Source organism: Halobacteriovorax sp. YZS-3-1 (genome assembly GCF_047084945.1).
Taxonomy (GTDB): domain Bacteria; phylum Bdellovibrionota; class Bacteriovoracia; order Bacteriovoracales; family Bacteriovoracaceae; genus Halobacteriovorax_A; species Halobacteriovorax_A vibrionivorans.
Genome location: NZ_JBKIYI010000002.1, coordinates 397128 through 627813, shown reverse-complemented (window position 1 = coordinate 627813; position 230686 = coordinate 397128). Strand labels below are relative to the sequence as shown.

Sequence of the window (230686 nt, the reverse complement as noted above, 5' to 3'; positions counted from 1 at the left end):
CATCAAGAGTTTTTACTCCTCTTTCAAAAAGAGAACTTGAATACTTTAAATTCTTACCAAGAACTAACTCAAAGAAACCAGCTGGTAACTCATAATGTTGCTCATTAGCCTTGTCTGTATCTTGAGCGATAACAGATGAATTAAGCTCACCTAAGATGCCATCTCGATGAAAACTGAAGTTCTCATAAATTTCGTCTTGTCTTTGCTTAATTAGCTTTCTAATTCCTACACGAATTAACGGATCAGGAATATAACCTCTTTCAGCAGCATTCATTAAAAATGACATATATTCTCCTTAGTTACGATAAAGTGGTTTTCCAAAAGTTAAATGAGAAACACCAATGGCCCTTTCGTGGAATCCACCGATGCAATATGAGAAGTAAAAGTTCCATAATCTTATAAATTCCTCATCTTCTCCAAGTTTTGGGATTTCATGAGTATTTGTATTAAAACGTTTTTTCCATTCCTCAAGAGTTCTTGCATAATGTGATGTAAAGTCCACTTGATTATATAAACGCATATCTGAAGTAGACTTAAATGATGAAAGAACAGCATGAATTGAAGGAATAAAGCTTCCAGGGAAAATAAACTTTTTAATGAAGTCTAATTCCTTTACGGCGCGGTCATATTCTTGATCGTTAATTGTAATGATCTGAAGTAGGGCCAGCCCATCCTCAACCAAGAGATCAGATATCTTTTGCGTATAACTATCTAAAAACTGCTCTCCTACTGCTTCAATCATTTCGATTGATACAACACGATCATACTCACCCTTTAAAAGACGATAATCATCTTTTAATAAAGTGATCTTATCTTCTAAACCTTCTTTAGCAATTCTCTCTTTTGTTACACGATATTGATTATCTGATATTGTTGTCGTCGTAACATGGCAGTCATAATTCTTTGCTAGATAGATCGCCAATGCACCCCAACCAGAACCAATCTCAAGAATACGATTTTCAGCTCGTATATCGAGGCGCTCAGCGATTAGCTTAAGCTTTGCTTGCTGTGCCTCCTCTAATGTTGATTCTTCATTTTCAAAAAAAGCAGATGAGTACATCATAGATTCATCTAAAAAGTGTTCAAAAAGCTCATCTGGAAGATCATAGTGCGCTTTAATATTCTTCTTTGAACCATCAATAGTATTCCTATCTTGCCAATACTCAATTAGCCTTGCAGGCTTTAGAAGATTAACAAGGCCTGAGTCTACTTGACTGAGTGTAGACTTATTTAAAGCAAATAGTCTCATGACATTATCAAGATCATCAGTGTCCCATTTCTTAAGAATATAAGACTCTGCTGCACCTATTGATCCTTTAGTGAAAACATCAACAAAGAAAGATGGATCATTGACCTTGATTTCAGCATTAACAAGGATATCACCTTTACCAACCTCAGTAGTGATATCTTGTTCAATAATCTTAAGACGTCCATATTGAAGATCATCTAATGATTTAAGTATTAGCTTTCTAATGGATCTTGTTAAAAAACCATAGTTTGATAGCGCTTGTACTTCAGGGTATTTCTGAAGAGTTTTATAGTCTGGTTTCATAATACACCTTCCTTATTTTTATCTGAGATTATTGATTTACGACTGTCTGGGTTTGGATGATCAAAGAACGGAATTCTTTTCATCCATAGTCTTAATGCTTGAAAATATATTCCAAATATCATTTTAAAAGTCATTAGCGGATGTTTAAAAAGCATTCGATTTAAAGAACGAGAAGAAATATTAACTCGTTTTAACTGAAGTCCTGCATAGAAGACTGCACTGCCTTTATCCAAGCTTGTCATATGAATTCTAAGAGAATTCGATGGCACAAAGAATTCCCAAATATATTTAATATCCATTGGGAAAAATGGTGAGATATGAAATTTCTTATCAAGCTTAATTTTTAATGATTTGTCATTTACATCCTCTCCATCAAAGACATAACAATAACGCTCACCCCAAGGAGTATTTTCGATTTCTGCCATTAAGGCATCAAGCGTCTCTCCATCTTCTTTATAACAATAGTAAAAACTCACTGAGTTAAAACAATAACCAAAGAAGCGTAAATTTGTTAAAATTCTTACTGGCCCATTTGGTCTTCTACCAATCTTGTCTTCAACAGTGTTAAATACTTCTTCTTTCAGTGGTTTTGACTTATCGCCATGGTAATCTCTTCTTCGAAAAGAAATAAAGTTCAACTTTTCAAGAGACCAAAACTTTGATTTAGAGAAGACTTCATCAAGTTCATCTAAATCAATATAGCTTAGGAATAACTTGTACTTGAAGTTATGCTCTTTGGGTGAATAACGGTTGTGAAGGACTTCTCCTTCGTAGAGGCAGCTTTTCATATCTTCTCCAGTTCCTCTACAACACGAAGAGCACTGAAAACACCATCTTCGTGAAAGCCATTACGCCAATATGCTCCACAATAGTGAGTACGATTCTTCCCACTTATATCTTTCCAACTTTCTTGTGCCTTCATCCCCTCGAGAGAGAATAATGGATGCATATAATCCATTTTTTTAATTATTTTCTTCTCATCTATTTTTCGGTATGGGTTTAGAGTGACATTGAACAAATTCTTACTCTTTAACTCTTGTAAGATATTCATATTATATGTCACTGTGGCCCCTACTTTTCTTTCAATAGGAAGTTGATAATTCCATGCTGCCCAAGCAAGCTTCTTCTTTGGAAGAAAACTTCGATCTAAGTGTAGGTATGTTGGATTAGCAATATAAGGAATTGAAGAAAGAACCTCGCTCTCTTTTTGTGTTGGAGCATCTAAAATCTTTAATGAAATATCACTATGTGTTGCAAAAATAACATGATCAAATTTTTCGCTCCCATTTTTTGTTTCCACAACAATGTGATCATCATGACGAATAACTTTTTGAACGGGAGTATTTAATCTAACACTATCCTTAAAATGTGGAAGCATTTTATCAATATAAGAATTTGATCCTCCATCAATTACATACCACTGTGGACGATCATCAACCTCTAGGAAGCCGTGATTTTCAAAAAACCTTAGCACGAATTTAGCAGGAAATTGCCATACATCTCTTGGGTCAGTCGACCATACCGCGGCCATCATAGGAACAATATAATATTCAATGACGCTATCTTTAACTTTTCGTGATTCAAAAAATGCTTGAAGAGAGATATCTCCATTATCATTAGAGAGAAAATCCTTGGCCTTCTTATTAAAGTCAATTATTCCCTTTAGCATTGAATAGAATTTCGGTCTTAAAAAGTTTAATCGCTGAGCAAATAGAGTATTAAATGAGGTTCCATTGTACTCAAGACCAGTTTTATCACAGCTGACACTAAAGCTCATGGATGTCGGTTTATAAGCAACTTCTAATTCTTCAAGAAGTTTTAAAAAGTTTGGATAAGTCTTTTTATTAAAGACGATAAACCCAGTATCAACACGATGTTTTTCACCATCTAACTCAATATCGTGTGTATGAGTGTGCCCACCAAGATAATCATTGGCCTCAAATAGAGTAATGTCGTGCTTACTTGAAAGTTTGTATGCACATGTTAAACCAGAAATACCAGAACCAATGATTGCTATTTTCACTACTCCCCCTTCAGCCTTTTCTTGATGTACTTTGTGACTGATCCGAGAACAGGAATATGTTCATATATAAATTCACCCATATCAAAATAGTCGCGGTGATAGCTTACAAGTCCATTTTCATTAAACTTTATGACTGAGTTTCCATGAAGGATAACTGGTTTTCCTGAGTTTAGATTTGGAGTTCTCAAAATCATTTTCCATACTCCCACATGATTAGAACCATTTGAGATGATATCCGAAAACTCAAATTTGATATCAGTTACACCTTCATAAATACCTTTGTAATATCCCTTAACTTCATCGATTCCCTTATGGCGTCCAATAGGGTCAATAAATAGAGCATTAGGAGCATAGAAGTTATCAAGAATATCGACGTTATCAGCTCTTAATTCATTAAAGACCTTCTCTATTCGTTGGGCCTGAGATTTCGTTTGTGCATTATCATCTTGCGCGTATGCCATATCCACATTGCCTCCTATTAGTAATAAACTTGTCATTAAAATAATTATTGTGTTCACCTTTGGAAACCAAAGTAGAAAGCGGTTCGTTCTTTCTTGGTATTTACGGTAAAGATCACCCTTAGACTTTAATGAAGACTCCTCTGCCGGAGGTACTCCTGTTACTGAAGTAATAAGATAAAGCATGATCAAATACGGTATTAAACCGATAAATGAAATAGGTGCTGAACTAAGTCCATATACCCCAAAGCCGGCCCAGATTAATGTTTCAAAAAAATAATTTGGATGTCTTGAGTATTTCCAAAGACCGATATCACAGACTTTTCCACGATTTTCTTTATTGGAAACAAACCTTTTAAGCTGAGAGTCAGCGATTAGCTCCCCAATAATTGCAATGGTAAAAATTAAAATTCCAAAGTAATTTGATATATCAAAAGTTGGATTCACTATCGCTAAGTAGAGAGGGATAGCTAAGACAACATTTAATAAGGCCTCACCAACAAATAGCCCATAGAGATAGACTCCATACATGACTTTCCACTTTTTCTTTAACTCTATATAACGTTTATCTTCTCCCGTTTGTCTTATTCGAGTAAAGAGATGTGTGCTTAAGCGTGCAGACCAGATTCCGTAGAGACAAAATAGCACAATAGCATTTAAGTTTTCAAAGAAGTTTTGACCCTCTGGGTAGTTAAAATATAAAACTCCCATAATTAGAAAGAAGCTTGAGCACCAATAAAAGTCTAAGTAAGCAAATACCTTAACTCGAAAAGAGATGTACCAGCCAATCGTAAAGTAGACTAGAAGCAGCGCTGTGATAATCAGTATACTTTCAAACACGTTTGATCCTTTTTAAGTCAGTTATCCTTATGCCTATTAGTACGCATAAGGCTTAGAAATAGATCAGTTAAATAAGAAAAAAAGCACAAAACAATGTAATTTTAACAACTTACCCCCAGTCTTTTATATTAAATAAGAAAAAATCAACTTTAATGTGATCCATTTTTTGATTCATCTCGTAATGAATAATATGAGAGTAATAAATATGCAGGATCAAGTTTTAGCGAATTTAGGACTCAGATGTGATAGACTAATTCCTATTATTAGGAGACATCACAAAGTGCAATTGGGCCTAACTGAATTAGAAAACTTGATTCGAGAAATCGCTCAGGAAAAATCAAGACATGCTTTTAAGAAGCTATTTGATTTCTATTACCCAAAGGCGATGAACTACCTCCTTAAAGCTGGATTATCAAAGGAAGTTTGCGCAGAGCTTTCTCAAGAGGCCATGCTAAAGGTTTGGAAGAAGTCTTCCTCATACTCTCCAGAATTGGCCAATGTTAATACTTGGCTATTTACAATAATAAGAAATACAAAATATGACTATTTAAGAAAACAAAGCCGTGATCCTTTAGCAATCATAAGTGCTGATGATGTTTTTGATGAAAATATTCACACACTTGATTCTACGCATGAAATTGAAGAGATTTATCAAAGAGCGCAAACTCAAGAAATGATAACTAAACTCTCTCAAGATCAGCAGGATGTTCTCTACGGTATATACCGAGAAGGACTAACTCAGTCGGAATTTGCTCACATGCGTGACATTCCCCTGGGGACAGTGAAATCACGGGTAAGACTAGCTATTAAAAACTTAAGATTACTAATGGAGGAAAAGTGAATAAGCTTTATCATCCTGACACAAATTTAATAAGAGACTATGTTAACGCTAAATTACCAGCGGGAGCTTCTCTTCTAATATCAACTCACTTAAGTGAATGTGAGGACTGCCAACAACATATGGCCACACTTACAAACGAGGAAGCTCAAGTCTTTTTTGGTGATGATAGTGAGATCAAAAAAGATGAAGTGGACGATGCGTTTGAAAGCCTCTTTAATCGAATAGAAGATGAAGAAAGTGAAACAATTGTAAATATTAAAGCCAAGCAAAATACTGCAACGATTAACTTCGGGGATAAGGTATTTGAATTACCTGAAAAATTGGCCTTTGCGGCAGAGAAAAACCTTAATTGGAAAGAGTTCGGTAATGATTGCGGTGTGGCACAAATTACAGAAGGTGCCGGTGGTGGTCTTTTCTTTATCTACATGGGACCAGGAGAAACTGTTCCAGAGCACGGCCACAGTGGACGTGAATATAGCTATGTTGTTGATGGTTATTATTACAGTGAAGGAACTCGTTTAAGTAATGGTGACTTTTCTGTATTTGATGAAAAAGATACTCATGCACCAGCAACTGCAAGTGATGAAGGATGCTTAGTGGTTTCATTTGTTGAAAACCGCCTTAACTTCTTTCAAGGATTATTGGCACCATTAAATCGCCTACTCTGGTGGTACCTTAAGAGGTCTTAGAAAGTTATTATTCGCAGCAATCAGTTGAAGATTCAAACTCTATTGTGGAATAGACTACATGATGACTAGATAAAACCTCTTTAATACTTTGCTTTAAAATGTCTAAGTCCCTTGCCTTTGTTTCCGGCGCAACAAGAATATGAAATCTTAAATAGAATGATTCATTATCTAATGACCAACCTTTTATAGCATGCATATCTTTTACAAGCTCTAAGGCCTCAACCTCTTCTTTTATTGTATTCATCTCAATTTCATCAGGAAAATGCTGAAGGAATATTAGTCCAACTTTTTTAAGATTATGATAAACACCTCTTAGAATAATAAATGAGATCAAGATCGAAAGAATCGAGTCTAAAATATACCAAGGCTTAAAATGAAGTATTACACTGACAATAAGAACGGCCACCCACCCCATTAAATCTTCCAATAGATGGTACATAACCATTTTTTGATTTAGACCACTCGTCTTAGACATGCGATAAGCAGCAACCCCATTCACCACAATTCCCAATAAGGCCAACCATAGCATTCCCATTGCCTGAACAGGCTCAGGTGCCATTATTCTTTGAACTGCTTCGTAAATGACAAAAATACTACCAGAAAAAAGAATTAGGCCATTTATAAGTGCCGATAGAATCGAAAAACGACGATAACCGAAAGTAAATTGATTATCCGCTTCTTTCTTACTTAATTTTTCTGCAAAATACGAAAATAAGAGAGCAAGGCTATCTCCGATATCATGGAGAGCATCTGAATAGATGGCCACACTATTTGTTAAGTAGCCGCCTATTAATTCAATCACAGCAAAACTAGCATTGAGGAAAAATGCGATTAAGATATTCTTGCCATTCATATCACCATGGTGATGGTGGTGGTGATGATGGTGATGTCCTCCAGACATAAGGGCTCCTCAGATTCTGTGTAATTATTGATATTATTAATGATTAAACCGTAGAATTCAAGAGGGATACGATGTTATAATCTCTGGTATGAAGTTGATTAATACACTTACTCTTTTATTTCTAATTTTATCTTGTTCATCAAAGTCGTGGAAAGAGACATCACGTGAAAGTGCAGGAATTGCGCCTAAGGCCCATGAGCTAAAGGAAGATATTGTACAAGTCTACTATGCACGAGCTTTTTCCTGGCGAGGCAACTTTGCCGTCCATCCATGGATTGCTTGGAAGAAAGTTGATGAAGAACAATACACTGTAGCGCAAGTTACTTCATGGAATATCAGAAGAGAAGGTAGCGCCATTAGAATTGAAAAGGACCTTCCTGATCGTTTATGGTTTGATAATATACCAACCCTAGCCTTTGAGGCACGAGGTAAAAAAGCCTCTACCATCATTGAAAAACTAAAGCCTTTAATTGAAAATTATCCGTATAAAGATCTTTATCGTATTTGGCCTGGACCAAACTCAAATACATTTGTTTCCTATCTAAATCGCAATATAGAAGAATTGGATATTGAACTTCCACCTCATGCCATTGGTAAGGATTACCTAGGCACTAATAAATTTATTGCTCCAACAGCATCAAACACTGGCTACACCCTATCGGCCTTTGGGCTCTTAGGTGTAACATTTGCTAGAGCAGAGGGAATTGAATTCAATCTCCTTGGGTTAAACTTTGGTGTCGACTTTGCTGATCCAGCACTTAAGCTGCCTTTTGCTGGACGTGTTGGCTATCCAGACCGCTCACTATGATATTTATTATATTTACAAGCGATGGCGTTAGGATTAATCTAATTTCATGACTGAAGAAAATCAAAAATGCCCAAAATGTGAGTCTCCATATGCTTACTCAGATGGACAATTATGGAATTGCCCTGAATGTTTTCATGAATGGAGTCTAGATGCTAACAATGAAGAAACTGAACAAGAACATCAATTCCTTGATGTTAATGGGGCCCCGCTACAAAATGGCGACTCTGTTACAGTGATTAGAGACCTAAAGGCCGGCAAGTCCACAATCAAGTCAGGAACAAAAGTAAAAAATATTCGCTTACTTGATGATCCTGTTAACGGACACGATATCTCATGTAAAGTTGATGGCCACGGATCAATGTACTTAAAGTGCTCGGTAGTTAAAAAAGCTTAGGCTTTTACAACTCTCCATAATGAGTCAATAAAGTATTCATTCTTATCAGTAAAATGTTTTGCGACTTGAAAACCACTATCAAAGCACATTGTTTCAATGTCACCTTTTGTATATTTGAAAGAATATTCTAGGTGTAGTGGTTCGAAAGCTTCAAAGTGAAATGCTTTCTTCAATGACTTTATATAAACTGATTGATCCTTCTTTGGAAGCAAGTAGCTTTCCATTGCTCCTATTTTTGGATTGAAGATTCCTACATGCTGGAAGTTCTCTGGTTCAAAATTACCACCTAGCTCTTTATTTATACGCTCTAAAAGATTTAGGTTAAATTCTTTTGTGTACCCACTAGAATCATTATAAGCGGCCGTGAGTTTCTCAACATCTTTTTTAAGGTCAAAACCAATAAGTGCCATATCATTTGCCTCTAGTCCATTCCACATATGCTGTAAGAAGTAGTGACTTTGATGACGATTAAAGTTTCCAATATTTGATCCCAAAAATAAAACAAGCTTACGGTTTCTAGACTTTTCATTAATATAGCGAAGTCCTTCAAAATATTCTGCGACAACACCATGTACTTGAAGATTTTCGTTAGGAGTAATGACTTCTTCAAGTTGCTTCATTGCCTCTGCTGATATATCGATAGGATAATAATTTACTGTTTTCCCGCTTTCTAGTAATCCTTCAATAATTAATTTACTTTTATGGCCATCTCCAGCACCAAGTTCAACAATATCCACTTCATCTTCTGAAATGATATTAGCAATTTCTTTATTAGCTTGCTTTAAAATTTCGTACTCAGTACGAGTTAGGTAATAGTCTTCATGTTTAGTTATTTTTTGAAATAACTCACTTCCCTTATCATCATAGAAGTATTTAGTTGATAGCATTTTTTCGTCACGACTTAGCCCATTAAGCACATCGAGAGCAAATTGTTCTTTGTCGTTAATATGATTTTCATAATTTACTAAATTAGATATTTCCATTACTTATCCTTGGCAATTCTTATTCCTGAAAACATCCAACGTTGGTGTGGACGATAAAAGTTACGATATGTTTTTCGATAATGATTACTTGGAGTACCAAAGCAGCCGCCTCTTAATACAAATTGATTACACATAAATTTCTCATTGTACTCTTCGAGGCTTCCTAGAAATGATTCATAACCTGGGTATGGAGAATAATGAGAAGATGTCCAATTCCACAATTCATGAGGTCCTTCATCAAGGCCTAATTCGCATTCAAATTCACTAGGTAAACGATAGCCGGCCCATTTTGAAAAGGCATAAGCCTCATAGTAACTAACATGGCAAACACTTGCATTTGGATCAACTAAGCCTAATCCTCCAAGAGTATACTCAAACCACTCTCCATCATTTAAAGACCAATACAGTGGTGCTTTTATTTTGTTTTCTTTAACCCAGTCGTGTCCATCACTTGGCCACAGTCGAAAATCTTCATAACCACCATCATTAATGAACTCTAAATATTCACTATTAGTAATTAATTGTTGCCTGACAGAGTACGAAAGAATCACTCTTTCATGATTTGGTTTTTCATTATCATATGAAAAATCCTGACCATTAAAGCCTACTTGATAAATCCCACCTTCAACATTTTTCCACTGATTCCTTGAGCGAAAAACTTTTAATGGCCAATACTGGTAATAAGCAGGATTACAAGGATTCATGGCAAATATATATTTGATATCCATTAGTAATAATTCTTGGTGCTGTTGCTCGTGATTTAAGCCGACCTCAAGTAAGAATTCAATTTCTGAAACAGGATCCATATTAGTTAAAACTTCACACATATAGAAATCGACATACTTACGATATTCATAAATCTCATTTACTGTAGGACGAGATAGATGTCCCCTCTGCCCTTGCAACCAGTGATTCCCAACGGATTTATAATATGAGTTAAATAAATAAGAATAGCCCTTATTGTATCGCTCATAATTATCGAGATACTTAGCTAAGATAAACTCTTCAAAAAACCATGTGGTATGAGCAAGGTGCCACTTAGGTGGACTTACTTCTGCACAAGGCTGAACAACATAATCCTCAATCTCTAAAGGCTTACATATATCTTCCGTTTCCTTTCTTATATTAAGATAGATAGAAGTTATATCATTTTGGATTACGTGAAAGCCAATCTCTCCCTTGGCCTTATTTATTTTGAATAGATTTTCTGAATTAAAGTTTATAGCTCCCCCCACATTAATTCTCGATGCAATAAAACGCTACCGTGGGAGGGTGATGATAGAAAGTTAAGAATATTAAAATTTCTTAAAGAATTAATAAAGTTTGAATCAAGCTTCACCCTACTTATAATTTCAAAAAGATCAAAATGGAGACTTTTAATATGAAAATTCAAGATAAGTATTCAATTACATTACTATTCCTTTTCTCCTCTCTCATCTTTGCACAAGATAAAAATGAAGTTCAAGATATGTCTGACCCATTAGCGGTCTATACGCAGGCCGGTATAGGTGCGACTAATAAAGGTTTAAATTTAAAGATAGGTATTTCATACGATACTGGAATTAAAAACCTTATGGGGATGAATGTAATAGAATTTAAAGGCTCACTTGGAGAAGAACTTGGCTGGGACAAGTCTTCAAAAAGAAGCAATAAGTTAGACAGCTTCCGATTTAGAAATTTCAAGGCCGACTTAACAACAGGTCGTGGTGCTCAAATTGATATCAATTATAACTTTAAACAATCTTATCTAGCGCAAAGAACAGGAAGTGCATCATATGCGCTTCTTCAAGCGCTACCAAAGTATTATTTTATCAATCTCTATCCTTTGGCAGGTCTAGGAGTAGACTTTGGAAAAAATGTTGTTGAAGATGATTCAAGTATTGATAGTGGGTACTCTATCTATGGAGTTAATGCACTTATTGGAATGTATGGAAAGTTTACGTTAACAGAGAAAATATGGCTAAATTATAATCCCTTTTGGCTAACTGCTGTGAGTGGCTCTAACCTCTATGAAGATAGTGCATATGCTCCAGGAAAAGATAATATTCTCTTACATGAATTTGCAGCAAGCTATCAATTCACACCACGCTTCAACTTACGTTACTTTGCAAATTGGAGTAATTTAGTAGACATAACAGATGGAGATCACCGCATTGAAGCAAATTATCAATTTTAGTGATCTCCAAATTTATATTTTAATATTCTAACTTAATTTTTTCAAAATCAGCTGAGCTGTGACGTTCATGAAGTTGCTGATCTTCATCTCCCCACGCTCGATTAACGACACGGCCTCGCAGTACAGCAGGTCTTTTAATTAATTCATCTGCCCAGCGGATGACATTCTTATACTCATGTACAGAAAGAAACTCCGCTGCATCATATAGTTTCCCCTTAACAAGTGCCCCGTACCAAGGGAAGATGGCCATATCAGCGATAGTATATTCATCTCCTGCAATATACTTATTATTCGCTAATTGTTTGTCTAATACATCTAATTGTCTCTTTGTTTCCATAGCAAAACGATCAATAGGATATTCAAATTTTTCAGGGGCATATGCATAGAAATGCCCAAAGCCTCCACCTAAGTAAGGCGCACTTCCCATTTGCCAAAATAACCAATTAAAAGTTTGCGCTCTTTTTATTGGATCTTTAGGAAGGAACTTGCCAAATTTCTCAGCTAAGTAGACAAGGATTGATCCTGATTCAAATACTCTAATTTCTTCACCATGATTCTTGTCTAAAAGTGCAGGTATTTTAGAGTTTGGATTAATATCGACAAATCCCGAACCAAATTGATCACCTTCTCCAATATTTATTAGATATGCATCGTATTCGGCTTCTTTAATGCCAAGTTCAAGTAACTCCTCAAACATAATTGTTACTTTAACTCCATTAGGAGTCCCTAGTGAATATAATTGAAATTGATGCTCACCTTGTGGGAGCTTCTTTTCTTCTCTCGAACCAGCTGTAGGTCGATTAATATTTGCAAACTCACCTCCGTTACCTTCTGAAAAAGTCCAAACCTTAGGTGGTGTATATTTATCACTCATATATTCTCCTTTAGATAAATGAAATTTTAATCATTATAACATCAATCAATGAGATTGAATGTGAAGCCTTTGTAAAAAACCATACCTAAGAATGTTAAAAATATGATTAAAAGAAGACAAATATTGATACGCATCAAATTATAAATATATTTTTATGCTATTCTAGATTTATGAAAAAAATAATCTTTCTAGTACTACTTTCGTTTTCAACTCTAGCTGGGCAAAAAGAGGCCCTTGAAGCAATTCAAAAAACAGCTATGGCACTAAAAAAAGAGCTTCAATCAGCAATGAAGGTCTCTCCAGTTAATGCCATAGAGGTTTGTAACACAAAGGCCATGCCCATCACTAAAAAATACCATTCAAAAGGTATTGAGGTCGGACGTGTTAGTCTAAAAAATAGAAATCCAAATAATACAGTAAAAGATTGGATGAAAGAAACAATTGATGCTTACGAATCAGGATCTAACAAGAAAGGCTATAGCGTTGTTCGAATTAGTAATAATCAATCCGGAATTATAAAACCAATAAAGACAATGCCACTTTGTTTAAACTGCCACGGTTCAAATATAAAACCTGAAGTGTCAGCTAGAATTAATAAGCTATATCCTGCAGATAAGGCCACTGGCTATAAAACAGGTGATACACGAGGATATTTTTGGGCAACTTTTAAAACAAAAGAATAGGGATAAAAAATGAATATAGTTATCGTTGGCGGAGGTACAGCTGGTATTACAACAGCTGCTAGGTTGAGAAACTCTCTTGATAAATCTTTTGAAATTTCCGTTATCGAGCCTTCTAAGTATCATTACTACCAACCTTACTGGACCCTAAACGGTGCTGGAATTGGAACAAAAGAAGAAACTAGAAAGTTAACCAAAGAGGTTATGCCCCACCAAGTTAGCTGGATTCAAGATCGTTGTATTAAAATAAATCCTGATAAAAATGAAGTTGAGTGTGAAAAAGAAGGCATTATAAAATACGATATTCTTGTTGTTGCTCCAGGAATTCAAATAAACTGGGATCAAATAGAAGGACTGAAAGAGGCAATGGGTAAAGACGGCGTTTGCTCTAACTACAGCTATGAATATGTTGATTATACTTGGAAATTCCTACAAGAGCTTGATCATGGTAGTGCATTATTTACTTTTCCTAACTCTCCTTTAAAGTGTGGTGGTGCCCCACAAAAAATTATGTATCTAGTTGAAGACTATTTAAGAAAGCATGGAAAGCGAAATAATGTAGAGATAGAATTTACAAGCCCTGGCCAAGCTATCTTTGGGGTTGAGAAATATAAAAAGTCACTTGAGAAGATTATAAAAGAAAGAGATATTAAAACTCATTTCCAAATAAACCTAGAGCGAATTGACGGAATTAATAAAAAAGCCTTCTTTAGAGATCTTCAAACAAATCAACTCATTGAAAAAGAATATTCGTTTATTCATGTTGTTCCACCAATGTCAGCACCAGATTTTTTGATAAATAGTAAGCTCTTAGACGAGACTGGTTGGATTGATGTAGACAAGCATACTTTCCAACATCAAAAATATGAAAATGTATTCTCTTTGGGTGATGTTTCTAATGCACCAACAGCGAAAACTGGTGCAGCAATTAGAAAACAAGCACCTGTGGTAGCAGAGAATATAGTCAAATTTATTAATAAGAGATCTGACTTTAATAGAGAATATAATGGCTACACGTCATGTCCAATAGTTACAGGATATGGGCAGTTGATTCTTGCAGAGTTTGATTACGATGGAAATCCTTGCGAAACTTTTCCTTTTGATCAGTCTAAGCCTCGCTGGAGTATGTACTTTCTAAAGGCCCATATTCTTCCACTTGTGTATTGGCATGGAATGTTGAAAGGCAGAATGTAGTTTATTTCTTTGCTGTATTCTTAATCTTTGGGTGTAGGCTAAATTCACAATTCATAGATTTAGTAACCAGACAATTATCCTTGGCCTTATAGAGTAGCTCTAAATATGGATCGACATTTCCTTCGCAACAAATTTCAAGATTTACATAGATATCCACTTTTGTGAAAGCAAAACCTTTTTCAACTTTTTCAAGATGTGCATCGGCCTTAACTTCAATATTGGTCCACGCAAGCTTTTGAAATTGTGCAAATGACTTGAAAGTAAGTATATAGCAACTTGAAATACTCGCACTAAAAAGATCTTCAGGACTCCACTTATCTTCAACGCCTTGAAACTGAGGAGGAGGAGTAACTGTGAGAGATTCTTTCTTCTCGGCCGTAAGATTTAATTCAATATTATCGGCTCTACCTGTAGTAACTGTCGTGTAAGTTGCCAATATTAACTCCTATTCAACAACAAAATTATATTGATCATGATATATTTCAACTACTGTGAGAAATAAAATTCCTATAATTGGACCATAGAAGATTCCTCCCATACCAAATACTCCCATACCGCCTATAATCGTTAGAAGAACAAAGGTAGAGTTGATCTTAATTCGGTCGCCAATAAACTTGGGTTTAAACCAATTTTCAACAATAAGTCCAACCAGAGAAGTAAAGATAAAGAGCCCTACTCCTGCCCCTGTATCACCCGTTAGTACAAGATATAAACTGGCAGGAATCGTTACGATTGATATTCCCACTAATGGAACAAAGGCCAAAAACACCATGACAACTGTCCATAAGACGATGGATTCAAACCCCGTAAACCAAAGAGCAATACCTGCAAGTACACCTTGAATAACTCCTCCAACACCATTACATACCAAAGTTACATAATTCATTTGATTAAATTTTTCTAAAATCTTCTGTTCTTGGTCTGAAGGTAGTGGTGATAGGTCAAATATATAATTTTTTAAATGCTTTCCTTCAATGAATATACCAAAGACGACAATCATCATAATGGCCAAATCAAATATAAAAGTAATGATATTACCCATAATCGAATTGATGCTTGAAATCACTGTTCCTGAAGCTCCTTTAAGGGCATTTAAAACAGCAGTCTTTACTTGCTCCATATCGATATCCATACCAGACATTTGAGAAAAGCTTCTTATTAAATCAGCGACGGCCCCTTGTCCAAATAAGAAGTTATCAACTTCGTGATGTGCTAAGGCACTGACAATTCTTTGATATAATGAAACTGCTTCCTTACTAAGAGCTAGAGCTAAGAATATTAGTGGGATTAGTACAAGTAATGTAATAATCAAAGTCGTAAGGATAGAGCTGGTATAATTTGTAACTTTCCACTTGCTAATAATTTTATTTTTTAGTGGATTAAAGACACCGGCTAAAACAAGGCCAAAAATAATTGGTCCAATCATCTGCCTGGCCATCATCCAAACCAAATATCCAATTAATAGAAAAAGAAAACCAAAGAATACATAAGTTACATTATATTTATTTTGCATATAAATATTGTATGTTTGAATGCCTTAGTGTGCAAATAAAGAATAAAAAAAGCCTCCTAAAAAGGAGGCCTCTTTTAACATAATTTTTACGGTTTGATTTTAGTAGCAGTAGTAATAACCCCATCTATCATAGTAACAATCATAGTATGTGTAGCTATAAGCATACCAGTAGTAATAAAATACTACTCCACCAAAGAATAGATAGTAGAATCCATAGTCATAACCATAACGACCGTGGTAATTTGCTCCAGTATTTTTCATACCATCTACATAATCTTGAATTAGTGATTTTGATTCTTCAAGAGTCATTGTTTCAAGATCAATTGAAGCGACAAGACTAGAAAGTTCATTGGCAACTTTTTGATCTTTGATATTAGACTTTAGGTAGTTTAAAACGTCAGCAGGTTTTACACCTTCTGCTCTTAACTCACCTAATTGAGTCTCAAAGTTTCTAACAGTTTCATTGTAGAACTCTTGATCTTTTTGATCCCACTCTACAGATAATTTAAACTCAACCTCTTCAAAGATTGGAGCAATTTTCGCATCAACATTAGCTAGTGTTGAAAACGAGAAGCATACAAGTGCTACAGCAGCTAATTTCTTAAACATGAACATCTCCCTAAATAATTAGTTAAAATATATGGGTTAATACCCAACAAAATATATTACGTCAATTCTTTATCGAATCTATGTATTTATAAACCCATCTCATGATAGGCGTTTAGAAGCTTTATTCTGCCACTAAGCGGAGATTTACAAGAGCGTCGACATTCCTTAAGAATGGACTTCACTAAATCACCTCTAATATTTGAGCTACTCGTTAAATTATTTCTAATATTATATATATACGAGTGACTCTTCTGTTCATCTAGCTCCCTAACTTGCCAAAGTACTCCTAAGACAAAGTCAATATTTGCATATGCATTAGACTCAAAGCCTGATTGATAAGTCTGCTCTCTAAATGCATCTTTTTCACGTACTCTTTTTGCATAGTCCTTTACCTTATCAGCAAGTGTTGAACTATTGGCAATTGAAGCGGCAAAGAAATCGGCCATGCCTTCATTAACAGGTGAAGAATGACTTAATGTTAACTTGTCACTAAGAGCGATATGAGCGAACTCATGATAAACAATTTCAGGAATAAATGATGTATCTAATAAATAACTCTTTCCCTGAAGGAGTCCATATATATGCTTCATCGCTATAAACGAAGCTTCAATAATTGCCGTGGAACCTAAGATACTAAGTCCAGAATCCACAAGCTCATCACCGCTTAATAAAAATAGATCAGCAACAAATCGTTGAAAATTAGCAAATCGAGATTGAGTACGAAACTCACTAAATAGTGCAGCAGTTTGTTCGAAGTCGTTCTTTAATCCTTCACTAGGTAAATCAACTTCTTTTGCTGGCCTAAACCAGATCTCATGTTGCCAAGGATCAATACCAAATCTTGCTCTTCCTTCTCCAGGAGGGATTGAAAGAGCATTATTATACTCAGGAGCTAAGTTATCATGAGCAAAGTGACCAATAGAATTAAATTGATTAGTAATTCCAAGTCTAATTGTGATTTGCCCTAACTCACTTACATACTTAGACTTAACAACATCAAGAAAATACTTCTTCGCTTTTTTTAGATGAAAGTAAACACTTGCTGCTCTCATCTTTTCTAAGTCATCATTTAGTTCAGATAAAACAATCGGTTTTTCAGACTTTGCTTTAACTATTTTAAAACTCTTATCTTCTAACTTTCCAAGGTTGTCGATGTCTTTGAATACGACCTCTTTCTTTACAAGATCCATTTCTTTATTACGAGTTAAAACTGTCGTTTTAAAAGCAGCAAAGCTAAACTGTGTAATAAGAAGAAGCACCAAGAGCTTAGAACATTGAATGATCACGAGCTGGCTCCTTTTTAATATCAGTTAACATTTCGATTCCAACGAGAGCAAAAACCTTCACAAAATAAACAGAAGCAGGAATTGCAGCAACAAATATCGTTCCATATCTTTTTATAAAACGCTTTCGCTTTTCACCTTTTGTGAGTTTAGGATTCCAAACGTACTCAACTGTTTCAAGAGTACTTAGATCCTCCCCATTTACTAAACCTGTTTCAAAAGAAGCGGCCAAGATATCCTCAAACGATACATTCGTTGATGAGAATAAATTTGTATTTTGTAAATCCCCTAATTCCTTACGAATCATCTTTGCAGCAAAACGATATTGCTCTAATGGGTCGAGAATTATTTCTTCCACAACTTCATCGTCTAAAACAACATTAATCGATACGAAGTCTGCATTAATGCGATTTAAGAGCCTTTCCATCATGCTTCTAAGATAAATAATCTGAAATGGATTATATTTTGAAAGTAGAACTTCACGACGAGATGCTTTTCGCTTTTCACTTCTTTTTGAAATATAGTCTACGCCCTCAATCTCAAGACGTTCAGGAAATTGATTTGTTAAAAAGTTTTGATTTTTACGATATTCAGATAATGTATTTGCTTCTTTATGATAATCTTCTTGTACCAGTCTTTTAAGCTGCCAATACATTCTCTTTGAAATTAGACCTTTGTGGTAAGCAACCTTAAAACTCTTTATTGGTTTTTCAACTTTTAATGCACCTATTAGGTTCTTAAAAGCGATATTCAAACAAAGGCCACCTTCGATCTGCTTTGAAAAATCATGAAATGCATTCTTATTAAAATCTTCTACCTTAGATTTAAATGGTGAAAGGTATTTATCTTTCTTTGATTTTAAAAATGATTTGATTGTTCGATTTAAAAGACGGTATTCAGTATCATCAATAGTCTTATTAGACCTTAAATAAATGAGTGAGTCTTTTAGACTTGAATCTTTATCTAATTGATAAACCTCTTCTAAGATCTCGTACTCACATTGAGAGTCGCTTAATGACATATTATCTAATTCAAAAAGCTGCTGTGAGGATAATCTTGAAATTACTTCTTCAAGATCTTTTTGGTCGAAATAAGCACTTGTTCCCGCAATATTTATAGCGAAAGTATTTCCACAGATTAGCTGTGCCAATAAAATAGCGAGGAGTGTTTTATTCATTCAATCTTAGTACAATAAGACAGGACAAATAGGAATATACGCTGAAATATATACAGCAATTATTTATATTGGGCCTCACTTACCAAAAGCAAAGCATAACTACCTGAAATAATATAAAAATTAGTAACAAAATTAATCTTCTCTATCACTGAAAGATGAAGGAATGATATCAATACCTAAACGTTGTCCTAGTTTTACGACAAAAGGAAGAGTCAGAGGTGCAAACGGCAGAACTAAAAGAACCCCTACTCCAAGTCCCTTTAGGATTTCTACAAATTGCTTATTGGCCAAGACCATCTCTTCCTTAGTCGCCAAGCCTTTTGTATAGCGGCCATAGATGGAAAACATCTCTCGCGTCTCAACTCCTTCTTGCTCAAGCCCTCTTTTGAGTCTCAATAAAGACTTCTTAAGACGCGCCTTTATTCCTCTTCTTTTCGAAGATAAATAAATAAGCAAATCGAGATATTTCTCCTGAAATTTATTAGTTTCCTTCATCACAACATTTTACAGTTGCCCATGACTTGAAACAAGTATTAATTATTTAGGACAATCGAGATACATATCACAAATCTCTTGCATGGCCTTGTGAGAGTTATTGAATGCAAGGTTAATGCTTCCTCCTCCACGGCCGGCAGAAAGATCTCCTAATAGAAAGATTCCTTCTTGCTTAGACTCAAAGAAGTCATTAACTTCTGGACCTTCTTTAGACATTTTTATACCGATAGTCTCTAGAAAGTTCTTTGGTGTTGAACCACCTAGAGCATAGAAAATATGATCAAACTTTTCTTGCTTTCCATCTTTAAAGTTGACTTGAATTCTTCCATCAGATTCTTCAACTGAATCAATATCAGTTCCTAGCCTAACATCACATAATCCTTCTTTTCCAAGTTCAAGAAGTGTCTTGTGGTTAATGTCATTCATACGACTAATTGATTCTCTACGATAACTGAAAGTGACTTCATTCTTATTTTGAACAAGATATTGGGCGTACTCACTTGCTGAGTCCCCACCACCAACAACTAAGACTTTCTTATTTTTAACGAGATTACTAGTTACATCAAAATGGATCTTACTTGTTATTTCATTTGGAATTTTATAACTAGGACGATTTGGACGTCCCATAACACCGATTGCAATTGCAACTGTTTTTGTTACAAAACATTCTTCACCAGAGCAAACAACATATTGGCCATTTGCTAATTTTTTTATTTCATCAACGCTCTTCTCATAAACGACATTGAGCTTATAATCTGCGATTGCCTTATCGAGATAGCTCAATGTTTCTTTCTTTGTCGAATCCATTAAACATAAATGTCCAGTACATGAAACATCATTACCCTTATAATTGGCCGTAACCATCTTCTCTTCTGGATAGAATTTTCTGATGGCCCAAGAATGCTCCTTGGCCTTTTCAAGAACGAGAATATTACTTGGAGAGATTCCTTTTTCACATGCTTCTGTTGCTAAACTAATCCCAGCAGGGCCAGCTCCGATAATGACAACTTCATATAAACTCAATTCTTCGTACATTATTTACCTCATAAACTATTCTATACTGATTCAAATCATAGCAAGATTTTTTATTTAAATTATCAATACATTGTTAACACAGCGTAAAGATTCCTTAAACCCCTCTCAAGGAAATTAATTCAGTGAGAACAATCATCTTTTTTTACCGACGTAATATCAATAATATAAATTACGAGAGGATAAATGAATTTAATTACAATTAGGGAGAGAGAGTGACAGAAGGAGAAAGTAGCTTCGGCTATGATGAATTATTTTTTTCAAGAACCAACAAAAAGGGAATTATCGAATCAGGTAATTCTGTATTTCAACGAGTAAGCCAATATGAATGGGATGAAATGCTGGGTAAACCACATAAGGTTGTCAGGCATCCAACAATGCCACGAGGCGTTTTTTCACTTCTTTGGGATACCATTGGCCGCAATGAGATGATCGGTGCATACGTTAACAATCAAGCTAAAGACGGAAGTAATTATTGGGTATTTGCGCTAGTCTCACCAATTGATGATGGCTACTTATCAGTAAGACTCAAACCAAGCAGTAAATACTTTGCAATCATTCAAGAGAAGTATGAAGAGTTATATCATCTTGAAAAGAAGAAGAGGCTCTCACCAAAAGAGTCTCAAGATATTCTAATTTCAGTTGTAAAAGATCTTGGTTTTCAGGACTACAAACAATTTATGATTGAAGCACTAATGGCAGAACTAAATTCAAGACAAATAGAGCTTGGAGAAAGACCTATAAACGCATTACAGTTACTTGAAGAAGCATTGAACTCAGGGGCAACTCTTGAGAATAAGTCAGAATTAATTTTTGAGGAATATCAGAAAACTTCACTTGTACCAATGAATCTAGAAGTTCAGTCTGCACGAATTGGTGAAGAAGCCGCTTCCCTTGCAACGATCTCTTCACAGTACGATAATCTTGCCAAAGAAATACACACTGAAATAAATAAATTTGTGGAATCAGGAAAGATAGTGCAGCAAAAGGTAAAAGAATGCCAATTCTATGTTTGTAATTCGATTCTTCAGCAAGAGATACATAATTTCTTTGAGAATGAAACAAAGCCAACACCAATTCAAAAATCCAATGAAATGGAAATTTTAAATACATTGCGAACTGAACAAATAAAACGTGCAAAAGATAGCCTTCAAGAAATTCAAAAAGAGTTTCGAACTTTTGAGCGTGTTTGTAATGATGTAAAGAAGTTATCAATTGGTTTAGAGATGGTAAGCATAAGTGGAAAGATTGAAGCTGCAAAATTATCAACATCTTCAGGTGAACTTCATGGACTCCTACGCGACCTGGGTAATTTCAAAGACAGTTTAAAGCAAACATTAAGAGAAATTAATGATGCCGGGAAGAAGTTAATTTCACAAACACTACAGATGAATGAGTCACTAAATATGAGTAATGTTGCATAATCCATAAAAATACCCGTAGAATGTTCTTATAAGAGAACACTTTACGGGGCAATATAATGGACTTTAATTTACTTAAGATTTTTGAAAAAGTTGCAGAACTAGGAAGTTTAACAAAAGCAGCAAAGGCACTAGGTCATCCAAAGTCTAAGATTAGTCGCGACTTAGTTAAGCTCGAAAACTTAATTGAATCAAACTTGCTCATACGTGGGCCAAGGGGAATATCACTTACGCAACAGGGAGTGCACCTACTCCAATCAATTAGACAGCCAATAGAAGCCTTAGAAAGTTCTGTCAAAGAACTCCAAACAAATAATGATGAGATGAGAGGAGTCATTAAACTAACAGCTCCAGAAGACCTCTCACAAGAGATTTTAATGGAACTAATAAATGAGTTCATGGGAATATACCCTTCCATAAGGATAGAGATTTATTCAACGAATGATATTCTTGATTTTAAGGAGCACCAACTCAATCTTGCATTAAGAATTGGGAAACTAAAAGACTCGAACTTAATTCAAAAGAAAGTATGCGATATTGAAGTTGCCCTTTTTGCCTCAAGTCAATATCTAAATACTAATGAACGAATCTTTAAAGAAGATGATTTAAAACATCACTCTATTGGATTATTAAAAGATGTTTATGGGACGCCATTAACAAAGAAGAAATTAAGTGACCTACAAAGTCATTTTTCAACAAACTCTTTTCCACTATTAAAGCAATATGTGAGTAACTCACAAGGCATTGCAACCCTTCCAACTTTTTATTGCAAGAAAGAAATTGCGACAAATATATTTACAAAAGTTTTGCCAGAATTTACCTATTTCAAACGTTCTCTATTCGTTCTCTCTCCACCTTCTAAACATATCCCAAAGCATGTTAAGGTTTTTAAAGATTACATTTTTGAAAAGCTTCAAATTGCTATTTTAAGCTAACAGGAGAAGAGAGAAAGTCTTTGGATTGCTTAAAAAGACTATTGAATGGGTTATCTGCTTGGAGCTTTATTTCAGGGTTTCCAAAAGACATAAATAGCAGATCTTTTTCTATTTCTTCATAAATCGAAGAATATTGATTGTTTGTAAAGTACTTACGCTCTTGCTTTAATTTTCTAATAAACTTAGCTGATTGGACATAATTACCTTTTGCATACTCCTTAACGATTTCAGCTAGTAATTCATACTTTGAAACGGGCCCTTTATTTGATAAAAGTGCTTTCGCTAACGGCCCGTTATTATCTGCTTCAACAAAGATCTCCACAGCAAAGTCATCGCCAGGACGCTCTTTCATATAGCTTTTTAAAACTGGTAGAAGAAATGAGGTCTGTCCGCCGAGAATACTAAATTTAGCATAATCTCTTAAGTAGTTCTTATCTGTAATCCCTTCATAAGTAGAACGACATATTTTACAAGCAACTTCTTTTTGCTCGACGGCACTTTGAGCAGGGCTCATCATTGCATTAGGATTATCGATTTCACTAAAGCAACATGTCTGGCAAGTATAAGACTTCTCTATAGTCTTAGTATGAATACATCCTGTATTGTGAATGAACTCATGAAAAAGTGTACCACGGAAACTATAAGCATTATCTTGCCAACGCCACTGTTGTCCTAAAGAGATAAACGGATGCTTCATTTCATTACTACTAAATTCATCTGAAGCGCTGGCATAGGCTTTAGCATCAGTCCAATTAATTCCTTTGGACTTAATATCTGCATTTGTTTCTGAACAAAAGATCTTTGGTTTATTATCAGAGTCACTAAAGAGATTGTTCATTTTAAGAAGTAATTCTTTCGAGCCTTCACCATCAAGTTCTTGTAAACAACTAAGGCCATCTTTATATGACTTTAAAATATTTGACTCGATATATTTACGATTGGATTTTTCAAGGCATGACTTTTCAACTAAGACACCATACTGCGTTTGAAAAAAACGATCATTAAATTCAACAAACTTTGAAAAGTCCTCTAGTTGAGTCTCACTCATTGTTGCGCTTTTAATTATAGGCTCTAGGCAATTAAGATCTTCTTCTTGATATTTATTAATTACACTTGCACCACTAACCTTTAGCTTTTTAGTCTTTAAATCAAAGACACCAAATTTTACAACAATATATCGACCAAAGCTCTCAGATTCCCTCTTTACGATCTCATTTCGTGATTTATAAGTGCTAATATTCACACTTATAGCGAGTACATTTATATTCAAAAGGAGAAAGAGAAGAGCTCTTAGCTTACATTTATTTTTCACCTTCTAATTTTAGCATAATTTCTTCTATTTATGATACCCTAGGTATATGGCTACACATCAAGATGAAATTCCTATATTTATCCCAAAGGGAGAAACCAATTTAATTATTCTAGGAACTATGGGCTCTATTAATGCTCGTACTGTAAATGGTGAAAAACCCGATGGTGAATTCTTTTATTACAATAATAATCGCAATCACTTTTGGAAAGTTTTACAATTCTTGTTTGAACCAGAAAAAGAAGCTCGAAAACTTACTATTGAAGAAAAGTATGCATTCTTAGAAAAGTGGGGCATTGCTATGAGCAATATAGTAAATATTGCCAAGGTTCCAAATAAAGATAAAGACGATCCTTCTGATACTGTTTTATTTGCGGCCCATAAGAAAAATAACGTGGACTTTAAACATGCCTCACCAAAGTTTAAAAAGTTATTGAAAACAAAGCCTATGTTCTTTACTTGTCGTAGAAAAAAAGGAATTGAAAACTTACTTGAAGGCTTCTTCGAACAAAATGGACTTAGTGCAGACCTTATTGATCATATCTGGTATTGGCCAACGCCAACAAGATGTAATCCAAAGGCCCGCAGTCTTATTTGGAAAGATGAAATGAAAGAGTTTCTAGCGAAGTTCCCTTCTTAGAACTTTTCCAACATTATTCTTTGGTAACTCATCTCTAAACTCAATCTCTTTTGGTACTTTATAACCAGCAAGATTCTTCTTAGAAAATTTCTTAATATCATCTTTTGTAATTTCTTTATTCTTTACGATAAAGACTTTTACAACCTCTCCTGACTTTTCATTATCAACTCCAATTGCCGCAACATCCTGAACACCGTCAAGTTCAAGAAGAACTTCTTCCACTTCATTTGGATAAACATTAAAGCCTGATACGACTATCATATCTTTTTTACGATCAAGAATTTTAACAAAGCCTTTTTCATCAATACAAGCAAAGTCACCTGTTTTAAGCCATCCATCTTTAGTAAATGTCTTTGCTGTCTCTTCTTCTTGTTTCCAATAACCTTGCATAACTTGGGGACCTTTCACACACAACTCCCCTTCTTCGTTAAGGCCCAGCTCATTTTCTTGCTCATCAACGATCTTGATATCTGTCGAAGGAAGTGGAATACCAATCGATCCAGCGATATCTCTTCCATCGACTGGGTTACATGTTACGACAGGAGAAGCTTCAGTTAGGCCATAACCTTCGACGACACTTGACTTAGTTATCTCTTCCCATTTTTTCTTAACTGCTACTTTCAGTGCCATACCACCAGCAACACTCAATTTCATATAACTTAGATCCAGCTTTTGAAATTCTTGATGATTAAGCAATGCCTGCAATAAAGTATTCACAATTGTTGCGACTTCTGGCCTATGTTTTTTTATATCTTTAATAACAGAATCGAGATCACGTGGATTAGTAATTAAAAGATTTGTTGTTCCCATATAGAAGAAACCAAGAATATTAACAGAGAATGTAAAGACATGATAAATTGGTAGAGGGGCCAGAACTTTATACTCTCCCTCTCCTAGACCAGATTTAATCCAAACGGCCATTTGCAGCATATTAGCAATAATATTTCGGTGAGTAAGTACTGCGGCCTTTGTTTTCCCAGTCGTTCCACCAGTATATTGAAGAAGTGCAATGTCAGTATTTAAAAGCTTTGGATATGATGCTTTTAGCTTACTTCCTCTATCTATAGCAGTATTTAAAGTCGTGTATGTTCCTTTATAAGATGGAACCATCTTCTTAATATATTTGATGGCAAAATTAACGAGGTTTCTTTTTAAGAAAGGAAAAAAGTCTCCAATATCAGTTGTAATTACATGCTCAATCTTACTATCGGCCATTGCCGCTTCAAGTTTTGAGACAAAGTTACTACAAATAACAATTGCCTTTGCTCCAGAGTCTTTTAAAACTTTTTTAACCTCTCTTTCAGTGTATAGAGGATTCGTATTAACAACAATTAGACCGGCCTTAAAGGCTCCGTAAAGGGCAACAGGATATTGTAGAAGGTTTGGCATCTGTATCATGATGACATCACCTTTTTTCAGTTTTAGCTCTTCGATTAAGTAATTAGCAAAGGCATCCGATTTTTGAGCCACTTCACCATAAGTCATCTCAACATCCATATTTATAAATGCTGAGCGGTCCTGATACTTACTACAAGTTTCATCTATTACTTCGACAATACTATTGTAGCTATCTGGGTTAATCTCAAATGATGCATTTTTAGAGTAGCTATCTAGCCAAATCTTATCCATATTTTCCTCGTATATCCCTTAATTCTTATCAATACATGCACGGTAAAGTGCATCGATAAATTCAACTCGCATTTTTTCAAATTCTTCTTCTCTTCGCCCTCGCCCTATCCAAGAATGGATAAGCTCTCTTGCAGCTCCGTAAAGAAAGGCATCTAAAATATTTGGAGAAATGACTTTTACACCTTCAGACTCTCCTTGCTCACATAAGACTTCATAGATCTTAGTAGATAGGGAGCGATACTCTTTTTGAATAAGGTGGCGAATCTCAGAGAAGCCAGATTCAGACACTCTCCAAAAAAAACTACTCTCTCTTAAATTATTCTTATGCCAATTGAAATATGTTGTAACCAACGCGTCTAGTGTCTCATCAATTGTTTTGGCCGATATAGCAGCTTGATAAACTTCATTTCTAATTCTTGAGGTTAATTTAACGAATAATGATTTAAAGATATCTTCAATACCATTTGGAAAATGATAATAAAAAGTTCCTGTTGATAGACCAGTATGCTTCTTTAGCTTTGAAACACTTAAATCTAAAATGGGAACTTCATCTAATAAATTAAGAACGCCTTCATAAATGGCCTCTTTCGAATCCTGCTTCACTTTCACTTCCTATAGACAAGTTGTCTAGACGATTACTCTACAATATGCCATAAGAAAAGCCTCGACTCAAGAGGCTTATTCTAGGTAACGACAAATACCTAATATATTTAGACTTTAGAGATGACTATTTTGATCGATATAGTCCACGATTTTACTGAGTTCAATATAAAGAGTTGACTCAACTTTCTCCTGCCCTACACCAGCGGCGAAGTGGAATCCAGCAAAACCAAGTTGCTTTGCTGCTTCAACTTCATCAAAAGCTTCAGAAATATAAAGGCTTGGATGGCGACCAGTTTCGTCTAGCGCCTTATTAAATATGTATGGCGCGGGCTTTAGCTCATCATTACTCATTGGAATGTAAACCTTATGAAAGATAGTAAGGTCAAATTGGTCTTGATCATTCCAATGGGCCTTTACATATTGATTGAGTGACTCAATTTTCTGATCGTAGGTTTCACCAAATGACTCAGGAATATTAGAAATAATAGCAACCTTAATACCCATTTCTTTTAAGGAGCGTATATACTCCAAAGCACCAGGATAATAGTGATAATTCCCACTTTCTTTTGTGTTAACTATCGTATCCCCAAGGTCGAAGAAAACCCATCTTTCAGTTGTGGTGGTTTCTTGTGAATCAGAGGCAAAGTAGCCAATGGCCGCACATGAGATAATTGTAAAAAGAGAAAATAGAGTGATTTTTAGATTCTTTTTCATAATTAATTTTATCAAATCTACTTAATCTGTTCATGATATAGATCAGTAATATAAATTTAAATAAGAAATTCTAATAAAGAGTTTAATTCAATAAGAGTCGCATCAGAATCAAGACTCCAACTTTCTTTACTCTTTTCCATACGATCTTTTAATTCTTGGGCCTTTTTCTTAATTTTAAAAGTCTCGCCCTCTGATACAGAGTCCACCATACGCCATTTAAGCTCATCAAGAATATAATAGTAAGTCATTGGGCCTTCATCTCTGTCTAACTCCTGGTCAATTACAGTCATAAAGTCCCACCAATCATTCTTGCGATATCTTCTTGAGCTTGAATACATATTTATCCTTCTATTAATCTAGAAAATTTTACATTTTCCCTCTACGGAACTTAATTTTCTCGCTAGGTTCTCATTTATGCACCTACTAATGCCAAAAGATAATACCTGGAAAAAGTTCCTCAAAGATGAGGTCATGGATGAATTTTCCATCAAGAAGTCTCAAATCACAAGTCCTGATGGGCTACCGATTTTAGAAATTGATGAAAAAACACCATTAAGAAAGAGCTATCTTGGTCTTGCTCTGGACATTTTACCAGAAACCCAAACTATTCCAGCTGGAAGCATTGGAGAACAGAGCTCTTTGATAGTTAATCTTTTAAAGAAGAGTAATATTTCACAAACAGCCTATCAAGTCTTTAGTATTTCTAATAAGTACGGAGTCGTAACCAGTGGCCGCAGTGAATTATTATCTCAAAAGCTTGCTAAGAATTTAAGAAAAGAAGGAATAAAGAGAGGAAAGTTTCATTTCAAAGACTGCCCACTTATTAAGGCCTGTATTTATCCTGATCGAAGCATAAAGATTTCAATTCTCGATAAAGTAAAAAGGCAAGAATATGATCATCTTCTTAGTCCATTCCCAGGTGGCTACACAACGATTACCGATGATAAGCAGGCACCATCAAGAGCATTTAAAAAACTTGTGGAAGCGCAACTCGTACTTGGAAAAGAGATAAAAGAAGATGAAACATTAGTAGATCTTGGAGCATGTCCAGGAGGATGGAGTTACGTTGCGCTCAATCAAGGAGCACAAGTCACATCAATTGATCGCTCTCCCCTAAGAGAAGACCTTATGCCAAAAGTGAACTTCAGCGCAGAAGATGCTTTCAAGTTTATGACTGAGGATGGTTTTGATTGGGTGGTTTCAGATATAATTTGTACTCCAGATAGAATTCTTGAATTAATAGAAACTTGGGCCACACCTCAAAAATGCAAAAACTTTGTCTTTACCATTAAGTTTAAAGGAAGTGACAGCTACGATATTCTCCAAAGCTTTAAAAAGAAATTACATAGCCTTGATTACGACTGTATTTTGAGACAGCTAAATGTAAATAAGAATGAAGTTATGGTTATGGGAACTCGGATCTAGACTCCCTTGATTTCGTGAGAGGGTGAAATCAAGGGAGCTAGGATGTCAACGAACACAATATGCTGAATCATTCAGCACACCTTTGAAAAGCTGGTAAATGACGATTTTGACTAACCCACTGTAAATTTTCAAATACTGCAATCAGATCGGGGTCATCGGCCAATTCAAAAATCTTATTATATAATTCAACATTGGCCATCTCTCCTATAATTGCGGCTTCACAGGCTTTTTGAATTGAATCATAACCAGGAACTCTCCCGTAGTATGAATCGTCTGGCACATCGACTCCATATTTTGCAAAGAAAGGAATTAGTGCATCAATATGTCTTTGTTCTGAATAAATAATTTTTGAAAATGGGCGAACTCTACCGAAGTCATCCAATACTCTAGAATAAATTGCACGTGCCTTATACTCGTCATCGAGTGCCATCATTAATGCCCTAACGTTATCAGCTTGGGCAAGGGAGAAGGAAGCAAAAAGCAAACTGAATATAAATACGAAAACATTCAACTTTTTCATGACCGAGACCTCCAAAAGGTATCCTCTTCCTCACTATTAAGATGATAGCAGTTTGATGAATGTCAATGGTGTGAAATTTGTAAAACTAAACTTTATTATCGTAAGAGTTTACATTTTACTGAGTATTTAATTTTTTCAAAACCTTCAGCACCAAACCATTCTACATATTGGCAGTAAATCGTTTCATGCAGTTTTGTGTCTTGATAATTCAAATACAATTCTTCTCCAATTGGTGTGGAGAAGAAAGGTACAAGAAATATAAATGTTATAATAAGAGTTAAGATGATTTTTAGCATTGGCCTATTGAACTTCCCAAATTGCTAAGGCCCACTCAGGATGATCAATGAATGGGTTTCTGTTTTTCTGATAACGACATGCTTGATCATTTCGATATCTTTCATGCTCACTAACAGGGTCTTGCTTATGCCACTTTAAAAGTGTTTTCAAAAACCATGTGCTATAAGTCTGATCTCTTGAACCATCTGTCATGTCATTATAACGAAAGCTTGGAATTCGACTTTCATAGCGAACAGCAAAGTAAAGCATTGCTCTAGCGATATCACCTTTGAACTCATCAATTGGCTCAAACACTGTACGGCGATATGCTGGATCTTTACTTCTTCCAAGTTTGGATCCATTTTCTGAAATCCATCTTGCTTCCCCGACTTCACCAAATGGGTACGAGCTTCTCATTCCATTCACTTTTCCATCTGATGGATAAACATGGAATATATCTGTTTTCATTGGTCTTCTCTTACCAAAGAGACCTTGTGGAAATAAATGTTCACGATTGTAACAATCACCTTCGTTTCTGTATTGGCCACACTTCTTTTGACCGGCCCTAAATTTATAAGGGTCTCTTCCATTAGGATTTTCAGAATACATATCTAAAATTGTATTATCACCATCATATGTCTTATCACGATCAGATCTCGTATAAGCCTGGTGAAGATCATCATAAGAAAGACTACGATGTGTCTTTGTTAGTAGATTAGATAGTTTTGATTTGAACTCATAACCTGAAAGATGGGTTGGAAGTCCTGAGTAGAATTTACTTTGATCACAAGTTGCAAAAGTCATTCCTGAAATCAAAATCATTAAAGCCGCGATGTGTGTTTTTTTCATGGGAAAATGGTATCGGTCTTAAAACGTTAAAACAATGCAAAATATGAAAAAAATCTAATTAATAGTATTAGAATGGCCTTATGGCCCTCTATTAAACAGTCTTTGATTCCAATAACTTACATGCGCCTCGCGCAATTGTTTCGTTTATGAACTATACACTAAATAAAAATAATACAATCTGGCCATGATCCAGGCCTTTTTCCCTTATATTTAAGAAAACAATAACGAGAGAGAAAACCATGAAGCTTATTAAGTTTGCCTTAGCATTTTCACTATGTGCAATCAGTACACAGGCCTTTGCAGAAATGACCAATATTGAAAAAAAGCTATATGCAGATCGCTCCCATGTGAAAACAAAAATTCAAATGGATAACGATAATCCTTTTTTAAACCTAATGCCTTCACTCTTCTACGTTGATGATGACCATGGCTACACACATGGGCTTGGAGCTGAAGTTGAAATATCACCAAGTGCTGACAATGCAATCATTAAAGAAAATGAAACATGGAAGATCGCTCTTTCATCTAAAATATACACAAAAGATGTCACGCCAGAAGGTCAAGACCTCTTTCCAAATGATCCACAAGTATTTAATGAAGTAACAAAGCTTGATATTACTTGGGATGATATTCTCGATGCACAGATGTATGATAATAAGAGCTATATCCTAGTTGGTGCAGGGATTGGGAAATTCAATAATAGTGACGATGGTGGCTGGGGTGCTATCGGTCAGCAAAGAAGATGGCATGTTTATAAGCACAACAACTTAACGCCAGAAACAACTTCCATGTACGATAATCAATTAGGTGACACAAATGATGTCTTTGTCACGGCCAAAGCAGCAATTGGAAAGGTCGTTAAACTCGATACGAACCAATATGATTGTAAGTGTGAACTTGATCGAATTACATTAGAAACAGGTGTTGAACTTGTCAGTATCAGAAAAGGATCGCGTGTCTACTTCTTACTAGAGGCTAATAAAGTTTTAATTGAACGAGGAAGTCATCGTTTTGGAATGGAGTTATCTTTAGAAGGAAATGCTCATGGCGACGGAAACTTTGGAGGCGACGCTTACGGTGGAGTTTACTATGACTATAAAGGCTTTAGGATTAAGACTGGATTCTCTCAAGGATATGGAGAAGAAAATGAAGAATTCTTCGAATATATTGACGATGATCCAATCTGGATGCTTAGTATTGAAAAAAGATTTTAATCACAAGGCAAACAACTATTTTTCACAGTCTCAATTAGGCCCGGATATTTCTTTTTAATATCTGGGTTTAAAAAGAGGTACTTCTTAACCCCTTCAGTTCGCTCACAAATAATCCCAGCTTCAATAAGCTTTTTAACATGATGTGAAAAAGTGGCCTTATTAACACAGTAATCAAACGAGCCGCATGTCATTTCTTTATCACCACAACCTTCTTCATAAATAATAAGCTGCTTTATGACCCCCATTCTTATAGGGTCACCTAGTGATTTGAATATCTTATCGAGTGTTATTTCTTGTTTTTTCATTGTTAGATAAAATTCTAACAAATTGCTTGATTTTTTTCAAGAGCGGGTCTATTGTTTGATAAATATCTAACTATAATTTTAGGAGTACATATGCCAGATTTATTTTCCCCAATAAAATTAGGTCACCTTGAATTAAAGAATCGTATCATCATGGCCCCTCTTACTCGTGCAAGAGCTGGAGTTGAAAGAGTCCCAAATGAACTTATGCTTGAATACTATACACAAAGAGCAGGAGCTGGGATGATCTTAACGGAGGCCACTGCCATAACAAAAAAAGCTGTTGGGTATGCCAACACACCAGGAATTTGGTCAAAAGAGCAAATTGCCGGCTGGAAGAAAATTACTCAAGCTGTTCAAGAGAAAGGTTCAAAAATCTTTATGCAACTTTGGCATGTTGGTAGAATTTCCCATCCAATGTTCTTAGACGGTGAATTACCTGTTGCTCCAAGTGCTATTAGGCCAGAGGGTCACGTCTCACAGGTTAGACCTATCACAAATTTTGAAACACCAAGAGCATTAGAAACAAAAGAAGTTAAGGCCATCGTCCAAGACTATAAACAAGCGGCCATTAATGCTAAGGAAGCTGGATTTGACGGAGTAGAAATTCACGCTGCCAATGGTTACCTAATCGATCAATTCTTACAAGACTCAACAAATAAGAGAGATGATATATATGGAGGCTCAATTGAAAACAGAGTGCGTTTTTTGCTGGAAATCACAGATGAACTCATTGAAGTATGGGGCGCTGATCGCGTTGGCGTTCACCTTGCTCCTCGTTGCGATAGTCACGACATGGGTGACTCTGATCCCTTATCACTATTTAGCTATGTTGTAGAAGAACTCAATAAGAGAGACATTGCTTTTGTCTTCACACGTGATCCACTTGATGATGGAAGTCTTTTTCCAAAATTAAAGAAACACTTTGATGGTGTCTTTATTGCCAATCAAAAGTTTACAAAAGAAACGGCACAAAAGGCCCTTAATGATGGAATTGCCGATGCTATTTCATTTGGTGTTCCATTCATTGCAAATCCTGATTTAGTAGAGCGATTTAAAAAAGATGCTCCTCTTAATGAGCCAGTCTTTGAAACATTCTATGGGCCAGATAAAGTTGGCTACACAGATTACCCAACACTAGAGGAATTATAATGCAGACAAAGCTATCATTATTAGACTTGGTCTTTGTAAATGAAGGCCAAGAACTAAGGGATGCATACAATGATTCTGTTAAGACAGCACAGGCCGTTGAGGAATTTGGATTTAATCGAATTTGGGTTGCTGAACATCACAATATGCCGGCCATTGCCAGTGCTGCAACTTCTGTAGTCATTGGACTACTTGCTGCCCAAACAAAAAAAATTAGAGTTGGAGCTGGTGGGATTATGCTTCCTAACCACTCTCCCCTAGTTATTGCGGAACAATTTGGAACTCTTGAAGCATTATATCCTGGACGAATTGATCTAGGCCTTGGGCGTGCTCCCGGTACTGATCAAATGACTGTTCAGGCCTTAAGAACTACGGCCCAAAGCTCAAACAACTTTCCTAAAGATGTCGTCGAGCTACAAAGACTCCTTTCAAAAGAAAGTGGTAATGATCCAATTGTGGCCACTCCAGGACACGCAAGCGAAGTTCCATTGTGGATTTTAGGTTCAAGCACATTTGGTGCGCAGCTAGCAGCTCATTTAGGTCTTCCTTATGCTTTTGCTTCACACTTTGCACCTGATGCTCTTCAAGATGCACTAGATCTTTATCATGCTGGTTTTGAGCCTTCACCTCAACAAGAAAGGCCATATTTTATGTTAGGGGTAAATATTATTATCGCTGACACAGACGAAGAAGCACAATTTCTAGCAACAAGCCAACAGCAATCTTTTGCTAACCTTAGACGTGGAGTTAAAAAGAAATTCTCTCCTCCAATTGAAGATATCAATACTTATTGGTCTCCTGAAGAAGCGATGATGGCAAAGCATATGCTTCACTTCTCTTTTGTTGGATCGAAAGAGACCGTTAAGAAAAAACTAGAAACTTTTATCACTCGCTATCGACCTGATGAACTGATGGTCGTCACATCAATCTATGATGTTGAAAAACGAATTCGATCTCTTAAGTACTTATCTGAGTTATAGGGTATAGGGTGCCATGCACCTTTTGTTTCGCCACTGCGAAACAAAAGGTGCATGGCACCGCCTTAAAGTAACGCACTTTACTATAATAAGTTTGGTAAGAATAAAACAACGGCCGGCCAATACGTCACTAAAAGCAATGTTAGCAGTAAAGCAATAATGAATGGCCAAATCTCTTTAACAAACTCACCTATTGTGACACCTGTAATGGAACAAGTCGTAAACATCATGGAGCCAAAAGGAGGCGTTACCCCACCAATCATAATATTAACGATGAGAACCGCGCCAAAGTGAATTGGATCAATACCAAGCTGAGTCGCCACAGGAACAACAAGTGGCGCAATGATAATGAGAGCAGCACCACCCTCAAGAAACATCCCCATTGCTAATAAAAGGACATTCATAATAGCAAGCATAACGTATTTATTTTGAGTTAAGCTTAGTAGGACCTCTGTAAGTCGTTGAGGAATCTGTTCCCAATTTAAGTAATAACCAAATACAGAAGCCGATACAATAATAAGAACAACAGTTCCCGTTCCATAGATTGTATCTTTCATAATAGGGATAAAGTGTTCTTTCTTAAGTTCCTTATAGATGAAAATACCAATTAGGACAGATGCTAAGACGGCGATTGCTCCCGCTTCCGTTGGAGTGAATAGACCAAATCTTAGTCCGAGAATAACTCCAAATGGTAGCGCAAGAGACCACATTGAATCAATAAACTGCATGGCAATTTCTTTACTATTTGCTTTTATTTCACGAGTTGGCTTATAGCCACGTTTTTTTGAAATAATTGCCACTGTGATCATAAGTGCGGCGGCCATAATTAGGCCAGGAGCATAACCAGCAGCAAACATTTTAGCGACTGAAACCTGAGCAATAAGTGCATATATAATAAGAACAATCCCAGGAGGGATGACTGGTGAGATAGCCGATGAAGCAGCAGTAATAGCAGCAGAGAATGCCTTACTATAGCCACGCTCTTGCATCTGTGGAACAAGGATCTTACTTTGCATGGCCGCATCAGCATTGGCAGAACCAGAAACGCCACCCATAAATGTAGAAAGAACAACATTAACTTGGGCCATGCCACCAGTTAGATGACCGGTAAGCACATCGGCCATTTGCATAAGCTTTGCACTAATTCCGGAGTAATTCATAACAGATCCTGCCATGACAAAGAACGGGATTGCTAAGAGTGGAAATGATGCTGTTGCAGTAATAAACTTTTGTAAGACTAAGTCTGTTGGCATTCCCGCATCCATGAATGTGAAATAGAAAATCGATGCGCCAAATAGAGCAAAGGCAATTGGTAAGCTAGAAAAATAAAGAATGAAAACAATTGCTACTGGTAAGTATTCCATTATGCTCTCCTCCCCTTTACATCTTCAATTAAAAACTTAATGGAGTGAAAAGAGATAAGGCCAAAGCCAAAGATAAGAGCACTATTATAAACAGCTGAACTTATGCCTAGAACAGCAGTTGGTTTCTTGTATGCAACAAATGTAAAGACAATACTTAGATAGAAGATATAGCCGTTAATCAATATGGTAAGTAAGTGAGCAACAGTTCTAGCAATCTTTTCTTTTTCTGGTGAGAGTCTTACAATTAAAGCATCAATTCCTATGTCCATTTTATTTTTATAGACGGCACTAGCACCAACAAAGACAGACCAAACAAAGCATATCGTTGAGACCTCTTCCGCCCAGTATATACTGTAATTAAAAAGATATCGTAAGATGACATTCAAAATAACTAAGCAAACCATTATAATAAGAAAGCTTCCGCTAATAATTTCTTCAAAGTTTTTTAGAAATAATTTCATATGCGCTCTCTTATACTTTTAAGCTCATTTTGGATTTTATTATACATTTGAAGATTTACTCCAGGTAAGCTTTCAAATACATTCTTCGTTCTTTTCTCAAATGAAGCACGATCTATTTCATTAAATTTAACCCCATGAGACTCGAGTTTTTTAACAACACTTGAGTGTTTAGACTTTAAAAGATTAATCATTTCACGTGCCTCAAAGTCAAATTCATCTTGTATGATTTTTTGATACTTCACAGGAATCTTTGCCCAGACTTCCGTTGAAATATAAACACCACAGACACCTAAAAAGTGCTTTGTAAGTGCTACATTCTTTTTTCCTGTCTCATAGACTTTTGTACTAATATTTGTAAATTCCGATCCTTCAAGTCCATCGACAACCCCCTGTTGAACTGCACTAAATGTCTCCCCCCAAGGAAGAGGTGTTGCAGTTGCCCCCATTGCATTTAAAGTCTCAATAAAGAGCTTACTTCCAGGAGTTCTAAGTTTTACTCCTTCTAAGTCCTCAGGGGTTCTTACAACCTTATCCGTAATAAGATTCCTAAATCCAAAAATATATTCAAGTGAAAGTATTTTAATTCCTTGTTTTTCTAATTTCTTGGCCCAATCCTTAACCATCTGTGTCTTTATCAGCTCAGTGTATTCATCATAGCTATTATAAAGCATTGGACCAACAAGGGCAGTGAACTCAGGAACATAGTCTCCAATATAAGAAGGATCTTCCACAGAAATAAAATGGGCACCTCTAGCAACAAGCTCTACTCCATCTTTATAAGTTGCAATTTGGCCTTGGGGAAAGGTTAAAATTTTCACCGCTCCATTCGTTTTTTCATCAATTCGTTTAGCAACTTTATCCATTGAAAGAGTTAAGTCTTCTTTAGGGCTAAAGACATGACTTAAGCGTAATTTTATTTTGAACTTTGATGGATCTTTTGTCTCAGATGGACGACAAGAAATTATGCATAGTAATGCACAGATGAAAATCAACTTCATAAAAACTCTCTCATTGACGTTTATAAGATAATTATAACTTGTTTAGAGGGATTTCCAAGAAAGATTTAAGAAAATAAGGAGATGCTTAGCACCCCCTTCATATATGAATTAAGCAATCCTTTTGATGGTCTCTTTCATTGACTCTGTAGGACGACCGATTAATCTCGATAAATCCTTACTTTCAGAATAAAGTCCTCCTTTTGAGGCGCCAATTTCTGAGTCGGCCAACATATCCGCAATCACTTCAGGAAGACCTGCCTGAAGTAAAACGTCTCTGTACTCACTTTGAGTCATATTCTTATAAGAGATATCTCTTCCATATTGCTCGCCAATTAGAGTTGCAAATTCACTTAAATTATAAGAAGTATCACCTGCTAATTCGTATACCTTACCAGCATGGCCATCATCTGTTAAAACGTTTGCCGCGGCCAATGCATAATCATTTCTTGGAGCTGATGATATTCTCCCCTCTCCAGCACAGCCAAGAACAACAGAATGCTCCAATATAGTCGGAATTCCCATTGTGTAATTCTCTGAATACCAACCATTTCTTAAAATTGTTGTCTTAATATCAAGATCATTTATTAGTTTTTCAGTAGCAAGATGTTCTTCAGCAAGTCCTAATGGCGAATTGTCTGCTTCGAGAATACTTGTATAGGCTAAATGTTTCACTGAAGAATCTCTTACAATATCAATGACATTTTGATGTTGTGAAAGTCTTTTTCCTACTTCACTTGATGAGATAAGTAGTAATTTTTCAACTCCTTCTAAAGCAGATCTAAGACTATCAGGCTTCTCATAGTCTCCATACCTAACCTGTACGCCCTTTTTGGCAAACTCATCGAGTTTATCTGTTGAGCGTGCAATGGCAACAATCGACTTTGGTTTTACACCTTTATCTAATAAATTCTTTATAACTAATTGACCGAGTTGGCCTGAAGCTCCTGTTAAAGCGATCATATTTTCCTCCAATAATTATTAATAATAACGAACTGATCTCATTGATAATGAACCAAGTTCAAAGCCTTCATAATCAAATGTAATTTTATCTTCTTCTAAGCTAGAACCTAAAACGTATAAAAGAGGTAGGTAGTGCTCATCTGTTGGAATGCTAAATTTACCAGCTTGAGTCTTAAGGGCATCACTTACTAGCGGAGCATCTTCTCTTTTAAGAAGTTTATCTTTTACCCATTCATCAAACTCGATGGCCCAGTCAAGGCCTAAGTATCGATGCTTACGACTCATCATTCTTAAATTATGTACAATATTCCCACTTCCCATAATCATGACACCTTCATCTCTTAAGAACCTTATCTTTTTTCCAAGTTCGTAGTGATATTCATACGACTGATTGCGATCGAGACTCAATTGAACAACTGGTATATCCGCTTCAGGAAAAACATGTTTTAAAACTGACCATGTTCCATGATCAAGACCCCACTGCTTCTTATCAATATTAACTCGAGGCTTTTTTATGGCCTTAGCAATCTCATCAGCTAAGCTGGCATTTCCATCTGCAGGATATCGAACATCATATAATGCTTGTGGAAAACCATAGAAGTCATGAATTGTCTTTGGATGATCCATTCCGGTAACCCAAGTTCCTTCAGTTTCCCAATGGGCCGAGATCATAAGCACGGCCTTTGGTCTTGAATAATCACGACGTAGTCCCTGTCCTAATTTTTCTAATTTTTTTGTAAAGTCGTTACTTTCAATGGCATTCATAGGTGATCCATGACCTAAAAATATTGCTGGCATTCTTTCTTTTTTGGTTGTCATAAACTTTCTCCCAAGCACTGCTGATGCTAGGCCAAAAAGAATTCCTGTAATAGCTTGGCGTCTTCCAAGTTTCATCATAGCAGTCTCCTGGCCGGTGATAATCTTAATTATTACCAAAAATCACATGTTGCAAAAGACTACAAATATGCAACCCAGTGTTGCCACAAAGGAATGCTAAAAAAGAATGTAAAATATTGAAATAATAGGAAAAAAAAGAGAAGCCAAGAATAGGCCCCTCTTTTTAAATTCTTCTTAAATTAAGAAAGAGATTTAACTTGAACAGCACATGGACCTTTTTGTCCTTCACCTACTTCAAATTCAACTTTTTCGTCATCTCTAAGAGTGTTACCTTCAACACCTGAGATATGTACGAAAAGATCTTGTCCACCATCGTCTGGCTTAATAAATCCAAAACCTTTCTCATCATTAAAAAACTTTACTGTACCTGTAGCCATAATTTTCTCCTAGCTATTAAAATTTTGTTAGATCTGTGATCGAACTATATATCTTAAGTTCACCTGAACTTAAAAAACCATTTGCTATCCAAAATTGCTTATATTTTTTCTCGATTAAATAATCCACTCTCTCCCCCTTTGTAATAAGAAAGAAGTTGTAGTCATCAATACGAGTTACAAGTTCATCTAAGATGTCGGAAATATCTTGCATCTCACTGAAGTCATAAATAAAGTAAACCTGTGCCTTAGGTAGAACAAAGTCCTCTTCTAAAACATTCTCCAAGAGTATTTCGCAATTAAGTAATTCCATTCTCTCAAAGACGCGATTACCTTCTCTTTGTCTTTGTTTTAGAATTTCATATCCAATAAAGCGAGCTTCTGGAAAAATTGAGCTCATAACAAGCCCGATGCGGCCATAGCCAGCACCTATATCAACAATCTTGTCGATGTTGTAATCCTTTAATAAATAAAGGGCATCAAATAAATGATTATATGGAGTTTGTAATGCTTGAGGGTGTAACCCAATCCAAGTCTGTGTTCCATCGTAATGTTGCTTACGACTTGAATCATCTGCATCTTTATAATAAGCGCGGTACTTTTGAGAAAGCTTTTCTTCAATCTTTGTGATTTTATAACCTAGCTCACGATCAAGATTTTTGGCGTGAATGCGAGGGTGAATATTCTCATCAAGCATATATGTTCTAGGATTTCTCACCTTTTCACATAACAGCTCGGTCTTAGTTTGCGTCTTAATAATGAACTTACTCTAAATGTTTAATAGACAAATACTTTTAATTCTCTGCCGAGTTAATAATTTTGCACATCGAATTAAAATAGGAAGGAACTTTAAGATAAACAAGGAACTAACTATAAAAATCAAATACAATTAATTCCTTATACCGACTTTCTGCACACAGGGCAACAAATTAAAGTATTTAACGCGACTTACGGGTTATCTTTACACTAAAATTTTATATCCATTCACCTAAACAATACAATTTCAACAACTTACAATTATACTTATTCTCTTGTTTTAAATACACATAGATTACCTTCATCGATAATTACAGGTCTAGGCCAAGAGTTTTCTTCTGCAATATCCATAAGCCAGCCCCTAGCATTACCTTTTGTAATGATAGTTATCTCCTTATCTTTACTATATTCCACAATTTGCCCTAGCACATAGTGATATGTCTCTTTAGTAAAAGGATCATAGAGATAATAAACATCGGCTTCTGGAATCTTAAAAGAGGCCAGTGACAGATCCTGTACTTGAAAGCTTAAATTCTCTTCAAGGCCAAAAGCCTTTGTAGCTATATTTGATATTTCAACCCGATGAGGGACAAATTCATAACCAATGAAATCGACATCCGGACGCAAAAGAGAACACACTAATCCAACTCTCCCATAACCAGATCCAAGATCAATAACCTTTCCACCTTGCTTTAACTGCATATTCTCCATGGCCAATAAGATTGTAGAATAGCCAGATTGAACTCCTACACCGGCTCCTGCATACAGCCTCTCTTTAATAGTAGAATCAAAAATCATATCTCGATCTAATTGGTAATTGAGGTTAAAGAGATCATCGAGATTATCAAATGTACGATAAAGATCAGGTCCCTTATGACCAAGACTTTGCAGTCGTCCTTCTTGGGCCTTTTCTTCGGCCAAGAAATAAAGACTCATCTCCTTTAAAGACTCAATGACAAATTCTTTTTGAGAGAGCTCACATGCGCCAAGAATTTGTTTTAAAACATTTTCTTCAATTACTTTTGAGTCCTTGGCCAGCTTTTTTAAATTCGTTTCACCACTAGCAATTAAAAAATCTTTTAAAAAAGATATTCTTAATAAATCGTTTGAAAAAAGTGGAGTCATAAAATCACAGTACGAAATATCTCGTTCTTCTTGACGCTTTAGCCATAATTGATCCTTAAGAAAACCTGTGACAGTGACAAGAAATGCCGAATTAATATAGAGATGTGCAAGTTGAATAGGCCCTAATTCTAGAGTACTAGGGTTCTTACCTTCTAGTAGTCCTAGAAAAGTTTCTTTTGAAAGGTTCATTTAGCTTTTACCTTGATGCTAATACGATCATGGTTGCTATGCATGAGCCTATTTATTATTGATGACTATATCTTACGTTCTAACAGTGATGAAGTACAGCTCGTTGTTAAGATATAAAAGGCCTTTTCGGCCGAGAAACCGAAAAGGCAATTTTGGGGTTTACTGCTGCATGAAGAAACAAACAGCAATCTTAATTATGTTTTAAATAATTGTCCTCAACTTTAAAGTTGGAAAACTTCTTTTGCAGCTCGGCCATTTCCATAGTTATCTCTTCTAAGACAGCTAGCTTCTTATTAATCGACTTATACCAACGTAAAGCCTGATAGAGTGCTAGAAATAGAAATAAGTTTGCAAACGTAAATAGAATAAAAAAACCAAGTAAATTCATCGAGCTCCCTTAGTAACTGACTTCTCGTCTAATATTTTCAGATACTTAAGAACTTTTTATTAGTTTATGTTTTAATTAAGTTTAACTGTATATCTTACTGAAATCACAACACTAAAGTTTGCCATGTAAAACTTTAATTCGACAAGCAATATTTTCTTCAGATAAGCAAATGCTTAAACTTTAAGCGGCCGTACAAAATTCCACGGCCAAGATGCCATATCTATTATAAATGACGTTCAACTTCTGGCATCTTCTTTGCATTTAATTACAGGAATGAGAGAGATCCTATTTATAACATTTTTATGCAGTCTGAATGTATTTGCAGACATTGATTTCACAATCGAGAAATCATTCTATCAAGATCATCAAATTAAATATGACGCCAAGGAATTAACTTATAATAGTGAATATAATGAAAGCTCATATTGGTTTAAAACTAAGTATCGTGAATTTATTATTGGCAATATTGTTAATTGCCTTGAAAATAATTGCACGACATACCATCAGCGTGATCTCGATGAAATCTATAATGAATCACAGAATCAATTTGGAGAAAAAGACGCACAAGTATATTTCTCAAATGTCGTTGCCGGTCTCGTTATCTCTGCAGATGACTCACTAGAAAGACAAAATATTCTTTCAGAAGCGAAAGAATATATGAATTTCAATCAAAAAATTTATATCGGACATATACTGGGCCATATGATGAACAATCACTATGATCACGACCGCGACCCAGATGGAATTGTTTCACAAGACGAAATCTATAGAGCACAACGAAATGGGTATGATGCTGGTGTTTGCCGTGATATCGCGGTAGCACAAGCAACAGTCCTTAAAGACCTAGGTATTAGTGAAACATATATACTCGCCTATGCAACGGCTGGAGATGGCCATGCCATGGTTATTGCGCAAGATCCTGATAATAAGGATCGAATCGTTAGCTTAAATTATGGAGAAGTTAGAATTAATGAATCGCCAAGTGCTCAAGGACTATCTCAAGATTCAAGTCTTGCTGACTTTGGAATTAGTTATCGCATATTTAATGCTGACGGAACACCTCACGATCGTCTATCAACTGAATTAGGTTATGTTTTAAATAAGGTACTAGGCTTCGATAATAACTTATCTTCACCTGGCTCTAAATTTGATGGTATCAACTTTAGCTCTGTTGATTATACTAAAGGTATTTTTACTGCAACTGCATTCTATTCAGATAATGCTTCGGGATTAAATACTCTTGGAGCAGGTGTATCTCTTAGAAGAGACACTGAACATTTAACACTAAATGCAGGAGCAACAGGATATCATTCCAGAAAAAGCTTGAAGCATCGTGAATTTCACAGTCAAAGTATAGGTATCTTTGGTGGCATAGAAGCACAACTTAGAACGGGAAAGACTGACTTTGGTTTCTTAAAGAATATATATGCTGATACAAGAGTACTCGTTAGTGGTTCGATGGGAAAAGGAGATTACTCAAATGAAAAACTCGATGAAAATAATGAGATTGATGCACTAGATGGTGACTACTTTAGAAGTGAGCATCATATGCTTGCCAGTTCTCTATATGCCGAAAGTAATTTTGCAAATATGACATGGAGAGGAATTGTTACGGCCCATGCCTCTATTATGAAAGATGATATCAGAAATGAAAGTCACCATTCACTTCACTATCTTGGTACAACAATAAAAAATCAATTTAATACACCGATCTCTGATGAATATACCCTTACTTTAGAAAACACACTCTACCTAAAGCAAAATGGTTCAACGATGGACTTCAATGCTGAAGTGAGATCCGGTGATGATCTTTTCTCTTTTCAGTTAGGAACAAGTCGCCCTATCTCTGGTCAAACTGGTTACTGGACCACAGGCCACGAAAAAGAAACTTACTTTAAGTTAAAAGCAAATAGTAGAGACAATCGATTTAGCTTGGGACTAAAGATCGGAAAAACAGAATCACACGGAACCACATATAGACTCGAAAGTGAGTTTCGATTTTAAAGGAATCAATAATGTCGTTAATATTGGATGATATCAAATACTTTATTACCGTTAGTGAGACCTTGAATGTGACAAGGGCCTCAGAGAAAATCGGAATATCACAACCGGCCCTAAGCTATGCCATTAAGCGATTAGAAAAAGAGCTTGGAGGCGATCTACTAATAAGACTTAAGAATGGTATCCAGTTAACCAAACTTGGTGAAGAGTTTTTAAAACGTTCAAGAAAGCTAATCTTTGAATGGGAAGAGGCCCAGAACTTAGTATCTTCAGAAGGAGATATTGCTCAAGGAAGTTATACTTTTGCAATTCATCCATCTGTAGCACTTTACTCCCTTAAGTGCTTTATGCCAGAGCTTCAAAAAGAATACCCTAATATAGGATTTAATTTTATTCACGGTCTTTCAAGAGAAATGACAGAAAAGGTCATTAGCTGGGAAGCTGATTTTGGTATTGTAGTCAATCCAATAAAACACCCAGATCTTGTCATAAAAAAACTATGTCTTGATGAAGTATCGATCTTTCATTTAAAGAATGCAAAAAACAAACTGATACTTGATGCCAGTCTTAGTCAGTCACAATATATCTTAAAAAAAATTGCCAAGAAAATTGATTTTGATGGCCATATTAATTCAGCAAACTTAGAAGTTGTTGCCAATCTCACATCCTTGGGACTTGGTTATGGCCTTCTTCCATCAAGAGTTGCTGCTCAGTACCCTACTTTAAATAAACTAAAGACTGCGCCAATCTTTAAAGATGAAATTTGTCTTATCTACCGTCCTGAAAAACATCGAAATAAAGTTAGTAAAAAAATCATAGAAATTCTTAAAACATCAACCTATTAGCCTTAACTTTTTATTCACTAGTAATTCTACAAGAAGCAATTAAGAATAAGTCGCCATAAAATAAACAAGGCTTAAATATTTAAAATGACGAAAAAAAATTCATCTTGTCTTGACTCCTATTTTTTTGCTACCATAGTATTATCGAGAGGTAACCTACTGAATTTACACCTCTAAAGAATCTTTTTTACATTACAACAGTATCAAGGAGGCTTTATGTTTAAAGAAAGTAACTCGGGTTTTTCGATGCAACCAATGGTTTCTTACTTTGGTATTGAACTCAATCAAAACCAGTATCAAAAGATTAAACAAAAACTTGATAGGCTCATGGATCGATGCCCAGTAAGTAGTTCTTATAAACTTGATTTCAAGAAACACCAGACGAATTATATCGGACAACTGACAATCCAGTCCTATGGTAAGAAGTTTTATGCAAAGAAAGTTGCCCATACACCTTATCTAACTTTCACACTGTTAGAAGATGAAATTGATGATCAACTTTTGAAATGGAAAAGAGAAAGGTTTAGTAACTCACTAGCAAAAAATTTATCAGGACCAAGGGTCGCCTAAGCTTTACTTCATTAAATAGTGGGCATAAACTAAGGCTATGACAAAGAAAACAATAGCCTTAGTGGCCCACGACCATAGAAAAAATGACCTTATTCAATGGAGCTTAGAACATAAAGAAAAGCTTCAAAAACATAAACTTTGTGCAACAGGTACAACAGGTAAGCTTTTAGAAGAAAAGTTAGGTGTTACTATTGAAAAGTTTCTAAGTGGACCTATTGGTGGTGACTTTCAAATAGGAACGGCCATTGTTGAAGGTAAAATTGATATGCTTATTTTCTTTTGGGATCCTCTTGAGTCCATGGCCCACGATCCTGACATTAAAGCGCTTCTTAGAATTGCAACACTCTACAATATTCCGATGGCCTGTAATCAAACTAGTGCAGACTTCTTTATCAACTCTCCTCTTATGGAAAGTAAATACGACAAGAAGCTTACGGTTTTAAATAATTACACAAATGCTCGAAAAAGTTATAATTAGAATTTCATATTTGTAACAGGACAAATATATTCTTCAAGACGCTTCTTATAGCTATCTTCAAATTCTTCACGTGAAACTTTAGCAAGAGTACTAAACTCAGACTTCTTCATTTCAGCAACAAGATCAAATGGTAAATACATCTCAAGGGCAGCAAGACCACCATCTATAGACTCAATAAGATTCTTGTAACCTCTAATATAACCGAAAGCCTCATCTTGTCTCTTATAACCGTCGTAGAATGCCGTTACAATTTCAGCTTTTTCTTCCATAGAAAGAAGATCACTTTCACCTAGAACCTTTCCCCAATCATCCATAAATGGTCCAACTGGAATTAAGAACTGAGATGATTTTCTAAGACACTTTGGCTGTCTCATGGCCATATGGCGGTGATTTTCTTTTGAAGAAAATTCTTTATTTACCTTTCCAGTGTAAACTAGAATTGGATCATAATTTTCATTTAACTGGTGCCCAAGCTTAAAGATTCGCTTATAGAAAGCATCTTCAGGGTCCATATTCCACTGAACCATAACTCGGTCAAGATCACCAAAATTGTGGGCCATAAGAGGAGCCGCTCTAAGGAAATTGATATGATCCCTTTCCTCACGAAGCTTTAGCATAATAAGCTCTTCTTTTTTAATCTCTTCTAAAATGACATCGGCCATATCGCAGGCAAGTTCAGTCTTACGATTTTTAACAAGAGCGCAGTAAGCACCAATAGCAACACTTAGCCATGTTCCCTCATGAGTACTCATGACTGTATTATTATCGTTATTGTAGGCTTTGCGACTAGTTACTTGAGAGTAATCCCAAGTCCAAGATTCAATCGTTAAACGGGCCATCTTCTCTATATGCTTTGAGATATGCCCATGCTTCCAAAGAGTCTCACGGATTTGGTTATCCACATCGGTTGGAACAAAAGTACCAGCTGTTGCCCAATGAGCACTGATACAAATGTGGAAGTATTCAGCAAGATTAATATTATTTAGCTGTTTTAAATTCTTCTTGTAGAATTTGAGCTTTTCTAGAAAGGCCCTTTTCTCACCTGATGTATCTAGCTCACCTTTAAATAAGAAAGGGGCCGTATTTTCAACGTGTTGAAGTAATATATTTGGTGCAATTCCTACACCTTGTAATGCCATACCGGACTTCTTCTTTTTGCTCATGGGCTTAAATAGCACAATAAAATAGAAGCTACTAGTAGTTAGTATTCTCTACAATTTTTGAAAATTATAATTCCATCTGCAGGTGAATCATAGAAGGCTTCTTCTAATTCCCATTCACTTAAACGAGAAGTACTAATACGCTTTTCTACAATTTTAAGCTCACGAGACTTCTCATTATATGTAACCTTTGCAGTATCATAAGCGATAATAGGATCAAACTTGCAAAGAAAGCGAAAGCCTGGAGCAGCATTACAACGCCCCCTATCTTTATCATAGAAAATATTTGTACCAGAGATTCGTTCATTGGCCCAAAGCTGTCCTGGCCCCATTCCCCTTCTATCTTGATAGCGATATGTATATTCAATTCGCCCACCAGCGACTTCGGCATAGACATCACTTGCCTGATAAGGCTTGGTTTTAAAGTCAAAACGACGTAATTTTACAGATTTAAGATCTTTACAATGTATTTGCGCATAAATTTGTGACGCTGCTACTAACATAGCAAAAGTGATTAAGATTTTCATAATTCCCCCCAGAATTTGGAAGCTAATGTATCAGAATGATTAAATAATTCACCTTTAACTTAGTGAAATGTAACTTTTACTCAAAAAATAGCAATAAATCGTCTTAAACTATATTTATGAGTTAAAAATATGTTAAATAACTGGCATGGAAAATAATAATTCAATGAGAATTAATAAATATATTAGTCAGAGTGGAATCTGCTCTCGTCGTGAAGTTGATGACCTAATTGAACAACAGATCGTGAAGATAAATGGCAAGCTTGCTGAAATTGGAGATCGTGTATTTGAAGGCGATGTCGTTGAAGTAAGAGGCCAGGTTGTAAAACCAAAAGTTGCAGAAAAAGAAATTATTATTGCTTTAAATAAGCCTCGCGGTATTGTTTCCACAACAGAGAGTAGCGAAAAAGATAATATTGTCGATTACGTCAACCATGTTGAGAGAGTATTCCCAATTGGCCGACTTGATAAAGACTCACAAGGCTTAATTTTTCTAACTAATAACGGTGATATCGTTAACAAAATTCTTCGTGCAGGAAATAACCACGAGAAGGAATATGTCGTTACCGTTGATAAGCCCATCAATGATAAGTTTATAAATGGCATGGCCGGTGGAGTTCCGATTCTTGGAACTATGACGAAAAAATGTAAAGTCGAACAAATGAGCATGATGGTATTTAAAATCACCCTCGTTCAAGGACTAAATCGTCAGATTCGTAGAATGTGTGAATACTTTGGCTATAATGTAACAAAGCTAGATCGTATTCGAATTATGAATATAGGCCTTGATGGACTTGGAGTTGGTGACTGGCGAGAGCTCAACGATCAAGAAATTGCATCTCTTTATAAATTAATTGAAGGCTCTTCTTCAGAAGATCACCGCATTCAAAAAAGGTCTGCCCTTAAGGCCCAAGTTAAGAAAAAGCCACAACAACAGCAACAACGTAGAAAGAAAAAGAGTAAATACGACAAGCTCTTTAAAGAACTTGATAAAGAATTTAATTTAAGTGGAAAAACAACTAAGCGCGAAGAGAAACGAAAGCAGAATGCAAAAGGAAAGCATCGTCGTCGTAAGTAATAATCACTTTATCTTCCAAGTACCGTTTACATCTCGACATACCTCAACTATTTGTGAAGGTTGTCCCTCTTTATCAATAGTGAGTTCAATATTTAGAGTGTAACAATTATTCTTTTTATCTTGAGCGATAATTTCTAGACTTCCTGAGTTACCAGTTGTTGTGTTCTTCCAATACTCTTTTTTCTTAAGTCTTCCCGACTCAAGTAATTCGCGACCAGTCTTTTGTAATATACGGGAATCTGATTTTGTTAATTCAATACCATTAAAGGTGAAGACACTTCCGATAAGAGCAAATGGAGCCTTTACAACCCCTTTAAAAAAACCAACGACGGCACCAGAGCTTGACTCTTCCCCTATATTCTTAGCATCACCAACAATATCACCAGCTCTATTAACAAGTTCTTCTGCACGATCTAAAAAACTTGGTACTAACTCACGAGTCATTTTGACCTCTTTTAAAATCTTAGGCAATTGAGAGACAAATTTATTAACCATTGGAAGTGATTTTTGAATTTCATTTGAGGTTTGCAATATACTTTGAGGGACTTTATCAATTGTGGCAGAGATTTCAGGTACAAGCTTAAACGCCCTATGAAACTCAATAGTGAAGTTTATAATGGCCCCAGCCAAAACAAATAAACTTAATGATAAAACATAGGTCGCAGCATTTTTCATACAAAGACAATCTTATCACGATGAAAACTTGAAAAGAGTATAGTTAAGTTAATTTAGAGTTAAGAAAATAACATTATGACAACCTAGGCTTATTAACAGCCGTTATAGATTAGCCAATCTTGATTTTTAAAGTCACCTTTTAAAAAGTCTTTATATGGAATTGCTAGAATCCCATCACCTTCATATCCATGAGCATCGAGAATAATCCACTCTTCCTTAGAGTTGTTTAATTTTATCTCTAAAAGCCCAAAGAAATTCGTTACATTATTTGCTGCTCCAATATCTCCATCAATATTATAAACTTTAGAATAGACTGTATTCTTATCACAAGAGCTGGCTTCCTTTTTGACGTATTGACCATATTCAAGGTGTTTCTCCTTATTTTTCAAGATCATTGCCATATAGAAATGATCCTTATCACCAACAGTCGTAAAATAACGTATTTGATCTTGAGGGGATTTTACAATCGTAGATAAGCATTGTGGAGGCATAAATAGTTGAACTTCCTGAATACGTCTCCACTTAATCTCCATCCCCTTTGGAACATTGTAAAAGACCATTCGACTGTCTAAAGTGTTAATCTTTAAGAGAGCGCCTTTCGTCTTTTCACCACAGTTTTTATAAGAATACTCACTCACCTGTGCATTTATCTTTTTCTTACCTTTGTAAGTTGCTTGATAAACTTTATCAGAATCTAGTTTAGAGAATTTACTATCAAGAATTAAAGATTTTTCTTTTTCAACTAATTTTCCCGTATACACTTTTACATTGTGCTTATTCAACAATGAAGAACTCTTTAAAAACTGAAAAGCATTAGAATTATTCATTAATAAAAAAAGAGAAATAATCAGGGACAATCGCTTCATTTTACTACCTTCATATACTGAGTGTTGATATCAATTTTAACTTACTAGAAAGAATCAATCTAGCTTAAACACTCCTATAACGATTAATAACAAGAACTTGACTGGGAGCAAACAGATAAATACCCTATTAAGAAAGTATAATAAGGGGATTTTATGCATATTGATAAAGACAAACCTATACTAGTAACTGGTGCTACAGGTTACTTAGCAAGCTGGATTGTAAAATACCTCTTAGAAGATGGCTTTACTGTACACTGTGCAGTTAGAGACCCACAAAATGAATTAAAGACTTCTCACCTAAGGAGCCTTACTAAAGACTCCAGTAAAATCAAATTCTTTAAATCAGATCTTATGATTGAAAACTCATATGAAGAGGCCATGAAAGGATGTGAAGTAGTTATTCATACCGCCTCTCCATTCTTTTATGACTTAAAAAAAGATCCTCAAAAAGCATTGGTTGAACCCGCACTGAAGGGTACGAGAAATATTCTCAATACAGTAAATAAAATTGAAAGCGTAAAGAGAGTTGTCTTAACAAGTAGTATCGCAAGTATTTTCGGAGATACGATTGAGGCCAGTACCAGAAAAGATCCAACATTTTCAGAAGCCGACTGGAATGACACCTCTTCGCTAGATCATGCACCATATTCATATTCTAAAGTTATGGCAGAGAAAGAAGCTTGGGATATCGAAGAAAAACAAAATCGTTGGCGTTTAGTCGTAATTAACCCATCTTGGATTATTGGGCCAGCAGTAAACCCAGAAGCAAGTTATGAGTCAAAAAAGATATTCAAGCAATTCTGTGATGGAACAATGGCCTTAGGCTGTCCAGATATAAACTTAGCAGTCGTAGATGTAAGAGATGTTGCAAAAGCTCATATCAACGCAGCAACAAACTTCCATATTGACGGAAGAAATATTATTTCCGCAGCAAATTGTAACTTACTTGATATTGGAAGAATATTAAGAAATGAAGTGGGAGGTTTACTATTTCCACGCTTTCATCTTCCAAAGTTTCTACTGTGGTTAATTGCCCCATTTGTTGATTTCACAAGAGAGTACGTAAAAAAGAACGTTGGTCATCAAATATACTTTGATAATTCAAAATCCTTAAAGTTAGAGCTTGTTAATTATCGTCCAATTAATGAAACGATAAAAGAATATTACTATCAGCTCTATCGTAAATAGATTATTTATTTGATAAGATCAGATTCACCAGATATTTCTAAAACTTCTTTTAGCAAAGACCGTACATCAAAGCATGCTTCTAGCTTTTGAAGAACAAAGAATACTCCGCCTATTTTTCGATCTAAGAATATCGTGTGACGAGAAGGGTTTCCAACAGCAACTTCTTTCATTAATCTTGGTGCCATCTCCATAACCTTATCGGCGACATTTGAGCGCCCCCAGTCATAAACTCCATCCTGAAAAGGGGCAGCTATAATTCTTGCATACTCCCAAAAAAAGTCCTCATTTGTTTGCTTATTCTTTGATAGATAATCCATATCATATAAGTTTTGGAAGAATAATTTTCGATCTAGATTTGCACAAGCAATAATTAAAGTTTGATAACCTTTTAAGAAACTATCAGGGGGTGTTTTAGATGCTCCAAAATCAATGAGTCCCCATTGATTATTAGGAAGTAAAATATAATTTCCCATATGAACGTCAGTTTGTACTTTTTTAAAATGGAAAAGTTCAAGAAACATAAGACGCATAAATTCACGACCTAACTCATTACGGTCATCTTGAGAGAGATTTAGATTTTCTAACTCTCTTAGACTATGGCCATCAAGATACTCCATGGTAAGAACTTTTTCATTTGAAAATTCTTCTAAAATATCGGGAACTTTAAATTGAGGATAGTCCTTTAATAATTCTTTAAATTTATTAATTGATTTTGCTTCTTCTATATAATTAGTTTCTAAAAAGAGCATATCTTCAATCTCTTCATATATTTCACGAAGGTCCACTTCCTTAGGAATGACATTAAGGATCTTCATTAACATCTTCAGTGCCTTCACATCATTCTTAATGGCCTTTCGCACACCTTTGTACTGGATCTTCATGGCATAGCGTGCATTTTCATATGTAGCCAGATGGACTTGCCCTAAACTAGCGGCAGCAATAGGCTCCTCTTCTATTTCCAGACGATCTAGAAAGTCTATAGGAACTTGAGTTTTGACTTGCTCCCAATCTAAATAATAAGATTGGTTCTCTAATTGCTTTAAAACTTTTTGGGCCTCAGGAGGTAAGAAGGCACCAGCATATGTAGAAAGAAGTTGCCCAGCTTTCATCAATGAACCTTTCATTACACCAAGTTCATTTGCTATTAATTCAACATGGGGGGCAATCCCACCACTTAGCTTATTTTTAAGATCTTCATTACGTTTAGACCAAACATCCTTGCCCATTTTCAAGGCCAATTTGGCAACCCCCATTTGTCTGGAGATAAATTTATTTTTAATTTTATTTATTTTTTTCATCTGTCCATTTATTCTAACACTAACAATATAAGATAACTCTATTTTTTCGAGGGCATATTATGTCATTCAGGCTTAACAGTTGTAATTACGCATTGATAGTAGGTGCTGGCCATGGAATTGGTTTTGGACTTGTTCATACCCTACTAGTAAAAAATTCAAAAACAAGAATTATGGCCACTTATCGAAAAAGAGAAAATGCTGAAAAGCTCCTATCCTTACAAAGTGAGTACAAAGATCGTTTAGAGATCATACAAATAGATGCAACTAAAGAGAGTGAAATTTGTAACCTTTCAAATTCAATTAAAGAAAAGAATATTGGATTAGATCTCATCGTCAACTGTATAGGTATGCTTCATAATGATGATATCTTACCTGAGAAATCTCTTAAGGACTTTAACTGTGAAGCATTTATTGAGGTCATGAGAGTTAATTCAATTGTTACACCATTACTGGCCAAACATTTTGAAAAACAACTCAATAACGATGTAACAAGTGTCTTTGCAACGATTTCTGCTAAAGTGGGAAGTATTGAAGATAATCGCATCGGAGGTTGGTATAGTTATCGTGCTTCAAAAGCGGCCTTAAATATGTTGATTAAAACTATTGCAATTGAGTTTACAAGAAAGCGAAAGAAATGTGTTGTCTTAGCTGTTCACCCTGGAACGACTAAGACAGAGCTTTCGCAGCCATTTATTAAAAGAACTACTTATAAGATTCACGAGACACATGAAACAGCATCGAATATACTAAATGTAATTGAGAACCGAGATAGTCATGACACAGGTAAGTTTCTATCTTGGGATGCACAGGAGCTTCCATGGTAAAAGACAACATAAAAAGAATCAGTGAAGAGGATTTTAAAGCATTTGATGATCGAAAAAGAGTTAAGGTTATTAATTCTTTATCTGGCTTTAAATCAGCGAATCTAATTGGAACAATAAATAATCAAGGTCAAACAAACCTATCGGTAGTAAGTTCTGTCGTTCACTTAGGCGCTTCCCCTGCTCTTATTGGCATGGTCATTAGACCAGATGTATCCAGAAGGGATACTCTTAATAATATTCGTGAAAATGGTGAGTTCACAATTAATCATATCAATGAAGAAATAGTCGAAAAGGCCCACCAAACAAGTGCTCGCTATCCACAAGATGTAAGTGAGTTTAATGCTTGTAAACTGACTGAAGAAATTAAAGACAATTTTAAAGCTCCATTTGTAGCAGAATCAAAAATTAAGTTCTCAGTTAAATTTGTTAGAGAAATAAAAATCGAAGAGAATGGAACACATTTTATTATTGGCGAGATAAAGAACGTCTACTTACCAGAATCTTGTATATGTGATGATGGCCATATTGATATTCATCTAGCTCAGACAGTTTGTGTATCGGGCCTAGATTCATACTCAAAGCCGAAGCATATAGGTAGGTTAAGCTACGCTAAACCAGATAAGGCCTTACATTGGATTAAGTAAGGCCTTAGAAAAATATTTATTATTCTTGAACTAAATTATTACATTCTATTAAAGTTTTTTGTTTCCAAGTAAATAGGCCCTTCTTTTGACCATCTATTTTAACCTCTGTTGGGTTTCCATCAGTATCTAAAGAAATATCAACACGTCCTCTTGTCACAGCATGACCATTTCTATGACCATTACAAGAAATCATAATGCCTGTCCCAAGAGATCCATCAAGATAATTAATTTCAGTCTTATCATCTGCACAATAAACAAAGTCAGCAAGTTGATAATCATTAGTAAAACCAACAACTTGTTGTTGATCACCCTTAGATAGATATAAAATAACTCCATTTCTTCTTTGTTCTTTTTCAACTACACATCCCTCACTATTTGAGAAGATCGTAGTTTCTGCATATGTCGTAAATTGTGAAAGAAAGATAACTGATACTATTAGTAATTTTTGCTTCATATAAATCTCCATTTGTTTACTCTTTGTATCATGATTATTTTTGGCCTTAAATCGTAAATTAAAGATCGTATAAAACTTACAATACAAATTTTATTGTACAAAAGTATACACTTCACTCAGTGTTAAATATTCCCTATCTCCACAAAGTAAATGTGAAGTAGGGATATATAGTCAATTACGTGAAAGTATTAAGAAGTATTTGAATAAGTAGCTAAGTGCCTAGAATTACCTAGCAGCCTTCGAACTTTCCTCTTAGGCATTGTAGTTGCAGATCATATTTTTTTGAGCACATAATTAATGCTTTTGCTTTAGCTGATTCTTTATCTTTTGCAACACCAGTGAAGCTTTGGCGAAAAACATTTAAAGTACATGTTGTATCTTGATTCATATTTTTAATAATATGATCTTTTGTCATTAATTCTTCCTCTAGTTTTTTTATCTCTTGAGTAAGATTAATTTTTGTATTTCTAATGACTTGATCTTTTCTCTTAAGTTTGTGTTTTAAGGATTCGATCTCTAGGCTTAAATCCACATTCGTATTTTTAACTTGTAATTCAAGTTCTTCAAGTAGCTTAAGAGCATATTGATTTCTATCTTCTAATTTCTCTAAAGTTTTCTTTCTAGAGCCAAAGCTTTTTCCATCTTCAATGATTTCGGTATTTTCTTCTAGATGAATTAATATATCCTCGAATAAACGACTATCATTTGCAAAAGTATATGTACTAGCAATAAAAGATATTAATAATATTATTGATTTCATACCGCCCCTAATTTAGTTATATCTGACAAAATAATATCTATGGATACAATAAATAATTGAGTCAGTACACCGATTTCTACTTCAACAAAGCGCAGACAACACGACGCAGCACTAAGGATTCATTAATTGATAAAAGACGACAGATCATTTTTATCAAAAAGTACTGCTGTAACAGGAGATTCAGAAGAGCCTTCCATATTAAGTGGAAAACAGTTAATGAAATACTCTCCTTCTGGAACCTCATTTAAGTTAATATTTTCGAGAATTAACGCATTCTTAAAGATTTCATTATGAATTGGCCTCTCACTTGAGCCTGGCATAAAATCGGATGATTTCCATGAGGTACCAAAGAGATTAAAGCTCTCAAAGCTTGTTAAATATCTTGCGGCCTCGTGTGAAAGAGTTAATACATGTTTTGGCTCATGAAAACCAAATTCATTCTCCTGTACATTTTCAACCGAAATTAAAACCTTACTAATTCTTTTATGGCCTTTTAATTTTTCTCTAATCTCTTCTTCTTGAATGACCTTTTGCTTAAGCCCATCACCTAATTCCTTCCAACCTTCATTTTTAAACTTTATAACAATACAAGGGCCAAAGAAGTGATTAGGGTTATTTTTAAAAAAGAAGTCCGTAGACTTTCCTTCTTTCTGTGTATGTTTTGGTGTTTCAATATGAGTTAAACTATGGGGCCTTAAGATATGTGCATCATAATGCACTGGAGGAAGTTTACCCTCTTCAATTTTATATAAATTTTCTTTTTCATAAGCGACTCCCTCAAGCCACTCACCTTTTGAGTTAAGCTTAATCGATGGAGAGATTATATATGGCATAAGTATTTCCTCTTTTTTAAAGTGGGCAGTTTGAGTCCAGAAGATTTCTAATATTCTTTTGAAACTTCCTAATGACCTTGATTTGATTATCGAGTTCAAGCATCTTATCTTCAAGTTGCTTTCTCAACTTTCCATTAGGATTATTGGTGGCCAAAACTTTTGCAACAGTCTTTATCTCATTAAGAGATAAGCCTAAATCCTTGGCCTGTGAGATTAAATTCAATAATTCCACTGCCTCAATTGGGTACTCCCGATAACCATTATCACCACGTCTAGGAACAAGTAGCTCCATCTTTTCATAATAACGAATGGCAGAAGCTGCGACACCTGTCTTTTTTGATAATTCACCAATTTTCATAAGCTAACCTTTCATCTTGACCTTAAAGTATAGTTTAAGGTTTATACTAGTGTAAATCATCTTACAAAAGGAATACAAGTGAAACTATTAATTACAATTTTCCTCATGATTAATCTCTATGCAAACGAAGAATATCCACGCTTTTCAATAATAAAGACAGGAACCGCAAAGTCCCTTGAAGGACTTATCTATGAAGAAGGAAGCCTATTTAAAACAATGATGGTAAATCATGCAGGATTTCTTATTCAACATCAAGGAAAGACAATTCTATTTGAAACTGGGCTTGGAGAAGAGGTCGACTATCAATTCAAAAATGATATGTCTTGGTGGGCCAAGCCTCTTTTTGCTTATAAGAAAGAGCAGTCTATAAAAAAACAACTTAATAATAAATACACTATTGAAAGTATTATTCTCTCCCATGCTCATTGGGATCATGCGAGTGGACTTCGAGATTTTCCAAATGCAAAAGTAATTATTAGTAAAGAAGAAGAGCATGAAGTAAAACACCCCGTTGCAAATAGAACCTTTCCCACTCAATTTAAAGACGTCAAAACACAAAGTTTTCAATGGAAAGAAGAGTCCTATTTAAACTTTAAAAAGCATTATGACTATTTTGGTGATGGAACTTTAATCTTTGTTCCTCTATTTGGTCATACACATGGCTCACTTGGACTTATACTAAACTCTAAGGATAAGAAGTATTTCTTTGTTGGTGATGCAATTTGGACGACGAGGCAGCTAAGGCCAATACAAAATAAAGCCGCAATATCATCAATTCTCGTTGATACAGATAAAGAATTAACTCGAAAAAAGATCGATGAGATAAAGAAGATGCAAGACAGAGGCTTTATCATTATCCCTACTCATGATTACTACTTACATAATAAACTTGGTCTATTCCCTAAATGGATTGATTAGTTTTCTTCTTGAAGAAAGTCAAAGCGATCAATTGCACTAGGAAAACGCTTAATCTTATCTAAGTTAGCAACAAGATACTTTGAATCTTTACTAATTTCTAGATCAGCAATTGTTCCTTTTATCTTTTGGACTTGTGTATGAAGATTTGCCAAACGCTCACCTTTTAGCTTAGGTGTTGCAATCATTCGTTTATTTAAAGGATTCATCCATCGACCACGTCGATCTTTAAATCCAAAATGAAGATGAGGTCCTGTGACTCGACCAGTTGCTCCAACAGTACCAATTACTTGATGAGACCTAACCCAGGCACCAACTCCAACACTTCGTCGGTTGAGGTGATAGTAATAAGAAGTTGAACCGTCACGATGGCGAATTGCGATCTTATTTCCTGCATACTTATTATAAGTCGACATAATGACCTTTCCTGCGGCCACTGCATGAACTCTTTCACCAGTACGTCCCCTTAGGTCAATACCTCGATGCATTGCTCTTCTTCCAGTTACAGGATGCATTCTCCATCCATAACTTGAACGAATATGTAATCTCGGTAAAGGATATCTTAGGCCAGCATTTATAAGGGCCTGTCCATCTGGAGTGTAATGAGCTGTATAAGTGGAACTTTTCTCTTTATCTTCATAGAAATAAGCATCATGGCTGCCGGCCTTGATTCCACTATAAGATGTAAAGAGAACTTTTGTTTGAACAGTTTTTTTATCGTGTTTTCTTTCACTTAAAAGAACTTTATAACGATCTCCTGCTCGAGCGTGCATTCTAAAGTTCACTTTGCATAGAAGAACATTTACCACTTCATTTACAACTGATCTTTCAAGACCTAATGCAAGAAGATCATCTTGTAGAGTTGATCCTGTTTTAAGCTGTCCCTCAATCATTCGAGGTTGCCAATATGTTTCCAACTCCTCTAATGAATAATCCCATTTTCCAGAATTTTCATTAAGAGTTACGACATGTGTTTCATATTCATTTTGAGAAAAAGAAAATTTAATAAGATTATTAAATTCATCATAGGTTGCTTCGAGACGATCACCCACTTTAAGCTTTGAAAACTCAACTTCATCTCTTAGCTGATTGATTAATTTCAAGGCCTGCTTATTATCGATATCAATACTTTTTAAGGCCAGATATAGTCCCTGTCCTCTTTTAACCTCACCTTTTTTAACAATATTTGCATGGCGAAGTGGACTTGCAATCATCATTTCTGATGATGCCTCAACACGCCCAATTACATGTTGGGTTTGGTTACAGCCATAGAGACTACTCAATAAAATTAAACTAATAAATAATTTCGACATCTTACCTCTAAGCATAGCAAACTTATCGGAAAAGACCAAAATTTCTTGATTACAAATACAATGAAAATTAGCGAATCTTTGAAAGGACGGCCTCAATAAATCTTTGTTTCATACCCTCATAAAGAGCGAGGTCATTAGAGTGATTTTCCACGAGATTAAGCTTAGCATTCTTATACTCAGTGGCAATCATAGGCTCAGCATTAAGATAGTCTCTAAAGTCTAGAATATCATTAATCCTTTCATCACCTTTCTTTAAAATCTTAACATTTGTTAGAACGCGATCACCTTCTGGAGCCTTTCGCTCAAATACAAATTGCTGAGATTCATTGGAAACTAAAGAGAAGCCATGGGCCATAAATTCATTACGGAATAATTCAATCCCATCAAGGGTATGAACAACACACAGAATATCTAAAGTAGGACGGGCCAAAACATTAGGCATCGCAGTTGATCCTATATGCTCACAACCAATGAAGTTATTTCTTAAAAGTTTTGCAAGAGCAGCCTCTTCCTTTGCAAAAACCTTCAACCAAAAATCATCATACGCTACTAACTCTATTGTCTTATCCATGGCCAAACCTAACACTTTGCTTACAACTTTGGCCATGAATGATTTGCATATTCAAAATCAATATTGTATTCATTAGAAAATTTACACAAGGGAGCTACACCAAAATGTGGCTGAGAATAACGGGATATGGCCGTAAAACCTTCTAACTTGATCCAGGTAATGCTGGCGTAAGGAGACACAGATGAGACTACTGTTCGTAGTGCTATTTTCACTAATCACAACTGCCCAAACAAAGAATGATGCCATCTACATTTATGGAACACTTATAGAAAAAGACTATTATAGCGATAGTAATAGTACTTCTGTTCGTCGAGCTAAGGAGATACAGAAGTCTTTAAGCACAGATATGAGTCAAGCCTTCAAGATAATACCAAATCTAAATACAGCAAATGGAAGTTCTCGTTCAAGCTTTTTCCAAATTCGAGGAATTGGGGAAAGATCTGCGTATGAAGCAATTTCCAATTATTCAGTGGGAGTAATGGTAGACGAAGTCGACTACACAGGAATATCTGGTGTTACTAATCTTAATGGTTTATCACAAATTGAAGTATTTCGTGGGCCTCAGGCAACAGACTTTGGACCTTCTGCAATGGCCGGGATGATTCATTTAAAATCTCAAGACCCAACAATAATCTCTAAGACTAAAACCTATCTATCATATGAGTCATTCAATACCTTTGAAGAAGCATTAAGTTACACCGGTATGCTTTCTACAAATACAGGGATGTCCATATCCTTTAATAAAAGAGATAGTGATGGCTTTATGAAAAATGAGTATCTCAATCGCACAGATACAAATGGTCAAGATGAACTTGCTTTAAGAGCAAGCCTTAGACATGATTTCTATGACTCGACTTTAACCCTCGGGCTTCATTATTTCGATAAGAATAATGGCTACGATGCTTTTACACAGGATAATTCCTACACCACTAAATCTGATAAGCCAGGAAAAGATAAGAGTGAAACTTTTTCTCAATACCTAAAATTTGAAAAAGAGTTTAATGCAAACTTAATGAGTACCACAATATTTACCCATATAAAGAACGACTCATTTTATAGCTATGATGAAGACTGGGGCAATAATCCATATTGGAATTCTCTTCCAGGTTATAATGCTGACTACGATTACAATATAAAGTTCCCAAGAAGTCGCGAAGACTTCTCGCTTGATCAACGTTTTAATATAAGTAATCAAAGTACTTTTGGCATCTATATAAAGTCATCAGATGAAGACTTTAAAGAAGTTGGATACGAAGATGGAAATGAAAGAAAGAATATTCAAGGAGATATTAGAACTGAATTAGCTTCTGTATATGCTCAAAGAATTCATGATTTAAATAATAAGCTATCTCTTGAATACGGCCTTAGAGGAGAATTCCGAAAGGTCGATTACAAAGAAAATAATAGTGGATCAAATTCAAATATTCATACCGAAGATCTCATGTATGGTTTTAATATTTCAATCTCTAAAAAAGACCTGTTGGGAGAACTTGCTTATCTTAAGATAGCAAAAGGCTATAAGCCAGGAGGTATTAATACTCAATCAGCAGTGCCACAGAATCGTAAGGAATTTAAGCCAGAATCTCTCTACTCTTTAGAAGTTGGACAAAAAGCCAAATTAGATGACTCCCGTATCTCACTAAGTACAGCACTCTTTTTTATGTATAGGGAAGATGCACAAGTTAAGACTTCTTTTCAAGATGATCCAATGGACCCAAGCTCATTCACTTTTTATACAGATAATGCAACAAGCGGTATTAACTACGGAGCAGAACTTGAAGCAAGTTATAAACAAGAACTTGGCTTTAATGCACTATGGTCAATTGGACTTTTAAACACGAGATATCGTAATTACAATATCGGAACAAGAAACCTAAATGGCCGACAAATGCCACATGCCCCAAACTATCAAATAAACCTAAATCTTGAGTATAAATTTAAGTCAGGAGCTTATATTGGAGGAAACTTCTTTGCATCCGATGACTTCTATTTTTCAAACTCACACGATTTAAAATCACGTCCATATCAATTAGTAGATGCAAAGATTGGATACAGAAATGAAAGTCTAGATATTTCTATTTGGAGCAAGAATGTATTTGACGAAAATTATTCTTTACGTGGATTCTATTTTGCGAATATGCCTCCGACTTGGCAAGATGAACTCTATACTCAAAGAGAGGCGCCACGAAGCTTTGGAATAACAGGAAGATATATATTTTAGAAGGGGCAAGTCCCCTTCTAACTTTTTACTGACAACAAATCACAAAAACTTTCCCTTGGGTCATACGGCTATCGGGCTGTGCAACACATCTCCAACCATCACTTCCCACTGGATAGTCTTTTACAATACGATGGCCATCATACCAGCTATTACTACAACCACCACCTGTTCGAACCCATCCTTCTTCACAGTTTACAGTTTGAATAGCACAATAACCTCCACCACATGAATGAGTTGGTGGTAGATTTTTTTCAAGAACCTTACAAGTCGGAGTTCCACCAACTTTTTTCCATTGCGTCCCATCACAGAACTCCATGGCCTTATCGCTACTATTATACTTCATTGTTCCTTCAACAGAAGCATTGCAGGTTGCTTGATTTCCAATTTTAATACCACCGTTAACATCAAGTTTTGTAACAGGTGAATTTGTCCCGATACCAACATTTCCTGCATTATAATAAATATCATTTGGATCTGTGGCACTTCTTGAAAAGATAGTACTCTCGCCATCACTCAATGTACGACAATCAATAATAGCATCTGAAGGGTCAACCTGTACCCATAGCTTAATCTTCTTCACAAGCTCTTCGTTATAAGTATTCTTTCCCTTATTGAATTGAATAATAAGATGGGTCTCACCAGTTGAGCCCGAGTTTACACTAACTTCACTAGCTGCTGAACTAAGTCTAATTGACTCTATCGTCACACCATTATACTTCTTATTTAAAATGTAACGGTCTTCATTAGTATCATTTCTTAATTGTGAGATAGGACCTGAATCATTAGCATTAAGGCCTTGAAAACTATTCTCACAAGCAGTGGGAGTAGCTAACATTGACCTCATCTCCCCTACAATTTGATTAATTTCACTAGTTGAACTTGCTGTCTTCATGGTTTTCATGCTTGTACTGGTCATTCGCATTAATGCTAAAGCGAGGATGCCGATTAAGCCTGCCGCAACCATTATTTCAACTAAAGTAAATCCTCTATTTCTTAAACTCATAATAATCCCTATTTAAATTCATTATAACATGACTCAAGTTTCATAAAAGTCACCTAAGGCACTGAAATCACGGAACAAATAAGTAAGAAAATTAACTAAGTCCATTATAATTATGAACTATAATAATCTTAGCTAACGCAACGAATCCCACTAACCCTTTAAGATACATAAAATCTTCTTCACAAGGCCGACATATCGATATTTTTAACGTAAACTGGTCCATCAAAGTTGATATAATTTAAGGAGTCATACTCATGGATAAGACAATCAAGGATAAATTAGCGCAAATTATTGAAAATATGCCTTCAGATTGGCTACGCTTAACAACACATAGACTCGATATTTACAATGAGTCACTAGCAAAGGTTGAGTTTCTTCAAAAGCTTGAAGAGATTACAAACTTTGAAAATCAAGAGTTAGAAAAATTACCAACAGCTTACGACTATATTCGCTTAGGCCATCCTCTTTCATGTATTCTCGAATGGGCCATCGCCAAGGCATCGAATTTAAACCCAGAAAGTGTTATTTCATTCTCTTCTCAAAGCATGCCAGCCCTTGCAGTACTGAGAGCAAATAAATTCTTAGGAAAGAAAACCCAAATCGTAAGTGAAAAGCCTATTTCAGAACTTTTTAGTAGTGTTTATCAATATGACTTTATTCAAACACAACAGTTGGAAAAAGACTTTGATGGTACCACGATAGTGATCAATGGTAGTGAAAAGGCAGAAATAAATGTAACGCTTTTTGATAATCTCGGAAGTGTCATTTCAATAAATGATAATAATATTGATTATATTAAAGAGATTCAACATGTAAGACGTCGAGAATCAATTGCTATGACTCCGCAAAATTGCCTAACAGCAATCAAAGGTATTTTAGGTGAAGCTGGCCGCGGCATAACAAAAACAGACACGTCAGATCTTACAAAAACAATACAAGAAATTACAAGTTCAAATACACAAGTGGCCTTTAGTAATTGTGGCCTATCAGCTCAATATGCCATCATGATGGGACAAGTCCACTTTGCTAATAATAAACACCCTGGAAAAGACATCAAGTTTATCGTTCCTCCAAATTGTTACGGAGGTACCAATGATCAAGCAAGACGTGTTGCTGCTTGTATCGACAATGTTGAAATCATTGATCTTCCTGTAGATAGTGGAAAAGATATGGTTACTGAGCTTGAGAGAATTTTAACAGATGTAGCACACGCTGATGCTGTCCCTTTTATTATTGGGGAAATTCCCACAAACCCTCGAGTTGAAATACCTGATTTAATAAAACTTCGAGAAACTTTAAAGAAGCCAAGGTTCACTAATGATGGGGCCACTGCAGTTGGCGCTGTTTTTAATCTCGACCAAACATTTTGTCCAAATGTTAAATTCTTTGGTGATCACGGCTATCTAAATGATGTAAAAGTAATTTCATATGTTAGTGGATCAAAGTTTCCAAGTGGAGGTCTTTGTACTGCAGGATATGCTGTTGCAAGTGACAGTGCTGCAGAGTATATGAGTTACGTTGAAAATCATCTACGATTATGTGACAACGAAGCAACTGATTTACAACTTCAAATTTTAACTCGTGAAATGCCTGGTATGAACGAAAGAATTGCAAAGGCATATGCCAACACTCGTGGCTTTGTAGACTATATTCAAGACATACTACCAAAAGCAAAGATCAACTTTGTTTCACATGAATTAGCAGATGCGACTTTTACTCCCTCTGTCTTCTCTCTCGATCTACCAGCGCGCAACGAAGAGCATAAACGAGAACTAAATCACAAGTTAATCCGTATGATGATTGACACTATTCCGGAAGAAAGCAAGCACTGTGTGAGTTATGGACAACTAAAAGGTTGTTACTGGACTGTGCCTGCCACATCAACTCAAGGAACTACTAAGGAAAGTGACAAAGACTATATTGTACGAGTATCTGTAGCAGCAGACTTTAATCTCGCAAAACACAAAGAAGTATTCAAAAGATTCGTTGAAGAGTCATACTAAGAGCGAGGCCAAGCCTCGCTTTCTCCATTACTCATTCTTTTTTTCTTCGCATACGCCAAGGCATGTGTTGCAATTGGCGTTGTAATTAATAAGAAAATAAAAAGTGTAAAGTTTGTAATTACAAAATTCAAGTCTGGAATAATTAAACTTGAACCAATCAGAACAAGAGCAGCACCAAAAGCAGACGCTTTACTAGCAGCTTGTAACTTCATATAAAAGTCTGGCATCTTAATAAATCCCACTACTGCAAGGAATACAAATATAGAGCCTAAAAAAATTAAAATTTCTCCTATAAGCTGTATCATTTATCCTCCTTACTCATTTCAGATAAGTAAAATGCAAAAACAAGTGCAGTCACAAACCCAACAATTGCTATTAACTGGGCAATATTTAAGAAGAAAGGATTTCTATTATTTGTATAAAGCATAAGAAAAAGACTAACACCAGTCACACCAATCAAGTCAAAAGCTAATACTTTAACAAGCACATCCCTTTCTTTTACAGCTTCAAAAACAAGCAATAAGCAGGTTAGAATGATAATACCTGTTGAGATCATCATTAGTATACTCATCGTAAAATCCTTAGAACTCGACTTTCAATTTGTTCTTTAAACTCTTTAATGGCATCTTCTTCATTTTCTAAAAACATCATGTGAATATATAAATATGAATTATCAGGTGCCAAATCAATAACCATTGTTCCCGGTGAGAATGTAATAAGATTTGATAGCAATGCTATTTCAAAATCAGTCTTAACCTCTAAAGGAAACTTTATTATCCCAGGTGAAGATAAGTCTTTAGGCGTAATGACGTCCTGAGCTACTCTTAATGCTCCTAAAGACAAGTCCCAAAGATAGAGTACAACGAATTGTAATATATACCATAACTTCATAAATACCCCGTTAATAGCCTAGTCCTAGTCTTGCGACATCTCTTGCTAAGCGAAAAATTAGAAGAGGTTTAAAACTTAAGACTAAAGTGAATAAACAAAGTAAAAAACAAGAAATATAAGATCGTATAATTGATGATCTTGAAAGAGTATCAATTGACTCTTGTTCTTCACCCCAGAAAACCCCACTCCATATCTTGACCATACTATAGAGAGTAAAAAAGCTCCCTATGATCATTGGTAAAATTATCCATATGAGTCTGCTTTCCACAGCGATCTTAAATAGTCCTAACTTTGCCCAGAAACCAGAAAATGGTGGGATTCCAATTAGACTCGCCGCTGGAATCATAAAGAGAATTGATATCAATGGAGATGCTTTAAAGAGTCCTCCTAGTTTTGATATTTTCTCTGATGCAGCAAAATTCTTTACCAATCCAGAAACAAAAAAGAGATTTGTCTTAACTATAATATGGTGAAAAATGTAAAAAAGAGCACAGGCCAATGCGAGATTCTTAATTGCAATATTAGGATGAATACTGAAACTCACACCTACACCTATAAAACCGACCTGGCTTATAATATGATAACTTAAAATTTCTCTTAATTTATTTTGAACAACTGCGCACCATACCCCAATCAAAAGAGTAAGAATTGATAAAATAAGAATGATCCAAAATAATTGTAAATCTGCAGGAAAGACCTGGCCAAAGATTCTCATCATTGCATATAGCCCAAGCTTAGTAAGCAGACCGGCCAACACGCCACTTAAACCAGGTGATAACTTTGGGTAACTCTCCGGTAACCAGAAAAATAGAGGAAAAAAAGCAGACTTAATAGCAAATGCTCCAAATAGGGAGATCGCAAGAGATCGTACTAATCCAGGATCATTAGTATATAAAAGTGATAGTCTTTCGTTTAGAACCTGAAAGTCTAAAGTTTTAGTAAACTTATAAATGAAAGCGATAGAAATAAGAAAGATCAGACCACTTAAGAAATTAAGAATAATATACTTAAAACCACTTTTAAGTCTCTTCGTATTCCCATCAAGAACGACGAGAACATAGCTACTCATTAAAGTAATTTCAAACCATACAAATAAGTTAAAAAGATCTCTAGTAAGAAATGCACCAGTTAATCCTAAAAAAAGAGTATTATAAAGAAAGTGATAGACCTTATTTCTTTCTACTGTCACACCAGGATAAGCATATAATGCACCAGTGAAATAGATGGCCCCAATTACAAAAATCATCACTCCAGAAAAGAGATCATAACTAAGACTGATACCTATTCCACTCTCCCAACTACCAGCAACAAATGTAGAAGACTCTTGAAAAGAGAAGAGAAAGTATCCTGCTAATGCGAAATAAATTAATGAGAATATATTAGTAAATATAGTTCGTAATTTATCTGATCTTTTAAATAAAAGAGATAATGATGCCGAGATCATTGGTAGCATTAATAATATAATAAAAATATTATCTATCATTATTGTGCCTCCTCTTCTTTGCGAACATCATTAATTTTCTTTACTAAAGAAATCACAAAACAAAGAGTTGCAAATGAAATAACGATTGCTGTTAAGACGAGTGCTTGAGTCAATGGATCAGCAAAACGTACAGTAGAGAATGCCTCCCCTTCACCATTAAAAGGATAGCCATGGGCCAAAACATTACCGATAGAAAATATAATAAGGTTTGCACCATTTCCTAAAGTAATAATAGCAAAGATACAATTTACCCATGTATTCTTTAACAAGAAAAGCAAACCTACTACAATGAATATACAACCAACTATAAATGTCATCTTATTGTTTATTCCTCTTTGAAAAGTCGACAAATTTCACATAGGCCATTGTTGTACTAGTAGAAACAATTGCAAAAACAATTGAATCAAATAGTAGAACCGAACTTACTTTTCCAGCGATAGGAAAAGGTATCTTAGTCCATATAGCACTTAAACCGGACTTACCTATAAACATTGGTGTGATGAAGACAAGTACTAGCAATAGAATACAAATGGCAACGATTGAAGAATAATTATCGTTCAACCACATCTTAGTTCTTGATTCACTTCGGGCAATGATGTGAAGGATCAAAGCTAAAGACATAAGTAGCCCACCAATAAAACCTCCACCAGGAAGATCATGTCCTCTTAAAAGAAAGATAAACGAAAGTATTCCTAAAAGTGGACAAACGACTTTAAAACTTCCTCGAATTAAAGATTCATTCACGTTTACCTCGCTTTGAGAAGATCGCTAAAACACCAATGATTGCGATAGCAACAACTAGAACTTCTCCAAAAGTATCCATCGCTCGATAATCCACTAAGATAACGTTTACGACATTCTCTCCTTTTGCAAGAATCTTTGAGTTTTCAAAAAAGTATCGACTAGCACTCAAATCAAACTTCATACGATTTGCTATTGCAAATAACCATAGAGATAAACCAAAAAGTAATGCTACGATGAAATTGTTGAGTTTTATATTTCGCCTATAATTATCTCCATTAATCGGTACAGCCTTTATCAAAAAGAAAACAAAGAAGAGAGAAAGTGTTTCAACCATTAGTTGTGTCATACTCACATCAGCGGCACTATGATAACCAAAGAATACGACTAGGAAGAAACCTGATATAACAAAGTAAAGGATTGCTTTAATATCAGAACGACTTAAGTATGCAAAAATAAGACCTCCTAGAACACCAACTAAACATAAAGCCTTAGAAAGTGTAAGGTCTATCTCAGGGATACTTATATTTGATATTCCAAATTGAGTACTTAAAGTAAGTATTGCAAGGAATCCAACCGTACATCTTATATAGTGAGCAAAGTCTCCATTTACCATAAGAGAGTTCATCTTTTTGAATATATCAAGTGTACAATGAAGAGCTTTTACAAGCTTTGGCCATGGACTAAATTCAGAATACTTTTGAGATAATCGATCAAAGCTTATAAAGTACTTATCGAGGATAAAGCTTCCTGAAATACTTCCTAGAATTGTTATAAGACTTAAGATAAGAACAATATTGTAAGGATATTCAAACCCATGCCATAACTTAATATGTGTATTGTCGTTGAAAAGGCCAGTATCAATTAAAACACCATCTGAAATACTACCTAAACCAAATAAATTAGGAGCGATCGCAACTAGTAAGGCCATCAATGAATATAATAATGGTGAGATCAGTAAGCTCTTATAACCTTTAGCATGAATTGATCTTTCTTTGTCGACACGCTTTCTAGGCCAAGTAACTCGCAAGAGATTAATTGCTTGAATTCCCATAAAGAGATTACCTAGAAAGAAAGTCGGAGTAACAATCCATAAAAGTTCAGATTTAATACTCGTTGTATAAATAAACTCTTTAGCATAAAAACCGATACTCAAAGGAAAACCAACCATACTCATGGCACATAAAAGAGCAATAATGAATGGTAGGATACTTTTATTCTCACTATTAATAAGATCTTCACGCTCCATCGTATTGTAAGCTTTTGCAAAATAGCCGACAAATTGGAATAGGCCAGCTTTATAAAAAGCATGCGCTACAACGAGTAATACAAAACTTATCATAGAGTAATCATTAGCAAGTCCAAGTAGAATAGCTAGCATACCGAGGATACAAATAGTTGAGTATGCCAACATGGTCTTAAAATTACCCTGTAAAAGGCATTGAAATCCACCATATAAAACAGTAATGACACCTGAGTAAACAAATAGGTCATGCCATAGAATACTTTGAGAAAATAATGGAAATATTTTAACACCTAATAGCAAACCGGCCTTTACCATAGTCGCTGAGTGTAGAAAACTACTTACAGGAGTCGGTCCGGCCATGGCCAGAGGTAGCCAATAAGAGAATGGAAAGAGAGCAGATTTTGAAGCAATTCCTATAAATATTGCAAAAAGTGATAAGTTAAAATATTCATGTTGATGAAAGTTTGTAACCTTAAATAACGTTGGTAAGTGAAGAGATTCAAAAAATGTTAAACCGGATTCCATCCCAATTTGAGAAGTCATCATTATTCCGGCCAAAAGAAAGAGTCCACCTCCAACAGTAGTATAGAGGGCCCACTTCGCCTTCTCCTTAACTTGTGAGTCTTCATTCTTAAGTCCAATCAAGAAGAACGAAGTAACACTTGTCATTTCCCAAAATAAATAAAGTAATAATAGGTTTGCGGAATATATAATCCCAAACATTGAAATAGTAAAAAGAGTAAGGGATGTATAAAAAACAGTTTTAACTCGAGAAGAATAGCTCTTCATGTAAAAGTAACTATATAGAAAAACCCCCACCCCTATTATGGCAACAAGAGTACCAAATAAGTTATCTATACTTGTAGCTGAAAATAAATTATCCATTAGTATTTTCAATGTGTTCCTTCGTACAAACTTACAAATTTGATTTTAACAGCATTATAAGATATTAATAAAATATATAAAAATAATCTTTAGTATTGAAAAAATTAATAAAAGGTTAAGTATGAAATGGATTAATTATCATCATCTTATATACTTCAGAGAAATTGCCAGACAAGGCAGTATATCTAAAGCTTCAGAGGTTTTAAAGGTTGGACAGCCCGCCTTAAGTACTCAACTAAAAAACCTAGAGGAATACTTGGGTGTACAGCTCTTTGAACGTAAAAGAAGAAAAATGGTATTAACAGGGCCTGGAAAAGTTGTACTTGAGTACGCCTCTAAGATAAACTCACTAGGTCAAGAGTTAATAGAGTTAATTGATGACAAGGTGTTTACTAATGAAATTCATCTAAGCATTGGTGCGCTTGATAGTATACCTAAACACTTAATATGTGACATTGTTGACTTGGCCCATCGTAAGACTGGATGCTTCCTTTCAATTTACGAAGGATCTCCTGATGAACTGTTAAGGCAGTTAAAGACACATCAAATCGAAGTCATGATATCGGATCAAGAAATTAACAAGCTAGAAAGACATAATATCTTTTCCAAAAAAATATTAACAAAACAAATTAGTGTCTACGCTTCAGCTGAATATGAACATTTAAAAAAGGGATTTCCTAAATCACTTGATGGTGCACCTTGCATTGTTCCAACTTCCCATTCAAAAATTAGAAGCGATGTGGAATATTTCATGCATGAAAAAGGAGTAAGGCCAAAGATTATTGCAGAAACTCAAGATACTTCGCTTCAAAGAATCTTAGCAACACGAGGCGATGGTCTAATCTTCTTACCTAGTTTCATTACAAAAGATCTCGTAAATGATAAAAAGCTTGTAAAAATTGGCAATCTGAAAGGTGTAACGACTAGTTATTATTTGATATATAGTAAGAGAATTATTGAGAATCCTGCATTGGACTTCATTCTTAAGCAGAACTTTGAGAGAATGAGGCTACGTTAATTAAAATCATAGCCTCATATTTTTAACTGTTAAGTCTTTTTGTACTTGTCTGCATTAGACAATTGTTCGTTTTTCTTTTTTGCCACTAAATGATCGGCCGTAACGCCTTTGTTCTTATCTTCTCTTTTATTCATTTTTCCGGCATTAATACGATAGTCTCGTTTCGATGATCTTACTTTAATAAATTTTTGTATCGAAATATACACTCCGATCACAGCTAAGCACGAAAGTAAGAAAATGATTTCGTTGGCACTCATTAAATGCTCCTTTGTTTATACCTTGTCTTAATATACAGGAACAAGTCACTTCAATAAAATATATATTGCCAATAGGATGTATTAATTTATTCAATAGTAATTTTTTCAACTTTAATTTACTTATGAATAATAACAGGCTCTTAACACAAACTGTTAGAAAATATTATGATTGTATTAAGGATTCATTCATTACTGGAGTGATTTGAGCAAGAAAAGAGAGGGAGAATGTTAATCTCCCTCTGTGATATGTCTTTAGAAGAATTTTACAACGTAAGTGTGAACAAAGTAGCCTACACCCAAGAGAACAATACCGCTTGAATAACAACTCCAAAACCCTAGATTAAACTTTTGTGCCAAAAGAAATGGAACAAAGAATAATAGAGAGACAGGAATTGCAACGAATACACTTTTTGCATATTCAACAGACTGACTTGAATCTCCCCACTCTAAATGAGAAAACGCTAATGCAAGTAATGTCGTTAAGGGAAGGGCCGTAATAAAGCCGGCCAATCCAGTTTTCTTACCTGATAACCACGAAACAAAACTAATTAAAACAGCCGCAACTACTGTCTTTCCTATTGCTAACCACATATTACTTCCCCGTAAAGTTTGCTGCAACAAACTCACCTGTTAGTTTTAAAAAGATATAAAGCTTCTTACCTTTTACACCTTTTTCATTATTAAATGTAACAACCCATTCAGTCTTCTTACCAAATACTTTCTTTACTGATGTATCATAATTTGCAGCCTTCCATGACTTATCAATCTTGCCAGAACTAATAAGTCTTAACATATGATACTTCCCAACTTCTTTACTCTTTTCTTTAGAGATTGAAACTTTTTTATGAGAGTGACTATGGCCATGAGAATGTCCATGACCATGTGAATGACCAGTTCCTGCAAATGTCAGACTACTTACACAAAGTAGAATTAAAAGTGATAGTTTTTTCATATTTTCTCCTTATAAATTATCATGTTGATATTCTTGCTCATTTTCTAATTTCATATGGTGGTGCATATGATTGTCTTCACTAAAGCCAAACTCATCTGGCCCAGATGTATGAAGATAACCATGTAATTGCATTAGAAGAAGCATGAAACCTGCTAACATTATCCCATCATTAAACACTCGTGAGAGCCTTTTAAACATATGATGACGACGTAATTGTGTGATAATCAAAAGCATAATCGCAAGGGCCACGATCTGCCCAAGTTCAACCCCAATATTAAAAGAAATAATTCGCATTAGCATACCACTTCCCTTCTCTCCTAAAGGAAGTTGTTGTAGACGAGTAGAAAGGCCAAATCCGTGTATTAGACCGAAGATAAAAACCATCCACAATAAACTTGGCGACTTATTCATTCCAAAGTATTCTTGAAAGCCTTTATTATTATCAAATCCCTTGTAAATAACAGAAATAGCAATAACAGCATCAACTAACCAATAATTAGCTGTAATCCCCATAAAGGTTGCAAAGATTAAAGTAATACTGTGACCGAGTGTAAAAATACTTATAAATCGCACAATATCTTTAAATGTTTTTAAAAAGAAAATAACCCCAAATAAGAAAAGTAAGTGGTCATATCCTGTAATCATATGCTCAGCACCAAGCCAAACATATCTTAATAGGCCACCATCTATCATGGCCTGTTTTGCTTCTTCACTAATTCCGTGTGCAAATAGATTTGCAGAAAAAAGAAGAGGCACAAATCCGCGTATTAACTTAGACATAAATTCTCCTAGTAAAAAATAAAAAATTAATCGTTATTTTTTTAACAAATAGGAGGCTTAAACAAAGTATTAGGTAAGAATTTTGAAACGAGATTTTTTTCCAAGAATGTACTTTTATTGACTTCGAGAAATGGAGTCGTAAAGCTTATCTTAGAAAGATTATATATTTGAAATTCTGAGTTAGATATTTTTCTCGTACCATGGTGATGCTCGTGCTCCTCACCATCTTCAGAGTGTTTATGAGAATGAGTGTGAGGTTCATCATCGATATTATCATGATGAGTTTGGTTTATATTTTGATATTTAATTAGATGTTGATCTACTGTACTAACCCCTTCATAAATAGAAGCAAGTGCCTTTGCCTGAACACACAGACAAATTATCAGTATAAATATATTTAAATAAAGCTTAACCACCTAGCTATTTTAATAGAATTCTTAATATATAGTAAAGAAGTAAAGCCCTTTATAAGGAATAATTGCGTCATTACCGAGAGGTATTAATCATTAGCACATATGACCGCTTACGATACCCTGTGCATTTTTCATTGATGTCTCATATGTATGAGAAACTTCATGAACAAGACTATCAACACAGCACTCAAGCATGTCCTTATCTTGTAAACTTAAAACTTCTTGATTTGTTAACTTAGCAATCGTATTGATAATGTAAATTAAATCAAGTCTTGTAACTTCATGGTTATGATAATCAAGATTGAAATCAAATTCATTACAATTGATCTTCTTCTCTAGATTGATCAAAGCTTGCTGTAGTTTGTTTTCACAAGTAGCGATACGAATATCTTCTAAATGAGAAATTGAGATAAATTTTGTAATCCCCTCTTTTTCGAATCTAATTTCAAAAAAGTCACTAATACCATCATACATTTTGAAGATATTAGTAATTTCACCAACACCGCTTTCTAAAGAATAAACCTTAGTTTTATTTTTAATATAGTCATTTAAATCGATAATCATACTTTCCCCTTTGATTAGAACTTTTTTGTAATGGCGCCATAAATGACGCCCAGTTGTTCAAATAAAGGACTAGTAACGATTAGTTCTTTCTTTAACTCGTGTTTTTGCTAGATTAACAATTAATGGTCTTCCCATAAATTCTTGGTCATGAAGTTCAGTTATAGCTTTTTTAGCATCTTCTCCATTTTCCATTTCAATAAATCCAAAGCCTCTACCACGGCCAGAGTCACGATCTCTAATTAGGTTGATACTTACAACTTCTCCAACATTAGAAAAAAGTGTTTTTAATTCAGAATCTTCAATATTATATGAAAGGTTTCCTACGTAGATGTTTGATTTCATTTTTACCTCCAAGGTAAGTGATGAGACTATGATGTCTCTCTCGTAAAAGGTTACGAGTTATATTTAAAATATTTTGGTCTAGAGAAGTTTATAAAACAGTGATGATGAGCTACTTGAGCTATAAAGACGTCTTCGGACTCTCTTAGTATACACTACAATGTCTTTAATAACAAACAAATGCTTATGATCTATGATTACACAGCCTTAGATGATGATATTTTATAAAAGAAGGATTTATAGAGTACTCGCTTTATCTTCCTACAGTGAGAATAACTGTCTCTCTTTGCCAAAATAAGAGAAATCGCTTTTTTTCGATTACTTGAAAAACGACCTGCCAACCTTGTGTGGCCAAGAAATTAATTCTAGCTTCTAGTTTTTTTACAGGAATATTAGAGGCGCCTAAGAATACCGTTCCTAGGCCGCCCTCTGAAATTGTTTCGACTTTATACTCTTTAAACATCAACGACCTATTCTATGCAACAGCAAGTTGAGGCTTTAGTAAATCGATAACCTCGATAAGGTTTTTCGATACAAAATCAACTTCTTCTTTTGTCATCATTCCATGAAAAGGAAGAGCTAGTGTTCGTGTACTAATATCAATTGTATTTTCTAGCCCAGAGGTATCCACTTTAAAGTTTTTCATAAATGGTTGCTCATGTATTGCATCAAAGTATGCTCGAGCAGGAATCTCTCTTTTTCCAAGCTCTTCAATAACAGCATCACGACTTATACCACGTCCAAGTTTGACCACATAGACAAACCAGCTCATCGTGACACCCTCATCAATTACTTGAAGAGTAAGATTCTCAAGCCCCTTTAGGGCGTCATTATACATATGAGCAACGCGCTCCCTATCATCAAGAATTTTATCAATTTTATTAAGTTGAGTAACACCAAGTGAAGCACTTAGCTCACTCATTCGGCAATTAAACCCTAGAAAGTCGTGCTTGAGCCATCCCCCCATGCTACTTCTTCCTTGGTTTCTTAAGGCCCTTACATGCATTGCCACTTCTTCGTCATCAGTAACAAGTATTCCACCCTCACCTGTTGTGATTTGCTTATTTGGATAAAACGCAAATGTAGAAACATCTGCAAATGTACCAACCATTTTTCCATCTATTTTTGCACCTAGTGCTTCACAAGAATCATCTATCGTTTTGAGGTTGTGTTTCTTAGCAATTTTACAAATCTCTTTCCAATTTGCAGGATGACCAAAGATATCAACACCAAGAATAACCTTAGTTTTATCCGTTATCTTTGCTTCAATATCTCTTGGACATACACAATGAGTAACGTCTTCAATATCAGCAAAGACAGGAGTTGCACCTGCATGAAGAATAACTGAAACAGATGAAACAAAAGTATAAGAAGGTACTATTACTTCATCTCCCTCTCCTACGCCAAGGGCAAGAAGAGCTAAATAAAGAGCAGAAGTACCAGAGCTTACAGCGACTGCTTCTTTAACTCCAATATAATCCTGAATATTTTTTTCAAACTCTTCAACCTTTGGTCCAAGAGAAAGAATACCACTTTCTAGAACTGAAACAACGCCGTCAATATCATCTTTTTCAATAACAGGCTTTGCCATTGATAATCTAATATCTGCTTTTTCAACTTGTTTATTCACAGGTAATCTCCTTACTGGCTGACCTATATAAGTCCCCGGCTTATCAATATTTTTAATAACACTAGAATTAAGTCCAATAACAACTTCAGAACATATTTTTACAAGAGGTTTTACGACAGAGCCTGCTCCAACCATAGTCAACTCACCAATATGAACTCCTCCGCAAAGAGTTGTATTAGGACAAATATGTGAGAAGTCCTCAACGACACAATCATGCTCAACAATAGATCCAGTATTGATAATGACATGATTACCAACGACAGCGTTAGGGCCAATATATGCACCACTTAGAACAACAGTTCCATGGCCAATGACAGCACTTTCATGAATCGTAGCACTAGGATGTATAATCGTTTCCCATTTAGCTGATAAGTCTTGTGAAAGCTTCTTTCTAATTGAATTACTTCCAATTGCTAGAACTCCACGAACTCCTGCGATATTCACAGGCAGAGAATCTGTTAAAATTGCATCTTTATAAAAATGAAGAGCTTGAATATTATCTAAGTTTTTATCATAGATTGCGTATATATCTTGGCCACTCTCCTCGGCCGCAAATTGTACTGAAAGCGAATGGCCACCACCCCCAAATAAATAAAAAGGATGATCGAATCGTTCCATACTCTTTGTTTTACTAGAATTAATACCGACAGGCTTAATCATCTGCTTTATTGTCATAAAAATTATTTTAATATCAAAGAAGAAGGACTGTTTTTCAATATAAGAGATATCAAATTTAAACTTTTCATTCCAAGAAAGAGAGTTTCGACCTGATACTTGAGCAAGACCAGTTAGACCAGGTTTTACATCGTGTCTTCTCGCCTGCTCTTTTGTATAGAATGGTATATATTCTTTAAGAAGTGGTCTTGGGCCTACAACACTTAAGTCACCAAAGAGAATATTAAAGAACTCAGGGAGTTCATCGATGCTAAACTTTCTTAGCATTTTCCCGTAAAAGCCAATTCTTTGTGACTCATCAAGTGAAGTATCAAGACTCATCGTTCTAAACTTAATCATTTTAAAAATTTTATTCTTGTAACCAACGCGCTCTTGTATAAAGAAAATTGGTCGCCCTTGAATAAGTAAACTTAGAAATGATACGAGGACTAAAATAGGAGAAGTAATTGCAATTGCAAAAATTGAAAAAGCAATATCAAAGGCTCTTTTCACTACCCGGCCTCACCAAGCTGAACAATAAAGCCAGACTTATTATTGATCGTATTATTTGTTTCGTTAATTAATTGTGACATCTCCAAAATACAATTCGGGTCATTCTCAATTGCGGCCAGAATAATTTCATTAATACGCTTCATTAGCATTTTACGAGAAATCTCATCATCAACGTTGCTACCACAGTCACAATTTGGAAGTGTGACAATATCATCATGAGAGGTCTGATGCTCTTCACCAGTTAGATAAAGTTCTTCAAAAAGCTTTTCACCTTTTTTCATTCCAGTAAAAACGATATTTAGACTATCAAGAGTCTTTCCCATTGTTTTTGCAAGTCTTTCGACAATATCAATGATACGAATAGGCTCACCCATCTTCAAAACACATAACGAAGCATTCTCAGACACTGTTAAGCTATTTAAAACAAGTCCCACAGCTTCAGGAATAGTCATAAAATAGCGCTTCATTCGAATATCAGTAATAGTTACTTTTTCATTATTTAAGATCTGATCCATTACAATTGGGATTAGTGAACCACTTGATCCTAAAACGTTTCCAAAGCGTACTGCACGATACTCACAACTACTCTCCTTTGCATAACAAGCTAAAAGGATTTCACATAACCTCTTAGTTGCACCCATTACAGAAGTTGGATTAACGGCCTTATCTGTTGAGATTAGTATAAAGCTCTTTATTGGAAATTCTTTTGAAAGATCTAGTAAGTTCTTAGTACCTAAAACATTATTTACGATTGCTTCTTTTGGATTACTCTCCACTAGTGCCACATGCTTATAGGCTGCTGCATGAAAAACATAATCAGGACATGAAGCTTGAAAGCAGCTTCGTAAGGCTTCCATATTTGTGATATCAATCATGCGTGGAATAATCTTTGTATTTTCAAGGTTTAATGCTTTAACCTCATTTGTAATTTTAAATAAGTTGTACTCACAATTTTCAATTAGAACAATTTCTTCAGGCTGCATTAATGTCAATTGTCTAACTAATTCTGAACCGATACTTCCACCTGCTCCAGTTACACATACTTTTGCAGATCCAATTGAAACGGCCAGGTCAGAGAGGTCCACTTCCTTAGGCTCTCTCCCAAGAAGTGAATTAAGCTCTAATTTATTAATTTTAAAGTTTTGACCCGAAAATAGGTTTGCTTCTGAAATCGTAACTGATAGCTCATTACAGACATCTTTAATAAGCTTAGACTTATTAAAATAGTTGCAATCAATAATGATAACTTCTTTGATTTTAAATTCTTGGATCACTTCTTTTAAGTTCTCAATCTTTCCAAGAACCTTAAACTTTCCTTTAACGAGATTGACATCAAAATCATCAACGAACCCAACGATATTATGTGTTTCTTTATTAACATGATTTGCTAGAGAGACTGCTTTCTTATCGCTTCCAACAATAAGTGTTCTTTGAAAGTTGTGATTATTTGCGTTTTCAAAAATTAATTTACGAACAATTCTCGAGATAAGCATAGTCACAAGTGATACAGAATAGAGACTGAATAGAAACTGCTGATCAACATTAAAAACAAAGTGTAATGAAAAGCAAGTTGCAGTCAGAGCAGTAGCTGCTCTTAAGATACTAAATGGAGTCGTATGCCTCCAAGAGTCTAAGTTACTCTGTGTTACAACACTGAAGAAGATAAAAAGTGAAGTGAATTCAAGATAATTGTCGAAGAAAGACTCTTGTCTCACCAATCCTAAAACTACTAAATATGTATTAATAATTAGCAGATCCAAAACTGGCCTAAAGAATATATTTACGACATAGGAAAAACTCACAAATACCCCACTCAAAAAGTTAAATAAATTTTAGCCATCTGCAATATAAACATCAACAAGGTAAATTTATCCTTAATGTAAATAAATCTCCGTTAAGTTATTATTAATAGGAATGAAGAGCATCTTAAAAAATAAAAGTTTGCCTATTTTTAATTCAATAGGAATCGTTTCATATTCACTATGTCAGTGGGTAATTATTAAGATAATTAGTAATAATTATCCGACGGCGACTCTCGGGGACTACGCACTTTCACTATCTTATCTTGCACCACTCACTCTCTTCTTCTGTTTCTCACTAAGAAACTTTTTTAACAGTCACAATGAAGAAGTAAATGTCTCGGATATTTTTACTCATAGAATAGTGTCAACGATAATTTACTTTCTTTGTTCTTTATTAATATTGAAATTGTTCGTTCCAAACGTTGATAACAGTGTATTTATCTTATTAATGCTAATAAGGGGTGGCGACCTACTCTCAGACTTGGCCTATACAGTTAAACAAAGACAAAAGGATATACGCTATATTGGTGTAAGTCTTTCCTTGAAAAGTCTTTTCATAATCATCATTTGTCTTGTGGCCAATATTCAAGCCGATATTGCCATCGATCATTTCTTAATAGGAATACTGTTAATTACTACAATCTTCTTTGTAATTGATCTTAAGACCTCTATACCAAGTTTTTCATTTAAAACTGATTATATAAAGAGAATCACAATCCTAACCACTCCCCTTGCCCTGGCCTCTCTTGTTAACTCTGTAAATGCAAATATTCCACGATACCTTCTGGACTTCTACTATGACAAAACAAGTGTTGCCATCTTTTCAACATTCTTCTTTTTCTATTCTTCAATAATTATAATTACAAACTCGTTCATTCAAGTCTCACTTAATAAATTATCACTATCACTTAATAGTCTGGTAGAGACACGAAAAATGATTAAGTCATATATTATCTTTGCTTTTATGACATCTTCATCATTCATTCTATTTAATGAACTCATTGGGCAATTCATCTACAATTTGATCTTTGGTACGAAATACACCGAGTATGCTCATTACCTACATTATTTGAATATAATCATTCCGCAAGCTATTGCTATTATCATGATAAACTACTTTGTGATTGCTTTAAGATCTTATAAGACGAGCTTTCTCTTCACTTCTTTAACCTTAATCGTTCACTTTGCGGTGGCCATGGTTTTAATTAAAGGTAGTGAAATAGAAGGTAGTTTTGATGCATTCATTATTGCTCAGGCATTTTATATTATAATTAATATAGTTTTTATCACAAAGAAAGTTAGAGAATTACGACATGAATTTTGAATTAATCGAATATCATTTTTATCTATGTCTAATAATTCTCGTTATAAAGTTCTTCATCAATGGTTGGAAGGATCATTTAACATACTTTATCCTATTCTACTTTTTCTTTTCAATGGGCCCGATTCTAAACCTAATCCTTGGAAATGGAATCTACTTTGGAACACCTAAGGACTACATCCATATAGCAAGTACGAACTTCCTATGTGCTATTGCAACGATGTCGATTTTATCAGTGCTAATAAGGCCAAGAAACACAGAGATTAAAGAAGTTAGAGAAAACTTCCCTCTTCTAAACTGGATCTTTATCGCTTTTATTTTCTTAGCAGTTTTTAATATTACAAAAATTGTAACGATTGGTCTCAATATAGACAAAGTTACAAAGATCTCATTAATTGGTAATTCGATACACTATATCTATCTCTTACTACAACTATTTCTTACGTCATTTTATTATTTGTGTAGAAAGAATAAAACGAGAAGATTCTATTATTTAAACTTCTTTACTTATATTGCATACTGCTTAGTTACAGGAGAAAGAGATTTCATTTTCCCGTTATTTTCAATCGTAGGACATCTCCTAATTCACCATCGAACAAGTTTTAAAAAGAAGCTAATTCTGACCTCATCACTATCTCTTCTTGGGATTGGTGGTACTTTGATATTCTTACTAAGAGATGCTACTCAGAAAACAACGAACTACATTGAATCATTTCTTAATCAGGGATCACTTTTATTCGTAAACGCGTTTACGGCAAAAATGGTAGATATTAAATATAACTTCTTTTACGGAGAGACCTATCTACACAGCTTCTTAAGTTTACTTCCAAGCTTTATCTATAAATCTTCTTATAATAATCTCGCCTGGCTAAAAGATAATTATGCCCCTGGTGGAGACTCTGGATATGGATTTGGCCTAGATGCTGAAGGATATATGAATTTTGGATATATTGGCGTTATTATAACATTTGCCATTATCGTTCTAATACAAAGATATTGTAACTATAATATTAATCGTGGAAAGTTCTTTAAATACTATAGTGTATTCTTTCACGGATTTACGATGTATTGCTTTCGAAATGATTCCTTGGCCTTTTTTAAAGGGAATTTATACGCAATCATCATTTATTTTATAATCATTCAGGCCAATAATTTCATTACGAAAGGACAAGGAAAAGTAGCGACTCATGAATAAAGACATAAGAGTTATGCAAATTATAAAAACAACTGAAGGTGCTAGTTGGGCACTTCATCAAGTAAAGTTTCTTGTTCGTTGTGGGATTGATGTACATGTTGTCTTAAATAATAATACTGGTAAATTCTATAATGAATGGAAAGAAAGTGGTGCAACTATATATACCCTAGAGTCAATCTTAAACCCTTTGCACCCTTTTAAAACCCTAAAGTCTATCTTATCTTTAAGAAGATTAATTAAAGAAGTTAATCCTGATATCATTCATAGCCACTTCTTTATCAACACGATTCATATGAGAATGGCATCTTTTAGGTTAAAACCTACTCGAATATTTCAAGTTCCTGGACCACTTCATCTTGAACACGCTATCTTTAAATATATCGATCTATTTTCAGCAAGAAAGAATGACCGCTGGATTGCCTCTTCTAAACATATCAAAAGTCTCTATATCAAAAGCGGAATAAATGAAGAGCGTGTCGATCTCAGCTACTACGGTAATGACTATAGTCAATTTAACTCTTCTGATAGTGATCACTTAAAAAGAGATAATCATTTACGAAATAAATGCGGATTCAAGGATAGTGACATTGTTATTGGAAATGTATGTTATATCTATCCACCTAAGAAATTTCTGGGTCAAAAAGTAGGCCTTAAAAATCATGAAGTCATGATTAAGGCCATTGAAATTGCCAGGCAACAAGAGCCAAGAATAAAAGGGCTCTTTATTGGTGGACAGTGGGGAGATTCAACTTCATATGAACAATTGCTAAGACGATCAATTCCAGTCGATGAAAGAGATAATATCGTTATCACTGGAAAGATCCCTCCAAGTGAAGCGGCAAAAGGCTGGCAAAACCTCGACTACGCTATTCACCTGCCCCTTTCAGAAAGCTGTGGTGGTGTTATAGAACCTCTTCTTGCACAAAGACCTGTTATAAGTTGTAAAACAGGAGGTATCCCAGAAATCATTATTGAAGGGTATACAGGCTTTATTACGTCACGAGATAATCCACAAGAAGTTGCTAATAAAATCCTAGAAGTAATTAAAAATAAGAAGAATGCGATTGAATATACATTAAATGGCAAAAATCTTGTTCTCGATATGTTTAATATTGAAAGGACTGCCAAAGAGATTTTAGAAATATATAAGAAGATTATGAGTATACAGAATTCATATGAAGAATACTCTTCAAAGAAATATCTTAAAAGGGTCAACCCGTAATGAAAAGATCACACTTTTTAAAACTAATTGGACTAAGTATAGCTGCACCAGTATTTGGCCAAACAAGTACGAAGAAAAACTCTAAGACAAATACAAATCGTGATAAACGAGCCGATGACATAACTAATTATGGAGCACTAAGTGATGGAAAAACAGATGCCTCAAGTGCTATCAGGGCATGTTTAAAAGCAAACTCAAGTGCCTATATACCTATGACGACACACGGTTTTATCGCCGGTGATATCGTTGTGAATCAATCGAAAATACACGGTAATGGAACACTTATTCGCAAAAACAAATCAAGCTATACTCTCCTAACCAAGGGGAGCAACTGTGAAGTTAATGGGATTGTTTTTAAATCACAAGGTTCAAAGTACACCAATGGAGTTTCTGACATTATTATTGGAGAAAGTAGCAAAAGTATTAGAATTCATAATTGTAAATTTGAAAGTAGCCATTACTGTTCTATCTCAGCAGATAAGAATTCTGATTCAGATCTTAAATTAACTTATAAGTCCCCTGTTAAATCAATTGTCATCTCTAAAAATATATTCAGCGGAAAATATTCAAGGGCACTATATCTACACAGTGTTGAGGATCTTCAGATTATCGACAATATCATTAAGGAGACTTTATATGATGGTATTAGATTAAGGCAGAGAATTAAGAAATGTATTATTTCAAAAAACTTATTTAATGATATCGGAATAAAGAAACATCAAGATTCACAAGATGCAATCGATACTTACTGGAGTGGAGAGGAGCTGATTATAAGTGATAATATCATTAAGAATTGCTCTAAGAATGCTATCGAAGTTAAGGGAGTCTCTCCGGATAGCACTGGTGCTACAGGAAAGGTGGTAATTTCAGGAAATGAGATTTTAAACACCGCTTATAGCGCTATTCACATATCTTCAGGAGCTAGCAAAACAACAAAAGTAAAAGACTTTGTCATTGCCAATAACATTATTAAAAAAGCAGGTACGGTTGGTGCCAAGAGAGGAAATGCTGCAATTTTCATAAGGCATGGGGTTGAGAGTCTAGTTATTAGCTCCAATATTATTAGTGAGAATAATTCTAGAGGAATCTTCTTAGCGAATCTTGAAAAGGATCAAGATGCTATAAAGAATGTCACGATTTCGGCCAATAATCTCGTGGATAATGGCAATAAGGAAGAAGGATATGCAATTCTAAGCTCAGGTGTAGAAAATTGTATTATAAGTGCTAATAATATCGAAAATAAAAATGGACTTCAAAAAGTTGCCATTGCAATTACCGATCAAAAGGATAAATCGAGTAAGGCCGTTATTAGCAGTAATATAATAAGTTCAAATCACAAGGAAACGATTCTCTACAACAAGAAGAATAAGAATATAAAAGTAGTGAATAATCTAATCAATTAGTCGATTTTCTTATAGATTAAGTATGAACCTAGTGTTGTCGCAAGAATTGAAAGAATTGATGTATACCAAATTCTATTTTCGTAGAATCGCTCTTTTCTTAAATAGACAACGTCACCTGGCTGTAGTTGAAAGTTGTGGCTATTGAAATCACCACCGCTACTAAGATCAAATTCAATTGTCTTAAGCTCTTTTCCACTCTTACGAGTAATTTGAACTTCGTTTAAGTTAGCACTCCCTGTAGCTCCCCCAGCAAGAGAAAGACCATTTATTAGGCTTGTTCCCTTTGGAACAAAGTGTAGACCTGCTGATTTTACTTCACCCCAAAAATTTGTCGGAATGAGTACTTCATTCTTAACAGATTTTGAAAAATAAAGTGAACCAGACTTCTTCTCAAGTCCTTTTACTTCAGTTGGTAAGACGAGTGAATTTAAGTCAATATTATTGGCCGCTTGTACGACAGGAGTGAAACAAAAGTTCAAGATGATTAAGCTAATAGTGATCAATTTCATAGAAATATCTTAATCAAACAAATAAACCTTAGCAAGAAACTTTTGTTATTTCAGGTGCTATCCCCAGATCTTTTGCGTCATGATAAAGGACTTGTATCTCGTCATGTGAATAAACTCGATCATCAATACAATAACAGATGAAACAAGATACTAGAGCCGTGAAAACAGACAGAACCATGCTCAATAAAATCAATAGCTTAAGTGTAAATTTCTTTTGATTCTCAATCTTTGGATTTAAAATATTAAAAGTTAAATAATTCTGTATTGAGTTTAGGCTATTGCGCGTTTCTCTAATCTTATTTCTAATATCGACAATAGTATTCTTAAGAGGATTGAGTTGATCATTAGTAATAGTATTAAGATTTCTATCTTTTAATAGCTTATCCCTTTTAAGCTTATTCTCGCTAATCTGCTCTGTTAATTTACTAATTAGAATACTAAGAGTTTTCTTTTTTTGAATTAACTCAGGAATTTTTTCAAGCTCAATAGCTTTATTCTTCTTATCATCAGTTATTGAAGCATCACTCACCTTAAGTTTCTTAAGCTCATTGGCCAAGTCACTTCGCTGCTTTTTTAAGCTTACAATGATCTCTGAATTACCTGCCAATGAGCCAGACTTTAGTAAATCAATATTCTTAGACACATCTACAATCTGTTGTTCTATTTCAGCTCTCTTTCTAATTAAAGAACGATCCTTTCCAGAAAAGGATACCCTTTTCATTTTTTTGTAAAACTTTAAGTCTGAGTCGACAGAAAAGAGAAGTTCTTTATTCTTTGCAAGACTCTTTTCCTGTTCTCTTATTACTTCATCAAGGTCAGAGATTCTTGAATCAGCTCCGACATTAATAATATTGTGATTATCTAGAAGTTGCTTTTCATTCTTCTCTAATTCATTCTCAAGCGCCTGGATTTTTTCTTTTGCTAAGATGTAATTAGAATTGAATTTAATGCTTTTTAAATTTTTAACAATAGAATCTTGAATAATTAGAGTCGTAAATTTGTTCTTACCTCTTGAATAAAGAACGTAGCCACCATAGCGAGGACTTTGCTTAATGCTATAATTATTTTGAATATTTTCTGCAATATATCGACTAATACACTCTTTATTATACGAACAGTACTCGTACACTGAGCGCAAGTTTTTCTTATCGCCATTATCATCTTCTATATAGAACTCATTAATATCTTCAACGGCCATAATGTCTTGAGCGATACTAACTTTAAAGTCCCATCTTTCAACTAAAGAACGATAACTCTTTATTTCATCAATCTTATTAATACCAATTATTTGAGTGATTTTAGATTCTTGATTTACATTATCTAGCTTTGAATTGAAATGAATCTCTCTAACATAGTTCTTATCTTGATTAACATAAAAACTAACCAATGCACCAACACTTACTAAAACACATATTGAATTTACAATCCAATAACGTCTCAATAGAGTAAACAAAAGAGAGAAGTTTATTACTGAATCTTTATTTAAAAGTAGCGTCAGTTTTTTCATATTACTTCCTCTTTAGCGTAAATCACTCCCCCTAATTTAACACCTAAAGACTTTAGATATTCAGTACTCTTTTTCACTGTACTAAGTCTAGTTTTACGCTCTCTTACAATGAAGTCACAATGTGAAGAAAGTAAAATAGGAGCTCTATCATCAACACCAAGATCAGTGAGTTCTTTATCATCAAGTAAGAAGATGACCTTATCAAATATTGAATTAAGATGATTCATTGCTCCAGCAAGGGCATGAGAGTTTCCAACAAATAAAGAAAGAAAATAGCTATAATTTAAAACTGAAATATTTTCTGATAGTTTTTTTGTATTTAGAGACCTTTTAGTAGGGCCTTTAAGATCTATACTTGCCTCGTTGAGTGTTATGTCTTTAATATTTTTACCTATATCTTGATACGATATAATTAGAACTTTCTTTTTAAAACATACATCAATACAACTTGATATTGATACAATGATATCCTCAAGCCTTTGCTTATCGATCATCCCTACGATAGTTGAAACTTTACTTTCTTCTGATGTCTCACTAATTACTCGAGACATACTATGAAGGTCCTTTCTATTTTTGATACGATAGTAAATAGAACTTAAATCTTTCTTGCCCTCAGAAATATCGACTACATTCTCATTAATGATATTAGGATAATCATTTTGATTATGCATATTTTCAAAAACTAAGATTTTATTTTTCAAGCTACTTGTCATATGACCTCAGGACTTATTTAAAATCAAATTCGCCTTAATTATACATAATATTTATTAACTCTTCCTTAAAGAGGTACTATATTCCACTCTCTAAAAGACATAGTGCAGGACTAGGGCATTTTCTACCACATAGCAGAATATAAATTTTATTGTGCATATAATGAGTGGATGGTTGAAACAAGTCCTACTACAAAACATAATAATATAGACTTTACTAGATTCACTTCTAGCCTGGGCCTATTCATCTCAAAAGACTCTTCAGACTTTATAAAGTGTATATTTAGCGCCCATAAAAGATCATCAAAGCCTGAGTTCCACAAGGGTAATACCTATTCAATCTATGAGATCACTGCCCTTACTAATACCCTTGCTATTACAAACGGAATTATTGATTTAGACGTTGATAATAGAATTGTTGAAAATGGTTCAAGTCTTTCAATGGCCATTATTCTTGATTGGCAGCCCCAATTGAGAAAAGTCGTCACAATAACAATAGACGACGTTCATATGCTTCTTGACGAAGAATTAGAATATTTAAAAACAAAGAGTTTTAAAGAAGACGTTAGTAAATATTATCACCGCATACTATATACAAGTGAGTTTAAGTGAAAAAGCACAGTAGAGACTTTCAACGCTACCCATTTGAATCATACAAAATTGTCGCATATACGATTAAAGACAATAAGAGAGTTCAAGTAAAACTAATGAATATAAGCCTAGGTGGCTGTCTCATTAAAACTAATCTAAGTGAAAATATTGATAATCTATATCTCCACCTTGCTGATAAGCAAATCAAAATGGAATTAAACCAAGTATGGATCCAAAGTGATGGTGATCATAAACTTATTGGTTTCAAAATAAAGTTTAATGACTACTACAACTTCAACCTATGGAAAAGTTTAGTTCACTCCACTCAGAGAATCGAAGAAAAATATAAAGAAAAGTATAATAAGAAAAAGAAAGAGATAAGAGACGTAAGTCTATAAGCCTGAGGTATTCATGGAAAAGAGCGTGTGTGTAATTGGTCTTGGCTACGTAGGTCTTCCGGTAGCATATAACTTTGCTAAGAAGTATCGTACAATTGGCATCGACATATCAAAAAAACGAGTTGAAGAACTAAGGAATCATCAAGATAGTACACGAGAAATTACGACGGACGAATTAAAAGCGCTTGAAATGAATTTTTCAACAAATATCGAAGATGCGTCTGATTACAACTTTTTCATCATCACTGTCCCAACACCAATCGACAGTTATAAAACACCAGATTTAACTCCTGTAATAAGTGCAACTCAAGCAGTTGCAAAAGTTTTAAAAAAGGGAGACACAGTCGTTTATGAGTCAACAGTCTATCCAGGTGTTACAGAAGATATTTGTGCAAAGATATTAGAAGAAAAAACAGGGCTTAAGTTTGGAATTGATTTCTTCTTAGGATATTCTCCAGAAAGAATTAATCCTGGAGATAAGGAACACACATTTACAAAAATAACGAAAGTAGTGTCTGGATGTTGTAGCGATAGTCTAAAAGAAATTGCTTCAATGTATGCAAGCGTAATTGAAGCAGATGTTTTTAAAGCGACTTCAATTAAAGTCGCAGAAGCCTCAAAAGTCATTGAAAATATTCAACGTGATGTAAATATTGGTTTAATCAATGAGCTCGCTTTGATATTTGATAAAATGGATATTAATACTAGCGAAGTATTAGAAGCATCAGGAACAAAGTGGAACTTCTTAAATTTTAAACCAGGTTTAGTTGGTGGCCACTGTATTGGCGTAGATCCCTACTACCTTTCATACAAATCAAAACAACTAGGAATTATTCCACAAATTATAAATGCAGGAAGAAGGGTTAACGATAGCATTGCTACACATGTATCACAAAAGGCAATAAAGCTCCTTATTCAGAATAATGTTAATGTAAAAGGTGCAAATATAGCAGTTTTAGGCTTAACTTTTAAAGAAAACTGTCCCGACTTAAGAAATTCAAAAGTTGAAGATATAATTAGAGAACTCAATGAGTATGCTACAAATACAATTTTAGTGGACCCACATTGTAATCAAGAAGAAGTCCTAATAAAATATGACAAAGAGATTCAAGAGTTTAATAAATTAAGAGATATTGATTTACTCTTAATAAATGTAGCTCATCGAGAGTTCTTGAACCTATCAGAAGAAGATTTAGTAAAAGTCTTTTCGGGAAAACCTCCCATTATAGTTGATGTTAAAAATATTTGCCCAAATACAATTAAAACAAATACCGAATACACATATTGGAGTCTTTAATGGATGAATCCTTACAACTTCTATCAGAGCAACTAAGAGAGAAGCCTAGAAAATGGCTTGTTACTGGTGCCGCTGGATTTATAGGGTCTAATCTTTGTGAGTTCTTATTAAAGAATAATCAAATAGTAGTTGGTCTTGATAATTTTTCAAATGGAAGAAGAGAAAATATTGAAGAAGTAAAAATGGTCTGTAATGAACATATTGATAACTTTCTCTTCCATGAGGGTGATATTAGAGACTTTGAGACTTGTGTGAAAGTCTCAAAAGATGTTGATCACATTCTTCATCAAGCTGCTCTTGGTTCTGTCCCTAGATCAATTAACTCCCCTGACTTGAGTCATCAATCAAATGTTGATGGTACCTTCAATATGCTAAACGCAGCAAGACAAGCAAATGTAAAATCATTTGTCTTTGCTTCAAGTAGTTCAGTTTATGGTGACAATGAAAAAGATTTCAAAATAGAAGATTCAATAGGAACACAATTATCTCCTTATGCAGTAACAAAGCATGTATGTGAGCTCTATGGAAGAGTTTTTAATTTAACTTATGGACTCCCTACAATCGGAATTAGATATTTTAACGTATTTGGGAAAAGACAAGATCCAAACGGAGCTTATGCAGCAGTTATACCAAAATGGATAGAGCGAGCTCTAACCGGTAAAGAACTAGAAATTTATGGAGATGGAGAAACAAGTCGTGATTTCTGCTATATCGACAATGTTATTCAACTAAATATTAAAGCATCTCTAAATACAGATACGAATAACTTTGGACAAATTTATAATTGCGCCCTTAGCAAAACAACATCTCTTAATACACTATCAAAACTCATCCTAGACAATATAAAAGAATACTCAGGAAAAGAGTTAGTAAGTGAAATCACTTACAAGGACTTCAGAAAGGGAGATATAAAGAATTCCCAAGCTAATATTTCTAAAAGCATTGAAAAACTAGGATATCAACCAGAGGTTTATATCGAGGAAGGAATTAAAAGAACTGTTCAATATTATCTTTCAAAAAAAGAGAATATATAAAGTGAAAAGAGTAAATATCACGCTGGATTTTAGATTCGTTAGATATAATGGCCAAGTTTGGACCAAGTCATCGTTCGATTATAAGTTCTGGCAAAGATACCTTATGACATTTGAGCACGTAAATATAATTGCACGTGTAGAAGACACTGACTCACAAGAAGGCCTAAAACCAGTAACAGGAGAAGGTGTATCGTTTACAGAGATCCCCTACTTTCTTGGGCCAAAAGATTACTTCTTTAAAAGAGGAGCAATAAGAAAAAAATTAAACGAGATTATCTCACCTAATGAAGCTTATATTATGAGAGTTCCATCCACGATAGCAGATATTCTTCAACCACTTCTGATGAAAAATAATATCGAGTATGGAATTGAGCTAGTAGGAAACCCATACGATACTTTTAAAAAAGGCTCTTACAAACATCCGCTAAGACTTTTTTTCCAGTATTGGCTGACAAAGAATGTGAAAGCACAAATCTTTCATGCAAAGAGTAGCTCATACGTAACGAAGACTTTTCTTCAGGAACTCTACCCAAATCAGAATAGAGATAAGCAATTTAGCTACTCATCCATTTCCCTACTTCCAGAGCACATTGTTGCAGAAAAAGAATCTTTTAATAAAAATAAGAAGCTTCTATTTATTGGTTCTCTTGAGTACTTAGTTAAATCACCTGATACACTAATTAAGGCATTCTACAAGGCCGTACAAAGAAATAAAAACATTAGCCTAACAATAGTTGGAGATGGCAAGGAAAGAGATGGGCTTGAGAGCTTAGTGAAAAGCTTAGGGTTAAGTGACAAGGTTGCATTTCTTGGCTTTTTAAACGGTGGAGAAGAAGTAAGAGCTGTTCTTGATGAGCACGATATTTATATCCTCACATCAATTTCAGAGGGACTACCACGAAGTATGGTGGAAGCAATGGCAAGAGGGCTTCCGTGTATTGGAAGTACAATTGGTGGCATCAAAGAGTTACTTGAGTCAGATGACTTAGTTGATCCACAAAGTGTGGAAGAATTAAGTGAGAAGATTCTTGAGTTTTGCTCTAACGATAAAATGCTCAAAGAAAAATCAAAGAGAAATATTGAAGTCGCAAAAACATACCAAAATGAAATCCTTGATCAACAAAGAAAGTCATTTTATCAATCACTCACCTAATTCTTAAAGAGTTGTTATCTGACTATTCTCACTGGTCTCTTCATAGGCATATACATTATTTCTAATCCTATGTTCCGTCACTTTAGCTAAATTGTAATCAGTATCAATATATAGCTTAAATTTTAGATTTTTCGACTGATCTTCAATAATAATATAAAAAGGCAGTTCATCCCTTTCTCTAGCAAGCATTGGAGATTCAATCTTTAGCTGCTTTTGAGAGCTCGTATACTCATCTTCATTATACTTTATCTTAACAACGACCTGATCTGTAAGATTGAATTTATACATTGGTCCCCAGTCCCCCCAAACAGAATATTCTAGCTTAGAAAGATCGGGTAATGTTACCTCAACATCAGTTGAATTCATTGGACTACCCCAAATAAAATCAAATTTTTGATTTGAAACTGCTCCGATATTTAGTTCCACAAGTCCTCCTTTGGTTCAATCCAAGAGTCTGATTGAAATATTTTAAATTTTAAATTTTTAGGATTAATCGATATAATTTTTAACCAATTGTTAGAAATCAGCTCTCTAACCATTTGATGTTTATTGATAATTTCATCAATTGCTGATGTCTCGGCCTCAATAAAGACTTGAAGTCTTAAAGGCTCATGAAAGTAGTCTCCTTTATATAAAACAGATTGTTCTGTTAATCCTCCAAGCAGATCACTTTCATTACCTTGAATACAGCCAATTCCACCAACAACATTATTTAGAACCTTATTCCCTGCACCAAATTTTTGGGGATTAACTGTACTTGCGTAATACTGCATATTAATCCAATTCGTTACAATCATTGGTGCAGTCATAATAAGTTCTAAAATCGAAAGATCTTTATCTTGTTCAAAATCATAGTCATGAAGGAAGGCCCTACCATCAAGCTCTAAACTTCTTGTTAATTCTCTGCGACCAACCACAAATGATGCATTTCTAGCAAGTCCCCATTCTGGACGAATCTCAGACCAGTCATTTGCCTTTTGAAAAAGCTCTCCGCTTAATTCACTATCCTTAAGCTTTGAACAATTTGGTAAATTTCTTGCTCTTTCTTTCTGACAATTCTTAGAGGCTTCTCTAAATTTCTTTTCATACAAACTTAGCTCTTGGCCTTGCTTCAGGCTTAATCCCTCAAACCGATCAATATGAAGTTCATCTTTTACAGTATTGTGCCAACCTGACATAAATAACGTATCTCTAGGAATTTCAATTCCTTTATTTTTTAACTTAGCTTGAACTTCAAAATCATTTAAAATAGTGGCCAAGAATATGGCATTACTTTGTCCATTATGTCCTGCACATGCACCGCACTCTAAAGCAGATGCATATGGGTTATTTGAAGATTCACTTCCATGCCCAATGAAAAAAACAAACTTTGCAAAATTCTTAGTTAGCCCCATATTCTTTAAAGCATTAAAGGCCAAGTTTACTTTCTCTTCGATTTTAATTTTTTCAAAATCAAATTGAATATTCTCTTTGTCTTTTTCAGATAGGCCCATTGAAGAGATATCGAGATTAGGCTTTTTTTGAAAGATGCCAGACTTTAAAATCTTTCCGATATAAGAAAATCCAAGTGTTTCAACAAAAGAAAAGCCTGAATTAGCAGAAGCTTGAACACTCTTTTTAAAATACTGAGTCTGTGCAAATGCTTGTTTTTTATTTTTAAGTGAAGTCTCATCTTTTGTCTCCACTTCACTAATTTCATAGGCAGAGTTTAACAGAATGGGACAATTTTGATCACTCCCTTTATGCCCAAGCCCCTTCACTGAAATTGGCACTCCAAAAAATCCTGCAAAGCCAATTGTTTGTATTTTATCTGAGCTATTTTCGAGGTGTCTTCTTAGAACCTCACTACGAACATCAATACAAAATGCCATTTGTACATCGGGCCTAGAGTAAAGATCCTTACTATTAACAGAGCTTTTAATTGTCTTTTCAACTCTCCTTCGGTAGGCACATTCAACGGCATTCAACCAAATATAAATGAGATCTAAATCACGATCATCTTTATTTGAACAATGTTGGCCCTCTAGACTTACAACAGAGATCTCATCAAGTAGAGCGATATCATAGGCCATTCTCATGACAACGATATCAATTAATCCTCCAATCTCTTTAAGCTTTGAACTCTCTCCTGAGCGATTGGCCTCAAATTCAAACTTTTGGATGTATGAACTCCAACCTAGCGTCGTATAAATTAGTCGATAATAATAATTTGATAGGTCTTCTTGTTCTAAGGATATCTTTTCTAAAAGTTTATCTGTTAGAGATTCAAGTGCTTTTTTTGGACTTTCAGGAAGAAACTCAACAATTTCATTGAATCGATTTGTTTTTCCATCAAATGGCCTGTCATATTTTACAAGGGACTTCCACCAAGTATAAAGTCTTGTATCATTTGTCTCTATTTTCCATAGCGCCTGACCTTCATCAAAATACGCCGAGGCCCATCTTGAGATTTCATTAGTTATTAGCTCAGTAGTCTTTTCATTATTTTCTAAGTCATAAAGATCACTAACTGCTCTAAACTTTAAGTCACAAACTTTTCTTTCAGATGATCTTATAAAGTTCATCAACTCTTTTATCGTAATATCATTTAGTGAATTGTTATGGATTTCTTTTAGATAAAGTTTTTTTGCAACTTCTAAATCATACTCTGTAACTTCACCAGATTGATATTTCTTTAGAAAGAACTCTTTCTTAGGTAAAGTATCTTTTCCTGAAATATGTCGCATATACTTGGCCAATTCGAGAAAGTTCTTATCTTTAAAGCCGAAGAAAGGATTTACAGCAACATAGTCACGTATATCCCAAAGAGGAGTTAATCTCTTGCTTACTTCAAGAAAAGTCTCAATGACAGACTTTTCTTGTCTAATCTTTAAAGACGTAAAAGCTTCTTTTCTAATTTTTTCTTTATCTAGTTTTACGATTTCGTTCATTAGAAGCCTCCTCTTAGTGCTTTCACATAGATCTGTTTACCGACTTCTGTTTGAGAAATTTTGTCTAAACTATTTTGAATCAAATATAATGCTATGAAAAATCCAGCAGATATAAGAACTGTTACAACTCCAACGATTCCAGGCATTAATACATTGGCCGGAACAATTCCCTCTAATAAGATTGTCATGAAGTTTGTTAAACCGAGATAGATTAAAACAATAGAGCTTGCAAAAAGCACCGCTTGGAATTTATCTTTTGAATTTAAAATCATTTGAGATGCAGCTAAGGCCAAAACAATTAAGAGAATGAAGACCCCTGGGTTTTCTAAGACATTTACGCCTGTATACATTAGGCATCCAACGACTAAAACGATAGAAGTTGCGCCTAGAAGAAAAGAGTTCCTAAATTTATTAGTAATTTGTTGTTTTGGAAAATAACGATTGAGCCTACCAAAATCTGTTGCTGTACCCGAGCTTAAAAATGCATAGGCCTTGTAAAAAGCATGACCTATTATATGAACTGTTGCGATGGAAAAGGCACCTAATCCACATTGAAGCATCATAAATCCCATTTGAGCAATTGTTGAATAGGCCAAATTCTTTTTCACATTCACCTGAGTAAACATAACAATAGTTGCCCAAAATGCAGTGAAGCTACCAATGATTGCAAGTAATGAAAGCGCTAATGGAGTGCTCGATAAAAATGGGGCCATTCTAATTATTAAATAACCACCAGCATTTATTATTCCAGCATGCATAATTGCAGATACTGGAGTTGGTGTCTCCATCGTATTTGGAAGCCAGTGATGGAAAGGAAATTGTGCTGACTTTGTCATTGCACCAAGAACAAGAAAGATTGAAGCAGTATTTAGTAATATGTAATTATCTTTCATCAAGAAAGTATTTTCGGCCATTGCAAAAATAGTATTAAACTCAAGAGTTTTAAATACATTTAAGAGGATTCCCCCTGCTATTATTATAAAAATATCACCTAGACGATTTATCCAAAACTTCTGTCTTGCTGCTTTGATGGCCCCTTGCCTATTTGAAAAATGAGTGAGCAGCTTATGCAGAAAGTATGAAGCTCCGGCCCAAGAGATAGAAAATAAGACGAGATTTGGTGCCAAAAGCATTGAGAATACAAAACTTAGCGTAAAGGCCAGATTCTTTTTAAAGTGCTCGCTCTTAGGGTCATCTTCTAAGAATCTAATTGAGTAACGAGCAACGACTATACCGATAGTTGAAACTGTCGCAGCGATAAGCCCAGATAAGACATCAAGCTTTAATCCGACTGAGAAGTATTTAGAAAAGTTCCAAATGGTCAGCTGGATTGGACTTTTATCAATATAACTAAGTATTGAAAAACCAATAAATACAAACGGGCCAAGGAATTGAGCAAGGCCTAGGCTTAGCTTCTTTGAGCTACCAGATAACTTATTAATGATTATCGGCAACAGAAGTAGCACGGGAAGTAAGTATTGTAATGAGTTCATAAATTCTCCTTAACAAGGCAAGCCTAACAGGAGAACACTACACATGCAATTTTTTTCATGTATTTTTTATCATGCATTGCATATCATGTAATAATTTTCATGTATATCTTTTCATGCAAATACGGTATCTTATAAGCTTGTGGAGGGGCGATGAACCAGAATGGAGCAAAGTGGACATTTTTTAGTAATCACGGGCACGTATACCTGCTGATAGCTGCAAATGAGGACATTATTGTAAGAGAAATCGCTTCTAGAGTTGGCATCACCGAACGCTCTGTTTTAGGAATTATTCAAGACCTTTATGACGCAGGGTACATAATGAAGGAAAAAGTTGGTCGATCAAATCGCTACAAGATTGTTCCCAAGAAAACCTTGAGACACTCACTTGAATCAAATGTTCAACTACAAGATCTCATCGATCTGATTACTAAAACTAAAAATAGCTAATAATTCAGCACTACACCTCTTCTAAAATCTTTCTTCTTGGCCTTGCTATAAGTGAATAGAAACAAGGAACGACAATAAGTGTAAAAATTGTCGATAGGAAAACACCACCAATAATAACAAGGGCCATTGGCCTTCTCGTTTCAGAGCCTGCTCCCACAATAATAGCGGCAGGTAAAGCCGATGCAAGAGTTGTGAAGGTTGTCATAATAATTGGTCTAAATCGTGTTTCACAAGCAACAAGAATTGCATCAGTTAATTCTTTACCTTCATCTCTAAGCTGATTTGAGAATTCTACGATTAGAATTGATGTCTTTTTAACAATCCCCATCGTTAAGAGAATACCAATCATTGAATAAATATTCAGCGTACTTCCAGATAACCATAGTGCAATAAAAGATCCCGCCAAGCCAAATGGGATGGCCAAGAAAACAGTAATTGGATCTGAAAATGAATTAAATTGACTGGCAAGAACCATATAAGCAATTACTAGACCTAGGACCATGATCATAAGAACACTAAAGAGAGATTCATTTAGGTCCTTAGAAAACTTAATATAGTATCCCTTTGGTAATACCTTCTTACTAACTTCTTTTATAAAAGCGATTGCCTTACTTTGAGCAACATCAGTATTTAAGTTTGCATCAACTCGTATACCTCTTGCTCTATTTTCTCGGTAAATTGATTGTGGACCGAATGCATCCTCAATCTTTACAACATCATTTAGAGTTACAAATTCTCCGCGATTATTTTGCAAAAGAAGTGAAGAGATATTTTCACGTGTGCGATCTTCTTCTTTTAATTGAACAAAGACATCATAGCGTCGTCCGCGCTCTGTATACTTTGTTGCACTAACACCACCTACACCAACGTTTAAGGCCTCAGCAATTGTTCTAACCTCAACTCCCCTTTGCTGTGCTTTAATTCGATCTGGAATTATATGAACTTCAGGAAGCTCACCAATATCATCAGAACGGACACCAACCATAAGTTTTGATTCGCGCATCTCTTTTTCTAACTGCTTATAAAGTTGAGCTTGAATCTCAGCATCTGGGCCAGTAATGGTAAATTCAATTGGACTACCTCTTCGGCCACCAATTGCAGATCCCATGCGGTCTCGAATAATAATCTTGATCCCTTCTATCCCAGCTAATTCTTTTCTAAGGTCTGAGGCAATTTCAAATTGGGTCTTGGTTCTCTCGTTGCGATCCTTTAAGATCAGTACACCGAAGCCACGATTTCCAGTCGTGGCCCCACGTCCTCCACCAACGGCAACAATCATTCTTCGAACATTTTCATTCTTTTCAACGATGGCCTCATATTCCTTCACCTTTGCGTTTGTATAATCTAGACTTTTTCCATCTGGAGCAATAAAGATCACAAACATAAAGCCTCGATCAGACTCTGGTGCAAATTCCTTATCGATAAAGTTTAAAGACGTAAATGAAACAAAGATAACGACTAAAGAAGTTAAGAGAATTTTTATTCGATGACCTAGAGCAAAGTTTAGACATTTTACATAAGTTCTTTTTCCAAAATCAACAGCACTATCAACCCAGTGATGAATAAAGATCCCTTCAGAAGCAACATTTAAAAATTGAGAACATCTCATTGGAGCTAAAGTTAAGGCCTCAAGAGAAGATAAACTTACGGCAATACAAATTGTTAAAGCAAATTCTCTAAAAAAGCGTCCTTCTATCCCAGGCATCATTGTAATTGGTGCAAAGATAGCAACAAGGACAGCTGTCGTTGCAAGAACGGCAAAGGCGATCTCGCTACTCCCCTTAAAAGAAGCTTGGACTTTATCGTGGCCTTTCTTAGCGTAGCGAACAATATTTTCAAGCATTACAATGGCATCATCAACGACGATTCCAATTGCTAAAGTCAGTCCTAAAAGAGAGAACGTATTTAAAGAGAATCCCATTAAATACATGAATGCGAATGTTCCTATAATTGCCGTTGGAATTGCCAGGAGTATATTAATTGTTGCTGACATTGAGTTTAAAAAGAGCCAGCAAACAAGAGATGTTAATAAAACTGATAATAATAGGTTTTGTAATAATTCATTTATAGATAAACGAATAAAAGATGTACGATCAAAGTTAACAGAGAGATTTGTTCCCTCTGGTAGATTATTTGATATTTCCTTTACACGCTCTTTTACTCTATCTGCAACTTCTACGGCATTTACACCTCTTTGCTTATAAATAGGCATAGAAAGAGAAGGTGTGCGATTAACACGAGATATACGAGTTCGATTCTCAACCCCAGCATATATATGGGCAACGTCTGAGAGTCTTATTGGTACGTAATTCGCCCTTCCTCCCCTACGATTAATGATCATATTATTAAAGTCTTCAACTGTTCGACCTTCACCTAGAACACGAAGACTCGTTTCGGTCTCAGGTGTTTCAAATTTCCCAGCAGGTAACTCAACACTTTCTCGTTTGAGAGTTTCTACGATATCTGAAAGAGTTAATTGATATTGTTCAAGCTTTTCAGCTTTAACATCAATTCTCATCATTGGATCACGGGCACCAAATGCTCTTACCTCAGAGACACCCTCGATTGTTGTTAATTGATCAATAATTCCATCTTTAAATAAAATATTTAGCTCTCGCTCATTTAATGTTGTTGAAACTAACGCTAAATACATAACAGGATCATCTGCTGCATTTGATTTTGTCACAGTTGGTGTTTCAACAGTATCAGGAAGAAGTCTCTGGGCCCTTCCTAAGAGCGTTTGTACTTCTTGTAATGCAAAGTCAATATTCTTATCAAGAGAGAATTCTAATTCAATACGTCCTTGACCACGGCCAGCTGTCGAGGTCATATCTTTAATCCCTTGCATAGAAACAAGTATAGATTCAGCAGGCTCTAATACATCTTTTTCAACTACTTCAGGTGTTGCACCTTCATATTCATAAGAGATAGAAATCGATGGATAATCAACATCAGGGTTTTCATTTATCCCTAGTTTCGTAAAACCGAGTGCCCCAAATAAGATTAGTGAGAACATTAGCATCCATGCGAAAACAGGATTCTTAATCGATATTGATGATAATTTCATATTGAACCTTTTTTAACCCTTAGGAATATTTCCAAGATAAGCATTGGCCTGATAGAAGATTGACTTAACTTCAAGTGATGATCTAATCGCTAATTTTTCAAGATCAATAACATCATCAAGAGATCTGATGACTTCAATTTGAGTGACTAGACCTTTGTCTAAATCTTTGAGTTGTTCTTGATAGGCTGCTCGACTTCGATCCAGCGCTCTTCGAAGAGTAATTAATTCATTCTTCTTGGCTTCAAAATTTCGAACGAAAGTATTCCATCGATTAATAGAATTACGTCTGGTGAAATCAACCTGTGCACTATTAATACGCTCTACTATTTTCTTGCTAGTAACTTTTGAAGATCTCTCTCCAAAGTCTAATAGATTAAGGGTAACATTTAGGCTTACACCCCAGTCACGATTTCCCCCCTCATTCTTATCGAGGTTGTAATTAGCACTTAAATCAATTTGTGGATATAAGTTAGCCTTTTCAATCTTACTTTCAAGGACTGAGCTTTCATAATCGAACTTAAGACTTTTAAGTTCTGGAATATTCTCAAGATCAACATTCTTTGAAAGCTTAAGTCCTAGCGGATCAATACGATTTTTTAAGCCTTCAATCTTATCAAGCCCAGAAAAATTTCTAAAGTCTGTTATCGAACTTCTAACTAATGCTTTAGTTGCAACGAGGTTAGCTTCAAGTCGATGAAGCTGGGATTCGAGGGCAAAAAGATCGGCCTTTCTATCACGGCCAATTTTCGTCCTTTTTTTAACAATACTAACTCTTTTTCTTAAATTGCTAAGTAGTCCATCGATTCTTTCATATTCTTCAATTGCAGAAGAGACTTGAAAATATAAAGTAGCAAATTGACTATAGTAAGCTGCCAGGTTCTTCTCTTTTAGAGCACGGGCCTGTTTAGGAACAACTTTCTTATAATCATAAAGTGCAAATTCTGCTCCACCTTGAAAGAGCTTTTGTTTCATCGAAAGATAAACCTCAGAATCCAATTCCTTATTCGTTGAGGAAAAATTTGGATACCTGTTTTCATAAGTATTCTCATTAACAATATCAAGACTTGGATATAGTGATGACTCTATTGTATTGAGATCTGAAATTGACTTATCTTCTGTTAATTCGAAGACCTCAACTTGCTTTGATTTTTTAAGAGACTTAATATAGAGATCCTCAACTGAGGCAATTATTGTAAAATGTGACAGTAGGCATAGTGAAGTGAATAAATAAATTCGACTCAAAGTTTTATCTCCTGAACTTTTACGACAAGCCTAAATTACTCAAATCGTAACCTTTTTAATAATAAGTTAAAGAATTTTATTAAGCTTTACTTACAAGTTCAATTAAGTTGACATAAAACTGACATATGAATGGATATTATGAAAAGAATAACGGCCAACAGCACGCAAAACAGTTAAGTTCACAAACTAGTTCACCCTTAACGGCCAATATATTGTGTACAAATCACTGACGAGAATAATCTTTAGAGGCCCTTACAAATTCTCGAAACAAATTCCTTATATCTTTTCGATAAAAGAGAAACTCGGGATGAAATTGTAATCCCATGATAAATCGAGGGCCTTCATTTTCCACAGCTTGAATAACACCATTATCCTCAACTGCACTCACATCAAGGCCTGTGCCGAGTTTATCAATAGATTGACTATGTAAGCTATTAACTTCAGTTTCATCCTTTTTAAAAATTTCATTTAAACGAGTATTAGGTTTAATCTTTATTTTTTTTCGATAAAAGACTTTACCCCACAAGCTACTTGGATAGTGTGCCCCTTCAAATACTTTTGAGACATCTGTATGAAGGGTCCCCCCCTTAAACACATTTAGAAGTTGAGCTCCACGACAAATACAAAAAATGGGAAGCCTCCTCTTTTTTGCAACCCTAAGCCAATTAAGTTCGAGCTCATCACGTTTATGATCATATTTATAATTCTCTTTAATGTCCTTGTTATTGTAAATTCCCGGATATAAGTCAGTTCCTCCTGAAATGATTAGGCCATCAATATCAAGATCTAATTGAGGATGTTTTGTTGAGAGATTTACTGATCTTGCATTAGAAAAATATAAACAAACCCTAATTGCCAAGTTTTGAATTATGCCAGTTAATCCATATGATTTCGTAACACCAATAAGTGGCTTCATTAACGGAAGTCCTCAACATAGTGGTTACAAAGCCTTAACCACTTCTTTTCAAACGAGAGATTGCTATCGTGATAAAGGTCGATAAATGACTTAGACATCTTGCTAATGATCTCTTTATCATTGGCAATTCTTTCTAATAAACACCAACGCTTCCATTCAACAAAAATATTCCAGGACTCTAACCCCAATTGACAACTAGGAAGGCGATAATGAAACGTAGGTCTTGCCTTAACTCGCTCATCAGTAACAACATTACGGACTCGCTCTTCATCGAGATAGAGAAAGAGTGGCAAGAAGTCCAGTCCCCTATTACGAGTAGGATTGTATTCGAGATAATCATCAATAAGCTTTGAAAGATCTGGATGATAGTCTTGATCAAGAACAAGCTCTGCATAGTCATTTGGGAAATCATCAACGTAGCCAGTTAACTCCCTAGTAAGCCCAATATCAATTTGTGATTGCAACCAAGAACTAAGTAAAATATAAGAGCGAAGTACGCTTAATATATAAGAGCTTTCCTTAGATGTTATCTCTGGATTGAATTGCATAGCAAAAGCAAAATATGCAGACTCATTAGTCCCTCTGGCACCAGCATCATGAAGGCTTTCTTCAATTTTCTTAATAATATTAAAATTTTCTTCTTCTATCGGAGGAGAAACGATCTCAGTTGGAACGAGTTCTTGTGTGATAGGCTCTAAGATATCTTTTATCACACCTTCAAAGTCAAACTTCTTCACTTTGATATTTTTTTCTGAAGACTGTGCTAATTCTTTTAGAAGTTTTGCATCTGTTTCGACTTTAAACTCACCGTATTGTGAATCAACTTTAAAACATGCATCACTAATTTTCTCCACCTCACCATCAAGGCAATCGACTATTAAGTTTGCCGTTTTTTCAGGTGTTAAGCCTTGAAATTCGATTTCAAAGCCTACTGTACGGTTTTGATCTTTGAAATTCTTTGTCTTCATTCGAAACATCATAACATATCTAACTTCAAGAATCGAATGGAGCAGTAAAGAACTCAACTTAAGAATGATTCTGGGAACTTAGCAAATTGGATTTATTTCAAAAGATATCCTATGATGAAAATCAAACGTTAAGAAGGAGTTACAATTGAATAAATTTAAAATTGACCTTGAAAAGATTAAAAGCCGTGCTCGTGAAAAGATGATGGACGGAGCAATGACTGAGTCTTACAAAGCTAATGCTCAAGAAGTAATAGAAGTTTTAAACGAGGCCTTAGCAACTGAAATCGTTTGTATTCTCCGTTATAAGAATAATCACTTCATGGCAGAAGGAATGAATGCCGATCCAATCGCTGCAGAGTTTCTCGTTCATGCAAATGAAGAACAACAACACGCAGACTGGCTTTGCGAAAGAATATGTCAGCTAGGAGGAATTCCTAACATGAATCCTGAAGGACTACTTACACGCTCACACGCTGACTATTATCAAGGAGCTGATCTTAGAAAAATGATTGAAGAAAACCTTGTGGCAGAAAGAGTCGCAGTTGAAACGTACTCTGAAATCATTAGATGGATTGGAGACTCAGATCCAACCACACGTCGTATGTTAGAGGATATTTTAAAAGAAGAAGAACATCATGCTGATGATCTTGTTGGATATCTAGAAAAAGGGCTTTAAAAAATTAATAATAGATGGAGGTAATTTATGAGTGATAAACCAGAAGTTCCACCAAATAAACCAAAGCATCCGACGCCTTCGCCTAAGCCGCAAACGCCGAAGATACCAAGAGAAGTTCCAGAGCCGCCAAATGCACCTGATAGGACGCCAATAGAAGTTCCGCCAGATGTGCCAAAAGAGCCGCCAATAAAGGAGCCTGAAAAGCCGAACGAAAATCCACCGAAAGCATAAACAACGAAAGGAGGTTTATCGATGAAAACAGTTAAAGATTTTTTAAATGAATTAGAAACAACTAGAGATGAATTAAAAGTTCAATCACATTTATTAAAATCCGAAGTGAAGGAAAAATGGGATGGACTTGAGAGTAAATGGGAGAAGATCAACAATGAAGTTGCTCCTACTAAAGAGGCCACTAAAGAAGCAATCGACAATATCTCAGAGGCCAACAAACTCCTTCTAACAGAACTTAAAGAAGGCTATAAGAAAATCAAAGATACTTTATAAATTACCTCACCATGCTCCTTTTGTTCAAAAAAAGAAACAAAAGGAGCATGGCACTCAAACTGCCTATTAAAAATAAGATTATCTTAAGTACTAAGTTACGACTTTCCATATTAATCTGAAGAGAGCATCAAACACTATTTGATACCAATTTTCAAAGGAGATTCAAATGGGAAGACAAGCTTTAAGTGACCAAAGTAAGTATAAACATAGAGCTCATACTAAGCACTATGTCGATGATACATTCGAAAAAGGTACTGATACTCGAAACTGGAAAAAAAATATAAAAAGAGATGAAGATATTCAAGATTCGGACAGAACGGATCTGCATGCAATCGAAAACAAGCTCATCATAATGCGACAAGAAATTACTGATAGAATCAACACGTTAACACGAGATAAAACACACCAAGATAACCCATTGACCAAAGATCACGACGACCAGTCTATTGCAGTGGAAAACGATGAAGTGATTGAAGACTTAGATGAGTTAGCAAGAATAGAGCTAAAGAGTATCGATCACGCTCTAGAAAGAATTAGAAATGGAAACTTTGGAGTCTGTGAGAAATGTGGTTCAGAGATTGAAGACAAGAGATTAAAAGCACTTCCCTATGCAACTAGCTGTATTGAATGCGCCCAAAATTAGCCAGGCCATACTCCCTTCTTAGAATCCTAACAAAGAAGCATGGCATATAAGTTTTAATATTAGAGATTGAAGTCGTAAACAACTTCTTGTCTAGTTACATCACTTAGTTCTTTTGGATAATTGATCATGCATGAATAATTATTAATTCTTGTAGGTGGACTCCCTGCACCAGGGTAGCCACCAGTTGTTACATCGTCTTGTAACTCTGAAAAGTCTAAAGACAGATAAGTTCTTGAGCGAATCTGATAGCCCCTATCTCCATTTGCAACTAGCTCAACAACAGAACCTCTTCCACCACTTGTTGCCCTATAGCCTTTGTCAAAAAAGTGTCCTCTATAACTTTTGAGACGAAAAACATTTTCACCTACAATTGTTAATTGGAAAACCTGCTGAGCTTTCCCCTTACTCATATTTCCACCGACTCTTTTTGTTTCTAAAGCACAAGTTATATTATCGATATCACTTGAAGCAAATGTAAGACTTGATGTAATGAAGAAAGCTGTTAGTAAAAGTATTTTCATATTCATCTCCTTTTTTGTGATTTTGTAGGTTCATTTATGACATTATTCTCATTGTAAGAATAATTCTTTATTGATATGGTGGTATAACTTTTAGATATAGGTGAATTATGCTTAAAGATCACTTAGGTAAACTTGAATATTTTTGTAATATTGTTGAAACAGGTTCTTTGCAAAAGGCAAGTCAAAAGGCATATGTAAGCCAGCCACAACTGTCCAAGGTTTTGCGACAATTAGAAGAAGAGCTTGATACACAGCTATTGATAAGACGCTCAGATGGCGTTATTCCAACTCCAGCTGGCGACAAACTCTATTCCTATGCAAGAGAGACGATTGATCAAGCAAATCAAATGCAACTCTTAATAAGAGATAATGTGCAAGCGAGCGGTAATGTCTATATTGGAACATACGACAGTATTTCGAGATATTTCTTTCCTGACTTTATCAAGTATTTAAGAAAGCTTGCCCCCTCTCTTAATATTATACTTTCAACTGGGCGAAGTTCACAGAAGTTGAAAGAATTAAAGAAAGGTGAACTCGATATCGCCATCATTGTATCAAGTGGTGTCAAAAGTCGCTCTCTTAGTGAAAAGATCATATACTCAGACTCCTTTGGGCTTTATCATTCTCAGCAAATTGAAAGCTCTTTTCTAGATCATATAATAAAGTTTCCAGAATCAATCCACTTTGATGCAACTAAACTAGGCTTTAAACATATTTTATCTTGCGATAATTTAGAAACAGTGAAATCTCTTACAGAGCAAGGACTAGGAGTCGGACTACTTCCTCATCGAGTTGCACGAGAAGGAGTCCTCCAAGGAAAGCTTATTCCTCATAAGAAAGTCTTAAGTCAAGAAAGCGAGCACAATATTTCATTATTTTATAGTAAGAAAAATATTAGCGCCCATGCACAAGTCGTTATAAATGAAGTCGAAAGGTTTTTAACAACGTGGGCAAAGAGCTAAAACCACTTGAGGTCTACTTAAACTTCTCACCAGTAAACATTAGAAGCCATGTCTTTCTCTTATTCTTATAAGCATCAAAGAATACGCCACCAAGATGTGCAACAATCAATGCAATTAAAGAGTTTGAAATGATCTCGTGAATATCTTCTAATAATTGATTACCAAAGAAGCGATCAAGTCCCATGAGAAAACCAGTAATCCCAAGTCCACCAATTGCAGTCCACATTAACCAATAGACATACTTTGCTTTCTCATTATAGTGAGACACTTTGCGGCCTTTACTAATTAATAAGCGAATGAAAACAAAGGCAACACAGGCATAGCCAAGGTAGCGATGAATTTGCTTGCCTTCTTCAAGAATAAAAAGATTTAAAATGATAATAGAGGCCACTCCCCAATGGAGTAGCCTAAATTTTAAAGGTAGTTTCAAATCATTCACTAGTGATTCTCTTTCTTTACGATAGAACCATCAACTGGATTGAAATAGATTTCGACTTTATTCTTATCTTTGTCCCATCCATAGATTTCGTAGCAATTGCCTTCAGTTACTTTAAATTCATTAATCTTATATCCTTGTGATACGAGATTTGATTTAAAAGTTTCTTGATCTTGCCACTTGCTTTTGTCTTCAGTTGTACATTGTGTTTTCTTAGAACAAGAAACAAAAGTCATACCTAATAATACCATTACAAATATTTTCTTCATATATGCTCCTTATGGTTCAGCGCCATTACTTTTTTATATTATCTAATTGAATTCCCATGAGGTCAAAGTTTTAGCTCTTGTAATAATATCTTAACTATCATATGACACACATATGAAAATCTTAATTCTACTACTTTGCTTTAGTGCTACGGCCCAAGTCATCAATCGCCAATCAATTGCCAAAATGGCAAAGAGAAATCATTTGGCCCTAGAATATAGTGAAGTTAAGAAACTAATGTTTTCAACAGTTGATAATATAAATGGTGTTGTCTGTAGTGCCTATACACCTAGTCAATGTCAAGAAAGATACCAGCGTCGCTATAAACGAAATTTCAAACTTAATATTGAACACACTTGGCCTCAATCAAAAGGCGCTGATGAGCTGCCTGCAAATAGTGATATGCATCACCTATTTGTGACGAGTAAAGAGTCCAATAGCAAAAGAGCGAATCTTCCTTTTTGTGATGCAGTTTATGACTACTGGCAAATGGATGGAAGTATTCAAGGCTTTGATGAATACTCTCAAGACTGTTTTGAACCTCAAGATCATCACAAAGGAAATGTCGCTAGAGCGATGTTCTACTTTGCTATTCGCTATGATTTTTCCATTGATAAAGATCAAGAAGCAACTCTTAGAAAATGGAATAAAATTGATCCTGTTGATAATCGCGAGTTAGAAAGAAATGAGATTATTCAAACTCTACAGGGTAATATTAATCCATTTATCTTAAATCCTGAATTTGTTGATGCAATTAAAGATTTTTAGAGCGTTAGGAGCGTTAGGGGCGCGGGTACCAATGGAACTTTCAATAACTTAGAATTCATTTTGCACGTAAAATAGTTATGAAAGTGCCTAAATGAGCAGAGACTCAGTTAATCAGCTCTAATTTTAAGATAAATCACTAAATTGTGCGCCGCTCATCCTAGATTTTGACGAATTTTTTACGCTAAGTAGTTAAAATTTCCATTGGTACCCGCGCCCCTAATTGAAAAAATTTAATATCAAATTGAAAAAGTTATGCATTAATGCAGCAAGAGCATTATTACTTCGCTAACAAATGTGAGGTAAAAATGAAAACTTTAGTACTAAACTTAAACAACTCAAAAACAATTCAAGAAGTCTCTTTCTTATTCAAACAAGGCTGGGAAACTTATCGTAGAAACGCGCTTCCCTACAGTCTCTACACACTCCTGTCTTCAGGCTTAATGTGGGCACTATCTTCAATCCCATTCGCTTCAAGCCTAGTCTTCCCTCTTTACATGGCCGGTCTCTACACAGCGATTAAGTCTTCAGAAGAAAAAGAGATACTAACTCTTACAGACTTTTTAAATATTGAAAAAGTAAACTTTGGAGCAATTTTAAAAGTAGGAGCACTAACTTCACTATTAACAATGATTGGATTTATTGCATTTATTATTCCCGGTGCATATGCATTTTGCTCATATGCATTCACAACACCTTTAGTTCTTGATGCGAATAATAAAAATCTAACAGCATGGGAAATTTTAGAGAAAAGTCGTGGAGTTTTTCATAGCAATTCGAATTTGATTCTCGTCATGATGTCTTCATACTTTCTTATTTCAATTCTAGCACTACTTCCTCTAGGTCTTGGACTTTTCATCAGTACACCATTTTTAGCATGTGTTAACTACAGTCTATACAAGAAACTTAAATAACCCAAAGCGCTTCGGCGCTATTTCTTTGCGAGATAACTATGCCCAAGAAAAAGTTAATCAGACAAAACGTGTACCCATATCACGTCATTACAAGAAACAACAACCGTGACTGGTTTAATATTCCAATATATGAAGTGTGGGATATTTGCAAAGAATCTCTTATTTATGCATTAGAGCGTGAAAAAGTAGAGATCAATTGCTTTGTTCTGATGTCAAACCACTATCATCTTCTCCTAACGACACCACATGAGAATATTGATCGATTCATGATGCATTTTAATTGGCGTATTAGTTTTATGATTTCCAATAGAATAAATGTAATTAATCATAAGTTTAGTAATCGTTATAAGTGGTCAATTGTATCAAAGCAAAGTTATCTTTTTAATGTCTATCGTTATATTTATCAAAATCCAATTCGTGCAGGAATTTGTGATGAGTGCAAGGACTACCCATATAGTTCATTACACTTTTCTAACTTTGAAGCAGAGTTATTCAACTATAGGCCACATCTTAACTACTCCGATTCAAAGCATTTAATAGAAAAAAGATTCGGCTCTGAGTTTGATAACTGTATTCGTAATAGTCTAAAACGAAGCTACTTTAAGCCAAAGCAAAAGATATCTGTACTTTACAAGAAAAGACTTAATGACTTTAAATACGGCGTAAGTCATTGAAACTTCCATTGGTACCCGCGCCCCTAAAACTTAGTAATCAACTATTCCATCGGGAACAACGACATAGCGAATTCGACTTCTATGCTCTTTAGAAATATTATTATTGATCCACTCTTTTAAGTTCACAGCATTTTGTGGGCGGATATATGAAAGATCAATTAGGATATGAATCCCATCAACTGCTTCAAGTTTATGCTTAATACTATTTCCAGACTGCTCGATATTAAAACGCCAATTTTGATCAAATAAAGGAGCAATAGGAGTTTTCACATCCCAGAAAACGCCCTGTCCATCAACAAATTCTGTCCCTTCTGGGCCACGAGAAATTCCAGCAGCAAGAATTCCACTCTCCTGAGCATAAAGGCCACTTACGGCCTCAAGAAGACTTGTCTTTGTTTGCTTAAAGTTGTGATCTGGATCTGCTGATAGTGAATTAAAGTCTTCATGGTCTAAATATCTCGCATTGACTTGTGCCATATCATCTTTAAAGAGATGCCAAAGCATAATATTCTCTTCATTAACTGAAGCAGAGAGATACTCAGACATTGCCTGTCGACAGCTAATATCGGCAACAGATCTTGAGGAATTAAAAGAGCTTGTGGATCTATTAATCCCACTTTCATCAATCGAAGAATAAAGGCTTACAAATGAAAGTATTGTAATAAATACTATTGATGAAAGGAGAAACTTAAGTCGCATAATAGATTATCGACAATTTTACTCAATAGTTTAGTAGATTACGCTCAAAGTATTGAAATGATTAGTTTTCGTTATTTTTAGTTTTAGATAGAAACCAGTATTCACCTATAAAGATTAGAGCTAGTCCAATAAGAGATGCCCAAATAATAAAAACATCCTGCCTAAGTTTGACCCAAAATAAAGCAAATAGAATTATTATATCAACAATAATTGCGGTTATAAGAATCAAGGTATTTGCTTTTATTTTGTTTCTAAGTTTTGTTAGTACTCCCCAATGTACTGCAATATCCATGATAATATAAAAGATGGCCCCCAATGAAGCGATACGACTTAAGTCAAAGAAGATCGTCAGTATAATAGCTATCACGATAGTATAAACAAGAGTATGTTTTTGAATACTCCCTGGCATACCAAAGTGGCTATGAGGAACGATTTTCATATCTGTTAGCATTGCAAGCATTCGTGAAACAGCAAATGCGCTAGCAATAACTCCAGAAACAGTTGCAACGATAGCAAAAATAACAGTAAGCCAAAGACCAGTTTGTCCAAAAGCAGGTCTCGCTGCTTGTGCAAGAGAGTAATTCTTGGCCTCTATAATTTCTACTACTGTTAAATTTGATGAGACAGCAAAAGAAGTAAGAAGATAGATAACCAAACAAATAAGAATAGAAATCAAAATTGCACGGCCCACATTCTTGTGTGGATCTTTAATCTCTCCTCCACTATTTGTAATCGTCGTAAATCCCTTATAGCCCAATACACCTAAGGCCACGGCTCCGAGAAACCCAAATGGGTCACTATGACTAGTGGTTTTGATTGCTTCATCAAAGTTAATACCTGTTGCCCAAAGTCCACCAATGGCCAATGCCAACAAACCGGCAATTTTAATAAATGACATAAAAAATGAAAAAGTTTGAATAAACTTATTACTTAATATGTTTATGAAAAATGCAAATATTAAAAGTCCGACACCTAAAACTGGAACCAAGCAATCCAACTCTTTTCCACCAAATAATTGCAGGGTATAAGTCGCAAATGTTCTTGCAACTAAACTTTCATTTATCACCATAGAAAAATACATAAGAAGAGCACAGGAAGCTGTCATGGTCCCTTTTCCATATGCTTTTTCTAAGAACATTGCTATCCCACCAGCTGAAGGATAGTAATTAGATAACTTAACATATGAATATGCACTAAAGCCTGCGACGATGGCTGCCACAAGAAAAGCAATTGGAAACCATTTCCCACTTAGCTCGGCCATCTGCCCTGTAAGAGCAAAAATCCCCGCGCCAATCATAACTCCAGTTCCCATTGAAGTTGCACCCCAAAGGCTTAGGCTATTTTTCTTGTAATCTGTCGTGTGATTATCGTGATCCATATTAAAAAATTGTACAAACGTCTTCTAATAAAGCTGCGTGTTTATTTCTAAGCTCAATAGGGTCCTCAAAAGTCATGGATGCTGTCTTTTCAGAAAGTGTTGTGCTCTCACCGCTTGGAAGCAAGCACTTAATAGAAGCTGAGCATTCATTCTTATGCTCACCTATCATTTTAGTTTCAATATTTAGCTTAACCCTAAGCTCTTGAGAGGCTTTTCCAGGAAACTTCTTGCATAGATCAATGAGAGACTTCTTAAGCTGGGGATTCTCCCACTTGAGGGCCTCAATGATTGATGGCTCAGTAGAGCTAACACGATAAAGATCGCCGTCAATGAAACACTTAATCCCCTTATCTGCGGATGTTTCAAGATAACGATATGCAAAGTTTTCTAAATTATGAATAAAGAGTGATGAAATCCCACCTGATTCGATTAACCAATCACGATTCTTAGCATTCATCTCTTCAGTAAGCTTTTCTTTATCAATTTTCGTCATATATACATAATACTTGCTAAATCAATCTAGTAAAGTAATTCTATAATTATAACTTTTTTATAACTAGAGGAAGAGTATGAGTAATGTATTAGAACCATCTTTAAAATCGAAGAAGGCCGGAATCGCCTTCGGATTCGTCATTTCCTTTGTTCTCGGTGCAGCATTTGTCTTCTCTGCACTAAAAGCAGGAATAACCCCAGGAATTAGCCCCCTTGTTGTTTTATTTGGTTGGGTTGCCATGGGTGCCTTCTTTAAGAAGGACATGAAGGGCTTTCTAGCGATGGCCCAAGTAACTGGATCTGCCGGAGTTGCAGTAACAGCTGGTGTCGCTTTTGTCGCACCAATTATTCAAATTTTAGCAGCTGAACTTGGTGAACCTGTTCCGCCAGTTGATATTCTATCTCTTATTCTATCTTCTGCGGCCGGTTGTTTTCTCGGTTGGGGTTTTGTAGGACTTGCAACAGAGAGATTCTTAACTGATCCAAAGCTACCGGCTCCCGAAGCTGTTGCTTGTGATCGCTTAATTCAAACAGCAGCTGATAATCCTCAGGCACGTCCACCACTAATGCTTTCACTTGTACCTGGTTTATTATTTGGTTTTGTGATGGCGTTTTTAAGCCAAATCAAAGTATTGAAAGCAAGTATCTACGATCTTAAGTTCACTCTTAGTGGCGTTGAAACAAAACTTCCACTGCCAATTAACCCACTCTATTTTGGAATTGGTGCACTTCTTACTGTTCCAACAGCAGTCTTAATTTTCTTTGGAGGACTTCTAAACGCAGTTGTAAAAGGAATGTCTGCTGCCCAAGGAATGCCAGGCACAACTTTTCGTTGGGTTGGTGGTGCAGCTATGGTTGTGGCCGTTGTTTATTCACTAATCGCTTATATTATTGAAGGACGTAAAACTCGTAATGCCCTTGCTAATAAAGAAGCAGATTATAATGCTGAACAATTAGAAATCCCAGACTATAGAAGAAAGCAGCTTCTAGGATCAATCGTTTTTGGTGCCATCCTACTTCTTGCCATGATGATCTATTCAGGTGCAACAATTGTAGGGCTTGTGGCCCTTGGTATAGTTGCCCTACTACTAATCTTTTTTCTAAGTGGTCTAGGTGCTCTTTTATCCCTTCAAGTTGGTTCATCCGCTTCACCTGTTTCAGGAACAGTATTTATGGGAATGCTTGTTCTAAGTCTTGTGGGGCTTGCCATTGGACTAGAAGGAATTCAAGGTGTTTACTTCTTAGTTCCAATTATTGTTGCAGCTTGTGTTGCTATTTGTGCATCTAACGATTCATCACAAGATTATAAGACAATGCAATTTAATGGCCTAAAGGTTTCAAGCTCATTTGTTGGGCAAATCGTAGGTCTTCTTGGTGGAGCTATTTCAGTTCCCCTTGCAGTTTACGTCGCACATGAGACTGGAACTCTTGGAAGTGAGGCCCTACCAGCACCACAGGCGGCCTTCTTTGCAACAGTTTTAAAGTCACTATTTATTCAAAGTGATATTCCTCTTATGCCAGTTTTAGCAGGAACAGGACTTGGTCTTGTTGCAGTAACTGTTGAAATAATTGGAAAGCGCAAAGGAATCATTCTAAGCTCACTTGCCTTTGCCGTTGGGATCTATCTTCCTTCATATATTGGAACGGGAATTCTACTTGGTTCTCTTGCAAGACTATCAGGAACAAAGTCAGTGACTAAAATCACTCACAGAGGAATCCTAACAGCAGCAGGGCTTATTACAGGAGATGCTCTCTTTGCACTTCTTTTTGGAATTCTTGCCATTGCAGGAATGGAAATTGCTGGAGTTGAAGGGTTTAACTTTCAAACAAGCTTAAGCGTACTTTTCTTTGTTGGTCTACTACTTACAACAGCAATCAACTACGCGAAAACTTCTGCAATCGAGAAAAACTAATTCTTAAAGTGCCATGGTAATTGCCATGGCACTTACCACTTACTATTGAGATAAGTATGTACGGACTGAATCATACTAACATCTGGAGTTTCAGTCGTTATGATAACTTCATTAATTTCACCATTGAAGTAATCACCACTACCACCACCAGTTGTTCCACTTAAAAGATTTGTTTTACCTGAGCGGCCACCAAGACCAATTGCTCCACTTTTACCATTTGAAGGAAAGACTCTTGTTGTGGTTGATGCAGTACCAATACTATTTGAATTAACAACACACTCTAAAGATCCATTTGCCCCGTCAGGGCCAGTATAGTTAGAGTAATCATAGAGCCAAGATACATGGTAAACAGAATCAGCATTAATAGGTGTGTTAATTTGAATAAATGGTTGCGCGCCATCTCCATCATCAACAGTATTCCAAAATGCACAATATAACTTCCCTTGATCAATATAAATATTCATCCCTCTAGTCGATCCACCTTCTTCATAAACAACTTGAGTCGTACTGATATTGGCCCCTGTCTTTAATGAGATCGTGATATTTTTAGAAGTCGTAACCGTATCATTAATTCCAGCTTGAGTTGAAAGTCGATAAGTTGTATCCCCTGCAAACTCCAGGGCATTCGTTGATGCATTATAATTTGCTCCTGCCCCCGACTGAATACTCCAGTCATATACTGTTGCACTTCCAGAAATATCGAGAAGAGTATTTGCAGTACCAGAAAAGAGCGGATCACTAGCGTCATAACCTGAAGGGTCTAAGATACTAGCTAAGTCCTGCCCATCGTAGTGTAGAATCGTAGAAGGTAGTCCACCACTAGCAATATCGTAAACCTGCCACACATTAGATGTGGCAATTTGAGAGTCATTATTACTCGTATCAACTCCCTTAACTGAAATATAGTAATCGACACCTTCATTTAATAATAAAGATATACCTGCCACGCCATCAATAGCCTGATAACTTTCAACAGTACCAATATTGGTCCATCCTAAGATATCATCACCACCAGCTGTGGTACCAATAGCAAATTCATAATGGTCAAGAATAAAGTATGATGACTGAATTGGAGACCAGCTTAAAGTAGCACTACTTGTTTGAGTTGAGTTATTAGTTAAGGCCAAATTATTTGGTGAACTTAGCTCACTACCAGACCACTTCCCTCTTAAATAATCATGGATAGCATTAACTCCAGTAGCGTCAGGAGTTGAAGCGGCAATAATAAATTCTAATATTTTTCCTTTAAAGAAGTAATCCTGATTACTATAAATCACACCATCATGAAAATGAGAACTATTCAATAAAGCACCAAGTCCAATATCTCCAGCGTGAGAAAATAAACGTGAAGTAGTCGCAACACTTCCAACTGAAGAGTTATTGATATAACACTCAACTGAACCATCAGGGCCGGCAGCACCAGCATAATTTCGATAATCCAGAGACCAAGTTATATGGTAAGTTGAGTCAGTAGAAATTGGTGAAGAAACAGACACAAAAGGCTGAACTCCGTCACCGTCATTTGAGTTATTCCAGAATCCACAATAGAGATTTCCACTGTCGATATAAATATTCATTCCGCGATTAGCATCACCTTCTTCATAAATAACTTGTCTTGTAGTGATATCATTTTCAGTCTTAACAGAAATAGTTAAGTTTTTCTCAATATCGGTACTTAGATTTAAGTCAGCATGCTCTGGAATTTTTAAATAAGTAGTTGATCCATTAAACTTTATATTTCCACTTATAAAGTCCGGGTCTGAAGTAGCATCAGCGATAGCATTATGAACATTGACACTAGCTGACTTATCTTCCCATGTATAAACATTGCCATTAAAAGAAGGACTATCTGCTGAAATTGCAAGATTATCTTTTACAGTTAATAAGTCGGCACTATCAAGCCATACCAACATATTTGGAAGTGAATCTTCAACAGGTGTAATTTGCCATGCAGCTGAAGTCATAACAGTAGATACGTTACCGGCATAATCAACTGCCCTTACAGATGTATAATAATCCACACCAGTACTTAGATTTATATTCATCCCATTAAGGCCATTTTGTGCCTGATAAGAAGTCACATTACCAATATACTTAAAACCTGACGTGATATCACTAGCACCAGGACTCGTTCCAATTGCTAACTCATAAAATCTCATGGCACAGTTATCAGTAGCACTAGACCAAGAAGTAGTTGTTGCAACCGATTGAGATGCCTCACCTGAAACAGAAATATTTGATGAGAATACGGGACTCGTATTATCATAACGGAAACCAAGCGTATCAGTTACGACACTTCCATATGTCCCACCTAAGGACTTCACTCTAGCACTTGGATAAATAATGGAACATTCCACAATTCCAGTAAGATTTGAAAAGCTGTGACTTTGATTCGTTCCAACATTTGTAAAGCTTGCGATACTATCAGTTCCAGCAGATGAACCAAGTCCGACCTCAATAGAGTCAAAACTTTCTGCAGGATTTGTCCAACTAATCACAGGACTATTAATTGGCGTTCCTCTAATCCAAACCGCAGCACTTGATAAGTTACTTACACCACCAGTAATAGTACTCGTAAAACTTACTCCGTTAGAAGTCAGCCCATTTAAACTCGCAGAAACGCTTGTTGTCCCAGCACTTGTGGCCACGACCTGCCCTGTAGAATCGACAGTTACAACACCAGAAGGAGAAACTGCATAGTTAGCAAAGTTTGTTATATCGATTGTCGATAAATCACTTAAATTTAATATTGCAGATAACTGAGCACTTCCTGAAACCTCTAAGACTGTTTGACTTGCCGATAAACTAATTGAAGTAAAAGTTGGACAAGTTAAACTTACATTAGTGATATCTGAACCAGAGATAACTCCAGAGGCATTAGCGAGACTACAGTTGATTGTAGGGTTTTGTGTAGGAGTAGCAATTGTAATGCTATAAGAATCGGTATCAAAAAGCTCAGTAGCAAATTGATAACTACTTGCCCCTGCTGGGATGTATAGATTCTCTACTCCATTTAGATTCAGAGTAATCCCACTATGATTAAGGTTAGTAATAGGGCCACTAATCTTTCTTGAATTTGGTATAGAGCCCCCCATCCAAGATAGGATTGGAGCAGTGAAGGCACCATGCCCTTCTAAATTATAGCCTTCGTTTGGTACACGCCAACCAGGAGATGAGACAAAGTCGAAACTCGTATAACTTCCTGCCGAACTTGCACTGGCCAGTGCAACAGCACTTCCAAGAGTGTTAAAAGAGGCATCTCTATTTTCTTGGATATAAAATGATTGAGTGACCGATAAAGAACCTGCAGAAAACTCCTCACCAAGGATGGCCCCCATAGTTAAAGAGTCGAAACTTGAGCCTGTATTTTGAGTAACGATACCGTGAGCATAGACATCAGTAACGGAGTCCACAATTGTTGAATTTAAATATCCGACAATACCTCCGGCACTTCCGTCGGCTTCAACATTTCCAGTACTGAAGGAATCGGTAATACTTCCTTCTAATTGATAACCAATCAATGCAGAAATATTGCGACCGCTTGCAGTGATATTACCAGTAGCAAAGCAGCCTCTTGTATCACCTCGATGTAGACCGACCAGCGCTCCTGAAGAGTTTCTTACGCCAGAGACATTCCCGCTTGCATAAGAATTTTCAAGGTAGCCGCCTCTAAAATATCCAATCAATCCACCTACATAATCAGCAGTACCATTATTAATAATGACGTCACCAGTCGCATAAAGTCTTTCAAAACGAGAGGTCCATGAATTGGCATATCCTAATAGGCCACCAATATAAGATCTTGGTGTTGGATTGGTAATATTAACAGTTGAAGTTGAGTATGAGTCTCTAAATTCTTCACCAAAGAAATATCCAGCGACTCCACCAACAAATGAAGTTCTTGCATCAATTGTTCCGGTAGAGAAAACATTATACATGATAGAGTTTTCACCATGAAAGCGGCCAGCGATACCACCGACAAAATTAGATTGCGCATTGATATTCATTGATGAATTAGAGTCATGAATTGTCGAGTCTTCACTAAGCAGACCAACAATTCCTCCAATATATGAAGTAACAGAATTATAACGATCATCCGCAACAGTGATTGTTCCGGAACTAGTTGAATTAGTTATTGTCGCACTACTTCCCGATCCAAGTATCCCTCCAACATGAGAAGAGCCAGCACTGATACTTCCAGTAAAACTACAATTATCAAGGTTAACGCTGCCAACAGAGCGTCCAACAAGTCCTGCAACATGGCCATCACTTGCATCTTTTGGCGAAGAAATATCTCCCGTTATCGTGACAAATGAAATACTTCCGCCAGCAATTTCTCCAGCTAGACCACCTACATAATTATTAATAGCAGCGACATTTGAATTAGAAGTAACATTAGTGATAGTCATATTTGGTTCTTGAATTTGGGCCACTAATCCCCCAACATATCCAAGACCATTAACAGTATTATTTAAGTCAATATTATCAAGGCTAAAGCTTCCATCACTTGAAGTGACGATACCGATGAGGCCACCGGTATAATTATTCCCTTGTACATTAACTGTACTAGAAATATTGCTCATACTTAAAGTAGCGCTAGAGCTGGCCACACCGATCATGCCACCCGTATTTAAAATACCTGTTACACTACCTTCAAGCGTAATATTATCAAAAGTATTTACTCCATTAGCATTTCCAACAATTGAGCCAACTTTTGTATATCCATTAACTGAGAAATTTAAGAAATCAATATTCTTAACAGTCGCACCGCTCATGGTTTTAAAAATTCCCACGTTACTAGCAGATGGCCTATTAATGACGAAGTTTTTAACAGTGAAACCTTTACCGTCTAAGACTCCAGTAAAATTCCCATTTAGCGGATTAATTGTACTACCTGCAAAATCAATGTCATTAGCAAGTTCAAATTTTGCACTAGGATTAATTTCAATATTTTTAAAGTGATTTGGATTACAAATAATATAAGGGATGGTGTCACCATTACCGCCGCTATTATAATTTGCATATAAAGAACCACTAGCACCACTGTCACTACATGAGTTACTACTAATAGACTTATTAAGTGTTCTAGTAATAAGTGGAGATACGATGGCACCTGTATCATCTTTTAGTTGAGCATTGATTGTAATAGTACCCGACGTAAGTTCTGTGGCATCAATTAGTGCTACCCAACGATTATTGCTCTGGCATATCGTCGATAATGTTACTGAGCCTGTGATACTAATCTCTTCTCCAACAACTCCACACTCTCCGTGAATTAACTTAGTCGTTGCAATTGGAGCTCCATTGGAATCTGGATATGTAAATGAAATTGAGTAGGTTCCCACACTCACATTCGCGACGGGATCTGTAGAAGTTATAATGTCCAACTGTTCAGTATTTGCTGCAATAGCGCTTAATGTCTTTTCTGATCCAATCCCAAATAAATTTGGTGTCCCCTCATTAATTGGGTCATCACTATAAGTTTGAATCGAATTAAAACCATAATTGGCCTCATTCATAAAATCAAAAATAGCGTAGTTATAATCAAGAGTTTCACCTGGAAGTTTGAATCCGACACTTGGCATGGACCAATCATTTGCACCAACAAAACTAAATCCTGCATAACTTAATTCAGATGCCATTTCCTCAGCAGTAAGTTGATTCCCGAACCTGTTGAAACCATTAAAAGGTGCTGCAGAGGCCATATCTGTAAATGTAATCGAGTCCAAGAAAAATGTGTTATTAGCTAAGTTAACGTTTGAGCTCGTTCCAAAAACCGGCCCAAAGATACTTTCCCCTAACGTTGAGTCTGAAGACTTATTAATACTACCTACCATATAGGCATTCGTAATGGTTGTTGAATCATCGATATACCAGCCGGTAATACCACCAATATTTCCATCACCTTCTAAGTTGGCCTTAACAAAAACATCATTGATATTATTTTGAAAAGCAAGTCCTGCAATACCACCAATATAACGAAGTGACCCACTTATATTTCCACCAGCATAGGCATTGTGTATTGGTGTTTTTAGATAACCAGCAATTCCTCCGATTAAAGATCTTGCCCCAGTAATATTTCCAGTATTGAAAACATTGCTAATACTTTGGGCCTCAACATAACCAAAGAGTCCACCAACATTATCTGCAATACCATTATTAAAGTGAATACTTCCAGAGTTGTATAATTTATCAAAAATAACATCACTCTTTTTAGTATAACCTGCGATACCACCAATATATGCCTTTGGAGTTGGGTTCGTAATCGTGATATTTGAATGAGAGAATGAGTTTGTAATAGACTTCCCAGTCATGAAACCAACTAGGCCTCCAACATTTGAAGTCATTGCCTCTATCGCTCCTACAGAATAAGAGCTATCAATCGTTGTATTGCCTCCACCAAGGAATCCGACAAGGCCCCCAACATAGTAAGCAGTAGAGTTTATATCGACATGAGAGTGTGAACCTGAGATTGATGAGTCTAAGTTAATATTACCAACTAGACCTCCAACAAATTTCACAACACTATTATAATAATCTTCATTAACAACGATACTTCCTCTCGTATAAGAGTTTGTTATCGATCCAGATAGTAATCGTCCGATTAATCCACCAGTGTAGCTACCACCAGAGGTAATATTAGAGACGACTTTAGAGTTACTTATGGAATGCGTACCTTTGGCGTGTCCAATTAGACCACCAACATTTACATCAACAGCATCTTTTGAGGTTCCAACAGAGCCAATATGAGAAACATTATCAAAGCTTCCCCCAGCACTCTCTCCAATAAGACCACCAACCACAACACCAGTACTTGTAATACTTCCTTTGTGGTGAACATTTGTAAAAGTTTGATTTGGCTCTAAAATTAAACCGGCAAAACCACCAACATAGTCATGGCCTGCTACATTTGAATAGATGTCTGTATTGCTAACATTTAAAAGGCCGTCGTTAGTATTGATATAACCAATCACTCCACCTGTGTAGTTATTGGCATTAACATCAACTTGTATTTGAGAGTCAGAAATATTAAGTGAGCTTGAACTATTACCCAAACCGATTAAACCACCGGCCATAGTAATTGCATTTACTTTCCCTGAAACTCTGATGCTATTAATCGTTCCAGCTCCTCTCCAGTCTCCTGCGAGTAAACCAACACGACTATTCCCCGTCACCTGTGCGTTGTGAATATGTAATTCACTAATATTTGCATCCGAGATATATTTGAAAATCCCAACACTATTATCAGCGGCACGATTGATAATATAATTTTTAAGAGCATATCCTCGACCATTAAGTTCACCTGAGAAGACAGCAGCTATAGGAACAATATTTTGACCAGCAAAATCGATATCGGTTGCGAGTTGAAATCTTGAGCTTGGGTTAAGAGCGATATTTAGAAATTGCTGAGAAGTACAAATTTTATATGGAATCAAAGATCCATCTGCACTTTCTGAGTTGGCATATAATTTAGTTAAATTTGCAGAATCCTCACAGATATTGTCTTGCTTAGTAAAAGTTCTTGAAGCTACAGAAGAGCCTCCACTCATATTTTTATCTTTTAATTGAACATTAACTGTAACAGCTCCCACTGCTGACTCTAGTGCTGAAACTGGTGCGGCCCAATGATAATCACTCTGACAGATCGAGTATAAATTTACAGCACCTGTTACCTCAATTGGATAACCTGGCTTACCACAATGGCCAGAAATTACACTATAACCAGAAATTGAACTTCCATCTGAGCTAGGTCTTAGAATAGTGATTTCAAAAGCGCCAGGAGTGACAGTAAGACTCCCTTCAGCTTCAAGTGAGTCATCACAGGACACCATTGTGAACGCTAACATTATAAGAATAAAATTTAGCAATATTTTGTTCATTTTCTACCGTCAATTAAAGAAAAATTGTTTTAAGGAAACACATAGATGATTGTAAGCGACTATGCCTCCCCACAAACAATAATCCTTTATCTCATCGTAATTATATCTATTTATGTTTAGTAATTTCTGAACACTGCAAACAAAATAAATTGAAACCGGCAAAATTTATTGGCTAGACCAAAGAGGAACAAGTAAAAACAGGTATTTACTTCTACTTATGCGAGCACGAGAAGGCCCTTAAGATATTAATTCTTAGACGCGGCTTTTATAAAGGCCATAACATCTGCCAAACAGCACTTCCCTGATGGGTTTGCTCTTTCACAAAAACAGCCTGGATCTTTCATTTTAGCTTTAATCTCATCCACAATTAATGTTTGATTATTACATCTTACAGCTTCAAATAATTCTTTCTTTGATTTTTTAAAACAATAACAAATCAATCCGTCGAGATTCTCAAGATCAACTTCCTTACTCTTTTCATCATTATTATTTGAACAGCAATTACTCATATTGCGATTGTAGCATGAATTCTAAATTAAAAAATCACGTATTAGCGATCTGAGTTTATCTTAATTACTTTTCTTTTTACTCACCTTCTTCCACTGAGAATCACTCTTTTTAGATGCATCGATATGCTTTAATCCGTAAGCACAACTTACTAGTGATAGAAGCATTAGAATTGATATTAAATTTCTCATTGATTACCTCTTTGCTACTTTTGTATTTTTTGATCTTAATAATTCTTTTAGTCTTACGGCGATATCACTTAGACACATTGATACAGCACCATTGAATCTTTCTTTGATATCAGTGTCTGTCCATACCATCTCAGTTGATCTTTCAACTTCTACAAAGTTTCTTTCGTATTCGTGTCCCTTTTTAATCTTTGCCCTTACATTTAAATCTGCGATACCAATCAGGCTTGCTGCCCAAAATCCAACATCTGGTTCAACAAATAATTGATTAATTTTTACATCAAGTACAACATCACTTTGTTTACGAAATTTAGAAACGATAAATCCTTGGATACGCAATTCACTTTCGATGGCATCTTTTAACCAACGAGATTGCGACGTTGGTAAATATACCTGAGCAGTATCGATTCCATAACCATTCTTCTTTACACCGACAACTCGGTCCTCTTTATTATCAACATGGACATAAACTCTGGTATTACTTCTGCTCTTTTCAGTGGATTTAGAATAATACTCTCTTTGAATATTCACATCAGTGAAGGCACAAGAGCATAAAAACATTAAACTAAGTATCGCTAGACCTTTGGACATAACCTCTCCTCTTAAATCATTATCTTTTCTAATTAATCGGCTTCGGGGAGACAAAATATGAACAAAATCAATAACTTAAGACATAAAAGAGATTTGCTTGCTAAGTTATAGATTATACAAGAATAATTTGTGATGACTTTATTTGCTATCAACTAAACATTGTCAAAAATACATTATTTAACTCAAGATATTTAATTTGCTGTATATAAATAAGAAAATTTATTCAAAGGTAAATATATGAAGTTACTTAGCTTAATTCTGTTAATCACTATTTCGTTCCAGGTTTCGGCCCGTCCAAGAAATGGCGCTCTTTACTGCGGAAAGCATGAGTCTCATATTAAAATCTATTTCAAACAAGATTCTAAGCTTTACTACTATATTGATAATACTGATTTAAGAGATCTAAAAGAATACGAGTGTGTGGAGTTCACACCAGAGCTTCCATTCTACGATGAAGTTCAAAGCGCATATCTTAAAGCACAAAAAGATGTTGAAAAATTCAGTAGCGGCTCAACTGCACTTTATCGACTAGAGCATGATACGCGCTACTATTGTGGAAACCCACAATCAGGAGGCCTATATGCTGCTTACACAAAGAAGTATTATGAGGCGCTCTACCTTTACGATATCGAATCAAAGACTTTTGATACTTACGATTGTATCAATCTTTAATACTTTTACTACTTACCTTGTCTCTCTAGCTCTTCAATCTCTTTGAGTATTTTGTCGGCCTCAGAAGATAGCTCACTATAAAGTGCGATATTCCCATTTCTTTGGGCCTCAAGTGCCTCTACTAACTTTTTCTGGTACTTCTTTTCTAGCTTTTTCTTCTTACTTCCAAGGCCAAACATAATTATTCTCCTGTTAGGTAGTCATCACTGATATTCACAAGGCTAAATTTCAACTTAGCTTTAAGCTCATCTTCTTGATAAACCTCTGCTGAAAATTTAAAAAGATTATCCATCTTATCAATGAGTTTAACCTTTGCCTTTAAGTCACCTTGAGGCTTCACGATACTTAAATACTTTGCCCCTTGAACTTTATTTAGAACCCCCAAGGCCCAGCCCTTGGTTTTATTAGAGTTATAATCTTTAACTGGTGAGTGATATTTTGTAATTAGAACTCCTGCACTTTGAGTGCAAAACTCCTGAATCATTGCCCCTGGAACGACTGGTGCATTTGGAAAGTGGCCCTTAACAAAGAACTCATCCCCAGAGAAGGTTTTTAATGACTCGATTTCATTCTCACTTGATTTCGTAACCTCAGAAACCATTAAGTATGGATCTCGATGATGTAGTAACTCTTGTATTTGTGTTTTATTCATTTCTTACTCCTTAATGGTATTTAGCGCAGACTGAAAGACAGAGACAATTCCCTGGCCAGGAAATGTATAGTCTCCAACAAAGTATATATTTTCGTTTTTCATTTTATTAGGAATTAAGCGAAGTAGAGAAAGTGCTGAGTTATGAATCAGACCACCTACTTCTCCATTCGGTCTTTGTGTATAGTGCTTAAATGTTAATGGAGTGCCGACACTATCAAAGGCCACCTCATCAATTTCATGCTCTTTAAAGCATTTATTAAAAGTATCCAGAACGTCTGTTTTAAACTTCTCTTTTTTATTCTTATAAGCATCATCTCTTTGATCAAAACCATCGCAATCAACATGGGTAGACACTGTTACCATTTGCATACCTTCAGAGCGGTGCTGATCATCAGGATGTGAGAATGAAAAGAAGAGTGATCCATCTCGGTAATGAACTTGCTGATATAATTCAGTGATAGGTATTTTACTTGAGAAGCTAAAATAGGCCGTCATTGCACCCCAAATCTTTCCCTTGTCTTGCTTTAACTCTTTATCCATAAATAATGAATCAAAAACTTCTGGAGAAATATTTGAGATTAGCTTTGAGCATTTAATCTGCTCTTTATTTGTTGAGATAAGATACGCCCCGCCCTCTTTTTCAATTTTCTCACAAGTAGAGCGATATTTAATCTCACCACCAAATGACTGAATCTTACTCTCTAAGGATTTCACTAATCCCCACATTCCACCTTCAATAGCGTGGGTATCAAGCGGATAGAAGAAGCCAAGTATTCCCATAAATGCAGGACATGTCTTAGAAGTTTGTTGAGTACTAATGAGAAGTAGTTGATCTAAGACACGAATAAATCTCTTATTTTTTTTCATCTCTTTAGGAAGGTAATTATAAAAAGATGATGTAAAAAGCTTAGGGTGTTTAAGAAGTTTTCTTGTTGGATTCATAAAGAACTTCTTAATTGTTGAAGGACCAATATTTGGAAAGTCCTGTACATAATCAAGACTCTCCCAAAGAAGATCCTCTAGGGCCTGCCATTTTTTTAGCGTCTTCAAGCAATCTAGATTAAATACTCTTATTAATTCATCGTTTAGTTCATCTAAACTAGCGTAGAAGTTAAATACTTCATCTTCTGTATTAACTTTTATCCCTGGATTGCAGTGATAAGTTTTTAAATCTAAATTTAGTTTTTTTAAGATCTTATTTACTGGGCGGCCATCGGCAAGGCCACTTAGTGTTGTTGCACCGACATCGTAATATCCTTGCTTTCGCTTAAAGTATCCTGCACAACCTCCTCCAGCATAGTGAGACTCCACAAGCAATACTCGCTCACCTTTTTGGGCCCACAAGGCAGCGGCAGCAAGCCCGCCCATACCAGCACCAAGAACGACAACATCATACTCTTTCATAAAGTTATTCCGTTTTCTTCATACCATATCACAAATCATTTAAAGCTTACTAAACGATTTCGCAAAGTCTTAACTGTATAGGTTAAAAAAAGGACGGCGGAAGCCTATACACATAGTCTTGATTAAGAACTTAAGACAACTTAAACTTATCATTAGTTTCGTGGAGCTTAGAAATGCAAGAGTTAACACTTATTCACTTTTCCCTATGCTTACTCATGAGTGGCGTCATCTGGATGGTGCAAATTGTTCACTACCCCTCTTTCAAATTTATCGATGAAAAGAGCTTTCATTCATTTAGTGCATTTCATGTTAAGTCCATAAGCTTCATCGTATTGCCCCTTATGCTATGTGAATTAGCAACAGCAACACTTCTTACAATCAAGCAACCAGACATCGCCTTTATCATCAATCTCGTTCTTCTCATTTTTATCTGGATGATAACTTTCTTTATAAGCATGCCTCTTCATAAGAAGCTAGGAAGTAAAAGAGATGATCAAAGCATCGACAAACTAATTCTTTCAAATTGGGCCCGTACAGTTTTTTGGACAGCAAGAAGTATTCTTCTTTTTGTCATCATAATCTCTAAAATGGAGTAAAGGGAAAAAAGTAAAATGAAAAAGAAGTGGATGAAATATACTTTAATAGCAGCAGGCCTTTATAATATTCTATGGGGATCTTGGGTGATCTTCTTTCCAGCCATGGCCTTTGAGCTTTCAGGTGCAAAGATTCCAACCTACCCTCAAATTTGGCAATGTGTGGGAATGATCGTCGCAGTCTATGGCCTTGGCTATATCATTGCTGCAGCAAACCCTATAAGGCATTGGCCAATTATTCTAGTAGGCTTCCTTGGAAAGATCTTTGGTCCTATCGGTTTTATCCATTCAATCATGCAAGATGTATTTCCTCTAAAGTTTGGATGGAATATCATCTTTAATGATCTCATTTGGTGGGTGCCTTTCGGCTTAATCCTCTTAGAAGCTTGGAAATCAAATAAAAGAGTAAGAAGTTTGTAATACTTCTTACGACTCTATTTCACCACAAGTAAGCATCTTCTTTCCGTAATATGGATTCTTAATAGCAGAACCTTTTTGAATCCAACGGGCCTTTGCCATTGGACATTTAACAATCTTTAGCTCGCTATTTTCAAGAGACTTTCCATTCTTAATATAGATTTCTGAAAGAAGTTTAAATGAGTCTCTTAAAGCACTAACATTTTCAATATTTTTGCCACAGTCATTATACTTATAGTCCTTAGCATAGTGGCCAAGTTCTTTCTCACACATTGTTTTCCAAGACTTTAAGGCATTACTTAGATTGCCTTCAACTAATGAACTCTGAAGCTTTAGATAATTTTGATACTCTAACTCATGGCAAAAAACGTTAAAAGATAATATAAAAGCTACAAATAATTTCATGATTTCTCCTATGGAAACGTACGCTATCAACATACCCCCCTAGGGTATATCACGAAAAGCACAAAATCAATAACTAAAGATTCGAGAAACCTTTTCGGGATGTGTTACTGAGAAAAGTAGGATCTAGAGATCCACATTAACACTCTTGTGCCGGACACCTTAGCTCAACTTTATTTAACTCATCCATTTCATCTACATATAAAAGGCTTGTACACTTACCTAGGCCATTTGAAGCAATAAAAGCAACAGCTGAAATATTCTTAAAAAGTTTTCCTACATATATATAAAAGGGACGTGATGAATAATCAGAGCCAGCATCAAAGTCGTAAAAATCAATACTATTTCGAGAAACTCTTAATCTATACTTGAATTGATCTAAACCTTTATAAGAAATATCTGTCATATCTAAACGTAGATCCTTTGTTACAAATTTCTTTATCTTCACATCTTTATCTAGATGCTTCTTATTCGATAGCTCCACAAGATCAAGCATATCTTCAGTCCCCTCATCCCAAACAACTGAATTTAACTCTTTTTCTAAAAATATATTTTCTTTCCCAAAATATGCAATATGAGGAGTTTCGCCTTTTTTAACAATCCCTTTTAAAGAAAAGCCTATATTTGAAATGATAAACTTCATTTCATGGAAAAATTGTATTTTCAACTTCCCTAATTCACTAACTCTATGTGAAGAAGTATGTCCATCATTTGTGTGATAAATAAAAAGAGAATCTTCTTTTCCATCAATCCCATAACTTTTTAATACTTTACTTGTTAAATCCTCTGATAATACATAAGGCTCATGTAATTTATCAGAGTTTAAGCCTTGCTCTTTCACTAGATAATTTACAATCTCATTTTCCAATTTTTTATCTATGACTTTTTCATCAAGCATCGTGAGAACAGCTTCACCAGTGTAGAAACTTGAAGTAATAAAAATTTCCTTAGGTATATTATTCTGAGCAGATAAGTTTAAAGACACAAAGGTAATAAAGATAAAAATAAATAACTTCAAAACATTACTCCTTTAGTGATTCTTTTCGTCTTATTATGACATAAAAATGAACAAAAACTCGAATTTGAGAATAAAAGAAGTTATCAGCTATAACTAATTGATAATAATGAAAACATGCAAAGAAATAATACTTACAACATTTGTGATTTTTGTAGACTAATTCACCAACTCCTAGCGAGTGGCCAAAATCACATACTCTTTCTTATGCGCTGGAACCTGGCGACTAATGATATTATTAAATCCCCAATCGTAAAACTGATCTTCGAACTCTTCGATATTTTCAATATACTCCATCTTTACAACCTGAACTGTAAAAATGATTCCCTTAAGTGTGCGATTATACTTCTTAGCAAGTCTTAAGACCTCTTTAATAGATTGTTTTGGATTTATATTTATATCGGCATGAATCCAACGCACTTCTTCCGGTAAATCTTCATGAGAGAGATCTTGTACAGACCTTTTCATATGAGTAAAATTCTTGTGCTTACCTACTACTGGACTCACTTCAGCGGGATCAATCCCCACAACCTTACAACCATTATCCAAAAGATATTGGGCCGCTCCACCTGGAGCACAACCAAAATCAAGCCAAAGGTCACCTTTAAATAATTTCACAGCATATAACTTAACGATTTGAGCAAGCTTTAAATGGCCCTTTGAAATAGCATCCTTAGGCGTCTCTATCTCAACAATTGAATTTGGATAGCGCGTACATCCGTTGGCCACACTATGGGCCCCAAACCATATTTCATTTGGTCCTAAGCTAATTAAATCGATGACAATCTTACGTTCGGCGCTATACTCATTCACCTCACGGCCAAAAGTCTTAGCTGCATCAAAATCAGTTTCACAACCAATTTCAAAGCTATGAATCATATGGTTTTCACTATCAAGTCCCGATGCCTTCACATCTTGCACGATAGTCTCAGGCGTCGACTTCCCAAAGAAGATTCCACTACGAGTAGCAAACGTTAGCTGCAACTGAGAAATTGTTTTTAGGTCATACTCAATACCTGTATTTTTGAATGTCACAAAGCCTTTCTTTGAAAAGCTGAAGACTAACTCAGGATAAAATATCTTAATTTCTTCTTTTAAAAGTATTTCATTTCCAGGATTGGTACATACGAAGATAAATTGTGGCTTGCTCATTAATTTCCTTAAATTTGATTTTTTCAATCATAGCATATATTTGTAAAAATCCTTAACTGACTTCTTGAATAAAGTCCCAATAACCATCGCGGATATAATCCCTTAGCCATTTATGAGAAGAAGAGTTTTGGCGGCTCTTGTGCCAAACCATCTGATGCTTAAATGGACTCACTTCAAAAGGGACATCATATAGCTTGAGATCAAAATACTTTGCCACAGTTTTCCCATAGGCAAGAGGAACCATCGATAACATATTTCTCTTTTCTACTAGCCTTGGAATTGAATTAAGGTATGAAGTCTTAACCAATATATTTCGGCTTTCGCCAATGCTACTAAGATAATTATCAATATCACTACCAGGCTTCTCTGTTGGAGTATAGAGAACATGGCCGGCCTTTAAATACTGCTTCAGCGAGATCTTCTTTTTATATTGAGAATTGGATTTACTCGCAATAATACAAAAGTCGTGGATACCAAGAGTCTCAATACTAAAATTATTAATCTCATCAAGATTTCCAGCAAAACTTAAATCAATCTCACCTCTTATCATTCGATCTAAAAAATCTTCAAAAACAATTCCTTTCATCGTAACCTTAAGCTTAGGTGCGCTCTCTACTAATGACTCCATCAACTTAGGAACCCACATAAATGAATCAAATGCTGTCCCTGAAACCCTAAACTCTTTGCTAGAATTATGAGAATCCCACCCCTCTTGTTCAAAGAGATTACTCTCAAGCTCATTTAAATAAGTTTCCAGAAATGAGCCGAGTTGAATGGCCTTATCAGTTGGAATAAAAGTTCGAGCTGTTCTAATAAAAAGCTCATCATTAAGACTATCACGTAAACGATTAAGGGCATGGCTGACAGCAGGCTGAGATAGGCCAAGATTTGTTGCCGTCTGACTTACACTTAACGTATTAAATAAGTCTTTAAAGATAACTAATAAATTGAGATCAAAATTTCTAATATTCATATGATTAATACCTGTAATTATCAATATTCATTTTATTTATATATTTACCAATTGTAAAATACAGTAAATTTCAATGGAGAATCATATGAAAGTACTAATTATTAACGCACATCCTGACCTCGAGAGTTTTACGACAAGTATCTCTAATAAAATCTATGAGTCTCACCTTGCTAAAGGCCACGATGTAACCCTATTAAATCTTGCAACGATAGACTTTGAAATAAGCTTTAAGGGATATTCTGATCGAGAGAAAATCGACACCCTTGAAACAGACCTTGAATCCGCTCAAAAGCAAATCAAGAAAAGTGATCATATTATCATCACCACTCCCATCTGGTGGTCAACATATCCTGCAATCCTAAAGAGCTTCTTTGATAGAACACTTCTTCCTGGCTTTGCCTTCAAATTCCACAAAGGAAAAATGGTTCAAGAAAAGCTTCTCACAGGTAAAACAGCAGAGCTTGTCTTATTAAGTGATGCGCCGGCCTGGTACAGACGCTACTTACTAAAAGACCCGGCCGCAACAATCCTTAAACGAGACATACTTGGCTTTTGCGGTATAAAAGTTAAAAAGGTACATCGTATCGGAAGTGTCGGTAGTCTCGACGCAGAAGCTCGCGAAAGGGTGATTAAGACTTTTTAATTAGCGTAGAAACGTTTTGGGTACATTTCTATTTAAATTAGATGCCCAGTTTTTACAAAGATTATCGTTTCCTTCTCAACCCAAGGGTGGTGATTGGAGAGATGGCAACTTCTAAGCCAAGCTCCTTTTGGGTAAACGCCATGTTCATCTCGAAATTCACCACTTAAGACAAATATCTCCTCTCCTCCAAAGTGGGTATGGGAAATAAATCTCTCACCCTGTGGCCATTTAACCAAAGCGACACTTTCTGTTCCAAATCGATGAAGAGGCATCACTTCTAAATTTCCGTGACCTGGATGCCATTGAGTTGTTTTAGTATCCACTACGATTCTTTTCTTATCTTCTGAAGAGAATTGATTCAACTTTACAAATATAATACAGCCTTCACGACTAAAAGGTGAATGAGATGATCCAGGAGGGTTTCGAATATAAGTACCCGCCGGATAGTCACCATGTTCGTCAGAAAACACCCCTTCTAAAACAAAGATCTCTTCCCCTAGCGGATGTGAATGTTCACTGAATTTTGAATTCGGTAAATACTGTACGACTGATGTGGTATGACCAGATTCTTTAGCTTCTCTTTCTAGAGGTTTTCTTAATACATTTGGTGAAGGAGATTTTACCCAATCCATCTCGGAAGTATTAATAGCTAAGTTTTTTGAAAAGTCTAAATTATAATTTTCTTTCATATAAAAGTTCCTGCATACTTTTCGATATGGGTCCCAGCTTTATCAATCAAGGATTTCCTTAACTCGTCCAACATCACCACTTTCAAGACGAACCTTAATCCCATGTGGATGATAATCTGACTTTGTTAGGATATCTTTTACGATACCTTCTGTTAACTCACCTGTACGCTGATCTTTCTTTAAGACGATGCGAACTCGCTCGCCTATTTCAATGTGGTCTCTTACATTTCCTTCCATGGTATATTTATACCCTATATTAGACTATACGCAAATTCCTTAACTTTCTTCCAATCAGTGTATTCATAATCACGGCCAAAGTCTGTTCCTTCACCGGCCCTCTTAGCAATCATTCTCATAATCCACTTCATAGGCCATGAATACTTGGAATACTTTAGTGCCCCGGCCACCATTTCAATCCGATTAAACTTTGTTATAAGTTGCTTGTCGACTCTCTTGCGGGCATCGTTCAGCCACTCTTCCCTTAACACAGGATCTTTTGTCGCCGCACTTAAAAGAACGAGAAAGAAGGCATTCGGCTTTGATTCAATTTGTTCCTTGTGATCATTGATAAAGCTAACCAACTCTTTTTCAATCCCACCAATATGCATGGAGCCACCAAAGACTAATAAGTCAAAATCCTCTAAATTCACTTTCCCTATTGTCTTTGCATCATAAAGAGAGGTTTCCAGCTTAGCTTCAACAAAGTGATCACGAATTTTATGTGCAACTTTTTCGGTTTGACCTTCGCGTGTTGCATAGATGATGAGTGCTTTTTTCATGATAATACGATTTTAAACGATTGGTTCTAGGATAAAAACTTAATTTATTAAAGAGAACGATGGTTCCAAGTGCTTTTTCGTTGACCTCGCATAAAGAAAAAATTCCTGGAACCACATATAATATCAATGTTGAAACATGTATTTCTCCAAAACTCCTTTATTACTTTTAAACAAATAAGTAATCAATCGATTTTGCAGCATACTCTCTTTCTTGACTCTTCTCACTCTTCTTTTAATCGATTCTAATTCTTTTCTTAATTTATTTACCTCATATTTTCTAATTGTAATTTCTCTTTTAGTTGGAGTAGACCCTTGGACAGAAATTAACTTTTCAATTTCTATCTTTAACTTCTCTATTTCTTCATAATATGAATCAATTTCAGACTGTCTCCTTGTACTTAAGCTCTTATGTTTAACTATTACAAAATCAAGATTTCCATCATCATCAAAATCAGCAGCATTTACCAATTCATATCGATAATCACAGAATCTTTTTTCATCAGTAATATTACAAAATGACTCCCCTAAGTAATGTCTTTTATCATTTAAAACATAAGACATTTGGCCTGTTGCTCCATTACGATAAAAGGAAAGACTCTCTTCATTATATTTAACATGAGTAAGTTTAATATCCTTATCGTATGCTCCATTCAGAAAACTATCATCATACCAATCAACAGTTTCTTTGCTCATCTCTAAGTCCTTAAAGCTTTTTTTAAATAGCTTACTTCTAGTAGAAAATAAATAGCTACATCTATTCCTAGGACCTTCAACATTTGAATACAAACTAAAAGACCGTCTTTCATTCGAACAACCACCATGATTAACTTCATACTTTGATATTTTAAAGACATTTACAACTGAGAATTTATAATCAAGGCATACGAATTCATCCTCAGAAAATTGAGAGTCCTTATTTTGTTCTTCACGTACATAAACATCGTCATTAAACCTTACATAAGCAAAATATTCATTCAACTTATAATCGAAATTACTCATAAGAGTATTTGAAATATTTTTTTCATCAGACACACTTATAATTTGATCTTCAGCTCGTGTCGAATATTGAGACAAAACTGATAAGTTTACAATCACACAAATGAGAAGGATTTTATTTTTTTTCATATCTTATTCCTTAACAGCTACCGGGATCAAGCCAAACACTAATTGTTCCATCTTTGAGGTACAACGGGACATATAAGAACGTTCTATCTTTTAGTCCAATTTCAATAAAGCTAGAATTTCTTATCTTTATTACATCAATAGTTTTAATCTTTTTTTCATCTCTGACTTTCTTTAGCACGCTAGAGTTTGTTGTTTTCATTAGCTTTTTGTCATAGTAAACATTTTCAAGCTTAGAGTTAAACACTATACTTTCACTCTCATAAGGAGTTCTCCAAAAGTCGTAGAGTTTCTTTACTTTTTTGTTAAAGAGACTTTTCTCAATTTTAATCCAAGTATCAGGAAGAGTTTTAATTAGATAATTGTTACTGTCGTGATTTTTAACTTCTAAAACAGCAGCTGTGCAAGTCGTATCTCCCCCACCTTCTACTGCCAAGCACTCAACCTCCCCTTCTCCTAATGGCCTTCCATCGTTGTCATAGGTCTTTATTTTCTTTCCACAGTAATAATTTAGATCAAGGTCATAACAATGAATTGCTCCAAGATATTTATGTTTAAAGATTTTTCCTATGTCGATACTATCCGCTTGCACTGTTGAAAAAAGTGTTAAGTAAACTAACGTAACTATTCTCATAGTGTTTACATATTTATTCATTTTTATCCCCAACGAAGATTATTAAGGCACCGCCAAGAATTAAAATATTCTTTGCGTTCCCCCTCAATCCTCTTTTTTTTTTGTGTAACTACTCCTCGTCATTTTATGACATAAAGATGAACAAAATCAGGAACTTGCATATAACTCAAGATTCGAAGTCTAACTAATTGAAATGTATAATGCTAAAAATTTAGAGTACTATTAGTAGTAATGATCCAGGTGCTTTTTCATTAACCTTACGTAAACACTGCGCAACAAGCTCAGAGTTCGATCTTTTCAAAATGGCTGATCTGATCTTCTTTTAAGAAAGTTACAATAACTAGAGTCTCCGGATCACATAAGGCAAAGAACTCAATTCCTTCATAGGTTCCATGATAACAGCTAAGATATGAGTCCTCTTCTCCACGCTTAACTCGACCAATATATTGCGTATCATCTAACTCATGCCTTAGCATATTTTGAATGTACCTTAACTCCTCAACCGTAATCTCACGGCCATAGCGAGAAAAGAAACGAGCTTGTGCATGTTTTGTTGTTTTATCAATATCCATAATTTTATATATTCTAGCGAAACCAAAAGAGACAAAAAACGTTACCTGCGACCATGCATAAGAGTGCCATAACGATACGAATCTCAGTCTTTAATCTTTTTCTATTTCTAACAATTGATTTCAATATGATCAGAAGAGCGATCACAAGACCAAGAAAGCCACCCGTTCCAATATCGATTACTTCAGAAGCAACATAAATAGCATCCCCTCCTTCTATCCCCTTGGCCATTTCACCTGCTTTTGAAAATAACAGAAGTGTGTATGCAATAAAAAATGGAACTACGATTGCTAAGGAAACCCATAGGAGCATGTATACTTTTTCGTTCATATTTCCATATCGGTTTTCTTTCAAATTATCCTAAGAATACATTTAATAAAATACTTCTAGATATTCTTCCCTCATCTCTATGAAAATAGGATATTAAAAGACAGCATTAAAAATAAGACTACAATTGGAATTAGTATTAATACTAGAGGTATAAATATTTCAGGTGGATATTCAGCATCATCCCAAAGCCAATATTTTAGTTTTTTCAATATGACCTCTAATTTAATATGAAAACCTCACCGTTAGAATCATGCTGTATTAATAACTGACTCGGGTAGCCAGCCGGATAACGCCTAGATGGCTTAGACTCATTTATCTTTATAGAAAAAACATAAATAACAAGAAGAATAATTAACAACCACTCAAATTTTGAGTGCTTCCTCAGTTCTCCAAGTAATGACTTCACCCCTCTCATAACTGTATTCTAACATGAAATTAAAAGGTAATAATTACTTGTAGATAGCATACTATATGTTTATTTCTTTAAATCTATCTCATCTAGAATTATTACACTCCACTTCTCTCTTAGCTTCTTTTTTCTATAACTAATAGATAGGTCTACATTAGGTTTGTTCTTTTCCATCCATCGATGCCAATTATGATAGTGTCGATGATCACGATCGCTCATCACACACAAATTATCTAGACAATTATTATCTTTAACAAAATCAATATGATGAACAACCTCTCCATCTTCAAGTTTTCGTCCTAGAGTCTTTTCCGCTATCTCGCGATGTTCGTATTTGCTTCGTGAAAAAATCTTTTGTCTTTTCACGTAACCCTTCTTTGTTTTCAAGGTTGGATTTAATGAAACCTTCAAAGATCTTCGGAAATACTTTTTAACTTTTCTCTTTAAATATTTCTCTAGTGAAAACAAGATAAACCTCTCACATTTCCTTTATAACAAAAAAACATTTGTTAAAGGTGCTTATTTCGTTGCCCCTACATCAGGGAAGACAACTCAACCCCTTATTCATTTCTTGATATACCAGTACGAAATAAAGACATCACTATTCTTTTCAACTATTGAATTAACTTCAAAACCATAATTATGTGCTGCTTTATACCTATTCCCTAAATCAAAAGGATGGACCTCTACCTTCCCCTTAGACTTTATGATAACAAAAAGTAACGTATTCCTCATAGACTCATTAACATCAAAAGGAATAGACAATCCCTCACTATCGCCCATATTCGTTTTTTGAAAAAGAACTTTCGTTCCTGATTTGTAAGTGAACTCATCACCTTTTATGATAGGTGCGCTATCTAAAGTCTTAAATCTCAAATTTTGGATATATTCCGATTGATTAAACTGCAATTGATGAATCACTGAAGTTTTTCCATTAACAACTTGAATATACTTTCCAAGCTCTGTCTCACCGTCAACATACACAAAGTAAAAGCCATCAAATAAGTTTCTAATTTCGTCTCCTACTATCTCTTGAGTTACGGTTTTCCAATGCTCAACTTCTTCTTCAACAAAGCTAATATATGCAATTTTCGCATCAAAAGGTTTTGAAAGCTTAACCTTCCCACCTCCTCTCAGATAAGTTATATGGAGTTCAGACTTATGATCACCCTCAAGATAAACTAACTTCACGTTAAGTCTATTCTTGGTCATCTTCAATTTAAACAAGACGAAGTTATCTCGAATATTAACGGATGAATCATCTAATAGCTTATCTTCAACAAAGACTTTAACCTTAGCTTTTGATTTATCGAGAGGAGATTTCAATTCAATAGATTCTTCAAAAGATTGGTCACAAAAGTAAACAATATTTGGGATATCTTTGAAGCCATTTTTATTTTCTATACCAACATGCTTTCTATAGAATACATATGTGTCCATTAAAGCTTCGCTCTTTCCATTCTTCCTAAAAAGCTCAACTGTATTTTTATCTTTTATAAGATCTATTTTAAAGTTCGGTTTATCGACATATTCTCCATTAAACTTCCAAACTGCAGAAGCCCCCTTAAAATATGACTCTCCAGAATACTCACAAGTAACACTCTCAGCAGCTCTTTCTTCATCACAAACGATATTAATATAGTAATCATCAGTTATTATTACCTCAGGTGAATCTTGAGACTCTTTTTGGCCAGCACTTACTGTGATTGAAACAAATAGAATAATGAATAGTAAATATGTTTTCATATAAGATCTCATCGACATATTATGGCATAAAAATGAACAAAATCAGGAGCTTATGAATAAAACAAGTTATAGAATACAACTAACTGAAATATTTATGAACTTCTATGAGAGCTAATTCTCCGACGCAATCTCACGATTCGACTTACACCAATCCACCTTCTTCTTCGTGCCGCCGTCGTAAGCATAGGCAAGGCCATTTTTAAGAAGATAGTATGACAGCGACTGGCCATCGATTTTCACATCGGCTACCACGCGAAAGTACTTCCCTCTTTGCACATTCTCTAGATCAATGCGTTTGGCGTGCTTTAAAAGATTCGTCACAATCTTCTTCGCATCTCGCCCCTTACTCTTCTCGCACGCATTCTTCGTTCGAATCTCCGGCGTATCCACCCCACTCACTCGCACATTGATTCGACTTCCAATCAGCGGATGCACATTTGGAATATCAAATGTCACCGTGTCCGCATCGTAGTTCTTCACATACTTTACGCAGCGGAAGTTCTTGGCATCGTGGGTGCAGTCTGTTGCTGCAAACGTTACGAATTGAATAAATGATATAAGAATTGCGATATTTATGTATTTCATGCATAGATTATCGGCTCTTTACGATTTTAATAAAGCTAAGAAACGGTCTAAAAATCAGTGTAGATTATTTGGTACTCTCAGATTCTCTAAATGCAGTCATTATTCTCTTTTCCCCAGTTTTTAAGATATGAACAACCTGTTCTATTGTTTGCTTTTCTTTATCAAAGGTTAAGGTAGTCTCACTATCTTCGTCTTTCTCTTTTATAACAACTTTACTCTCTGTATATTCCTTGATCTCATGTCCCAACTGCTTTAAGTTATTCCTATAAATAAAACCACCCCCAACAGGTGATTTTACATAATTCATTCTATTTAATACACAAAGAGGAATATTTTTAACTAACTCATCACATTTTAACTCAACTATATTTAACAGGAGACCTTGTTTAAAGTTTCTTGCTTCGAGTATCCCTCGTCCTCCAAACATTTTAATATCAACATATTTATTTTTAATAAATCTTGAGTACACGGAAGTTTCATTACTGTACCTAATAAAACTAAGATCTTTTTCTACCCTTTCATCGTTACCATCCTCGCGACCAACCGAGTGAACATAAAATGTATAAAAATTAAATAACATGACCAAAACAACAAAGGCTTTTCGCCTAAATTTATAACTTAGAACCACTCCTGTAATAGAGACTAAGACAATGAAGACAACCGTTGGATAACTATGGTTAAGAGATTTTGTAAATAATGCGTACGTTAAGAAGTAATTCATTGTTAAGACAATTGCTAAACACAATAAAAATCCTAACCAAGTAAGTATTTTATAGATATTTTTTTTATTTATATATAATCTTATTTCTTTCATTTATCCCTCTACTAATCACATATTAAAAATAGGTCGTTAGTTAGACCTATTTTTAAATCGTCTCGCTGCATCGTCAGAAATATCACTCTTATAACATAGCGGACTCGCCCCACCTGGCCTAGAATAAGCACTTCGCTTGCCACAACGACGGCCATTTCTCATCGTGTTATATGGGCAAGGACAATTTCCAGAATATTGCATTATCGACTGACGTATCATCGCTTCTTTTACTTTATCTAAATTTGAGTTTGCATAAGTGCTTAGAGATATGCATGACACTGTAACTAAGAAGAGTAATTGAATCTTCATTTACACGTCACTACTGATAAGATTTTTTCTCGATTCATCATCAAGCTTAGTATCAATTCTCTTTAAAAGTTCAATGATTTCATTGATTCTTAACATCCATGCTCCAAGCCATCGTGTAATTAGAATGACAAATACAGTAATTACTAAGAATACAATTATCGCTGTTAATGCTTCCATCTTTCTCCCTCAAGTTATTTAATATTGATATAGAGATAATCGACAACAAGAAGAAAAAGTTGAACAAAATCAACAACTTATGAAAACATTATAGTTCTAACTATAAGTACTTAAAATAACGAGTTTAAAACAAGCTTACTGTTTAGACAGAAGTAGATTAAGCCACCTCTCATCACGATCAGGCCTCTTATCTTCAGTAACCCAATCCTTCAAGATCGTAAGTCCTTGAGGCAAGAACTCTTTAATCGTCTCAAGAGTCTGGTCATTAAAGAAGCGCCCGTTGCGCTCACCTTCAAACTCTCCGTACTTGAAAGAACAATAGAAAACAGCATCTTCATTCATAAGATCTGAAATTTTTGAAAAGACATCCTTAAGCTCATTTGATGGCACATGCAAAAGGGAAGCGCATGCCCAGATTCCATCAAACTTTCCTTCAATACTCACGTCTTGAAGTAAGCCTTCATGTACGACACAACCACTATGCTCACGAGCAAAGCCTGCAAGCTTCGAGCTCGGCTCCACTCCCTCTGCCTTATATCCGTGATCGACAAAATACTTTAAGTCGCGCCCCGGGCCACAGCCGATGTCGAGGATAGCTCCACCAGACTTCACTTCTTTTAAGAAAGGTTTGTATAGACTTGTTAGATCTAGCTCTAGGGTTGAATCAATGAATTCTTGGTTGTTCTTGTCGTAGTAATTCATATAACTAGAATACTCGAAATTTATAATCGCATCAAATCTATTTAAACGATATAATGTAGCTATGATCGAAGAATTTATCCAGTGGTACGAAAATATCAACAAGGCACGTGCAAAAGATTATTATGCACCTCACAAGCCTATATCTATCTTGTATGCGCTTGTAAAAGCTGCAAATGACGTTCGCTGGATTGAATTCAATAGAGATCGTGAAGAGCTTGAATCTATTATTAGTGAATTTACGAAGTACTCAACAAAACCAAACTGTCTTCAGCCTCTTTGGCGACTAACTAATGACTCTAAGACAATGCCTTTTTGGACAACTCAGCCCTCAAACATTGTCTTAAATAGCAAGGGTGATATTCCTACGGGAAGTGCAAAAGAGAATAACTTCAAAGCTGGCTTTAGTGATGAGATCTATAACAAACTTAAAGATAATAAAGCTCATATACATGTCCTTATTCGCTATATAACTGAAGACAACTTCCCAGATAGCCTACATGAAACTCTTTGGGAGCTACTTGGTGTCTTTGACCTAGAGGCTCAAGCTCCTTCAAAAGAAACTATCACGACAACAGTAACTAAAGTGAAGAGAGACCCAAAGTTTCCAAAACTTATCTTATCTCTATATGGTAACCAATGTGCTTGTTGTGGATTAAAGATTAACTTTAAAAACAACACGGCCCTATCAATGGAAGCGGCCCATATCAAATGGAAAGCTCGTGGCGGTGACTGCAACGAACATAACGGCCTCGCTCTATGCCCTACTCATCACTACACTTTTGATCGTGGTATTTGGGCACTTAACTCTGACTATAGAATAGAGCTTAGCGACTCAATTTTAATTGATCGTAAGAATGATACTTTCTTTACACCTTATATTGGTGAATCGATTGGGAGGTTTATTCTAAATGAAGAATTACTTCCAAGTGCTGGGAATATTGAGTGGCATAGGAAGAATATTTTAAAGTAGCTATAAATATCAGATCTCGACGGAAATAAACAATGGTTGAAAAGAAGTATATATGCAATATACCAGAGTTAATGGACGAGTGGGACTTTGAAGAAAACAAAAACCTAGATCCAAATAAACTCTTAATAGGTAGTAATAAAACAGCCGCTTGGATTTGTAATCTTTGTGGTCATAAGTGGAAAACATCTATCTATCATCGTGCAATTAAAGGAAGTTGTTGTCGTAAGTGTTCATCTCGCCGAAGAAAAGACTTCGACATTAATAAAAGTATATTTAAAACACATCCTGAAATCTCAAAAGACTGGGCATTAGATAAAAATGGGAAATTATCACCTGAAATGTTTCCGAAGGGTTCTCGGTATCTAGTGAATTGGAAATGTAGCTCATGTGGGTCAGAAGTCAAAAAGAGTATTAAAGACTATCAGGGTTGTAAAGAATGCAAGAACGCTAAACGAATTAAGAAAAGAAACCTAGAAACACATTTTCCCAATATAGCGAAAGAGTGGCACCTAGATAAAAATGGCAACAAATTACCTTCAGACTTCTCTCCACACTCTAGTAAGTATGCCTGGTGGAGATGCAATGTTTGTGACCATAGTTGGCGAGCTAAAATTGCAAATAGAACATCTCTTGGTCGTGGGTGTCCAGTATGTGCTAATAAAGTTGTTATCGAAGGTAAAAATGATCTAGAAACAACCCATCCCTACTTGGCGCAAGAATGGCATCCAACTAAAAATGTAAATATTAATCCAAAAGAAGTTACCTATGGTAGTGGCCTGAAAGTATGGTGGATTTGCCCGAAACAACATGAATATAAGGCATCGATTCTACATAGATCTCACGGAACAGAATGTCCAAAATGTAACAGAGGTAGACAGACATCATTTGCAGAGCAAGCTACTTACTTTTACATAAAAGAATTATATCCTGACGCAATAAACAGATTCACAGCAGACTTTCTTGAGAGAATGGAACTAGATATCTATATCCCATCAATTAAGTTGGCAATTGAGTACGATGGTGAAGCTTGGCATAATAAAAATACAATCAAACGAGAACAGCGCAAATATCAACTTTGTAAAGAGAATGGGATAAAACTCATAAGACTAAGAGAAAAAATGCCAAAAATCGCTTCAGATATAGCGGATGAAATGTTTAGCACGGACAAGCTGTATTTACCTAAGAACCTAGAGATGATGCTTCATGAAGTTCTTAGACGTATTAACTTCTCAGAAACATGGATGCTAGACTCTTCTGTAGATATAGATATTACTAGAGATAGGCCTAAAATTTTAGAGTATAAAACTGACCTTAAAATAAATTCTCTAGAATACTTGTATCCTGAAATTGCAAAAGAATGGCACAAAACTAAAAATGGAAAGCAACTTCCTGAACACTTCCAGCCAGGAACAGACCATAAAGCATGGTGGCAATGTCCCGACTGTGGAAACACATATAAGGCTGCAATCGGTAAAAGAACAGCCAAAAATGGTGCAACAGGTTGCCCAAAATGTGGCATAGAGAAGTCTACTCAGGCTAAACGAAAAGCTGTAGATATGATTGATCCGACTTCTGGCAAAGTCCTACAAACTTTTATTTCGATATCAGATGCTTCGAGAAAAATGAAAATAAACAGTTCAAATATCACTATGGTATGTAAAGGTCAGAGGCCTAAGGCTGGTGGGTATCGTTGGGCCTACTCTAATAAAAGAGTCAAAGAGAATTAAAAGCACAACATTTAATTACCCATTTCTTCTTCTACCCTATCTATTACTTCAACACCTAAAGTGTTTCTTAATGGGATTAGCGAACTTGGAAAAGCGCCTCCTAGAACTAATATAACTCTAATATTTTTTTTAACATCTATTATTGAGTTAATTGCTTCCATAACAGAGTTATATTTGATGCATTGAAATAGCCCTCTTATAATGTCATCTTTATTTGATATTGAGGACTTAACTTCTACACCAACCCATGTACTTTTATCTTTAAAAGACACATCTAAATAATCTCCAGAAGGAAGACGCTCCTCCTCGTTTCCAATATATTTTGATTTATGAGATATTGCTTCTGGATTATTGGCGACGAAAGCTTTTAGAGCTTTATGCTTTTCCCCCTCTCCACTTGATCCGTACATATTGGACTTATTTAACTCATCGTCATCATAACTTAAATCAAATTCATTCAGATTTAACTCAGATAAAACCTTGCCCCATTTACGAAAGCTATATATTTGACCTAGATTAATATCGACAACTTTCCTTTGCTCAACCTTAGTCAGTTCAGAAAAATCAGAAGTACCTAATAAAAACCATCCAACACCCTCCCCAGGTAGGCCAGTATTTTTATTTACAACAAGACATTGTATTGGAGGTATCTCCTCACCCCATTTTGAACTTAGCTCTTTCATTGTCTGACCAATAGAACCTAAAACATAATTTAAATTTCGTGGATTTGGCATCCCCATTTCTTCTGCTAAGTCAGAATACAAGATAGATGCTCCAGCCTTAGCTTGTCTCACTAGTATAGGAAGTGCTTCTCTAGCCCTTTGTTGATAAAGTTTATCTCCAGAGAGGGAAAGTGCAACATTCGCAGTATTTTCTTCCCTATCACCTATCTCAACATTAAGCTTCTTATAAAATAAGCTTGGTACCTTAAGTCTGGTAAATATCCTTATACCATCTTCAATAAATAGTTTATTTAAATAAACCTTATGCTTCGAGTCACCATTTACAGTTATCGGCTTATCCTCTGACTCTCGATGTTTAAAAATATCTACAAATCTAGTAATTTCTTTTTGTTGCTTATGCTCTAGCTCAAAATATTCACAGTCGACTCTCCAACCACTTTTAGAATGCCAAAGTTCGTCATCATCAAATCCTGCCGGACGTTTACTCTCGTATGCAGTTGAAACAATGACTCCAATCGCAACGATTTTTCCCGTTTTATTTACAAAGACGACATCACCTTCAGAAACATTCTTCATATTTGAATAACCGGGGTTTTCAGTACCATCTATCTCAAACTTAGGAGACCACATAAAACGACCATTTTTTTGTAATGTATATGAGATTCCTTGATTTACCCACCAATAAGATCTTTCTGTTTGCCATCTGGGATAATCATTTAGACTAAAATTATCATTTCTTAAACTTTCATCCTCTTCTGCGATGCCTAGAATTTGACTCGTAGATATCTCAGTTTCTAAAACCCCATCATCTGCACGAACCCTAACCTTTTCCTTCCTTATCTTTATAATAAGACCTTTTCTTATCTCTCCACTAAATTCATAGGTGATATAACTTCCAGCTTTATACTTTTTCATAATTCCCTAGTTCTTCGTCAGTTTCTAATTTATTAGCCTAGTCTAATTTAAGCATTGATTTTTATAGTTGCTAATCGACAAAAGAAGACAATAAGTTGAACTTAATCATCAACTTAAGCTAGTAAATAGCTTTAAGAAATAAGTACTTGATATTAATAATGACGATTCACTCTTGAACTTGTTTAACCTCTAAAATAAAAGAGAGATTAATTTAGCTTTTATAAACTAGAATTAAATTTACGGGAATCCACGATGAATGGTGGAGCTTGTTTTTGATCTGAAGGCCAGAGTTAGTTTCTTTGAATACCAATGAAACTAGAAATCTCTGAATGCCGCATAGATACAGGTTTTAACATTCAAACTCACCACTTAATTGGGGTTGTTATTAGCTATTTTACTCTTATCAAGGCCACATGAGAAGAAGACAAACTCTAGAGATCTAAGAGCACTAGTATCCTTAAAAGTTTTCTCATGCTGACAAACAATTTGACGAACTTCTTCCAATTCATGCTTATTGAAACTATGGCAAAAATTTAGGTAATCACAGTATCGTCGCACATCGTTAACCATTTTAATGTTGAAATAATTTGCCACCCTGCTATCCCAAATAGGATATCTTTCAGGAGAAACAAAGTGAAGTAGCTTAGATACGCCTACAATTGAGTTATTTACAACCTTTTTTAGTATTTCAAGCTCCTCTTTTCTTAAGAGCTCCTGACTATTTCTTGCTTTATTTACTAGTTCAACACATAAATTAATTTCTTCATCTTTCTCATTTTTAAAATTTAGAATGGTAGGCATCCACCCATATGAAAAATTACATCCAATCACAAAGTCATTTTTAGAAATGACATCCTTTTCCTCAAAGAACTTTATGAACTCAAAATAAGACAAAAAATCTGAAGCAGATCGACTATCAAGCTGAATCCCTTTTGCATCTCTTTTAATCTCGACTAATGATTTCATATCCTACTTGAATCTCAGGTTTTTCATATTTAAGCAATTTGAAATAGCATCAGAGCTTTCAAATTTATAATCCATATATAAGGAAATATGCTCTTCGTGTGTAGAGAGAATTAAATGATAATTTGAAAAATCACTTCTCAGCAACTCAACTAGTGAAGATATATTTACTTCATCCATGCTCTGCACGGGGTCATCGATAAGCATCAAGTTATTTTGAGCGTATACCCGATTCAGGGCCAACATGAAAGAAATTACCAATATTGATAATTGACCAGAACTCAAAGAAAAAAGTGCATCATGAGAAGTCTTTAAATCTGTTTTAAACTTTACTCCTCGAAGCTCCTTATCCATATCTATATCAATAAAAAAGCCACTCCCTCTATTGAAGGTCTGAATAATTCTACCGCTGTAAATGTAGAAAGGAATTTCTATTGCAGAAATTACTCTCGATTTATATTTGTTAATCCTTTTTTCGTAAATCCTTGTAAGCTTTTTTATGTTTGTAATCATTGGTCCAAACAGCTTTTTCTGCTCATTTTTTTTAGTTATCAACTTCTCAAGTTTTAATATCTTATCGCTTTGTTTTTTTGCAATCTCGTTTTCAACATATTCGATCTTCTTTACAAGTAGACTCTTATTGAACTTTTCTAGTGCCGCAAGCTTGCCATTAAAATATTCTCTAAGTAAATCTCTGTAAACCTGGTCATAGAATTCATCCTCAACGTCTTTCACTTGTTTCTCTAGTAAATCTTTTAGATTCTCAACTTTTTCATTAATCTCTTTTTCCGATAATGCCAAGTCACTATTAACAAGATCGCTAATATCTAATTTTAAAGAATTCAGACCTTTCATAAATGTTTTGTATTCATCCGATGTCTTCTGTTCATAAACAAGAAGATTATAATAAGATGTTGGCATATCTTCTTCTAAAGAAGTAATTTTCTTTTTCACCTTTTCAACTAATTTCACAATTAAAGTATTCCCGAATTTCTCAATATCCTTTTGAATTCTCCCTACTTTCTTTGTTATATTCTTTTTAATTTGCACCGTTAGATTATCTATATTTTTCTTGAGACTTTCGGCGTCTTCATATTGGAACCCACAGAGCAAACATTCTGAACTATCTTTAACATGAGAAGATGTTAAATGTTTTTCCAGTTTACTACGGTCATTTTGCAATGAAGCAAAATATTGTTCTTCAATACCGATTTCTTTTGTTCTTTCACCTAAGTCATCTAGTTGCCCATAAAATTCCTCAGTGAACTTCTTTGTTAAATCAACATAATTAAAAAGTTTTTCAAAATCAACATCATCTAAGGAGCTTAAGCCTGTAAACTTCATTAACTTTGAAGACATTCTCTCCAAATATTTTTTAATTTTTTCATTATCTTTAAAATCTTTTAATCTATCCTGAAAAAAAGAACTACTAACATGGTATTTAAGCAAAGTATCATTTGCTTTATATCTCTCTAAAAACGTATTAATTCTCGCTTGCTTAAAATCAGCAAAGTAATCCTTCATAAAAATCAAATTCTTGACTTCTGGTTTATGAATGGATTCCCATTTCTGATATCCAAAGGTTATTTCTTCCTCATCCCAATCACAAAAAACTTCAGGAAAGATTTCTTTATAACTTACTTCTTTAATATTTTTTTCAATTAATCCCGTTTTCAAATCAGTTAATTCTTTTTTCTTTGCATTAATGTCTTCTGACAATTCTTTCTCTAGAGATCTCAAGTAATCTAGCTTTTTACAAATACTAGAATATTCTTTTTCTTCCTTTACTGTGTGAAATAGATACGACAGAAACTCAGTTCTATCCCCCTCTTTCCTTTTTAATAGAAAAGCACTTTCATCTTGCTCTACATAATGCATTACTGGATATGATTCCCTGAATCCTTGTCCAAGGGCTAGTTCGACCTCATCCTCAGAAAAGAAATCTGCCTCCTCAACACCATCATCAAATTTATTGAGTTTATAAAGATTAAAATTTGTAAAATCGGTTGGATTATTTTTCTCACCATGACCCCACTTTGCATAGCGACATAAAAAAAGCCGTTTACCGTCAATTACCAACTCTGCCTTTATAAACGTTTCATCTAATTCTAAATCGTTTACGAGTAGGTTATCTTCAAATCGTTTTCTCAAATCTACATCACTTTTTTTTCTAACAAGTCTGTTTATCTCACCTGTTAGTAGCAACTCGACAGCATCAAAAAATGACGTTTTTCCGTAACCATTGGGTCCATCCAAAATCAGAACATCTGAGTCTTTAAATTCAATTTCTTCGTTTCTAAAAACTTTAAAGTTAAATATTTGTATTTTTATAATCTTAATTCGTTTCATTCTTATAAAAGTCCTCTAAACGCTGTAAACATTTATTAATACTATCTTCTGTAGAGACACCATCTATAAAACTTTGATATCTCTGAAGATTTTCCTCCTCAATTCCATCCTGTATTTCACTTGTTACATCATAATAAAAATCACCTTTGGAAGAAATCTTTATAAAAGGTAACTTAATTAATATCTTTAACAATAATCCATACCAACCGAGGTATTCTTTTTGATTTTTAAATTCTGAGAACTTTATCGAATTTAGAACTTGATTCTTCACAAAACCTGTAAAATCTTGATCAATTAAACTTTCGAATTCTGTAATTAAGGAATTTAGTTCATAAGTAGTGTAGGAAAAAATATGTTTTTTAAATATATATTTGTTTTCTTCTACTAGCTGATACTTATCAATTACATTATACCTCGATTTAAGATCATCATCGTCGTTTTCTTCACCGAGAACATCATCATTTAAATGTACTAATATCAATGTTGTATTTTTCAACTGTTGATTATCCCAAGGAACAAGTTCCGAGACCGAACTATAAACACAATCATAAAACTCTCTATTGAGAAACTCATCTAAACTAGCGCTTTCTATAACAACGTAATTTGAAAAACCTGAATTGCTCTTAAACAAAACTGCTTTCTTTTTCTCAACACTAAATCCCACGGACTCAAACCCATACTCACTAAAAACATTTGTTAAAAATTTAATCATATTCAATTCCTAATAAATCTAAAGCTGCTCTAATATTTAAAATTTCAATTTTTTTAGGTTCAATAAAATTATCTCCATCACCTGGATATGGGTTTATCTTATCTGTATTTTCGTTCATATAGGCAAACAAATTCGAAATATTTACTTCACTTGAAACTATGATATCTCCTGTATAAAAGAGCTTACCAAGCTCTTTCACATCAAACATTGCTTCATATAATTTTTCAGCGAAAGGTAGAGTAGATCTAAGGCCTGAGTCTTTCATACCTGTTGGAATTAAAGTCTTTCCCTTATTATTTACTTCATATCTATATTTGTTCTCATTAAATGAACCTAACTCAAAAGTTTTCCATACAAATAACAGGAACGGGACATCAAATCCTTTTGGTTTGAGAGATATAATATTTTTAGTCTCTAAACCAGTTGTTCTGACCTCATCAGGCTTTAATATTTGTAAAAATTGAAAAAAATTAAGATCAGATAAATTATTAAACTTTTCAGCAATAGTTACTAGGTGCTCATACTCTTCACCGTCTATATCTTCATCATGTATAAAATCGCTAACCATAATTGAAAAGTGCTGTCTCATTACGCTACTAACATTCGTAATTGAAAGTTCTAAGCCAGGGTAAAAATCTTCAATAATCTGCAAAAAATCTTGAACTCCAATTGCCCTATTTACAATATTTAAAGGTGTATGGTTTTCCATATTTTCATGATGTGCATCAAGTACTAATTCAACTACTTTCTTGTTCAATTTATCGTTCAATATACGAAACTCAGATTCTCCCAATTGCTTTTCGTTGAATTGATCTTGAACTAATTTTTTCAACGCCCTAATTTGCATATCCTCAACGTCTTTAATTGGAACAAAGCTTGCACCTTCAATGCTATACCGAATGACATCAGGATCACTATAATCTCTTATGTTTACACTTGTATGAAGGAATGGAGATACTCCTCCAAGAGACGCTGATTTTTGTTTTAAAGATTCAATTGCATCAGTATACCCACCTGAAGTGTCAACCTTTTTACATTTTACTTGATGAATAGAAATACAATCCCCTCCATTGTCTTTAAAAGAAAAGTCATCCAACTTTTCAATTTCTAGAATACACTCTTTAAAATAATCATAATTTTCATTAAGCTCATTTAATGTCACTAGTAGAGCGATCATCCCCTGATACACAAACCCACTCCAACTGGTGATCGCTTTCACATTCTCTTCAACTATTACAGTCATTTTTTTACCCACTCCCTCCAAGCCTCAAAAATCATAACCATGGCCATCGTATCAAGCTCACAGTAACGAAGAACAGCACTTGAAAGTTCTTTTCTCTCAATCTCACTCATCTCACTGAATTGCATACGTCCATAAGCAGTTAAAGCCGCTCCACCGTTTGCTAGCTCATCATCTTCAGTCAATATCTCTAAATTCTTATCACTAACATCTGTAAACATCTTTGGAAGCTTCTTGTATGGATCAACCACTTTGCCATCCCTAATTTCAAGCCACTGCCAGTCTTTAAAGTTTAAACTCTTAATACCATTCTCTGTCCCGTAGATAGGCTTCCCATACTTCTCTTTGAGAAAGTCGCTAGAATTTAAAATAGCAGGAAGTACAGCTTTGATTGAATTTGAACCACGTGTTGCTGGATCATAGTAGTATCTTTTCACAAGATGCCACAGGTCCACCATATTCCTATCACCTTCCCATTTTTCAGCCATCGAACTTGAAGACGTTGTAATAGTCTTAATAAATTCACAAAGCTCTTCTCTATCTGGGATATCAGATTCATCTTCTCTAAGCTGACGGTAGATATGATTTAAAAATGTATTCTCATGAGGTGAGTATCTAAAAATAGTTCCCTCATCCCCTTCAAGTTGACGCTTAAACTCTCTTAGAAATTCATAATTAGGAAACTCTCCAATATTGGTATTTAAAAACTCGCCTGAATGCTCAACTCTACCATCCTCATACACAGTATGATGTGAAAATTGAAAAGCAATCGCTTCATAAGGACGTCTCCCCTTATTAAAGGGAATCGCAACCATCGTTGTTTCAAAATCGATAAAATGTAACGGATATGTCCACTTATCCATTTCAAGTTTTAGTCCATAAGCATCGAAGTATGGTGTAGTGTCATTATTTAATACCTTCTCGACTTGGAGCCACTTTCTTTCTTTTGCAGAAATCCCTGGCTTACCATCAGTATCTGGCTCAAAGTCATCAATAGTCAGATCCGATAATTTAATACGTTCTGCTTCAATGAGTTTTTGCTTACCAGTAAATGACCAAATCTCTAAAACATTTGGCTCTTCAAAGTCAGCATCATCCCAACTTAAAGTTTCTTTCCAACACTCTTTAAATCCACTTTTATATCCTTGGACCTCATCTTCCTTACTACATTGAAATTCACAGCCTGCACAATGAGAACCAATTGGGAAAATTATCTTTTCATCTTTTTCATATGCTGATGCAAAGTATTTAATATTTTCTAAGAAGATACCATCTTCCATTATCGTATCAATGACATCATCAACTGGAACTTTGACAAGAATTTGTTCTTTAAGGTCTTCTTTACTTAAAGAATTAGAAACAATACACCCCTTACGATTACTATCATCTCTCCTAATCTTAAATTTTTGATTTAGACCATCGACAGGACATAGAGACGTCTTATCTGGTAACATCAGGAAACTCTCCAAATTAGAGTTAGGAAACTTTGAAGTTAAGACATGCCTTTGAAAGGCAATATCTTCTAAATATGGCCTCCAACTTGAAAGGATTCCCCCTCTCTTGCCAACAAAGCGACTTTTGGCAGGATCGAAAGATTTAGCCTTTACTTCAATGAGTTCAAAATGATTTCCATTTTTTACAAGTATATCAATTCTAATAAATAAATTATTGAACCTAATGGCCGGTTCATAGATAATAACTTTATCCTGCTTCAGTAACTCATCAGTCAGTCTCTCAGCTTCTTCATAAACAAGAGTCGTAATATCATGGCCATCTGGGTGATAGCACTTAGCAAGTTCACCTACCTGAAACCCCCCTTCAGCGAGTGCAGCTAAAAAGGAATCATCCATTTTAGAATTTAAATATTCTTTCTTTCCTGTATAGAAAAGCTTTGTAGGACATTCCATACCTAGCTTGAATCTTGATTTGGTTAAGTATCGAGGTTTTGTCATGCCTTTTAATCGGCATTTCTGAGAGAAAATATGAACAAAAACAGTACTTTAAGGAATTCTAAAAGAAAGTTCTGTAACCTAGCGAATTAACTTAACAAGCTCAATTACATGGGAAAAGTTATAATAAAGAGGGCCATACTTGTTGGCCCTCTCAATTATAAAAAGTTTAATGATCAGCTAGTTTGCTTACTATATTTTAAAAATGAAGATAATTGTGAGTTATTAAGTTCATGATCTGAAGTATTAGCAGAATCATAAAGATCACCGAATACAGTTTTACCATAAGCAATATCCATTGCTCTCCCGTGATCAAGTGAATTATTACTCATACCATTAACATGCTTAACCGCTACACAACCTAAAGCTGTAAGTAAACCACACCCAATAGCTTTCGCAATAGTCTCACCCAAAGGTGCTAAGTTCTTCTTTTCTACATTATTTTTTTCATTCATAATCAATCTCCTGGATAATAATGATTTTCTCATAAGGGTATTATCTCCTGCTTATTTTTAAATTCAAAAAGTTGAGAAAACTATAAAGAACAACCAGTAATATCAATGAGTTGCGCATAAAATTTAAGATAATTAAGGAAATATGCCGATATGAGACTATGGCGAGAAGAAGTGAAGTATTTAAACAACTTGAAGCTTTAGACTGGAATTTTAGCGAAAAAGAAACTTTCGATATTCTTGAATTCTCAAAAGTACTTTTTGAGCTAATAAAGAATAACGAACAATTACATTTCAAAAAGACAAAAAATATTTTACAAGACCCACGTATCAATCGTATTAGTAAGTTATATGAAATTTACGAAGATTTCTTTTATTTAAATTTAAAAAATCTCACGAGTCACAAAGAATTTGAATTTATAAACTTTGATAATCAAAGAGATCAATACTTATTTCGAGCATTTTCAGCAATAGTGACATATCACTTTTTCAGGTCAGCACATGATTCTATAAATAAAAATGAGTACTTTATATTTACCTCGGATTGGAATAGTTGTAATTACACTCTACCACACAGTAAGAGTGTACATAGAAATCCAGATAAGAAAATTAGAAGATCTACAAGCCTAAAAGATATTTCCACTCATGAAGATAAGGTGTCGAAACTTATCGAGAGAAACCTTAAATACAGAAAAGAGCTTGAACTTCCAGAATACAATGAAGCTGATGTCTATAGCTTTATTCAGTTCGCAATAATAAAGTCTATTTACCTTAACCAGGAAGCAAGTAAAGAATTTCCCAAGACAAACGAAAGAAAAACTAACGCAATTTTTATTACAAATATACTTTCCTCATTTTATAGTTTGCCACTCCCCAAGAGTATTCACAATGGAGTCGAGTTTAATAGCAAACTGATAATGAAAGAGTTATGCTTATTAGATAGAAATGATTGTTTAGTGCCAAATATTAATGAGTGGACTCTTGCCTATCGAGACTCGATAAAAAGATACAATTTTCAATCAGAATCACTTTTTGGACAAACATATTGCGGCAAAAACTTTAACAACAATAGCTTTATAAACAACCTTGAACACCACCGGTTCTCTATTATTCTTGAAACATGTCTAATACTAGCATCTCTTGAGGAGACAAGCGTATATCTTATTGAGGACTTCTATCTATCTGGAGAAGTTAACAAGTCTAATCGAAAAAATATGGAAAAAGTACTAAAGATGCACTCTCACCTAAAAGAAAAAAAAGAATCTGCTTAAACCACCAAGAATGGCCCAGGTGCTTTTTCGTTGACCTTGCGTAAAGAAAAATCACCTGGAACATTTATTTTATACCCCTTTTTGCCCTTTCATCGGCTAAAAGGCTTCTATATTTTTCTAATAATGGGTTATTGTACTTCTTAATTAAAGCACTATCCTCCACGGAACTGGAGCTCACAAATTCCTCTAAAATTTCTTCTGCTTCTGCTAGTGTCATTTCATTATATTCATTTCTCATTTTTTCCCTATAGGAGTCTCCATATACAGCTGTCATATCAGATCCTTTTGCATGTTTAACCTGCTCCTGCTTCCACATCTCTTCACTCATCGTCGTAGATAGTGCATTCTTTCTAGCCTCTTTAGTTGATTTCCTAGACATTACCTTCCTCCTTCAAACCTCTAATATATGAAAACAGAAATATAGCAAATTCATCGAGGGCTTCATTTTTACTCTGCCCAATGAATATTTGCTGAAAGGGTATTCCACCTTCAAGAAAAAAACCTTCATCTCTCTCGAGTAAATAAGCGTTTCCACCACCCATATCTTTAAATTTTAAAATTACATTCATTACCACCCCCTTGAACAATATCAGTATTACATATACAATGGACACATGGCGTCCAACAATAAATATGAATCTAAACATCTCTATTTACAAAGTTTAATTGCTGAAATTTTAAGGGATCGCACAGAGGGCAATGCTTTAACAATTTCAGAAATTCACAGTAAGCTCGAAGATAATTACGACTATTTTTGTGCTAGAAAAACTGTGGCCCGTAATATCCATGGAATGAGTGATAATTTCAAACTCCTCTCAATCGGAGAACGTCCTGTACGCTATTGGATCGATTCATTTTTTGAACCGGATGTAACGATTTCCTTGCAACCCAAAGACCTTCAACTAATCACCTATGCTTTAAGAAACTTAAGAGATTCATCTAACTCTCCTCTTTCAAAGGCATTTACTGAAGCTGAGACTGCACTTTTAACAGCGTTACCCAAGCAGATCAAAGACGACTTGAAATATGCAGTAAAGTCTTACAAGATGACAGGAAAGGGCAGAAACATAAAAGTATGGCCTAAGAATAATATTGAAAAAATATTCGTGGCCATACGAAAGAAATACTGGATAAGGGCCAAGGTAAAAAATAAGATGTTTAACGACCAAGAACGCGATATCCATCGTAAGCTTGCTATTAAACATATCTGGTTCTCAGATGGAATCCCTTTTATTGAAGTATACGATCAACTGACTGACTCTTTGATAGTCATCTCTGCTACTGAATTAAATAGCATTGAACTATCTTTTAACAAAATTGACCGATCTATATTTTCATAGCCTCTTATTGGACACCATATGACAACTTGTATTCGTATGATGAAAAAAAGGGGGAAATATGGAAACCAAGACCAGCATTTTAGAAAGCCAGTACATCGAAGATTTCTTGCTAACGACAGATTTATTATTAAAATCTAGAGATAGAGATCTAGTTCGTTGCCTAATAAATTATACAAACGATGATGACTTGTACTACCACATACTAAGAACACAAGGACAATTACTATTAAAATCTAAAAATATTTTTGATAAGCAAACATACCAAAAATTAACTAATGATTATATAAGAATCTCAAAACAATGTGACTTATATTCCAAAAAACAGAAAATAAATCAGGTTTCTTTAAAAAATGAAGTTCTAAAATTTTCTGATAGCCATGGAAATAGCTTCATCATTATTGAATTTAATTCTAAGTACTACTTAACAGGAAAAAGAATACATGGCCCACTCTTTATTTGTGATAACTTAGAGGATACTGAAGATTTATTTGCTCAATTTATTTATGATTTCTATCGTCTAAATAATAGAAAATGAAAATGTTCAAGTTAATTTAATAGAGGTGTGTTTTGTTATTCTTCCACTGTCTACCGAGTACTTCCGTTATCATTTAAACCAACAACAACTATAATATAAATAAGAAAAATAAAGAATGGAGTTGCATATACAAGTTGCTTAGTAATGTTATTCATGATGACCTCAGAGAATTTATCTTATTAGATAATTATAACTCAGATCATCAATTCAAGCATTTTTCTCAAGGAACACTAATTCTAACCCCTGCCACACCGTTGCCACACGGCAAGGCAACCACCACGAAAAGCTGAATAATATTAAACAGTTAGGAGATCGTGGTGGAGGTGGTGGGGGCATTATAACTAATTGAAATAATGCCTAATGATTTAATCAATATTACAAAATATTACAATGATAAAAATTTATGATTAGTCCATCCAATCCGATGTTTTATCAGTAACATGCCTGTAGTTTACTCCCAGTTTCGAAAAATATTTCTCAGCACATTTGATTTTATGCCCTTCACTACTTCTTTGAAGCTTTGATATATCCTCACTTCCTTTTGTTTCTCGAACCAACTCAACAACAACTTTTTTATCGCTATCAATTTGTCTAATAACACCCCAGTCAGGATTATAGTTTCCTATCACTTTTGGCAAAGAAATTCTAAAGCCAGGGGGAAACTTAAAGTAAGCTACAATATTACCATCACCATCATCTTGATGAAGTTTATTAAGAACAAACCTTTCTTCTACTTGTGAATCAATCTGTATTTGATTATAAAGTGAATTTTCAGAACCATTAATTACTTCCCTTTGTACATACAGAACCTTTTCGGGGAACATTTCTTCAATATCATACTGAAGCTCACCATGCGAGATTTCATACTCAATGTTTTTAGCAATATGATCTGACAATGTACTCTGTACGACCTTAACATATGCATTTGAAAATCCTTCTGGATTAATCTTTTGCAATCTTTTCTTTTCGTCGGAAATATTCTTATATATTGCAACGAGTGTCTTCCTTGTTAAACTTGTTGCCTCCATTGCCCTTTTAATAAAGTTTACATTCTTCTCCATTTTAGAGGTTAGTATCTTCTCACTTTCCTCTACGTCTATCTCCCCACTAACATGGAACTTTATTTTTTTATCAAAACTCAAGGTCTGTCCATTAGTAAAACTGACCATTGAGGATTCTCCTCTATCTATAATTTCTACAATTTTATAGTCTTTTAAGCCTTCAGCTTCTGAATCAAGGATGTCTCCAACTCTATATCGATCAGTTATTTTCCTTAAGCCTTCCCTGGTGTTCTTTCTAGTTACAACTATTTCAGCTTCACCTTCTTGAACACCAACCAATCTTAAGGCTACTCTAGTAATTGAAAACTCTCCAAAGGAAAGTGTAATCTTTCTATTTGGTATATCATTTTTCATAGAATTAAATTTTGCAACACACTCTGAAATTAACTCCTCTGTATTTATTTTAATTAAATATTTTGACCTACTTGAAAGCTTTTTCCAGAATTCCCTAAACTCTTCTCTTTTAAAGATAGAATTATTTCTTTCAGCAAGAGATTTCTTTGCATTGCGAGGTTGAGTAGGAGTCACGTCGCCATTACTTTCGTACTCTAGTTGTAAATTACTGCAAAAACTTTTATAAGACTCATTAGGTATTACTGTTAATATATTTACATCTTCATCTAAACAACGATTTCCATTCTGATCAACCGCCAATCTCATCCCACGGCCTACAATTTGTCTTTTTGTATCATCACTTGGAGTTTCCCTTAGTGTACAAATCTGAAAAACATTTGGATTGTCCCATCCTTCCTTTAGAGCCGAATGGGCAAAAATAAAACACTTATCATTATCAAAACTTAATAACTCCTCTTTATTCTTCATTATAAGCTCAAACGATTTCTTTTGAGCCATTTGTTGGGACTTCTTTATTTTATCTAATGTCTTTTTGTCATATTTATCTTCAATCTCATCTACATAGTATAATGTATTATTAATACTTACTTGAGAAAAATATCCATCTCTAACTTCTTGTGCACTGAGCTCTTTAAAATGATCATAGTTCTTTTTTAGTTTTTCAAATTCTTCATCAAATAACTTCTTAATCAAGCCATCCTCAGAAATATAGCTTGAAACTCTATCTATAAAAAAGACTGACAAAACTTTGATAGACTTCTCTTTAAGAGAACGTTGTTTCGCAATATGAAACTTTATGGTTTGTCGAATTTGCTCTCTAAATAGAGACTCTTTTTCCTCTGGTGTATTCTGTTTCTCATCCATTCTGAGTGTATCACCATTTTCAAAAATAACTGACTTTGGCCTTAATTTTATATTTTCAACAATAAGCCCTTCATACTCTGTATTTTTTGTTTTTTTGGATATACTATCTCTCACTTTTAATTTTATTGTTTTTTTCTTTTTCAAACCATCTTTTATCACATATGCCTTTAACTTTGCCTCGATTTTGTTATCATTTTTTACAACATCCTCTAAGGTCAAATTATGCATTCCTAGATGTGTATTTTGATCATCTTCATCCGTAACACCTAACACCTGTATTCTTTTTACAAGGCCATGTTTTAATGCATCAACAGGAGAAAGATAATAAATTAAATTTGGTTTTTCTTTAGGTGTAGCTGAAAAGTTATAAGCTACTAAAGGTTTTAACGAACTGAGCGCCTTTTGAGCTATATCTGTAAGATAATTTTGAGATTCATCTAATATCAAAATTGGCCTCGTTTTCTGAACATATTCTATTGGAAGAAGGCTTGAGCCAACCATGCTATCTGTTGTTCGATAAACCTGATTCTGAACCTTATTAAATGAGTCAATAGTTAAAATTAAAACTGAAATATTTGTATCAATTGCAAAATTCTTTAGTGCATTGATATTTTTTCCTTTTAGGACATATGGATTAAAGCCCTTCCCATAAATCATTCTAAAGTGCTGTCTAGTTTGCTCAATATTTTTCAGTACTCCTTCCCAGATTGCTACACTTGGCACGACGATTACAAACTTCGAAAATCCATACGCTTTATTCAACTCAAAGATTGATTTTAAATAAACATAAGTCTTACCAGTACCAGTTTCCATTTCAACTGTGTAGACAGGATAAGAATGTGTTCCAAATCGCTCTATATTTAATGTATTTGACTTTTTATTAAACTCTAGATTTTGACTAACAGCTAGATCATTATTTATTTGTACATCTTGTAAATTTCCAAATAAAAAATCTGCATTTAAGTCATATTCTTGAGTGAAGTTACTCACAATAGATAAATTATCTACATTTTCCTCATCACTTGAAAATGTAAAACCTTTTAATACATCAACTACTGACTCTATTGCTTTAACTTGGTGAGCAAGCCCTGCTTGAAATTTAAATTTAATATCTTTATGCATACATATCCTAAATTGTTATTATTCTACCAAGGTCTGCTAATATCACTTTTTCATTATCAGAAATTGAAGAGTCGAGACATACTAAATAATGAGAATCCTCTTTTAATACTTCTTCAACAGACTCAACTTTTATAGCTTCATCCAAGCAAATAAACAGCTTCATAGTACTGAAATCAGTAGTAACCTCAAAAACTTTGTTCTTACCTAGCTCCAACAAATTTACATTTGAGGAAAGGGGGAATCCCTCTTTTGAAATAATATCCCAAAGCAATTTTTCTTTATTCTCATAATTAATTTCTTCCAAAAAGAAGTCTTGCTGAGTTTTTGTCTTTCTCATTACTTCACTTATTTCAGATATCTCTTCCTTAAATACTGAAACGCCTCTGACTTCTTGTAAGTTTTTTTCAAGATTAGCAATAACCCGTTTAATTCTCTCTTTTGTCAGTTCAGCAAGATTTGCTTCAATATTATTTTCATTACAAAACTTTAAAGCACTTACTTGCCTTTTGTTATTTGAATCTAAATATTCTGGCAATTGGACAATCACAAAACGTCTATTTTTATTCAGACAAGCCACCCCCGTAGTTCCAGAGCCAGCAAAAAAGTCTAAAACTATATCATCTTTATCTGATGTTCCAATATCTATAAGATATTCAATCAAACTTATAGGCTTTGGGTTATCGAAAATATTACTACCAAACATCTCCAGATTTTCTTTGTTGCCATCACTTGTTGTTCCAACTTGATTCAAAATACTTCTTGGCTTTTTCCCTGCAGGAAGTCTTTGCTTAAAATAAACTCCCCACTTATCACCTTTCTTTTCAATTTTTACATCTCCAATTTCAAGATCACTTTTAAACCTTTTTTCTGACCTTAGCCAACTAATTGGATTTCCATTTTCATCTTTATCCATAATTGTTCCATCTGGACATGTAATTGAATAATACTGTTTCCCAGACTTACGCTTAAAGGTATCCCAATAAAACTTCCCCACAGAATCCTCTTCTTTATATCTTTCCAAATACTTTTCACTATACTCTTCAAATAAATGTCCAACTGATTCTTTTTCTTTGGCATACATAAGTATGTATTCATGCTCCACAGCAAGATGCCTGGCATCATTCCCACCACCCTTCTTATTTTGCCATATAAGATGAGAAATAAAGTTTTCTTCGCCAAAGATTTCATTCATCATCAAGGTAAGATTCATCACTTCGTTTTCATCAATACTAATAAAAATGATACCATCATCTTTTAGCAACTCTCTTGCAATTTTTAGTCGTGGATACATCATTGAAAGCCAATTTGAATGAAATCTCCCTGTTGTTTTAGGATTAGCTTGTAATTTTGATCCTGAGTCATCTGAAGCATTAATATCCTTCAAATACTCTGTTTCAGTTTGTTGATAATTATCAACATAAACAAAATCTTTCCCTGTGTTATATGGCGGATCAATATAAATCATCTTTACTTGCTGAACATATGCATTCTTTATGACTTTAAGTACCTCTAAATTGTCACCAATACAAAAAACGTTCTCAGGGTTATTTCCAATGGTGTCAATAAAATTTAAACACTTTGATGATGGTACAAAGCTTAGTTTTTGACTTTTAACTTTACCTGGCCATAACAAACCATAAAAGTCATTTAAATCATCCCCATCTACCATAAATTTACCTAAAGACTGCCTCATCAAAGTCCAGTCTATCTTTCCATCTACAAATGCATCTGGGAAAATTTTGGACAGCATATAAATCTTTTCATCTGTAATATTATATTTCTCTTTAAATTTCTCTACCGACATAATAGCTCCAATTAAATTATTCCTTTAAATTACCTTCAATAAAATCCTCTCTTTCAGTTTCTGACAGATTTTGATTGAAAAAGTTTATAAAATTCTTATCTGTAAATTTATGTGCTCCCATTGAGTATTCTCTATAAGAAGAACATGAAAAACGAATATCGCAGTTTCTGCAAACTCTAGTTGCAAAAATCTGATTTGTTCCTTCTACTTTTTCTTTTAATATCTCAAGCTCAGCAGGAGGAAAACTTCCATCTTCAATTTCATCAACAATCCTTCCGAACTCCTCAATCGTTTTAGACATATCTGTGTCCCTGGTAGGGATATCAATAACTGGTTCCCAGGCTTTAAAACACTTATCTAGCAATGATTTATTTTCAGGAGTCTTGAAAGCATTTTTCAATTGCAGTGGAATCGCAGTTGAAATGATCTGTGTTTTATCAAGGCTTTTTTCATTGATCCCTTCCCAAATATGTCTGTATATATTTAGCTGTTCCTGATAAAGCTCTTTATTAGCTGAAATATATTCACCTTCATGAGTTTTAATATCATACATATTAATTTGATCATTCTCGTTTATCAGATCGACAACTCCCTCAATTGAAAATCTTCTCTCTTTAGGACTAGATTGATTCGATAGAGTTAACTTAATTTCAGCATCTGTAACACTCATTGCAATATGCTTTAATTTAGTAAAATACGCTTTTACTTGCTGAAGAGCATACTTTTTAATATCTCCACTTAACTTGTGGCCACCATCCAGTTGAAGTAATTCATAATTCTCTTCAAATGTTTCATCAATCCATGCTTGGATTTCTTCATCTGAAATTTTATCTATATTAGAGAAATCCATCTCAAGACTCCTCTCTTTCAAATTCAATACCTTTTTCTCTCAATAGAATTAAGTATTGATGTAAATCTTCAATTGTTTTATGAACTAGCGTTCCAAAAAACATAGTCTGCGACCTTGATGGAACAAATCCAAGTCTTCTAAATGACATATATTGTCTTGGGCATTTTTTATAGTTTAGAAAGTCACCTGTATAAGAATAAGCTTTACCAATATCCTGAGTAGAAAACCGATTTGTTGGTAACGTCGACTTATTGTAATCTTCAATTAAATGAATATTCTCAGTTTCAAAAAGGTTCCTAAAGCCTTGATTAATTGACTGACCTCTACCTTTATAATGTGGCATCACTAAAAGGTTTTGGGCTCTTGTGATTCCAACATAGAAAACTCTACTAGCATCAAATGAAGAAATACTATCTAATGGCTCTCCATCTTTTTTCTCTTCAATCAATTTATACATTATAGCTTCCTTATCATCTGGCTTTTTACTTATTACTTTATACAGACTCCCTAGCACGACAACAGGAAACTCAAGACCTTTTGACTGGTGAATTGTTAAAAAAGGTATCCTTCCTTTAGGAAATGGGTCATCTTGATTTTCATACTCTGATTCCCCTAAACGATATAGTGAGTATGTATATGATAAGAAGAAAACTTTTGAAAATTTCTCATCTTCTAGAAATGGAGCTGTTATTACGGAAGAGTTTTTATCTATAAACCTTGCCAAATATTGAGATACTAGAGCCAGGTTACATATCGGCCCCTCATCTCCATTTTCAGCGATTTCAAATTTGTTCTTAAAATAGTCAAAACCTGATAATTGATAAAATAAATCTAAAACAGTCCAATCTAGTGATGTCGCTCTATTGATTACATATCTTATGTTATATGCCTCTCTCGTTCCTATTCTTCTTCTTAATGCTCCGATAAAAGCCTTATTTGTTATGTTCTTCTGTGAACGCCTAGAAAGTCCTGGGGTTTCAATTAGCTTCTCTAATATAGAGAAAGAAATAGGCATATCTTCTGAAACATTATTTAGTCTCAATCTTTCTTTTAACTTTGAGTAATCTGATAAAACATCAACGATTTCTTGTCTTTTGTGTTTAATATAGCTATCTAAAAGGCTGTCCTCTTTACATAGGTTCTTTGCATTTTCTTCTATTGCCTTAAGCCAATTACGATAATCTTGAAATTCCCCTCCTCTAGACATCTCGCCTAAAGTAGGCTTTTTAAATATTAAAAGAAGTAAGCCCCACATCATGCTAGCTTCTTCAATTTCTAGAAATCTTGTGGCACGAGGAGCATAAACAGGAATATCCTGTTTCTCAAACTCTCTCATGAAAGCATTAACTTTAGTGTTATTTTTTATACTTGGAAAAAGGAAGGCACACTGGGAATAATCTTCAATTTTCCCCATCTCTTTTAAGTCTTTAATGAATTGAACTATTTCTTCACATACTTTTTCAGGAGCATCAGCTTTAGACTTAACCAGTGATATATGCGATACATCTGTTTTACGACCAGGATTAATAATCTTGTCATGAAGTCTATAAAATCGATTCTGATCGAACTCATCTCTCCAATCCGTCTGATTTAAATATTTTTGAGAAAACTGTACTATATCTGGAGTTGATCTATAGTTAGTATCGAGGTCAATCCTTTTTACTACACAGTCAGTATTAAAATTCTCCAATCTTTGTTTAAATTGAACGAAGTTCTCTACTGTAGCACCTCTAAATCTGTAAAGAGCTTGATCATCATCTCCAACAACACAAATATTTGTATTTTTCTCAGATAGCTTGAAGAATATTTTTTCTTGAATTGTATTTGTATCTTGATATTCGTCTACAATTACATATTTAAAGTAATCTTCTTTGTCTTCTGCTTCAACAATTCTGTCATAAGCTACTTGTTGTAATAAAGAAAAATCTACTTTATGAGCTTTTTCATTCTCTACTAAACTTTCAAGATAAAAATTATACATTTTCAAGATACTTGTTAAAAGTAATTCATTTTTTACAAAATTTTCATCATTTAAATATAAGGAGGTATCTAATCCTTCCTCGGAGAATCTATTGAAGATAGCAATACAATTTTTCACAGCATCATGCTTAGAGGCTACCGCCTTATTTGCGATAAACTTATTTATTTTTTTATAGTCTTCTTGGTCTGCTTGAAATCCGCCGACCTCTAATAACTTTTTGAAATATGAAGAATTAGAAATATAAAAATACTGGTCTAGTTCATCAATCAAGACTGGAGGACGTTTTCTTGATCTACCTTCAGAGAATTTCCTTTCAGTTAGAAGTCTTTGACACAAAGAATGTACTGTTCCTAGGTACATCCTAGATATATCGTATTGCTTACCATTTATACTCGTGACTAAATTAAGTAAACTATGAAGTCCATCTTTCAACTGCTTTGCTGCTTTTTCAGTAAACGTAGAAAGAAAGATTTTATCTGGATCAACATCATTAAAAACGATTAAGTTGATGCTCCTCCAAAGAAGAACTCTTGTTTTTCCAGCCCCCGGCCCAGCCGCCAAAAATAACGGTCCTTCAACAGCCCTAATAGCTTCTTCTTGTTTTTCATTAGGTGAAAAACCACTCATTTCCCAAAGAGTTTCTAAAGTTAGAGCTTCAGATGTCATATACCTGCCTCATCTGATGCTTGACCCCTTCTAATCCATTCATCTACTTCACCTACCTTGAATTTCCACTGCTTTCCTACTCGATGTGCAGGTATTTTGTTAGCATCAAGCCAACGATAAATAGTCTCTTTTGAGACACCGATATATTTTGAAATTTCAATGACAGATAGCCAACGATCCACTAGGGAAAATTCCATTATCTACTCCATGATAAGTCTGGTAAGCATACGGAATTATTGCTAACTATGCCTAAAATGACAACTAAATACTACTAAATACTAACTATTAAAATCTAATACATCAGCCAGAGATTTAATATGCTCATGCAACTTCATACCATCTGTGATGCCTTTAATTTCTATGCCAGCCAAGGATGAGTGCGGTGCGTACACCATTAAGGGAGGAGAGCCGAAAAAGGGTGTCCACCACCGGAATCCGATGGTGGAGGTGGTGGGAGGCCCAGAGCGTCATAACAATAAAAAATAAAAGATAAAAACTTACAACACTAAAACATTCAAACTATCGATTATAACTGGCGATCGTGCCACAACCGACTTGTTATCTATTGTCACCTATATATAGCTTCTAAGAGCTTTTTTTGTTTCATCTGCCACAAATTTGCCACAATTATCAATATGAGTACGATCTATATTTAGTTTGCTATTTTACAGCAAGCCAATCTTCTAAGAGTCCAATTTGTGTTTTCAAATCCTTTTCAAAACTGGATTTATTCAAATTTACATAATACACTCCATCTTCTAAAGATGGTTTTTTAGCCATATTTGATAAATACAAAACGGAATACTTCGTAGTTGCATCAGATCGATCTTTATTGAGAAGACTTGAAACTCCCTTAGTGATGTCATCATTAGAATGTACTACAAATATAGCCTTTCTAGATGATTTTTTCCATATTACATGGTTCTTCTTATTTGAGATTCTACTAGCTAACTCTGTATCAAAATCTTTTAAATAATCATACATATGAAACTGAGTTCTACTATAGGACTCCAAGGTAATATCGTGGTGCATTCTAGAATTTAAGCTTTTGCACCATATTTTACATACACTGGAAACTATTCGATTTTCTATGCTTGCAGTCTCGGCATCTATTATTGAATTATTTGATTCAAGAGTATCTATATCAGTTACAGCAGGAGGCTCTTTATGAAAATCCTGAAAAATATTAAATGAATTTTCGCAATTTTTTATACTCCAAGCAAAGTCTACCCTGAACCTATCAGCTATTTTTGAATAACTGTCTACAATATTATTCATATTTTCTATATCTAAATATGAGTAATGATTTTCTGTAATGAAACAGTTAAGGATACTAGAGAAGTAATTAAGTTTAACGATAAAGTTTTTAACATCTTCTACAAAACTAGATTCAAAACTACTTAAGAATCCAAGTTCGCTTGGTGGTGTAAAATTAAAGTCACCTAAGGATATATAAGATGTATATTGACTAGTAAATTCGACATTCGAAATAGGTACATCTGCTTTCTTTTTAATACAACCTAAACGTACCAATTGCTCTGCAACGTCTTTTTTTGCAAGATAGCTCATTTCACTTTCACCATCTACATAATCTTTAATGGGAATACTTGAACGACAAAAGAAAATCTTATGTGCAAAATCAAACAAGTTTTTTAAAACTTCCTCATTCCTTTTCCAATGTTTTTGATTAAGACTTTTATATTTCTTTTCAAAAATCAGGAAAACACAGTTAGAGATATTCGACATATATCTAACCTTTTCTTCATAGTCCGCAAATATATTGATAGTTGGGCCATTTTCATATGAATTTACATGCCCTAGAATCTCCTGAATCAGATCAAAATAATCTGCTTTAGATCGAAAAATCAACGCATCAACCAATAAATGATATATTTCTCCTTCGCTAGACTCACAAACAATTGATCCTAAATACTTTTTTAAATCACTAATACTTGGTCTTGATATATAAACTTTATTAGTAAAATAAGTATAAGATTCACCTCTTTCGAGAGAGTTATCTTGATTGAATTTTTCACTCGACTTTTCATCTGTCAAGAATACAAAATGCGTGTAGCCCGATGAAATAAAGTTTTTCATTTCATTTAATGTTAATGAAAATGCCGTACTATCGACCTTGTCTAATTCATCAAAAATATATAAAAGTTTTATATTTTCTATTTTCATCTTACGATGAATAATTTCTAATTCATATTCAATCGTTGAAATATCATTATCGTAAAGATAGTACTGTTTTTCATTCTTTTCACTTATATTACTCTCTACTTTCTTTTTGTTCACAATAAACTTATGTGTAAACAAAGTACCAAAAGCACTCATACTTGCGACAATACGCCTAAATTCTTCAGGTATAATATGTATTGCATCAACGATATTATAGGCAACAAATGACAGCAATATCACCATCATTAGTTGTATAATTTTGACAACGTCTAGTGAATAACTATTTAGGATTTCAGTATGTGCCTTACTCTGCTCACCTATATTAGATTCATTTTCTTTATAGTACTTTTGTGCAATTGTTTTATGATATAAATCTCGAATACCTTTCCCAATTTCCGAATCATTAGAACCCTCTTCCATCATTTCATGATAAAGCCTAGAGACTAGAGTTCTATAAAAGTGTCTCCTATCAAATGACTTTTCTTCAACACCATTTTTCCTGAAAGCTAATGGAGCATTTAGATATACGCATTTTATTGTCTGTTCATCATTTATACTTTTTTTAAGTTCATGGATAACTTTTTTGATAAAACTACTCTTTCCCGAACCTCGATGACCAGATATTAGGACAGAAGAGCTGTCTCTTCTCTTAAAATAATTTTTTAGACTTTTAACCTCTACTTCACGGCCAATAAAGATACCTGACTCTTCATCACAAGGGTTTGAGATAGACTTATCCCAATCATCTTTAAGAATTACTTTAGTCACTCGTTTTCCTTTTTAAATAATATGTTGATAATTACTACTTCGGTATATGCAGAAGATAACTAAAATAATCTTAATTTATTTAAAGATATACCGATAAATTATTTAATTCCATCTTCGGTGGCGTCAATGGGGTTCGAATCCTCATGCTAATAGTGAAAGTTCTCATGTTCGTTCTGCTAGGGTCAAACAATCCGGAGTCGTTACTAGACTCGTTTAAAGTAGGAGTTATTATGGAAACAGTAGCTAAGTTTTTAATGCAGAATTTTAATAAAATCATTAAAATTGGAAAATGGCGTCACCGACTTTAACACGAGCCCAAATGAAAGATATAACTCTTCAAATCTGAAATAAACAATCATAGCTAACACTTTCTTAATAAAACCTCGGACAACCGATAGAGAAATATCAGATATAGATTTCAAAAAAATAATAAGGAGAGAGATATAAAAATCATTAAGGACATAAATGACTTTTCGGACTTTGCAGATTTCAATGACTTTAAAGATAGTGAATTACTCAAATCCCTTATTGATAAAAAGAAAACAGAGGATGAGCTACTCGACTTAATAATTCCTTTCTCAAAACTACCTAAAGTATCTACTGATTATACAATCGAAGCTTTAGAGAAACTCTATTACAAAGTATTGGACATCACAGAATCAGATGACATCACATTTTCAATAATGACATCTTTATTAATGGTTATTTATAATAAAGAGGAATACGTAAACTTTCGTAATCGCATCAATATTGATAACCATAAAGGCGTAGACGAAATTCCAAAGCTTCTTAAACAGCTTCAAAATAAAATTGACAAATTTCTTGAAAAGTATCCTGACTTAGACCTTGGGATTACAAAAGACATACAATTGTATGATATATCGAAGTACCCAAAAGAAAACATTGAGAACAAAATCAATCTCTACAAGATGATACCAATATTGATAAAGCAACAGAACGAACCGGTAAAAAGTATTAACGAACATTACTCTAACTTGATTCAAGTTGAAATAAGAAATGCAATATCGGATAAGAGTAATGATGTTTGGAACATGTTTTTCCGTGTTTTAACTGTAGTAAGAAACAGCTTCCCTAAGCATTTTCCAAACTTGATAGATGAAGAAGTCTTAGACATGAGTCTCAAAGAGAAAATCAGGCAAAGACTAATAAAATTCGAGAAATACCATATACGCAATGAAGATTTTAACTTATTTTAAGACTTTAATAATGGAGTGAGGCAAAGAGCAAATAAATATTTTTATACCTCACTTATGTATTAAAGTAACTCACTCTATCCTTCTAAAAAACAACAGGAGGATATAATGAATACCCAAACAAAACTACTATCAATCGAAGAAGCATCAGAATTCTTAAACCTGAAAGTCTCATGGTTACGCTCTGCCGTATTTAAAGACGAAATCCCCTACCTAAAAGTTGGAAGATTAGTACGTTTTGATCAAAGCGACCTAATCAAGTGGATCGAAGAAAAGAAAGAAGAATCTAAGAGGGATTTCTTTTACTAGGAATCAAACTGATGAAAAAGAAGAACTTCACACAGATTCCTAACGCTCTAATTAACGATTCTAGCGTTCCACCTAATGCCAAGGCCCTTTATATGGTCTTGGCCTCTAGGAAGCGTTGTTATATGTCTTACAAGGCAATCATGGAGGTTCTTAATATAGGAGGGAAAACAACAATGAAGAAGTTGATTGATGTTTTGAAAAATGAAGGTTGGATTGACTACGTTCAAGGCCATCAGAATAAATCGAATCGATACAAAGTCCATTGGTCCAAAAAGAGTACCGTTCATGGTCCAGAAAATGGACTACCAACGGTCCAAAAACTGGACTCTATAAATACTAGTAATACTAATACTTCTCTCGACCAAGAATTAGAGGAAAGAATGAAGTTAAATAATTCACTACTGGAGGGAGATTTATGATTTCTTCTAATAGAATTAAAACATCTGTAGCCTATAAGTACATTAAGAACTTACACGAAAATAAAGTTCCATACGATAAGGCCCTAATTTCGGCGGTTAGTGAAAATGAAATTCAAGCGATGAATTATCCAAAAGGTTTTTTGAAATCTGTTGCTCGCTATATCTACTTTGGACTTAATGAAACTTCTCTTATGTCATCTGAAGAACAAGACAGCATTAGAGAGAAACTGAAAACGCAAGATTACTTGTCTCGTTACTATTTTCTAAATGCACACTATGGATTGAGAAAATCACAAATTCACGTTTTAGTAGGAGAATCGGGAAAAGGTAAATCGACACTTTTAAGAAGTATTATGCTCGATTCGGCACGTTTTTCTAACATTTTGGTTCTTTTAAGCGAAGAAGATAGCGATACCTTTAAATATCAAATGAATGAGTTTGCAAAAAGTGACGTTTTTACGAAAAAAGCGTCCGAATCGCTCCAAAAAATAAAAGTTTTATCGGAATTAGATAACGAATTTGATCCAATTCGGAACTTTTCGCACTATTTCGCACAGATTCGCCACTTTATTCAATCTTATAATATAAAAAGTCTCTTTTATGACAATATTAGTACAGGTTTGTTTTCAGAAGAGTTCGCATTACAAGCAAATGTATTAAAAGAGTTCAAAAAGATCGCAATTGATTTCAATATTCCTGTTTTTATAATTTCGCACCCAAAAAAAGGAGCGCTTTTTAGCGAATTATTGCTCAAAAAAGATCATATTAGCGGAAATAGGTGCATGAGTACCATTCCCGAAAATATCTACACATTAAATGCTTGTCACAATTTATTTCCAAAAAAGACATACATTTTGATCGATAAATCTAGGCACTACTCTCGTGCGAACAATAAATGGTTTGAACTTGAGTACACATATCTCAACGACGAGACAGGAGCATTCACATCAGACAAGCCAGTAACTTATGAGAATGTCATTGAAAATGTAAAAAATAACAGGAAATAACACGAGGCCATGACAAACAATCATCACTTAGCTACATTCAACACGCTCTTTAACAATCGAATAATAGGACCGACAATAGATAGCAAGTCTCTTAACATGGAGATTTGCATGAAGAATGCTAAAAAGGCTGATAACAACGTGCTTTACTTAGACACGGGATTATCAAAGCCTAAAAAAACTACTAAAAAGAAAACGCAAAAGAAGTCTAAACGAGTATTTCGTGTTGATGTACGAATGCTAGACGGCCGACGTGTAACAAAATCGTTTCGACGAAAATACGATGCTGAACAACTTAAGGCAAAGTTAAAAGTCGAAAATGAAATGTATGAGACAACAGGTCAAGTCATACAAAAAGACGTTACCGTTAAAGAGTTTTGTGAGCTTTGGTTTGATGAAGTTGCACATGGACGAAAATCCCCTAAAACAATTAAGGGCTACCACTCCACTATCAATCAATATCTAATACCAACACTAGGTAATATTAAATTGAAATTCATCGAGTACAATCACGCAAGAAAAGTTGAAAACTTTATTCTTCGATCAGGTAAAACCAATCGTACAGTTAACAAGAACATGATGAACTTTAAGACCATCATGAATGACGCTGAAAAGATGGGTTATATCTTTAAAAATAAAATTCGAGGATATAAAGAGTTAAAACAAAAATCCCGTGACCTCTCCTACTGGTCAAAAGAAGAAGTAAAACAATTCTTAGACTACACAAGAGATCATGATGAATTACATGACCTATATGAGCTAACACTTAATACAGGCCTTAGGCTTGGTGAAGTTGTTGGGCTTTGTTGGGATAAAGTTGATTTTGAAGGTAATCAATTAGTGATCTCTCGTTCAATGAAGCGTGAAGGATTAATTGAAAATACAAAGAGTGGTAAAACTCGTTACATTCCAATGAATGATAAGGTAAGGGCCATCTTAAAAAATCGCCTTAAAACGCAAATGAGAGGTCCATTTATTTTCTCAAAAGAAGATGGAACTCCAGTTCGCTACGACCATATCACTCAGAGGAACTTCAAGCCCTCACAAATCAATTCAGGCGTATCTAAGATCATTCGATTCCACGATTTACGACATACTTTTGCAAGTCATTTTGTCATGAATGGCGGTAACATCTACGTGCTACAACAGCTCTTAGGTCACAACGAAATTCAGACAACAATGATCTACGCTCACTTGGACAAAAAGTTCATGCAACGAGCGTGTGAGTTTATTTCATTTTAATATATATAGAGAGAGGCTTTTGCCTCTTTCTTTTTTTATCTATTTGACTAAACTAAAAACATGGAAAAAGAACTCAATAGAGCATTAGCACTAATTGCATTTGTAACAACAGTGATAACTATTATCTCATTTATATATATTAATGGTTACACGTCTGAATTTTCATTTACTCCAAGATACGATTTTAATACGGCCATTGTTTTTACAATGAAGAAAAAAGTGTTCTTCTTTTTAAGCTTCATTCCTTTGCTTTTCCAACTTAACCAGTTAAGAATTGATCAAGTAAAAAAGCTAAGAGATTATAATAAAGTAAACATGAGTATTTTTTTATTCTTAATAGGCTTGAGTATATTTTTAGAAAATTACAATGGATTAATTACTTTTATCCTAATTTATTTAATTTTTAGACTCTATATATGTCACGTAGAAAATAAAAGGTTCTCTCTTGACTCAGTAACCTCAATTATTTCATTAATCATCACAATCTATCTAATAGGCTTACATGATTATAAATTTACAACATTTCCAAAAGTTGTAAACTTCGTAGAAAAGAAAAAGGTCGAACAAATACTAATTTGGAGACACGAGAATAAGTCATTTGTAACAAGCTGTAAAAATAAAGGAAGGGTAATCGAATATGAAGGTGACAAAAAGCTTTTTTCTTATTCTTACGAGTTTAGTAAGTATAACAATCCTTGCAAATAATAAATATATTAACGGATGCTCCTTTGAGCATAAAAACGATATATATCAATCTACCTTTTGCTTGCATATTAAAGATAATTTATGGCTACTTTCACCTTGTGAGTACAAAAGAGAGAAATGCTACCTATTCTTAAAGAAAGATCAAGTTTACGATATGTATAGAGAGTACTGTAAAATTAGTGATCAAGCGGGCTTAAGTATTTTTGAAAATAATGATAAAGAAGAAAATACGCTAGAACTAACACATTACTTCTACGGTAACAAAAACTCACTTTCTATATTTCAAGGACATGGAGCTCAAGCAGCGCAAACACATGATATTCTTACCCCTAGCCCCTATGATTTCGAGTATTACAAAGAGTCACTTGATGTCATCAAAAAACAAGAGTTCAGCGAAGCAATTAAAAATAAATACTCTATATGTGAATAGATATTATATAAGGAGATGAGATGAAGTTAATATTGACATTTTTTCTAATTCTGGTGAGTTTCACTTTTGCCTCAAGCCCAACTGATAGCTTTAATGTAACCAAAATAGACTGGCTTGAAATTAAAATGAATCTATTTGCAATTGAAAGAAACTTCACATTCAAGTCAAATGTAGACTGCTCCAAAGATAAAGATAATAGAACTATATACTGTATTGATGGTGATACTAAATCGACAGGTACAACAGATAAAGCCCTAGCAGAAATGTTTAGAAGACATTTCATACGCATCGCAAAAGATCTTAAAATTGAAAAATCTGTTGAGCTTAAGTTATCTTTCGAGAAGAAACAAATTAATTAACTCTGCCACAATTTTGCCACAATCGGGCAAAACCACCAGAAAAAAGTCTTTAATTTCAATGAGTTACTAGGTTCTGGTGGAGGTGGTGGGAATCGAACCCACGTCCGAAATGACGTCTTGATAGCGGCCTACGTGCGTAGTCTTCATTTATCGTCAGAAGACAAGACTGTCCGAGATAGGTGACCTCGGCGAACCCCGGTGACAGATTAACGAGATGCCCCGGCAGCCTCGGAACCTAGTTAGCCAGCAGATTCAACTGGGTCGCTACATTCTGTTTCTTGGCAGTAGCGCCTCACAAGACTAGATCCTAAAAATAATTAGGCAGCCATTGGCATTGCATAATCGTCTGCAATTAAACGTCGGTCTCCTTTTTACCAGGACCATGGACACCAGCCTGGACACGCCCGGATACCTGTCAGCCATCCCGTCGAAACCAGGGCACCCCCATTAGATTTTGACACGGATATTGGAACAAATATTCGTAAGCGGCAGTATAGCACAGCATTTCAAAAGTGGAAAGTTATGCTTTTCGTTGCCTTCATCACACTTCCCCGACTATTCCCTACTTCTTCCGCGAGCAATATCGTAGAAACCTTCATAAATAGCATAGACTGGTAGCATCAATAACATCTGAACGGCCACAACTTTAACTACAAATAAGGTCGAATACTCATCACTTGGGAAAAAGTAAAAAATAGCACCTCCTTGAAGAATAGATGCTCCATAAGAATTAGCATTCTTAAAAAATAGCGATATGAAATCATAAGGAGATCTAACCTTGATTAATTTAATACTTGCGTCAATTTCTTTGGCCTGTTCAAGCTTTTGAAAATTTGCAAAAGCACCAAAGAATGCAACAAGAAAAAAATGTGCAAAAGATAAACCTGATAAGACATAAAGACTAAGCATTAAAATATCAAAGAGATCCACAATATTTTGTCCAAATCTCTCGAAGAAAAAAATAGCTCCAAGAGCAAGCCCTGAAAGGTAAATCATGATAATTATATAGTTTCGAATAAATGTTTTCTTACTAGAATCCATATCTATCCCCATAGACCGAACAGTGGTCTTCCAAACTTTATTTGAAGTTAACGAAAACTACTTCAATCCCATTCCAAAAACGAAATATTCCCTATCTGGAATAGATATTTCTTAAAATGATAAATTTGAATGAATTAATGAGATGACATGGCTCCATATAAAAAGACCCCGTATAAAACGGGGTGCTTCTTTGGCAAATCATAGAATTGTGATTTCGAAGGGCACAAAACTATTAATAGAAATATAACACACTTCGCCAATTTTCTCTATTCTTCATTCTTCCTCAATGAGGAGGGCGCAGCGAAAGTTGCGCCCTTTTTATTATTTACACTTATCGTTAGACCTTGCAATAAGTCTAGCACTATGGTGAATAGCCTCAACAAGAAATAAGACGACTGAAGTAAAGAACAATCCGTAGATGCAAGCTTTGATTAACAGTAAATAAAAGTCTCCTTCCAACGTTAAAAACCAATACATTGAACCAGTAAATATTGGAAGGACTATATAGTAATGTGCTTCTTTATATGAAAACTCGGCAAAATCATAAAGCGATCGAATATCTTGTACACGCTTCACTTTTATGACCATATCCTTATTTAAAATTACAGCACATTTAATAAAAACTCCGACTGCACATGTAACAAAAAATAAAGAGAGTAAAACATATAAGCTTATCATTTTAAAAGCTTGAATATTAAGGCCATTATCATAAGATTCGATCGAGGCTACAACAATCGATACTGTAACTACGAAGTTCATCATTCTATTCATTTTCTTTGGTGTATTCATACTTATTTCCTATAAACCAAATTGTGGTCTTCCAAAATTAATTTGAAGTTCATAAATATCTAACTTCCGATTGGGGTTAAAGTTTATCATATTTCCATCGAAAATTTGATCATCGCTTTTAGTGCGATTAATTAAACCATTAGAGTTATCAAGCTTACATTTTGTTGAAGCTTCGCAGTCGTCATTTTTATTCTTAGGCTTCTTAACTTTCTTCGGTTTCCTTTGACCTTCCTTTGGTTCCACCTCATGTTTTTTTGGTTTATCCTCTCCTTTTTTTGGTTTACCTTCATCTTTCTTTGGCTTATCACTATCTCCTCTTCGAGGTTCATTATCCACCTTTGGACTTTTTGGCTTATCTTCTGGAACATCCCTCGTTAATTTTGAAGTTAACGAAAACTACTTCAATCCCATTCCAAAAACGAAATATTCCCTATCTGGAATGGATATTTCTTTAGATGAAAAATTTGTGTGAATTCAATGAGATGGCATGGCCCAAAATAACAAAACCCCGTAAAAACGAGGTTAAGTTTCTGGTCATTTTTAGAAGTCCCTTCGGGGGCACTAATAAAGAAAATATAACATAAATCTGACCTAGTTTCCACTTTCTCCTCCCAATGATGGGAGCTAAGGAGAAAGTCATGGAAGACTTCTGGTCATTTTTAGAAATCATGATCTATGTAGTTCAAATTATTTTGATCTTACGGAAGTTGTGATTTCGGGGGCGCAGCGAAAGTTGCGCCCTTCTATTTTAGCGCAGAAAGCATCACTTCAAGCGCCCTGCTCTGCTGGGCGACGTTCAGCTTTTCAAATGGCGGAAGGTGCACAAAGCCGGCCTTGGCCCGCATCTTCTTCATATCAATGATACGGCGAATTCCGTAGAAGACGTGATTGCAAACAAAGCGGCTACAGTCGCGAGAGATGGCAACAGGAATCTGCGCTGCTAGGATGGCATCTTCCATCTCCCTAAGAGGTAGCGTGGAATCTAAAGTCTCAGGGCCATCTTCAAAGATGACTTCTTCTTGTGGGCAATTGCCCTCATTATCATCAGTGCGAGCATCATCAAGATTATGAGCGATCGCCTCCAAATTAATCTCACTCACCTTCGCATTTAATCCCAAGCAAATGATAAAGTCTGGATTTAAAAAGAAGGCCTCCTTCTTTAGGATTGCAAGAGACTTCTTAAAAACCACAGGCAGGATAAGCTTGTGGATCTCAAGTCCTGGAATTTCACTATCGAATTTTTCAACGAGAATTTCAGAGGGGTTTATCTCCCCTCCATCAAATGGTTCAAAGCCTGTGATTAAAACTTTCTTAGTCCTCATACTAACGAGACACGTATTCTAATTTGAAGCCCCAACGCTTCTCATCGATATTTGTGCGCGGATAGATAATATTCTTTTCAGCATCAAAGCGAGTCTGACAAGTGCCTTCCGTCAATTCATCCATTGAGATGAAGTTAGAACGCGTGGCCTCACCATTTTCTTTTGAGATAGCAACAAAAGCATCCCCATAGTGAAAGATCACTTCAGAATCTGTATATTCAACTCTTAAATTATTTTCTGCCTTATACTTCTTTGCAATGACCTTCACATCAGTGCGATAAATTAAATACTGATCCATGAAGAAGACATTGTCTTCAGATAAGAGAACCTTTCTAAAAGAGTATTCTTCATTTGTATAACTTCCAGAACACTTATAGAGAGTATTGAGAATATGCATTCCCCCTGACTCCATATAGATTGTCTTACCTGTTTCCATATTTCTTGTGATTGTATGACCTAGAAAGAGTTCCGCCTTGCATTCATAATCAACTGAAATCGAAGATGTATAAGTTGTTCTCAAATTACCATGGTGCTCACCTTTTAAGAGGTCTGATCCCATCTGACAGCTATAAAGCGTTGGCTTGCCATAGTCTTCATAGCAAATTTCAATTGAGTGTTTTAAGCCTTTAAGATAGTTGAGTTTTGCTCCAACTTTTGCGCGAAACTCTTCTTGGCCGACCTTATCTTCAGGATAGATCGTATTTGAAAGTTCTTTTTTGAGATCTTTTTTGAAAGTGTTGGCAATCTCTTCAAGATTTGCACATTGGTTAGCATTTGCCGCAAGGCTCAATAATGTAAGTGTCCCTAATAATAGATTTTTCATAGTGGCATACTAGCAAAAAAAAAGCCCCCTTGCGGAGGCTTTTTTTCTATTTTGCTCTTACATCGATTACTTTGGACTGAAGTAACTCGCCTTTGTAAGAAACATCGACTTTAAACTTGAGTTTATCGTCTTTTGTCTTCTTCTTAAACTTATAAGTTAGAGCTCCTGTGGCCACAACCCCTTTACCTGGAGCAGCAACTTGAGTTTGTGCTTTCTTAAGATCGATGAACTTTCCACCTTCAAGAACGCTTATTGCCACATCGTAGCTTCCAGGAACAAAGTCACGTAGACCTGTTAGCTTAACTTTTACATCGTGGCTTCTAAACTTACAGTTAAATAATCCAAGGAAACACTTACGATCTTTAACTTTTCCATCGAAGTCTAGACCTACTTGGATCTCTGGATTTACCATAACATTTGAAACAAATGTTGCAACTTCAGTATAGCTTCCACGTAAAGCGTCACCTGGGTAAGTCAGCTCAATTTGCATCTTAACTTCAGATCCTGGGCGAGCGTTATTTGTAACTTTCGCTTGGATAACATCACTTAAGTCAATTTGAGATGATGCCGGTAGAACTCTTAAGTTAGCACGAGTATTTGATACCGAAACATTTGATGATGCTGCGATAACCTTTGCCGACACTGCTCCTCGGTTTGTTGCAAGCTTACCAAAGTTTACTAGTCCAAGACCTACTGAGAATTTTCCATCCTGAGTAAGACCTTTTGGATCTTCAGTTTTTACACTTGTTTGTGCGTATTTATTAAGGCGAACAACACCGCTACTTGCAAATAAGTTAGCTGCTTCACTCTTACCTTTGGCAAGTTGCTCAGAACGCTTAGCTGCAATATTCTCATCAAAACCAGCTTCTTCACCATCAGTTGCACCATTTTGGTAAGCAACTCCCTCACCTTCTAAGCGAGCTTCAGCAAAGGCCGTCTTATATGCTTTATCAAAAGCTTTTCTTGTCTCACCTGAGAAGTCACCGCTTGCAGCTTCATCACTTGCTTCTTCAAATAATGCTTCATAAGCAGCAAAGAAAGTGTCTTTGTGATCTCTAACAAATTGAGACTTATAAGCAGACTCATAAGAATCACCACAAGCTTCTTTAAAATCAGAAACACCTTTGTAGACATCAAAACAATTTTTGAAATCCTCATCAACATCGATACGAGTTGGTGCAGTGTAAACATACTGAGGCTTGGCCTTAGAAACTTGATCATTATCTTCATGACGAGCAATCTCTTTTTCAACGCGAGCGATTTCAACATCAACCTTTGACTTGATTCTTACTGGTGCAAAGGCCTCAGTTGAAACATAATCAGGAGTCTCAATTCCAAAGCTCTCTGTAAGTGTTTGGGCCGCTGTTGAGGCAAAGGCAAATGCCTTCTCCATAAATAAGCTTCCGTTTACACTATTTTCAAGAACCACTTTATTAGTTGGTAGTGTTGAAAATTTCTCTTCTTTAACTTGTGCATACCCTTGTGGGAAATTTTCTTTCTTAGCTAGAGCGACAGCAGTTTGTAGTCCTTGCTCATAACCTTTTGCGTAACCTTCATCATAACTGGCCTGAGAGTTAACACCTTCGTCATACCCAGCCTCAAGTCCTTGCTCTTTACCGTCAACAAGTCCTGCTAGATATCCTCTTAACTCACCAAGAGTTGTTCCATTCTTAGATCCGTATAAAGAAGCATCTTCTTTTACATCAGCAGATCCAGCGTATTCACCAGCAGTTGCACCGGCCGCTTGACCTTGAGAAGCACCCATTTGTTGTGCCTCACTCTTGTAATCAGCATATAATTCTTTACGATCTTCATATTCCTCATAAGTTTCTTGAGTGATTGATTCTAAATCACTTGCCACAGCATCAGCTTGTGCAAATTGACCTTCTTTTACAAGTTGATCTTCTAAAAGTGCGCTTCTTTGAGACTCAAGCTCTTGAATGCGATTTTCATTTTGTGCAATCTGAGATTGCTTAGAAGAGATTGTATAAGAGTTACTCTGCATACGATCTTGTGAGCTTTGGATCGTTTGTACGTTTGAAACGTATTGCTGATCTCTTTGCTTGTGCTCATCTTCAAGAATTAGAAGCTGCGCTTGAACCTTATCAAGCTCTCCACGTAGGTGGCGAATTTCATCTTCAACAATTGAAAGTCTTCTTTGATATGAATCGCGCTCTGACTTAAGAGCATTTTGTGTATTTCGAAGTGTTCCAACCACACGGCGATTTGCATCGAAGTCATTCTTTTCTTGGTTTAGTTCACGTCTCATACGCTTTAGATCACTTGCAATGATAGTGATTCTCTCTTGCGCTTTTTGTTTTTGATCTTTAAGAGAAGCAATATCTCCTTCGATTCTCTTGATATCTTTTTTCACTTGAGCAAGGGCCGTCTGCTTCTGATCAAGCTTAGACTTTGCACTTGCTTGTGCACTTTGAGCACTTCTTAATTCAGTCTTAGCACTCGCTAGACGATCCTTAAGTCTTGCAAGTTGAGGAACGGCCTGTGCGATTTCATTTTCTACCGCTGAGATATCAGCTAAGAGCTTCTTAACTTGAAGTTCAGCAGCTGCGACTTCTTGCTCGAGATTAGAAACTTTTGTATCTCCACCAGCAATAACCTTCTTTGCTTGAGCTAGTTCAGCTGAAGTTTTATTTAAATCTGCTTCAACTTTATTAAGACGTGGCGTTACTTCTGCAATTTTTTGTCTTAGAAGTTTTCTTTGCTCTCTAAGGTTTTTAATCTTATTAGCATTTCCACGATCACGATTTGCCATTAGCTCTTTAAGAGTTGCTTCAACTTGGGCAAGCTTTTCTTCAAACTTAGTTTTCTTCTCTTCTAATGCATTCTTTTGAGCTGCAAGTTGTTGCTTTTCACTTTTAAGAGAAGAAAGCTTTGATTTAGCTGATGAAAGCTCATTCTTTGCCTTATTTAATTCACTCTTCTTAGAAGATACTGTTGATTGCGCCTTAATGGCCTGAGCGTTTAGTCTATTCTTCTTTTCAACAAGAGGAGCTACCTTGGCCTCTTGCTTTGAGATTTTACTTTCTAATTGATCAACCTTAGCCTTGGCCGCACTAACCTCTTGGTTAGCACTGACAAGTTCGGCCTGAAATTTAGTTACTTGATTCTCTAATTGAGAAATTTTTGATGTGGCCTTATCAAGGTCTTCTTTCTTTTGTTTGATATTATTTTGAATCTTAGGAAGCTTAAGATTTAGGCGATCACTCTCATCGATTGCCGTTTTGATATTTCCTTCAAGATTTTTAATTTTATCACGATTACGATCTAACTTCTTTTGCGCCTTTTGAAGACGGTCACCATTTTGGTGAAGATTCTTTGTTACTGAATCAAGGGCAGAACGAAGATTATGTGCATTTCTTTGAGGACCGACTAGATCATCTTGGATTTCTCTTTGCTCACTTGATAATTCAGAGATAGCGCGAGCAAGTCTTTGTAGTTCATCACCAAGGCCAAGGTTTTCTTCCGTTAGCATGGCAATTGTATTGTCGAGATCCATATTCTCTGTACTCAATTGACTGATGATAGCTACGGCCTCATCAATTTCTGATTTAGAGATTGCTATTGCAGAACCATTTGCTTCTAAGTCTGCAGCGATTTGCTGAAGCATGCTCTTTAGCTGATTGGCACTCATACGAGCACTATCAGAATCGGACTTTGCTTGAGAGTACTTTGATAGGTACGTCGGATAATCGATTTCATCAGGTAACTGTGCGTGAACGTTGGCGCTTAATGCCAATAGCGATAATAAAACTAAACTTTTAGTCGATCTCTTCATGAATCCCTCTCCTTTAGATCATGTTTCGTTAAATTAGTTCTATAACCCTGATTTTCCTTTGTGGAGACGGCCCATAGAAAACATTGTGAAAATACCTTAAATGTAAGAAAGTTTCAGAATATAACACCTAACCTTGTAAAGACTTCATGGATTCTGGTGTCAGAAGGGACAAAGTGGTCCTACAAGTTATTAAAAATAGGCCCTGTAACTATGAAGGATTATTGAAGAACTATTTGCAATGTTAGTGGAATATTAAGAATTGAGTTTAGAGAAAATGCCTGGCCGCAACTTAAGCAGAGACAGGAAAAGACGGCGGCCAGGCTTTTACACACAAGATAAGGACTTTTCAATAACCTCAAATAAACATTATTTTGATCGTTTCACATTGTAAATAGAGATTGAGAAACTTTACTTTTTCTTTAACTGTTAACCCATAAAATTTTGGCAAAAAGTTGCGAAAAAACGTGTTTAGATAAATAGTGAAATCCCGATAAATAATCATATCAACTATAGGTTTTCATGAAGCTGAGCACTTTTATCAGGATTTAATTCCTTTTCTGCCGGTATCTAAACACCTAAATTTATTATATACTTTATGGGTATATCTAATTTTTTCATTAACAAGAATAATCTCTATATATGGAAAGGGGGAACAAATGAAAAAACTTTTTACGTTATTACTTTTAGGTTCTGCACTAGTTATGACTTCATGTGGTTCAGACGCTAAGAAAAATGATTCATCTTCTGTTGAATCAGTAGAGTACGCAAACTCATCACTTGAGTTAAACGGTGATTCAGACTCTGGTAAAGCAGGTGCTCTAAGAACTGTTTATTTTGCATTTAATTCTTCAAACCTAAACTCGTCTACTAAGTCGACTCTTGAAGCTAACGCTGAATTTTTAAAAGAGAACACTGATGTTGAAGTACAAGTTGAAGGTCACTGTGATGAAAGAGGTGGACGTGAGTACAACATGGCACTTGGTGAAAACCGTGCACGTGCAATTAAGAACTACCTAGTAGCTCTTGGTGTTGATGCTTCAAGAATCTCTACGACTTCTTACGGAAAAGAAAGACCAATCGCTTTTGGTCACTCTGAAGAGTCTTGGTCACAAAACAGAAGAGGAAACTTCGTTGTTGTTTCTAAGTAATTTGAAGAATAAATGAAAGTATTAAAGTCTAAAATTACATTTTTACTTTTACTTCTAACTCTGGGTAGTTGCGGTCTAACGACCGTACGCCCTAAGTTAGAAATGACTTATGCACAGGTTGCTTTCCTTGCGGCAAAGGAAGCTGGTGGCCAAACACTCGCCCCTAACCTCTATCGAAAAGCCGAATTCTACTACTTAAAAGCTAAATCAAGCTACAAGAGAAAGTTTTTTAATAAAGCTAAGAAATACGCCATTTTATCAAAACAATTTTCTGAAAAGGCCGAATTCAAAGCCTATCGTAAAAAAACTCTCGATAGCATCTAATCATATTCTGGAGAATTTCTCATGAAGAAAACTTCCCTACTATCGACTATCACATTAATTACTTTAATGGGATCAATGACTTCTTGTAAGACACAGGAACAAATTGAGCGCGAAAAGAAAATCAATACAATGTCAGTTCAAATGCAGCAGAGTCAAAGACTTAATGCAGATGCCATCTCTAAGATGCAAGAGCTAGAGTCTTCTATCGCCGCCTTCCAAGGACAAATGGAAGAGTATACCAATGGTAAAGACCAGAAGGTTGAAGAGCTACAAAATAAAATTAATAAGCTCGAAGAACAAAACACTTCCCTAACTGATGAAGTAACAAAGCTTTCTGCAAAAATTGAAGAGCAAGATAAGTATATTAAAGAAGTTATTGCTCTGCTAAAAAAAAAAGATAAGCAAAGAAGAGCAAAAGCAGCTGCAAAGAAGCGCTCTCCTTATAACGAGGCCATGTATCTCTATGGAAAGGGTAAGTATTCTCAAGCTCGCCCTATCCTAGAAGAGCTTTATAAGGCCGGAAAGATCAAAGGCAAAAGTAGAGATCGTATCAACCACAACCTTGGAATGGTTGCTTATATTCAAAAGAGATATGATGATGCCATCACTTACTTCTCGTCTTTATATACGAAAAAACCAAAATCACCTTATAACGCTAATGGATTAGTTTACCTTGCCCGCTCTTTTGAAAAGAAAGGACAAAAAGATCAGGCCATAGCGATTCTTCAAGAGATGCTTAAGTCATTTCCTAAAAGTCGCCACGTTCCTGCAGCAAAGAAATTACTAGCAAGATTAAAATAAGAAAGGTCACTCAATGAAGAGAATATTTGGATTACTTACTTTAACTTTAGCACTTTCGTGCCAAAGTATTATCGACATGGATAAAGCAAACTCAGAGCTAAAGATTGAAGGCCCTAAGTTTTCCATCCTCTTCTCTCATTCAATCTCAGGTGAAACACATCCTTGTGGATGCCGTCAATTCCCTCTGGGAGGACTTCCACAAGTAGCAGGCTTTATGCACGAGCTAAAAAAAGAAAAACAATTTCTCTATGTTGATACAGGAGATATGCTCTTTCCTTCTTCAATCGTTCCAACTCATATTGCAAAATCACAAATGCAAGCAGCAAAGGATGTTGCTAAAGGACTCGATAAACTTGGCCTAAAATACACTCTTCCTGGAGATCAGGATCTTGCTGCTGGTGTTGGATTTTATAAAGAAGTTCTAAGTGAAGTTAGCTTCACTCCCCTTGTTTCAAACTTAAGTGATGAAAAAAAGAAGGACTTCCCTCATCAAGAGTTTACTAAGATTGTATTTGGAAAGAAGACAGTCTATTTAACAGGAATTGTTGAACCAAGTACTATACAAGGTCCATTACAAGGTTATTTTAAAAGACCTGAAGCAAGTTTTCCAGAAACCCTAAAGAAGCTTAAAGAAGCTGGATACGACGAGAAAAACCCACTAACACAGCTTGTGGTTATGTCTCACGCAGGACTTGATTACGATAAAGGCTTTGCTAAGAAATTTCCTATGATCGATTGGATTATTGGTTCTCACTCACAAAGTTTTACTAATTATTCAATTGATGTTGGTGATACTCAAATCGTTCAAGTTCTCTCAAAGAACCACTACATAGGAGAGATTGCCATCTCAAGTGGAAAAGAGAAGCTAGAAAAAGAATTTTCATACCACGAAATGCGTGAGCAATTAGGAGAGAAAATTCCAAATAACCCATTTACGGCCTATATCAATGAATCAAAGAAGAAATTAGATCAGATTCGTGATGAGGAACAAAAGATGATGTACTCAGGCGGTAATGAAATCAAAAAGATTCCAGATGCTAAGAGCTGTCTTGAATGTCACGAGGCCCAAGGAGAACACTGGGCAAAGACTCCTCACTCAGTTTCTTTTGCAACGCTTATGATTGCAGGAGAAGAAAATAAGACCTCTTGTATGAAGTGCCACTCTGTTGGAATGAATGAAGAAGGTGGTTATATCAATCACAACGATATTGTTCACTTCAAAGACTTAAAGACAACAGATAAAGGCTTTAGCGGCCATAAGAATAAGTATTGGCAAGATGTTTCAAAGGCCTTCAAGGATGTTAAATCAATTCGTAAGCTCTCTGATAAGAAAGTATCAGCTCTTCGTGTTGAATGGGATAAGCTTGATGAGAAGCATAAGGTTGAGCATAGCTATGCCAATGTTCAGTGTTTAAATTGTCATGAGGTTGTTACTGATCACCCATTTGCTATTGAAAATGATGAGCAAAAATTGGCCCACACCAAAGCTTCAATAAAGAATAAATGCCTTGAGTGTCACACAAGTGACCAATCACCAGAGTGGTATAAGAAAGATCGCGATGGAGTTTATTCAGGTCTTGATGAAGATTACTTTGAAAAAATGTACAAGAAGATGGTGCACTAAAAGCTTAGTTATAGTCACCTCTTCTTAACTTTCTTTCAACATCTTTTTTCTGCTGATCAGATCGCTTGTCGTGGAGCTTCTTACCTTTAGCTAAGGCAATTTCTAGCTTCACGCGAGAACCCTTAAAATAGATAATCGTCGGAACAATCGTTAAGCGCTCGGCCTTTGCACGGTGAGCGATTTCAGCGATCTCTTTTTCATGGAGAAGAAGCTTTCTCTTTCTCGCCTCTTCATGATTGAATTGATTTCCAAATTCATATTCAGGAATCTTGATATTATTGGCCCAAACTTCGCCATTTTTATCAATTGTAATATGGGCCTCACCAATTGAGACTTTTCCAGCACGCAATGACTTCACCTCTGTTCCAGCGAGAACCATTCCAGCTTCGTAAAGTTCAAGTAATTGATAATCGAACTTTGCTCTCTTATTTTTGGCTATTATTTTCTTTCCCATATTTACTCATTTAAAAATTTATATAGATTTTGCAAGTCTTCTAATTTTAGCGCTTCTGCCCTAACTGTCAAAGGTTGATTAATATGTGCTAGTCCCGCTTGAATTTTTTCAACAGAAGTATAGCTCTTTAGAACCTTTCCTAGCTGCTTTCTCTTAAATTGAAACACTGCTCTTAAGAATTTCTCAAATTTTGTAAATTCGTCCAGAGCAATCACAGGATTGTCTATTCTCTCAAAGCTAATAACGGCCGAGTCCACTTTTGGTGGTGGCGTGAAAGCTCCCGGAGGCGCCTTAACTAGAAGCGATGTTTTAAAATATGTTTGTGATAAGGCCATTAGAGAGCCCATGAAATTCTTCTTTGAAGCAAAGGCAAAGACCTTATCGGCAACTTCTCGTTGAAACATCAATGTCATATATTTAATTGATGGTGTTTGAAGAAATTTAAGAAGTAGCGGCGTTGAAATATTATAAGGCAAGTTTGAAACAAGCCATGTCTTATCACCAAGTCCCTTCTCATTAATGAAGGCCTCAAAATCAAAGGCCAATGCATCCGTAAAGTTGATATGATCAGCTTTTACAATTGGTGCAAGGTATTCAATCATGCGCTCATCTTTTTCAACAACGTGAATATCTTGGTTATGAGCAGCAAGGTTCTTAGTAAGAATTCCAGGGCCTGGTCCTACTTCAATAATACTTTCGGCAACTTCAGCAAAGTCATCTGTTATCTTTGAAATAATATTTTGATTATTTAAGAAGTGTTGTCCTAGATCTTTATTGGCCCAAGGTAGTTTCTTGCTATCTTCCACTAAGTCTTCCTATGTTCTTTCTTATTAATAAATCGAGAACGTGCATCAATGCTAAGTGTAGCAGGATACTTAATACGACTCTCATAATTTCTTAGGGCATAATTAGCAATCATGGCACCATTATCTGTACAATATTTAGGTTCAACAAAGAATACGTTCTTATACTTCTCTTTTAAAACTTTTCTTAGATAGCTATTACAAGCGACACCGCCTCCCACAACAACAGGAAGATTCTTATGTCCCAACTCTCCAGCTTTCTCAATTGCATAGCGAAGCTTAAGCTTTAGGGCCGACACAATAGCGTGCTGATAAGAAGCACAAATATCCTTTGTATCCTGATTAATATCTTCAGGAGAATTTACATAATAGTCTGGATTCTTCTCTAGAAACGTTCTCAGGGCCGTCTTCACACCTGAAAAACTTAGGTTACAATCTTTTGAAGTCTTAAGTCCCACAGGAAATTCAAAACGGTTGATATCACCTTCCTTTGCTAGATCATCAATAATTCGGCCAGCAGGATAACCAAGTCCCATTAGCTTTCCGCCTTTGTCATAGGCCTCACCTGCGGCATCATCAATTGTTGAGCCAAGAACTTCCACATCATCACTTGCGCGAACAAGAGTGTAGAGACTGTGGCCTCCACTTACAAGAAGTCCGATATATGGATAAGTCACTTCATGAGTGAGATGAACTGCTTCAAGATGAGCAAAGAGGTGGTTTACCGCAAAGATATCCACTTTCTTTAAAAGAGAAATCGTCTTGGCCGCATTTAGTCCCGTTAAAAGTGGACCAAGGAGTCCAGGGAAAGTCGTCACACCAACAAGATCAATATCTGAAAGTGTCACACCTGCTTTTTTAATGGTTACATCTAAGAGCGGGGCCAATTTATCGAGGTGATTTCGAGAAGCAATTTCAGGAACAACCCCACCCCATTGGGCAAGCATTTGCTCTTGTGAAAATAACTCAAATGCCAAAACTTCAGGGGCCTGCCCAGAAGATGGATCACCTTTAAGAACCGCCACAGACGTGTCGTCACAACTTGTTTCAATGCCTAAAATATACTTTTGACTCACAGCTTATTACCGTTTTTTAAGTTATTGATTTATTTAGGTGCACCCTATCACTATTTGAGAATTTTATCGACAATTTTGACAATTTTTTCAAAGTGATCTTTGGAAAAGTTGGCCTGCATATGCTTTGCGATGTCTTCACTATACTCAAGATCGTAGTGATACTCTTCCATCTTCTTAGCTAGCTCATGGGCCACAATAAAAACTGCTGTTAAGGGCTTAATTTGTTTAGCATATAGCCCACGGGGAAAACCATTTCCATCAGGTCTTTCGTGGTGATTGATGAGAATTTCGTAAAGATTCTGGTCATTTATCCCCTCTTTTTCAAGAGTTTCAGATATCAGACGCCCGTGACTTAGAACAATATTCTTATCATAATCACTTAGCTCGGCCTTAAGAAGCTCTCCTTGAGAAGAGATGCGAGCAAGTGACTCATCTTCTAAGAGAAGATCGTGGTAAACAGAAGTCAGAATAATCGTTTCAATATTATCTTTCTTTCCCCAGGCCAGCTGCTTTAGAATTTCAACACCTAAGATACTTGTTAGGTAGCAGTGGTCATAGAGGTAATTTGTCATCTGCTCTCTTTCTGCCAAGAGATTCTTTAGCTTCACACTACCTTGGGATAGTTTTTTAAGATTTGAAACATAACTATCCACCACGGCCATGGAACCTTCACTAATTCCATAATTTCCAACCAGTCTCTTTAGAGTCATAATGGACTTTTGAGCAATATCCAGATGTTCAGCTGGCGTTGATGGGTCGTATTTTAGAAATGAAACTTCACCTGCATTAACGACAAATTCATCCAGATCATCTTTATTGATATAGAGATAATTAATATCGCGATCAAGATAACTTTCAATTTGAGAGATTGTAAAAGTATCTCCCCTTTTGATGACCTTAACAAATTTTGAATCACTAAGTTTTACATAGGTATCACAAAGAGCAATGGTTCCTCTAAGGAAGTACTCTGTATTGATTTTCTTATAAGCTGTTCGAGATTGAACAAAACTTGAAGGTCCACTCAATTCCGTGACGATATTTTCAAATGAGACATAAGAAAATGGTTTTGGAAGATGCGCTCTTTTTAAGTGATAAGTAATATCACGTTCAAAGTTTATAAACTCTGCTTCAGTGAATGATGTAATCGTTAGAGTTGGAATATTTAACGACTTACTATCGAGAAAAGAGAAAATATCCTCGTCCCCATCGCGAAAGTACTCTGAAATAATAAGATGATAATTACCAGACGCATTGAGCTTGGCCTTAAGATCCTTAAAACTAGCAACTCGCGTGATATTGGAATCTTGGAACGTGTTCTCGATACCTAAGACGTATATATCACTTAATTCAAAATCTGGTTCCGCAATTAAGACGTTAAAACTCATAGAAGACATTTTAACACTTGCCCAATTTTTTCCCTAGATGGAACTTTATGCTTTTATCTCACCCAGTAAAGCACCATTCCAATATAGCAGGCCAAGAAAATACTCCCCGCAATACGATAAAATGCTCTCTTCATATAAGAGATTGCAATTAAGAAAAGTGCTGCAAATACTAGAGCACAAACCTCGGGCATAAAATTTTCTGAAATTTTAATTTTATAAAAGACCAAGCTTCCAAGAACGAAGGCCACGTTGAAAATATTTGAACCGATGATATTTCCTGTGATGATATCGGAGTTCTTTCCCTTCTTTACTGTCATGATTGCCGTAACAAGTTCAGGAAATGAAGTTCCAAAGGCCACAAAAATAGCAGAGATAACATAACTTGAAATGCCAAATGCCAAGGCAAGTCCAGTTCCACTCTTAACTAGTAGCTCTCCCCCACCATATAAAAGGGCAAAGCCAGCAAGAAGGTGAAGAATTTCTTTCATTTTAATTTCATCTTCTTTATGACTTGGTTTTTCAGGGTCGGCCATATGGGCGCGCTCTTTTTTCATCTCTCTAAATGTGTCAAAGAGGTAGAAGGCCATGAAGCCAAGAAGAAGAGCACTTCCCCACCAGTAGATTTGCTCTTGTAAGAGAACAACACCTAAGATTGCAGTAAGAATTAAATGAAGAATTAATTGTCTCTTAATATCTGCTGACGTCAAAAAGAGTCTTCCAAGAAGTCCCGAGACCCCTAGGATCAAAAAGAGGTTGGCAATATTTGAGCCCACAATATTTCCCAGAGCAATCCCTGGATCACCGCGATAGCTTGCTAGCTGAGAGACGAAGAATTCTGGAAGCGATGTTCCAAATCCTACGATTAAAAGTCCAATAACTAAAGGAGATAGTCCTAAAGCAAGACCAATTTTCTCTGCAGACTCAAGAGCAAACTCGGCCCCATAATAAAGCATAACAATAGCAAGAACTAATAACACAACTTGTAAAACCATAAATTATTTCCAATAATTAACATATGTTAGATTTAAAACGCATTTATCTTCAGTTTAGCAAAAAGAATTTCAAATTCCTAAATATTTCGTCGTGCTTTATTGCCGACATCTTTGTTGCTGCCTATATCTATATTCTCTATACAGATCCTAAGCTGTATGAGGATTATTTAAGCACCACAGCAAAAATGATGGAACAAGTAGATAAGGCCAGTGCATCAATGATGAAAGACCCTGTCTTTCAAAAACAAATTGTGGATCTGATGATTCAATCGGCCATATCTCTTATTTGTATCTATCTCATCATTCATCTCTTCATATACCTGTTTCGTTTCTATGATAAGAAATTTGCTGACGGCTACCTAAAATTCTATTGTTGGACGGCAGGTGTGCTGATGCCAATTGTGGCCTTATGGGATTTTTCAAATCCCCTAGTATTGATGTTTATGATTCCTGGAATCATTCTTCTCTTTAATGCATTTGGCTTTAAGTACCAGAGACAAATGAAGGAAGAATAAAATTTGTTAAATGAGGAAGAGTCCAATCAGGCATACTGCGTGCCTGGCCTTTGGCCTTTTGAAGTCCACATACAGCAAGTAAGAATGAATCAAAGGCACGAACATTTTTTACAATGATCTCTAAATCATTATCATAGATAAAGATCCCTAGCTTATTTTCTATCTTTTTCACAATATCAAGACGGGCCTCAATTCCAAGATCAAGATCTGTTAGATTTAAGATATTCTTTTTTAGAATGATACGACTCTTTAATAATTCTAAAAGAATGAGGTTTACATGCCCTTCATAAAAGAAACACTCCTGAGGGAAGTGTCTTTTCATATAAGAAAAGCGTGAAAGCATCATGAGTGATGTATTTCCAAATGAATCAAAAGTTGTATTAAAGAGTTCTAAGAGTTGATCGTGATATGAGCACCAAATCCAAAAATCAAGTGAGCGATTCCAATAAGGAACAAAACCTTTTTTCAATCTTCTCTTAAATGACTTTGATAACATAAAGTCCTGAGACTCTTTAGAAAAAGTATCGCGATCAAAGTGAGTGAGATCTTCAAAATTTCTTCTTCTCTCATACTCTTTTGGGTTTTCTTCTTCCATCTTTCGATCAATCTCTAAGATGGCCGTAATATCTTCTCTGACCTTCTCCACATGCCCCACTGGACACTTGGCAACACCAGGGCACTTTAGATTACACTCATGACAGGCCGGGCGAGAAAGAGGAAAATCCACAATGACGTGTTTCAAATCGTATTTATCAATCCACTGATTGAGAATATCATCTCCATCAGAGTATTCATCTTCATCTTTTACATCCAGAATAGACTTAAGAAACCAACGTCCGCTTTCTTTATGGTGATCAAGTAGGCAGAAAAAGAAATTATCTCTTCTTCCTCCCTTCATTGAAAGTCCGGCGACGCGATTAAAAGTTAAGTTCATAGTGGCGCTTCAACACTAAACTCTAAGACTTTCATCTTTGAGCGTGTAATCTCCTTTAATACAGCTTCTTTATGTTGTGGGCCGTGAGCAAGAATGAAACATCCGCCTCCACCAGCTCCACAAACCTTCATACCAATAACATGCCCACTTTCTCTAAGTTTTGAATAGAGAGCTCTCATGTCATCAGTAACAATTCCTGAAAATAGTTTTTCTCTTTGTGCACCTTCACGACAAAGAAGTCCAAGAAAGTCATCAAATTGCCCATCTTTAATTGCGCGATAAGCAGAGAATGTTAAGTCGCGAATTGTTGCAAGCCCTTCTCTTACACCATTTTCATGATCAAAGAAGTCTTTATACACTTGCCAATTATTAATTGCTGAAAGCCTTAGCTTTCCAGAATAAACTAAAGTTAAATGAGACTCTAAGAAGTTTTTAAAAGAGTCACTATAGAGTTGTTCAACTGCAATAGCACTATCAGTTGCCTTTAGAGCAAGAACCCCTCCGTAAAGAGCTGGATAATAATCTTGGTAGCCACAAGGGCCCTTATTTAAGATCTTCGATTCAATATTTTGAACCGTATTGATGGCCGTTTGGCGATCAAATTCGCGATCAGTAAAATCACATAGCGCTTTATAGACAGTCACACCCATTGATGAAGAGCCACCAAGGCCAGCACCAGGAGGCGATCCCGATTCAGTCGTAAGACGTATTCCACTCGTTAACTGAAAGTGGTGAAGAATTTGAGCAAGAAATGAAAGTGGCCCAAAGGTCTCACCTTCAAAATCTTCATTTGTGAAATCGACACTAGAATGGCGAGTTGTTGATTCATAATCAATTGAAACAAACTCAACACCTTCATAGTCAATTTCTTCAACAATAACCTTGGCCTTAAGTGATGTTGCCAAGTTTAGTGTAATTGTATTTCTAAGAACCTGATTAATAGGAACAATATCGAGAGTTCCCCCTAAGAGATCAACTCTTACAGATCCTTCATTTGAAGCACTTTTAACCATTATAAATTCCAATATACGGCAGCTCTCTATAGCGTCCGTCAAAGTCTAGGCCGTAGCCAATAACAAATTTATCTTCAATTTCAAAACCAAGATAATCAATCGAAACTGGATGTGCAGTCTTTGCAGGCTTATGCAGTAATGTTGCAAGTTTAATTGATTTTGGTTCTCTTTCTTTTAGTAGAACGTTTAACTCACTAATTGTAAGTCCTGTATCCACAATATCTTCAACAAGAACAACGTTCTTGCCTTTAATATCAACTTTAATATCTTTAGTAATTGTAATCTTTCCTGTACTTTCTGTTCCCTTATAAGAGCTAGCTCCAATAAAGTCGAAATAAACAGGAGACTTCATCTGACGAATAAGATCGGCCACGAAAATAAATGCACCATTTAACACACCAACGACCACAACCTCTTCTCCACCGAAGTCTTGATCAATTTGACTAGCTAATTCTTTAATACGTGATTCAATTTTCTCTTGAGAAATATAAGTTTCAATGGCCATAAACTTTCCTTACTATACAAATGAGTTATTTAAGATTTCACCGACACCACCTGCTCCTGGTACGATGTATTGTTTTCCAGTTAAACCAACTTCCTCATCCCAAAGAGTTCCAGGAACTGTTTTTAAAACGTGCTCCGGAGAAAGTCCTCGATCAAGCCTTAGCGCATAGATCTCCACATCAGGATGATCCTTTTGCATACGCTTTATATATTCAGGCGTTACAATGAGATTAATCGAAATATATTTTAAGGCCTTGCCCTTAACTTGATCTTTGTAGTGTCCAACCGCAAAAGACATGGAACCACCAGTTGCCCCCATTGGATCAGGAAGAATGACAATAGCACCTTCTTGGCCGCCACCAATTTTTGATCCACTAACATCCACTCCAATCACTTGTTCATTTTCATCTACCTTACGATTAACATAGAAATGATCCTGACGGATTAAAGAAGAGTTTAAGAAATAGTTTAGATTTTCAAAGCAAACGTGACTTGGGAAAGTTCCTGCGCGCGCAAGATCCACACAAACAACAGGTTGCTCTTTCTTTATGACCTCTTGATCAAAAACGGCCTTATCTGTAAGCCCTGCCATACGAGAGCGAACTTCAATAACTTCCTTAGGAAATGAATTTCCAAGTACTGCTTCAAGAAGAATAAAGTATAGCTTTTGTATTAAGTGATTGAGTTCTGGCTGAATGACGCCTTCATTTGAAAAGCGCGCTAATAAGCTTTCTGCCAAAGGATTGGAGAGAATGTAAACATTCTCTCCATATTTGTGTTCGATTTGACTTATTTTAAAATCGTTAGATTCGTAGTGTACGTCTTTAAGTTTTGATATTTTAGATTGTGTTTTCATTTTCCAATTTCACCTCGCTCTTAGAGTTTACCTCTTTTAAGCCTCCAAGTGAAATTGAAAATGCCTTAACATCTTGATCTTCATCTAAATAATCATAGTGAGCACGACATCTTGCTTCATATAAATCGGCCTCTCCCACAAGAACAGTTTTCTTATTCTCACTTGGTAGTCGATATGTTTTCGAAGCTGGTGCACCACAAACAGTACAGATGGCCTGAATCTTCATGACATCGTCTGCGATACATAGAAGCTCTGGCATTGGACCAAAAGCTTTTGATTTAAAGTCTTGATCTAGGCCTGCACAAATAACGCGAATTCCGCGACGAGCAAGTTTAGAAACGACTTTGATAATTGTGTTATCGAAGAATTGAACCTCATCAATTGCCACGATACGAGTTGAATCATAAACCTTCTGTAAGATTTCAACTGCATCCTTAACCGGTTCTGCTTCTACATGACGTGAAGAATGACTTACGACATTTGTCTTGTGATAACGGTCATCAATAACAGGTTTGAAAATTTGAACTTTTTGACGAGCAATTTGTGCTCGAGTTACTCGACGGATTAACTCTTCCGTCTTCCCAGAAAACATTGGTCCGCATACGACCTCAATGCCGCCGGTTTGGTGTGCGTGGCTTGCGTACATTGACTTAAACTCCTATTAATGTCAGATTTTTTTGTGTTGTGTCTCTAGGATTTATTATGACGGCCTAAGGGTTTTTAGGCCACTTACATCTTCTATCAAAAATTGAAAGCAACGCAACGAGTGCAGTGAGCCTAAATAAAGCTTATGATGAGACTGATGTACATTAGCATCACGAGGAAAAGCCCTACGATCAGTATTAATGGGGATAAGAGAATAAAGAAGCTTTGCACAAAAGAAAACCTCAGATTATAACGCAGTCCAAAATACAAGTAGACCACTTGAGAAACAAATTTTAAAAAGTCCCCAAAGATTGGAATGATTAAAAAGAAATTCCCTACGAGCGACGCAGCAATCGTATCTTCAAGATTAACTCCCTCAAGATCCTTATCAAAGAGTCCCGCAAAAAGAGAAATCACCACTCGCCAGAATTTAACAAAAACCCAGGCAGAAAGTGGGAAGAAGACAACTTTAAATAGTGTCGAAAATAAGAAAGCCTTTTGTTGAAATTCACTTGATGAGAAAATTGCAGGAAGAAAGCCTTCCTTTGCCATTTGCGCAGATAAGAGAATACCGATATGAATTTGTACCAGTGAATAGAGGCCATAGATTAGAACAAATGGCCAAGAGGCCAATGTAAAATCAGTAAACTTTAATTGTACTCCTCGTCGACTCTCATCTTTTACGATTTCAAAGAGACGCGCTTCGCGAATCTTTTCGAGCTCTTCCCTGTGGCTTGCTATATTTGAATTAACAAGTTTTGGATAAAGGAGGTACTTAATATATTGCTGATAAATGCTAATCACGTTTTTATTTTAATTGAATTCCAAATAAATGAAAATAGAACAATGACCTACTCTTTTAGTTCACTATAAAAGAATGATTCTGGCGTCTGGAGAACTTCACGAAATTTTTGATACGGAATGCTTGAGCGAAGTCGATCCTTATCCTTCATATCAGCTGGAAAGGCAGTCTCAAAGCGAGCAATAAGCCAATGCTTCTTCTTATCTGATTCAACTAACATATAAAATTGCTGACTAATGGCAATCTTTTGCCCAAGGATAAATGAGACCTCTTTACCATTTTCAAAAGTAAATTTTAATTTTGGAGGATTCTCCAAAGAAAGAAGTTCCTCTTTTACTTCTTCATTATTTAAGATTCGATCAACCTTAAGCTTTTGCAATTCCTCATAGAATAATTTTAGATTCTCATCTTTCGTTTTCTTAAGATCAATACTTGCACCAGAAATTTTAATTCCCGTCACTTGCCCGTAACTTGATAAGGCAAGTATATCTCGTTTTTGCTTAATCTCTTGTGCCTGATCCTGCTCATCTCTTTCAACCGTAAAATAAGCGGCCGTTATTGTAAGAATCAAAATGATTAGTAGATAGACATTTTTCATTATGCAGCAAACTTCCTACGTTGATAAAGAACGAGGGCCACAATCAAAAAGATCAGTGGAAGGATCACAATTGAAAAATAAAAAATCATTTGCTTCTCTATGACTGATACTAGAAGTGGCTTCTCTTTAAAGACCACTGAATTCATGGAAGCAAGTTGTCCTTGTCCCGTCATCCAATGATAAAGATTTGATATAAATTTAAAATTTGATTGATAACTAAAGAACTTATTTGAAATAAAAGATGTATTTCCAATGGCCATTAGAGCTGGCGCATCTTCACGTGTAATAGCTGCGGCCATATCAATTGGGCCTGCAATATCGGCACTATCTTTTTTAACATCACCTGCAATAACTGAGATTAACTTTTGTTCGGCCCAACTCTTAGGAGAAGAACTTGCAAGAGAGTGAAAGTTTTTAACAAAGTCTTTTGCAGCACTAACAGAGCTAGCAAGAGGAAGAAAGACGCGCTCTCTAAAATCTTGATTTATATGTAATTTATCAAAGCTTGTAATAATGGGTGCTGTCCCCTTTGAGGATTCAAGAGAATTGGCCGGATCAATAACCACATCGTTATGAATAATTAGGCCATTATCCTCAAAGAACTTTTTAAGATTTGTAAGTTTTTCTCCGCGAAAGTTTGGCATAAAGGCACCAAAGATGCGTCCACCATTTTCATAATATGAACTAAGCTTTTCAACTTGCTCTTTTGAGAAATCATTAGTTGGCTCAAGGATAGAAAAGACATTACAAGTTTCAGGTATGGCCTTGGCCTGTAAAAGGTCAATTACATTTAATTTATAAGCTGATTGCTTAAGAACATGAATAAGTCCTGTAAAGCCATTATCAGTACTATCTTGAAACTTAGGATGATAATTAAAACAAATTGTCGGATCTTCTTTTCGTTGCAGACGAATTAACCCATTAGTAATTCCAAGCTCAAGAATACGAGTTACAATAACCTTCTTCTCCCCTTTTACAAGAACAATAGAAGGCGAAACTGTCACCCCGTATTGAGCAATCATATCCGGCCTTAACTCAGGATCATAATAGCTTGTAACAAGTGAAGTATTTTCATTCTTATATAATTCTAAAAGAGAAAGAATAGCGTTCTTTGATTCTTTATTTGAGAAAACAACCATCTCAACTTTTTCATCAAATTTATCAACTGTTTTGACCGTTAAGTCTGATAACGTATTGAGCTTTCTTTGACTTAAGTCCCAAATTCCACCTTTTTTAAAAACGATAAAATTTAAAACAGCAAGGATGCAAAAGAGTAAGAAAAAGGCGGTAAAATTAGAAAGTAAATTTCTTCCAAAAGTACTCTTAACAAAATTTCTTATCTCAGTTAAATGAAAGTAAAAAGTTAGAATCGTCATTGCAAGAGCAATGATAAAAGTAGCTCCCACTAAGAAAGCATGCTCAGGAATAACTAAGAAGAGAAAGCATGCAATTAAATAGAAAACAGCGCAAAGGCTTAGAGTAATTTTTTTCATTTTCTAACCCCCATATTGCGAATGCCCACAAAACTAAAGAAGCCAATAAATGAAGCTAAGTAAAGTAGATCAAAGCTTGTTATTGCCCCACGTGAGAAATAGAAAATATGAGAACTAAAACTGAAGTATCTCATAATGGCCTGAACCATCTCATTTTGAATAACATTTGAGCTGGCATAGACAATAAGAAATGAAAATAGCGCCCCAAAAGATAGAACAATAGAAGCAATATATGAGCGACTTAATAATGAAGCATTAAGACCGATGGCCAAGTAGCACATTCCCAGCCCATAGATTCCAATCATATTTGTAAATAATATTGCAAAGTCATCAAACCCCTTTGGTGCTAGAAATAGCGGGATAATGAAGATTGGCAAAGTAATGAAAACAAGCTTAGTAAGGGCACTTAAGTACTTTGCAAAAAAGATCGACTCATCACTTAAGTTTGAAAGCTTTAAAAGAGAGAAAGTATTCTCTCTCTTTTCTTTAACAAAGGCACCCATTGTAATCATAGGAGCAAAGAAAAGTAGAATAAAATTTAGCGCCGAAAATGTTGGTGCAATAACAAAGTCCACGACAGTCTTATTTGTTAACTGTGGTGCCATTTGTAAATTATTATAGAAAATTGCAGACATTATAAAGTTTGAGATGGCCGCAAAGATATAAATAATTGGAGATGAAAAACTCTCCACAACTTCTTTCTTATAGACAATTGAAATTCCTCTTAGGAGCGGTATTGTTTTTTTCAAACTCATGCCTTCCCTCCTGGCTTTGCCGTTAGCTTCTTAAAGATATCCTCAAGGCCAACTTTCTTATTCTGCTGTGAAAGAATAGATAGATCATTTTGTGCAAAGTATTTCGAAAGAATGACTCGTAAGTCCCCATCTGACTTTTCTTTAGAACTCTCTTTAGAAAAAGTATAAATATCACCAGATACTGTGAAATTAACACCAAGCTCTTTTAGCCCATTAAGCTTACTTGTATCAATATTTTCAAATTCAACTTCTACCTCTTGTTTAATCTCAAGAGTTTTTTCAATTTCATCAATTGGTCCATGAGCAATAATATGTCCCTCATTTAAGATGGCGATATCATCACAAATTGAAGCCAGATCACTTAATTGGTGAGAAGAAATAAATATTGTGTGATCTTTTGAGAGATCTTTAATCACTTCTTTAATTTGAATAATCGCATTTGGATCAAGGCCAACTAATGGCTCATCTAAAACAAGAAGTTTTGGGTTATGACAGATTGCTGCTGCAATCCCTACTTTTTGTTTATATCCCTTTGATAGATTTTCAATACGCTGGTGAGAAACATCAGAAAGTCCACATTTTTCGATAATCTCTTGAATTGAATAAGCATTCTGAGATGTTGCGTAAATCTCTTGTACAAACTTTAAAAACGGAGCAACTGTCATGTGACGATACAACGATGGTTCCTCAGGTAAATAACCAATCGTTAGGTCTTCACTTTTTATTAACTCACCTGCTGTATATTCTTGCTCTTCTAAGATTATCTTCATCAGGGTCGACTTTCCTGCACCATTTGGTCCTAAAAAGCCTAAAACCCCTTGGCGACCGATAGTTAGGTCCACGCCTTTAAGGACTTCCTTGCCAGGAAATGTCTTTCTAATGGCCGACAATTTCACCAGGCTATTATCCATTCCTTGATCCACAGTAAAAATCCTTCTTTAAACCTTCATTTTTTAAAAGCTTCTTTAAAATCCTAACAAAAAATGAAACAATAAGAAAAGTCTTAAAATTTAATCATCAAACCTTTGAGAAGGTTTGCGAATCTTCCGATTAGGAAATATATGACCAAGAATGTAGAGCGTTTCAAAAACTTAGTTGAAAAAGCAAATAATATTGTTATCACAACTCACATCTTTCCAGATGCCGATGGTATTGGAAGTGAGATTGCCTTATGTATGGCCCTTAGAAAACTCGGGAAGAATGCCATATGTATTAACGAGGAAAAGTTATTTGATCGCTATCGCTACCTTGATCCAGATGGGGTTATTTCAAATTACGAAGATTCAAAAGATCATTTTAAAAAAATAGATTTATTCATTGTAACTGATACCAATGCACTTCCTCGTATTGGTAAGAATGTTCAAGAGTTAGTTTTAAAATCAAGTGAGCTACTCTTTATTGATCACCACCCTTGCCCAAAAGAGCTTGCAGCAATTCACTGTGTGGACTCAACCAAAGCAGCAACAGGTGAATTAGTAGGTGAATTAATTGAGGCCCTTGGTGTTAAGTTTGATGAGAAGATGGCCTTGGCCCTTTATACTTCAATTATTATCGATACCAGCTCATTTCGTTACCCAACAGTAACGGCCAATACACACAAGATTGCTTCAAAATTATTAGATACAGGTATTTCTCCTCCACAAGCTTTTAATCAAATCAACGGGATTAAACAAGTTGAGTATATTAAGCTTTTAGGCCAAGTACTCTCTTCTTGCCAACTAAGTAAGAGCGGACTTGTTGCATGGATTTCTATGACTGAAAATGATATTGAAAATCATAATTGTGAAGCAGAAGATACACATGGTTTCATTAATCACCTTCTAATTCTTGAAGGGATTGAAGTAGCCTGTATGTTTCGTGAAATTGACGACAAAGTTAAAATCTCATTTCGAAGTGTAAATCAAACTGTTGATGTTGGAATCATTGCTCAAGCACTTGGTGGCGGCGGTCACAATCACTCAGCAGCAACGATTATTGATGGAACACTTGAGAAGACGATTCCAGAAGTAATTCAAAAAATTGATTTAATGATTGAATCAGAAGACTAAGCGTTTAGTGCTTATTGATCTTTAAGGATTTTTCCCAGAACTTCTCTTTCTTTTGCAGAAAAGTTAAATGCACCGGCAGTTAAAGCATCTTTTAATTTTTCCTTAGTACCAGGATCTTTTGGATCATTCTTTTTTACATCACCAAAAGGCTCCCCTTCAGGAGTAACTTCAACTTTTGCAGTTGTCGCCTCTTTTAAAGCTTCCGCTTTCTTCTTTGCTGAAGCTGCATCAAGCTTAGTTTGGAAGGCCTGCTCTTTTTCTAATTTATGATTCTTAATTTTTGCGTGTATCTGACTACGACTAAGATCATTTGGCTTAGGTCTTCTAACAATCTTTGCCCCATTAGAATTAGGCATCGGTGAAAATGAAGAAGTCGAACTATCTGTTGCATAGTCTCTTCTTGCTTTCTTAGCTTGGTTAGCTGGTAAATGTGGTCGATCTGCTAATAATCTCACAATTTCATTGTACAGAAGTCCTTAACTCTTTTTTAGGTGGAAAAAAGCACGACTCTGTTTTTAGATGTACTTTCAGTAACTTATAATGCCGGTGCCTAAATTTGTCGGCAAAATTCGCCTTGCTCCACCTCAACAAGCTCCATAGTGAATAAGGCCAAAAAAAATTCAACGAGTCCTCATTAAGTAACTGAAATTACTGAAACATTTTTTAAAAAATTTACATTTTTTTTGAATTTCGTTAATCGAGGTACACATCATGTTGTTTAAATTCTTGAATTCTTCATAATGGCTTTTATCGAAATAAATCGAAGAGAGAACGATTTGTGGTCTTTGTCGTACGTCAGTTGAGTTCAATAAGTTGTAAAAGAGCACAAGCCTTCAAAGAGACTTCTATTAAAAAGGGAAATCAAAATCTAATAGAAAGTCATTTGAGGTAATTATGAAAAATTCACTAGTATTTAAGCAGTCAAAACTTTTAATCACTTCTGCACTTGTTACCCTGTCGCTACTAACGACGTCATGTGGTTCAGGGGACAGTTCAAAGAACTTGGACATTCCAGGTGTTGATGGACCGACAGTAGTTTTACTTCAGGATGATATCCTAATTGATATCGTTTTAGAAAATGTGCAAGTTGAGGGTGGTGCAAGATTCAACATCCCTAACTACACAAACTCTTACGTTGAGATCGCTCCAGATCTTCAGTCAAACGGAACGCTTCTAGCATTCTCTGTTTCACTTGATGATATTTTTGGTGGAAAAGCTGATCGTCTAGATCCACTTACTCTGCCAGGTGGACGTGCTATCCCAGGTGTTTCTGGTGGTGCTCTTCCAGCAGTAGCTTTCTCAGTACCAAGTATTAAGAACATCGCTTTCTACATTGGGCCACAAATCTTTGGTGTTTGGGTTCCAGTAAATGGTCTTAATATGTCAGGTGCAATGCTTACAACTCGTTTCTACACGGATAGTAAGAGAGTTGGTAACCTTTCACTTGTTGGTGAAGATGCAAACGGAGAAAACGGTGGTTTCTTCCTAGCACTAACAGTTTCTCGTTCAGAGGAAAGATACCTAGAAAGAATGGCCGATCGTTACTAATAGTCGACCAAAACGATTCACATAGTAAAAAATGCCCCCAGGTAACTGGGGGTTATTTTTTTCCCAAAAAAAATTAAGAACTACTTCACTTTTGTCGATAGAAAGGCATATGAGAGAAATTTTCCAAAAGTGAGGTATCGATATGGAAATCACATTAAGAAAAAGACTACTGACAGTCTTAGCACTACTAAGCTTCTCTTTCTTCTCTGTTTCATGTGGAGAAGGAAACGTTGAGATCCCAGGAGTTGATGGGCCAAACGTTAACCTACTAGAAGACAATGTTATTGTTTCAATGGTTTTAGAAGATGTATCTATTGTTGCTGGAGCAACTTACAAAGTTCCAAAATACAAGAAATCATTTATCGGACTTAACCCTAACCTAGAAGGTCCAGGTTCAGTTCTAACTTTTACAGTATCACTAGATGATATTTTCTCATCAGATGTAAAGCGTCTTGATCCAAAGACTCTTCCTGGTGGACGTATGATTCCTGGTGTAGCAGCTGGTGCTCTTCCAGCAGTAGCATTTACTGTAGAAAAAATTAAGAATATGGCATTCTACGTTGGGCCAAAAGTTTTTGGTATTTGGGTACCACTACATAACTTCAACCTATACGGATTTGCTTGGACTAAGTCTTTTAAAGCTGGTGACAAAAGAGTTGGAAATATCTCTCTATTTGGACAAGATGAAAACGGTGAAAATGCTGGTTTCTTCCTAGCTCTATCAGTTAAGTCTGCATACGAGAAGAGACTAAAAAGACTTTCTAGAAAGCACTAGCCGCGGCATTGATTGCCCAAAGGCAATCTATGGGACGCGGTGCTAGGCCACTAGACTTTAGCTAAAAAATTATTTCAACAAGCCGGGTTCAAGCCCGGCTTTTATGTTCAGTAGGTAGGTACGTCGTTACTTTTGGCACTTCCAATAAGTTAGGTACCATTACTCTCCTCAAAACATTGATTAAAACAAACTATATTAGTATCTGCTAATTGATAATAAACGACCTTATTAGGATGAACTAAATATGCAGTATCTTAGGTGATCATAAATCTATTATTGGGGATATTTTGATGTGTAAACTATTGAAAATGCCAAAAGTAACGACGTACCTTATTCTGAATCTGTAACCCAGATCTTCCACTTAAACCCAGTATCCTTATTATTATCTAATTTAATCTTCACTGGACGACTCTTATTCTCCAGATCATTAATAACATAGAAGTCATTACTAAGAATTCCCGTCATATTGTATAGACCCTGATGAAGATTATAATCAATAAGATACTTAATAAAAGTTAAACTCATTGGCGCCGCTACTGAACCAAGGTTATCAACCCTTTTCATCTTTGATAGCTGCTTGCGAGTTTGAAAGCTTCTTAAAGACCCATTGAACTTTTCAAGCGTCTTCTTTGAGAACTTATAATCAGTTTTAAAGCTCGTCATATCAACAACTGTTTTTTCTTTTGATTTCTCAAAGTTTCTAAGGGCCTTTTCAAAAGCAGAGACCTTCTCCACTGGCTTAGGCTCTGGCTTCTTTGGTTGAGGCTTTGGCTTTCTGATAATTTTAATGCTTTTAATATCAACTGTTTTAACCGGCTCAGGCTTTTTCTCTTCGACCTTTTTTACCTTCTTAACTGGCTCAGGCTTCTTTTGTTCAACAAGAGTTATTCCCTGATCATCAAATTCTTTTAAAGCACCAAACCAAAAGACCTTAAGCTCACCCTTTGAAGTAAGGGCCGTCTTAATAATCCTCTTACTCTTATCATCAATCTCTTCCATGTCTTTGGCCATTTCTTCATAGCGAGTGAAACAGGCTTGCCCCTTCCCACTGCGATTAAGAATTTTAAAGGCTGATGACTTAAGAATCTCATTTCGAATCTCTTTAATCTGTGCAGCTGCCATGTATTCATCATTTTCACTACAAAGACTTTGAATTTCATTTTTGGCAAATTGACATGCTTTTATAAGATGACTCTTCTCATCTCCACCGAAATCTAATCTAAGAATCTTTACAAGATCAGGATGGTAAGTTTCAAGACTAAATCTTCGATCAGTCTTAAGCTTGATTGGATATTTCCCCCAGTCTACGATATCTGGAAAGAAGTCTGAAACACGCCCAATAAAGAGCTTCATATCTTTTGACTTAGGCTTACACTGCTTAAAAATTGTTTCGTAATCAATCTGGCAGCTCTTCTCATCACCATATTGATATAGGGCGATACTTGTTTGTCGATAAAACTCGTAAAGACTAGCAATTGAAGTTAAGCGAATTAAGTAGCGCATATAGGCCAAATTCTCTTTAAGTTCATACTTAGAGCAAGAGAAGTTTGGATAGATATAGCGATTAAAGTCTTGTGAGAGATCCGTTAATTCTGGAACGAGAAGTACATCAAAGTAATTACGTCCAGTGTATTCATCATAGAACTCTTGTTTTTCATTTTGATGATCGATAATCAATCTTGGATCAAGTGGCCCATCATAATGCTCAAAGTCCCACTCACCTTTAACTCCATCTTCCTGTACAAGTGAAAGCGCACTTGTGGGATGAAGAATAAGGATGAGTAAAAATAGTTGTAAGTATTTAAAAATAAACATCCTCTTTATTGTACCCAAAGAAGACTGATGGCCGGCACATAGGTAATAATGGCCAAACAAATTAGTAGAATAAAGAGAAACGGCAAGGCCGAGCGATATAGTTCAGTAATTGGTCTCTTAAAGCGAATGGAGCTAATAAAGAGATTAATTCCCACTGGAGGCGTTATATAACCGATTTCTAAATTAGTGAGAAAGACAATGGCCAAATGAATTGGATGTATATCAAATTGCTGGGCCAATGGAAGAATTAGTGGAACAACCACAATTATCGCACTAAAAATATCCATTAAACTTCCTACAATAAGTAAGAAAACGTTCAAGAATAAAAGAAAGGCGTATTTATTAGTTAGAACTCCACTAAAGGCCGTAAATAATTGATTTGGAACTTCTTCATCAACGAGAAAGTTTGTTAGTCCAAGAGCGCAACAAAGAATAATAAGAATGGCCCCAACCATAGTCATGGAGTCTTTGATAATCCCAGGAACATCCTTAGTAAGACTTAAATCCTTATAAACAAAGCATTCAATGATTAGAATGTAGAAGGCCGTAAATGCAGCAGCTTCTGTTACAGTAACAAAGCCACCATAAATTCCCACAAGAACTGCAATAGGTAGTAACAACTCAAAGAAGGCCCCTTTAAAACTTGCAATGGCCTCACTTAACTCAAACTTACCTCTTTCATTATTTTTCCCAGACTTAAGAATTGAATAAATGGCAAGGCCCACAATCAATAGGACACCTGGAACAATTCCCGCTTTAAAGAGTTGATCAATATCAACACCAGCAACAATTCCGTAGAGAATAATTGGCAGTGAAGGAGGAAAGAGTAAACCAAGAGAGCCTGAGGTCGTAATAAAGCCCATTGTGAACTTGTCACTATGTCCACGGCCCATAAGAATTGGATAGATTAGGCCACCAAGAGCAACGATCGTTACACCACTAGCTCCTGTAAATGCAGTAAAGAAGGCACAAAGACAAAGGCCAACAATGGCAACTCCACCAGGCATCCAAGAAAGCATGGCATTGGTAAAGCGAAATAATCTCTTTGGTGCATTTGATTCTGCAAGTAAGTATCCTGCAAATGTAAATAATGGAATTGTTAAAATAGTTGGAGCAGAAGCAAGTCGATAGATCTCAACAGAAACTGCCGATGGATCAATCCCATTATGAAAGAAGGCCGCTAAGGCGACACATCCTAAGACGATAAAAAGAGGCACACCAATTAGCGCCAAAATTAATGCGGCAATACTAATTGTTATTAAGCTCATGCTCTTCTTCCCTAAAGTCTAAGAATGCTAGAAGTGAGCGCCAAAAGATTAGCGCAAACCCTGCTGGAATAATACCTACTAAAACAGATGTATGAACTCCCAGTGATGAAAGACGTCCATATTCTTTTTCAACATTATAAAATTGTACACCTGAAGCAAAAAGCCAAGTGGCCCCAACAATTGTACAAAGACTGATAAATTTATTTAAAACAAAGAGTGATTTTTTATATCCTGAGTTTTCTAAGAACTTAGGAAGAATCTCAATAGCGATATGGCGAGACTTTCCACTTGCCATTGCAGCACCAAAGAATGCCAAGACAAAAACGAGGTGTCGAACTAATGGATCAATCCAAGAAAAAGAAAGATTGAACCATCTCAAAATAATTGAGGCGACACTAAAGCCTAAGATTGTTACGACGACAATAACAAGGCCAGTACTGATAAAATCATCGGTGAGTTTTTCGACTTTTCTAATCACAACTTAATTCTTCTTTTTACTCTTTTCTAAACTCTTTTCTAGCAGCTCATAGGCCTTTGCAGAAAACAGCTTTCCTTTTAATTTCTTAATTGTAGCTTCTCTAACCTTTACAGCTAGATCAATATCCTTATCACTTAGCTTAACAAATTCAACACCAGACTGCTTCATAAGATCAAGTGAGTCCTGATTATCTTTTTCATTTGTTGCTTTAACTTGATCGATATATCTTTTTGAAACTTCCTTCACAATCTTTTGATTCTCAGGAGAAATTCTTTTAAATGCTTTGTTACTAATTAAAAAAGCCCCCACAGAAGTTGAAAGAGGAAAATCAATTAAATACTGAACCTTTGTATTCCACTGCATTGAAAGAATCGCTAGAGGTGGCGCATAAGCCGCTTCTATGATTCCAGTTGAAAGTGAAGATAATACATCGGGAAGAGGAAGTGGTACTGAAACTAATTTCATTTCTTCTAAGATCGTTTCAACAAGAGGATCTCCTTCCCAAGACCAAATCTTTACTCCTTGAAGATTATCAAGAGAAGCAATTTTATTTTTAGAAACAAAGTACACCATACCGATATCGAAGAAGCCTAAGTTAACAAAGTTCTTAGCTTCAACGCTTTTATTTAGATATGGAGTTAAGTCATCAATTGCTTTTAATACGCGGTCTCTATCGTGATAGAAAGTAAATGGTAATTCTAAGACACGGATATCACCGTTAATATCCCCTAGAGTCTTTGCAGTAAAAACTCCACCATGTAATTGTCCAACACGAATTTTTCTTAAAACATCTGGCTCATCACCTTGTGAACCACCAAAGTAGAATTTAACTTTTACTTTTCCACCAGTTTCTTTCTTAATGGCCTTGGCCATCTTTTTAAGATTCTTGGCCCAATTAGTTCCCTCAGGTGTTAAGACACCAACTTTTAGAGTTAGTGCATAAAGGTTAAATGTAACAAGTAGTGTAAGTGCAATTTTTAAAATATTTTTCATATGATCTTACCTATTAAAAAATTTCTTTTTCTAAACTTTCAATAATCTCAAGTCGTTTATTAGCGATGAGATTAAATAGATTATTATAATTAATTTCTGGAGCTTCTAGTTTTCCACCGCTCCAATACTTTGATTCTAAATTTTCACGTGTATATTTTTCTATTTCTAATTTTTGATTGAGATAAACATTCTTCTCATACATAGGAACTGCGTAGAATTGAATAAATGCTAAACGTACCATCATATTGTCTGGCCACTTTGCAATTGCTTTCTCAAATAAGGCCTTCCCTTCCATTGGATTACCACCAAGTCCACGTGGCCTAGATGCAACATAAGAAGCTGAAAAGATATCACAAGCACCGTAACCAAGTTTTGGATTCTTCTCACAAGACCAGTCATACATCACCTTGGCCAGTGGAAGATAAGCAACAGTTCTCATATTATCTCTTTGAAGATTAATAATTGAAGCCAAAGCCTGAGCTGTGTAGAAGACACCTTCAACATCAGAAGCACTATCACTTAATTTATCTTCAAGTAATTTATAAAATTCATCAGGGCTTGAGATATATTTTGTGAAGTCAAAGTTTTCAAAATCTCTTTCTTTAAAAAATAGAGCTGAATAACTAAGGGCACGAGTATAATTTGATAGCGCACGAGAACGATGAACAGAATTCATCTTTTCTTGTAGCTGATCTTTAAGATAGTATGTTTCATCAATAGCAAAGGCCTTGCCAGTGTAGCCTTTAATCAGAGTAACAATGAAGTCGACATTTGAGCGATCTGTAGCATAGAGCGTTTCTAGAACTTTGATATTTCCACTGATTGTTTCTTCAAACAAATTCCAGTCATTTTCCACTAAAACAGCATCTGAAGATTCAAAAATCATCTCCCCCATTTGCGAAGTCGCTGCCTTCTTAATAGTTGAACAAGAAACTACAGTAAAAAGTAGAATTAGCAATGCCAATTTTTCTTTGCACATTTTTGGCCATCCTTATAAAAACTATAGTAGTAATTTGCCTTATATAATTAGTAATTACAAGCAGTTATTACCTTTTTCTTGACGCTCGAGTCATCCACTACTGGCCGTATTGCACCATTTGTAAGCCCATGATATGATTAGAAAATATCATTCGGACTAAATGTTTTTTGCAGTTATTCCGAGTATATATTTAAGGATTTAAACTTTGTCACGGAGTGACCATTGAGAGTAGTTTTTCTACGAGTAGATGAACTACTTACCTAATCCGATTCTGAGTTAGTGAGCTTTTTCTCTCCACTTAGGTATCGATTAAGGTAAGTATTTTGAAAACCTTTTTCGGTAACTATTAACAAGGAGATGGAGATGTCATCACAAGGAACATCTAACGAAAAATTGACGCCAAACCTAAACCCAACTGGTCTAAACAGACTAAGAACTATTCGTAAGTCTGCTAGTCTAAAGCCTAGAAAGTCTCTTTTAAGAGTAAAGAGTCTTAGACCTACACGTGCTGTTTTAGGTGGAAGCAAGAAAACTGAAGAATCAGAAGGATAGAGAGTCTATCTCTTTTTTGATTTAGGTGAAATAAGTTGCTTGTCGTAAGTAGATTTCAAGCTACGCAAAGACTCGTCGCGAATTTCATCCAGTTTCTTAAGTCTTTGGTCGTGAAGAAAGTTGAGGTAGTTCTTCTTTGCAATAAAGAGGTTGTTTAAGTAGGTAACCTGAAATGCTCTCAACTCGCGGAAGCACAAGTCCTTTTCCACTCTGGTAAGCTTCCTACGACTTTCTTCAAGATCTTTTTGCGTTAGAACAAACGTTGAAAAATCCCCAGTACAAACACCTTTTTTAAGCTCAATGTAGCGATCGATTTCTTTTCTCAATTCCTGCGTCTTAGTTACGTAATCATCTGGTGGAAAACTTTTAACCTTTTCCAACTTATCATACATCTCTTTACTAACCTCTTTGTCAGTCTTTGCTTGAGGCTGAGCAACGGCCATCTTTGAAATAAGAATGAATGTTAAAGCGTAAGTTATATACTTCAAGCTAATGCCTTTTTAATTTTTTCCAAAAAATAATTACTATCTTTATTATGCGCAAAGACAAAGGTTATGGCCATTTTTTTAAACTTAGATTGTTGGCCACTCGTTAATTCTATGCTTCCTTTAGAGACACCAAATTTCTTAGCAACTAATTTCATAATTCCTGCATTGGCCTTACCATCTTCAGGTGGCGACTGAGTGCTAACGATGAGATGTCCAGTATCAGCAATAGCGAGCTTTTCTACTTTTGCTCCAGGCTTGGCCCAAATATCAATCTCAATAATGAGATCAACTGCATCGCGCAATACCTGATGATGAATTCCTAACTGTGTTAGATAGTCACTTATTGAAATACTTCTCTCCACTTAGAGCTGTCGTAGCCTAGATCAGACAGAAAGCTCTTCATTTCATCAATAAAATCAGAAAGTGGAAATCCCACAACGTTAGAATATGAGCCACTTAAGTTTTCCACAAATAAAAGACCCTGGCCTTGAATTCCATAGGCACCGGCCTTATCCATCGCCTCTTCACCTTCCAGATAGAGGTCTAAAATTTCAGGAGAAATATCTGTGAACTTAACTTCAGATACTTTTGAAAAAGTTCTCTCTTTACCACCGCATGCCATATAAACGGCCGTGTATACTTCGTGCTCTTTACCGGAAAGCTCATTTAACATGGCCCTTGCATCGGCCTTATCTTTTGGCTTTCCTAAGACCTTATCCCCAATTGCAACCAAAGTATCAGAGGCCACAATAAAGTGGTTTGGAGTCGAGTCTTTCGTAAGAGAAACGATATCTCTTCCTTTAAGCTCGGCCAGCTCTTCAACGATTTCTCTAGGATGTTGTCTCGTAGTAATTTCTTCGACGTCAGAAGGTTTTATTTCAATTGGTACTTTCATCCAAGATAGAAGTTCCTTTCTGCGAGGACTCCCTGATGCCAGGATAAATTTTAGTGTTGATGCCATTTAGTTTTTTCCATAAATCAAGTTTTTCAGAATTAAGCTCTGGAAAATAACTTCGAGAGTTCTCCATTGCTCCTGCTCTATAATAACTTTCCTGTGCCTTAGTGTAAAAGTCTTTCCTAAGGACATCTTTATCTCGTCGGCCAACTCGTGCAAGAACTTGCTTTCGATAGCGATCAGCAATGGCCAAGTTTGTGGTTTCAATTTGTCTTGAATGTTTCCAGAGAAACTTTATACGATTATCAAGTTCACCCTCTTCCCACAGTCTCATGCCGTAGGCCCTTGCATAACCAACTTCATCTAATTTCTCAAATAGAACTTGTCCGTATCTCTCTAAGAAGATCTCTCGAGTATAGTAAATACCATTAATTCTCTTCGTCATTAATTCATTTTGTAAGAGAACATCATTTGGTTCCACAATAAAGTAGTTTCGATTTATAAAAGAAAAACGATACCACGTCCCTTTACTTAATTGCTCAAACTCTTCGTTTGCATATCCTCTTAAGTTAACTTTTGGATTTGTCTCATTCTTATAAGAATAACCTAATTGCTCTTCATCTCGAAACTTAAGATAGCTATCATTACCAATTGAGACATAGGTTTCAAAAGAAGGAGAATATGCTTCAAATGAAAAGAGAGGCGATTGAATAAAGAATCGACTCTTTCTCATTACCTTCTTATTATTTTTTTTAATTAAATCATTTATAAATTTTGTACGAGATCGATAACGAATATCATCTTCAAATAAGTACTCATTTAGAGATACATTCTTATCAAAAACAATTGGATTTGTTCGATTGATTGGAAGAGGATGAAAGACAGCATCAGTGTCTCTCTTTTTACTCATTTTCAATTCTTCTTCTGAGCGAGAGATTAGAAGCATATTTCCAACATTTGCTCTTAGGTAAAAGAAGACCTCTTTTTCTAAGACATTAATTTCTTTAAAAGAAACCGAGCTCTCTGGCGCCATACGAATCAGGGTTCCATCAAAGAGCATTAACCAAAGATAACTATCCACACCAGTTTCAATATCATCGTTTTCTTTAATAAGTGAGCGGTAACCAACTTTATTCTCACCGAGATCGCGAAATAATGTACATTGGCCTACACATTTAATAACTCTTCCCATCTCTTCTCTTAGACCAGACATCTTGGCCAGATCACGCCAAAGAGGATAGCTTTCTTTAAAGCGTAAATCTTCCTTCCAGCTTTCATAACTGAGCCAGTCTTTGGCCTCTAACTTATCCCATTTAATTAGAGATTTTCGATCATCCTTAAACTTAAGTTCAGGGTTTGCGAAGGCCGCAAAGTAAATTGTGAGTAGTAATAAAACACGTAGCATCATAAACTTCATCGACAAAAGCTGGTCCTGGCCATAAATGAAGAAGAAATTGAGACTTTTTCGGCACTTTATGCCCGATCTAAACTGTCAAAATCATAGGTTTCGTGCTAAATTTTGGGCCAAATATTAATTTACACAGAAACTTTAACAGACAAGGTTGATACGATGAGTCAGGATAACGGACAATTTTCTTTTGTTAACACAGAACATGAAGTCTTAAAATTTTGGGAAGAAAACGATATTTTCCAAAAATCACTTGAGCAAACAAAGGAAAAAGAGCCATATATTTTCTACGATGGCCCTCCATTTGCCACAGGTCTTCCTCACCACGGTCACCTACTTGCTGGAACACTAAAAGATATCGTTCCAAGATATTGGACAATGAAAGGTCGCTACGTTCAAAGAAGATTTGGATGGGATACGCACGGCCTTCCAATTGAGCAAGAAATTAATAAGAAATTAGAAATGACTGCACACGAAGCATTAGAGAAACTTGGTGTTGCTGGTTATAACCAAGAGTGTCGCTCAATTGTTGATCGCTACACAACTGAATGGCGCAAAACTGTTACTCGCCTTGGACGTTGGGTCGACTTCGACAATGACTATAAGACAATGGACCCAACTTTCATGGAATCATGTTGGTGGGTATTTAAGTCTCTTTGGGATAAGGACATGGTTTACAAGGGAACAAAAGTAGTTCCTTACTCAACAGGTCTTGGAACAGGACTTTCAAACTTTGAAGCAGGCCTTGATTACCGTGACGTTCAAGATCCGGCCATCACTGTTCTTTTCAAATTAGACGATCCAGAAAAAGCTGGTGCTGATTACGTGGCCGCATGGACAACAACTCCATGGACACTTCCATCTAACCTTGCTCTTTGTGTGGGTCCTGATATCGATTATGTTCGCGTAAAAGATAATGATCGTGGTGTAACAATCATCTTTGCTGAAGCAAGACTTGAAGCATATACAAAGAAGCGCAACCTTGAAGTAATCGGTGAATCATTTAAGGGAAGTGAACTTCTTGGACTTCGCTATGAGCCACTCTTTGATTTCTTTGCTGATCTAAAAGAAGAAGGCGCTTTTACAATCTTTAACGATGACTATGTAACCACAGATAGTGGTACAGGTATTGTTCACCAAGCACCAGCATTTGGTGAAGATGATAATAGAGTCTGTAAAGAAGCTGGAATGAAGGCCGAAGTTTGTCCTATCGATGATGCCGGTCAATTCACAAAAGAAGTTTCTGCATATGCAGGTCAATACGTAAAAGATGCTGATAAGCAAATCATTAAAGACCTTAAAACAAATACAAAATTATACGATCACGGAAACCTCGTGCACCCTTACCCATTCTGCTACCGCTCAGGAACTCCACTAATCTATCGTACAATCCCTCAGTGGTATGTAAAAGTAGAAGAAATCGTTGATAAGCTTGTTGCTAACAACAAAGAAATTCACTGGGTACCAGGTCATATCAAAGCAGGTCGTTTTGGTAAGTGGCTTGAGAATGCTCGTGACTGGGCCGTTTCTCGTACACGTGTTTGGGGAACTCCACTTCCAGTTTGGATCAACGATGAAACTGGAAATATGAAATGTCTTGGTTCAATCGAAGAGCTAAAAGAGCTTTCAGGGGTTGAGCTTACAGATCTTCACCGTGAGTACACAGATGAAGTAACTTTTAAAATCGAAGGTGAAGAAGGAACATATAAGCGTATCCCAGATGTCTTTGACTGTTGGTTTGAATCTGGTTCAATGCCATACGCGCAACTTCACTACCCATTTGAAAATAAGGAAATCTTTGAAAACGGATTCCCAGCAGAATTTATTGCTGAAGGTTTAGACCAAACACGTGGTTGGTTCTATACACTAACAATCCTTTCAACTGCCCTATTTGATAAACCAGCTTTTAAGAACGTTATTGTTAACGGTTTAGTTCTTGCTGAAGATGGTAAGAAGATGAGTAAGTCTCTAAGAAACTTCACAGCTCCTGATGAGTTAATGGAAGAATTCGGATCAGACGCTCTAAGACTATACCTAATTAACTCTGGTCTTGTTAAAGGTGAAGAACAACGCTTCACTGACGCTGGTGTTAAAGACATGGTTCGCCGTGCCCTACTACCTTGGTTAAACTCTTTTAAATTCTTCCAAACATACGCATCAATTGATGGATGGAATTTTAATGAGCACGCTGAAAGTGGTGAGAATATCACTGATAATTGGGTTATCTCAAAACTACAAACTCTTAAAGAAAATATTGAAGCAGAGATGGCACAGTACCAACTTTACAATGTTGTTCCTGCGCTTTTTAACTTCATTGAAGATTTAACGAATTGGTATATCCGCCTGAATCGTTCACGTTTCTGGGGAGAAGGCCTAACTTCAGATAAGAAGCAAGCTTACACAACTCTTTTTACAACACTAAAAGAAGTTACGATTGCGATGGCACCATTTGCGCCATTCTTATCTGAGCATATCTTTAGTGAGCTTAAGAAATTTGATTCAAGTGAGAAGAACTTATCAGTTCACTTATGCGACTACCCTGTTGCAAATACAGAGCTTAAGAACTCAGTTCTTGAAGATGCCGTTGATAGAATGCAACAGATTATCCTACTTGGACGTCAAAAGCGTAACCAAGTTCAAATTAAGGTTAAGACGCCACTTGCTCGTCTAAGTGTTATTCACAAAGACCAAGCTCTTCTAGATGAAATCAAGAAACTTGAAGGATATATTCAATCAGAACTTAATGTTAAGAGCGTTGAGTACACAACTGATGAAGATAATTATATCAAGCTATACGCAAAACCAAACTCTCCAGTTCTAGGTAAGCGCCTAGGAAAAGAATTTGGTAAGTTTATGGGAATGATCTCAAAACTTGGTGCAGCTGAACTTAATGAGCTTGAAGAAAAAGGAAGCCTTGAGCTTGCTGGTGAAACATTTGCTCCTTCAGATATCCTAATTTTTAGAGAGGCCAAAGAAGGAACACAGGCCCTATCTAATCGTTATATTTCAATTGATATCGACACAAACCTAAATGAAGAATTAATTCTAGAAGGTCTTGCTCGTGAAGTTATCAATAGAATTCAAAGAACAAGAAAAGACTCTGGATTTAATGTTGAAGATCGTATTGAAGTAAACTTTAATGCAACAGATCTACTAGCAAAAGCAATTGAAACTCACACTGACTACATCACAAAAGAAACACTAGCAAATAGCCTTAATGCTAGTAGCGATGCTCTTGAACATGAGTTTAAAGTTGATGATGAGAATCTAAAAATGACAATTACAAAAGCATAATAAAAAAGCCTCCGAAATGGAGGCTTTTTTTATTCTTGAATTAACACATAACCGACAGGTTTTGGTTTTAAATCAAAACACTCTTGTCTCTTATAATCCTCAACAGCATCTAAGACTTCTCCCTGAATTTGGATTTCACCATATACATGTTTGTAAACAGTTTCATCATTTAATACATCCCATCTTCGAGTTCTAAGATTCCAGTCTCTATACTCAACGACTCCTGTAACTAAGCAATCCTTAGACTTTGTAATTTCTAAATTTCCAAAATCGTCACGCGTAAAAAAATCGTTAAATTTCTCAACTGACTCCTCAAAGTAGTCAAAATATCTTACTGTATATTGATGTTGTACTTCGATTACACGATATGGTTTCCAATTTCGAGGTACAGGCTTAGAGATAATTATCTGAGGTACTTTTCGGTATCCAACGTCGGATACTTTTATATCGTGAAAAATGGGCCTTTTAACAACTGCACCAGTATAAATAGTCTGTGATTTAAGCCCCTTGCATTGCTCTGGTTGTACAAGGCTTTTAAATTCATCCAAACTAATTTTTCCAGTTATACATCCATTATCAACTTCATTATTATAAGTTACTATCTCGTCATTCTTAAGCCTTAATCTTAACGTCTTAAGATGTACTTTATGATTAATGAATGCATCCTCTTCTACTTCATAGAAGAAGATTTTTCTGTCATTTTGATGATAGTAAGCTTGATTTGATAACTCTTTACCATTTTTTGAGACAAGAATAAAAGTCGCTTCAACTACATTCTCATCTAATGAAACTTCTAGTTCAATCTCATTTTCGTTTGTAAGATCATAAAGAGAAAGACTCTTTTGAGAGTTAATGTTTCTTAAATACATTGGTCTATTAGTTGAGCCACTTTCTTCACAAGTTACTTTATTCTCACTAGAGACCAAGTTAGTTCTGAAATTCTCACATTCAATCGAGAATGTTGATCGCATTTCATTTGAAGCTAATTTAAAACTTTTATTTATTTTCTCCTTGTCTGATGAGTTACAAGATACAAATAAAACTGTTGCCAATACTAATAACTTTTTCATTACTCTCTCCTTATTCCTTAATTAGGATTGTTCCTACTAATTTTGGTTCAACGGGATAACACTTCTTCACACCAAGGTTTTCAGACATGCTAAAAAATCGATCATTTACTCCTAGGCCACAGTTTTTACAAAGCTTATTTACTTCACTATTTTGAAGGCCTCGATTTACCTTCTCATAAACCGTTCCAAAAGGAAGATAGATTCCCTTTTCTTCATAAACTTTATGATCATAAAATCCTTCAGTGAAACATAAACGATCTTCAATTTGCTCAAGCTCAAATCCAAACTCTGTTTTATTAAGTTCGTACAGCTTTTCAACAGGAACCTGTTGAGTCGTCATGTGATCAAACAAACGATACTTTGATGTTATTTGATATACTTTGTAATCTACTCGCTTCATCTTAGGAAACTTCTTAGTACCTTCATAGAATTTTGGAGATTCAACTTCTGCTTTAAAGTTTGGAATAAATTTTAAATTTGGGCATTGGCCACGAAGATCATCAAGGTTAATATCTTCTACGTTAAAGAGTCCGGTGTCACATCCCTTATCTTCAATTCTTGCAACGGCCACAGGAGTTCCTCCTGTGTGATAGTTTGAGATCTTTAGGTAAACGTCGTGTGCACTAAAGTCTCCAATTCTAAGTTCCTTAAATTTAATAGAATTGAAACCATTGTAAAGCATATCTTCAGAAAGCCTCTTGCCATACTTAGAAACGAGATAAAAATACGCTTGAATTGGCCTTTGAGTTACAACTTCTAGCTCAACAACAGCATGTCTTTTTAACTTATCTTGCTCAATTAATTCTTCATCAATAGAAAATAGAAATTGTGCTTCTTCATTAATTAGAGATGTAGGACATGTGATTTTTTCTTCAATAATATCAGTCTTAATACCCACGCATTGAATACTCGACTCAGCAAGGCTTTGACGCTGATAAGTTAACTTCTCTTCTTTTGTTTGATTTTCATTACCACAAGATACTAGTGAAATAAGTGCTATTAATAATAGTAGACGCATATAAAACTCCTTTGATTTATGGCCGTTTTAGCGACATTTTTCTCAAAGGAGTCTTTTTTTCTAAATTGAAATGATATTTTTTAAACTTGAAATACTATGAACCAAAGCCTTTAAGCTGTTCCCCGCCAAGTACATGAAAATGCGTATGAAAGACACTCTGGCAACCGTGTTGATTAATATTTGAAACGACTCGAAAGCCATTGTTTTCGAGCTCATTTGATTGAGTAAACTCTTTAATAGCATCAAATACCTGGGCCATATCATCGCGACTCATCTCATTTACATTCTTAGAGTGGTTGCGATGGATGAAGAGATAATGCTCTTTTGCAAGAGGTTGAATATCTTTAAATCCAATAACGTGATCATTTTCAAATACTTTATCAGAAGGTATTTCACCTTTTAGAATTTTACAAAATAAGCAATCATCCATAACTATCTCCCTATTCGTTTACTAATTCGACATGGGCCCCGAGTTTTTGAAGCTTCTCTGGTAAATCTTCATAACCACGTTGTAGGTGGTAGACGCGATCAATCTTCGTTTCACCATAAGCACAAAGAGCAGCAAGAACAAGAGCAGCTGATGCTCTTAGATCTGTACACATCACAGGAGCTGCCGTTAGAGGACGTCCACCTTCAATAAAGACCGAACTTCCCAATTGCTCAATACTTGCACCAAGACGTGTTAACTCAGGTACGTGCATGAAACGGTTTTCAAAAATATTTTCAGTCACAAGAGAGTTCCCTTCAACAACAGTTAGAAGAGCAACCATCTGTGCTTGTACATCTGTTGGGAAACCTGGAAATGGCTCAGTTATAACTTTTGATCCTTTTAGAGATGAAGGATATGTCTTAACGTAGTTGTCACCAATTTCTAACTTAGCTCCCATCCCCTGAAGGTTTTCAAGAACATTAAAAAGGTGTTTTGGATTAAAGTTTTTTACAGTCATCTCAGACTTAGTCATTAATCCACCAATAATATAAGTTGCCGCTTCAATACGGTCACCTATTGCTTGATAAGTTCCGCCGTTTAATTCCTTCACTCCATCAATAACAAGGCGAGACGTTCCAATCCCAGAGACTTTTGCACCTAGAGAGTTTAGGAAATTTGCCAGATCATCAATCTCTGGCTCCATTGCTGCGTTTTCAATAATAGTTTGTCCGTCAGCAAAAACACCGGCCATCATAAGATTCTCAGTGGCACCTACTGATGGGAATTTTAACTTAACAAGTGCACCTGTTAGATGATCAGTTTCAGCAAAGACAAAACCATTTTTCATTTCGATCTTCACATTCATCTTCTCAAGATTGTCTAAGTGAATATCAATAGGACGTGTCCCAATAGCACAACCACCTGGAAGAGAAACCTTTGCCTTTCCAAGGCGTGAAAGAAGAGGACCTAGAACAAAGATAGAAGCACGCATTGTTTTTACGAGCTCATAAGTGGCCTCATGTGAGCTTAGTGAAGAAGCATCAAAAGTAACATTCTTACCATCTCTATTACATTCAACTCCCATCATCTCAAGAAGCTTAAGCATTGTATTAATGTCACGAAGCTTTGGAAGATTTGTGAGAGTCACTTTCTTATCCGTTAAAAGAATTGCCGCTAAAATTGGTAGGTATGCATTCTTAGCAGGAGATATCTCAACCTCTCCAGACAGTCTCGCTGGGCCTTTAACTATGATTTTATCCATTCTTTCTTCCTTTTAAAAAACGATAGCGATCAGTATAGTCCTTGATTAACTCAAGTTCGCCAAAGTTATATTCCCCTAAGATATCTTTTAATCTTTCCAGATGCAATTCACTACCTTCCATAATGAACAGCCCGCCATTTTTAAGCTTTTTCTGTGCCTGATCAAAGAAAGTTTTAAACCAATTATCGTAATCCTGATCTTTTAAGTAAAGGGCCAAGTGAGGTTCAAATGAATGAACTTGTCCATGTACTTCACTTAAGTCAGCATTTTCTTTGATATAAGGAGGGTTCGTAATAATGATATCCAGATCTCCTGGAATATTTTCCATACGATCTGATTGTTGAAATTTTAATTTTACTGTTTTTGGATAACGGTAGCGATGAAAGAATTTATTTGCACGAGCAACATCCAAAGCCTTCTCACTAATATCACTTGCAATGATCTCGGCATCAATTTCACCAATCTCCCCTGCAAGACTTAGCGCGATGGCACCACTTCCCGTACCAATATCCGCAATCTTTATATGATCTAATCTATTCTTTCTAATGTAATCGGCCGTCCACTCCACCATGATCTCAGTTTCACTGCGTGGAATGAGAACACTTTCATTTATGTAGAATGAGGAGCGATAGAAGAATGATCGATTGCTAATATATTCGAGGGGGATTCCTTGCTTAACTTTTTTTAGAAATTCTTCAATGACACCCTTATTTTCAGAAATGTAGATGTCATCAAATTGTGAATCGAGAATACGACAAAAGTTTTTCAGCTCTAGCTTTAACCTTCCTAAGCTTATTCCAGGGTAGTTCGCCTCTAAGAATTGCTTATTCTCATTATAGAAAGAGCTGATGTAGTCGCCGAGAGTGGTGAAGCTCACACAACTCTCCTTTATTCCTCTTGGCCTTTAAGAAGTTCTGCTTGATTATGAGCAATAAGTGCATCAATAACAGGAGCAAGATCTCCTTCAATAATCTTATCAAGAGAATAAAGTGTTAGACCAATACGGTGATCTGTTAGACGCCCTTGTGGAAAGTTATAAGTTCTAATTCTCTCAGAACGATCTCCCGTTCCAATTAGTCCCTTTCTTTCCGCAGCTTCTTCAGCATTCTTCTCTTGAAGCATCTTATCGAAGATACGAGCGGCAAGAATCTTCTTTGCCTTCTCTTTATTCTTAAGTTGTGACTTTTGATCTTGGTTATAAACCGCAATTCCTGTCGGAATGTGAGTCATACGAACCGCTGAATCTGTTGTGTTAACGTGCTGTCCACCTGAACCAGATGCACGCATAACTTCAACACGAACATCATTCATATCAAGTTCCCACTCAAGATCATCTGTTTCAGGCATTACTGCAACTGTGATAGTTGATGTGTGAACGCGACCTTGTGATTCAGTCTTTGGAACACGTTGAACTCTGTGAACCCCTGATTCATATTTCATTTTTGAGTAAACTTTCTCTCCTGAGATTGAGAAGATAACTTCTTTAATCCCTTCGTCATTTTCAGAAAGTGATTCGATTTCAACTTTCCATCCAAGTGCACGAGCATAGTTTTGGTACATTCTTAAAACGTCAGCTGAGAAAATCGAGGCCTCGTCCCCTCCGGCACCGGCACGAATCTCAACCATACAGTTTTTATTATCTAAAGGATCTTTTGGAAGTAGAAGAAGTTTTAACTCCTCCTCTAAATCTGGAATCAATGGCTCGTTCTCATCGAGAACTTCTTTTGCCATCTCTTTCATATCAGGATCACTTTCCTTAAGCATCTCTTTTGCTTCGGCAATATCCTCTTTTATTTGCTTATATTTCTTATAAGCAACAACAACGTCCTCTAAGTTTGATCTCTCTTCAGAGATTTGCTTAAATTCAGTTTGTCTTTCATATAATGTAGGGTCTGCCATTTTTTCAGTTAGTACTTCGAAACGTTGTACTACTGAATCAAGCTTATCAAACATACTCATTTAAAATCCTTTTTACTTCAATTAACTATTCATAGACTCCATGAATTCGTTATTTGTCTTAGTCTTCGTCAGTCTCTGAAGCATGAACTCCATTGCATCAATTGTACTCATTGGGTGAAGTACTTTTCTTAGAACATATGTTCTTTGAAGATCTAGTGGCTCCATAAGAAGGTCTTCCTTACGAGTCGATGATCTATTGATATCAAGAGCTGGGAAGATACGCTTTTCAAGAAGCTTTCTATCAAGTTGAATTTCAGAGTTACCAGTACCTTTGAATTCCTCAAAGATAACTTCATCCATTCTTGAACCTGTATCAACAAGTGCAGTAGCAATGATTGTAAGTGATCCACCGTTTTCAATATTTCTAGCAGCACCGAAGAATCTCTTTGGTCTGTGTAGAGCATTTGAGTCAACCCCACCAGAAAGAATCTTTCCAGATGGTGGAACAACTGTATTATATGCACGGGCAAGACGAGTAATTGAATCGAGTAGAATAACAACGTCTTTTCCAGCTTCTGTTAGACGCTTTGATTTCTCAAGAACCATCTCAGCAACTTGTACGTGACGATTTGCTGGTTCATCAAATGTACTTGATACAACCTCAGCATCAACGTTTCTCTTCATATCTGTTACTTCTTCTGGTCTTTCATCAATTAGAAGAACGATTAGTACGGCTTCCGGATGATTTTCAGTAATTGCATTGGCAACATCTTGAAGTAAGTGAGTCTTACCTGCTTTTGGTGGAGCAACGATTAGACAACGTTGTCCAAAACCTTGAGGAACAAACATATCAATCATACGAGTTGAATAATTTGTTGGATTATATTCAAGGTTAATTTTCTTTTCAGGATAAAGAGGCGTTAAGTTATCGAAAAGAACTGTCTTCTTGTGAGCTTTTGGATCTTGATCGTTGATCGTACTTACTTTAAGAAGTGCAAAGTATCTTTCATTATCTTTTGGTGGACGAATTTGTCCCTCAACAGAGTCACCTTTTTTAAGAGAGAATTTTCTAATCTGGCTTGGAGATACGTAAATATCATCGGCACCTGGTAGGTAGTTATATCCAGGAGACCTTAAGAATCCGAATCCGTCTGGAAGAATTTCTAAAACACCGTTTCCGAAAATCTCTTGTTTATCTTTTGCGTGGGCCTTAAGAATAGCAAAGATTAGCTCATGCTTCTTCATACCTGCCGAGTTTTCAATTTTAGCTTTTTCGGCAAGCTTGTTTAAGTCCTCAATTTTCTTTTCTCTCAATTCACTTAAATGCATAAAAAGTTTTACTCCTGAAAATATATGAATTTGAATATCTGAATATTAGTTAGAATTGCCTCTAGTAAGTCGGCCCATTTAGACATGGACGATGTAGATTAATTTCATTGGTAATGATTTTAGTAGATAAATTCATCATAAACTGTCACCCCTTGCTAGTCAAGCTAACATTGGCGTTGACTTTAAGCAGCAAAAAGCGCATAAATACCTAATATGAATGAATTTTCAAGCTATCCAAAATTTAATGAACTAAAAGGCCTCAATATTCTTTCCATCGATTATGGAGAAAAAGTTATTGGCCTTGGCTTCTTTTGTCCCGGACGAGAGCCATTTCCAATTGGAGCAGGTCGTATCATTAACAAGGGTTTGGCCCACTTTTATAAAGAGCTTGAAGCTATCATTGAAGACCTAGTGGTTGAAGTTATTGTCATGGGAATTCCCTACTACGTCGATGGTAACGAAAGTGATAAGACGAAAGAGCACAAGGCATTATTTAACGCATTAGTTGAGAAATTTCCTACGATAAAATTCTATCAGCAAGACGAAACTCTTACGACTAAGTCCGCCAAAGAGCGCATGGAAAATTCTCCAGAGTTCAATTTTCAATACGATCCAACAAAAATTGATGAGCTCAGTGCTGTTATCATTCTTGAAGATTTTATCCGTAGTTAAAATTCAAAGAAGATAATTTCACAAAGTCCAAAAATGAGATATCCTATTGTTATGACAAAGAAACATTTATTTATATTTTTGGTGCTGGCACCAGCGTTCGCAATTACACTTTTAGTGGCACACACTTATTACAATATTTATCATTGGGGATATTCTGGCCCACAGACAGAATTTCAAATAAATAGCGGTGATACATTTGGTACAATCAATTACCGTTTGGCCCAAGATAAATTGATCTATTCTCCTCGCCTATTTCACCGTTACGTGAAATTTGAAGGGCATCTAACAGACTTTAAAGCAGGTCGCTACGTCATCCCAGAAGGGATTACAATGAGTGAACTTCTAAAACTTTTAATAAGTGGTAAAAGCTTAACTGTAAAAGTCACGATCCCTGAAGGATATAACCTTTTTCAGATTGCCAAAGTCTTAGCAGATGAAAAAATCGTTGATGAAAAGGCTTTTATTAAGGCCGCAAAAGATAAGAAATTAACACAAGCATTTGGGATTCCTGCAAATCGCATGGAAGGTTATCTATATCCTGATACTTATCAATTTCATGAGAAGATGGAGCCAAAGGCAATTATTGAAAGTATGTATAGTAACTTTAAAGATAAGATTAAAGACTTAGACTTTTCAAAAGTTAATTTAACGAAGCATCAAATTGTAACTCTTGCATCGATGGTAGAAAAAGAAACTGGTGCTAAGTTTGAGAGACCTACAATTTCTGGTGTTTTCCACAATCGTCTAAAAAAGAGAATGCGTCTTCAATCAGATCCAACAACGATTTATGGAATCTGGGAAAGCTATAACGGAAATATTAGAAAGAAACACTTAAGACAGAAAACTCCTTATAATACTTATAAAATCTCAGGCCTTCCTGTTGGCCCAATTGCTAATCCAGGTTATGCGGCCCTAAAAGCGGCACTTAATCCAAAGACTCATCGCTATCTATACTTTGTTTCTAAAAATGATGGAACTCACGTTTTTTCTGAGACGTATAAGCAACATCGAGAGGCCGTAAACTTCTGGCAAAAGAATCGCGCAAATAGAAAAGGGCGAAGCTGGCGTGATTTAAATAAGAAACAATAGTAAGGAAGTATAGATGAAGTTATGGTCATCATTTGATCAAGATTATATTTTAAAAAGGCTTACTTCCCTTTACGAAGAAGGTGTTACAATCAACTTCTGGCAAAGCAATGACGATGTCAGAGAAGATTATCAAGCAAAGTTCACAGGTGTAACAAGTGAGAAGTGCTCAATTAAGCTTACTGCTGAAACAGCTCCTCTCTACACTCGTATTGCGCCTTTATCACCAATCTTCTTCCACTATCCAGCTGGTGACTTAATTTTTAAAAAAGATATTTTTAAATTAGAAAATGGTGGTATCTCATTTAAAACGCCAAGTGAAATACGTTGTCGAGATCGTCGAAGTGTCGAGCGCTTCAATTACAAGTACCCTGACTATAAGAATATCTCTTACACTCTTGAAGATAGTGAAGAGATTATTAATGATATTATTATCGATATCTCTCTTAGAGGACTGGCCTTTGTCATTGATGCTAAAAAGAAAGATAAGTACCAACTTGGGACAAAGATTTATATTCGATCAATCACAGACCAAGAACTTCCAACAAAGCATGAGGCAAAAGTCGCCTCTGTTAATCGCTACCATGTAAAAGGAGAAGGGTTACAAAATCACCTCTTACGTATTGGACTTGAATTTACTCAAACACTTGAGTCTGTAACCTATGACTCTATTGGATCTCTAGTTAAGAAGAGACAAAATAAGCTTAAAGGATTTGATACCAAATTTTTTAACGGATTAAATCCAGACGACTATGAAAAGCAACTTGCTGTTATTTATAGTAAAAACCCACAGCTTGCGGCCAATATCAATGAATCCGTTGAAGACATCGATCGTCTTCGCTATATGACAATTGATATGAAACGCGAGTTCTTCTTAGAATTTAGTTTAGATCTAATGGCATGTGCCCTTCGCATGTCTTCAAAAGAGCTTATTAACGAATTATTATCTGAAGTAACAGATGGTGTTCGTGAAGAATTCCTTGAAAAGTACGACCAACCAAAGCCGGCCTCGGCAATTAATAAGGCCCAAGATGAGCTTCGAAAATTTATTCGTGAAAAAGAAAAAGATGGCTCATTTGTCCTAAGTCCTAAGTCTTTTGTGAAATACGTCTAAATATTGGCATAACTAGACTTCCCCAAGTACATAAAGAACTGAAATCACGTAACTTTTTAAAATAGACTAACTAAAGTTTATTATTAGTTAAGACGATGAATATTAGTATTAATTTGTGGGACATAGCTATGAAAAAGTATCTAAATTTTTTAATTTTGATCTTACTTTTGGCCTTCACTTCATGTGGAGCTAAAACTTCAAATGTAGCAGTAAAACTACAAGGCTCATTCTCACAAGTGGCAGGACTATTTGAAAATGGTGCTGTAATGATCGCAGTTGGTGGACCAAGCGACAAGCCACCTCTTCTCTATACTGTTCCACTTAATTCAGCATCTTTTGATCACACATTTGATAACGGTATTTGGAAAATTATGATTCTTGGTTGGGATGGTGCCACACCAGGTGAAACGATGAAAGGAAATCTCTACTGCTCAGTTGTGAACAATGTTTCTTTCCCAGATCAAAGCACCCTTAATTTTAATCTTAGCCAAGTTGATACAGACGCAAATTTAGTTGTCGATCCAGGACATCCATGTGGAGCATTTATCGATGGATTACAAACTGTAAAGTATGCTTCAATTTGTGAAACTGAAACTTGTGATTCTGGTAACTACCTTAGATATAATAATACTAATCTATCTCTTAAATTTGGAATACCTTTCTATGAAGGACCTATTGATAAGCATTCAATTCTAACTCAAGCACGATTCACCAGTGAAATGAACGAATGTTATAGTGCTGCCAATAGTAATTTGATCGACGGGGCAGACTATGCAAAATTAGATATTGATCTTGCTGCCACAGGGATTACACTTCCATTTAGATTAACAGGTGGGTTTCACCTACCGATTCGAATGGAAGGATATGAAGACACTGTTGATAATACGATGGATTGCTCTAAAGGCTTTAACAATGCGGTTACCACAATTAACAGCATTGGTGAAGTAGACGCTGCAAGTGGACTACCGAGGCACTGGAGTGATGGAACAAAGTTTATCTACAAAATGCCGTTATCACCATTTGCAATAACAGGCCTACCTACTAATTCAATAGTTAGAAATTTATACGAAGTCGTTGATATTAATGGCCCTTACAATGACGATAATTACGGTGACGGTATCATTTCATATACATGTGACTACACATCGACAAGTGTCTCAACACCTCAAGTATGTCCTGCGGCCTCAACTATGATAGAGTCTGGTTATTTTTCATTTGATTCTACCAATGGCCAAATCATATTAGATGGTACGACTTATCCACACTTTGCGATGGGAAGTCAAATCACATTTAATATCGTTGCTAATTACACTGTTAATAGTACCAATTACTCTGAAAATAAGTCTTTCACTATTGGCTTTGATCCGATTTGGGGACTTAATTATACTCAGGCCCAAGGAACACTTGGAAGTCTTAATAATACTGATCAGACTAGTAATTTCATTGATCTTACCAATATGGCCGACTCTCAGTTAAATATTACAGGAGTGGATATTACTGGTAATACCGGTGAAACAGTCGTTCCTGTCGTAATTATTTCAAGCTGTACGAATGGTTCTCCTTGTCGAGTTGAGCTAGATGCTTCTGCTGTGACGACTTCGGCAACTGGTAACGTAAACATCCATCTAGAAAGTGGTGGTGATGTCACGACTGAAACACTCCCCTATAATTTCGTACCTTAATTGGCCCATAATTATGCCAAACTCGAGAAGTGTTCGAATTACAAGTAGCTAATATTAGATAATATTTAGAGCGTTCACTACTTAACATTAAAATTAAATTAACCGATAAGAGTATTGGATAGTAATGTTTTGGGGAACGTATGCACCGTAAATTCATTAAAGCTTTAGGATTAGTTTTTCTTTCAACTCTTCTTTTTACATCTTGTGCAAAGAAAGCATCTAATACAACTGTGACGATTTCAAAATCATCTTTCTTAGTTGGAGATCTCAGTAACACATTTGATGGTGGAGTTTTAATTATTGGAAAGAATCTCGATTCTAATCAAAGTTTTCAACTCGCACTTGACCCAACATCTCCTTCAACTATTGATATCGAACTTCCTTTTGGTACATACGATGTCAAGGCCATTGGTTGGCATGATGGAGCAACTCCAACAAAGATGAAGGGAACTAGATACTGTAGTCAAATAACCTCTGTCGTTGATCAAAATGAAACTCCAATGCAGCTAAACATGACACAAGCTACTTGTGCAAGTTTAACAAACCTCAATATCTATGACGGTACAACAAATAACGATTTTAATATTGAAGCATGCCATGGTGTTGTCAAAGTACCGGGACTTGGAGAAAGAGATAGTTGTGGCGAAGCAGGAAGTATTGCGAGGTCTCTAAAAGTTAAATACCTAAGTATTGATGCGGACGGAAACTTAAACAACGCACTCTCTCTTACTTCAGAATGTGTTGATGTCTATGCTCCAGGAACAGAAAACGAAGAATATTTTCAATATAGAGTTTCAGATATATCTGATATTGTTCAAGGAGAGGCCGGATATAAAACTCCAATAGAAGTCACTGCGTATCGGTTACCTGGATGTCCTGTTGGTGGAGACTCCGTTACACGACGTCCACCAAGACCTGCTGATATACCTAATGATAAGTATTTTAAAATCAAAAAAAGTGATGCTGGATTAGACTTTATGATAGGAATTAATTCTTGTAATTTTCCTGGCGCACTAACTGCTGCACCTTTTGCAAATGGTGCGGCCATAACAAAAAATTCAAATGTCATTTGTACTGTAAATCAATTCAATGAAATCGCAAATTATCCAGATAAAGAATTTATTATCGGTCAAACGATAGACTTTGGTGGAACGCCACCAACAACAGCTTCTTCAACACACTTTTCAGGTTATATTGAAGGAGATATTTGGATGTCAGAAACGAATATTCCACATATCAAAGGTCTTCCAGGGAGCTTATTTTTCTCACTTGGAAGTAATGTTCTCGACTATTCAGCAGGTATAGAACATTTAAATATTGATGTTAGCTCTATTACAGATGGTCCTGTTATTGCAAAAATGCTCAAGTATGATTCAGAATTCTATAGCATCAACCTTACTGGCCACATGACAAACTCTTCACCATCTTTTATTCCCGATGGAACAAGTATAGGTGATACTTGTGGTGCTCTATTTAACCAAGTTTACTATACTGGAGCAGGGTCTCAAGTTTATGCAGAAGTTGACTTTGAAAAAATAACATTCTCAAATTTCAAATTAACATGTAACGGGTTATCTGGAACTAATGCTAATTATATTGGTGGACTGATTGGAGCGGCGACTTCAGGAAACACAGAGACAGCAACAAATAGAACCTTTAGATTTGATCGTATTGAAGGCGATATCTTTATTGAAGTCGACTCTACAAATGCAAACCAATCAATTGGTGGTCTCATTGGCCTTTCTGAAAACCAAACGACAATTGATACTTGGTCTAACAAATATTCAATTACAAATACTTTTACTTCAAGCCCTCCTCGAATAATTGGAGGACTCCTTGGCCAACATCAATCAACGGCCGCAAATTCAATGGGTAAACTTCATTTAAATGATAATAATATTCATACAAATATCTTAAGTAATCTTGGATATGGGGCCATTCAAGGAGCAGGAGGACTTGTTGGAAAAGTTTTTAATCCTGATGAATTATATATACGTGGTTCAATAGTAACAGGAAACATAAATACGAATTTAAAAAATGCTGGTGGAATTATAGGTCATCTCTATTTTGAATCAAATACCAATTCTGCAAGTATCCAAACAACTTTAAATAATGCAACAGTACTAGCAGATGGAAGTGCAGGAGGTATCATTGGAGGATTATCAATAGATAACTTTACCAATGTATATCTTTCCACTGTAACAAACCGAGGACAAATTACAGGAGCTATAGGTTCAAGTTCGAATGAGGGAGTTGGAGGTATTGTTGGAAGCCTCCTAAATTCAACAGCAGGCTCATCTCTAAGTATCAGCACCTCTTCTAATAGAGGAAGTATCTCCTCAGTTAAAGGTCACTCAACAGTTAATGCAGCAGGCTCTATCGTTGGCCTATTTAATACAACAGCACTAAACTTCTCTGCGACAGGTGTTTATGCAGATATTTCAGATATAAAAACAGCAGGAGCTTCAAGGCCCTACTTTATCGGTTTTATTAACGATCTGACTTCTGCAAATATTTCAACAAACTTTTATTTAGATGAAGTTCTTTTTTCCGGATACACAAGTACTTCTCCTTTGAGTGAAACTCTTACTTACTACGGTGATAATACAAACCAGTATGCTTTTACATATGGAACTTTTGGTTCAAGTCCATTTCCAGCATCACTAAACGATCACCCTCTCTACACACTAGCTGGAGATTCAAAACTTGATCTATTTCTAAATAAATATATGCTCTTTGACTCAAATGGGAGATCCATTATAAATGGATCTGAAAGTAGCCCCTTCTTAATTAAAGCTAAGTCGGATATTGGTTTTGTGAATACTTCAATTGGCGCAAAGTTCTCATGGCGACTTACAACGAATATTGATATGGGTGGAGACTTCCTTCAATTATCACCTACAAACACACCATTTGAGGGAGACTTTGATGGAAATGGATATACTATTTCAAACTTCACTAATGATTACTCTGTCTTATCAACATTAATGCCTAATAACGGAATCTTCCCTCATGTTAGCTACGGAAGAATTAAAAACCTCAATTTAAAAGGTGGAAATGTTACTTTTAAATGCTCTCCTATGACTTACAACGGATCAGGAGTTTTAATTGGGCAACTTTCAACATCTGGACAATGGGACGGAAATGGAGACCCACAACTTTTCAATCTCTCTGTTTCTAATACAAATATAACAATGCCGAGCGGAAGTGATTGCAAGGGCGCCTCACCTTTTATTGGATATTTTAATTCAGATAATGGAGAAGATGCTGCTCGTTTTCAAAACATAAGTATCATAAATAATACGATTGATGCTAGTAAGTCTGCTGGACTCGTCGGTTACATCTACCTACCTTCAAGTACAACATTTCCATTTAAGAATGTTGAAGTAGTAGGAAATAAATTTATTGGTGAAAGTGTTACGACTTCAACTTCATCAAGCGCCTTCTTTGGTGCTTCCATTGCAAGTGGGATATACACTTCTTATGAAAATGTTCTCTTTATTGGTGATGTCAACGGAGATAATCCTGGTGCTATTACAAACGATGAAAATCTTGCGAATTTAGGTGCTTCAACAGATTCTCTAATTAGTAATGCCTATGCCTTCTTTGATGGCGGCCAGTATATTCAAGGAACTGCCTTTACAAATAACGGTGCAACAAGCTTAGCCGATATTGGAACGACATCATTTGATGACTACTTTATTCACGATGCTACAGTAGGCACTGTACGCTTAGACCGCGAGTATATAACAGAAGAAATTTATGATTAAGATGCCATGATAAATTGGCAGAAATAGCGAGGACGCGTTCAGCGTCCTCTTTTTTTATCCGGCAGAACTTACCGATTTCATTAGCTTAAGGAAAATTTACTAAATAATTCCCACCGCATGACGATGTAAGCCTACAATAGACAGCCAAAGCTTTTGTCTCACTAGATTTTATAGGAAAAAGACAGAGGTTTTGAGGCAACTATTTAATATAAATTTAAAGCAACTATTGCCCATAATAAAAATTACTTTTGAGCTAAATAAAATCAAGGGTAAAATTAATAGGAAGGCAATTAGAAAATCTTTGCTTGTTTTACTTCGTTAAGGAGGAGGACTAAATGGAAGCTGAAAAATTGGAACATTTCAAAAAGAAACTACTAGCGGCTAAGGCGGAAATTCTTAACGGTGGTATTCTGACGAGTACAGAAGATTTAAAGATGTCAACGGATGACCTACCTGATGAGGGAGACGTTGCCAACGCAGTTATTAATCAACAGGTTACATTCAATATGAGAGCCCGTGCTATGCACAAGCTTCGTTTAATTGAAGAGGCCCTTCATCGCGTGGAAGACGGGACTTATGGTCACTGTGAAGACTGTGATGAGCCAATCGGTGCTAAAAGGCTTGAGAACCAGCCATGGGCCGAATTATGTATCACTCACGCTGAAGAAAGAGAGCGTGAAGAACAACACATGCGAAGAGTCGGTTAAGACTTTTTACATATTCCAAATGTTAGTAATAAAAGCCTGCATACGCAGGCTTTTGTTTTTCCTGTCTCCTAATCTTAGAAAGCAATACTTTCATCTACATGAAACTTCTCTTTCTTGATATAGACAAATTTAGAAATATCCTTCCTCAATATCTTTTTGATTTTCTGATTGGTTTTAATGATCTCATTCACTTTTGGACTAGTGGGAGATGACACTGTGTTGTTAATTGGCGCGACAATCATAATGTAAGCAAATAAGAAAATGCTAATTGATAATGTCCATATTGTTTTCACTAAACTACCCTCCATGGTAACTTCTTCTACGTTCATAAATAAGCACATGAGATGCCAAATTTTGGTATAATAATTTCGGTGACTTACTATAGTAGAGCGATGAACACGGTGGCTTTTTGGCCTTCTTTTAGGACACCACTAAAACAAAAGTGTATAAGATTTTGACACCTATCTATAAACTATCCATACTGACTATAGGTGAACAACTTAAGTAGGTAGAATCACTATATTAGTGTTGGCATCAAGCCTGCATTATATATAGTGAGTTTGAGTTTAGACATAAGGAGCACTCTTGAAACTTAAATTAAACCTAAAATCATTCCTACTTATTTCAACATTAGTTGCATCTTCAACTTTTGCACAAGATTCTGGAAAGAAGCTAACTCTTGATCAGTTAAGAGCACGTGTTTTCAAAAAAGAATATCAAAGCACAACGACAAAAACTGATGTACTTCACTCACGTTTTTCAAGCTGGGGTGTAAAGAACTCTTTTGATAAAGGTTCTATTAATCTTCCAGGTGCACTGAAGAAGCTACAAGCAAAACAAGATGTTGTTGTTGCTGTTATCGATACAGGAATTGATCCAACTCACCCATTCCTTAAAGACAACTTATATGTACCAAAAGGACAAGCAGGTCTTTCAAACTTTGGATTAGATTTTTCTAAAGGTGCAAAGAATGTAAAGACTCCATATGATAAGAACCGTCACGGAACTCACGTTTCAGGTATTATCAAGTCTGTTTTTCCAAACGTTAAGATTCTTCCTCTTAAGTATTACAACAGAAATGCTTCTGGGAAAGACAACTTAAATTCAACGATCAAGGCCCTTCGTTATGCTGTTGATCTTGGTGTTGATATTATTAACTACTCAGGTGGTGGACCAGAGCCAGATTTAGAAGAATTAGAAATTCTTAAAAAGGCCGAAAGAAAAGGTATTATCGTAGTAGCTGCTGCTGGTAACGAGCAAGAGAATATTGATAATTCAAAGTCTGCTTACTACCCAGCAAGTTATAAGCTTTCAAATATTATTACTGTAACTGCACATAACCAATCAATGCAAATCCTTAACTCTTCTAACTGGGGTGTTGAGACTGTTGATGTATCGGCTCCAGGTTATAAGATCAACTCTGCTATTCCAACTCAGAGAAATGGTCTTCTAACAGGAACATCTCAAGCGACTGCATTTGTTTCAGGTGTTGCAGCAATGCTTAAAGCTGGCTACCCAGGACTTACTGCTAAGCAAATTAAGAAGATCATCTCAATCACTGCTAAGAAAGAGATTACTTTTAATGGAAAGGTTAAGTCTTCAGGACGTCTAGATGCGACAGCTGCAATTGATTTAGCAACAAAGCTTAATGATAAAACAAACGGTCAGCTTGCAAAAACAAGAGCAAGTAGAAGAGATGTTGCAAACACTCCAAAAGTAATTATCAGAAAATAATTTTCAAATACTAGATGGCCCTAAAATAGGACGTAAGCGCAAGGGTCATACTAATCAAAAATACCGCCACAAGCATTCCATAAAGCACATAAGAAACCTTAAAAACTCCCATCATTTTATAATTAAAGAAGTTCTCGTATTGCTCCTTAGTACTTTGGTCTTTAGACTCTCCTATTGCGGCCTTAATTCGCTCGTACAAAGAGAATTCTTCAATACCTCTTTGAGCGTATGGATGCCAAATCTCTTGCTCACTAACTCCAGAGTTCATCATCTCAATGACAATATCTGCGAGTTCTTGAAGATAAAGAGGGCGCAGTTCATCTGATTTTGATGCTTCACTGTAGAAATAGTCTAAGAGATTATTATAGCGACGACGTACTTTTACTAAAAACTTCTTGAACTTCACATCACCTTTAAAGATTTGTGGGTTCTCCATTTCTAGAGGACTAAGAGTTTGCCAGTACTTTTCACGAAAAGTGTAAAAGCTCTTCTCCC

237 protein-coding genes, 1 other RNA gene and 1 riboswitch (2 of these 239 only partly in view) are annotated in these 230686 nt (G+C 35.4%); of the genes, 79 read left to right on the top strand and 159 right to left on the bottom strand.

The genetic code is table 11. The features are described 5' to 3' along the window. The 5 genes in view from ACMAZI_RS13075 to ACMAZI_RS13055 are tightly spaced (at most 9 nt apart) and all read right to left on the bottom strand, a layout consistent with a single transcriptional unit that may run on beyond the window. Positions 1 to 286 carry the beginning of an SAM-dependent methyltransferase gene (locus tag ACMAZI_RS13075; RefSeq protein WP_412474260.1) on the bottom strand. It extends 752 nt beyond the left edge of the window, so only the first 286 of its 1038 coding nucleotides appear in the window; it begins with the start codon at positions 284 to 286; its stop codon lies beyond the left edge, outside the window. 9 nt (positions 287 to 295) lie between these two features. Further along, entirely contained in the window at positions 296 to 1552 is a 1257-nt protein-coding gene (locus tag ACMAZI_RS13070) for an SAM-dependent methyltransferase (RefSeq protein ID WP_115361069.1), read from the bottom strand. Then, entirely contained in the window at positions 1549 to 2340 is a 792-nt protein-coding gene (locus ACMAZI_RS13065; protein WP_412474259.1) for a DUF1365 domain-containing protein, read from the bottom strand. Before ACMAZI_RS13065 ends, ACMAZI_RS13070 begins: the two co-directional genes overlap by 4 nt. Further along, positions 2337 to 3575 (bottom strand): NAD(P)/FAD-dependent oxidoreductase, encoded by a 1239-nt coding sequence (locus ACMAZI_RS13060; RefSeq protein WP_412474258.1) that lies wholly within the window; start codon positions 3573 to 3575, stop codon positions 2337 to 2339. Before ACMAZI_RS13060 ends, ACMAZI_RS13065 begins: the two co-directional genes overlap by 4 nt. Next, positions 3575 to 4873, bottom strand: a complete 1299-nt coding sequence (locus ACMAZI_RS13055) for a DUF1295 domain-containing protein (RefSeq protein WP_115361075.1) — start codon at positions 4871 to 4873, stop codon at positions 3575 to 3577. Before ACMAZI_RS13055 ends, ACMAZI_RS13060 begins: the two co-directional genes overlap by 1 nt. A gap of 280 nt (positions 4874 to 5153) precedes the next feature. Between ACMAZI_RS13055 and ACMAZI_RS13050 the strand changes: the two genes are divergently transcribed. Continuing rightward, entirely contained in the window at positions 5154 to 5714 is a 561-nt protein-coding gene (locus tag ACMAZI_RS13050) for a sigma-70 family RNA polymerase sigma factor (protein ID WP_162929544.1), read from the top strand. After that, entirely contained in the window at positions 5711 to 6403 is a 693-nt protein-coding gene (locus tag ACMAZI_RS13045; RefSeq protein ID WP_115361078.1) for a cupin domain-containing protein, read from the top strand. The genes ACMAZI_RS13050 and ACMAZI_RS13045 overlap by 4 nt, the downstream gene beginning before the upstream one ends. Positions 6404 to 6410: 7 nt before the next feature. Here the strand turns inward: ACMAZI_RS13045 and ACMAZI_RS13040 are convergent, their stop codons facing one another. After that, a complete protein-coding gene (locus ACMAZI_RS13040; protein WP_334679067.1) occupies positions 6411 to 7304 on the bottom strand; it encodes a cation diffusion facilitator family transporter in 894 nt (297 codons plus the stop codon). A gap of 88 nt (positions 7305 to 7392) precedes the next feature. Between ACMAZI_RS13040 and ACMAZI_RS13035 the strand changes: the two genes are divergently transcribed. Next, entirely contained in the window at positions 7393 to 8112 is a 720-nt protein-coding gene (locus ACMAZI_RS13035) for a DUF3750 domain-containing protein (RefSeq protein ID WP_334679066.1), read from the top strand. Positions 8113 to 8158: 46 nt separating this feature from the next. Continuing rightward, on the top strand, positions 8159 to 8506 hold the full coding sequence (locus ACMAZI_RS13030) for a zinc ribbon domain-containing protein YjdM (protein WP_115361084.1): 348 nt from the start codon (positions 8159 to 8161) through the stop codon (positions 8504 to 8506). On the opposite strand, the gene egtD is transcribed toward ACMAZI_RS13030, so the two are convergent. Together egtD and egtB are read right to left on the bottom strand one after the other, a co-directional pair. Beyond that, positions 8503 to 9489, bottom strand: coding sequence for an L-histidine N(alpha)-methyltransferase (egtD, locus tag ACMAZI_RS13025; RefSeq protein WP_412474257.1), 987 nt, complete (start codon positions 9487 to 9489; stop codon positions 8503 to 8505). The genes ACMAZI_RS13030 and egtD overlap by 4 nt on opposite strands. Beyond that, on the bottom strand, positions 9489 to 10724 hold the full coding sequence (egtB, locus tag ACMAZI_RS13020) for an ergothioneine biosynthesis protein EgtB (RefSeq protein ID WP_199506633.1): 1236 nt from the start codon (positions 10722 to 10724) through the stop codon (positions 9489 to 9491). The genes egtD and egtB overlap by 1 nt, the downstream gene beginning before the upstream one ends. 146 nt (positions 10725 to 10870) lie before the next feature. Here egtB and ACMAZI_RS13015 point away from each other — a divergent pair, with 146 nt between their 5' ends. After that, positions 10871 to 11665: a hypothetical protein gene (locus ACMAZI_RS13015; RefSeq protein WP_334679064.1), complete on the top strand. Its 795-nt coding sequence runs from the start codon at positions 10871 to 10873 to the stop codon at positions 11663 to 11665. Between the two features lie 19 nt (positions 11666 to 11684). Here ACMAZI_RS13015 and yghU read toward each other — a convergent pair whose 3' ends face one another. Beyond that, positions 11685 to 12539 carry a glutathione-dependent disulfide-bond oxidoreductase gene (gene yghU, locus ACMAZI_RS13010; RefSeq protein WP_334679063.1) on the bottom strand — a complete coding sequence of 285 codons (855 nt, stop codon included), beginning with the start codon at positions 12537 to 12539 and terminating at the stop codon, positions 11685 to 11687. Between the two features lie 170 nt (positions 12540 to 12709). Here yghU and ACMAZI_RS13005 point away from each other — a divergent pair, with 170 nt between their 5' ends. Both ACMAZI_RS13005 and ACMAZI_RS13000 read left to right on the top strand, forming a co-directional pair. Beyond that, complete coding sequence (locus ACMAZI_RS13005) at positions 12710 to 13222, top strand: DUF3365 domain-containing protein (protein ID WP_412474256.1); 513 nt, start codon at positions 12710 to 12712, stop codon at positions 13220 to 13222. A 9-nt stretch (positions 13223 to 13231) separates the two neighbouring features. Beyond that, a complete protein-coding gene (locus ACMAZI_RS13000; RefSeq protein ID WP_412474255.1) occupies positions 13232 to 14413 on the top strand; it encodes an FAD-dependent oxidoreductase in 1182 nt (393 codons plus the stop codon). A 1-nt stretch (position 14414) separates the two neighbouring features. On the opposite strand, the gene ACMAZI_RS12995 is transcribed toward ACMAZI_RS13000, so the two are convergent. The 7 genes from ACMAZI_RS12995 to ACMAZI_RS12965 all read right to left on the bottom strand — a co-directional run bounded on the left by ACMAZI_RS12995 (position 14415) and on the right by ACMAZI_RS12965 (position 20525). Continuing rightward, positions 14415 to 14849, bottom strand: a complete 435-nt coding sequence (locus ACMAZI_RS12995) for an OsmC family protein (protein WP_158536839.1) — start codon at positions 14847 to 14849, stop codon at positions 14415 to 14417. Between the two features lie 9 nt (positions 14850 to 14858). Then, positions 14859 to 15926, bottom strand: coding sequence for an AI-2E family transporter (locus ACMAZI_RS12990; protein WP_412474254.1), 1068 nt, complete (start codon positions 15924 to 15926; stop codon positions 14859 to 14861). Positions 15927 to 16025: 99 nt separating this feature from the next. Further along, positions 16026 to 16535: a hypothetical protein gene (locus tag ACMAZI_RS12985; RefSeq protein ID WP_115361099.1), complete on the bottom strand. Its 510-nt coding sequence runs from the start codon at positions 16533 to 16535 to the stop codon at positions 16026 to 16028. Between the two features lie 86 nt (positions 16536 to 16621). Further along, positions 16622 to 17821 (bottom strand): hypothetical protein, encoded by a 1200-nt coding sequence (locus ACMAZI_RS12980; protein WP_334679061.1) that lies wholly within the window; start codon positions 17819 to 17821, stop codon positions 16622 to 16624. Beyond that, on the bottom strand, positions 17802 to 18995 hold the full coding sequence (locus tag ACMAZI_RS12975; RefSeq protein ID WP_412474253.1) for a hypothetical protein: 1194 nt from the start codon (positions 18993 to 18995) through the stop codon (positions 17802 to 17804). Before ACMAZI_RS12975 ends, ACMAZI_RS12980 begins: the two co-directional genes overlap by 20 nt. Positions 18996 to 19127: 132 nt before the next feature. Then, positions 19128 to 19490 carry a hypothetical protein gene (locus ACMAZI_RS12970; protein WP_412474252.1) on the bottom strand — a complete coding sequence of 121 codons (363 nt, stop codon included), beginning with the start codon at positions 19488 to 19490 and terminating at the stop codon, positions 19128 to 19130. A gap of 42 nt (positions 19491 to 19532) precedes the next feature. After that, positions 19533 to 20525 carry an NAD(P)-binding domain-containing protein gene (locus ACMAZI_RS12965; protein ID WP_120404408.1) on the bottom strand — a complete coding sequence of 331 codons (993 nt, stop codon included), beginning with the start codon at positions 20523 to 20525 and terminating at the stop codon, positions 19533 to 19535. Between the two features lie 212 nt (positions 20526 to 20737). Between ACMAZI_RS12965 and ACMAZI_RS12960 the strand changes: the two genes are divergently transcribed. Together ACMAZI_RS12960 and ACMAZI_RS12955 are read left to right on the top strand one after the other, a co-directional pair. Next, the gene (locus ACMAZI_RS12960) at positions 20738 to 21946 is read left to right on the top strand and encodes a hypothetical protein (RefSeq protein WP_334679057.1); all 1209 of its coding nucleotides are present in this window, start codon (positions 20738 to 20740) and stop codon (positions 21944 to 21946) included. A gap of 56 nt (positions 21947 to 22002) precedes the next feature. After that, on the top strand, positions 22003 to 22878 hold the full coding sequence (locus tag ACMAZI_RS12955; protein WP_120404407.1) for a LysR family transcriptional regulator: 876 nt from the start codon (positions 22003 to 22005) through the stop codon (positions 22876 to 22878). Here the strand turns inward: ACMAZI_RS12955 and ACMAZI_RS12950 are convergent. Continuing rightward, on the bottom strand, positions 22865 to 24190 hold the full coding sequence (locus ACMAZI_RS12950) for a hypothetical protein (protein ID WP_412474251.1): 1326 nt from the start codon (positions 24188 to 24190) through the stop codon (positions 22865 to 22867). The genes ACMAZI_RS12955 and ACMAZI_RS12950 overlap by 14 nt on opposite strands. Before the next feature lie 46 nt (positions 24191 to 24236). Here ACMAZI_RS12950 and ACMAZI_RS12945 point away from each other — a divergent pair, with 46 nt between their 5' ends. Next, positions 24237 to 24827, top strand: a complete 591-nt coding sequence (locus tag ACMAZI_RS12945) for a hypothetical protein (RefSeq protein ID WP_334679055.1) — start codon at positions 24237 to 24239, stop codon at positions 24825 to 24827. On the opposite strand, the gene ACMAZI_RS12940 is transcribed toward ACMAZI_RS12945, so the two are convergent. From ACMAZI_RS12940 to ACMAZI_RS12925, 4 genes are all read right to left on the bottom strand, one after another. Further along, the gene (locus ACMAZI_RS12940; RefSeq protein WP_334679054.1) at positions 24807 to 26456 is read right to left on the bottom strand and encodes an AMP-binding protein; all 1650 of its coding nucleotides are present in this window, start codon (positions 26454 to 26456) and stop codon (positions 24807 to 24809) included. The two genes, ACMAZI_RS12945 and ACMAZI_RS12940, sit on opposite strands and share 21 nt — an antisense overlap. 18 nt (positions 26457 to 26474) lie before the next feature. After that, entirely contained in the window at positions 26475 to 27059 is a 585-nt protein-coding gene (locus ACMAZI_RS12935; protein WP_334679053.1) for a TetR/AcrR family transcriptional regulator, read from the bottom strand. Positions 27060 to 27173: 114 nt separating this feature from the next. Next, positions 27174 to 27773 (bottom strand): HAD family hydrolase, encoded by a 600-nt coding sequence (locus ACMAZI_RS12930; RefSeq protein ID WP_115361121.1) that lies wholly within the window; start codon positions 27771 to 27773, stop codon positions 27174 to 27176. A 56-nt stretch (positions 27774 to 27829) separates the two neighbouring features. Next, the gene (locus ACMAZI_RS12925) at positions 27830 to 28111 is read right to left on the bottom strand and encodes a hypothetical protein (protein ID WP_115361123.1); all 282 of its coding nucleotides are present in this window, start codon (positions 28109 to 28111) and stop codon (positions 27830 to 27832) included. A gap of 76 nt (positions 28112 to 28187) precedes the next feature. On the opposite strand from ACMAZI_RS12925, the gene ACMAZI_RS12920 reads away from it, so the two are divergent. Next, entirely contained in the window at positions 28188 to 29198 is a 1011-nt protein-coding gene (locus ACMAZI_RS12920) for an SAM-dependent methyltransferase (protein ID WP_412474250.1), read from the top strand. A gap of 67 nt (positions 29199 to 29265) precedes the next feature. Here ACMAZI_RS12920 and ACMAZI_RS12915 read toward each other — a convergent pair whose 3' ends face one another. After that, positions 29266 to 29718 (bottom strand): ferritin-like domain-containing protein, encoded by a 453-nt coding sequence (locus ACMAZI_RS12915; protein ID WP_412474249.1) that lies wholly within the window; start codon positions 29716 to 29718, stop codon positions 29266 to 29268. Positions 29719 to 30018: 300 nt separating this feature from the next. Beyond that, complete coding sequence (locus ACMAZI_RS12910) at positions 30019 to 30843, bottom strand: endonuclease (protein WP_115361131.1); 825 nt, start codon at positions 30841 to 30843, stop codon at positions 30019 to 30021. Positions 30844 to 31082: 239 nt separating this feature from the next. On the opposite strand from ACMAZI_RS12910, the gene ACMAZI_RS12905 reads away from it, so the two are divergent. Further along, positions 31083 to 32057 carry a hypothetical protein gene (locus ACMAZI_RS12905; RefSeq protein WP_412474248.1) on the top strand — a complete coding sequence of 325 codons (975 nt, stop codon included), beginning with the start codon at positions 31083 to 31085 and terminating at the stop codon, positions 32055 to 32057. On the opposite strand, the gene ACMAZI_RS12900 is transcribed toward ACMAZI_RS12905, so the two are convergent. Continuing rightward, positions 32054 to 32362: an ArsR/SmtB family transcription factor gene (locus ACMAZI_RS12900; protein WP_115361135.1), complete on the bottom strand. Its 309-nt coding sequence runs from the start codon at positions 32360 to 32362 to the stop codon at positions 32054 to 32056. The two genes, ACMAZI_RS12905 and ACMAZI_RS12900, sit on opposite strands and share 4 nt — an antisense overlap. A gap of 90 nt (positions 32363 to 32452) precedes the next feature. Between ACMAZI_RS12900 and ACMAZI_RS12895 the strand changes: the two genes are divergently transcribed. Both ACMAZI_RS12895 and ACMAZI_RS12890 read left to right on the top strand, forming a co-directional pair. Beyond that, a complete protein-coding gene (locus tag ACMAZI_RS12895; RefSeq protein WP_412474247.1) occupies positions 32453 to 33511 on the top strand; it encodes an alkene reductase in 1059 nt (352 codons plus the stop codon). Next, positions 33511 to 34488: an LLM class flavin-dependent oxidoreductase gene (locus ACMAZI_RS12890; RefSeq protein WP_412474246.1), complete on the top strand. Its 978-nt coding sequence runs from the start codon at positions 33511 to 33513 to the stop codon at positions 34486 to 34488. Before ACMAZI_RS12895 ends, ACMAZI_RS12890 begins: the two co-directional genes overlap by 1 nt. Before the next feature lie 80 nt (positions 34489 to 34568). Here the strand turns inward: ACMAZI_RS12890 and ACMAZI_RS12885 are convergent, their stop codons facing one another. The 9 genes from ACMAZI_RS12885 to ACMAZI_RS12845 all read right to left on the bottom strand — a co-directional run bounded on the left by ACMAZI_RS12885 (position 34569) and on the right by ACMAZI_RS12845 (position 41997). After that, the gene (locus tag ACMAZI_RS12885) at positions 34569 to 35849 is read right to left on the bottom strand and encodes a TRAP transporter large permease (RefSeq protein ID WP_120404395.1); all 1281 of its coding nucleotides are present in this window, start codon (positions 35847 to 35849) and stop codon (positions 34569 to 34571) included. Further along, positions 35849 to 36310, bottom strand: coding sequence for a TRAP transporter small permease (locus ACMAZI_RS12880; RefSeq protein ID WP_412474245.1), 462 nt, complete (start codon positions 36308 to 36310; stop codon positions 35849 to 35851). The genes ACMAZI_RS12885 and ACMAZI_RS12880 overlap by 1 nt, the downstream gene beginning before the upstream one ends. Further along, on the bottom strand, positions 36307 to 37308 hold the full coding sequence (locus ACMAZI_RS12875) for a C4-dicarboxylate TRAP transporter substrate-binding protein (RefSeq protein ID WP_115361145.1): 1002 nt from the start codon (positions 37306 to 37308) through the stop codon (positions 36307 to 36309). Before ACMAZI_RS12875 ends, ACMAZI_RS12880 begins: the two co-directional genes overlap by 4 nt. A gap of 108 nt (positions 37309 to 37416) precedes the next feature. Continuing rightward, on the bottom strand, positions 37417 to 38268 hold the full coding sequence (locus ACMAZI_RS12870) for an SDR family oxidoreductase (protein ID WP_120404392.1): 852 nt from the start codon (positions 38266 to 38268) through the stop codon (positions 37417 to 37419). 18 nt (positions 38269 to 38286) lie between these two features. Beyond that, complete coding sequence (gene ygiD, locus ACMAZI_RS12865) at positions 38287 to 39087, bottom strand: 4,5-DOPA dioxygenase extradiol (RefSeq protein WP_412474429.1); 801 nt, start codon at positions 39085 to 39087, stop codon at positions 38287 to 38289. 257 nt (positions 39088 to 39344) lie between these two features. After that, the gene (locus tag ACMAZI_RS12860; protein ID WP_115361149.1) at positions 39345 to 39542 is read right to left on the bottom strand and encodes a cold-shock protein; all 198 of its coding nucleotides are present in this window, start codon (positions 39540 to 39542) and stop codon (positions 39345 to 39347) included. Positions 39543 to 39558: 16 nt separating this feature from the next. Further along, positions 39559 to 40257, bottom strand: coding sequence for a hypothetical protein (locus ACMAZI_RS12855; protein ID WP_412474244.1), 699 nt, complete (start codon positions 40255 to 40257; stop codon positions 39559 to 39561). Positions 40258 to 40562: 305 nt separating this feature from the next. After that, positions 40563 to 41609, bottom strand: a complete 1047-nt coding sequence (locus ACMAZI_RS12850) for a methyltransferase domain-containing protein (RefSeq protein ID WP_412474243.1) — start codon at positions 41607 to 41609, stop codon at positions 40563 to 40565. Positions 41610 to 41799: 190 nt separating this feature from the next. After that, a complete protein-coding gene (locus ACMAZI_RS12845) occupies positions 41800 to 41997 on the bottom strand; it encodes a hypothetical protein (RefSeq protein ID WP_412474242.1) in 198 nt (65 codons plus the stop codon). Positions 41998 to 42252: 255 nt separating this feature from the next. Between ACMAZI_RS12845 and ACMAZI_RS12840 the strand changes: the two genes are divergently transcribed. From ACMAZI_RS12840 to ACMAZI_RS12825, 4 genes are all read left to right on the top strand, one after another. Further along, positions 42253 to 44001, top strand: coding sequence for a hypothetical protein (locus tag ACMAZI_RS12840; RefSeq protein ID WP_412474241.1), 1749 nt, complete (start codon positions 42253 to 42255; stop codon positions 43999 to 44001). An 11-nt stretch (positions 44002 to 44012) separates the two neighbouring features. After that, positions 44013 to 44843 (top strand): LysR family transcriptional regulator, encoded by an 831-nt coding sequence (locus tag ACMAZI_RS12835; RefSeq protein ID WP_412474240.1) that lies wholly within the window; start codon positions 44013 to 44015, stop codon positions 44841 to 44843. Between the two features lie 213 nt (positions 44844 to 45056). Continuing rightward, positions 45057 to 45410 carry a hypothetical protein gene (locus ACMAZI_RS12830; RefSeq protein WP_115361163.1) on the top strand — a complete coding sequence of 118 codons (354 nt, stop codon included), beginning with the start codon at positions 45057 to 45059 and terminating at the stop codon, positions 45408 to 45410. A gap of 37 nt (positions 45411 to 45447) precedes the next feature. Continuing rightward, positions 45448 to 45888 carry a methylglyoxal synthase gene (locus tag ACMAZI_RS12825; protein ID WP_115361166.1) on the top strand — a complete coding sequence of 147 codons (441 nt, stop codon included), beginning with the start codon at positions 45448 to 45450 and terminating at the stop codon, positions 45886 to 45888. Here the strand turns inward: ACMAZI_RS12825 and ACMAZI_RS12820 are convergent. Further along, on the bottom strand, positions 45885 to 47051 hold the full coding sequence (locus tag ACMAZI_RS12820; RefSeq protein WP_133296916.1) for a hypothetical protein: 1167 nt from the start codon (positions 47049 to 47051) through the stop codon (positions 45885 to 45887). The two genes, ACMAZI_RS12825 and ACMAZI_RS12820, sit on opposite strands and share 4 nt — an antisense overlap. A gap of 38 nt (positions 47052 to 47089) precedes the next feature. After that, positions 47090 to 47575 carry a hypothetical protein gene (locus ACMAZI_RS12815; RefSeq protein ID WP_412474239.1) on the bottom strand — a complete coding sequence of 162 codons (486 nt, stop codon included), beginning with the start codon at positions 47573 to 47575 and terminating at the stop codon, positions 47090 to 47092. A 145-nt stretch (positions 47576 to 47720) separates the two neighbouring features. Here ACMAZI_RS12815 and rluF point away from each other — a divergent pair, with 145 nt between their 5' ends. After that, complete coding sequence (gene rluF / locus ACMAZI_RS12810; protein ID WP_115361171.1) at positions 47721 to 48650, top strand: 23S rRNA pseudouridine(2604) synthase RluF; 930 nt, start codon at positions 47721 to 47723, stop codon at positions 48648 to 48650. A 3-nt stretch (positions 48651 to 48653) separates the two neighbouring features. Here the strand turns inward: rluF and ACMAZI_RS12805 are convergent, their stop codons facing one another. Together ACMAZI_RS12805 and ACMAZI_RS12800 are read right to left on the bottom strand one after the other, a co-directional pair. After that, positions 48654 to 49325, bottom strand: a complete 672-nt coding sequence (locus ACMAZI_RS12805) for a hypothetical protein (RefSeq protein ID WP_115361173.1) — start codon at positions 49323 to 49325, stop codon at positions 48654 to 48656. 92 nt (positions 49326 to 49417) lie between these two features. After that, positions 49418 to 50107 (bottom strand): hypothetical protein, encoded by a 690-nt coding sequence (locus tag ACMAZI_RS12800; protein WP_412475128.1) that lies wholly within the window; start codon positions 50105 to 50107, stop codon positions 49418 to 49420. A 237-nt stretch (positions 50108 to 50344) separates the two neighbouring features. On the opposite strand from ACMAZI_RS12800, the gene ACMAZI_RS12795 reads away from it, so the two are divergent. Beyond that, on the top strand, positions 50345 to 51379 hold the full coding sequence (locus tag ACMAZI_RS12795) for an NAD-dependent epimerase/dehydratase family protein (protein WP_412474237.1): 1035 nt from the start codon (positions 50345 to 50347) through the stop codon (positions 51377 to 51379). Positions 51380 to 51384: 5 nt separating this feature from the next. Here ACMAZI_RS12795 and ACMAZI_RS12790 read toward each other — a convergent pair whose 3' ends face one another. Further along, a complete protein-coding gene (locus tag ACMAZI_RS12790; protein ID WP_412474236.1) occupies positions 51385 to 52677 on the bottom strand; it encodes an ABC1 kinase family protein in 1293 nt (430 codons plus the stop codon). A 59-nt stretch (positions 52678 to 52736) separates the two neighbouring features. Between ACMAZI_RS12790 and ACMAZI_RS12785 the strand changes: the two genes are divergently transcribed. Both ACMAZI_RS12785 and ACMAZI_RS12780 read left to right on the top strand, forming a co-directional pair. Next, positions 52737 to 53501, top strand: a complete 765-nt coding sequence (locus tag ACMAZI_RS12785; protein ID WP_412474235.1) for an SDR family NAD(P)-dependent oxidoreductase — start codon at positions 52737 to 52739, stop codon at positions 53499 to 53501. Then, the gene (locus ACMAZI_RS12780; protein WP_115361183.1) at positions 53495 to 54145 is read left to right on the top strand and encodes a flavin reductase family protein; all 651 of its coding nucleotides are present in this window, start codon (positions 53495 to 53497) and stop codon (positions 54143 to 54145) included. The genes ACMAZI_RS12785 and ACMAZI_RS12780 overlap by 7 nt, the downstream gene beginning before the upstream one ends. Before the next feature lie 19 nt (positions 54146 to 54164). On the opposite strand, the gene ACMAZI_RS12775 is transcribed toward ACMAZI_RS12780, so the two are convergent. From ACMAZI_RS12775 to ACMAZI_RS12760, 4 genes are all read right to left on the bottom strand, one after another. Further along, positions 54165 to 54599, bottom strand: a complete 435-nt coding sequence (locus ACMAZI_RS12775) for a hypothetical protein (protein ID WP_133296918.1) — start codon at positions 54597 to 54599, stop codon at positions 54165 to 54167. Positions 54600 to 54828: 229 nt separating this feature from the next. After that, a complete protein-coding gene (locus tag ACMAZI_RS12770) occupies positions 54829 to 55359 on the bottom strand; it encodes a hypothetical protein (RefSeq protein WP_412474234.1) in 531 nt (176 codons plus the stop codon). 122 nt (positions 55360 to 55481) lie between these two features. Continuing rightward, the gene (locus tag ACMAZI_RS12765; RefSeq protein ID WP_115361189.1) at positions 55482 to 56192 is read right to left on the bottom strand and encodes a cyclase family protein; all 711 of its coding nucleotides are present in this window, start codon (positions 56190 to 56192) and stop codon (positions 55482 to 55484) included. Between the two features lie 16 nt (positions 56193 to 56208). Then, entirely contained in the window at positions 56209 to 56550 is a 342-nt protein-coding gene (locus tag ACMAZI_RS12760; protein WP_115361191.1) for a MerR family transcriptional regulator, read from the bottom strand. 78 nt (positions 56551 to 56628) lie between these two features. Here ACMAZI_RS12760 and ACMAZI_RS12755 point away from each other — a divergent pair, with 78 nt between their 5' ends. Beyond that, entirely contained in the window at positions 56629 to 57468 is an 840-nt protein-coding gene (locus tag ACMAZI_RS12755; protein ID WP_115361193.1) for an MBL fold metallo-hydrolase, read from the top strand. On the opposite strand, the gene ACMAZI_RS12750 is transcribed toward ACMAZI_RS12755, so the two are convergent. Both ACMAZI_RS12750 and ACMAZI_RS12745 read right to left on the bottom strand, forming a co-directional pair. Next, the gene (locus ACMAZI_RS12750) at positions 57465 to 58793 is read right to left on the bottom strand and encodes a M23 family metallopeptidase (RefSeq protein WP_115361195.1); all 1329 of its coding nucleotides are present in this window, start codon (positions 58791 to 58793) and stop codon (positions 57465 to 57467) included. The two genes, ACMAZI_RS12755 and ACMAZI_RS12750, sit on opposite strands and share 4 nt — an antisense overlap. Before the next feature lie 52 nt (positions 58794 to 58845). Next, a complete protein-coding gene (locus ACMAZI_RS12745) occupies positions 58846 to 59349 on the bottom strand; it encodes a GrpB family protein (RefSeq protein WP_158536842.1) in 504 nt (167 codons plus the stop codon). Between the two features lie 77 nt (positions 59350 to 59426). Further along, a riboswitch (TPP riboswitch) is annotated at positions 59427 to 59540 on the top strand. Between ACMAZI_RS12745 and ACMAZI_RS12740 the strand changes: the two genes are divergently transcribed. Further along, on the top strand, positions 59531 to 61570 hold the full coding sequence (locus ACMAZI_RS12740) for a TonB-dependent receptor (RefSeq protein ID WP_412474233.1): 2040 nt from the start codon (positions 59531 to 59533) through the stop codon (positions 61568 to 61570). Its footprint overlaps the riboswitch before it by 10 nt. Before the next feature lie 25 nt (positions 61571 to 61595). On the opposite strand, the gene ACMAZI_RS12735 is transcribed toward ACMAZI_RS12740, so the two are convergent. Next, complete coding sequence (locus ACMAZI_RS12735; protein ID WP_412474232.1) at positions 61596 to 62573, bottom strand: type II secretion system protein; 978 nt, start codon at positions 62571 to 62573, stop codon at positions 61596 to 61598. 254 nt (positions 62574 to 62827) lie between these two features. Between ACMAZI_RS12735 and ACMAZI_RS12730 the strand changes: the two genes are divergently transcribed. After that, on the top strand, positions 62828 to 64576 hold the full coding sequence (locus ACMAZI_RS12730; protein ID WP_412474231.1) for a cystathionine beta-synthase: 1749 nt from the start codon (positions 62828 to 62830) through the stop codon (positions 64574 to 64576). Here the strand turns inward: ACMAZI_RS12730 and mnhG are convergent. From mnhG to mbhE, 7 genes are read right to left on the bottom strand one after another with little or no spacing between them, the layout of a single operon-like run. Further along, positions 64573 to 64881: a monovalent cation/H(+) antiporter subunit G gene (mnhG, locus tag ACMAZI_RS12725; RefSeq protein ID WP_334679022.1), complete on the bottom strand. Its 309-nt coding sequence runs from the start codon at positions 64879 to 64881 to the stop codon at positions 64573 to 64575. The genes ACMAZI_RS12730 and mnhG overlap by 4 nt on opposite strands. Further along, the gene (locus ACMAZI_RS12720; protein ID WP_120404372.1) at positions 64878 to 65147 is read right to left on the bottom strand and encodes a monovalent cation/H+ antiporter complex subunit F; all 270 of its coding nucleotides are present in this window, start codon (positions 65145 to 65147) and stop codon (positions 64878 to 64880) included. Before ACMAZI_RS12720 ends, mnhG begins: the two co-directional genes overlap by 4 nt. Further along, positions 65144 to 65467: a Na+/H+ antiporter subunit E gene (locus tag ACMAZI_RS12715; RefSeq protein WP_115361208.1), complete on the bottom strand. Its 324-nt coding sequence runs from the start codon at positions 65465 to 65467 to the stop codon at positions 65144 to 65146. Before ACMAZI_RS12715 ends, ACMAZI_RS12720 begins: the two co-directional genes overlap by 4 nt. A 10-nt stretch (positions 65468 to 65477) precedes the next feature. Continuing rightward, complete coding sequence (locus ACMAZI_RS12710; RefSeq protein WP_412474230.1) at positions 65478 to 66950, bottom strand: complex I subunit 5 family protein; 1473 nt, start codon at positions 66948 to 66950, stop codon at positions 65478 to 65480. Then, positions 66950 to 67267, bottom strand: coding sequence for an NADH-quinone oxidoreductase subunit K (locus ACMAZI_RS12705; protein WP_120404370.1), 318 nt, complete (start codon positions 67265 to 67267; stop codon positions 66950 to 66952). Before ACMAZI_RS12705 ends, ACMAZI_RS12710 begins: the two co-directional genes overlap by 1 nt. 1 nt (position 67268) lies before the next feature. Beyond that, positions 67269 to 67694 (bottom strand): MnhB domain-containing protein, encoded by a 426-nt coding sequence (locus ACMAZI_RS12700; protein WP_334679019.1) that lies wholly within the window; start codon positions 67692 to 67694, stop codon positions 67269 to 67271. Beyond that, the gene (gene mbhE / locus ACMAZI_RS12695; protein ID WP_412475132.1) at positions 67687 to 69660 is read right to left on the bottom strand and encodes a hydrogen gas-evolving membrane-bound hydrogenase subunit E; all 1974 of its coding nucleotides are present in this window, start codon (positions 69658 to 69660) and stop codon (positions 67687 to 67689) included. Before mbhE ends, ACMAZI_RS12700 begins: the two co-directional genes overlap by 8 nt. A 283-nt stretch (positions 69661 to 69943) precedes the next feature. Between mbhE and ACMAZI_RS12690 the strand changes: the two genes are divergently transcribed. Then, positions 69944 to 70840 carry a LysR substrate-binding domain-containing protein gene (locus tag ACMAZI_RS12690; protein WP_115361219.1) on the top strand — a complete coding sequence of 299 codons (897 nt, stop codon included), beginning with the start codon at positions 69944 to 69946 and terminating at the stop codon, positions 70838 to 70840. A gap of 29 nt (positions 70841 to 70869) precedes the next feature. Here the strand turns inward: ACMAZI_RS12690 and ACMAZI_RS12685 are convergent, their stop codons facing one another. The 10 genes from ACMAZI_RS12685 to ACMAZI_RS12640 all read right to left on the bottom strand — a co-directional run bounded on the left by ACMAZI_RS12685 (position 70870) and on the right by ACMAZI_RS12640 (position 78744). Further along, complete coding sequence (locus ACMAZI_RS12685; protein ID WP_115361221.1) at positions 70870 to 71097, bottom strand: hypothetical protein; 228 nt, start codon at positions 71095 to 71097, stop codon at positions 70870 to 70872. 252 nt (positions 71098 to 71349) lie between these two features. Next, positions 71350 to 71688, bottom strand: coding sequence for a hypothetical protein (locus ACMAZI_RS12680; RefSeq protein ID WP_334679017.1), 339 nt, complete (start codon positions 71686 to 71688; stop codon positions 71350 to 71352). 1 nt (position 71689) lies between these two features. Further along, on the bottom strand, positions 71690 to 72049 hold the full coding sequence (locus tag ACMAZI_RS12675; RefSeq protein WP_412474228.1) for a DUF6488 family protein: 360 nt from the start codon (positions 72047 to 72049) through the stop codon (positions 71690 to 71692). Positions 72050 to 72058: 9 nt separating this feature from the next. Then, complete coding sequence (locus ACMAZI_RS12670) at positions 72059 to 72829, bottom strand: HupE/UreJ family protein (protein WP_115361229.1); 771 nt, start codon at positions 72827 to 72829, stop codon at positions 72059 to 72061. Positions 72830 to 72870: 41 nt separating this feature from the next. Next, complete coding sequence (locus tag ACMAZI_RS12665) at positions 72871 to 73245, bottom strand: hypothetical protein (RefSeq protein ID WP_412474227.1); 375 nt, start codon at positions 73243 to 73245, stop codon at positions 72871 to 72873. A gap of 90 nt (positions 73246 to 73335) precedes the next feature. After that, positions 73336 to 73806, bottom strand: a complete 471-nt coding sequence (locus tag ACMAZI_RS12660) for a hypothetical protein (RefSeq protein ID WP_115361233.1) — start codon at positions 73804 to 73806, stop codon at positions 73336 to 73338. A 69-nt stretch (positions 73807 to 73875) separates the two neighbouring features. Next, on the bottom strand, positions 73876 to 74148 hold the full coding sequence (locus ACMAZI_RS12655; RefSeq protein ID WP_115361235.1) for an RNA recognition motif domain-containing protein: 273 nt from the start codon (positions 74146 to 74148) through the stop codon (positions 73876 to 73878). 250 nt (positions 74149 to 74398) lie between these two features. Then, entirely contained in the window at positions 74399 to 74608 is a 210-nt protein-coding gene (locus ACMAZI_RS12650; RefSeq protein ID WP_115361237.1) for a DUF4177 domain-containing protein, read from the bottom strand. 12 nt (positions 74609 to 74620) lie between these two features. Next, entirely contained in the window at positions 74621 to 76942 is a 2322-nt protein-coding gene (locus ACMAZI_RS12645) for a NeuD/PglB/VioB family sugar acetyltransferase (protein ID WP_412474226.1), read from the bottom strand. Beyond that, positions 76942 to 78744: a polysaccharide biosynthesis protein gene (locus tag ACMAZI_RS12640; RefSeq protein ID WP_412474225.1), complete on the bottom strand. Its 1803-nt coding sequence runs from the start codon at positions 78742 to 78744 to the stop codon at positions 76942 to 76944. The genes ACMAZI_RS12645 and ACMAZI_RS12640 overlap by 1 nt, the downstream gene beginning before the upstream one ends. Positions 78745 to 79144: 400 nt before the next feature. On the opposite strand from ACMAZI_RS12640, the gene ACMAZI_RS12635 reads away from it, so the two are divergent. From ACMAZI_RS12635 to ACMAZI_RS12620, 4 genes are read left to right on the top strand one after another with little or no spacing between them, the layout of a single operon-like run. After that, positions 79145 to 80068 (top strand): hypothetical protein, encoded by a 924-nt coding sequence (locus ACMAZI_RS12635; protein ID WP_412474224.1) that lies wholly within the window; start codon positions 79145 to 79147, stop codon positions 80066 to 80068. After that, a complete protein-coding gene (locus ACMAZI_RS12630; protein ID WP_412474223.1) occupies positions 80058 to 81260 on the top strand; it encodes an O-antigen polymerase in 1203 nt (400 codons plus the stop codon). Before ACMAZI_RS12635 ends, ACMAZI_RS12630 begins: the two co-directional genes overlap by 11 nt. After that, the gene (locus ACMAZI_RS12625) at positions 81253 to 82482 is read left to right on the top strand and encodes a glycosyltransferase family 4 protein (RefSeq protein WP_412474222.1); all 1230 of its coding nucleotides are present in this window, start codon (positions 81253 to 81255) and stop codon (positions 82480 to 82482) included. Before ACMAZI_RS12630 ends, ACMAZI_RS12625 begins: the two co-directional genes overlap by 8 nt. After that, positions 82482 to 83885 carry a right-handed parallel beta-helix repeat-containing protein gene (locus tag ACMAZI_RS12620; protein WP_412474221.1) on the top strand — a complete coding sequence of 468 codons (1404 nt, stop codon included), beginning with the start codon at positions 82482 to 82484 and terminating at the stop codon, positions 83883 to 83885. Before ACMAZI_RS12625 ends, ACMAZI_RS12620 begins: the two co-directional genes overlap by 1 nt. Here ACMAZI_RS12620 and ACMAZI_RS12615 read toward each other — a convergent pair. From ACMAZI_RS12615 to ACMAZI_RS12605, 3 genes are read right to left on the bottom strand one after another with little or no spacing between them, the layout of a single operon-like run. Beyond that, entirely contained in the window at positions 83882 to 84394 is a 513-nt protein-coding gene (locus tag ACMAZI_RS12615) for a polysaccharide biosynthesis/export family protein (protein WP_412474220.1), read from the bottom strand. The genes ACMAZI_RS12620 and ACMAZI_RS12615 overlap by 4 nt on opposite strands. A 28-nt stretch (positions 84395 to 84422) precedes the next feature. After that, complete coding sequence (locus tag ACMAZI_RS12610) at positions 84423 to 85901, bottom strand: hypothetical protein (RefSeq protein WP_412474219.1); 1479 nt, start codon at positions 85899 to 85901, stop codon at positions 84423 to 84425. Then, the gene (locus tag ACMAZI_RS12605; protein WP_412474218.1) at positions 85898 to 86614 is read right to left on the bottom strand and encodes a hypothetical protein; all 717 of its coding nucleotides are present in this window, start codon (positions 86612 to 86614) and stop codon (positions 85898 to 85900) included. The genes ACMAZI_RS12610 and ACMAZI_RS12605 overlap by 4 nt, the downstream gene beginning before the upstream one ends. Before the next feature lie 168 nt (positions 86615 to 86782). Here ACMAZI_RS12605 and ACMAZI_RS12600 point away from each other — a divergent pair, with 168 nt between their 5' ends. From ACMAZI_RS12600 to ACMAZI_RS12580, 5 genes are read left to right on the top strand one after another with little or no spacing between them, the layout of a single operon-like run. Beyond that, positions 86783 to 87223, top strand: coding sequence for a hypothetical protein (locus ACMAZI_RS12600; protein ID WP_412474217.1), 441 nt, complete (start codon positions 86783 to 86785; stop codon positions 87221 to 87223). After that, complete coding sequence (locus ACMAZI_RS12595; protein WP_120404356.1) at positions 87220 to 87600, top strand: PilZ domain-containing protein; 381 nt, start codon at positions 87220 to 87222, stop codon at positions 87598 to 87600. The genes ACMAZI_RS12600 and ACMAZI_RS12595 overlap by 4 nt, the downstream gene beginning before the upstream one ends. Before the next feature lie 13 nt (positions 87601 to 87613). After that, positions 87614 to 88897, top strand: a complete 1284-nt coding sequence (locus tag ACMAZI_RS12590) for a nucleotide sugar dehydrogenase (RefSeq protein ID WP_115361260.1) — start codon at positions 87614 to 87616, stop codon at positions 88895 to 88897. After that, positions 88897 to 89931 (top strand): NAD-dependent epimerase/dehydratase family protein, encoded by a 1035-nt coding sequence (locus ACMAZI_RS12585; protein ID WP_412474216.1) that lies wholly within the window; start codon positions 88897 to 88899, stop codon positions 89929 to 89931. The genes ACMAZI_RS12590 and ACMAZI_RS12585 overlap by 1 nt, the downstream gene beginning before the upstream one ends. A gap of 1 nt (position 89932) precedes the next feature. Then, the gene (locus ACMAZI_RS12580; protein ID WP_412474215.1) at positions 89933 to 91084 is read left to right on the top strand and encodes a glycosyltransferase family 4 protein; all 1152 of its coding nucleotides are present in this window, start codon (positions 89933 to 89935) and stop codon (positions 91082 to 91084) included. Between the two features lie 3 nt (positions 91085 to 91087). On the opposite strand, the gene ACMAZI_RS12575 is transcribed toward ACMAZI_RS12580, so the two are convergent. Genes ACMAZI_RS12575 through ACMAZI_RS12565 form a run of 3 tightly spaced genes read right to left on the bottom strand, consistent with a single transcriptional unit; the run spans position 91088 to position 95507 of the window. After that, positions 91088 to 91510, bottom strand: a complete 423-nt coding sequence (locus ACMAZI_RS12575; RefSeq protein WP_412474214.1) for a hypothetical protein — start codon at positions 91508 to 91510, stop codon at positions 91088 to 91090. Then, the gene (locus ACMAZI_RS12570; protein ID WP_412474213.1) at positions 91501 to 94014 is read right to left on the bottom strand and encodes a putative inorganic carbon transporter subunit DabA; all 2514 of its coding nucleotides are present in this window, start codon (positions 94012 to 94014) and stop codon (positions 91501 to 91503) included. The genes ACMAZI_RS12575 and ACMAZI_RS12570 overlap by 10 nt, the downstream gene beginning before the upstream one ends. Next, positions 94014 to 95507, bottom strand: a complete 1494-nt coding sequence (locus ACMAZI_RS12565; protein WP_412474212.1) for a proton-conducting transporter membrane subunit — start codon at positions 95505 to 95507, stop codon at positions 94014 to 94016. Before ACMAZI_RS12565 ends, ACMAZI_RS12570 begins: the two co-directional genes overlap by 1 nt. A 150-nt stretch (positions 95508 to 95657) precedes the next feature. On the opposite strand from ACMAZI_RS12565, the gene ACMAZI_RS12560 reads away from it, so the two are divergent. Continuing rightward, positions 95658 to 95954, top strand: coding sequence for a helix-turn-helix transcriptional regulator (locus ACMAZI_RS12560; protein ID WP_412474211.1), 297 nt, complete (start codon positions 95658 to 95660; stop codon positions 95952 to 95954). Positions 95955 to 95964: 10 nt separating this feature from the next. Here ACMAZI_RS12560 and ACMAZI_RS12555 read toward each other — a convergent pair whose 3' ends face one another. From ACMAZI_RS12555 to ACMAZI_RS12540, 4 genes are all read right to left on the bottom strand, one after another. Beyond that, a complete protein-coding gene (locus ACMAZI_RS12555; protein ID WP_412474210.1) occupies positions 95965 to 99021 on the bottom strand; it encodes an efflux RND transporter permease subunit in 3057 nt (1018 codons plus the stop codon). 12 nt (positions 99022 to 99033) lie between these two features. Continuing rightward, entirely contained in the window at positions 99034 to 100263 is a 1230-nt protein-coding gene (locus ACMAZI_RS12550) for a TolC family protein (protein WP_115361273.1), read from the bottom strand. Positions 100264 to 100486: 223 nt separating this feature from the next. Further along, positions 100487 to 101179, bottom strand: a complete 693-nt coding sequence (locus ACMAZI_RS12545; protein ID WP_115361275.1) for a gamma-glutamyl-gamma-aminobutyrate hydrolase family protein — start codon at positions 101177 to 101179, stop codon at positions 100487 to 100489. Then, positions 101179 to 102147, bottom strand: a complete 969-nt coding sequence (locus tag ACMAZI_RS12540) for an amidoligase family protein (protein ID WP_412474209.1) — start codon at positions 102145 to 102147, stop codon at positions 101179 to 101181. The genes ACMAZI_RS12545 and ACMAZI_RS12540 overlap by 1 nt, the downstream gene beginning before the upstream one ends. A gap of 199 nt (positions 102148 to 102346) precedes the next feature. Between ACMAZI_RS12540 and ACMAZI_RS12535 the strand changes: the two genes are divergently transcribed. From ACMAZI_RS12535 to ACMAZI_RS12520, 4 genes are all read left to right on the top strand, one after another. Next, positions 102347 to 102823, top strand: a complete 477-nt coding sequence (locus tag ACMAZI_RS12535) for a ferritin-like domain-containing protein (RefSeq protein WP_115362289.1) — start codon at positions 102347 to 102349, stop codon at positions 102821 to 102823. A gap of 27 nt (positions 102824 to 102850) precedes the next feature. Continuing rightward, on the top strand, positions 102851 to 103054 hold the full coding sequence (locus ACMAZI_RS12530; protein WP_115361279.1) for a hypothetical protein: 204 nt from the start codon (positions 102851 to 102853) through the stop codon (positions 103052 to 103054). A gap of 21 nt (positions 103055 to 103075) precedes the next feature. Then, positions 103076 to 103327, top strand: coding sequence for a hypothetical protein (locus ACMAZI_RS12525; RefSeq protein ID WP_115361281.1), 252 nt, complete (start codon positions 103076 to 103078; stop codon positions 103325 to 103327). A 166-nt stretch (positions 103328 to 103493) separates the two neighbouring features. After that, positions 103494 to 103970, top strand: coding sequence for a TraR/DksA family transcriptional regulator (locus tag ACMAZI_RS12520; RefSeq protein ID WP_120404345.1), 477 nt, complete (start codon positions 103494 to 103496; stop codon positions 103968 to 103970). A 59-nt stretch (positions 103971 to 104029) separates the two neighbouring features. On the opposite strand, the gene ACMAZI_RS12515 is transcribed toward ACMAZI_RS12520, so the two are convergent. Further along, a complete protein-coding gene (locus ACMAZI_RS12515; protein ID WP_120404344.1) occupies positions 104030 to 104491 on the bottom strand; it encodes a hypothetical protein in 462 nt (153 codons plus the stop codon). 107 nt (positions 104492 to 104598) lie between these two features. On the opposite strand from ACMAZI_RS12515, the gene ACMAZI_RS12510 reads away from it, so the two are divergent. After that, positions 104599 to 105453: a LysR family transcriptional regulator gene (locus ACMAZI_RS12510; protein ID WP_115361289.1), complete on the top strand. Its 855-nt coding sequence runs from the start codon at positions 104599 to 104601 to the stop codon at positions 105451 to 105453. 13 nt (positions 105454 to 105466) lie between these two features. Here ACMAZI_RS12510 and ACMAZI_RS12505 read toward each other — a convergent pair whose 3' ends face one another. After that, on the bottom strand, positions 105467 to 105892 hold the full coding sequence (locus ACMAZI_RS12505) for a cytochrome b/b6 domain-containing protein (protein ID WP_120404343.1): 426 nt from the start codon (positions 105890 to 105892) through the stop codon (positions 105467 to 105469). Next, positions 105892 to 106158, bottom strand: coding sequence for a PepSY domain-containing protein (locus ACMAZI_RS12500; RefSeq protein WP_115361293.1), 267 nt, complete (start codon positions 106156 to 106158; stop codon positions 105892 to 105894). Before ACMAZI_RS12500 ends, ACMAZI_RS12505 begins: the two co-directional genes overlap by 1 nt. Positions 106159 to 106270: 112 nt before the next feature. Here ACMAZI_RS12500 and ACMAZI_RS12495 point away from each other — a divergent pair, with 112 nt between their 5' ends. The 3 genes from ACMAZI_RS12495 (at position 106271) to ACMAZI_RS12485 (ending at position 108509) form a co-directional block, all read left to right on the top strand. Then, positions 106271 to 106924, top strand: coding sequence for an endonuclease I family protein (locus ACMAZI_RS12495; RefSeq protein ID WP_412474208.1), 654 nt, complete (start codon positions 106271 to 106273; stop codon positions 106922 to 106924). Positions 106925 to 107229: 305 nt separating this feature from the next. After that, positions 107230 to 107835, top strand: a complete 606-nt coding sequence (locus ACMAZI_RS12490) for a hypothetical protein (RefSeq protein ID WP_412474207.1) — start codon at positions 107230 to 107232, stop codon at positions 107833 to 107835. Positions 107836 to 107873: 38 nt separating this feature from the next. Then, on the top strand, positions 107874 to 108509 hold the full coding sequence (locus tag ACMAZI_RS12485) for a transposase (protein ID WP_115361299.1): 636 nt from the start codon (positions 107874 to 107876) through the stop codon (positions 108507 to 108509). A 30-nt stretch (positions 108510 to 108539) separates the two neighbouring features. Here ACMAZI_RS12485 and ACMAZI_RS12480 read toward each other — a convergent pair whose 3' ends face one another. The 3 genes from ACMAZI_RS12480 to ACMAZI_RS12470 form a co-directional block, all read right to left on the bottom strand. After that, positions 108540 to 109208 (bottom strand): hypothetical protein, encoded by a 669-nt coding sequence (locus tag ACMAZI_RS12480; protein ID WP_412474206.1) that lies wholly within the window; start codon positions 109206 to 109208, stop codon positions 108540 to 108542. Positions 109209 to 109269: 61 nt separating this feature from the next. Continuing rightward, on the bottom strand, positions 109270 to 110586 hold the full coding sequence (locus ACMAZI_RS12475; RefSeq protein WP_412474205.1) for an APC family permease: 1317 nt from the start codon (positions 110584 to 110586) through the stop codon (positions 109270 to 109272). Position 110587: 1 nt separating this feature from the next. Beyond that, positions 110588 to 111079, bottom strand: coding sequence for a hypothetical protein (locus ACMAZI_RS12470; RefSeq protein ID WP_412474204.1), 492 nt, complete (start codon positions 111077 to 111079; stop codon positions 110588 to 110590). A gap of 76 nt (positions 111080 to 111155) precedes the next feature. Here ACMAZI_RS12470 and ACMAZI_RS12465 point away from each other — a divergent pair, with 76 nt between their 5' ends. Beyond that, on the top strand, positions 111156 to 112991 hold the full coding sequence (locus ACMAZI_RS12465; protein ID WP_412474203.1) for a hypothetical protein: 1836 nt from the start codon (positions 111156 to 111158) through the stop codon (positions 112989 to 112991). Positions 112992 to 113023: 32 nt separating this feature from the next. On the opposite strand, the gene ACMAZI_RS12460 is transcribed toward ACMAZI_RS12465, so the two are convergent. From ACMAZI_RS12460 to ACMAZI_RS12445, 4 genes are all read right to left on the bottom strand, one after another. Continuing rightward, the gene (locus ACMAZI_RS12460) at positions 113024 to 120838 is read right to left on the bottom strand and encodes a hypothetical protein (RefSeq protein ID WP_412474202.1); all 7815 of its coding nucleotides are present in this window, start codon (positions 120836 to 120838) and stop codon (positions 113024 to 113026) included. Between the two features lie 278 nt (positions 120839 to 121116). Next, positions 121117 to 121380, bottom strand: coding sequence for a hypothetical protein (locus tag ACMAZI_RS12455; protein WP_115361312.1), 264 nt, complete (start codon positions 121378 to 121380; stop codon positions 121117 to 121119). Positions 121381 to 121440: 60 nt separating this feature from the next. Next, positions 121441 to 121569 carry a hypothetical protein gene (locus ACMAZI_RS12450; RefSeq protein WP_255509241.1) on the bottom strand — a complete coding sequence of 43 codons (129 nt, stop codon included), beginning with the start codon at positions 121567 to 121569 and terminating at the stop codon, positions 121441 to 121443. Between the two features lie 3 nt (positions 121570 to 121572). Continuing rightward, entirely contained in the window at positions 121573 to 122157 is a 585-nt protein-coding gene (locus ACMAZI_RS12445) for a YajG family lipoprotein (RefSeq protein WP_115361314.1), read from the bottom strand. Positions 122158 to 122394: 237 nt separating this feature from the next. On the opposite strand from ACMAZI_RS12445, the gene ACMAZI_RS12440 reads away from it, so the two are divergent. Next, entirely contained in the window at positions 122395 to 122829 is a 435-nt protein-coding gene (locus tag ACMAZI_RS12440) for a hypothetical protein (RefSeq protein WP_115361316.1), read from the top strand. Between the two features lie 8 nt (positions 122830 to 122837). Here the strand turns inward: ACMAZI_RS12440 and ACMAZI_RS12435 are convergent, their stop codons facing one another. The 3 genes from ACMAZI_RS12435 to ACMAZI_RS12425 are packed head-to-tail and all read right to left on the bottom strand — an operon-like array spanning position 122838 to position 124885. Continuing rightward, positions 122838 to 123008 (bottom strand): DUF6435 family protein, encoded by a 171-nt coding sequence (locus tag ACMAZI_RS12435; protein ID WP_334678970.1) that lies wholly within the window; start codon positions 123006 to 123008, stop codon positions 122838 to 122840. A 2-nt stretch (positions 123009 to 123010) separates the two neighbouring features. Continuing rightward, positions 123011 to 123481 carry a 3-hydroxyacyl-ACP dehydratase FabZ family protein gene (locus ACMAZI_RS12430; protein WP_412474201.1) on the bottom strand — a complete coding sequence of 157 codons (471 nt, stop codon included), beginning with the start codon at positions 123479 to 123481 and terminating at the stop codon, positions 123011 to 123013. Between the two features lie 3 nt (positions 123482 to 123484). Continuing rightward, the gene (locus ACMAZI_RS12425; protein ID WP_412474200.1) at positions 123485 to 124885 is read right to left on the bottom strand and encodes a phytoene desaturase family protein; all 1401 of its coding nucleotides are present in this window, start codon (positions 124883 to 124885) and stop codon (positions 123485 to 123487) included. A gap of 173 nt (positions 124886 to 125058) precedes the next feature. On the opposite strand from ACMAZI_RS12425, the gene ACMAZI_RS12420 reads away from it, so the two are divergent. Next, on the top strand, positions 125059 to 125481 hold the full coding sequence (locus ACMAZI_RS12420; protein WP_412474199.1) for a hypothetical protein: 423 nt from the start codon (positions 125059 to 125061) through the stop codon (positions 125479 to 125481). A 15-nt stretch (positions 125482 to 125496) separates the two neighbouring features. Beyond that, the gene (locus ACMAZI_RS12415) at positions 125497 to 125898 is read left to right on the top strand and encodes an alkyl hydroperoxide reductase (RefSeq protein WP_412474198.1); all 402 of its coding nucleotides are present in this window, start codon (positions 125497 to 125499) and stop codon (positions 125896 to 125898) included. A gap of 6 nt (positions 125899 to 125904) precedes the next feature. Here the strand turns inward: ACMAZI_RS12415 and ACMAZI_RS12410 are convergent, their stop codons facing one another. From ACMAZI_RS12410 to ACMAZI_RS12395, 4 genes are all read right to left on the bottom strand, one after another. Next, the gene (locus tag ACMAZI_RS12410; protein ID WP_412474197.1) at positions 125905 to 126300 is read right to left on the bottom strand and encodes a hypothetical protein; all 396 of its coding nucleotides are present in this window, start codon (positions 126298 to 126300) and stop codon (positions 125905 to 125907) included. A 136-nt stretch (positions 126301 to 126436) separates the two neighbouring features. Then, positions 126437 to 127315, bottom strand: coding sequence for a hypothetical protein (locus ACMAZI_RS12405; RefSeq protein ID WP_412474196.1), 879 nt, complete (start codon positions 127313 to 127315; stop codon positions 126437 to 126439). A 171-nt stretch (positions 127316 to 127486) separates the two neighbouring features. Next, on the bottom strand, positions 127487 to 128464 hold the full coding sequence (locus ACMAZI_RS12400) for an SAM-dependent methyltransferase (RefSeq protein WP_412474195.1): 978 nt from the start codon (positions 128462 to 128464) through the stop codon (positions 127487 to 127489). Between the two features lie 52 nt (positions 128465 to 128516). Beyond that, entirely contained in the window at positions 128517 to 129437 is a 921-nt protein-coding gene (locus ACMAZI_RS12395) for a LysR family transcriptional regulator (RefSeq protein ID WP_412474194.1), read from the bottom strand. Between the two features lie 85 nt (positions 129438 to 129522). Between ACMAZI_RS12395 and ACMAZI_RS12390 the strand changes: the two genes are divergently transcribed. Further along, positions 129523 to 130080 carry an NAD(P)H-dependent oxidoreductase gene (locus ACMAZI_RS12390; protein WP_412474193.1) on the top strand — a complete coding sequence of 186 codons (558 nt, stop codon included), beginning with the start codon at positions 129523 to 129525 and terminating at the stop codon, positions 130078 to 130080. Positions 130081 to 130112: 32 nt separating this feature from the next. Here ACMAZI_RS12390 and ACMAZI_RS12385 read toward each other — a convergent pair whose 3' ends face one another. The 14 genes from ACMAZI_RS12385 to ACMAZI_RS12320 all read right to left on the bottom strand — a co-directional run bounded on the left by ACMAZI_RS12385 (position 130113) and on the right by ACMAZI_RS12320 (position 138946). Beyond that, the gene (locus ACMAZI_RS12385) at positions 130113 to 130769 is read right to left on the bottom strand and encodes a cupin domain-containing protein (protein WP_120404326.1); all 657 of its coding nucleotides are present in this window, start codon (positions 130767 to 130769) and stop codon (positions 130113 to 130115) included. Between the two features lie 42 nt (positions 130770 to 130811). Continuing rightward, positions 130812 to 131006, bottom strand: coding sequence for a YwbE family protein (locus ACMAZI_RS12380; protein WP_115361335.1), 195 nt, complete (start codon positions 131004 to 131006; stop codon positions 130812 to 130814). 14 nt (positions 131007 to 131020) lie between these two features. Then, the gene (locus tag ACMAZI_RS12375; protein WP_412474192.1) at positions 131021 to 131548 is read right to left on the bottom strand and encodes a flavodoxin domain-containing protein; all 528 of its coding nucleotides are present in this window, start codon (positions 131546 to 131548) and stop codon (positions 131021 to 131023) included. 123 nt (positions 131549 to 131671) lie between these two features. Further along, the gene (locus tag ACMAZI_RS12370) at positions 131672 to 132673 is read right to left on the bottom strand and encodes a hypothetical protein (protein WP_412474191.1); all 1002 of its coding nucleotides are present in this window, start codon (positions 132671 to 132673) and stop codon (positions 131672 to 131674) included. A 10-nt stretch (positions 132674 to 132683) separates the two neighbouring features. Next, on the bottom strand, positions 132684 to 133325 hold the full coding sequence (locus ACMAZI_RS12365; RefSeq protein ID WP_412474190.1) for a hypothetical protein: 642 nt from the start codon (positions 133323 to 133325) through the stop codon (positions 132684 to 132686). A gap of 260 nt (positions 133326 to 133585) precedes the next feature. Further along, positions 133586 to 133876: a hypothetical protein gene (locus tag ACMAZI_RS12360; RefSeq protein ID WP_412474189.1), complete on the bottom strand. Its 291-nt coding sequence runs from the start codon at positions 133874 to 133876 to the stop codon at positions 133586 to 133588. Between the two features lie 13 nt (positions 133877 to 133889). Then, a complete protein-coding gene (locus ACMAZI_RS12355; RefSeq protein ID WP_412474188.1) occupies positions 133890 to 134204 on the bottom strand; it encodes a hypothetical protein in 315 nt (104 codons plus the stop codon). Positions 134205 to 134679: 475 nt separating this feature from the next. Then, positions 134680 to 134979, bottom strand: a complete 300-nt coding sequence (locus tag ACMAZI_RS12350; protein ID WP_412474187.1) for an HNH endonuclease — start codon at positions 134977 to 134979, stop codon at positions 134680 to 134682. A gap of 198 nt (positions 134980 to 135177) precedes the next feature. After that, positions 135178 to 136359, bottom strand: a complete 1182-nt coding sequence (locus ACMAZI_RS12345; protein WP_412474186.1) for a hypothetical protein — start codon at positions 136357 to 136359, stop codon at positions 135178 to 135180. A 111-nt stretch (positions 136360 to 136470) separates the two neighbouring features. After that, a complete protein-coding gene (locus ACMAZI_RS12340; protein ID WP_412474185.1) occupies positions 136471 to 136944 on the bottom strand; it encodes a thermonuclease family protein in 474 nt (157 codons plus the stop codon). A gap of 64 nt (positions 136945 to 137008) precedes the next feature. Next, positions 137009 to 137758: a hypothetical protein gene (locus tag ACMAZI_RS12335; protein ID WP_412474184.1), complete on the bottom strand. Its 750-nt coding sequence runs from the start codon at positions 137756 to 137758 to the stop codon at positions 137009 to 137011. A 36-nt stretch (positions 137759 to 137794) separates the two neighbouring features. Continuing rightward, complete coding sequence (locus ACMAZI_RS12330; protein WP_412474183.1) at positions 137795 to 138067, bottom strand: hypothetical protein; 273 nt, start codon at positions 138065 to 138067, stop codon at positions 137795 to 137797. Then, on the bottom strand, positions 138068 to 138244 hold the full coding sequence (locus ACMAZI_RS12325; protein ID WP_412474182.1) for a hypothetical protein: 177 nt from the start codon (positions 138242 to 138244) through the stop codon (positions 138068 to 138070). It lies immediately after the preceding gene. 135 nt (positions 138245 to 138379) lie between these two features. Continuing rightward, complete coding sequence (locus tag ACMAZI_RS12320; RefSeq protein ID WP_412474181.1) at positions 138380 to 138946, bottom strand: class I SAM-dependent methyltransferase; 567 nt, start codon at positions 138944 to 138946, stop codon at positions 138380 to 138382. Positions 138947 to 139007: 61 nt separating this feature from the next. On the opposite strand from ACMAZI_RS12320, the gene ACMAZI_RS12315 reads away from it, so the two are divergent. Next, the gene (locus ACMAZI_RS12315; protein WP_412474180.1) at positions 139008 to 139916 is read left to right on the top strand and encodes a phosphorothioated DNA-binding restriction endonuclease; all 909 of its coding nucleotides are present in this window, start codon (positions 139008 to 139010) and stop codon (positions 139914 to 139916) included. Between the two features lie 32 nt (positions 139917 to 139948). After that, positions 139949 to 141643: a zinc-ribbon domain-containing protein gene (locus tag ACMAZI_RS12310; RefSeq protein WP_412474179.1), complete on the top strand. Its 1695-nt coding sequence runs from the start codon at positions 139949 to 139951 to the stop codon at positions 141641 to 141643. A gap of 11 nt (positions 141644 to 141654) precedes the next feature. On the opposite strand, the gene ACMAZI_RS12305 is transcribed toward ACMAZI_RS12310, so the two are convergent. From ACMAZI_RS12305 to ACMAZI_RS12275, 7 genes are all read right to left on the bottom strand, one after another. Then, complete coding sequence (locus ACMAZI_RS12305) at positions 141655 to 143241, bottom strand: hypothetical protein (RefSeq protein WP_412474178.1); 1587 nt, start codon at positions 143239 to 143241, stop codon at positions 141655 to 141657. A gap of 369 nt (positions 143242 to 143610) precedes the next feature. Continuing rightward, positions 143611 to 144207, bottom strand: coding sequence for a hypothetical protein (locus tag ACMAZI_RS12300; RefSeq protein WP_412474177.1), 597 nt, complete (start codon positions 144205 to 144207; stop codon positions 143611 to 143613). 3 nt (positions 144208 to 144210) lie between these two features. Further along, a complete protein-coding gene (locus ACMAZI_RS12295) occupies positions 144211 to 146553 on the bottom strand; it encodes an AAA family ATPase (RefSeq protein WP_412474176.1) in 2343 nt (780 codons plus the stop codon). After that, the gene (locus ACMAZI_RS12290) at positions 146540 to 147265 is read right to left on the bottom strand and encodes a hypothetical protein (protein ID WP_412474175.1); all 726 of its coding nucleotides are present in this window, start codon (positions 147263 to 147265) and stop codon (positions 146540 to 146542) included. The genes ACMAZI_RS12295 and ACMAZI_RS12290 overlap by 14 nt, the downstream gene beginning before the upstream one ends. Continuing rightward, positions 147258 to 148508 (bottom strand): ABC-three component system protein, encoded by a 1251-nt coding sequence (locus ACMAZI_RS12285; RefSeq protein ID WP_412474174.1) that lies wholly within the window; start codon positions 148506 to 148508, stop codon positions 147258 to 147260. Before ACMAZI_RS12285 ends, ACMAZI_RS12290 begins: the two co-directional genes overlap by 8 nt. After that, positions 148505 to 150457, bottom strand: a complete 1953-nt coding sequence (locus tag ACMAZI_RS12280) for a DUF2779 domain-containing protein (RefSeq protein ID WP_412474173.1) — start codon at positions 150455 to 150457, stop codon at positions 148505 to 148507. Before ACMAZI_RS12280 ends, ACMAZI_RS12285 begins: the two co-directional genes overlap by 4 nt. 173 nt (positions 150458 to 150630) lie before the next feature. Next, on the bottom strand, positions 150631 to 150909 hold the full coding sequence (locus ACMAZI_RS12275; protein WP_412474172.1) for a hypothetical protein: 279 nt from the start codon (positions 150907 to 150909) through the stop codon (positions 150631 to 150633). Positions 150910 to 151067: 158 nt separating this feature from the next. On the opposite strand from ACMAZI_RS12275, the gene ACMAZI_RS12270 reads away from it, so the two are divergent. Further along, a complete protein-coding gene (locus ACMAZI_RS12270; protein WP_412474171.1) occupies positions 151068 to 152177 on the top strand; it encodes a hypothetical protein in 1110 nt (369 codons plus the stop codon). 64 nt (positions 152178 to 152241) lie between these two features. Here ACMAZI_RS12270 and ACMAZI_RS12265 read toward each other — a convergent pair whose 3' ends face one another. Further along, a complete protein-coding gene (locus tag ACMAZI_RS12265) occupies positions 152242 to 152556 on the bottom strand; it encodes a hypothetical protein (protein WP_412474170.1) in 315 nt (104 codons plus the stop codon). Next, a complete protein-coding gene (locus ACMAZI_RS12260) occupies positions 152549 to 152746 on the bottom strand; it encodes a hypothetical protein (RefSeq protein ID WP_412474169.1) in 198 nt (65 codons plus the stop codon). Before ACMAZI_RS12260 ends, ACMAZI_RS12265 begins: the two co-directional genes overlap by 8 nt. A 45-nt stretch (positions 152747 to 152791) precedes the next feature. Between ACMAZI_RS12260 and ACMAZI_RS12255 the strand changes: the two genes are divergently transcribed. Together ACMAZI_RS12255 and ACMAZI_RS12250 are read left to right on the top strand one after the other, a co-directional pair. Next, positions 152792 to 153517: a hypothetical protein gene (locus tag ACMAZI_RS12255; RefSeq protein ID WP_412474168.1), complete on the top strand. Its 726-nt coding sequence runs from the start codon at positions 152792 to 152794 to the stop codon at positions 153515 to 153517. 58 nt (positions 153518 to 153575) lie between these two features. After that, positions 153576 to 154052, top strand: a complete 477-nt coding sequence (locus ACMAZI_RS12250; protein ID WP_412474167.1) for a hypothetical protein — start codon at positions 153576 to 153578, stop codon at positions 154050 to 154052. Positions 154053 to 154459: 407 nt separating this feature from the next. On the opposite strand, the gene ACMAZI_RS12245 is transcribed toward ACMAZI_RS12250, so the two are convergent. The 6 genes from ACMAZI_RS12245 to ACMAZI_RS12220 form a co-directional block, all read right to left on the bottom strand. Further along, positions 154460 to 157453: a DEAD/DEAH box helicase family protein gene (locus ACMAZI_RS12245; protein ID WP_412474166.1), complete on the bottom strand. Its 2994-nt coding sequence runs from the start codon at positions 157451 to 157453 to the stop codon at positions 154460 to 154462. 7 nt (positions 157454 to 157460) lie between these two features. Continuing rightward, positions 157461 to 159257 (bottom strand): site-specific DNA-methyltransferase, encoded by a 1797-nt coding sequence (locus tag ACMAZI_RS12240; RefSeq protein WP_412474165.1) that lies wholly within the window; start codon positions 159255 to 159257, stop codon positions 157461 to 157463. A gap of 16 nt (positions 159258 to 159273) precedes the next feature. Next, complete coding sequence (locus ACMAZI_RS12235) at positions 159274 to 160107, bottom strand: PD-(D/E)XK nuclease family protein (protein WP_412474164.1); 834 nt, start codon at positions 160105 to 160107, stop codon at positions 159274 to 159276. 1 nt (position 160108) lies between these two features. Continuing rightward, positions 160109 to 162754 (bottom strand): UvrD-helicase domain-containing protein, encoded by a 2646-nt coding sequence (locus tag ACMAZI_RS12230; protein WP_412474163.1) that lies wholly within the window; start codon positions 162752 to 162754, stop codon positions 160109 to 160111. Beyond that, on the bottom strand, positions 162751 to 162951 hold the full coding sequence (locus ACMAZI_RS12225) for a helix-turn-helix domain-containing protein (RefSeq protein WP_412474162.1): 201 nt from the start codon (positions 162949 to 162951) through the stop codon (positions 162751 to 162753). The genes ACMAZI_RS12230 and ACMAZI_RS12225 overlap by 4 nt, the downstream gene beginning before the upstream one ends. Before the next feature lie 463 nt (positions 162952 to 163414). After that, on the bottom strand, positions 163415 to 165703 hold the full coding sequence (locus tag ACMAZI_RS12220; RefSeq protein WP_412474161.1) for an ATP-binding protein: 2289 nt from the start codon (positions 165701 to 165703) through the stop codon (positions 163415 to 163417). Positions 165704 to 166347: 644 nt separating this feature from the next. Between ACMAZI_RS12220 and ACMAZI_RS12215 the strand changes: the two genes are divergently transcribed. The 8 genes from ACMAZI_RS12215 (at position 166348) to ACMAZI_RS12180 (ending at position 171385) form a co-directional block, all read left to right on the top strand. After that, positions 166348 to 166920 carry a hypothetical protein gene (locus ACMAZI_RS12215; protein ID WP_412474160.1) on the top strand — a complete coding sequence of 191 codons (573 nt, stop codon included), beginning with the start codon at positions 166348 to 166350 and terminating at the stop codon, positions 166918 to 166920. Between the two features lie 105 nt (positions 166921 to 167025). Beyond that, on the top strand, positions 167026 to 167226 hold the full coding sequence (locus ACMAZI_RS12210; protein ID WP_393060811.1) for a helix-turn-helix domain-containing protein: 201 nt from the start codon (positions 167026 to 167028) through the stop codon (positions 167224 to 167226). Positions 167227 to 167237: 11 nt separating this feature from the next. Next, positions 167238 to 167645: a helix-turn-helix domain-containing protein gene (locus tag ACMAZI_RS12205; protein WP_412474159.1), complete on the top strand. Its 408-nt coding sequence runs from the start codon at positions 167238 to 167240 to the stop codon at positions 167643 to 167645. Then, entirely contained in the window at positions 167642 to 168652 is a 1011-nt protein-coding gene (locus tag ACMAZI_RS12200; protein ID WP_412474158.1) for an ATP-binding cassette domain-containing protein, read from the top strand. Before ACMAZI_RS12205 ends, ACMAZI_RS12200 begins: the two co-directional genes overlap by 4 nt. Positions 168653 to 168760: 108 nt before the next feature. Beyond that, positions 168761 to 169891, top strand: a complete 1131-nt coding sequence (locus tag ACMAZI_RS12195) for a tyrosine-type recombinase/integrase (RefSeq protein ID WP_412474157.1) — start codon at positions 168761 to 168763, stop codon at positions 169889 to 169891. A gap of 60 nt (positions 169892 to 169951) precedes the next feature. Next, complete coding sequence (locus ACMAZI_RS12190) at positions 169952 to 170596, top strand: hypothetical protein (protein WP_412474156.1); 645 nt, start codon at positions 169952 to 169954, stop codon at positions 170594 to 170596. 61 nt (positions 170597 to 170657) lie between these two features. Then, entirely contained in the window at positions 170658 to 171026 is a 369-nt protein-coding gene (locus tag ACMAZI_RS12185; protein WP_412474155.1) for a hypothetical protein, read from the top strand. A 20-nt stretch (positions 171027 to 171046) separates the two neighbouring features. Continuing rightward, positions 171047 to 171385: a hypothetical protein gene (locus tag ACMAZI_RS12180; protein ID WP_412474154.1), complete on the top strand. Its 339-nt coding sequence runs from the start codon at positions 171047 to 171049 to the stop codon at positions 171383 to 171385. Between the two features lie 74 nt (positions 171386 to 171459). Here the strand turns inward: ACMAZI_RS12180 and ssrA are convergent. The 7 genes from ssrA to ACMAZI_RS12145 all read right to left on the bottom strand — a co-directional run bounded on the left by ssrA (position 171460) and on the right by ACMAZI_RS12145 (position 179156). After that, positions 171460 to 171831: a transfer-messenger RNA gene (ssrA, locus tag ACMAZI_RS12175) on the bottom strand. 109 nt (positions 171832 to 171940) lie between these two features. Then, entirely contained in the window at positions 171941 to 172426 is a 486-nt protein-coding gene (locus ACMAZI_RS12170) for a hypothetical protein (protein ID WP_412474153.1), read from the bottom strand. Between the two features lie 321 nt (positions 172427 to 172747). Beyond that, positions 172748 to 173215, bottom strand: a complete 468-nt coding sequence (locus ACMAZI_RS12165) for a hypothetical protein (protein ID WP_120404260.1) — start codon at positions 173213 to 173215, stop codon at positions 172748 to 172750. Between the two features lie 9 nt (positions 173216 to 173224). After that, on the bottom strand, positions 173225 to 173551 hold the full coding sequence (locus ACMAZI_RS12160; protein WP_412474152.1) for a hypothetical protein: 327 nt from the start codon (positions 173549 to 173551) through the stop codon (positions 173225 to 173227). Positions 173552 to 173958: 407 nt separating this feature from the next. Then, on the bottom strand, positions 173959 to 174537 hold the full coding sequence (locus tag ACMAZI_RS12155) for a pyroglutamyl-peptidase I (protein WP_412474151.1): 579 nt from the start codon (positions 174535 to 174537) through the stop codon (positions 173959 to 173961). Between the two features lies 1 nt (position 174538). Next, the gene (locus ACMAZI_RS12150) at positions 174539 to 175360 is read right to left on the bottom strand and encodes a hypothetical protein (protein WP_412474150.1); all 822 of its coding nucleotides are present in this window, start codon (positions 175358 to 175360) and stop codon (positions 174539 to 174541) included. Between the two features lie 46 nt (positions 175361 to 175406). Next, positions 175407 to 179156 carry a hypothetical protein gene (locus ACMAZI_RS12145; RefSeq protein WP_412474149.1) on the bottom strand — a complete coding sequence of 1250 codons (3750 nt, stop codon included), beginning with the start codon at positions 179154 to 179156 and terminating at the stop codon, positions 175407 to 175409. 656 nt (positions 179157 to 179812) lie between these two features. Between ACMAZI_RS12145 and pal the strand changes: the two genes are divergently transcribed. The 4 genes from pal to ACMAZI_RS12125 are packed head-to-tail and all read left to right on the top strand — an operon-like array spanning position 179813 to position 183053. Then, on the top strand, positions 179813 to 180304 hold the full coding sequence (gene pal, locus ACMAZI_RS12140; RefSeq protein WP_115361433.1) for a peptidoglycan-associated lipoprotein Pal: 492 nt from the start codon (positions 179813 to 179815) through the stop codon (positions 180302 to 180304). A 12-nt stretch (positions 180305 to 180316) separates the two neighbouring features. Next, positions 180317 to 180628, top strand: a complete 312-nt coding sequence (locus tag ACMAZI_RS12135; RefSeq protein WP_115361435.1) for a DUF4398 domain-containing protein — start codon at positions 180317 to 180319, stop codon at positions 180626 to 180628. Between the two features lie 21 nt (positions 180629 to 180649). Then, positions 180650 to 181429, top strand: coding sequence for a tetratricopeptide repeat protein (locus tag ACMAZI_RS12130; protein ID WP_115361438.1), 780 nt, complete (start codon positions 180650 to 180652; stop codon positions 181427 to 181429). A gap of 13 nt (positions 181430 to 181442) precedes the next feature. After that, the gene (locus ACMAZI_RS12125; RefSeq protein ID WP_412474148.1) at positions 181443 to 183053 is read left to right on the top strand and encodes a multiheme c-type cytochrome; all 1611 of its coding nucleotides are present in this window, start codon (positions 181443 to 181445) and stop codon (positions 183051 to 183053) included. A 4-nt stretch (positions 183054 to 183057) separates the two neighbouring features. On the opposite strand, the gene smpB is transcribed toward ACMAZI_RS12125, so the two are convergent. Genes smpB through ACMAZI_RS12100 form a run of 5 tightly spaced genes read right to left on the bottom strand, consistent with a single transcriptional unit; the run spans position 183058 to position 187763 of the window. After that, positions 183058 to 183507, bottom strand: a complete 450-nt coding sequence (smpB, locus tag ACMAZI_RS12120) for an SsrA-binding protein SmpB (protein WP_115361442.1) — start codon at positions 183505 to 183507, stop codon at positions 183058 to 183060. Between the two features lie 2 nt (positions 183508 to 183509). Further along, the gene (gene rsmA / locus ACMAZI_RS12115) at positions 183510 to 184313 is read right to left on the bottom strand and encodes a 16S rRNA (adenine(1518)-N(6)/adenine(1519)-N(6))-dimethyltransferase RsmA (RefSeq protein WP_115361444.1); all 804 of its coding nucleotides are present in this window, start codon (positions 184311 to 184313) and stop codon (positions 183510 to 183512) included. Then, a complete protein-coding gene (gene tsaD, locus ACMAZI_RS12110; protein WP_412474147.1) occupies positions 184313 to 185386 on the bottom strand; it encodes a tRNA (adenosine(37)-N6)-threonylcarbamoyltransferase complex transferase subunit TsaD in 1074 nt (357 codons plus the stop codon). Before tsaD ends, rsmA begins: the two co-directional genes overlap by 1 nt. 50 nt (positions 185387 to 185436) lie before the next feature. After that, positions 185437 to 186771, bottom strand: a complete 1335-nt coding sequence (locus ACMAZI_RS12105; RefSeq protein WP_158536857.1) for an HD domain-containing phosphohydrolase — start codon at positions 186769 to 186771, stop codon at positions 185437 to 185439. A gap of 53 nt (positions 186772 to 186824) precedes the next feature. After that, positions 186825 to 187763, bottom strand: coding sequence for a calcium/sodium antiporter (locus ACMAZI_RS12100; RefSeq protein WP_334678922.1), 939 nt, complete (start codon positions 187761 to 187763; stop codon positions 186825 to 186827). 23 nt (positions 187764 to 187786) lie between these two features. On the opposite strand from ACMAZI_RS12100, the gene ACMAZI_RS12095 reads away from it, so the two are divergent. Continuing rightward, positions 187787 to 188278 (top strand): hypothetical protein, encoded by a 492-nt coding sequence (locus tag ACMAZI_RS12095; protein WP_412474146.1) that lies wholly within the window; start codon positions 187787 to 187789, stop codon positions 188276 to 188278. On the opposite strand, the gene ACMAZI_RS12090 is transcribed toward ACMAZI_RS12095, so the two are convergent. From ACMAZI_RS12090 to ACMAZI_RS12045, 10 genes are all read right to left on the bottom strand, one after another. Next, entirely contained in the window at positions 188247 to 189212 is a 966-nt protein-coding gene (locus ACMAZI_RS12090) for a hypothetical protein (protein ID WP_115361454.1), read from the bottom strand. The two genes, ACMAZI_RS12095 and ACMAZI_RS12090, sit on opposite strands and share 32 nt — an antisense overlap. Continuing rightward, complete coding sequence (locus ACMAZI_RS12085) at positions 189209 to 190225, bottom strand: hypothetical protein (RefSeq protein WP_120404250.1); 1017 nt, start codon at positions 190223 to 190225, stop codon at positions 189209 to 189211. The genes ACMAZI_RS12090 and ACMAZI_RS12085 overlap by 4 nt, the downstream gene beginning before the upstream one ends. Then, complete coding sequence (hpt, locus tag ACMAZI_RS12080; protein ID WP_120404249.1) at positions 190218 to 190730, bottom strand: hypoxanthine phosphoribosyltransferase; 513 nt, start codon at positions 190728 to 190730, stop codon at positions 190218 to 190220. Before hpt ends, ACMAZI_RS12085 begins: the two co-directional genes overlap by 8 nt. A gap of 12 nt (positions 190731 to 190742) precedes the next feature. Then, the gene (locus ACMAZI_RS12075; RefSeq protein ID WP_115361460.1) at positions 190743 to 191585 is read right to left on the bottom strand and encodes a uracil phosphoribosyltransferase; all 843 of its coding nucleotides are present in this window, start codon (positions 191583 to 191585) and stop codon (positions 190743 to 190745) included. Further along, complete coding sequence (locus tag ACMAZI_RS12070) at positions 191569 to 192231, bottom strand: thymidine kinase (protein ID WP_115361462.1); 663 nt, start codon at positions 192229 to 192231, stop codon at positions 191569 to 191571. Before ACMAZI_RS12070 ends, ACMAZI_RS12075 begins: the two co-directional genes overlap by 17 nt. Positions 192232 to 192362: 131 nt before the next feature. Further along, positions 192363 to 193034 carry a hypothetical protein gene (locus ACMAZI_RS12065; protein ID WP_115361464.1) on the bottom strand — a complete coding sequence of 224 codons (672 nt, stop codon included), beginning with the start codon at positions 193032 to 193034 and terminating at the stop codon, positions 192363 to 192365. A gap of 47 nt (positions 193035 to 193081) precedes the next feature. Then, positions 193082 to 193630, bottom strand: a complete 549-nt coding sequence (locus tag ACMAZI_RS12060) for a hypothetical protein (protein ID WP_412474145.1) — start codon at positions 193628 to 193630, stop codon at positions 193082 to 193084. After that, a complete protein-coding gene (locus ACMAZI_RS12055) occupies positions 193630 to 195123 on the bottom strand; it encodes a Gldg family protein (RefSeq protein ID WP_412474144.1) in 1494 nt (497 codons plus the stop codon). The genes ACMAZI_RS12060 and ACMAZI_RS12055 overlap by 1 nt, the downstream gene beginning before the upstream one ends. Continuing rightward, positions 195120 to 195878, bottom strand: a complete 759-nt coding sequence (locus ACMAZI_RS12050) for an ABC transporter permease (protein WP_115361470.1) — start codon at positions 195876 to 195878, stop codon at positions 195120 to 195122. The genes ACMAZI_RS12055 and ACMAZI_RS12050 overlap by 4 nt, the downstream gene beginning before the upstream one ends. Further along, entirely contained in the window at positions 195875 to 196801 is a 927-nt protein-coding gene (locus ACMAZI_RS12045; protein WP_115361472.1) for an ABC transporter ATP-binding protein, read from the bottom strand. The genes ACMAZI_RS12050 and ACMAZI_RS12045 overlap by 4 nt, the downstream gene beginning before the upstream one ends. Positions 196802 to 196939: 138 nt before the next feature. On the opposite strand from ACMAZI_RS12045, the gene ACMAZI_RS12040 reads away from it, so the two are divergent. Continuing rightward, positions 196940 to 197926, top strand: a complete 987-nt coding sequence (locus ACMAZI_RS12040) for a DHH family phosphoesterase (protein WP_115361474.1) — start codon at positions 196940 to 196942, stop codon at positions 197924 to 197926. 11 nt (positions 197927 to 197937) lie between these two features. On the opposite strand, the gene ACMAZI_RS12035 is transcribed toward ACMAZI_RS12040, so the two are convergent. Beyond that, entirely contained in the window at positions 197938 to 198381 is a 444-nt protein-coding gene (locus tag ACMAZI_RS12035; RefSeq protein ID WP_334678917.1) for a hypothetical protein, read from the bottom strand. A 439-nt stretch (positions 198382 to 198820) separates the two neighbouring features. On the opposite strand from ACMAZI_RS12035, the gene ACMAZI_RS12030 reads away from it, so the two are divergent. Together ACMAZI_RS12030 and ACMAZI_RS12025 are read left to right on the top strand one after the other, a co-directional pair. Continuing rightward, entirely contained in the window at positions 198821 to 199474 is a 654-nt protein-coding gene (locus ACMAZI_RS12030) for a hypothetical protein (protein WP_115361478.1), read from the top strand. Between the two features lie 142 nt (positions 199475 to 199616). Further along, positions 199617 to 200249, top strand: a complete 633-nt coding sequence (locus tag ACMAZI_RS12025; protein WP_115361481.1) for a hypothetical protein — start codon at positions 199617 to 199619, stop codon at positions 200247 to 200249. A 330-nt stretch (positions 200250 to 200579) separates the two neighbouring features. Here the strand turns inward: ACMAZI_RS12025 and ACMAZI_RS12020 are convergent, their stop codons facing one another. Genes ACMAZI_RS12020 through ACMAZI_RS12000 form a run of 5 tightly spaced genes read right to left on the bottom strand, consistent with a single transcriptional unit; the run spans position 200580 to position 205782 of the window. Then, entirely contained in the window at positions 200580 to 202064 is a 1485-nt protein-coding gene (locus ACMAZI_RS12020) for a hypothetical protein (protein WP_120404245.1), read from the bottom strand. 5 nt (positions 202065 to 202069) lie between these two features. After that, positions 202070 to 203332, bottom strand: a complete 1263-nt coding sequence (locus ACMAZI_RS12015) for a TRAP transporter large permease (RefSeq protein WP_115361485.1) — start codon at positions 203330 to 203332, stop codon at positions 202070 to 202072. Further along, entirely contained in the window at positions 203313 to 203810 is a 498-nt protein-coding gene (locus ACMAZI_RS12010) for a TRAP transporter small permease (protein WP_115361487.1), read from the bottom strand. Before ACMAZI_RS12010 ends, ACMAZI_RS12015 begins: the two co-directional genes overlap by 20 nt. 3 nt (positions 203811 to 203813) lie before the next feature. Continuing rightward, positions 203814 to 204803: a TRAP transporter substrate-binding protein DctP gene (gene dctP, locus ACMAZI_RS12005; protein WP_115361489.1), complete on the bottom strand. Its 990-nt coding sequence runs from the start codon at positions 204801 to 204803 to the stop codon at positions 203814 to 203816. Positions 204804 to 204816: 13 nt separating this feature from the next. Beyond that, on the bottom strand, positions 204817 to 205782 hold the full coding sequence (locus ACMAZI_RS12000) for a TRAP transporter TatT component family protein (RefSeq protein ID WP_115361491.1): 966 nt from the start codon (positions 205780 to 205782) through the stop codon (positions 204817 to 204819). Between the two features lie 363 nt (positions 205783 to 206145). Between ACMAZI_RS12000 and ACMAZI_RS11995 the strand changes: the two genes are divergently transcribed. Further along, positions 206146 to 206334 carry a hypothetical protein gene (locus ACMAZI_RS11995; protein WP_115361493.1) on the top strand — a complete coding sequence of 63 codons (189 nt, stop codon included), beginning with the start codon at positions 206146 to 206148 and terminating at the stop codon, positions 206332 to 206334. Positions 206335 to 206339: 5 nt separating this feature from the next. On the opposite strand, the gene ACMAZI_RS11990 is transcribed toward ACMAZI_RS11995, so the two are convergent. From ACMAZI_RS11990 to ACMAZI_RS11975, 4 genes are read right to left on the bottom strand one after another with little or no spacing between them, the layout of a single operon-like run. Beyond that, positions 206340 to 206822 (bottom strand): hypothetical protein, encoded by a 483-nt coding sequence (locus tag ACMAZI_RS11990; RefSeq protein ID WP_115361495.1) that lies wholly within the window; start codon positions 206820 to 206822, stop codon positions 206340 to 206342. Then, on the bottom strand, positions 206819 to 207184 hold the full coding sequence (locus ACMAZI_RS11985; RefSeq protein WP_115361497.1) for a DUF167 domain-containing protein: 366 nt from the start codon (positions 207182 to 207184) through the stop codon (positions 206819 to 206821). Before ACMAZI_RS11985 ends, ACMAZI_RS11990 begins: the two co-directional genes overlap by 4 nt. Next, positions 207163 to 207717, bottom strand: a complete 555-nt coding sequence (locus ACMAZI_RS11980; RefSeq protein ID WP_240406488.1) for a Maf family protein — start codon at positions 207715 to 207717, stop codon at positions 207163 to 207165. Before ACMAZI_RS11980 ends, ACMAZI_RS11985 begins: the two co-directional genes overlap by 22 nt. Continuing rightward, on the bottom strand, positions 207701 to 209140 hold the full coding sequence (locus ACMAZI_RS11975) for a hypothetical protein (protein ID WP_133296927.1): 1440 nt from the start codon (positions 209138 to 209140) through the stop codon (positions 207701 to 207703). The genes ACMAZI_RS11980 and ACMAZI_RS11975 overlap by 17 nt, the downstream gene beginning before the upstream one ends. A gap of 147 nt (positions 209141 to 209287) precedes the next feature. On the opposite strand from ACMAZI_RS11975, the gene ileS reads away from it, so the two are divergent. Further along, positions 209288 to 212419: an isoleucine--tRNA ligase gene (ileS, locus tag ACMAZI_RS11970; protein WP_412474143.1), complete on the top strand. Its 3132-nt coding sequence runs from the start codon at positions 209288 to 209290 to the stop codon at positions 212417 to 212419. Between the two features lie 29 nt (positions 212420 to 212448). Here the strand turns inward: ileS and ACMAZI_RS11965 are convergent, their stop codons facing one another. The 7 genes from ACMAZI_RS11965 to rho form a co-directional block, all read right to left on the bottom strand. Beyond that, positions 212449 to 213489, bottom strand: a complete 1041-nt coding sequence (locus tag ACMAZI_RS11965; RefSeq protein WP_412474142.1) for a hypothetical protein — start codon at positions 213487 to 213489, stop codon at positions 212449 to 212451. A gap of 10 nt (positions 213490 to 213499) precedes the next feature. Continuing rightward, complete coding sequence (locus tag ACMAZI_RS11960; RefSeq protein ID WP_115361508.1) at positions 213500 to 214507, bottom strand: hypothetical protein; 1008 nt, start codon at positions 214505 to 214507, stop codon at positions 213500 to 213502. Positions 214508 to 214601: 94 nt separating this feature from the next. Next, positions 214602 to 214937, bottom strand: coding sequence for an HIT domain-containing protein (locus tag ACMAZI_RS11955; protein WP_115361510.1), 336 nt, complete (start codon positions 214935 to 214937; stop codon positions 214602 to 214604). A gap of 10 nt (positions 214938 to 214947) precedes the next feature. Then, complete coding sequence (gene murA / locus ACMAZI_RS11950) at positions 214948 to 216198, bottom strand: UDP-N-acetylglucosamine 1-carboxyvinyltransferase (RefSeq protein WP_115361513.1); 1251 nt, start codon at positions 216196 to 216198, stop codon at positions 214948 to 214950. After that, the gene (locus tag ACMAZI_RS11945) at positions 216191 to 217075 is read right to left on the bottom strand and encodes a N5-glutamine methyltransferase family protein (protein WP_412474141.1); all 885 of its coding nucleotides are present in this window, start codon (positions 217073 to 217075) and stop codon (positions 216191 to 216193) included. Before ACMAZI_RS11945 ends, murA begins: the two co-directional genes overlap by 8 nt. An 11-nt stretch (positions 217076 to 217086) precedes the next feature. Further along, positions 217087 to 218151 carry a peptide chain release factor 1 gene (gene prfA / locus ACMAZI_RS11940; RefSeq protein ID WP_115362293.1) on the bottom strand — a complete coding sequence of 355 codons (1065 nt, stop codon included), beginning with the start codon at positions 218149 to 218151 and terminating at the stop codon, positions 217087 to 217089. Positions 218152 to 218178: 27 nt separating this feature from the next. Further along, a complete protein-coding gene (gene rho / locus ACMAZI_RS11935) occupies positions 218179 to 219426 on the bottom strand; it encodes a transcription termination factor Rho (RefSeq protein ID WP_115361517.1) in 1248 nt (415 codons plus the stop codon). Positions 219427 to 219639: 213 nt separating this feature from the next. Here rho and ruvX point away from each other — a divergent pair, with 213 nt between their 5' ends. From ruvX to ACMAZI_RS11905, 6 genes are all read left to right on the top strand, one after another. Next, positions 219640 to 220098: a Holliday junction resolvase RuvX gene (gene ruvX, locus ACMAZI_RS11930; protein WP_115361519.1), complete on the top strand. Its 459-nt coding sequence runs from the start codon at positions 219640 to 219642 to the stop codon at positions 220096 to 220098. 33 nt (positions 220099 to 220131) lie between these two features. Further along, a complete protein-coding gene (gene mltG, locus ACMAZI_RS11925) occupies positions 220132 to 221187 on the top strand; it encodes an endolytic transglycosylase MltG (RefSeq protein WP_115361521.1) in 1056 nt (351 codons plus the stop codon). Positions 221188 to 221200: 13 nt separating this feature from the next. Then, positions 221201 to 222298: a FliG C-terminal domain-containing protein gene (locus tag ACMAZI_RS11920; protein ID WP_115361524.1), complete on the top strand. Its 1098-nt coding sequence runs from the start codon at positions 221201 to 221203 to the stop codon at positions 222296 to 222298. Between the two features lie 128 nt (positions 222299 to 222426). Further along, a complete protein-coding gene (locus ACMAZI_RS11915) occupies positions 222427 to 223980 on the top strand; it encodes a hypothetical protein (RefSeq protein WP_115361526.1) in 1554 nt (517 codons plus the stop codon). A gap of 140 nt (positions 223981 to 224120) precedes the next feature. Beyond that, a complete protein-coding gene (locus tag ACMAZI_RS11910; RefSeq protein WP_120404233.1) occupies positions 224121 to 227750 on the top strand; it encodes a hypothetical protein in 3630 nt (1209 codons plus the stop codon). A gap of 335 nt (positions 227751 to 228085) precedes the next feature. Next, positions 228086 to 228457, top strand: coding sequence for a TraR/DksA family transcriptional regulator (locus ACMAZI_RS11905; RefSeq protein ID WP_115361530.1), 372 nt, complete (start codon positions 228086 to 228088; stop codon positions 228455 to 228457). Between the two features lie 74 nt (positions 228458 to 228531). Here the strand turns inward: ACMAZI_RS11905 and ACMAZI_RS11900 are convergent, their stop codons facing one another. Next, positions 228532 to 228750 carry a hypothetical protein gene (locus ACMAZI_RS11900; RefSeq protein ID WP_133296928.1) on the bottom strand — a complete coding sequence of 73 codons (219 nt, stop codon included), beginning with the start codon at positions 228748 to 228750 and terminating at the stop codon, positions 228532 to 228534. A 292-nt stretch (positions 228751 to 229042) separates the two neighbouring features. Between ACMAZI_RS11900 and ACMAZI_RS11895 the strand changes: the two genes are divergently transcribed. After that, positions 229043 to 230191 (top strand): S8 family serine peptidase, encoded by a 1149-nt coding sequence (locus tag ACMAZI_RS11895; RefSeq protein ID WP_115361534.1) that lies wholly within the window; start codon positions 229043 to 229045, stop codon positions 230189 to 230191. Positions 230192 to 230201: 10 nt separating this feature from the next. Here the strand turns inward: ACMAZI_RS11895 and ACMAZI_RS11890 are convergent, their stop codons facing one another. Next, a protein-coding gene (locus tag ACMAZI_RS11890; RefSeq protein WP_115361536.1) for a hypothetical protein crosses the window boundary here: on the bottom strand, positions 230202 to 230686 show its 3' portion. 178 nt of this gene lie beyond the right edge of the window; only the last 485 of its 663 coding nucleotides appear in the window; the start codon falls outside the window, past its right edge; the stop codon is at positions 230202 to 230204.

Bases quoted from the DNA above. Each gene is read 5' to 3' on its own strand.
- ACMAZI_RS13070 (WP_115361069.1), bottom strand. From the start codon at position 1,552: ATGAAACCAGACTATAAAACTCTTCAGAAATACCCTGAAGTACAAGCG.
- ACMAZI_RS13065 (WP_412474259.1), bottom strand. From the start codon at position 2,340: ATGAAAAGCTGCCTCTACGAAGGAGAAGTCCTTCACAACCGTTATTCA.
- ACMAZI_RS13040 (WP_334679067.1), bottom strand. From the start codon at position 7,304: ATGTCTGGAGGACATCACCATCATCACCACCACCATCACCATGGTGAT.
- ACMAZI_RS13035 (WP_334679066.1), top strand. From the start codon at position 7,393: ATGAAGTTGATTAATACACTTACTCTTTTATTTCTAATTTTATCTTGT.
- ACMAZI_RS13030 (WP_115361084.1), top strand. From the start codon at position 8,159: ATGACTGAAGAAAATCAAAAATGCCCAAAATGTGAGTCTCCATATGCT.
- egtD (WP_412474257.1), bottom strand. From the start codon at position 9,489: ATGGAAATATCTAATTTAGTAAATTATGAAAATCATATTAACGACAAA.
- ACMAZI_RS13015 (WP_334679064.1), top strand. From the start codon at position 10,871: ATGAAAATTCAAGATAAGTATTCAATTACATTACTATTCCTTTTCTCC.
- yghU (WP_334679063.1), bottom strand. From the start codon at position 12,539: ATGAGTGATAAATATACACCACCTAAGGTTTGGACTTTTTCAGAAGGT.
- ACMAZI_RS13005 (WP_412474256.1), top strand. From the start codon at position 12,710: ATGAAAAAAATAATCTTTCTAGTACTACTTTCGTTTTCAACTCTAGCT.
- ACMAZI_RS13000 (WP_412474255.1), top strand. From the start codon at position 13,232: ATGAATATAGTTATCGTTGGCGGAGGTACAGCTGGTATTACAACAGCT.
- ACMAZI_RS12990 (WP_412474254.1), bottom strand. From the start codon at position 15,926: ATGCAAAATAAATATAATGTAACTTATGTATTCTTTGGTTTTCTTTTT.
- ACMAZI_RS12985 (WP_115361099.1), bottom strand. From the start codon at position 16,535: ATGTTTAAGAAATTAGCTGCTGTAGCACTTGTATGCTTCTCGTTTTCA.
- ACMAZI_RS12975 (WP_412474253.1), bottom strand. From the start codon at position 18,995: ATGAATAAAACACTCCTCGCTATTTTATTGGCACAGCTAATCTGTGGA.
- ACMAZI_RS12970 (WP_412474252.1), bottom strand. From the start codon at position 19,490: ATGAAGGAAACTAATAAATTTCAGGAGAAATATCTCGATTTGCTTATT.
- ACMAZI_RS12965 (WP_120404408.1), bottom strand. From the start codon at position 20,525: ATGTACGAAGAATTGAGTTTATATGAAGTTGTCATTATCGGAGCTGGC.
- ACMAZI_RS12955 (WP_120404407.1), top strand. From the start codon at position 22,003: ATGGACTTTAATTTACTTAAGATTTTTGAAAAAGTTGCAGAACTAGGA.
- ACMAZI_RS12945 (WP_334679055.1), top strand. From the start codon at position 24,237: ATGGCTACACATCAAGATGAAATTCCTATATTTATCCCAAAGGGAGAA.
- ACMAZI_RS12940 (WP_334679054.1), bottom strand. From the start codon at position 26,456: ATGGATAAGATTTGGCTAGATAGCTACTCTAAAAATGCATCATTTGAG.
- ACMAZI_RS12930 (WP_115361121.1), bottom strand. From the start codon at position 27,773: ATGAAAAAGAATCTAAAAATCACTCTATTTTCTCTTTTTACAATTATC.
- ACMAZI_RS12925 (WP_115361123.1), bottom strand. From the start codon at position 28,111: ATGTATTCAAGCTCAAGAAGATATCGCAAGAATGATTGGTGGGACTTT.
- ACMAZI_RS12920 (WP_412474250.1), top strand. From the start codon at position 28,188: ATGCACCTACTAATGCCAAAAGATAATACCTGGAAAAAGTTCCTCAAA.
- ACMAZI_RS12915 (WP_412474249.1), bottom strand. From the start codon at position 29,718: ATGAAAAAGTTGAATGTTTTCGTATTTATATTCAGTTTGCTTTTTGCT.
- ACMAZI_RS12910 (WP_115361131.1), bottom strand. From the start codon at position 30,843: ATGAAAAAAACACACATCGCGGCTTTAATGATTTTGATTTCAGGAATG.
- ACMAZI_RS12905 (WP_412474248.1), top strand. From the start codon at position 31,083: ATGAAGCTTATTAAGTTTGCCTTAGCATTTTCACTATGTGCAATCAGT.
- ACMAZI_RS12900 (WP_115361135.1), bottom strand. From the start codon at position 32,362: ATGAAAAAACAAGAAATAACACTCGATAAGATATTCAAATCACTAGGT.
- ACMAZI_RS12895 (WP_412474247.1), top strand. From the start codon at position 32,453: ATGCCAGATTTATTTTCCCCAATAAAATTAGGTCACCTTGAATTAAAG.
- ACMAZI_RS12890 (WP_412474246.1), top strand. From the start codon at position 33,511: ATGCAGACAAAGCTATCATTATTAGACTTGGTCTTTGTAAATGAAGGC.
- ACMAZI_RS12885 (WP_120404395.1), bottom strand. From the start codon at position 35,849: ATGGAATACTTACCAGTAGCAATTGTTTTCATTCTTTATTTTTCTAGC.
- ACMAZI_RS12880 (WP_412474245.1), bottom strand. From the start codon at position 36,310: ATGAAATTATTTCTAAAAAACTTTGAAGAAATTATTAGCGGAAGCTTT.
- ACMAZI_RS12875 (WP_115361145.1), bottom strand. From the start codon at position 37,308: ATGAAGTTGATTTTCATCTGTGCATTACTATGCATAATTTCTTGTCGT.
- ACMAZI_RS12870 (WP_120404392.1), bottom strand. From the start codon at position 38,268: ATGATCGCTTTAACAGGAGCTTCAGGCCAACTCGGTCAATTAGTTATA.
- ygiD (WP_412474429.1), bottom strand. From the start codon at position 39,087: ATGACAACCAAAAAAGAAAGAATGCCAGCAATATTTTTAGGTCATGGA.
- ACMAZI_RS12860 (WP_115361149.1), bottom strand. From the start codon at position 39,542: ATGGCTACAGGTACAGTAAAGTTTTTTAATGATGAGAAAGGTTTTGGA.
- ACMAZI_RS12850 (WP_412474243.1), bottom strand. From the start codon at position 41,609: ATGAACCTTTCAAAAGAAACTTTTCTAGGACTACTAGAAGGTAAGAAC.
- ACMAZI_RS12845 (WP_412474242.1), bottom strand. From the start codon at position 41,997: ATGAATTTACTTGGTTTTTTTATTCTATTTACGTTTGCAAACTTATTT.
- ACMAZI_RS12835 (WP_412474240.1), top strand. From the start codon at position 44,013: ATGTCGTTAATATTGGATGATATCAAATACTTTATTACCGTTAGTGAG.
- ACMAZI_RS12830 (WP_115361163.1), top strand. From the start codon at position 45,057: ATGTTTAAAGAAAGTAACTCGGGTTTTTCGATGCAACCAATGGTTTCT.
- ACMAZI_RS12825 (WP_115361166.1), top strand. From the start codon at position 45,448: ATGACAAAGAAAACAATAGCCTTAGTGGCCCACGACCATAGAAAAAAT.
- ACMAZI_RS12820 (WP_133296916.1), bottom strand. From the start codon at position 47,051: ATGAGCAAAAAGAAGAAGTCCGGTATGGCATTACAAGGTGTAGGAATT.
- ACMAZI_RS12815 (WP_412474239.1), bottom strand. From the start codon at position 47,575: ATGAAAATCTTAATCACTTTTGCTATGTTAGTAGCAGCGTCACAAATT.
- rluF (WP_115361171.1), top strand. From the start codon at position 47,721: ATGGAAAATAATAATTCAATGAGAATTAATAAATATATTAGTCAGAGT.
- ACMAZI_RS12805 (WP_115361173.1), bottom strand. From the start codon at position 49,325: ATGAAAAATGCTGCGACCTATGTTTTATCATTAAGTTTATTTGTTTTG.
- ACMAZI_RS12795 (WP_412474237.1), top strand. From the start codon at position 50,345: ATGCATATTGATAAAGACAAACCTATACTAGTAACTGGTGCTACAGGT.
- ACMAZI_RS12790 (WP_412474236.1), bottom strand. From the start codon at position 52,677: ATGAAAAAAATAAATAAAATTAAAAATAAATTTATCTCCAGACAAATG.
- ACMAZI_RS12785 (WP_412474235.1), top strand. From the start codon at position 52,737: ATGTCATTCAGGCTTAACAGTTGTAATTACGCATTGATAGTAGGTGCT.
- ACMAZI_RS12780 (WP_115361183.1), top strand. From the start codon at position 53,495: ATGGTAAAAGACAACATAAAAAGAATCAGTGAAGAGGATTTTAAAGCA.
- ACMAZI_RS12775 (WP_133296918.1), bottom strand. From the start codon at position 54,599: ATGAAGCAAAAATTACTAATAGTATCAGTTATCTTTCTTTCACAATTT.
- ACMAZI_RS12770 (WP_412474234.1), bottom strand. From the start codon at position 55,359: ATGAAATCAATAATATTATTAATATCTTTTATTGCTAGTACATATACT.
- ACMAZI_RS12765 (WP_115361189.1), bottom strand. From the start codon at position 56,192: ATGCCATATATAATCTCTCCATCGATTAAGCTTAACTCAAAAGGTGAG.
- ACMAZI_RS12760 (WP_115361191.1), bottom strand. From the start codon at position 56,550: ATGAAAATTGGTGAATTATCAAAAAAGACAGGTGTCGCAGCTTCTGCC.
- ACMAZI_RS12750 (WP_115361195.1), bottom strand. From the start codon at position 58,793: ATGCTTAGAGGTAAGATGTCGAAATTATTTATTAGTTTAATTTTATTG.
- ACMAZI_RS12745 (WP_158536842.1), bottom strand. From the start codon at position 59,349: ATGGATAAGACAATAGAGTTAGTAGCGTATGATGATTTTTGGTTGAAG.
- ACMAZI_RS12740 (WP_412474233.1), top strand. From the start codon at position 59,531: ATGAGACTACTGTTCGTAGTGCTATTTTCACTAATCACAACTGCCCAA.
- ACMAZI_RS12735 (WP_412474232.1), bottom strand. From the start codon at position 62,573: ATGAGTTTAAGAAATAGAGGATTTACTTTAGTTGAAATAATGGTTGCG.
- ACMAZI_RS12730 (WP_412474231.1), top strand. From the start codon at position 62,828: ATGGATAAGACAATCAAGGATAAATTAGCGCAAATTATTGAAAATATG.
- mnhG (WP_334679022.1), bottom strand. From the start codon at position 64,881: ATGATACAGCTTATAGGAGAAATTTTAATTTTTTTAGGCTCTATATTT.
- ACMAZI_RS12720 (WP_120404372.1), bottom strand. From the start codon at position 65,147: ATGAGTATACTAATGATGATCTCAACAGGTATTATCATTCTAACCTGC.
- ACMAZI_RS12715 (WP_115361208.1), bottom strand. From the start codon at position 65,467: ATGAAGTTATGGTATATATTACAATTCGTTGTACTCTATCTTTGGGAC.
- ACMAZI_RS12710 (WP_412474230.1), bottom strand. From the start codon at position 66,950: ATGATAGATAATATTTTTATTATATTATTAATGCTACCAATGATCTCG.
- ACMAZI_RS12705 (WP_120404370.1), bottom strand. From the start codon at position 67,267: ATGACATTTATAGTTGGTTGTATATTCATTGTAGTAGGTTTGCTTTTC.
- mbhE (WP_412475132.1), bottom strand. From the start codon at position 69,660: ATGTTTGGGATTATATATTCCGCAAACCTATTATTACTTTATTTATTT.
- ACMAZI_RS12690 (WP_115361219.1), top strand. From the start codon at position 69,944: ATGAAATGGATTAATTATCATCATCTTATATACTTCAGAGAAATTGCC.
- ACMAZI_RS12685 (WP_115361221.1), bottom strand. From the start codon at position 71,097: ATGAGTGCCAACGAAATCATTTTCTTACTTTCGTGCTTAGCTGTGATC.
- ACMAZI_RS12680 (WP_334679017.1), bottom strand. From the start codon at position 71,688: ATGTGGTTAGCAATAGGAAAGACAGTAGTTGCGGCTGTTTTAATTAGT.
- ACMAZI_RS12675 (WP_412474228.1), bottom strand. From the start codon at position 72,049: ATGAAAAAACTATCACTTTTAATTCTACTTTGTGTAAGTAGTCTGACA.
- ACMAZI_RS12670 (WP_115361229.1), bottom strand. From the start codon at position 72,829: ATGTCTAAGTTAATACGCGGATTTGTGCCTCTTCTTTTTTCTGCAAAT.
- ACMAZI_RS12660 (WP_115361233.1), bottom strand. From the start codon at position 73,806: ATGATTATCGATTTAAATGACTATATTAAAAATAAAACTAAGGTTTAT.
- ACMAZI_RS12655 (WP_115361235.1), bottom strand. From the start codon at position 74,148: ATGAAATCAAACATCTACGTAGGAAACCTTTCATATAATATTGAAGAT.
- ACMAZI_RS12650 (WP_115361237.1), bottom strand. From the start codon at position 74,608: ATGTTTAAAGAGTATAAAGTCGAAACAATTTCAGAGGGCGGCCTAGGA.
- ACMAZI_RS12630 (WP_412474223.1), top strand. From the start codon at position 80,058: ATGAATTTTGAATTAATCGAATATCATTTTTATCTATGTCTAATAATT.
- ACMAZI_RS12625 (WP_412474222.1), top strand. From the start codon at position 81,253: ATGAATAAAGACATAAGAGTTATGCAAATTATAAAAACAACTGAAGGT.
- ACMAZI_RS12620 (WP_412474221.1), top strand. From the start codon at position 82,482: ATGAAAAGATCACACTTTTTAAAACTAATTGGACTAAGTATAGCTGCA.
- ACMAZI_RS12615 (WP_412474220.1), bottom strand. From the start codon at position 84,394: ATGAAATTGATCACTATTAGCTTAATCATCTTGAACTTTTGTTTCACT.
- ACMAZI_RS12610 (WP_412474219.1), bottom strand. From the start codon at position 85,901: ATGAAAAAACTGACGCTACTTTTAAATAAAGATTCAGTAATAAACTTC.
- ACMAZI_RS12605 (WP_412474218.1), bottom strand. From the start codon at position 86,614: ATGACAAGTAGCTTGAAAAATAAAATCTTAGTTTTTGAAAATATGCAT.
- ACMAZI_RS12600 (WP_412474217.1), top strand. From the start codon at position 86,783: ATGGTTGAAACAAGTCCTACTACAAAACATAATAATATAGACTTTACT.
- ACMAZI_RS12590 (WP_115361260.1), top strand. From the start codon at position 87,614: ATGGAAAAGAGCGTGTGTGTAATTGGTCTTGGCTACGTAGGTCTTCCG.
- ACMAZI_RS12585 (WP_412474216.1), top strand. From the start codon at position 88,897: ATGGATGAATCCTTACAACTTCTATCAGAGCAACTAAGAGAGAAGCCT.
- ACMAZI_RS12570 (WP_412474213.1), bottom strand. From the start codon at position 94,014: ATGAACGAAATCGTAAAACTAGATAAAGAAAAAATTAGAAAAGAAGCT.
- ACMAZI_RS12565 (WP_412474212.1), bottom strand. From the start codon at position 95,507: ATGAACTCATTACAATACTTACTTCCCGTGCTACTTCTGTTGCCGATA.
- ACMAZI_RS12560 (WP_412474211.1), top strand. From the start codon at position 95,658: ATGAACCAGAATGGAGCAAAGTGGACATTTTTTAGTAATCACGGGCAC.
- ACMAZI_RS12555 (WP_412474210.1), bottom strand. From the start codon at position 99,021: ATGAAATTATCATCAATATCGATTAAGAATCCTGTTTTCGCATGGATG.
- ACMAZI_RS12545 (WP_115361275.1), bottom strand. From the start codon at position 101,179: ATGAAGCCACTTATTGGTGTTACGAAATCATATGGATTAACTGGCATA.
- ACMAZI_RS12540 (WP_412474209.1), bottom strand. From the start codon at position 102,147: ATGAAGACAAAGAATTTCAAAGATCAAAACCGTACAGTAGGCTTTGAA.
- ACMAZI_RS12535 (WP_115362289.1), top strand. From the start codon at position 102,347: ATGATGGACGGAGCAATGACTGAGTCTTACAAAGCTAATGCTCAAGAA.
- ACMAZI_RS12530 (WP_115361279.1), top strand. From the start codon at position 102,851: ATGAGTGATAAACCAGAAGTTCCACCAAATAAACCAAAGCATCCGACG.
- ACMAZI_RS12525 (WP_115361281.1), top strand. From the start codon at position 103,076: ATGAAAACAGTTAAAGATTTTTTAAATGAATTAGAAACAACTAGAGAT.
- ACMAZI_RS12520 (WP_120404345.1), top strand. From the start codon at position 103,494: ATGGGAAGACAAGCTTTAAGTGACCAAAGTAAGTATAAACATAGAGCT.
- ACMAZI_RS12515 (WP_120404344.1), bottom strand. From the start codon at position 104,491: ATGAAAATACTTTTACTAACAGCTTTCTTCATTACATCAAGTCTTACA.
- ACMAZI_RS12510 (WP_115361289.1), top strand. From the start codon at position 104,599: ATGCTTAAAGATCACTTAGGTAAACTTGAATATTTTTGTAATATTGTT.
- ACMAZI_RS12500 (WP_115361293.1), bottom strand. From the start codon at position 106,158: ATGAAGAAAATATTTGTAATGGTATTATTAGGTATGACTTTTGTTTCT.
- ACMAZI_RS12495 (WP_412474208.1), top strand. From the start codon at position 106,271: ATGAAAATCTTAATTCTACTACTTTGCTTTAGTGCTACGGCCCAAGTC.
- ACMAZI_RS12490 (WP_412474207.1), top strand. From the start codon at position 107,230: ATGAAAACTTTAGTACTAAACTTAAACAACTCAAAAACAATTCAAGAA.
- ACMAZI_RS12485 (WP_115361299.1), top strand. From the start codon at position 107,874: ATGCCCAAGAAAAAGTTAATCAGACAAAACGTGTACCCATATCACGTC.
- ACMAZI_RS12480 (WP_412474206.1), bottom strand. From the start codon at position 109,208: ATGCGACTTAAGTTTCTCCTTTCATCAATAGTATTTATTACAATACTT.
- ACMAZI_RS12475 (WP_412474205.1), bottom strand. From the start codon at position 110,586: ATGGATCACGATAATCACACGACAGATTACAAGAAAAATAGCCTAAGC.
- ACMAZI_RS12470 (WP_412474204.1), bottom strand. From the start codon at position 111,079: ATGACGAAAATTGATAAAGAAAAGCTTACTGAAGAGATGAATGCTAAG.
- ACMAZI_RS12465 (WP_412474203.1), top strand. From the start codon at position 111,156: ATGAGTAATGTATTAGAACCATCTTTAAAATCGAAGAAGGCCGGAATC.
- ACMAZI_RS12460 (WP_412474202.1), bottom strand. From the start codon at position 120,838: ATGTTAGCGTTCACAATGGTGTCCTGTGATGACTCACTTGAAGCTGAA.
- ACMAZI_RS12455 (WP_115361312.1), bottom strand. From the start codon at position 121,380: ATGAGTAATTGCTGTTCAAATAATAATGATGAAAAGAGTAAGGAAGTT.
- ACMAZI_RS12450 (WP_255509241.1), bottom strand. From the start codon at position 121,569: ATGAGAAATTTAATATCAATTCTAATGCTTCTATCACTAGTAAGTTGT.
- ACMAZI_RS12445 (WP_115361314.1), bottom strand. From the start codon at position 122,157: ATGTCCAAAGGTCTAGCGATACTTAGTTTAATGTTTTTATGCTCTTGT.
- ACMAZI_RS12440 (WP_115361316.1), top strand. From the start codon at position 122,395: ATGAAGTTACTTAGCTTAATTCTGTTAATCACTATTTCGTTCCAGGTT.
- ACMAZI_RS12435 (WP_334678970.1), bottom strand. From the start codon at position 123,008: ATGTTTGGCCTTGGAAGTAAGAAGAAAAAGCTAGAAAAGAAGTACCAG.
- ACMAZI_RS12430 (WP_412474201.1), bottom strand. From the start codon at position 123,481: ATGAATAAAACACAAATACAAGAGTTACTACATCATCGAGATCCATAC.
- ACMAZI_RS12425 (WP_412474200.1), bottom strand. From the start codon at position 124,885: ATGAAAGAGTATGATGTTGTCGTTCTTGGTGCTGGTATGGGCGGGCTT.
- ACMAZI_RS12420 (WP_412474199.1), top strand. From the start codon at position 125,059: ATGCAAGAGTTAACACTTATTCACTTTTCCCTATGCTTACTCATGAGT.
- ACMAZI_RS12415 (WP_412474198.1), top strand. From the start codon at position 125,497: ATGAAAAAGAAGTGGATGAAATATACTTTAATAGCAGCAGGCCTTTAT.
- ACMAZI_RS12410 (WP_412474197.1), bottom strand. From the start codon at position 126,300: ATGAAATTATTTGTAGCTTTTATATTATCTTTTAACGTTTTTTGCCAT.
- ACMAZI_RS12400 (WP_412474195.1), bottom strand. From the start codon at position 128,464: ATGAGCAAGCCACAATTTATCTTCGTATGTACCAATCCTGGAAATGAA.
- ACMAZI_RS12395 (WP_412474194.1), bottom strand. From the start codon at position 129,437: ATGAATATTAGAAATTTTGATCTCAATTTATTAGTTATCTTTAAAGAC.
- ACMAZI_RS12390 (WP_412474193.1), top strand. From the start codon at position 129,523: ATGAAAGTACTAATTATTAACGCACATCCTGACCTCGAGAGTTTTACG.
- ACMAZI_RS12385 (WP_120404326.1), bottom strand. From the start codon at position 130,769: ATGAAAGAAAATTATAATTTAGACTTTTCAAAAAACTTAGCTATTAAT.
- ACMAZI_RS12380 (WP_115361335.1), bottom strand. From the start codon at position 131,006: ATGGAAGGAAATGTAAGAGACCACATTGAAATAGGCGAGCGAGTTCGC.
- ACMAZI_RS12375 (WP_412474192.1), bottom strand. From the start codon at position 131,548: ATGAAAAAAGCACTCATCATCTATGCAACACGCGAAGGTCAAACCGAA.
- ACMAZI_RS12370 (WP_412474191.1), bottom strand. From the start codon at position 132,673: ATGAAAAAAAATAAAATCCTTCTCATTTGTGTGATTGTAAACTTATCA.
- ACMAZI_RS12365 (WP_412474190.1), bottom strand. From the start codon at position 133,325: ATGAATAAATATGTAAACACTATGAGAATAGTTACGTTAGTTTACTTA.
- ACMAZI_RS12360 (WP_412474189.1), bottom strand. From the start codon at position 133,876: ATGGATATTGATAAAACAACAAAACATGCACAAGCTCGTTTCTTTTCT.
- ACMAZI_RS12355 (WP_412474188.1), bottom strand. From the start codon at position 134,204: ATGAACGAAAAAGTATACATGCTCCTATGGGTTTCCTTAGCAATCGTA.
- ACMAZI_RS12345 (WP_412474186.1), bottom strand. From the start codon at position 136,359: ATGAAAACATATTTACTATTCATTATTCTATTTGTTTCAATCACAGTA.
- ACMAZI_RS12340 (WP_412474185.1), bottom strand. From the start codon at position 136,944: ATGAAATACATAAATATCGCAATTCTTATATCATTTATTCAATTCGTA.
- ACMAZI_RS12335 (WP_412474184.1), bottom strand. From the start codon at position 137,758: ATGAAAGAAATAAGATTATATATAAATAAAAAAAATATCTATAAAATA.
- ACMAZI_RS12330 (WP_412474183.1), bottom strand. From the start codon at position 138,067: ATGAAGATTCAATTACTCTTCTTAGTTACAGTGTCATGCATATCTCTA.
- ACMAZI_RS12325 (WP_412474182.1), bottom strand. From the start codon at position 138,244: ATGGAAGCATTAACAGCGATAATTGTATTCTTAGTAATTACTGTATTT.
- ACMAZI_RS12320 (WP_412474181.1), bottom strand. From the start codon at position 138,946: ATGAATTACTACGACAAGAACAACCAAGAATTCATTGATTCAACCCTA.
- ACMAZI_RS12315 (WP_412474180.1), top strand. From the start codon at position 139,008: ATGATCGAAGAATTTATCCAGTGGTACGAAAATATCAACAAGGCACGT.
- ACMAZI_RS12310 (WP_412474179.1), top strand. From the start codon at position 139,949: ATGGTTGAAAAGAAGTATATATGCAATATACCAGAGTTAATGGACGAG.
- ACMAZI_RS12305 (WP_412474178.1), bottom strand. From the start codon at position 143,241: ATGAAAAAGTATAAAGCTGGAAGTTATATCACCTATGAATTTAGTGGA.
- ACMAZI_RS12300 (WP_412474177.1), bottom strand. From the start codon at position 144,207: ATGAAATCATTAGTCGAGATTAAAAGAGATGCAAAAGGGATTCAGCTT.
- ACMAZI_RS12295 (WP_412474176.1), bottom strand. From the start codon at position 146,553: ATGAAACGAATTAAGATTATAAAAATACAAATATTTAACTTTAAAGTT.
- ACMAZI_RS12290 (WP_412474175.1), bottom strand. From the start codon at position 147,265: ATGATTAAATTTTTAACAAATGTTTTTAGTGAGTATGGGTTTGAGTCC.
- ACMAZI_RS12285 (WP_412474174.1), bottom strand. From the start codon at position 148,508: ATGACTGTAATAGTTGAAGAGAATGTGAAAGCGATCACCAGTTGGAGT.
- ACMAZI_RS12280 (WP_412474173.1), bottom strand. From the start codon at position 150,457: ATGACAAAACCTCGATACTTAACCAAATCAAGATTCAAGCTAGGTATG.
- ACMAZI_RS12275 (WP_412474172.1), bottom strand. From the start codon at position 150,909: ATGAATGAAAAAAATAATGTAGAAAAGAAGAACTTAGCACCTTTGGGT.
- ACMAZI_RS12270 (WP_412474171.1), top strand. From the start codon at position 151,068: ATGGCGAGAAGAAGTGAAGTATTTAAACAACTTGAAGCTTTAGACTGG.
- ACMAZI_RS12265 (WP_412474170.1), bottom strand. From the start codon at position 152,556: ATGTCTAGGAAATCAACTAAAGAGGCTAGAAAGAATGCACTATCTACG.
- ACMAZI_RS12260 (WP_412474169.1), bottom strand. From the start codon at position 152,746: ATGAATGTAATTTTAAAATTTAAAGATATGGGTGGTGGAAACGCTTAT.
- ACMAZI_RS12255 (WP_412474168.1), top strand. From the start codon at position 152,792: ATGGCGTCCAACAATAAATATGAATCTAAACATCTCTATTTACAAAGT.
- ACMAZI_RS12250 (WP_412474167.1), top strand. From the start codon at position 153,576: ATGGAAACCAAGACCAGCATTTTAGAAAGCCAGTACATCGAAGATTTC.
- ACMAZI_RS12245 (WP_412474166.1), bottom strand. From the start codon at position 157,453: ATGCATAAAGATATTAAATTTAAATTTCAAGCAGGGCTTGCTCACCAA.
- ACMAZI_RS12240 (WP_412474165.1), bottom strand. From the start codon at position 159,257: ATGTCGGTAGAGAAATTTAAAGAGAAATATAATATTACAGATGAAAAG.
- ACMAZI_RS12235 (WP_412474164.1), bottom strand. From the start codon at position 160,107: ATGGATTTCTCTAATATAGATAAAATTTCAGATGAAGAAATCCAAGCA.
- ACMAZI_RS12230 (WP_412474163.1), bottom strand. From the start codon at position 162,754: ATGACATCTGAAGCTCTAACTTTAGAAACTCTTTGGGAAATGAGTGGT.
- ACMAZI_RS12225 (WP_412474162.1), bottom strand. From the start codon at position 162,951: ATGGAATTTTCCCTAGTGGATCGTTGGCTATCTGTCATTGAAATTTCA.
- ACMAZI_RS12210 (WP_393060811.1), top strand. From the start codon at position 167,026: ATGAATACCCAAACAAAACTACTATCAATCGAAGAAGCATCAGAATTC.
- ACMAZI_RS12205 (WP_412474159.1), top strand. From the start codon at position 167,238: ATGAAAAAGAAGAACTTCACACAGATTCCTAACGCTCTAATTAACGAT.
- ACMAZI_RS12200 (WP_412474158.1), top strand. From the start codon at position 167,642: ATGATTTCTTCTAATAGAATTAAAACATCTGTAGCCTATAAGTACATT.
- ACMAZI_RS12195 (WP_412474157.1), top strand. From the start codon at position 168,761: ATGAAGAATGCTAAAAAGGCTGATAACAACGTGCTTTACTTAGACACG.
- ACMAZI_RS12190 (WP_412474156.1), top strand. From the start codon at position 169,952: ATGGAAAAAGAACTCAATAGAGCATTAGCACTAATTGCATTTGTAACA.
- ACMAZI_RS12180 (WP_412474154.1), top strand. From the start codon at position 171,047: ATGAAGTTAATATTGACATTTTTTCTAATTCTGGTGAGTTTCACTTTT.
- ACMAZI_RS12170 (WP_412474153.1), bottom strand. From the start codon at position 172,426: ATGGATTCTAGTAAGAAAACATTTATTCGAAACTATATAATTATCATG.
- ACMAZI_RS12165 (WP_120404260.1), bottom strand. From the start codon at position 173,215: ATGAATACACCAAAGAAAATGAATAGAATGATGAACTTCGTAGTTACA.
- ACMAZI_RS12155 (WP_412474151.1), bottom strand. From the start codon at position 174,537: ATGAGGACTAAGAAAGTTTTAATCACAGGCTTTGAACCATTTGATGGA.
- ACMAZI_RS12150 (WP_412474150.1), bottom strand. From the start codon at position 175,360: ATGAAAAATCTATTATTAGGGACACTTACATTATTGAGCCTTGCGGCA.
- ACMAZI_RS12145 (WP_412474149.1), bottom strand. From the start codon at position 179,156: ATGAAGAGATCGACTAAAAGTTTAGTTTTATTATCGCTATTGGCATTA.
- pal (WP_115361433.1), top strand. From the start codon at position 179,813: ATGAAAAAACTTTTTACGTTATTACTTTTAGGTTCTGCACTAGTTATG.
- ACMAZI_RS12135 (WP_115361435.1), top strand. From the start codon at position 180,317: ATGAAAGTATTAAAGTCTAAAATTACATTTTTACTTTTACTTCTAACT.
- ACMAZI_RS12130 (WP_115361438.1), top strand. From the start codon at position 180,650: ATGAAGAAAACTTCCCTACTATCGACTATCACATTAATTACTTTAATG.
- ACMAZI_RS12125 (WP_412474148.1), top strand. From the start codon at position 181,443: ATGAAGAGAATATTTGGATTACTTACTTTAACTTTAGCACTTTCGTGC.
- smpB (WP_115361442.1), bottom strand. From the start codon at position 183,507: ATGGGAAAGAAAATAATAGCCAAAAATAAGAGAGCAAAGTTCGATTAT.
- ACMAZI_RS12105 (WP_158536857.1), bottom strand. From the start codon at position 186,771: ATGAGTTTTAACGTCTTAATTGCGGAACCAGATTTTGAATTAAGTGAT.
- ACMAZI_RS12100 (WP_334678922.1), bottom strand. From the start codon at position 187,763: ATGGTTTTACAAGTTGTGTTATTAGTTCTTGCTATTGTTATGCTTTAT.
- ACMAZI_RS12095 (WP_412474146.1), top strand. From the start codon at position 187,787: ATGTTAGATTTAAAACGCATTTATCTTCAGTTTAGCAAAAAGAATTTC.
- ACMAZI_RS12090 (WP_115361454.1), bottom strand. From the start codon at position 189,212: ATGAACTTAACTTTTAATCGCGTCGCCGGACTTTCAATGAAGGGAGGA.
- ACMAZI_RS12085 (WP_120404250.1), bottom strand. From the start codon at position 190,225: ATGGTTAAAAGTGCTTCAAATGAAGGATCTGTAAGAGTTGATCTCTTA.
- hpt (WP_120404249.1), bottom strand. From the start codon at position 190,730: ATGGCCATTGAAACTTATATTTCTCAAGAGAAAATTGAATCACGTATT.
- ACMAZI_RS12075 (WP_115361460.1), bottom strand. From the start codon at position 191,585: ATGAAAACACAATCTAAAATATCAAAACTTAAAGACGTACACTACGAA.
- ACMAZI_RS12070 (WP_115361462.1), bottom strand. From the start codon at position 192,231: ATGTACGCAAGCCACGCACACCAAACCGGCGGCATTGAGGTCGTATGC.
- ACMAZI_RS12060 (WP_412474145.1), bottom strand. From the start codon at position 193,630: ATGAAAAATGTCTATCTACTAATCATTTTGATTCTTACAATAACGGCC.
- ACMAZI_RS12055 (WP_412474144.1), bottom strand. From the start codon at position 195,123: ATGAAAAAAATTACTCTAAGCCTTTGCGCTGTTTTCTATTTAATTGCA.
- ACMAZI_RS12050 (WP_115361470.1), bottom strand. From the start codon at position 195,878: ATGAGTTTGAAAAAAACAATACCGCTCCTAAGAGGAATTTCAATTGTC.
- ACMAZI_RS12040 (WP_115361474.1), top strand. From the start codon at position 196,940: ATGACCAAGAATGTAGAGCGTTTCAAAAACTTAGTTGAAAAAGCAAAT.
- ACMAZI_RS12030 (WP_115361478.1), top strand. From the start codon at position 198,821: ATGAAAAATTCACTAGTATTTAAGCAGTCAAAACTTTTAATCACTTCT.
- ACMAZI_RS12025 (WP_115361481.1), top strand. From the start codon at position 199,617: ATGGAAATCACATTAAGAAAAAGACTACTGACAGTCTTAGCACTACTA.
- ACMAZI_RS12020 (WP_120404245.1), bottom strand. From the start codon at position 202,064: ATGTTTATTTTTAAATACTTACAACTATTTTTACTCATCCTTATTCTT.
- ACMAZI_RS12015 (WP_115361485.1), bottom strand. From the start codon at position 203,332: ATGAGCTTAATAACAATTAGTATTGCCGCATTAATTTTGGCGCTAATT.
- dctP (WP_115361489.1), bottom strand. From the start codon at position 204,803: ATGAAAAATATTTTAAAAATTGCACTTACACTACTTGTTACATTTAAC.
- ACMAZI_RS12000 (WP_115361491.1), bottom strand. From the start codon at position 205,782: ATGTGCAAAGAAAAATTGGCATTGCTAATTCTACTTTTTACTGTAGTT.
- ACMAZI_RS11995 (WP_115361493.1), top strand. From the start codon at position 206,146: ATGTCATCACAAGGAACATCTAACGAAAAATTGACGCCAAACCTAAAC.
- ACMAZI_RS11980 (WP_240406488.1), bottom strand. From the start codon at position 207,717: ATGAAAGTACCAATTGAAATAAAACCTTCTGACGTCGAAGAAATTACT.
- ileS (WP_412474143.1), top strand. From the start codon at position 209,288: ATGAGTCAGGATAACGGACAATTTTCTTTTGTTAACACAGAACATGAA.
- ACMAZI_RS11965 (WP_412474142.1), bottom strand. From the start codon at position 213,489: ATGAAAAAGTTATTAGTATTGGCAACAGTTTTATTTGTATCTTGTAAC.
- ACMAZI_RS11960 (WP_115361508.1), bottom strand. From the start codon at position 214,507: ATGCGTCTACTATTATTAATAGCACTTATTTCACTAGTATCTTGTGGT.
- ACMAZI_RS11955 (WP_115361510.1), bottom strand. From the start codon at position 214,937: ATGGATGATTGCTTATTTTGTAAAATTCTAAAAGGTGAAATACCTTCT.
- murA (WP_115361513.1), bottom strand. From the start codon at position 216,198: ATGGATAAAATCATAGTTAAAGGCCCAGCGAGACTGTCTGGAGAGGTT.
- prfA (WP_115362293.1), bottom strand. From the start codon at position 218,151: ATGTTTGATAAGCTTGATTCAGTAGTACAACGTTTCGAAGTACTAACT.
- rho (WP_115361517.1), bottom strand. From the start codon at position 219,426: ATGCATTTAAGTGAATTGAGAGAAAAGAAAATTGAGGACTTAAACAAG.
- ruvX (WP_115361519.1), top strand. From the start codon at position 219,640: ATGAATGAATTTTCAAGCTATCCAAAATTTAATGAACTAAAAGGCCTC.
- mltG (WP_115361521.1), top strand. From the start codon at position 220,132: ATGAGATATCCTATTGTTATGACAAAGAAACATTTATTTATATTTTTG.
- ACMAZI_RS11920 (WP_115361524.1), top strand. From the start codon at position 221,201: ATGAAGTTATGGTCATCATTTGATCAAGATTATATTTTAAAAAGGCTT.
- ACMAZI_RS11915 (WP_115361526.1), top strand. From the start codon at position 222,427: ATGAAAAAGTATCTAAATTTTTTAATTTTGATCTTACTTTTGGCCTTC.
- ACMAZI_RS11910 (WP_120404233.1), top strand. From the start codon at position 224,121: ATGCACCGTAAATTCATTAAAGCTTTAGGATTAGTTTTTCTTTCAACT.
- ACMAZI_RS11905 (WP_115361530.1), top strand. From the start codon at position 228,086: ATGGAAGCTGAAAAATTGGAACATTTCAAAAAGAAACTACTAGCGGCT.